Source organism: Wolbachia endosymbiont of Tetranychus urticae (genome assembly GCF_046529255.1).
Classification (GTDB): domain Bacteria; phylum Pseudomonadota; class Alphaproteobacteria; order Rickettsiales; family Anaplasmataceae; genus Wolbachia.
Map to the genome: position 1 here is coordinate 57,672 of NZ_CP114181.1, position 230,686 is coordinate 288,357.

Consider the following 230,686-nt stretch of genomic DNA (forward strand, 5'->3'; position numbering starts at 1 on the left):
GTGGTGTTATCTAAATCATTATTCATGCTTTGAGCTTATTGTTAGTAATTTCCTAAGTATATGGGGTTTTTATGAATGTTCAACTATTAGCTTGTGAACTCTATTGTACTTCTGTATAAATTTATCTACTACGTAGGGTGATGTGACATGCTTAAGAAAAACGTGCCTAATTTGCTAACAATTTCTCGTGCGCTCGCAATACCGGCAATAATATCAAGCTTTTATATAGAGAGTAAGTATGCAAGTCTAATAACAATATTGATCTTTATGTTTGCGTGCATTACAGATTTTTTTGATGGTTATTTAGCGCGTGCATGGAAAGTCCAATCGAATTTTGGCAAGTTATTTGATCCAATTGCCGACAAGTTAGTAGTAGCTTCAACAATAATCATGCTAGTTTATAAGCATAAGATAGATGATATTACAATTATACCGTCAGTTATAATTGTTTGTAGGGAGATATTAGTTTCAGGCTTGCGGGAGTTCTTGATAGCTACAAACGTTAGTTTACCTGTGAGTAAGGCTGGGAAAATTAAAACATTTTTGCAGATGGTTGCTATAGTAGCGTTAATAATGAGTGATTATGAAGCAACTAAATATATAGGTGTGGTTTGCTTATGGGCTGCGGCTGTTATGACTATGTGGTCAGGCTATAATTACGTTCTAGCTGGCATCAAACAGATTGACTAAATTGCTTAAGAGTATACAAAGAAAGTTAATAATTTCATAATATTGACTTAGTAATTAAAATCCTATATAATGTATTAGTTCATAAGTTGGTCTGTTCATATGACTAGTATTACAGGCACTAAGTTTTTTTTTAAAAAGATCCAAAGGTAAAAAAGGTGCTAAAATGGAAGATTTTTTCTGGGATTTTTGGCCAACAGTTGATGAAGAAGTCAGAAAAGAAAGAGAGGAAGAAAAAAGCAAAAAGCTCGAACAAGAACTATTAACACTAAAAAAAGAGAGCTACATAGGAAATGTGTATCATTGGTAACAATGGTTCCATTTGCATTATTGATGGCAATTGAGCTCGAAAAAACATGTAGCGATCAGGTATTACTTGGCCTTATAAGCAGCTCATTAGGCCATACTATATTACCTTTCACAGTCTTATCCCTTATTTGCACGCTATATTTAATTTATAATAATAGAAAAATAGCACAAAAAGAACGAGAATTGGAGAATATTGAAAGTGGGAAAACAGTAGAAAAAGAAAAGAGAGACCTTCCTTGTACCGTTGATGATTACTTTAACTATGCTGATGCTGCTTTAGTTACATTAGTTATTGTGGCTAGCATAGTAGGTGAAGAATTGGAGCAAGGAATAATAGGAGACGTAGCTTTTTCAATTTCTAGTCTATTTTACTTTGTAGCGAGTGCTACTTTCTGCTATCGCGAGTACAAGAAAAGTAAAAAATATGAAGTAGAAAAAGAGCAAGATTTTGATGAGAAATCTGAAAAAAAAGACAAGCAATATGTCTGCAGCTAAGTTAATGCTCGCTGGTTCTTCTTTATTACTAATCAGGAGAATAATATTGATTTCTGGAGTAGCATTAGCATCATCTGCTGTTGGGCCTGCTTTAGGTCTGATAGGTATTGCTCTTTTGATGGTAGGAAGTGGATTGATCACACATTCTTATAACGCTAATTCTGGATTAAAAAGAGAATAGAAAAGTCAGGAGAGTAGGGTAAACTCAACAAATAGAAAAAAATAGATGAGGTTACCCATGGAAGATATAACAAAACTGTTTTGTCTAGTCGATGATTTTTGCAGAGATATAGAGAAAAATTTTGCAGACAAACTACTGCCAAACGGTAAAAAACCCACAAGAGTGCCAGAAATTACACATTCGGAAATTATCACAATAATCCTCCTGTATCAGCAATCTCCCTGTGAAAATTTTAAGGCTTTCTACCTGCATTACCTAACATTGCTCTACAAACAGAGTTTTCGAAGTTGCCTTCATACACTAGGTTTGTTGCTCTAAAGCCCAGGGTTTTGTGGCATTTAGCCATGCTATTACAGTGCCTTTGCGGATGGTCAGAACTTACTGGAATCTCATACATAGATACAACTCCTATTGCAGTTTGCCATGCAAAAAGAATATCAAGAAATAAGGTTTTTGCTGGAATTGCAAAATTAAGCAAGAGTACATATGGCTGGTTTTTCGGCTTTAAACTACATTTGATAATTAACGAGAAAGGTGAAATTCAAGCTTTTACGCTTACAAGAGGTAATGTTGACGATAGAGAGCCTGTAGCAAACCTAACTAAGAAATTAACCGGTCTTTTGTTTGGTGATAAAGGCTATATTAAAAAAGAGCTTTTCCAAGAGTTGTTTAACCGCGGTTTGAAACTTGTTACCAAGGTGAAAAAGGGGATGAAAAACGCATTAATTTCACTACATGAAAAGATTTTGCTGAGAAAAAGGTCGATCATTGAGACGATTTTTGGCTACCTCAAAAATAGACTTGAAATTGAACATACTCGCCATAGATCTCCCGTTAATTTCTTGGTTCACATCTTTTCTACTCTCATTTCCTATTCCTTGAAATCCAAAAAGCCTTCCATTTCCTATACTTTCTTCCTTCCTTAATCCAGAATTAGCGTTTATAGTAGAAAGCTAGAGAACGTAGAAGTGAGTGGAAAGGGTGTTGCAATAGGTGGTGGTGCGAGCAATATAGGTAATGGTGGCCAAGAGCCGCTTTTCGTTCGATGATAATGCCAAAAATTTGTTTATTTAGGTAATATTTAGTCTATACTTTATTTTGATCAAAAAAAATCTTATGTATAAGACTTTAATCATATGCTTTTTTCTTCTGACTTGCCCCTTCATGCAGTCGTATGCGAATGATCTTGAACACACTGAAACTGAACTATATGAGGAGGTAGTTAAGCTTTATGATCAGAAAAAATATAAGCAAGCTATTAGAGCATTTCAAAAGATAGAGGATTTGTATCCTTTATCTTATTGGGCAATGAAAGCCAAATTATTGTCTGGGGTTTCTCGCTATAATATGGGTAAATACAGCGGTGCTGCAAGTGATATGGATGATTATATATACGTTTATCCAAATGGTGAAGATTTGCCATATGTATATTACTTAAGAGTATTATCTTATTACATGCAAATTAACAAAGTGCAGCTTGGGCAACAAATTGCATATAAAACTTTAGAGCTAGCTACTGAGTATATTAATCTTTTTCCGAATAGCGAATATATAGAAGAGATCAAAGAAAAAGAAAAATTAATCACAGAACATATATCAAAAAAAGAGTATTCTATTGGTGAATTTTACCTAAAGCGTGGTGAATATTTAGCAGCAATTAAGCGTTTTCAAGATATGATAAGCAATAAAGATTCTAAATATTCTTCTAGAGTTATTAGTTATTTAATAACAGCTCACTTAGCTCTTGGCCTTGACTTAGAAGCTGAGCAGTATGAAAATATGTTAGTAGAAGGGGTGAATTAGTTTTCTTATGGCTGGTCATTCACAGTTTTCAAATATAAAACATCGAAAAGGTGCTCAGGATGCAAAGCGCTCGCAAAAATTTACGAAGCTCATTAGGGAAATAACAGTTGCTGCAAAACAAGGGCTACCTGATCCCGAGCTTAATCCACGTCTTCGCTCTGCTATCTTTTCTGCGCGAAAGGAGAATCTACCAAAAGATAAAATAGAAACAGCAATAAAAAATGCAGCTGGTAACGTTGCTGGAGAAAGTTATGAAGAAATACAATATGAAGGCTGCGGACCTTCTGGTGCTGCACTTATTGTCCATGCTCTGACAAATAATCGCAACCGAACTGCTTCTGAGATACGTTATATCTTTTCTCGCAAAGGCGGTAATTTGGGAGAAACAGGATGTGTGAGTTACCTTTTCGATCATGTAGGCTTAATTGTCTATAAAGCAGAGGGTATAAATTTTGAAGATTTATTTAACTATGGAATTGAATTAGAAGTATTGAATGTTAAGGAAAATAACAAGGAAGAATTATATGTTATAACTTGTGAAGTGAAAGATTTTGGTAGAGTGCGTGATGCTTTCTATACAAAATTTGGGGAACCAGAACTTGCTCGTCTTTCATGGCAACCAAAGGACCTGATTGAAGTGAGCGACAAAGAATTAATTGATAAATTATCTACATTAGTTGAAGAGCTAGAAGATAATGATGATGTGCAGTATGTTGAAGGTAATTTTATTTTTGCTGATAAACTATGAGGCTGGTAATACTTCTACTGCTTTGTATTTTACCAGCATATGCAACTGAAACATTTGCGCAGAAATACTATTGTCATTCCAGTGCCCAGACACTGGAAATTGATTGTAAACAGCACGCTATACAACATTTTCGATTAAAAAACTGTTCAAGCACTGGAATAACAGAAAGCAACCTAAACCACTTTCCAGCGTTACTTCAGCACGGGATCAGGAAAAAAAAAGCTGCTTTGGTGACAGAAAGTGATAGAAAGTTGTTATTCATATCCAGTGACATAAAATCCTCTTTTTTTGACGCAGAAGGTTTGGCGCCAAATACAGTAATGAGATTAATCGACATATATAAAGGTTATGGTGTAGATTTTAAAAAAGACATTGTGCCCAAAGGCAAATTGGAGGTGCTGTGTGAAAAATCACTCAGTAATCAGAAGGCTGAAGAAAAAATTTTATATACTTCACTGACAACAGATAAAAAGGTCATTAGCTTGTATCATTATGAGTCACAAGAAGCAAAAGAAGTGTATTTTAATAAAGAGGGGGTAAGCTTGAAGAGTAGCGAAATTTTTGTAAATCCTTTAAACGGAGATTTTCGTATATCCTCGAATTTTGGTAATAGAAAGCATCCCATTCATGGTAAAATTGCTTTTCATAAAGGAGTAGATTATGCAGCTAAACTTGGCACTCCTATACACGCCACTGCAGAAGGTGTAATAGAATATATAGGAAAGAATGGTGGCTATGGGAATTACATCAAAATAAAGCACAACAATAAATATTCAACTTGTTACGCACATATAAGCAAATTTAGTAGCGATGTAAAGTTAGGCTCTAAAGTAAAGCAGGGACAAATCATTGCTTATGTTGGCAGCACTGGTGTTGCAACAGGACCTCATTTACATTATGAAGTTATATATAATGGTAAACATATTGATCCGCTTACGATAGCTCATGGCAATGAGATAAAGTTGCCTGATCGTGAATTAAGAGAGTTTAAATTATTTGTAAGTAAGGTAGATGAAATAATCAGCAGAGAGGGTGCAAGTGAAAAAGCAATCTGATGAAGACAGTACAGATAAAAATACAATAAATGATAGAAATCTAAGTAAAATTCGGGCTTTTCCTGTACTAATAGCGCTAGGGTTAATTTTATTGGTACTTTTTGTGTATGGCAGCACAATTGCACTTGGAGTTGCTGCTGTTTCAATATTGACTTTTTCTCAAGGATTTTTCGTTAATGATCCTAATGAAGCAAGAGTGATAGAGTTTTTTGGTCATTATATTGGAACTTATTTTAAGTCTGGAATATGCGTAACGCTTCCATTTTCGAGTAAATATAGAGTTTCTTTGAAATTTCAGAATATCAATACAGAAAAAATTAAAGTTAATGATGCTAATGGAAGTCCGATAGAGATTTCAGTAGTAATTGTTTGGAGAGTGAGCAGTCCTGCGAAGGCATATTATAATGTTAATAATTATCATGATTTTGTTTTTGTGCAAAGTGACTCGGTAATTAGAGAACTGGCAAGTAATTATCCGTATGATAGCGAAAACGATAAGGAATCTTTGCGTAAAAATTCTGATAAAATTTCAAATGAATTGAGATCAATGCTACAACAAAGATTGAATATTGCTGGAATTGAAATTACAGAAGCGAGAATATCGCATTTGGCGTATTCATCTGAGATTGCACAAGCAATGCTGAGACGTCAACAAGCACATGCCATCACCTCTGCAAGAAGGCATATAGTGCAAAATGCAATAGGAATTATCGAAGAAGTAATAGCCCATTTTGAAAAAAATAAAAGCTTACAATTGGATGGAAAACAAAAGGTTCAATTGATGAACAATTTGCTAGTTGCTCTGATCTCTGAGCAGGATGCACAGCCGACTATTAGTTTGGATAATAATTAGCATAGAAGCCGATTGGGTTTCATGAATGCAAGTCACTGTTAATTTCTTGATTAATAGACTAAATGATGTTATAAATTACACGCATTAGGGGTGCTCTAAAAAAGCTGAGAGTACATAAAGTACAACCCTTTGAACCTGATCTTGTTAAAACAAATGTAGGAAAATGTATGTATGTAAATATTGAAGAATGCTTTGGCTTCATCGCGTTCGTTACATCTCTCATTGGGTTATTGCCTCAAGTATATAAAGCATATATCACAAAACTTACTCGTGACGTATCGATGCTAATGTTGGTGAGTTATCTTATTTGTTCATCATCTTGGCTTATTTACGGTATTTGTCAGGGTTTAGCTTTTGTGATACTCAGTAATATTGCTGGATTAGTGATCAGTATAATATCAATTGTTCAAAAATGTTACTACGATGCAAAAACTGCACGGAGCGTTTTATAACCATATGCTACATTGTAGCGTGGAGCAAGAATATCGCTCTATTGTGGTGCTAAATGGAGAAATACCTGATTCATCGTTTTTTAAACAAGATATACCTGTTATTGCTGTAGATGGAGGAGCAAACAAGCTTCTATCAATTGGCGTAAAACCTGATCTTGTAATAGGAGATTTGGATAGTATAAATCCGAATTTACGTGCTAACTTAAATACAGTATATCTACCTGATCAAGATTATTGCGACTTTTCTAAAGCAATGGCTCACTTAAAAACAGTAAAGTTATTGCCATCAATAGTAACGGGTATTACTGGAGGAGCAATTGATCATATACTACAAAATATTAACTTTTTTTTAAGTACAGATAGTATCTTTTATATGCCTTCGCCTCCCATGGTGGGGTACGCCTTACAAAAAGGTATTAGCTATTTTTCCTCTTTGCTAAAAAATACTAAAATATCCTTACTTGGTATACCGAAAGCTCAAATATCAACTAAAGGATTACAATGGGAACTGTGCCTTAGTAACCTTGCTTTTCCAGGAAAGAATTCTTGCTTTAATCGAAGTTTAGGCAATGAGTTATCTATAGAAATACACAGCGGCGTGTGTTTAGCAATGATATATTTAGAAGCAGTAAATGATGATGGTGTGTATTGAGTTAAAACATTAAGAAAAAAAAGTAGAAAAACCGTGTTAACACTAATTCTAAAAACTACAGGCGCCTGTAGTTAGCTAAAGTAAAGGTCAAATATCTGGAATTCTGGACATAAAATCCTCCTGTATAAAAAAGATTCAGAATGTACACACAACAGATGTGGCTGAATTTTTATTGAAAAATTGGTTAAAAGGTCTGCAGACCGAGATAGATTTTGAGCTCTCTAAATATCTCTACCATCATTATAATGGCATCTTGAGTATGCGGAAGCAATTTTTTCATTAAAATAAAAAATTTTATTCTACAGCGAATAAAAAGGAGTTTGCTAATTTTCATACTGATCGGATTTCACTACTCAAACCTAGAAACTTTAATGTATCAAGGTATTTGTTCAGGGGAATGTGCAAGCCAATGCTCCCTTTTTTGTCATTCAAGTAGTCTTTTCTTGTCATTCAGGTAGCTCCTTATTGTCATCCCAGTGCTTGACACTGGGATGACATTGTCTTGAATGGGAATCGTTTCGTAATACACCAAAGGTTGTGCACCAAAAGAGCGTCATTCCAGTCTGGAATCCATTATACTCCGTAAATTTAATTGGTTTCATGACATCAACTTTTGCATTCCAGTTATGCAAGAAATCTATTATATAATATTATTATCACCCTCTTGACAGTTTGTTAGCTCCTCTCCTCCTGAGTTACTTGGTGCAATTATTTGATCAGATTCAGTTGATGGTTCATCAGATCCAAACAACCATGAAAAAAATCCACCCAAAAATGATCCTATTAAAACGCTAATTCTGGATTAAGGAAGGAAGAAAGTATAGGAAAGGAAGGCTTTTTGGATTTCAAGGAATAGGAAATGAGAGTAGAAAAGATGTGAACCAAGAAATTAACGGGAGATCTATGGCGAGTATGTTCAATTTCAAGTCTATTTTTGAGGTAGCCAAAAATCGTCTCAATGATCGACCTTTTTCTCAGCAAAATCTTTTCATGTAGTGAAATTAATGCGTTTTTCATCCCCTTTTTCACCTTGGTAACAAGTTTCAAACCGCGGTTAAACAACTCTTGGAAAAGCTCTTTTTTAATATAGCCTTTATCACCAAACAAAAGACCGGTTAATTTCTTAGTTAGGTTTGCTACAGGCTCTCTATCGTCAACATTACCTCTTGTAAGCGAAAAGCTTGAATTTCACCTTTCTCGTTAATTATCAAATGTAGTTTAAAGCCGAAAAACCAGCCATATGTACTCTTGCTTAATTTTGCAATTCCAGCAAAAACCTTATTTCTTGATATTCTTTTTGCATGGCAAACTGCAATAGGAGTTGTATCTATGTATGAGATTCCAGTAAGTTCTGACCATCCGCAAAGGCACTGTAATAGCATGGCTAAATGCCACAAAACCCTGGGCTTTAGAGCAACAAACCTAGTGTATGAAGGCAACTTCGAAAACTCTGTTTGTAGAGCAATGTTAGGTAATGCAGGTAGAAAGCCTTAAAATTTTCACAGGGAGATTGCTGATACAGGAGGATTATTGTGATAATTTCCGAATGTGTAATACCAATTCCCGCTATGTAAAGAACAGATAGACAATAATGGGAAAGAAGTGATACTAGAGTAGATAAAATAGAGAGGTATAAATGGCATTAAGGTCAAAACTGTTAGACGAAAAAGTTGTAAATTTGGCGAAAGAAATGTTAAAAAAGGTCAGAAATAACGCATATGTTTCAAAAAAGTTACAAGCGGTGATAGCAGGAAAAGAAAGTAGTATAAGCGCTGTGGCAAGAATATGTAAAATTTCAAGGACTGCTTTGACTGAATGGATAAAGCATCTAAAATTTGGAAGAGAAGAAAAATTATTTTCCCCTTCTCAGCGGCGAAGAAAAAGCAAATTAAACAAAAATCAACGTGAGCAAATTGAAATATGGGTAGAAAGAAATCCAAATATTACTATTAAGGAAGTGCAAATAAAAATCTCAGAGGAATTTGGCCTAAACATTAGCAAATCAACAGTGCATCGTGAGATACAAAGGATGAAGTTTTCTTATATAACACCGAGGCCAATTCACCATAAACAAGATAAAAACAAGCAAGAAGAGTTTAAAAAATACTTCAATAAAATAGTCAATTCCCACCCTGAAAAGGAGGTATTTTTTTGATGAATCACGATTTGGAACTCATTCAAAAATCGGACACGGATGGTTTAAAAAAGGGGTCAGAACGCAGGTTAAATGAAAATTGGTAGACAAAATTTCTATATCTACAGTGCGGTAAATCCAAGAAGTGGTAAGAAAATTAGCCTACTTGCTCCATATGTAAACACTGATTGTATGAATATATTTCTGGAGCAGATGTCGAAAGATTTAGGCACGAAAAAAGCCTTTCTTGTAATGGATTGTGCAGGCTGGCATAGATCAAAAAGTTTGAAAATTCAGAAAAACATTACCATTATATACTCGCCTCCTTATTCACCAGAACTGAATCCTCACTTTTACCCACAACTTTGAGAGGTCATTATGCGAAGCATAACCATGCTTTCCCTGAGGTTTTCATAACCACGCCATAGAGTCATAGTTCCTGGTAAATTATCACTTTTTCTATTCATAAATCCACCTAATTTTCCTAACCAAATAATAGCTTGTTTTATGTTTGGAGGTTCTTCTGGCAATTTGGCTACTTTATGCTCACGTATGTAAAGGGTTTTCCACTCTTCATTACTTAAAACCTTAGTACAAACCTCCATAGGATTCGATAAAGCGATTTTTGTTAAATATAAAATATTAAATGCAATAATGCTCTTTATAGCGATTAATTTCTCTAATCTTTCTTTTGTAGCTAAACGAGAGCTTTCTACCTTACATCCTGATTTTAAAATCCTAAAATACTCCTCGATTTTCCATCTTAGCTTATACCAATTTATCCTTTCTATAGCATCTAAAGTGCTATTAACTGGTACATTAGTCAGCAAAGTCCAATCAATAGCTTCTACTCTTTCAGGAGGATTTGTTTCTTTGGCACTTACTACATATATAGCGATTTTATCACTTATTTTATGCTCTGTATCTTTCGATCCATAAATGTAAGGAGATCTGATAGGTATATAGCCTTTCATATACCTGACTTCAATGTTAGCTTTTCTTGAGATCTGGTATTTATTTTCAGCAACATTCAAGACAATTTCCTTTTTTACAGGCAGTTGAGTTATACGTGTTTGCAAATCCGTTTTTCCCCCTTCAATACAGATGAATTTCCTATTAGTTCGGTTGCGGATTACATAAAAACTGTCCAATGATTCAACAGTCCATAAAAACTTAAAAATATCTGCTTCCCTATCACCAATAGTAACAAGCTGTACACCTTCTGCGAGGTTATTTAGGGTTTCTTTTAGTGCCGCTATCCACTTATAGCTTTCTTTCTCCTTTATAGCAGTACGGTATTTCCTGTTTGCTTTTTCTTGGGCTGTTTCTTCCCTGATAGAACGTGCCCAACACTGTTGAGAAGATAGCCCTAAAGGTAATCCGTCTTTGTTAACCATTAAGTTACTGTGCAATAACAAACCCTTTTTATATTTTGTATAGGCTTTAGAAATACTACCTAGACCCTTAGTCTTTATATGAGAGTCAAAATCCAAATAACTTGTATCTTGAACTGAAAATACCAGCTCATTTCCTTTTATCCTTTCCATAGTTTCTTTATAATGGGAAGAATAAATTTCCTTAGCTTCAAGCTTCTCATTGCTAAATAATCTGTATGCACCTTTAGCTTCTTTCCATCCTACACAGCTTTGACTAATTGACCCAGACGCCTTATTCTCTATTAAATAGCTTGTTTTAATAAGTCTTGTATTAAGTCTTATACCAATTCCCACTATGTAAAGAACAGATAGACAATAATGGGAAAGAAGTGATACTAGAGTAGATAAAATAGAGAGGTATAAATGGCATTAAGGTCAAAACTGTTAGACGAAAAAGTTGTAAATTTGGCGAAAGAAATGTTAAAAAAGGTCAGAAATAACGCATATGTTTCAAAAAAGTTACAAGCGGTGATAGCAGGAAAAGAAAGTAGTATAAGCGCTGTGGCAAGAATATGTAAAATTTCAAGGACTGCTTTGACTGAATGGATAAAGCATCTAAAATTTGGTAGAGTAGAAAAATTATTTTCCCCTTCTCAGCGGCGAAGAAAAAGCAAATTAAACAAAAATCAACGTGAGCAAATTGAAATATGGGTAGAAAGAAATCCAAATATTACTATTAAGGAAGTGCAAATAAAAATCTCAGAGGAATTTGGCCTAAACATTAGCAAATCAACAGTGCATCGTGAGATACAAAGGATGAAGTTTTCTTATATAACACCGAGGCCAATTCACCATAAACAAGATAAAAACAAGCAAGAAGAGTTTAAAAAATACTTCAATAAAATAGTCAATTCCCACCCTGAAAAGGAGGTATTTTTTTGATGAATCACGATTTGGAACTCATTCAAAAATCGGACACGGATGGTTTAAAAAAGGGGTCAGAACGCAGGTTAAATGAAAATTGGTAGACAAAATTTCTATATCTACAGTGCGGTAAATCCAAGAAGTGGTAAGAAAATTAGCCTACTTGCTCCATATGTAAACACTGATTGTATGAATATATTTCTGGAGCAGATGTCGAAAGATTTAGGCACGAAAAAAGCCTTTCTTGTAATGGATTGTGCAGGCTGGCATAGATCAAAAAGTTTGAAAATTCAGAAAAACATTACCATTATATACTCGCCTCCTTATTCACCAGAACTGAATCCTGTTGAGAGGTTGTGGCAATATATCAAACACAATACTTTACGCAACAGAGTCTACGATACCATAGGCTTACTTGAAGATGTTCTGTGTAATTTTATTGTCAGTATTTCCAGTGCTACTATTAAACGAGTTTGTAATGTTTCTTATTTGTTCGATTAGTAATGTAATTTGGTATTACATCTCCCAGATTAACATGTCTCAACTCTTTTTCTAGCCATTTATCTCCTAAGCCATCAGCACATTGTACATTTCTATTTACTTCACACATTTTTACCTCATCTTAAGTATATTTTTCTCTATCTTACTTGCTTTTTATACTTGTGGGTAAAAGTGAGAACTCAATCCTGTTGAGAGGTTGTGGCAATATATCAAACACAATACTTTACGCAACAGAGTCTACGATACCATAGGCTTACTTGAAGATGTTCTGTGTAGTTTTATTGTCAGTATTTCCAGTGCTACTATTAAACGAGTTTGTAATGTTTCTTATTTGTTCGATTAGTAATGGAATTTGGTATAACACCATTTTGTGTAAGTGTTATGTCAATAGAATGTCCATTATCAGCAGCTTCAATTTTTACATCACTTTCTTCTTCTGCACTGATCTCCTGTTGTTCTTCCTTTGGGTCTTGCTCTTGTGTAACTGGTTGGACATTACCTTCTTGTCCAGCATCTTTCTCTTGATCTCCTTCACTATCTGTCGATACTGAACTGTCATCAGTTTTTTCTGCGGCTTTTTTTAATAGAGCTTTTATTTCTTCTGTTTTAGCTAAATCAAAAGGAGTTTTTTCATCCTTGTCTTTTACATTGATATCGATTCCGTCTACTGCTAATAGAATTTTTACTATTTCTATATGACCATTTTTAGCAGCATAATGTAAAGGGGTCTCTCCATAATTATCTTTTATATTAATACTCGCTTTTTTGCCTAATAGAGTGTTTAATATCTCTATATGACCTCTTTCAGCAGCCCAATGTAAAGTAGTCTTTCCAAAACTATCTTTTTCTGAAACACTAATTTGTTCTGCTGTTAGTAGCGCTTTTACTATACCTTCACGACCACTTGCAGCAGCAAAATATAGTGCTGAAAAATACCTATCAACGTCGACTTGTTCTGCTGTTAGTAGCGCTTTTACTACACCTTCATAACCATTTTCAGCAGCCAAGCCTAGTTCCTCAGAAAGTGTTTTAATATCTATTCCTTTTGTTCTTAATAATACTTTTACTACGCCTTCATGGCCATTTCTAGCAGCAAAACGTAATGCTTGAGGATACATGCTAATATCGATTTTTCTGCTGTTAATAACACTTCTACTAAACTTTCATGACCATTTTGAGCAGCCAGCCATAAAGAAGTCATTCCACTAAAGCTTTCTACTCCATTAACATCTGCTCCTCTCTTCAATAAAATTTCTACTACATCTTCATGTCCTTCCATACCAGCAAAGAGTAGAGGAGTTATGTCTAGAAATCTACTGAATTAACATTTGCTCCTTTCTTTAATAGAATTTCTACTATCTCTTTATGGCCTTTTTCAGCAGCCCAGTGTAAAGGAGTCTTTTCATAAACGTCTTTTGCATTAACATCTGCCCCTTCGTTTATTAGATGCTTTACTTCATCAATATCACCTCTTTCAGCAGCATTAAGTAGCTTAGAATCTATATCTCTGACTGAATAATTCATTTAGCACTTCTCTATAAAATTGCATTATTATAGTAAGTTAGTTAATAATCCATGAGCTCTAGGCTGTACGAGCAATGATTATCCTTCGTGTTTTTCAGTATATTTAAGTAAACTATATATAAGAATTGCAATTATAGAACATGCAACTGTTAACAGTAAATTTGGTAAAATACTATAGTGAAAAAATTTTCCTACTATATATATTCCAATAGCTCCAAACATCATATTGCAGAATGAGAGGACTGCACTACCAAGCCCTATACCCTTGATTGCTTCTAAAGCAGAAGTTACGTTATTGCTGATTACGAGTGCAAGCCCGATATTGCTCGGAATCCAAAGAACTTGAAGAATAAGTACACTTAACTTGTTTGTGAGATAAAAATATACCAATAAACCATCCGATATCATCGGTAATACCAAACCTATTATTAACATCTTGCTCACTCCTATTTTTGGTACGTACCTTCTATTAATTAAAGTTCCAATTATGTAAAATATAACTATGATTGATATGAGATAGCCAAAATATTGTACTTCAACGCCCATTGATTCAAATATGAACGGGTAGTTAGCAATGTATGCCCAAAGCCACATGAAAGTTAATCCATGAATGGTTGAAAATCCAAGGAACCGATAATTCTTAAATATTAATATATACTGCTTGAAGATATTAATACTGGCTTTACTTTTATTTACAGTCAGCGTTTCTTGCAGCTTCAAGTAAATAAAAATGAGCATAATAATTGCGGCAAGTGATATGATAAAAAACAAAAACTTCCAACTATAACCATGTGAAATTATATAACTGCCTACCACTGGAGCTATTCCGGGTGAAAGTGCTACTACCATATTTAACTTTGAGATTACTCTTGAGTATTCACTACCTGAGTACATATCCCTGATTGCTGCATATCCGACAACGCCTGCAACACCAGCTCCTGCTCCTTGTATAAAACGGATTAATATTAAAAGTATAATATTATCAGCTATGCAACATACAATACTTGCCAAAGTAAAAATTGCCATGCCAATCAGCATTATTAGGCGCCTACCATAATAGTCTGACAGTGGCCCATAAATTAATCCAGATATTGCAACTCCTACTAAATTTAAACTGATCGTAAGCTGCGCTATATTACCTTCCACCTTAAAATAGTTGGCAATACTTGGCAATGCAACTGAGTATAAGTCTGTTGCCATATCAACAACTGCTACAGATAATATCATAATAAGAGAGATGATATTTTGTGAAAAAGCTGTCGACACTAATGATTTACTGGATTAAATATGTTTAATTGTAGTATATTTTTCTCATTAGTACATTAATTTAACTGCTAAAGTTTAAAATAATTATGTAAGCAATCTCTATATAAAATATGGATAAATCACAACTAGTTAAAGAGGTTTTCGATTCTGTAGCAAATTGCTACGACATCATGAATGATATAATGAGTTTTGGAATGCACAGGCTATGGAAGGATAAGATGGTAAATAGTGTGCATTTTAAAAAGCACTCCAAGGTTTTGGATATTGCTGGAGGAACCGGAGATATAGCTATAAGAATAGCAAGAGGGGAGCCAAGTGCTCAAGTTACAGTATGTGATATAAATCAAAACATGCTGGACAAAGGGTGTGATAAAGCTATAAATTCAAATCAGCTAAATTTCAATTGGGTATGTGCAAATGCGGAGAGTTTACCATTTGAAGATTCCGAATTTGATTATTATACAGTAGCTTTTGGTATTCGAAACTTTTCCGACCGTAAGAGGGCTTTAAGTGAAGCATATAGGGTATTGAAGCAAAATGGACAATTTGTCTGCTTGGAATTTGCCCCTATGCATTATCAAAATGAGATATTCACCAAATTTTATGACTTATACTCATTTAAAGTAATTCCTAAAATTGGCAGCATAGTTGCTAAAGATAAGGGTTCTTATGAATATCTAGTAAAAAGCATAAGAGAATTTCCAACTCAGACTAACTTTAAAATGGAAATTGAAGAGGTAGGCTTTAAGAATGTTGAGTTCCTCAATATGAGTTATGGAATAGTAGCATTACATATTGGAACAAAATGAATATTAAACTCTGGTCTATTCAGTAGTTTTTTTGCTAACTTTCTGTAATTTCGCAGCGTTTTTCCTTCAGTAGAAATCAAGCTAAAGTTTCTTGAACGTATTGTTCTAAGGAAGTACACTGTAGACTAATGCTGTAACTTTTTCCTGAAGCTAAATACTTAACTTTGAAATAAAATGCAATCTAACATTAAGCAGTTATTTTACTATATAAAACCTAGTTTACATTATTTTACCGTAGCGTTTATTGCAGTTCTATTTTCAGCTTTAACGATTCTTCTTTTTGGTAGGGGCTTAAGCAACATAATTGATTCTGGCGCAGAGCATAATTTTACTACTAATCTATTAGTTGCAATACTGATAGTTTTAGGCATCTCTCTCACTGCATTTATTCGGTTATATTTCATTGGCATTGGCAGCGAGAAAGTTATCGCAAGAATCAGATACGACTTATATAGCAGTATTACTGACTTGCAACCAAGTTTCTTTGAGAATACAGGTGTGCAATATGTTATCTCAGCACTCATTACTGATACCTCTGCATTGCAATCGATAATAAACAGCAGCTTATTGACAATATTGAGGAATTTTGTGGTACTGACTGGTAGTGTTGCAATGCTGTTATACACAAATCTACATTTAACCGCATATGCAGCTGCAATAATACCTATACTGCTCATTGTCATGACTTCACTTGGGAAAAAAGTACGCAATTATGCACGCTTTGCTCAGGATAAATTAAGTGAGCTTGCATCATTTAGTGAGGAAAATTTTAGATCTATAGTAACCATTAAATCATTTGTACTAGAAGAAAATGAAAAAACTCGTTTTCAGAAACATCTAAACTCAGTATCAAAATCATACGTAAAATTAGTACTCTTGCGTGCTATTTTAGTAACTCTAGTTATCACGTGTGTGATAGGTTCGCTAGTTATTTTGCTTTTTTTTGGAATAAAAGAAGTCTTAAGTAATAATATGACCATTGGAGAACTCTCCTCATTTGTGTTTTATTCAGCGCTTGCGGCAGGAGCTATAAATAATTTGAGCGATAATATCAGTGATTTACAACGAGGTCTTGGAATAGTAGAGCGTTTGTTTGAGTTTACGAACATGAAAAGCTCTATAGTAAATGGCGAAAATCCTATAAGAATTAATAGTATTCAAAAAGAAATTGCGTTTAACGATGTAACATTTTTTTATGCTGATAAGCCAGCATTAAATAATGTATCATTTTCTATAGAGGCAGGCCAATCAGTATCAATTGTTGGACCATCTGGCAGTGGCAAGAGCACCATTTTAAAGCTTCTGCTCCGTTTTCACGATCCAAGTGAAGGCAGTATTACTATCGATGGACAGAATATTAAGACAATTGCGCTAAATGATCTAAGATCGCTGTTTGGCTTAGTACCACAAGATCATATGATATTTTCTTGCTCAATAATGGAAAATATACTATACGGCAAACCGTGTGCTGAATATGAGGAAGTCAGGCAAGCAGCTATCAGCGCTTATGCGATGGAATTTATTGATAAGCTGCCTGATAAATTTGATACATTTGTAGGAAAAAGAGGATTAAAACTTTCTGAAGGACAAAAACAACGCATCATAATAGCAAGAGCAATACTAAAAAATCCTCAGGTTTTAATACTGGATGAAGCAACCTCTGCTCTTGATTATAAAAGTGAAAACCTAGTGCAAAAAGCACTTAGCAAGTTGATGCAAAACAGAACAACAATTATAATTACGCACAGGCTATCAACCGCACTCAAAACTGACAAGATTATAGTGATTAATTGCGGGAAAGTAGAAGAAGTAGGAACTCATGATTCTCTAATGAGTAAAGATGGGCTGTATGCAAAATTGGTGAAGATATAGTAGAAGTTGAAAGAAAATTTGAGTCATACTTGTTGGTTTTTATGCTGAATTTAGTATCTAAATTATTATTTTATTAATTATTTTAGCTTATAATAATATCATAGTATTTTTTAAACGCTAATTCTGGATTAAAAAGAGAATAGAAAAGTCAGGAGAGTAGGGTAAACTCAACAAATAGAAAAAAATAGATGAGGTTACCCATGGAAGATATAACAAAACTGTTTTGTCTGGTCGATGATTTTTGCAGAGATATAGAGAAAAATTTTGCAGATAAACTACTGCCAAACGGTAAAAACCCACAAGAGTGCCAGAAATTACACATTCGGAAATTATCACAATAATCCTCTGTATCAGCAATCTCCCTGTGAAAATTTTAAGGCTTTCTACCTGCATTACCTAACATTGCTCTACAAATCAGAGTTTTCGAAGTTGCCTTCATACACTAGGTTTGTTGCTCTAAAGCCCAGGGTTTTGTGGCATTTAGCCATGCTATTACAGTGCCTTTGCGGATGGTCAGAACTTACTGGAATCTCATACATAGATACAACTCCTATTGCAGTTTGCCATGCAAAAAGAATATCAAGAAATAAGGTTTTTGCTGGAATTGCAAAATTAAGCAAGAGTACATATGGCTGGTTTTTCGGCTTTAAACTACATTTGATAATTAACGAGAAAGGTGAAATTCAAGCTTTTACGCTTACAAGAGGTAATGTTGACGATAGAGAGCCTGTAGCAAACCTAACTAAGAAATTAACCGGTCTTTTGTTTGGTGATAAAGGCTATATTAAAAAAGAGCTTTTCCAAGAGTTGTTTAACCGCGGTTTGAAACTTGTTACCAAGGTGAAAAAGGGGATGAAAAACGCATTAATTTCACTACATGAAAAGATTTTGCTGAGAAAAAGGTCGATCATTGAGACGATTTTTGGCTACCTCAAAAATAGACTTGAAATTGAACATACTCGCCATAGATCTCCCGTTAATTTCTTGGTTCACATCTTTTCTACTCTCATTTCCTATTCCTTGAAATCCAAAAAGCCTTCCATTTCCTATACTTTCTTCCTTCCTTAATCCAGAATTAGCGTTCTATAGTGCAGTTAATCCCAGAAATGGAGAGAATTTTAGCTTATTTGCACCAAACGTCAACACTGATTGTATAAATATATTCCTTGAACAGATGTCGCAATATTTAGGAATACGAAAGGCTTTTCTCTTGATGGATTGCGCTAGTTGGCATAAGTCAAAAAATTTAAAGGCACCTAAAAATATCGAAATTATATACCTACCACCATACTCACCTGAACTCAATCCTGTTGAGAGGTTTTGGTTATATATAAAACAGAACATTTTGCGCAATAAAATCTACGATACAATTGTTCTGCTTGAATGCGCTTTGTGTAAATTTATTACCTCTCTTTCCCCTTCCACGGTTAAACAACTCTGCTATGCTTCTTATTTGGTTCATTAATAATGAGAATTGGTATTAGTACACACATTATTCTATGTTTAATTGTTTGATAAATTTATTTACTGATGGAGTTATTTTATGCTTAAAAGCGCCTATCCTCATCCAATGCCAACTAATATATGTTCTGTAAATGATATGGTAAGAGTTAATTTGTTTACAAAGTTGGATGATTGTAAAGTCAACTAAGAGTAAGTTGATTCATGATAAATGTGGTAAAGATCTTAAGTGTAAGATTGATGACAGGACTATGAATGAACTGAAAAAATGTTTTAAGTTTGAGATTAATGATAAGACTAAAAATGAACTGATAGAAAATATTAAGAATCAACTAGAAAAAGGTCTTAAGTTTGAGATTGGTGATAAGACTAAGAATGAGCTAAAAGAAAGTATTAAGAATGAACTAGAGAAAAGTCTTAAATTTGAGATTAGTGATAAGACTAAGAATGAACTGAAAGAAAGTATTAAGAATGAACTAGAAAAAGGTCTTAAGTTTGAGATTAGTGATAAGACTAAGAATGAGCTGAAAGAAAGTATTAAGGATGAACTGAAGAAAGAGAAAGAGCCTGATGGTGTTAAAGAACCTGATGCTGGTAATGATGGTAACAGCGGAGATATAGCTTTCTCTTACTATGGTTATGGCAACGACTTAATATAAACTCTGATCCAGGAAGGTAAAATAGTTAAGATAGCCCTTCAACTTCCCCAACTTATCCGTTATACTGATATAGATTCTATAGCAGTGTAGTGAATGAACATTTTCAAGCAGGTTTCCTCTCTAATTTCCAGCAAATTAAATGAATTGAAGCGAAGGGGTATCATAAATACAAGTGCAGAAAATTTTATTGTAGAACCTCCAAGCAATAGAGCACATGGTGATATCTATACAAATGTTGCTATGGTGCTTGCAAAACATAAAAAAAAGAATCCAGTTGAGATTGCAGGGATCTTAGCAGAAGAATTTAAATCTTTTGATGAAGTTGCAAAAGTGGAAATAGCAGGTCCTGGGTTCATCAATATGCACTTGAAAATGGAAGTATGGCATGGGATTTTAAAACAAATAAATGAGCTAAAAACGGAGTTTGGCACTCTCAACATTGGAAACAATCAGGCCATCAATGTTGAGTTTGTATCTGCAAATCCAACCGGTCCACTGCATATTGGTCATGCAAGAGGGGCAGTGTTTGGTGATGTTTTAGCAAATTTGCTAAAGAAAGTTGGTTGTAAGGTTACTAAGGAGTACTATATCAATGATGCTGGAGCGCAGATAGATACGCTAATTCGGTCAGTATATTTGCGGTATAAGGAAGCTCTGGGAGAGAAAATTAGCATCGAAAAAGGTTTATACCCAGGTGAATATTTAAAGCCAATAGGGAAGGGGCTAGCTAAAAAATATGGAAAGGAGCTTAGATCAGAGGAAGATAACCAGATAATTAGAGAATATACTTTAAGTTCTATCTTAGAACTCATAAAGGAAGACATGAACTTACTTGGAGTAAGTCATGATGTTTTTACTTCAGAGTATGAGCTACAAAAAAGTGGCAAAATCGAAGAGAGTATAAAGATATTATCTGACAAGGGTCTAGTGTATGAAGGATACTTGGAGAAACCAAAAGGCAAAGAAAGTGAAAATTGGACTGCCAGAAAAGAAATGTTGTTTTGCTCCACAAAATTTGGTGATGATGTGGACCGCGCACTAAAAAAAGAGGATGGTAGCTGGACTTATTTTGCCTCAGATATCGCTTATCATTTCGATAAGATATCACGTGGCTTTAACAATATGATCGTAGAGCTCGGCAGTGACCATGGCGGTTATATTAAAAGGCTTAGAGCAGTTGTCTCTGCGCTCAGTGATGATCAAGCAAAGATAGAGGTAAAACTGCATAATATTGTGAATTTCTTCGAAAATGGCAAACCTGTTAAGATGTCGAAAAGATCAGGAAATTTTCTTACAGCTAGGGATGTAGTGGAAGAGGTTGGCAGGGATATAACTCGTTTTATAATGTTAACACGCAAGAATGATATGGTCTTGGACTTTGATTTTGTTAAAGTAAAAGAACAATCAAGAGACAACCCTATTTTTTACGTGCAATATGCCCATGCTCGTGCTCACTCATTAATGCGTAATGCCCCAAAAGAGCTTCCAACAGCAGATCCTTCACTTTTAAAGACTGATGGGGAGCTCTTCCTCATAAAAACCTTAGCAAAGTGGCCAGATGTGGTAGAAATATCTGCAAGGCTTTGTGAGCCACATAGAATTACTTTCTACTTACTTGAAGTTGCAGAAGCGTTTCACGTTTTATGGGGGTATGGCAAAAGTGATTTAAACGTGCGGTTCATACTAGAAGATAACTTGAACCTCACCGCTGCAAGAATGTTTCTCGTACAAGCCTTAGCGCACGTAATCGCTTCTGGGCTTTCTATTTTTAATATAGAGCCTTTGAAAGAGATGTGTTAATTTTAAGTCCAAAAATTATACAAGAGGTCTGTTAAAATCACGTATATCGATTGTCTTGAAGTCACACAGTTGTTCCGTAGAGCTATGTCCTGTAATAATTACTATACCGTTTTGCTCAGAGCGTATTGAGATTAGATTTAATATTAATTCACACGTTGCACTGTCGAGATTACAAAATGGTTCGTCTATCAGCCAAACGTTTGCATTAGAAATTAAGAGGCGAGCAAGCGCAACTCTTCTTTTCCAACCTGCAGAAAGTTCACTATATTTGATATTAAGTACAGGTTGCAACTGTAAGCAACAAACGGCTGCCATAATTAATTCTCTAGTATTCCGTATTCTTGCCCAGAATTGTACGTTTTCACCAACTGTTGAGCTATCTTTACAGGCATTTTTATGGCCTATATAGACCATGGAAGGTATATAGGATTTTAGGTCATCATATATATCTTTTCCACAGTACATTATATTACCTGACACTGGCGGCAAAAGTCCAGATAAACTTCTGATTAAGCTGGTTTTGCCGCTACCATTTGGACCAGTGATTAAGATTTTTGATTTTGGTTCAGCTTTAAAATTGAGGTTTTTAAATAATACTTTGTTATTACGAGCACAGAATAGATTTTTACATTCAAGCATCTATTGGACCTTTAAAGAGAACTTGGAGCCTAAACACTTCAGTGTATGAACATTGGATAGCTTGCATAACAAACAGTCAGTGTTTGACATACAACTGCACGAACATTGGGTTTGTAGGTAGCAGATGGTGTCATCCCAGTGCTTGACACTGGGATCCAGGAATTTTAAGTAAGCACGCTGAGCTGGTTGGCATAAAAGTAGTTGCTTTATGTTAAAATTAATATTTTTAACTAGATTACATGAAGAGCTGGATCCCAGTGTCGAGCACTGGGATGACACCCTTATACTTGACTGACTATAACACTTAAGAAGTTTAATGCCAGAAAGCAGGTTATACAACGGATACGTCATCTGCCTTTTCCTCTATATTTACCCTTAGTTGAAGACTGAGCTTTTATAAATAGCTCCCAAAATCCTTTCTTATCACCTTCTCTGTGTATCAATTGTGCAAAATGTTTCATTAAACTATTACCCATCATAACCATCTTTGTCCATTTGCCTAACGGTTTTGCTATATCAACTATTTCTAGATCTTCTTTGTAAACTTGCATATTCTTTTGTCTCTCCCTTAGCATTTCCTGTTGTTTCATCAACTCTTTTTGCTTATTTTTTTGATACAATTCATTAAATCTTCTATTTTCTTCCCACTCTTCTTTGAGAACTTTTAGAGGGAATATAATTTTCCTAATATGATTTTTGTATATTTTTCTCAAAAAGAGAGATACTGCAATTATAGCAAGTAATATCGTGCTATATGTAATGATTTGTCCGAACGGCATTTTTATACTCAGCTTATTGGCAAGCGGTATTTACAATTATACCATAACTATAGAAATTTTATAATTTTTTTCTGGATAAAGATAGTAGACTAAAAATTTCTAAAGGACAAAAGCAACGTATTTACGTACAGGCTATCAACTACTACACTCAAAACTGACAAGTGATTAATCATTGGAGAGTAGAGGAATCACGGCTCTCTAATGAATAAAGATGGACTGTGTCAAGCTGGTGAGTAAGGTGGAAATTGAATAATTGTTGGTTATCATGCTAGATTTATAATGCGAGTTATTAAATTTTTAATCACTTTGGCTTATAATAATTTCTGAGTTAACCTGAGATTTCCTGAACTGTGGTTTCTTTTACCCATGTTGAATTCTCAGCTTTTATACTCTAATTTAATTCCAGTTTTGACTGTATAGGAGGTCACAATGTCAAACAATATCTATAGCGATCAAGTTGATAATAGTAATTTATATGCCAACAAACTTTTTTATGGTGAAGAGGGTGAGCAAGTCGAAAATCTAGGAGATCAGGTTGCGGGAAAAGAGGATGATAAATCAGAAGAAGATTTACTTCGTGACTGTAGAGATGAAACTAATACCAATTCTCATTATTAATGAACCAAATAAGAAGCATAGCAGAGTTGTTTAACCGTGGAAGGGGAAAGAGAGGTAATAAATTTACACAAAGCGCATTCAAGCAGAACAATTGTATCGTAGATTTTATTGCGTAAAATGTTCTGTTTTATATATAACCAAAACCTCTCAACAGGATTGAGTTCTCACTTTTACCCACAAGTATAAAAAGCAAGTAAGATAGAGAAAAATATACTTAAGATGAGGTAAAAATGTGTGAAGTAAATAGAAATGTACAATGTGCTGATGGCTTAGGAGATAAATGGCTAGAAAAAGAGTTGAGACATGTTAATCTGGGAGATGTAAGACTTAATACAAGACTTATTAAAACAAGCTATTTAATAGAGAATAAGGCGTCTGGGTCAATTAGTCAAAGCTGTGTAGGATGGAAAGAAGCTAAAGGTGCATACAGATTATTTAGCAATGAGAAGCTTGAAGCTAAGGAAATTTATTCTTCCCATTATAAAGAAACTATGGAAAGGATAAAAGGAAATGAGCTGGTATTTTCAGTTCAAGATACAAGTTATTTGGATTTTGACTCTCATATAAAGACTAAGGGTCTAGGTAGTATTTCTAAAGCCTATACAAAATATAAAAAGGGTTTGTTATTGCACAGTAACTTAATGGTTAACAAAGACGGATTACCTTTAGGGCTATCTTCTCAACAGTGTTGGGCACGTTCTATCAGGGAAGAAACAGCCCAAGAAAAAGCAAACAGGAAATACCGTACTGCTATAAAGGAGAAAGAAAGCTATAAGTGGATAGCGGCACTAAAAGAAACCCTAAATAACCTCGCAGAAGGTGTACAGCTTGTTACTATTGGTGATAGGGAAGCAGATATTTTTAAGTTTTTATGGACTGTTGAATCATTGGACAGTTTTTATGTAATCCGCAACCGAACTAATAGGAAATTCATCTGTATTGAAGGGGGAAAAACGGATTTGCAAACACGTATAACTCAACTGCCTGTAAAAAAGGAAATTGTCTTGAATGTTGCTGAAAATAAATACCAGATCTCAAGAAAAGCTAACATTGAAGTCAGGTATATGAAAGGCTATATACCTATCAGATCTCCTTACATTTATGGATCGAAAGATACAGAGCATAAAATAAGTGATAAAATCGCTATATATGTAGTAAGTGCCAAAGAAACAAATCCTCCTGAAAGAGTAGAAGCTATTGATTGGACTTTGCTGACTAATGTACCAGTTAATAGCACTTTAGATGCTATAGAAAGGATAAATTGGTATAAGCTAAGATGGAAAATCGAGGAGTATTTTAGGATTTTAAAATCAGGATGTAAGGTAGAAAGCTCTCGTTTAGCTACAAAAGAAAGATTAGAGAAATTAATCGCTATAAAGAGCATTATTGCATTTAATATTTTATATTTAACAAAAATCGCTTTATCGAATCCTATGGAGGTTTGTACTAAGGTTTTAAGTAATGAAGAGTGGAAAACCCTTTACATACGTGAGCATAAAGTAGCCAAATTGCCAGAAGAACCTCCAAACATAAAACAAGCTATTATTTGGTTAGGAAAATTAGGTGGATTTATGAATAGAAAAAGTGATAATTTACCAGGAACTATGACTCTATGGCGTGGTTATGAAAACCTCAGGGAAAGCATGGTTATGCTTCGCATAATGACCTCTCAAAGTTGTGGGTAAAAGTGAGGATTGAGTTCAGGTGAGTATGGTGGTAGGTATATAATTTCGATATTTTTAGGTGCCTTTAAATTTTTTGACTTATGCCAACTAGCGCAATCCATCAAGAGAAAAGCCTTTCGTATTCCTAAATATTGCGACATCTGTTCAAGGAATATATTTATACAATCAGTGTTGACGTTTGGTGCAAATAAGCTAAAATTCTCTCCATTTCTGGGATTAACTGTACTATAGAGATAAAAATTTTCCCTACCTAATTTTACCTTAACCTGTGTCCTACTGCCTTTTTTAAACCACCCATGTCCAACTTTTGAATGTGTACCAAACCGTGATTCATCGAAGAAAAATAGCTCTTTTTCAGAATGCATGACAATAGTTTCATTGAGTTTTTTTTTTAAACTCCTCTTGCTTGTTTTTATCTTGTCCACTATGAACTGGTCTTGGTGTGATATATGAGAATTTCATTCTTTGCATATTACGATGTATTGCGGATTTGCTGATATTCAAACCAAATCTTTCTTGGATTCTTATTCTCATTTCTCTAATAGTAATATTGGGGTTTTCCTCTATCCACAACTCAATTCGTTCAAGTTGACTTTGGTTCAATATAGTTTTTCTACGGCGTTGAGGTGGAGCAAATAATTTTTCTTCTCTTCCAAATTTTATGTGCTTTATCCATGTAGTAATTGCCTTTCTCGAAATGCAACATATTTTTGCTACAGCTGTTATACTGTGCTTTTTTGCTGCAATTACAGCATTTAGTTTTTTTTGCAACATACGCATTATTTCTTACTCTCTTCAGCATCTCTTTTGCTGATTTCACCACTTTTTCATCCAATAATTTTGATCTTAATGCCCATCTAAACCTCGCTATTTTACTTACTTCAGTATGGCTTTTTTCCATTATTTTCTATTCGTTGCTTGTATAGCGGGAATTGGTATAATACCAAATTCCATTACCAATCGAACAAATAAGAAACATTACAAACTCGTTTAATAGTAGCACTGGAAATACTGACAATAAAATTACACAGAACATCTTCAAGTAAGCCTATGGTATCGTAGACTCTGTTGCGTAAAGTATTGTGTTTGATATATTGCCACAACCTCTCAACAGGATTCAGTTCTGGTGAATAAGGAGGCAAGTATATAATGGTAATGTTTTTCTGAATTTTCAAACTTTTTGATCTATGCCAGCCTGCACAATCCATTACAAGAAAGGCTTTTTTCGTGCCTAAATCTTTCGACATCTGCTCCAGAAATATATTCATACAATCAGTGTTTACATATGGAGCAAGTAGGCTAATTTTCTTACCACTTCTTGGATTTACCGCACTGTAGATATAGAAATTTTGTCTACCAATTTTCATTTAACCTGCGTTCTGACCCCTTTTTTAAACCATCCGTGTCCGATTTTTGAATGAGTTCCAAATCGTGATTCATCAAAAAAATACCTCCTTTTCAGGGTGGGAATTGACTATTTTATTGAAGTATTTTTTAAACTCTTCTTGCTTGTTTTTATCTTGTTTATGGTGAATTGGCCTCGGTGTTATATAAGAAAACTTCATCCTTTGTATCTCACGATGCACTGTTGATTTGCTAATGTTTAGGCCAAATTCCTCTGAGATTTTTATTTGCACTTCCTTAATAGTAATATTTGGATTTCTTTCTACCCATATTTCAATTTGCTCACGTTGATTTTTGTTTAATTTGCTTTTTCTTCGCCGCTGAGAAGGGGAAAATAATTTTTCTTCTCTTCCAAATTTTAGATGCTTTATCCATTCAGTCAAAGCAGTCCTTGAAATTTTACATATTCTTGCCACAGCGCTTATACTACTTTCTTTTCCTGCTATCACCGCTTGTAACTTTTTTGAAACATATGCGTTATTTCTGACCTTTTTTAACATTTCTTTCGCCAAATTTACAACTTTTTCGTCTAACAGTTTTGACCTTAATGCCATTTATACCTCTCTATTTTATCTACTCTAGTATCACTTCTTTCCCATTATTGTCTATCTGTTCTTTACATAGTGGGAATTGGTATAAGTTCTCAATTTCTCAAAGAAATCTTTTAATAAAAGAGAACATTTTGTTTCTAATATTCCACCATAAACTTCAGGTATGTGGTTACAGAATTGAAATATTCTAGTGCCGTTTTCAACTCCTCCACCTTTGGGATTGTAAGCCCCGAAGTACAGACGTTTAATTTTTGCAAAAGAGATAGCTTGAGCGCACATCGGGCACGGCTCTAACGTTACGTACATTTCAGCTTCATAAAGCGTGGAAGTTGAAAATGCTTTTCTAATTGTTAACATTTCTGCATGTGCAGTTGGATCATTAGATATATTGTGTGCAGAGGAGATGATATTGTTTCCATTAACTATTACAGCACCTATTGGCACTTCGCTATCTTTCTGAGCAAGTTTTGCTTGCTCTATGGCAAGTTCCATGTATTGGTACTTAAACATTAGGTGCTTGGGTAAATATAATTTTCTTTTCTTGGCTTTTCTATTTTTTCTAGGTTATAGAATTCACTAAGGACTATTGTCCTTTTTACAAGGCTATCTATTTCTCGCTTTAAATATTTTTTTATTTCTTCTACCGATTTTAGTTCGTTTATAGCTACAACTACTTCTTCCATTATATCCTCTATAATTTGATCCTCCTCTAATTTATATATTATTTGTTCTACATGCCTATTCAATTCCTCGAAGGTCGCAGATCCATATGTAATGCTATCTTTACTATTTCTTATACCAATTCTCATTATTAATGAACCAAATAAGAAGCATAGCAGAGTTGTTTAACCGTGGAAGGGGAAAGAGAGGTAATAAATTTACACAAAGCGCATTCAAGCAGAACAATTGTATCGTAGATTTTATTGCGTAAAATGTTCTGTTTTATATATAACCAAAACCTCTCAACAGGATTGAGTTCAGGTGAGTATGGTGGTAGGTATATAATTTCGATATTTTTAGGTGCCTTTAAATTTTTTGACTTATGCCAACTAGCGCAATCCATCAAGAGAAAAGCCTTTCGTATTCCTAAATATTGCGACATCTGTTCAAGGAATATATTTATACAATCAGTGTTGACGTTTGGTGCAAATAAGCTAAAATTCTCTCCATTTCTGGGATTAACTGCACTATAGAGATAAAAATTTTCCCTACCTAATTTTACCTTAACCTGTGTCCTACTGCCTTTTTTAAACCACCCATGTCCAACTTTTGAATGTGTACCAAACCGTGATTCATCGAAGAAAAATAGCTCTTTTTCAGAATGCATGACAATAGTTTCATTGAGTTTTTTTTTTAAACTCCTCTTGCTTGTTTTTATCTTGTCCACTATGAACTGGTCTTGGTGTGATATATGAGAATTTCATTCTTTGCATATTACGATGTATTGCGGATTTGCTGATATTCAAACCAAATCTTTCTTGGATTCTTATTCTCATTTCTCTAATAGTAATATTGGGGTTTTCCTCTATCCACAACTCAATTCGTTCAAGTTGACTTTGGTTCAATATAGTTTTTCTACGGCGTTGAGGTGGAGCAAATAATTTTTCTTCTCTTCCAAATTTTATGTGCTTTATCCATGTAGTAATTGCCTTTCTCGAAATGCAACATATTTTTGCTACAGCTGTTATACTGTGCTTTTTTGCTGCAATTACAGCATTTAGTTTTTTTGCAACATACGCATTATTTCTTACTCTCTTCAGCATCTCTTTTGCTGATTTCACCACTTTTTCATCCAATAATTTTGATCTTAATGCCATCTAAACCTCGCTATTTTACTTACTTCAGTATGGCTTTTTTTTCCATTATTTTCTATTCGTTGCTTGTATAGCGGGAATTGGTATTAGTAACATTTTTTACCTCTCTATTAGAATATAGTTTATTCAGTTCTATTAAACTCTATTGTCAATAGCTACCTTAATAAATGATGTAAAGAGAGGATGAGGAGAAAATGGTCTTGATTGAAATTCTGGATGAAATTGCACACCAATAAACCATGAGTGATTTTTTAGTTCCACTGCCTCTATGCATGTTTTATCTTCTGATATACCACTGCATATCATTCCATTCTCTTCTAAGTTATTTTTATAATCTAAATTAACTATATATCTGTGTCTGTGTCTTTCTGAAATAGTGACACTACTATACACATTTGCCATTTTTGAATTTGGACTTACATTACACGTGTATGTTCCAAGTCTCATGGTTCCACCAAGATCAACGTTCTTACCATCAGCGAGCTTGATGATTGGGTGTTTGCAAGTATAAAATTCTTCAGAGTGCACATCTTCAAGCTTAATAACGTTACGAGCAAATTCAATCACTGCAAGCTGCATACCAAGACATATTCCTAAAAAAGGAATGTTATTTACACGGGCATAGTTTATTGCTAATATTTTACCTTCTATTCCATTATCACCAAATCCTCCTGGAACAAGGATTGAATTAGAGCTTTGTAATTTTTCTCTGATAAACTTTGCATCTATAGATTTTCCATTCTCTTCTCTTGAGTTGACCCAATTTATCTTCACTCTAGCTTTATTACTAATTGCACCATGGTTTAATGCTTCAATCAGTGATTTATATGCGTCAGGAAATTCAGTATATTTTCCTACTATGGAAACGATAACTTCTTGTGTTGGATGTTTCATAGAGTGTACTATTTGGTCCCATTCAGGTAAGCTTGGTTTTGGCTTACTTAAGTGAAAGTGATCCAAAATTTGTGTCCCGAGCCCACATTGATTATACAAGGACGGTAACTCGTATATATGGTTTACATCAGGAGCAGGTATTACGTTAGATAAAGAAACATTGCAAAGATTGGCTATCTTTTCTTTTTGATTATCGGAAATTTCTTTTTCACTGCGACATAATATAATATCTGGTTGTAACCCCGCAGAGTTTAACTCTCGAACTGAATGCTGTGTCGGTTTTGTCTTTAATTCTTGTGCTGCAGTGAGATATGGTATTAAAGTTAAGTGAATAAGGATAACTTTTTGCTTTCCTAGTTTATAATTAACTTGGCGTATAGCTTCCAAAAACGGTTGGCTTTCAATATCACCTACGGTTCCGCCTATTTCGCATATTACAAAATCTAAATCTTCTGTACCATTAAAAATGAAAGATTTGATTAAATCTGTCACATGAGGAATGATTTGCACAGTTTTGCCTAGATAATCACCACACCTTTCCTTCTTTAATAATTTATTATATACTTTACCAGTTGTTATATTGTCGTCCTTGGTTGCTTTAATTTTAGTAAAACGCTCGTAATGTCCAAGGTCTAAATCAGTTTCAGCACCATCCTCAGTAACAAATACTTCCCCGTGCTGAGCTGGGCTCATTGTTCCAGGATCAATGTTGAGATATGGGTCAAGCTTTCTGATGCGAACATTGAATCCATGAGCTTGAAGAAGTGCTCCCACACTTGAAGCAACTAAACCCTTACCAAGTGATGAAACAACTCCACCTGTAACAAAGATAAACTTGGTTTCTTTCATTAATTTTCAAATGGAACAGAAGTTGATTGGCCTTCTTGCTTCTTTTCTGATATAATCTTCTCTGCAATTGATTTTTTATGTACATCTTTTGAACATAATCCTGATAGTAACAGTGTATTTATAATGAACAATCCAGCAACTATAGAAGTTATTCTACTGAGTGGATTTTCAGAAGACTTTACCGGAATTATTGAATTCATTTGCTGTTGTGAATTACTAAAGCCACTTAATGAACTACTTCCAGGTGGCTGCAGGAGTACTAAAATTACCAATACAACAACTAATATTATTTGAAGTACACTAAGTACTGTTACTGACATTATTAATAGAGCTAAAAATAAAGATTTTAGGAGCATAAGGATCATAAGTCAAGAATATCTTTACCCGAGTAACTTGACTACTGGAATCCAAGTATGTATTAAACCTTATTTAAATTATGAGCTATCACATTTTAAAATACAAAGATTATGAACCAAAAATGGATGAAAGTTCTTTTATCGCAGATGGTGTGCGTATCATAGGTAACGTTGAAATAGGAAGGAATGCGAGTATCTGGTTTAATTGTGTGATCAGAGGAGATGTTGGATCAATCAAAATAGGCGATGGAACGAATATTCAAGATGGCACTGTAATTCATGTAGATAGAAACCCAGGTGGTGATACGATTATTGGTAGTATGGTGACGGTAGGACATTTTTGCGTATTACACGCATGCACGGTGCATGATAAAGCATTTATTGGTATGGGCTCTATCATAATGGATCATGCGATTGTGGAGTCTGGAGCTATGGTAGCTGCTGGCTCACTGGTGACACATGGAAAAGTGATAAAAAGTGGTGAAATATGGGCTGGCAGGCCAGCAAAAATCTTCAAAAAGATGTCAAGTGAAGAGATAAAATATATTACACAATCTGCACAAAATTATATTACGCTAATGAAAGAATATAAGCCTATATGCTAGATTGAGAAATCTTCAGCCCTGATGCACACTCTACGTCAACTACTTCAAAAGCTTCTTCAACTATAGAATGCTTATCAATATAAGGCTCAATCACTTCTTCAACTCTTGATTGCTTATCAATATGTTGATTAATAAAACTACCTCTGACTAAAACATCCTTTATTGGCCAGTTTGTTTCTATTGGAGTACCTGATAATTTAGCTGCAAATTTTATCGGTGCTGACGTTAGAAAAAGAGATATAGTATTATTTGAATTAAGATAGAAGTTTACATGATCTTTACAATCTTTTAGATTTATATCTCCCGGAAAATCTGATATTTGAGATTGTATATTTGCTTTTATGAAGTTCATCCGGCCGAATTTTTCAGTAAGTATCCCTACCTCTTTTGGAACTTCTAATGGGATGATAATATCATTGCTAATTCCATTTTTTTCTTGAGAAAGAAGTTCAGTGTATGCTCCTTTTTTTCTGTGTTTCTCAAAATACTTAGGAAAATACATATTAAGGTATTCAGAGTGTAGCTCTATACGATTTTTCTGGTCATCCTCTAGAGTAAATGTATATTTACCACCATTTTGCTTAAGCTCGCACAATTTAAATTTACTAAGGTCAGAGTCTGGAAATGGCTTTTCAATTTCAAAAGCAAGTGTAAGAGTGTGCGTTGTGTGATCAAATTCATTTTTTTCTTGTAGACCATCTTGTAGACTATAGTACTTATTTTTTTCATATTCCTTTTTTTCTCTATTAGCATTAACTTCCTGTTCATTAAAACTTTCAACAGCATAAAAAAATTCTTCTTCATCTAGCTCTTCTCCTGTTAGAGCATCCTCAAACACATCCTGTTCATCCTCTAAATCAATCTCATTACCTTTCGTTTCTATTTTATTCTCTATACTTATTTTTTTTGTATGGTCATTTCCATTGCTAGCAGTTGTTTGATGATGTGTATCGTTAGTTTGAAAAAAGCTCTTTACTTTTGATATTACGCTAATCCATAAAAGTCTGACTTGATTAAGTAGCCATTTAAAACTCTTCATTGTTTTACCTCAACCTAATTAATAAAAATTGTAGCAGAATAAATTAAATATGTCAATAATATACACAAATTGTACTAACTGGGAATTAGTGGCAGCACTTAACATCTGTGTAAATTTTGACATAGGCATTTTCTGCATTTTAACCAAATCAGTAAGGAGGACACCATTAATATTCTCCTTTTAGAAGCAACTTGAATAAAACTGATAAAATTTGAATTAAAGTGTGATTAGGAAAGTGAGTGATGAGAACTCTTTATTTGGACTTCTTTTGATTCATCTATTTTAGTATTAGGTCTTAGTGCTTCATATATAGCACCACCAGCTACGAGTGCAGATGCTGTAGCTATGCCAATTATTGCTAATATACTTAGTCTAGTTGTATGTTCAAGTATAGTACTTGCTACCAGCCCAACAGCAAGACCAATAACAGCAGTGTACAACATTCTAGGATTATTTGAATTAGGCATATAGCTCACTAACTCTCTGCAACACTTTTCTGATTCCTTCTTTATGTCCTCGAGCTTATTTAGATCTTCTTTTTCTATTTTAGCATTTAATTCTAGTTTCTTACATAATTCTTGCATTTCTTTTACTTGTTTTTCTCATTTTTTTAAAAAATTTATTATTTTTGTTCCTTGTAATTTTATTATTGTTTCCTTAAGTAGTAACGTTGATATTGGCATTGCTATTTCTTCTATCTCTTTTTCTATTTTCCTTTCCAATTCCACTACTTTTTCTATTCCTTCTTCTGATATTTTAGTGTCTTTTTTTAGTTCTATTTCAAACTTTCTTTTTTTCAACTCTGATTTTGCTTCTTCTAATGATTCTAATACATTCCATAGCTTTTCACCAGAATTCTGACTCCGTTTTGGTGACATAGACTGACTGCCTTTGAACTTTTTTGGTGATATGGGCTGATTTTTACCATCTTTAAGCTTTTTTGAGTTTTCACCAGCACTTACTTTAGCCATAATAAACCTCACATATTAAATAATGCTATTACATAATATCTTTAAAGCTCAATGTCAAATAGTATCTTTACATAATATAACTCATAAACAGAAAATTTTAGTATAAAATGCCATATTTACTTTGTGCTATGGTTTGAGGTAGAATAACAACTTGCTTCAAATATGGAAAGGCAGTACAACTCTATGATCAAGTTACTGAACTCTCATTTACTCCTCTTTTTTTGTAAAACAATCTACAATTCATTAGAAGATCTTCAGATAGACGTTGATCATTGGTTGTGTTTTTTACAATGAGACAAGACCTCATTCTAGTAAATATTGTTATGGCGATGTAGACTTTCCTGAATAGAAAACATATTGCTTTTTAGAAAAATATTAGTAGCCTTACATAAGGGACTGATATTAGTTTTCAATTTTTCTGTTAGTTAATTCTTGCTTGCTAGGTTAAGTTGTGTCTGGTAACCATAACGGCAAATCTTGTTAATTTGAGGCGTAGATTTTAGCCTCTCTCATCCTTACATTAGTTGCATATTCTTTCGCAGAGGGCTAATGATAGCAATGAATTTATTAGTAAAATTCAGTAATTTATAACTGACAATTAGAGCTGTTAATTAGCAACTCACTTTAAATAAGTTACTCAACTGTGACAGATTTAGCTAAATTTCTCGGACAATCTACATCTAACCCTTTTTTTTCTGCAATAGAATAAGCAAGAAATTGCATAGCAACACTGTAGATAATTGGAGAAACAAAATTGTCAACTTCTGGAAGTTGCACCACATCTATGCAAATTCCCTTTAAGAGCGGTGCTCCTTGCTTATCACTAAAGGCAATTACTTTACCTTTTCTTGCAATAATCTCTTGTATATTGGATAGCGTTTTAAAGAATAAATTATCGTAAGGAATAATTGCGATAACAAGTACAGTAGAGTCTATCAAGGCGATAGAACCGTGCTTCATTTCTCCCGCTGCAATACCAATTGTGTTGATATATGAAAGCTCTTTTATCTTCAATGCACCTTCCATTGCAACTCCATATGAGCTTCCTCTCCCAATTATAATTATATTATTGTGCTCTAATATACTGCCTGATATATGTTGTATTTCCATCACATTCAAAACATGCTCTACATGTTCGGGAATGGAATTAATAGCACCGCTTAGTTCCTTTATCCTCTCTCTATCCAGTATACCTTTTATTTTTCCAAGCTCTACAGCAAAGCATGCTAAAATTGCAAGCTGCGTAGAAAAGGTTTTTGTCGAAGCAACACCAATCTCAGGTCCAGCAAGAGTATGCAATACAATATCTGAGGCTTTTTCTATGCTGCTATTAAATGTATTAATTATGCTAATGATCATTTGTTTCTGCAATCTCGCATAACGTAGTGCTTCCATAGTATCTGCAGTTTCACCAGATTGAGAAATGAATAAGCCAATACTACCTTCTTCGAGCTTGACGCTGCTATACCTAAATTCTGACGAGATTTCTAGATATACCCGAATTTGAGCAATACTTTCCAGCCAACACTTTGCTATTAGTCCAGCAAAATAGGATGAACCGCATCCAACTATAGTAATGTAACCTAGTTCAGAAAATAATTCTTTGTTGATTTCTTTATATTGTTTATAAAATTGATTTATTGTTTTGTTTAATGCATACGGTTGCTCAAAAATTTCTTTTAGCATAAAGCTAGGGTAACCATTTTTACTAATTAGAAAATTTCTTGGACTGCTATTTTCTGTTCTGCGTTTAACTTGTATACCATTATTATATATACTGAATTCGTTAGATTTTATTACTGCAATATCATTATCTTCTAAATGCAATATTTTTTCTACAAATGAATTCAAAGTATTAGTATCAGAAGCAGCAAACACTTTATTACAGTTATATCCTATTGCTAAAGGCAAATTTCTTTTTGCAACAAATAAAGTATCTGGATATTCTGCAAATAATAAAGCCAAAGCAAGTGAACCTTGTAAATTGTTTAGACACTGTAATATAGAATCAACTGGTGACAATCCTTCATTAAGATATGCAGTTAATATGTTTGGTATTACTTCTGTATCAGTGTCGGTATGAAAAGATACTCCCTTTTCCTCCAGATCCTTTTTTAATATATTGTAATTTTCAATTATGCCATTATGAGCAACAACAACATTATTTATATAAATGGGATGAGCATTTTTAAGATTTGGAACTCCATGTGTAGCCCAACGAGTATGTGCTATACCAACTTTGCTACTAGATATCTTGCTCTCATGAACAACTTCACATAATCTTTCAACTTTACCTTCTGATTTTTTGACTTCTATCTTACCTCTATTATTTATAATTGCTATACCTGAAGAGTCATAACCTCTGTATTCCAATTTTTGCAACGCGGTTAGTAAAGTTGGTATTACTGAATCACCGCTACTTACTATACCTAATATTCCACACACTTCGTAAATTATGAAGCATTTTTGTCTTTTTTACTTTCCTCTAGTTTATTTTTCTTGCCATTCTTTTCAACTTTGCTTTTTTCAATAGATTTAGCTACTGGCTTTTGAATTTCTTTATTTAAGATTTCAGATATAGCAGACTTTAGGATTTTTATTTCAATTTTTGGTGCTATTTCTAGTATTAGTTGTGCATTTACTTCGTCAACTTTGTTTACTTCACCTATTATTCCACTAGAAGTAATAACCGTATCACCACGTTTTATTTGATCTATCATCCTTCTATGTTCTTTTAGTTTTTTGTGATTGGGGCGAATAATGAGAAAATAAAATACTACAAATATTAAAACGAGTGGAATAAAGCTAGCAACAGATGCTGATACATTGTTAGTCGCATCTGCTGCAAAAACCTCAGAAATGAACATATTTAATCCCAATTATTAACGATAAAATCAAATAGATTAAGCAGCAATTACAATATCATGTCAAGTCTCTGAAAGAAATTAATTGAAATTAATAAGAAACTTAAATAATTTTAAGGTGTTTCTGCTGTAATGGCGGGAGTGATGAGACTTGAACTCACGACCTCATGCGTGACAGGCATGCGCTCTAACCAACTGAGCTACACCCCCCATTGCTTTTTAACGTTTGCAGCTCTAAAGCTAATCAACGTGTTGCCACTTGTCAATATTTTTTGTTTGCGCTTTTTTGTCTTTTTTATTACTATGTAAATAACTTAATTTCACACATGGCTTATGCAAGTAGTCCCGTTAGGGTTGTGCCATGGAGGATAAACTATTTGGAGGAGTAAATATGACAAATTTGCCTAAAGTCACTATACGTGATTTAGCTGAATCTGGTGTGCATTTTGGCCATAAAGTTAGTCGCTGGAATGCGAAAATGGCCCCATATATATATGGTATACATCAACAGAATCGTATACACATAATAGACTTACGAAAAACATTACCATTGTTAGAGGCGGCGATGAAAGCTTTATACGATGTTGCATCTCAAGATGGTCGCATTTTATTTGTTGGTACGAAATTTCAAGCTTTAGATATTGTTGCAAGTGAAGCAGTTCGTTGTGGTCAGTATTATGTAAATGATCGATGGCTTGGTGGTATGCTTACTAATTGGAACACTGTTTCTTCTTCGATAAAAACTTTGATACAATATGAGAAAATATCCAATGATGAAGATAGCATCTTAACAAAAAAAGAATTAGGAAACATTGAAAAGAAAAGGAAAAAGCTTGATAAAGAATTGGGTGGAATTAGAGAAATGGGAGCAGTTCCTGATGTTTTATTTATTATTGATACTAACAAAGAGCATATAGCGGTTAAAGAGGCTAAAAAACTGGGTATTCCTGTAGTTGGAGTACTTGATACCAATTCTGACCCAGATGGTATTGCCTATCCTATACCAGGAAATGATGATTCAAGAAAATCAATAGAGCTCTATTGTAAATTGGTTGCTGATTCTATATTAGCTGGAATAGAGTCTAGTTTGACAAGGTCTAGAGTTAAGGATGATGAACTTATTCAAGAAAAAGAAGAGGATATTGTGCAAACTAAAAAGAAGCGTATTAAGGTTGAAACAGAAAGGGAGGTAATAGTAAGTAAATGAAGATGGATTCAAGTAGTATAAGGGAATTACGCGATAGAACAGGCCTTGGCTTAAGCGATTGTAAGAAAGCGTTAGAAGAGTGTGATGGTGATATTAGGAAAGCCGTTGATAGGTTACGTACAATAGGATTCGCTAAAGCTGACAAAAAGTCTGATAGAGTAGCTTCCGATGGGCTTATTGCTATGTGCTTGGCTAAAAATTATGGTGTATTGGTTAAAGTCAATTGTGAAACTGATTTTGTTGCTAGAAATGAGAAGTTCATAGCATTAGTTTCAAATTTAGCATCAATTGCTTGTCAAGAACGTTGTACTAGTCTTGATGAGTTAAAAAATGCCAAATATGAAGATGTTGGTACAGTACAGGAAGCTATTATGAGTGGTACATCGGTTCTTGGTGAGAAGTTAGAGTTAAGCAATCTTTGCTACCTAGAGACTAAGGATGGGATTATTGCTGGCTATGTACATGGTGATATGCATGGCTTAGGTAAGATTGGTGCTTTAGTAGCATTGCAATCATCTGGTGATAAACAAGAGCTTGGAAAGCAAATAGCTATGCATGTAGTTGCTATGAAACCTGAAGCTTTATCTATAGATGATTTAGATCAAGAAAAATTAAACAATGAGCGTTCTATAATTGAGGAGCAAGTAAAGAGCTTAAATAAACCTGAAGAGGTAGCGAAAAAAATAGTAGATGGACGAATGGCTAAATACTATGAAGAAGCTGTTCTGCTAGAGCAGAAGTTTATAAAAGATGATAAAATGAAGATTGCTGACTTTATAGAATCAAGGGCTGTTAAATTAGCTGATTATAAGTTACTTACTTTGGATGGTGCAAATAAGTAACAAAACTTCAGAAGTAAAATACCCCAGAGTGTTATTCAAAATCTCTGGGGAGGCTTTGATGGGATCAAAGCTATTTGGCCATGATATGGAAGTGATAGATAAACTATCCAAAGACATAGTTGAAGTTTGTAATCTCGGAGTTCGAGTTTGTATTGTTGTTGGTGGTGGGAATATTTTTCGTGGTGCATCAGCATCTTTAAGTGGCTGTGAAAGAGCAAGCAGTGATTATATTGGAATGCTTGGTACTGTTATTAATGCTTTAATTTTGCAAAATTTTTTAGAAAAAAGCTCTATAGTCTCTAGGGTGTTGTCTGCTATACCTATGACTACTATATGTGAACCTTATATAAGAAGGAAGGCTATTCATCATTTAGAAGAGGGCAGGGTGATAATTTTTGCAGCAGGAACGGGTAATCCATTTTTTACTACGGATACAGCTGCAGCTTTACGCGCTGTTGAAATGAATTGTAATGTTATTTTAAAAGGTACGCAAGTAAGTGGCGTGTATTCTGCTGATCCAAAAAAAAATGAGAATGCTGTAATGTACGATAGGCTTTCTTACACAGATTTGTTAACTCGTGATTTGAAGGTTATGGATGCGTCAGCAATTTCACTTGCTCGTGAAAATTCTATTCCAATTGTAGTTTTTTCTTTGAAAAGTGAAAAAATGGTCAATATTATTAAAGGTCAAGGTACTTATACTATAGTCTCAGATTATAAACATTAGGTAATTTATGTTAAACGAAATAAAAGCTAAAACAAAAGAAAGAATGCTAAAAACTATTCAGTCTTTTCATGATGATATGAAAGGTGTACGTACTGGTAGAGCTAACTCATCATTACTTGATGGTATAGTTGTAAATATCTATGGTGGACATCAAAAACTGAACCAAGTTGCAGGCGTTTCAGCTATAGATAACAAAACTCTATCGGTTAAAGTTTGGGATGCTACTGTTGTCGGTGAAGTGAAAAATGCGATAATCAATGCTAACCTAAATTTAAATCCTGTTGTTGAAGGAAATACTATACGTATAGTTCTTCCAGACTTAACACAAGAAACTCGTGAAAAATTAGTGAAACTATTGCATCAATTTTCTGAAAATGCACGAGTTGCAATTAGAAATATACGCAGAGATGTTATGGAAGAAATAGAGGAAATGAAGAAAAATAAGGAAATCTCAGAAGATGATTTTCATGTTGCCAAAAAGGAAATACAAAACATTACTGATGATAATGTAAAAAAAGTCGATGATGACTTATCTATTAAAGAAAAGGATATATTGCATCATTAAGTTAGTATGAAAGAATTTTTCAGTATTGAAAAACATAAGAGGATTCGATATAGATACAGTTGTATGAATGCTGTGATTCAGATCTCATCATTACGCACACATTTGATCGTTATACCTTTTGAAATCTAGAAAAAAAGCTTTTCAGTTTGATTTTTTATTACGATAATTAAGTTTACACTCTTGAGCGAAAACGATGCTGAAACGCCTTTTCCTTATTTTTGCATTTGTATTACTCATCCCACTGTCAAATGTTGATGCCAGAAGATATATCAGAATTGTTGGATCTTCAACTGTTTTTCCTTTTATCTCATTTATATCTGAAGAATTCAGCCGTATATTTTCCTTTAAAACTCCAGTTGTAGAATCGATAGGAAGTGGATCAGGGTTCAAAATGTTTTGTTCAGGAATAGGGGAAGGCACACCAGATATCACTACTTCATCTCGCCCTATGAAGGAAGTAGAGAGAGAATTATGTAAAAGAAATAAAGTGAATGAAGTAATAGAGATCATAATTGGCTATGATGGAATTGTTATTGCAAATTCAAATCAAAGCCATAGATTTGATTTTACAAAAAATGACCTGTTTAAAACTTTATCTTCATATTCTGAAGACAATGATAGATTAGTAAAGAATAACAAGAAATTTTGGTCTGATGTAAATCAAGCTCTACCAAAAACAGAAATTAAAATCTATGGCCCACATCAAAATACAGGTACACATGAAACTTTGATTAATTTTATTATGCTTGATCAATATTCATGTATGAACTCAAGGATTTTCAAAGAGAATTATCAAGACCAAGAAAAAAGAAAGAAAGCATGTAGTAATATCAGAGATGATGGAAGATATATAGAAGTTGGAATTAATGAAAACATAATAATACAAAAATTGAAGAGCAATAAAAATGCTTTAGGAATATTTAGCTTCAGCTTTTTAGCGAAAAACCAAGATGAGATTCAAGGAAGCACAATCGCAGGAATTGAGCCAACTTATAAAAATATATCATCGGGGGAGTATATGTTAGCAAGGCCTTTATATCTTTATATAAAGAAAGAACACTTAGATACTGTTGATGGATTAAGGGAATTCATTAGAGAAGTTGTAGACTCTATTAGTACTGAAGGTGGATATTTATCTAGGCTTGGCTTAATTCCACTTTCAAGCGAAAATATGAAAAAAGTCTTGGAAAAGGTTCGTGATATAATATGATGACTTTGATATTTTTTTATTCTGGATACTAGGTTAAAAGTAGAACGTTTAAACTTCTTGTTTTTATTGTTATCATACTTAGATTTCCTAAGAACTTATTTACTACAAAATACAACAAGTTCTATTTATTTGAGAAAGTTGTGCGTCTTGTAGAACAGATTTTGTTGTAGGTTTCTCTGTAGCTATTTCAAGTTTTTCTTCTATGCTTTTTTGTTCTGTGTAATCTTTAACTTCTTGAATGAAATCTTCAAACCACTTCTCACTACCTATCTTGGCATGTCGTTGTTGCTCACCTTTAAGAAGTTTTATTACAGCTGCATCTTGATTTTTAGGCACTCTTTGATATTTAAGCCACAAGTCACGAATATCAGGAGGAGCTTTTTTCAAATGAGCTTCAAAGGTTGCTTTTGTGTCTTTTGTACTTTCTTCTTGTTGATCTTGATGGAATTGAAACCAGAAATTGCGAATATCAGGAGAAGCTTTATCCCAAAGAAGTTTATTAATTTCTTTTATATTTCTCAGATCTTCTTGTTTCAATCTTTTACCATCACCTATATATCGTTTATTAAGACCAACTTGCAGAGGATAAAGTAAAAGGGTAGTTTTGCTCTGTGAATGTATAGGTCTATTTAAAATCATTGCTAAATTTGTATCATAATCTTCTAATACTGCTTTAACTTTTTTAACATCTAAATAATCTATTGCTTGACGTAATTTGTGGTGAAGATCACTTGTTCTCTTTAAGTTTTTCACTTTTTGCATATGTGAATCATCACTTCCTTCCTCTTCTTGCATAGCTATATCACACGAAATACTCTCAATTTTTTGCTCCATTTTCTGTATACATTGATTAATTTCCTTTTGATTTTTTTTGAATATAATCAACTGTGAAATGGTACAAGGATTAGGTAGATCGTCTTTAAACTCTTTTTTTATATTACTAGGTAATTCGCTTTTCAAAACTTCTTGTATATCGCTATCGTAATTATTTTTTATATTCTCAAAGTTGCCTTGTATAGCTTCACTAATTAATGAATCTCGAATGTTTTTTTGTCTGTCAGTTAATAACATACCTTACCTCTATCTCTTATGGCAAATTTAGCGCTATAATTATACGTGTTTATAATCAAGTCAAGAGAAAAAATTAGCAAAGCGGTTGAAGTTTTAATAACATATAGCTTTCACATTACTGTCTATGGAAAGTCTGCAAGTTTTACGTTCAATTGCGTTTATTGTGGGAATTTTTCTATTGTTGTTTGGCGTAGCAATCCTTATTCCTGCTATTACTAATAATTATCTAGGTTACGAATGGAAAAATTTTCTGGTTGGATTTATAGTTACCTGCACATTTAGTGCGATTTTTATTCTACTGGGTAAACTAAATAGGGTGCATGGAATGCCGGCAATTTTTGCGATTACCAGTTGTACCTGGATTGCATTATCTCTATTTGCAGCTATTCCATTTTATCTTGATAGTTTAAGCTACATTGATGCACTGTTTGAAGCAGTATCTGGGATTACAACCACAGGAGCAACTGTTCTAATACCAATTCCCGCTATACAAGCAACGAATAGAAAATAATGGAAAAAAGCCATACTGAAGTAAGTAAAATAGCGAGGTTTAGATGGCATTAAGATCAAAATTATTGGATGAAAAAGTGGTGAAATCAGCAAAAGAGATGCTGAAGAGAGTAAGAAATAATGCGTATGTTGCAAAAAAAACTAAATGCTGTAATTGCAGCAAAAAAGCACAGTATAACAGCTGTAGCAAAAATATGTTGCATTTCGAGAAAGGCAATTACTACATGGATAAAGCACATAAAATTTGGAAGAGAAGAAAAATTATTTGCTCCACCTCAACGCCGTAGAAAAACTATATTGAACCAAAGTCAACTTGAACGAATTGAGTTGTGGATAGAGGAAAACCCCAATATTACTATTAGAGAAATGAGAATAAGAATCCAAGAAAGATTTGGTTTGAATATCAGAAAATCCGCAATACATCGTAATATGCAAAGAATGAAATTCTCATATATCACACCAAGACCAGTTCATAGTGGACAAGATAAAAACAAGCAAGAGGAGTTTAAAAAAAACCTCAATGAAACTATTGTCATGCATTCTGAAAAAGAGCTATTTTTCTTCGATGAATCACGGTTTGGTACACATTCAAAAGTTGGACATGGGTGGTTTAAAAAAGGCAGTAGGACACAGGTTAAGGTAAAATTAGGTAGGGAAAATTTTTATCTCTATAGTACAGTTAATCCCAGAAATGGAGAGAATTTTAGCTTATTTGCACCAAACGTCAACACTGATTGTATAAATATATTCCTTGAACAGATGTCGCAATATTTAGGAATACGAAAGGCTTTTCTCTTGATGGATTGCGCTAGTTGGCATAAGTCAAAAAATTTAAAGGCACCTAAAAATATCGAAATTATATACCTACCACCATACTCACCTGAACTCAATCCTGTTGAGAGGTTTTGGTTATATATAAAACAGAACATTTTACGCAATAAAATCTACGATACAATTGTTCTGCTTGAATGCGCTTTGTGTAAATTTATTACCTCTCTTTCCCCTTCCACGGTTAAACAACTCTGCTATGCTTCTTATTTGGTTCATTAATAATGAGAATTGGTATAAGTTACATCGAGCAACAATCTCCGGGGATACTACTGTGGAGAGCAATGCTGCACGGTATAGGTGGTTTTGGAGTAATTACAGTAGGAATTGCAGTTTTTCCCATATTTAAAGTTTTGAGCTTAAATAACTTGCTATATTCCGAATACTCAGATGCTATTAAAAAACGGCTACCGCATACGCGAAGCGTAGTGATACATATTACAGAAATATATTATGGCCTAATTTTATTATGCATACTTTCATATTATCTAGCTGGCATGCCATTATTTGACGCAATATGTCACGGGATGTCTACCGTGTCAACTGGTGGATTTGCTAACTATAACGATTCTATAGGCTACTACAATAACCCTATATTGGAGGTCATAACAATTATCTTTATGATTTTAGGCTCTTTACCTTTTCTGAGCTATTTAAAAATTATAAGACGATTAGACGTTTGTTATGATGAACAAGTCTCTTACTTTATTAAGATAGTTGTTATCTCATCTTTGCTTGCTTGTTTTTGGTTGTATAAAAATTTTGACTTAGGAGTATTTTTATCATTTAGGTACAGCACATTCACCATTACCTCCTTTATCACATCAACTGGCTATGTAATGTCCAACTACTTGAATTGGAGCTTTATTTCAGTCTTAGCTTTCTTTTTAGCCTTTATTGGTGGATGTGGTGGTTCTGCTAGTGGTGGAATCAAAATCTTCCGTTTAGTCATTTGTCTAAAATCTATAAGGAATTACTTTAGCTCTTTATTAAATCCAAGTGAAAGCGATAGAGTAAAACTCAATGGTAAAATACTGGAAAATGATGAAGTTCAATCCGTCTTTACGTTTTTTGCGATTTACATGTTAACGTTCACTATATCATCAATAATGATGTCTTATACCAAATTCCATTACTAATCGAACAAATAAGAAACATTACAAACTCGTTTAATAGTAGCACTGGAAATACTGACAATAAAATTACACAGAACATCTTCAAGTAAGCCTATGGTATCGTAGACTCTGTTGCGTAAAGTATTGTGTTTGATATATTGCCACAACCTCTCAACAGGATTCAGTTCTGGTGAATAAGGAGGCAAGTATATAATGGTAATGTTTTTCTGAATTTTCAAACTTTTTGATCTATGCCAGCCTGCACAATCCATTACAAGAAAGGCTTTTTTCGTGCCTAAATCTTTCGACATCTGCTCCAGAAATATATTCATACAATCAGTGTTTACATATGGAGCAAGTAGGCTAATTTTCTTACCACTTCTTGGATTTACCGCACTGTAGATATAGAAATTTTGTCTACCAATTTTCATTTAACCTGCGTTCTGACCCCTTTTTTAAACCATCCGTGTCCGATTTTTGAATGAGTTCCAAATCGTGATTCATCAAAAAAATACCTCCTTTTCAGGGTGGGAATTGACTATTTTATTGAAGTATTTTTTAAACTCTTCTTGCTTGTTTTTATCTTGTTTATGGTGAATTGGCCTCGGTGTTATATAAGAAAACTTCATCCTTTGTATCTCACGATGCACTGTTGATTTGCTAATGTTTAGGCCAAATTCCTCTGAGATTTTTATTTGCACTTCCTTAATAGTAATATTTGGATTTCTTTCTACCCATATTTCAATTTGCTCACGTTGATTTTTGTTTAATTTGCTTTTTCTTCGCCGCTGAGAAGGGGAAAATAATTTTTCTACTCTACCAAATTTTAGATGCTTTATCCATTCAGTCAAAGCAGTCCTTGAAATTTTACATATTCTTGCCACAGCGCTTATACTACTTTCTTTTCCTGCTATCACCGCTTGTAACTTTTTTGAAACATATGCGTTATTTCTGACCTTTTTTAACATTTCTTTCGCCAAATTTACAACTTTTTCGTCTAACAGTTTTGACCTTAATGCCATTTATACCTCTCTATTTTATCTACTCTAGTATCACTTCTTTCCCATTATTGTCTATCTGTTCTTTACATAGTGGGAATTGGTATTACTTGAGCAATGCGGACTTTATAACTAGCATCAGCTCTGTTTCTGCAATGCTTACAAATTCTGGCCCAGGATTTAGTAACCTAATAGGTCCTTCAGGTAATTATTCCTCCTTTAGTGGTGGAGTAAAGCTATTTCTATCGTTTTTGATGCTGCTTGGCAGGCTTGAAATATTGCCAATTTATTTTTGTATAGGTAGTTTATACTGGAAACTTTGCCATTCCAGAGTGTAACGCTAATTCAGGTTTACATTTAAATTCTATTACATATTATTATAAGTATTACAAAACTTTAAAGGACAATTATGGCAGTTATGCCAGATAAATGGATAAGGGAAAAGGCTGAAAACTCTAGAATGATAGAGCCTTTTGTGAATCATAAAAGCAGTAAGGGTGTTGTATCTTTCGGATTATCATCTTATGGCTATGATGCAAGAGTTAGTAATAAGTTTAAGATTTTTACTAATGTTAATTCAGCTATTGTAGACCCCAAGAATTTTTCTGAGAATAGTTTCATAGATAAGGAAACAGATGTATGTATAATCCCACCAAATAGTTTTGTACTTGCCAGCACGGTGGAATATTTTCGTATACCAAGGAATGTACTGGTAATTTGTGTTGGTAAATCAACTTATGCAAGATGTGGTATTATAGTAAACGTCACACCTTTAGAGCCTGGATGGGAAGGTCACGTCACACTTGAATTCTCTAACACTACTCCACTTCCTGCAAAAATCTACGCTAATGAAGGAGCATGCCAATTTGTGTTTTTAAGCGGCGAAAGTGAATGCGAGAAATCATACCATGATATGAAAGGAAAATATATGAATCAACATGGTATCACTTTGCCGTTAGTTAAGTGATTACTTTAGATAAAGCTAGATATTGATTCTTTGTATTGAAGATTAGCAAAATTTTCTTTTATTAGTTCATCACATTTTTTATCACCTAAAACTGCACGTGCAGAGTGATTTTTAAATGCTTCTATAAAGCTAATAAAGAAATTTGTAGAAGGATTACTTAAAGCTTTTGCAACTTCTTTTTTTTCTTCATCATTGGCAAGCTGATTAAATAATTCATCACCTTTTTTTGTAGCTCATTTTGAAATTCTTGTTTTACAGTAGCCTTATCCGCTCTTTGCAAGAAGGAAAACTCTTCAAAAGTGTACAAGGAAGAGACAATACTGTTAAAGGTACCAGTAAACATACACTGCCAACAAGTACTCCGTATTCTGTTTGCGATTCTACTAAATGTTTAACCAGTTGATATTTTCTCTGTGATATGCGGGTATTAATATCTATATTATTATCAGTACTTTTTTTATTTTTATCCTTACAAGCTTTCCAAACCAAACTTAAAACTTGCTTCAATCTTAATCCACTTCCACTATGTGAATCAGGGTCATTTTTTATACGCTTTAGGCACTCAAGTGCATGTTTTTGCTCATCTGCTGTGAGTTGATCTTTATCTACAGCTTTTTGTGTGCCATTTGCTATGCACTCTAACTGATCAATAAATCCTTCTATTTCCTCTATAAACTTATCATCAACATCAGGCTCGCCATAGTTTTCTTTTAGCTTTTGAATGTTAATATTAATTGCATTGCATTGTTTGTGGATACGCGCTGCCTCCATAAATGCTTCAGTTCTTTGATCTAACCATTCTGGTAATTTGCCTCCTGCAAGAACATATAGCTTACTCAATGCTTGAGCTACTAGAATTAATGCTAGAACAAGAACAATAGATGCTATGAGTAACACTACAGCTAAGCCAATGACTAGCCACCTCACAGGGGCTAGTAAAATATCTCTTAATTTTGACGTTCTTTGTATGTTACCTGGTGTATTTACTACTACTGACATAATTAATTTTAAATAGTCTCACTATAGTATTTTCTAAAATGAATAATAAATTACCATTATGGTATTACCAACCAAAAGTTGTAAGTCTGTACATTTATATATTAGAGGTCTGAGGCGGCTTTTGATGGTATGCCAACAGTGTTCTATGGGATTCAAATCTCACTTTTACCCACAAGTATAAAAAGCAAGTAAGATAGAGAAAAATATACTTAAGATGAGGTAAAAATGTGTGAAGTAAATAGAAATGTACAATGTGCTGATGGCTTAGGAGATAAATGGCTAGAAAAAGAGTTGAGACATGTTAATCTGGGAGATGTAAGGCTTAATACAAGACTTATTAAAACAAGCTATTTAATAGAGAATAAGGCGTCTGGGTCAATTAGTCAAAGCTGTGTAGGATGGAAAGAAGCTAAAGGTGCATACAGATTATTTAGCAATGAGAAGCTTGAAGCTAAGGAAATTTATTCTTCCCATTATAAAGAAACTATGGAAAGGATAAAAGGAAATGAGCTGGTATTTTCAGTTCAAGATACAAGTTATTTGGATTTTGACTCTCATATAAAGACTAAGGGTCTAGGTAGTATTTCTAAAGCCTATACAAAATATAAAAAGGGTTTGTTATTGCACAGTAACTTAATGGTTAACAAAGACGGATTACCTTTAGGGCTATCTTCTCAACAGTGTTGGGCACGTTCTATCAGGGAAGAAACAGCCCAAGAAAAAGCAAACAGGAAATACCGTACTGCTATAAAGGAGAAAGAAAGCTATAAGTGGATAGCGGCACTAAAAGAAACCCTAAATAACCTCGCAGAAGGTGTACAGCTTGTTACTATTGGTGATAGGGAAGCAGATATTTTTAAGTTTTTATGGACTGTTGAATCATTGGACAGTTTTTATGTAATCCGCAACCGAACTAATAGGAAATTCATCTGTATTGAAGGGGGAAAAACGGATTTGCAAACACGTATAACTCAACTGCCTGTAAAAAAGGAAATTGTCTTGAATGTTGCTGAAAATAAATACCAGATCTCAAGAAAAGCTAACATTGAAGTCAGGTATATGAAAGGCTATATACCTATCAGATCTCCTTACATTTATGGATCGAAAGATACAGAGCATAAAATAAGTGATAAAATCGCTATATATGTAGTAAGTGCCAAAGAAACAAATCCTCCTGAAAGAGTAGAAGCTATTGATTGGACTTTGCTGACTAATGTACCAGTTAATAGCACTTTAGATGCTATAGAAAGGATAAATTGGTATAAGCTAAGATGGAAAATCGAGGAGTATTTTAGGATTTTAAAATCAGGATGTAAGGTAGAAAGCTCTCGTTTAGCTACAAAAGAAAGATTAGAGAAATTAATCGCTATAAAGAGCATTATTGCATTTAATATTTTATATTTAACAAAAATCGCTTTATCGAATCCTATGGAGGTTTGTACTAAGGTTTTAAGTAATGAAGAGTGGAAAACCCTTTACATACGTGAGCATAAAGTAGCCAAATTGCCAGAAGAACCTCCAAACATAAAACAAGCTATTATTTGGTTAGGAAAATTAGGTGGATTTATGAATAGAAAAAGTGATAATTTACCAGGAACTATGACTCTATGGCGTGGTTATGAAAACCTCAGGGAAAGCATGGTTATGCTTCGCATAATGACCTCTCAAAGTTGTGGGTAAAAGTGAGGATTCAAATCTGGTGAATATGTTGGAAGATACAGCACATGACAGCCAAAAGACTCTATTAATGATTTTGTTTTAGTGGTCTTATGAAATGTAGCATTATCCATAACTATGGTTGTGCCAAGTGGCAATTTAGGTTTCTCCAACCATATATTGAATACCTCTTTGTCACACCCACCTTTGAAAGTCATTGGTGCAATAAATCTCATTCCAATCCACCCGGCTACTATACCGATTCTCTCTCGCTGGAATATCTGCATAAATTTTCTTTCCTCTTGGAGCACGTCCATATTCTCGGTATAACTTATTATCAACTCCTGCTTCATCTATATATAAGATGCTGGAATGATCTATTTTTGAGATTTTATCAATAAATTGCTGCCTATCTTCTTGATTGCGCTCTTGATATAGTGTGACTTTTTTTTAAAAGTAATTTTTAGCTGTTTTAGTCTATACCAAATTGAATTTATTCCAAATCCAAGACTTTGTTTCATCTCTGCCAGAGTATGATCTGGATTCTTTGTAACATATTCTTCGAGTATTTTTGGGTCTATTTTTCGAATAAAGCTACCGTTTTTAGATGGCTTTAGGCTTTCACCAGCAGCTTTCTTTTTTAACCAGCGGTACAGCGTTGCTATTCCTATCTCCATGAGCTCTGCTATCAACCTTTGTCTTCCCTTTTTCTATCATCAATACTGCCTTTTCCCTTAAATCCACACTATATGCCATTATAACTCAAATACTTTATTATACCTTTATCATTTACTTTAGGAAATACTATATCTTCAATATATTATATTTCTCTTATTTTGTCAACTCACATTTCTACTTCTGTACTTTTTCATTCTTTCTTCTAATTACTATAGATGCATTTCTTTATTAATTGATATCCTCTCAAGCAGCTAAAACTGATTGCATTCGCCTAGTTACAAAAAAATGTCTGTGCTAAAACATGCTCATATATAGCTCTTTTTCTAATAGTTCGAATAGCTGGATATTCTTTCTGGCTCAATTTTTTATAGCAAACCAATGGTTTGATTAAAATCAGGAGAATATGGAGGCAGATATATAACTTCAGCACCGATACTTTTAACAAATTCACTTATTTTCTATAAAAAGTTGCATTATCCAAAATCACCCAGCAATAAAGCTTGAACTAGCTATTAAAAACGTCTGTATCGCAGTAGCCTTCAAAAATCATGGGCACCATAATTTTTCCCTTATTCAAAGCTGCAATCATACTAATACGCTGACTTTTGTGTTATCAATTCCAGATTAGTCGATATATACAAGAATTTCAGTGGTTTTTGTTGCTATGAGTTTTTTAAGCTCAGCACGTTTTTTTTTGCGTCCTTAAATAGTCCTAATTTTAATTTGTTTTAAGTTTAAAGTCTTTCGTTAGGTTTGCAGAATACATTTCCTTATTATCTTGGTTATAGAAAGTAAATTTGTGATCGTCTAAACCTAATATTGCAAAGCCAAAGCCGAAAAAGTTTCTAACTTCGTGTGCTAAGTAATTTCTACTATTTGGATAGTTAAATTCTACGTTTTGATAAACAGGTTCTTGATCTTGAGCGTGTAATAATGCACCGCCGTTTCCAACTATAATCTGATCTGGAACATTATCCATTAATAAAATCTGGGCTATATGAATGTGGCCAGAAACTATGGTAGTAACATTGCTTGGAAATTTATCTCCAAAAGCTTCAATTTGTGTAAGATTACCATGGCTTTTTAATGTCAAAAATTCTTTTTTTGGAGATCTCCAAAGTGGTTTATGAGTCAAAAACCACGTGGGCTTATCTTGTATCAATTTATCAAACTGCCTCTCAAAAGCATCAACTGTGCTTTGGGTTGTAAAAATTTCCTCACCGGATGAAGAGTCGAAGATAAAAAACTTCATCGGCCCAGCATCTAAGAACCAACTGGAAATAAGATCTTCACATTTTTGAGGGAAAAAGGGGTATGAATCTAAATATCTGAACCATCCTTCATAAGCTCTATTACAACTCTCATGATTTCCACGAACAAAAAGAAAAGGAGATTGTGTTAAAATATCTTTTGCAGGCTCAAACCAATCAGCGTACCAAGCTTCTTTGCTATATCCATAAATATCGCCGCACTTTTTTGTGTTTCTACATTTTGTTTGTCTATAATGATAATCACCAACATGGATAATTAAATCTGGTTTATGAAAAGCGATTGAATCTAAATTTTTTTTCAAAGGCCAGTTATCTACAGAATTACATTCTTGCTGAAATAACATATTTATTCTACATCCTGTATCGCCAATGAAGGCAATTTTGCTGATCTTTTCCGCTAATACGGGAACTTTTATATTGTCAATACTAATGTTTTGAGCATTTGTTTCTACTATCAGTTCACAAACTGTTTCGGTATTGTTAATTGAGCTGCGACCTAGCATTTCTACTGCCTTATTATCGACATAAGCAACGGGACACATGTTATTGTCTATAATCGCACGTATGCTTAATTTATTTTCTGGAATGATTTGAGACCATGTGTACAATATTTGTGCATGAGTGGTGTAAAAGCTAATTGTAAGAGATAGAATTAAAAAAATGAAGATATTAGCTATTTTCATTTGTATAAAGACCTAAATTAAGAATTAGTAGTAAGATTATCTTAAATGATTAAAGTTTGTAACCATAAAATTCATAGTTAAATTATACACGCATTTCCTAAATTATCCTAGTATCAGATTGACACTTTAGATGAAAAACCCTAAAATGATTAAGTAATTTAAAGTAATTATACAGAAACTAGAATAAAGTGCGGTCGTGGTGGAATTGGTAGACACGCAGCGTTGAGGTCGCTGTGGCTCACAAAGCCTTGGAAGTTCAAGTCTTCTCGACCGCACCAAGTTGTTTGGTGTAGGTGAAATGTTTATAGGAAATCAAAGTAGAAATAAAGTAGAAAGGGCCATCAGTGAAGTCAGGCGTGGTCTTCCAATTTTAATATATGATGATGAAAATAACTATCTATTGCTTGCTGCTGCTGAAACTTTAGAAAAAAATTTATTTAGTCAATATAAGCTTATATCAGGTAATGTGTATGTTACTTTGACTGCAAGTAAGGTAAAATACATATGTCAGAGTAAAGAACATAGTAGCAAACGTCTGTTGATAAGCAATTTTGATGAACTGCTCCATTTAATAAACTGTTCAAAGGAAGATTGGATAAAAGAGTTGCAATGCTCAAAGACAATAGATGCGTATGCTGTTGCCTTGCTTAAGTTCTCAGAATTATTGCCATACGCGTTAGTGGCTGATATGACTTTTGAGAATAAACATGAAATGCGAAATTGGTGTGAAGAAAATGACATTATTGCACTAAATACGTTACTTATGAATGATTTTCAACAAAATCATAGTGTGTATGAAGTGTGCAAAACATCATTATTTTTAAAGCAGACTCAAGAAGTAGATATCATATCTTATAGAACCAAAAGTGGCGGAAGAGAACATTATGCAATTATCATTGGCAATCCAGATAAAGATAATGAGCCATTAGTGAGAATTCATTCTTCATGCTATACAGGAGACTTATTAGACAGCTTATCATGTGATTGCAGAAGCCAGTTACATCAAGCGATTCAAATAATGACCGACTTTGGGAATGGCATTATATTATACTTGATGCAAGATGGGAGAGGCATTGGTTTAACTAATAAGTTAAGAGCATACAGTATGCAAAGAAAATATAATCTTGATACTGTTGATGCAAATAGAGTATTGGGTTTTGAAGATGATGAAAGGAGCTTTGCTGTTGCAGCTAAAATACTTAAGAAATTGAACATTAACAAAATACAATTACTTACAAACAATGGTAGAAAGTTATCAGAGTTGAAAAATAACGGTATAGAAGTTACAAAGTGTGTACCACTTATTATGGAACGCAATGAATATAATGATTCATATATGGAAACAAAATTTGGCAAGTTAGGCCATGGATTAAGGGTTTATTAGCTTTTTTGTTATAACTACTTTGTTAGCTTGCTATGTTAATTAATATAAGTTAAGATTTTTAAGAATATTGAGATGCTGAAATTTTTAAAACAAGAAAAAAGTAATGAGTTATTGGATAAGGATATAAATTGGAATTCAAGTCGCTATAGCACAGTTGTTGCTCAGAGAAATACTTTACTTTTATTTACATTAATATTACTAGTTGCAATTTCTATAAGCATATTAGCTATATTTAAAATTAGCACAAGTAGCACTATTGAGCCATTCGTTATAGAAATTGATAAAAAATCAGGAATAGTGCAATTGGTTGATCCTGTTACAGTAAAACAATATTCTGCAAATGAAACGCTGAACGATTATTTTATTTCAGAGTATATAAAAGCAAGGGAGGTTTTTGACCCATATAATTATAATTATAATTATTATACAAAAGTAAGGTTGTTTTCTTCGCCTAGTGTATATAGTGAATTTAGCAATTATATAAAATCGCAGAATATGAATGACCTTTTTAATTTATATTCAGATGCTAAAGGTGAGTTGAAAATTCGTTCAATTCAAAAATTAGGTAACGATGCTCTTCAAGTGAGATTTTCTATAGAATTTACACGAAAAGATGGAAATTCCTCAAGGAAAAATAAGATAGTTGTGATGTCGTATAAATATGCATCGCTTGAAATGAATGATCAGCAAAGATATATTAACCCGTTAGGGTTTCAAGTTATTTCATATAGAGTAGATGATGAATATGTGTAGGATATTGTTAGTTTTAGCTTTACTAATAAGTGGCAACTTAAATGCATCTATTAATAATAAACCTATTTCTGTAGATAGTAGAATAAAGACTTTTGTATATAGCCCTAATGAGGTGTTTACAGTAATTTTTAGTCAAGGTTACTATTCTTATATTGAGTTTGCAGAAGGGGAAAAAGTCAAAAATATTGCTGTTGGTGATGCATCAAGTTGGAAAATTAATCCTTATGATAATAAACTGCTTGTCATGCCATTTGAAGTCAGTAGTCGCACTAACATGATTATTACGACAACTAAAAAGAGAAATTACATTTTTGATCTAATTTCAAGACCAAATTACGATAAATACCCAGATACTGATGCTAAAAAAGTGGATCATGATTATTCCGTTGAAAAGGATATATCTTACGTAATACGTTTTTATTATCCTCAAGAAGAAGATGAATTTGATGTTGATTTAGATGAGGTTTCTTTACCTACTCAAATGCAATACATTACAGAAAAGCCAGAAAAAATAATACAAGAAAATAATACGAGGTACAACTATACATATATTGATGAAGGTGGTAACATAGATATAGTTCCAATTGAGTTATTCGATGATGGTTATTTAACCTATTTAAAGTTTAGAAATAGTAATAAAATTCCTCAGATTTTTATAGAAGGCGAATCCTGTAAAAGGCTGTTATTTGATGATTATGTTGTAATAAAAGGAGTACATAAAAAGCTATTAATGCGTTATGAAGGTAGTGAAGTTGAAGTTATAAATAGGTCACTTTAGTTCTGGTACATATAATATGAGTAAAGAAAGGCATAATAGTGTAGAAGATGAATCAGAGATAGAAAGCAAGGTAGTAACAGTTGGCTCTAATCAAGGTTATAAGGCATTGATGATAGTTATGGTAGCGCTCTTAGTTGGTGGAGTGTACTATCTTTATTTTAGTCCTTCTAATAAAGAGGGTCCAGAGATTGTTAAAAAAGAGGAAACAAAGCAAAACATTCAAGAATTGAAAGGAAAGTTAGAACAAGTTCCAGATAATGCAATAGTTTCCGAAAGAGTAGTAACTGATCTCTTGCCACCCTTACCTCCTCTTCCTATCCCACAAGTCATACCAGAAGTAAAACAAATCAAAAAAGAGGAAGTGACAAAAAAAGAAGAGCAACTAAAGGAAATTCCCTTGTCAAATATACCTGTTTTACCAAAGCAAAATTTTCCTTCTGGTAATGTTATTAGCAATTTACCTACTTCATTTCCTACAATAGGGGGTGGCGGTTATCCTAGAGACAGACGTAGTGCACAAATGTTAGCAATTTCAGGTAGTAGTGGGGAAGGTAAAGCTACAGATGCTGTTTTACCCAATACCTCAGCACAGTCGAGCAAAGCTACCAAAGCTGGAAAGCTTGGTTTAATGATTATTCAAGGTAAAGTTATTGACGCTATTCTTGAAACTGCAATAAGTTCTGACTTAAAAGGAATGCTCCGTGCTGTTGTTAGTAGAGACGTTTATGCAGAAACTGGTGATACAATTTTAATACCAAAAGGTTCAAGGTTAATAGGTGGTTATTCATTCGACTCAAATGTTGCAAAAGCCCGCGTGAACATAAATTGGAATAGGATCATTCTTCCTCATGGTATAGATGTTGCTATTGCATCATCTGGTACCGATGAGCTTGGAAGGGCAGGGATAGCTGGAATAGTTGATAATAAAATAGCAAGTGCATTATTCTCTTCAGTGGCACTTGCTGGTGTTTCGATTGGTTCAGCTGTTGTAGGACAAAAAGCCTCTAATCTTATCGATGCGCTAACTGCCATGGATGCAGTGAAGTCTATTACTGCAACTGAAATAGATATTTCTTCTCTCAAAGGGGCTATTGTTGAGAGATTGGAGAATTCTATAAAAACTGAAGTTGGGAAGGTAGGAGACGAAAAATGGAAATTGGGTATTAGGGCTATTGAAAAAATTCGAAATGCTAAAAGTGATCAGGATTTGCTGAGAATAATAAAGGAAGAAATAGTAAGTGTGATAAAAAGTTCTGGAGCTAGTGGAGTTGATACAATTACTAGTGACAATATCGGTATAACTTTAGACGATGTACGTCAACTGTTGAGGCAAACTCAGAAAAGAAGCAAATCTGTTTATGATGAAGCAATTGGGAAGTCAATCAATGATTTTTCCAAAGACATGCGAGATATAGTTGATAGGAGTGTAGATAAAAAACCAACTATTTATGTTAATCAAGGAACTGCATTGAAAGTATTTGTTAACCAAGATATAGTATTTCCTCCACAGTCAATATTAAATAACTGAAATGAACTATGCTGCACTTGATACATACTTGGAGCCATTACAAGGGATATTTCAAGAGGAAGGTGTAAATGAAATATCAATAAATAAACCGAAGGAAGTATGGATTGAAAATCGCGGTGAAATAAGATGCGAAAAGTTAGAAATATTTGATCTTAATCATTTAAAATCTCTTAGCAGGTTGATTGCTCAAGCTACAGAACAAAAACTGAGCGAAGAGACACCGCTGCTTTCAGCTACATTACCAAATGGTTATCGTATACAGATAGTGTTTCCTCCAGCATGTGAGCCTGATAAAGTAGTCATTTCAATTCGTAAACCTTCTTCTATGCAATTGGCATTGGATGATTATGAAAAAATGGGGGCTTTTTCTAACACTGTTATAGGAGTGACCGATAATCCAGTAGATCGTCACCTGGATTTGCTACTGAAACAAAAAAAAATAAAAGAGTTTTTAGAATATGCTGTAATAAATAAGAAAAATATCATAATTAGTGGTGGAACTTCCACTGGTAAAACCACTTTTACTAATGCTACTTTGCGTGCTATTCCATCTGAAGAAAGAATTATTACTGTTGAAGATGCAAGAGAGATAGTTTTGAATGATCATCCGAATAGAGTACATCTTATTGCTTCTAAAGGAGGTCAGGGTAGGGCAAAAGTGACCACTCAGGATCTGATAGAGGCATGTTTACGTTTAAGACCAGATAGAATAATAGTTGGTGAGCTGCGTGGAGCAGAAGCTTTTAGTTTTCTTAGAGCAATAAACACTGGCCACCCAGGGTCAATATCAACTCTTCATGCGGATAGTCCGGCAATGGCTCTTGAGCAAATAAAACTTATGGTTATGCAAGCAAATCTTGGCATTCCCCCAGATCAGATCATACCATACATTAGAAATGTAATTGACATTGTTATTCAACTCAAAAGGACCAGTGGTGGAAAAAGAAGCATTTCTGAAATATTATTTACTAGATCTTCAAATGAAAATACTTAAATTTATACGTAAGTTAAGAAAAAGTAGTTTATGAGTAATGGAAATCACCTACGCAATATTCTCATAGGAGGTGTAGTATCTTTTAGCATACTTGAATTTTGCTTCTATTTGTCTGGTATATTACTCTACCTGTTTGTTGACGGTCCAGATGGTGTAGATTTTAGAGCAATTAATCCTAGCTTGACACCTTTTCCTCAAGCTCTCTGGCCGACAATTTTTGATCATATACAATATTGTTGGCATCATCCAGAGTTATATAGCTTTGAGCTCAAAATTAAATTAGTTGTATCTTCTGTACTGCCTCAAATTGTTTTGATGATTATTTTGTGGAATGTGAGAGAAAGACTAATTGAGTGGCGGCCATTTAAAAAGAAAGAATCGCTTCATGGAGATTCACAGTGGGCATCAGAGAAAGACATACGAAAAGCGGGATTAAGAAGCAAAAAAGGTCTATTGCTTGGTAAAGATAAAAGAGGATATTTTATTGCTGATGGGTTTCAGCATGCATTGCTCTTTGCACCTACAGGCTCTGGTAAAGGTGTTGGTTTTGTAATTCCTAATTTGTTATTTTGGAATGATTCGGTAATTGTGCATGATATAAAATTAGAAAACTATGAAATAACAAGTGGTTGGCGAGAGCGACAAGGACAAAAAGTATATGTATGGAACCCAGCTCAGCCAGATGGGGTAAGCCATTGTTATAATCCACTGGAATGGATTAGTGAAAAACCTGGACAGATGGTTGACGATGTGCAAAAAATAGCTAACCTAATCATGCCTGAACAAGATTTTTGGCAAAACGAAGCAAGAAGCTTATTTGTTGGGGTGGTACTATATTTACTTGCTGCACCAGAGAAAGTTAAATCTTTTGGTGAGGTTGTGCGTACGATGCGTAGCGATGACGTAGTTTACAATCTTGCTGTAGTTTTGGACACAATGGGTAAAATAATACATCCGGTAGCGTATATGAACATTGCAGCTTTTTTGCAAAAGGCTGACAAAGAAAGATCAGGTGTTGTGTCAACTATGAACTCGTCGCTTGAATTGTGGGCAAACCCATTGATCGATACTGCAACTGCATCAAGTGATTTTAATATTTTGGATTTTAAAAAGAAGAAAACTACAGTTTATGTTGGTTTAACTCCTGATAACTTAACTAGGCTCAGGCCTTTAATGCAGGTTTTTTACCAACAGGCAACTGAGTTTTTATGTAGAAAATTGCCATCGGATGACGAGCCTTACGGCGTATTATTTTTAATGGATGAGTTTCCAACACTTGGAAAAATGGAGCAATTTCAAACGGGCATCGCATACTTTCGTGGCTATCGAGTAAGGTTATTTTTAATTGTTCAAGATACTGAACAGCTTAAAGGAATATATGAAGAAGCAGGAATGAACTCCTTTTTATCAAACTCAACCTATAGAATAACTTTTGCAGCCAATAATATTGAAACGGCTAATTTGATATCTCAGCTTATAGGAAACAAAACTGTACAACAAGAATCATTAAACAAACCTAAATTTTTAGACTTGAATCCTGCATCAAGATCATTGCATATCTCTGAAACACAGAGAGCATTGCTCTTACCTCAAGAAATTATTATGCTGCCACGTGATGATCAGATAATTTTGATAGAATCGACTTATCCAATTAAGTCAAAGAAAATTTTGTACTATAGTGATAGCACATTCACAAGAAGGCTGATTAAACCAACACGTGTGCCTGCACAAGAGCCATATGATCCAAACAAGGTCTTTTCTGCTGCTAACAAAGATAAGATTAGTAATGAAGAAGAGAGTAATGCTATTGAAGCTGCTGATTATCCTGTTGAAGCTAAAACTGAAGATGCAATATACGATGAGCCAGAGATTGAAGATGGATTTGAAGACGAGGATATTGATGATAAGTTTGAAGGTGGTGATGGGTTTGATGATGAGGAAGACGATGATGGGTTTGATGATGAAGACAGTAAGGATGAATTTGACGATGATGATGAATTTGAAGATGAGGACAAACTAGAAGGCAATAAAATCGAGGATAGAGGTTAATTTTACCTATTTTTTAGCTTAGAAAATAATTAGTTTTTTCATATTAAATCATTTTTAATTAATTAGTACTAGATTAGCTATTTTAACTAGAGGAATAGTCATGATGAGTAAAAAAACATTAGCAGTTACAGCACTTGCTTTATTGTTGTCACAACAATCTTTTGCAAGTGAAACAGAAGGATTTTACTTTGGTGGTGGATATTACGGTCAATATTTGAACTTGGGTAAGTTGAAAGCAAAAATTGGAGGCAAAGATGCTAAAGATGATAACCGTGTATCTATAAATGACATAGACGCTCAGAGAACAGAAGGTCGGTTAATAAGTAAGTATAAAGGAGATTATAACCCACCTTTTGCTGCAAATGTAGCACTTGGTTACACAGGAGAACTAGGCTATAATAGCTATAGAGCTGAATTAGAAGGAATGTATTCTTCTGTGAAAGTGGATAATGTTGGTTTAACAAGCGGCCAGATGACAATATCGTACACAGAAGGTGGCAATCGATATGGATCAATTATTAACCATGACAAAATTGAGAACATATCTGTAATGGCAAATGTTTATCATTATTGGAAAAGTGATAGTTTCTCTTTTTCTCCCTACGTCGGTATTGGAATTGGTGCAACAAAAATGACGATGTTTGAAAAATCATCAATAAGACCTGCAGGTCAATTAAAGGCTGGCTTTGATTATCATATAAATGAAGATGTAAATATGCATATCGGATATAGAGGTTTTGGTGTTATTGGTAGCAGTGAATACAAACCAGAAACTTTAAAGTTTGATGATAAAGCAAAAAAAATGGCTCAACAAACAGGTAATGATAAAATGACTACTATCATACAGAACAGCTTTTTTCACACACATGGTATAGAAGCTGGACTCACTTTTCATTTTGCAAGCAAAGCTTAACTCTGATAGAGACTATTTTCCTGGTAGCACGTCTGCGTCACACGACTGTAGCTGCTAACCAGGTGACAACTTTCTCGTTATCTGAATATTTTCTTTCTTGTAATTCAGGCTCTTTTTTTCTCAGTTCCAGCGTGTAGCGCTGGAACAGCAATAAAAAGCATATGGTTATGCAAGAAGTCTACTTTTTATTCTTAATTAACTCTAAAGCCTTCTTCAGATCTATACTTTCAATATCTGCATTCTTGCCCAACGCAACGTTTGTTTTACCGCATTTTATATAGAATCCGTACCTACCGTTGCAGATAAAAACTTCTTTTCCCTTTTCATTAAAACCAAGAGATTTTAGCTCTTTGCGTGGGCTGCTCTCAATAATTTGTATAGCTTCGTTTAATTGTGTGTCTAATACCTCCTTAGAGCTTTTTTTAAGAGAAAAGTATCGACCATCATAGAGGATATAGTACCCAAATCGTCCAAGACCTATTTTTACTTCTTTTCCAGTTTTAGGGTGCTCTCCGATTATTTTCGGCAGGGAAAGTAATCGAGTGGCGGTATTTAGATCAATATCATTAACATTTATATCTTTTGGTACAGAAATCTTTTTTTTCTTTTCTGACTCACTATTAAACTCCAGATAAAGTCCAAAAGGACCTTTTTTGATCATTACCTCTTGGCCTGTCACATCATCTATACCCAAACTTTTTGGATATTCTGAATTGTCATTACTGCTCGTAATTTCTTTTGTATGATTGCATGCAGGATAGTTAGAACATCCAAGAAACACACCGGCTTTTCCAAAATTTAATTTCAATATACCATCAGAGCAATTAGGACATTTTTTACCTATTTCTTCCTTTCCTTCCTCTGAGCAAAACCAATTGACTACCAAATCATGAATACCACTAAAAATCTCATCATGTGTCATTTGCTTAACAGAATTTACATGATTAAAAAATGGCACCCAAAAATAGCCTAGTTCTTTTTTCCAATCTGCATGTCCATTTGAGATTGAATCAAGCCTTTCTTCCATTTGTGCTGTAAAGTCATACTCTACACAACGCTGAAAAAAAGTTTCCAAAAATATAGTCACGATCTTACCGCGGCTGCTTGGAATAAATCTTTTGTTATCCAATGAAACATATTCACGATCTTGTAATACCGAAATAATTGTTGCATAAGTTGATGGGCGACCTATACCGACTTCTTCCATTTTTTTTACTATACTTGCTTCACTATAACGAGGTGGCGGTTGAGTAAAGTGCTGTTTCGGATCAACAGAAATCAACTTGCACGCTTCCTCTTCCTTCATGGCAGGTAGCAGGCCTTCATTTTCGGCTTCTATGTTATCTTGATAAACTTTATAAAAACCATCAAAGAATATACTTGATCCACTTGCTCGCAGAATCACTTTCTGGTCAATAGAACTAATTTCAACTACCACTTGATCAAGAATCGCCGATTCCATTTGACTTGCGATGGTTCTTTTCCAGATTAAATCGTACAGTTTAAATTGCTCTGGCGTTAAGTAATCCTTAATACTACCCGGTGTTCTATTAGTATCAGTTGGCCGGATTGCTTCATGTGCTTCTTGAGCATTTTTGACCTTTTTTACATATTTACGAGGAGAATGCGGTAAATATTTATCACCATATAATGACTTAATTGATCCCCTGATTGAGTTTATAGCCTCATCTGCAATATGAAACCCATCTGTACGCATGTAAGTTATCAACCCTACGGTTTCACCACCAATATTGATACCTTCATATAAATTTTGCGCTACTCGCATAACATTTTTCACATTAAAATACAGTTTATTCACTGCATCTTGCTGAAGACTTGAGGTGATAAATGGAGGAAGCGGGTTTCTCTTAACTTGCTTGCGTTCTACTGTGCTTACAGCATACTGCCTTGACTCGATCTCCCTGACTAAGTTCTTTGCCTCTTCTTCATTCTTAATATCAAATTTTTCTAGCTTTTTATTGTCATAGTGGCTTAGCATAGCAAAAAAAGCCTCATCTTTGCTATTTTGCATTTCTGCCTTTATGCTCCAATACTCCTGTGTTATAAACTTACTGATTTCATTTTCTCGTTCGCATATAAGCTTTAACGCAACAGACTGCACTCGCCCTGCAGATTTGCTTCCCGACAATTTTGTCCACAGCAGCGGTGATAAGCTAAATCCAACTAGATAATCCAAAGCTCTGCGTGCTTGCTGTGCACGCACTAAGTCCATATTAATTTCACGTGGATTTTTTATAGCTTCTTGCACTGCTCTTTTTGTTATTTCGTTAAAGACTACTCTATGAATGTTGCTTTCATCATTGATTGCTTTTCTTTCCTTTAGTGCCTCTATCACATTCCAAGCTATTGCTTCCCCTTCTCTGTCTGGATCTGTTGCAAGGTATATATCTGATGTTTTACTAGCTTCCTTGACTAACTCTTTTACATACTTTTCTGCTTTTTCAATAATCTCATACTTCATGGCAAAGTCATTATCAGGATCAACAGAACCATTCTTTGCTGGCAGATCTCTGACGTGGCCAAAGGATGCAGCCACTTTGAATTCTTTACTCAAATATTTACCTATCGTCTTTGCCTTTGCCGGCGACTCAACTATTAATAATGCCATAATTATTAGTACTTAAAGGTAATATGTTGAAATATATAGAATAAAAAGTAAAAAAATATTTTAATGGTCTTTCCAATTTTTCTAAGTAATTGTTTGATGTTCGCAAAAAAAAACTAATGAAAGAACCTGCTTTATAAATTTTTTCAACTTCTTTGCTATGAAAGTAAGGATATTTATCCTTACTTTTCTCTTTATTGTTATCCACGTGTTGTAATATGTAGTACTCTGCTATTTTTGTGTCCTATAGTTCAGGAAAGGACATTGTTTGATATTCTATTCTTTAATATATTAATACTTAACTTGATTAAGTAACTATATTACTATATTATTTAACTAAATATTAATGGTAATTATTATGGATTTAGAACAATTAAAAGACTTACAACAAGAGTTGCTTGGAATGGTTTTTCTCATAGTTGCACCAGCTATAGTATTTCCTAAAGTAAATGATAAAGGTATAATAAAGTATTTGAGTTATAATGGCATATAGTGTGGATTTAAGGGAAAAGGCAGTATTGATGATAGAAAAAGGGAAGACAAAGGTTGATAGCAGAGCTCATGGAGATAGGAATAGCAACGCTGTACCGCTGGTTAAAAAAGAAAGCTGCTGGTGAAAGCCTAAAGCCATCTAAAAACGGTAGCTTTATTCGAAAAATAGACCCAAAAATACTCGAAGAATATGTTACAAAGAATCCAGATCATACTCTGGCAGAGATGAAACAAAATCTTGGATTTGGAATAAATTCAATTTGGTATAGACTAAAACAGCTAAAAATTACTTTAAAAAAAAGTCACACTATATCAAGAGCGCAATCAAGAAGATAGGCAGCAATTTATTGATAAAATCTCAAAAATAGACCATTCCAGCATCTTATACCAATTCTCATTATTAATGAAACAAATAAGAAGCATAGCAGAGTTGTTTAACCGTGGAAACGCTAATTCTGGATTAAGGAAGGAAGAAAGTATAGGAAATGGAAGGCTTTTTGGATTTCAAGGAATAGGAAATGAGAGTAGAAAAGATGTGAACCAAGAAATTAACGGGAGATCTGTGGCGAGTATGTTCAATTTCAAGTCTATTTTTGAGGTAGCCAAAAATCGTCTCAATGATCGACCTTTTTCTCAGCAAAATCTTTTCATGTAGTGAAATTAATGCGTTTTTCATCCCCTTTTTCACCTTGGTAATACCAATTCTCATTATTAATGAAACAAATAAGAAGCATAGCAGAGTTGTTTAACCGTGGAAACGCTAATTCTGGATTAAGGAAGGAAGAAAGTATAGGAAATGGAAGGCTTTTTGGATTTCAAGGAATAGGAAATGAGAGTAGAAAAGATGTGAACCAAGAAATTAACGGGAGATCTATGGCGAGTATGTTCAATTTCAAGTCTACTTTTGAGGTAGCCAAAAATCGTCTCAATGATCGACCTTTTTCTCAGCAAAATCTTTTCATGTAGTGAAATTAATGTGTTTTTCATCCCCTTTTTCACCTTGGTAACAAGTTTCAAACCGCGGTTAAACAACTCTTGGAAAAGCTCTTTTTTAATATAGCCTTTATCACCAAACAAAAGACCGGTTAATTTCTTAGTTAGGTTTGCTACAGGCTCTCTATCGTCAACATTACCTCTTGTAAGCGTAAAAGCTTGAATTTCACCTTTCTCATTAATTATCAAATGTAGTTTAAAGCCGAAAAACCAGCCATATGTACTCTTGCTTAATTTTGCAATTCCAGCAAAAACCTTATTTCTTGATATTCTTTTTGCATGGCAAACTGCAATAGGAGTTGTATCTATGTATGAGATTCCAGTAAGTTCTGACCATCCGCAAAGGCACTGTAATAGCATGGCTAAATGCCACAAAACCCTGGACTTTAGAGCAACAAACCTAGTGTATGAAGGCAACTTCGAAAACTCTGTTTGTAGAGCAATGTTAGGTAATGCAGGTAGAAAGCCTTAAAATTTTCACAGGGAGATTGCTGATACAGGAGGATTATTGTGATAATTTCCGAATGTGTAATTTTTGGCACTCTTGTGGGTTTTTTACCGTTTGGCAGTAGTTTATCTGCAAAATTTTTCTCTATATCTCTGCAAAAATCATCGACCAGACAAAACAGTTTTGTTATATCTTCCATGGGTAACCTCATCTATTTTTTTCTATTTGTTGAGTTTACCCTACTCTCCTGACTTTTCTATTCTCTTTTTAATCCAGAATTAGCGTTATAGAGATAAAAATTTTCCCTACCTAATTTTACCTTAACCTGTGTCCTACTGCCTTTTTTAAACCACCCATGTCCAACTTTCGAATGTGTACCAAACCGTGATTCATCGAAGAAAAATAGTTCTTTTTCAGAATGCATGACAATAGTTTCATTGAGGTTTTTTTTTAAACTCCTCTTGCTTGTTTTTATCTTGTCCACTATGAACTGGTCTTGGTGTGATATATGAGAATTTCATTCTTTGCATATTACGATGTATTGCGGATTTTCTGATATTCAAACCAAATCTTTCTTGGATTCTTATTCTCATTTCTCTAATAGTAATATTGGGGTTTTCCTCTATCCACAACTCAATTCGTTCAAGTTGACTTTGGTTCAATATAGTTTTTCTACGGCGTTGAGGTGGAGCAAATAATTTTTCTTCTCTTCCAAATTTTATGTGCTTTATCCATGTAGTAATTGCCTTTCTCGAAATGTAACATATTTTTGCTACAGCTGTTATACTGTGCTTTTTTGCTGCAATTACAGCATTTAGTTTTTTTGCAACATACGCATTATTTCTTACTCTCTTCAGCATCTCTTTTGCTGATTTCACCACTTTTTCATCCAATAATTTTGATCTTAATGCCATCTAAACCTCGCTATTTTACTTACTTCAGTATGGCTTTTTTCCATTATTTTCTATTCGTTGCTTGTATAGCGGGAATTGGTATAACAAGTTTCAAACCGCGGTTAAACAACTCTTGGAAAAGCTCTTTTTTAATATAGCCTTTATCACCAAACAAAAGACCGGTTAATTTCTTAGTTAGGTTTGCTACAGGCTCTCTATCGTCAACATTACCTCTTGTAAGCGTAAAAGCTTGAATTTCACCTTTCTCATTAATTATCAAATGTAGTTTAAAGCCGAAAAACCAGCCATATGTACTCTTGCTTAATTTTGCAATTCCAGCAAAAACCTTATTTCTTGATATTCTTTTTGCATGGCAAACTGCAATAGGAGTTGTATCTATGTATGAGATTCCAGTAAGTTCTGACCATCCGCAAAGGCACTGTAATAGCATGGCTAAATGCCACAAAACCCTGGGCTTTAGAGCAACAAACCTAGTGTATGAAGGCAACTTCGAAAACTCTGTTTGTAGAGCAATGTTAGGTAATGCAGGTAGAAAGCCTTAAAATTTTCACAGGGAGATTGCTGATACAGGAGGATTATTGTGATAATTTCCGAATGTGTAATTTCTGGCACTCTTGTGGGTTTTTACCGTTTGGCAGTAGTTTATCTGCAAAATTTTTCTCTATATCTCTGCAAAAATCATCGACCAGACAAAACAGTTTTGTTATATCTTCCATGGGTAACCTCATCTATTTTTTTCTATTTGTTGAGTTTACCCTACTCTCCTGACTTTTCTATTCTCTTTTTAACCCAGAATTAGCGTCAGTTGGTTTTTAGCTAAAGTAAAGGTCAAGTATCTGGAATTCTGGACATAAAATCCTCCTTTGTAAAAAAGAGTTAGAAAAAAAATGCAGTGCACATACGACAGATATACACTAAAGAATACATTTTTTAATAAGTTTGATTAAAAAGTCTGCAGACTAAAGATAGATTTTGAGCTCTTAAAATATCTCTATTTGTAATTATAATGAGATTGAAAATATGCGGAAGTAATTTTTATACGTTAACGGCTCACCCAACCCACTTGCAATCTGGATCCCAGACTGGGATGACAAGAAAAGGCTACTCAAATAGGAAGTACTGGAATGATACCATCTAAAAACGGCTTCTCATGATAATTAAGCTTGGTCATATGAGAAAATTAAAGAGATCTTCAACCACATTTAAACAGCGCTTCAGCAAACTCTTTGCCAGTAAATTCCCTCAGGTCTTCTATACTTTCACCAATTCCTATAGCGTGTAATTTCACCTTATAAGCTTCTGCAAGCCCAATCACTACTCCACCTTTGGCAGTACCATCTAGCTTTGTTACAATTAACCCGGTAACACCAACCATTTTACTAAACGCCTCTAATTGGCTATAAGCATTTTGGCCAGTAGTTGCATCAAGAACTAAAATAACATCATGAGGAGCAGTATCATCCAATTTCTTTATCGTTCTATGTATTTTTGACAGCTCTTGCATGAGATTTACATTGTTTTGTAGCCTTCCCGCTGTATCAATTAAAACAACATCAACGCTATCTTTTATCGCTTGATTTACAGCTCTATATGCCACACTTGCAGAATCGCTACCGTGCTCTCCAGTAACAATAGAGCAATCAGAACGTTCTGCCCAAATATTTAATTGCTCACTCGCAGCAGCTCTGAATGTGTCGCACGCAACAAGCATAACGGATTTTCCTTTTTCCTTATATTTATAGGCAAGTTTACCTATAGTTGTAGTTTTTCCATTACCATTCACTCCGCATACCATTATTATGTGTGGTTTTTTATTCAAAATGAGCGGCTGCACAACAGGGTTTAATATCGACTCTATTTCGCTCATTAACTGCTGTGTGATAATGTTATGTTCAACTTTTGATTCAAATTTGATACTTGCGAGCTTATCAATAAGCAATCTAGAAGTTTTATGACCTATATCCATGCTAATCAGCAGCTCTTCCAGATCATCTAAAAGCGACTGATCTAATTTTTTTTTGCCAGAAAAAATATTTTTTACTCCATCACTAAAACGGGAGGAGGTTTTTAATAGTCCTTGATAAAGATTACTGAATAAACTCAAGAAATACTCCTTTCAAAATTACCATATAAAGAATGACATGCACTATATGTATTTGTAAAGTAAATACACTCGTAACTCATATATTTTGTGAGTAAAATGTACCGCTTGCTAGTGTATTTTACTTTAGTTTTTAATCTAAATATGTTACAATGTAAGTAATGGTTTACAGGTAGTTTTATGAGTTATAATGAGAAAGTTTTAGATCATTATGAAAATCCAAGGAATGTTGGTTCTTTAGATAAAAATGATCCAAATGTTGGTACTGGCTTGGTGGGTGCACCATCGTGTGGTGATGTAATGAAATTGCAGATAAAGGTCAATGACAAAGGTGTTATTGAAGACGCAAAATTTAAAACTTTTGGTTGTGGTTCTGCTATAGCTTCAAGTTCTTTGCTTACAGAAATGATCAAAGGAAAAACTATTGAGAATGTAACAAAGATAAAGAATACTCAAATAGTGGAAGAATTGTCTTTGCCGCCAGTAAAGATACACTGTTCAGTACTTGCTGAGGATGCTATAAAAGCTGCTATTCATGATTATCAAAACAAACAAAAACATTGAGGAATATGAGTGAATTTCAAGGAGTAAATTCTGTTAAAAAACCTATCACTCTAACTGCAAATGCAGTAGAGAGGGTAAGGTTTTTATTGGACAAAAAGAAGCATGCTAACCTTGAAGAAGCAATAGGAATAAGAGTTCTAATTAAGCAAAAAGGATGCTCTGGTTTAAAATATGATATTGAATATGCATATGATGTTCGTCCTTTGGAGTCGGTAATTGAAGAAAGCTGCAGTGATGATCAAAAAGTCAAGGTGCTGATCGATCCAAAATCTATCATGTTTATCCTTGGCTCTGAAATGGATTATGTAGAGGAAAAATTCTCATCAGGTTTTATTTTCAAAAATCCTAATGAGAAAGGAAAATGTGGTTGTGGAGAGAGTTTTCATGTCTAGCAACCATTTCACATTATTTGGAATTGAACCGGCTTTTAACATCAGCTTTGATGAGCTGGAGAAAAAATATATTGAGCTAAGCAAAACTGATATAAATGAAAGAGAGTCCAAAAATATGGAAAATATCAACAAAGCTTATCAGGTACTGAAGTCACCGCTAAAGCGTGCCGAACATTTGTTGGATCTTTTTGACGTACAAAGCAAAAAAGAGCATCTTGATCCTGAAATATTAAATGAATCAATGGAAATAAGAGAATACTTTCTAGACTGCGATGATTTACAATTTGCAAGTAGGATGATTGATGAAAAGGTAAAAGATTGTACTAAAAACCTAATTAATGCTTTTGCTACAAAAAATTTTGATGAAGCTGCTACGCAAGTTTTTAGATTGAGATATTTATATAAGTCATTTGAGGAGATAAAGGAAAATGCGGCCAGTTCAAATTTCTGAACCAAGTTCAAATGAGGTAGTTTTTGGTATAGATCTTGGAACTACTAACTCTTTAATTGCCATGGTAAATAAAGCTGGCAATGTAGAAATATTTAAAGATGAGCAAGGTCGTGAACTATTACCTTCTGTCATTTCATATGAAAAGGATGTACTAAAAGTAGGCTACGATGTTGGCAAAAACGCTATCTGCTCTATAAAACGCTTAATGGGTAAAAGTGTTAAAGACTTGCATAAAGAAGGTATCAATTGTGAAATAGATAACGAAAGTGAAAAAATCATTAGAGTAAAATGCTCAGAGGAAAAGTATCTTACTCCTATTGAGATCTCTGCTGAGATACTCAAAACTCTATGCAAGAGGGTAAAAAAATTCACAGGGATGAAAGTTAACAAAGCAGTGATTACTGTACCAGCTTATTTTGATGATTCAGCACGTAACGCAACCAAATATGCAGCAAAATTAGCTGGCATAGATGTTCTTCGCCTCATTAATGAACCAACCGCTGCAGCACTTTCTTACTCCATTGAAAAGAACAATAACAGTGGCATATATGCAGTTTATGACCTCGGTGGTGGAACATTTGACATTTCAATATTAAAATTACATCAAGGAGTGTTTCAAGTTCTTGCAGTTGGTGGTGATACTAAACTTGGTGGTGATGATTTTGATCATCTACTTAGTTTAATCGTGCTTGAAAAGTATAGAGAACAGGTAGGTTTAAGCGAAAGTGTCATCCCAGCGCCAGCTACTTGTATGGCAGGGCCATCATTTACTGAGTTACGTACTGTAAAAGAATACCTAAGTGAAAATACATCAGGTACTTTTAAATTTAATATTAGACTTTCTCCTGTCATCCAAGTAGCTGACACTGGGATCCAGGAAAGAAAAAGTATGTGGATTCCAGTGTCAAGCACTGGAATGACACCAGATTGTACTGCTAATGGTGAATTATTTGAGTGCAAAATTACCAAAGAAGAATTCGAGCAAGCAATCAGTCCTTTAGTTAATAAGACTATAAATATAGTTACTCGTACTATAAGCAACATAGATCTTAAAATCGATGATATAAAAGGGGTAATTTTAGTTGGTGGCGCAACTAGAGTGCCATTAGTGCAAAATTCACTAATCAAACTCTTTGGCAATAAAGTGCTGAATGATGTGGATCCGGACAAAGCAGTTGCCAATGGGGCAGCTTTGCAGGCTCATTATTTAACTTCAAACTCAAAAGATAGGAATATTCTCCTTGATGTGCTGCCTTTATCACTTGGCATAGAAACTATGGGGGGAATAGTTGAAAAAATTATACCAAGAAATACACCACTACCAGTTTCAGAAATAAAAGAGTTTACAACTTACGCTAACGGGCAAACAGCAATGAAAATTCACGTTTGTCAAGGAGAACGTGAAATGATAAAAGATAATAAATCTCTAGCACGATTTGAACTCAAAGGTATACCACAATTGCCTGCAGGTTCTGCAAAAGTTGAAATAGGATTTACAGTTAGCATTGATGGAATATTGACTGTCACTGCAAGAGAAAAAACTACTGGAGTCGAACAGACAGTTGAAATAAATTCAAGCTCTGGCTTAAGTGAAGAAGATATTCAAGATATGGTCAATCAGTCAGTAAGTAACTTTGATGAAGACATGAAGGCTCGTTCCCTTGCAGAGGCTAAAATTAACGGTAACAAGCTCATACATCTAGTTGAAAATGTTTCCACTGAGCAAAAGTTAAAAATTTTACTACAGAACGCAAAAGACGCTTTACAGGAAAATGACTTAGACAACATTAATAATGCTATCTCTGAGTTAGAAAACTCTGATTTAGAATTATGCGAATCAGCAGACAGATAGAGTTCATACAACTTTGTGAAGTACCCTGTCAAATCTCAGAGCAATAGGTAACCTAAAATCAAACGGCAACCAATCAACTTTGCCTAATTTAAACGATAAACCAACCATGCTTACGCGTCCAACTATATTTTCAGTTGGTATTAACCCAATTTCAGAAAACCTGCTATCAAAAGAATTATTTCTATTGTCTCCCATAACAAAAAATTGATCATCAGGCACATAATAAACTGGAGTATTGTATGATAACTTATTAGAAAGATTATCTATTAGAATTTCATGCTCCTTGCCGCTCGGGAGTGTTTCGATGTATCTTGCTATATTACGCTTTGACTCATAATCAAAAAAATTTTCAATTTGTCTTCGCTTTACTTTCTGATCATTTAAATATAACTCCCCCTCTATCATTTGCACTTTATCGCCCGGTATTCCTATTACCCGCTTAACAAATCTAATGCTGTCATTTCTTGTAGGCTTGAAAACTATTATATCACCACGCTCCGGAGGGGTATAAAAGATTCTACCGCTAAAGATGTTTGGAGAAAATGGAAAGGAGTGTTTACTATAACCATATGAATATTTACTAGTAAAAATATAATCTCCCTCAAGTAGAGTGCTTTTCATTGAACCAGAAGGAATATGAAATGGCTCAAATAAAAAACTACGTATTGATAGCGCAATTAGTAGCAAAAAAAACAGTGAAGATAAAAACTTTCTCGTTCTTGCTATCCGGTTCTCTCTCAATTCTTTCAATTTTATTTTCTTTATAAATTTAAGCTTATCATAACACATAAAAGTGGTAATGTGAAATTTTACTCATGGGTGTTATTGCTCTTTTTCGAAAGTTGAAATAAGCTCTCAAGTAATTGACAGTGATTGACAACCAATAGACATCATTTGCTATGCAATATTGTATAAATCACAATGCTAGTTTTACTAAAAATTATACTATTTTAGATATAATTATAGTATTTAAACTTAAGGTATAGGGATGAACCCTACAATTAGAAAGGTTTTTTGTATTCTACTTATAGTATTATTTATTTCTTTTTCTCATGCTGGAAGTGCTGCTAACTCTAATGACGATACAACTGCTCAAGTAATATGTAATGTTATTGGCTACGTTTGGGGAATAGGTGGACCGCTTATGACCGTAGTGATAATAGGAGCAGCTTTACTTGCAATATTTGGTAGAATGCCGTGGCCTGCTCCTTTCGCCCTCGGTGTATTTTGCGCTGTGTTTTTTGGCGCTAAAACTATTGTCATAAAAGTAATGGGTGGTATAAACTCTACAAATGCCTCTTTTATGGAAGAATGTGGAACGGGAGATAAAAAAAAGAGTCAATAGGACTATTTCTTTCTAAAGCAGACTTGGTGCACAGCTTCAACTATATCTTCCACTTGTGGTAATGCTTTCTTTTCTAGGTTTGCAGCATAAGGTAAGGGGACATCCTTGCCGGTTACCCGTACAACCGGAGCGTCAAGGTAGTCAAATCCTTGTTCCATAACCATGGCTGAGAGTTCTGCTCCTATTCCTGCAAATGGCCAACCCTCTTCTATGCTTACTAATCTATTGGTCTTCTTAATAGAGTTAATAACTGTTTCAGTGTCAAGTGGTCTTAAGGTTCTGAGGTCGATAACTTCAGCTTCTATTCCTTCACTAGAGAGTAAATCTGCTGCATTTAACGCATCCATTAGTTTCAATGAAAAAGCAGTGATAGTTACATCCTTTCCTTCCCGTATAACAGCAGCTTTGCCTATCTCAAGTAGATAATCTTTATTTGATAGCTCAGAGTCAGGAACTTCATGCTCATGTCCATAAGCGATCTCGTTTTCTAGAAATATCACCGGATTAGGGTCACGAATTGCAGCTTTAAGCAGACCTCTGCAATCGGAGGCAAAGTAAGGTGCTATTACTTTCAACCCTGGAACATGCGAATACCAAGATGCAAAGCACTGAGAATGTTGTGCAGCAACTCTTGCTGCAGCTCCATTTGGTCCACGAAATACTATAGGGCATCCAAGTTGTCCACCCGACATATAATTTGTTTTTGCTGCGGAATTTACGATTTGGTCGATAGCCTGCATAGAAAAATTAAAAGTCATAAACTCCACTATTGGCCTAAGTCCAGCAAATGCTGCTCCAACAGCAAGGCCAGCAAATCCATGTTCGGTAATAGGTGTATCAACTACCCTATTTTCTCCGAACTCTTTCAGTAATCCTTTTGTTACTTTATAAGCACCATCATACTCTGCAACTTCTTCACCCATGATAAATACATCAGGGTCATTTTGCATTTCTTCTCTGATTGCCGTGCATAATGCTTCTCTTACACTTAAGCTTGACATTTGTAAATCTGTAAATTTCAACTGAAATAACTATATCAAAATTACCAGGAAGCGCACAAGTTAAGTTTTACAAGCATCATGTTGCATCAAGCCTTGAATACTTACTTCTTTTAATTCAGTAGGTTGCGGTGATAGTGCGTATGTAACTCCACTGACTATTAATGAAGACATCACAGAAGTTGCAATATTGGTAATTGGAAAGCTATACTAAAAGCAACACCTACTGTCAACATGGTTACAAAATTTACAGAAGCAATTTTTAAGAAAGACAGTTGTCCTTTTTCTGTTTTTTCTAGTAATACTTTATTTGCTGTGGTTTTGCTTAATTCACTATTAAGTGTTGTATTCTCGTTTTCCAGATCTTTTATTTTTTGCTTTAGTGATTGATTCTCTTTGCTGAGCTTGCTAAGTTCTTCCAACTTAATCTTATGTTCATTTAAATCATTAGAGTGCTGACCTTTTGTTTTTTCTAATTCACTATTAAGAGTTGTATTTTTACTTTTTAGATCTTGTATTTGTTGTTTTAGTGATTGATTCTCTTCGCTGAGCTTATCAAGTATTTCTAACCGAGTTTCATGTCCAGCTACGTCACTCTTTAATTTTTCTAGTTCTTTCTCAACATGTTTTAATTCTTTACCTGGCTTTTCTAATACCAATTCCCGCTATACAAGCAACGAATAGAAAATAATGGAAAAAAAGCCATACTGAAGTAAGTAAAATAGCGAGGTTTAGATGGCATTAAGATCAAAATTATTGGATGAAAAAGTGGTGAAATCAGCAAAAGAGATGCTGAAGAGAGTAAGAAATAATGCGTATGTTGCAAAAAAACTAAATGCTGTAATTGCAGCAAAAAAGCACAGTATAACAGCTGTAGCAAAAATATGTTACATTTCGAGAAAGGCAATTACTACATGGATAAAGCACATAAAATTTGGAAGAGAAGAAAAATTATTTGCTCCACCTCAACGCCGTAGAAAAACTATATTGAACCAAAGTCAACTTGAACGAATTGAGTTGTGGATAGAAGAAAACCTATTAGAGAAATGAGAATAAGAATCCAAGAAAGATTTGGTTTGAATATCAGCAAATCCGCAATACATCGTAATATGCAAAGAATGAAATTCTCATATATCACACCAAGACCAGTTCATAGTGGACAAGATAAAAACAAGCAAGAGGAGTTTAAAAAAAAACCTCAATGAAACTATTGTCATGCATTCTGAAAAAGAGCTATTTTTCTTCGATGAATCACGGTTTGGTACACATTCGAAAGTTGGACATGGGTGGTTTAAAAAAGGCAGTAGGACACAGGTTAAGGTAAAATTAGGTAGGGAAAATTTTTATCTCTATAACGCTAATTCTGGATTAAAAAGAGAATAGAAAAGTCAGGAGAGTAGGGTAAACTCAACAAATAGAAAAAAATAGATGAGGTTACCCATGGAAGATATAACAAAACTGTTTTGTCTGGTCGATGATTTTTGCAGAGATATAGAGAAAAATTTTGCAGATAAACTACTGCCAAACGGTAAAAAAACTACAAACGCTAATTCTGGATTAAGGAAGGAAGAAAGTATAGGAAATGGAAGGCTTTTTGGATTTCAAGGAATAGGAAATAAGAGTAGAAAAGATGTGAACCAAGAAATTAACGGGAGATCTATGGCGAGTATGTTCAATTTCAAGTCTATTTTTGAGGTAGCCAAAAATCGTCTCAATGATCGACCTTTTTCTCAGCAAAATCTTTTCATGTAGTGAAATTAATGCGTTTTTCATCCCCTTTTTCACCTTGGTAACAAGTTTCAAACCGCGGTTAAACAACTCTTGGAAAAGCTCTTTTTTAATATAGCCTTTATCACCAAACAAAAGACCGGTTAATTTCTTAGTTAGGTTTGCTACAGGCTCTCTATCGTCAACATTACCTCTTGTAAGCGTAAAAGCTTGAATTTCACCTTTCTCGTTAATTATCAAATGTAGTTTAAAGCCGAAAAACCAGCCATATGTACTCTTGCTTAATTTTGCAATTCCAGCAAAAACCTTATTTCTTGATATTCTTTTTGCATGGCAAACTGCAATAGGAGTTGTATCTATGTATGAGATTCCAGTAAGTTCTGACCATCCGCAAAGGCACTGTAATAGCATGGCTAAATGCCACAAAACCCTGGGCTTTAGAGCAACAAACCTAGTGTATGAAGGCAACTTCGAAAACTCTGATTTGTAGAGCAATGTTAGGTAATGCAGGTAGAAAGCCTTAAAATTTTCACAGGGAGATTGCTGATACAGGAGGATTATTGTGATAATTTCCGAATGTGTAATTTCTGGCACTCTTGTGGGTTTTTACCGTTTGGCAGTAGTTTATCTGCAAAATTTTTCTCTATATCTCTGCAAAAATCATCGACCAGACAAAACAGTTTTGTTATATCTTATACCAAATTACATTACTAATCGAACAAATAAGAAACATTACAAACTCGTTTAATAGTAGCACTGGAAATACTGACAATAAAATTACACAGAACATCTTCAAGTAAGCCTATGGTATCGTAGACTCTGTTGCGTAAAGTATTGTGTTTGATATATTGCCACAACCTCTCAACAGGATTCAGTTCTGGTGAATAAGGAGGCAAGTATATAATGGTAATGTTTTTCTGAATTTTCAAACTTTTTGATCTATGCCAGCCTGCACAATCCATTACAAGAAAGGCTTTTTTCGTGCCTAAATCTTTCGACATCTGCTCCAGAAATATATTCATACAATCAGTGTTTACATATGGAGCAAGTAGGCTAATTTTCTTACCACTTCTTGGATTTACCGCACTGTAGATATAGAAATTTTGTCTACCAATTTTCATTTAACCTGCGTTCTGACCCCTTTTTTAAACCATCCGTGTCCGATTTTTGAATGAGTTCCAAATCGTGATTCATCAAAAAAATACCTCCTTTTCAGGGTGGGAATTGACTATTTTATTGAAGTATTTTTTAAACTCTTCTTGCTTGTTTTTATCTTGTTTATGGTGAATTGGCCTCGGTGTTATATAAGAAAACTTCATCCTTTGTATCTCACGATGCACTGTTGATTTGCTAATGTTTAGGCCAAATTCCTCTGAGATTTTTATTTGCACTTCCTTAATAGTAATATTTGGATTTCTTTCTACCCATATTTCAATTTGCTCACGTTGATTTTTGTTTAATTTGCTTTTTCTTCGCCGCTGAGAAGGGGAAAATAATTTTTCTACTCTACCAAATTTTAGATGCTTTATCCATTCAGTCAAAGCAGTCCTTGAAATTTTACATATTCTTGCCACAGCGCTTATACTACTTTCTTTTCCTGCTATCACCGCTTGTAACTTTTTTGAAACATATGCGTTATTTCTGACCTTTTTTAACATTTCTTTCGCCAAATTTACAACTTTTTCGTCTAACAGTTTTGACCTTAATGCCATTTATACCTCTCTATTTTATCTACTCTAGTATCACTTCTTTCCCATTATTGTCTATCTGTTCTTTACATAGTGGGAATTGGTATAAGACGGTAGATGCCAGTTTCTGGGCACTGGCATGACAACGGAGGACAATTTGAATGACACCCATATTTCAAGCAGGTATGATAGTGTCATTCCAGCGCGTGACGCTGGAATCCAGAAAAAAAGAAGCCAGTGTCACCTACTCAGATGACATTATGGAAGCTGGGATGACATCCTTCTCACAAGCAAAATGTTCATGCAGATAATATTTAATTGTGATTGAAGACCTCTTTTAACTCTTTTATATGACCAAGCTTCATTATCTCAATATCATGAGAAGAATAATTGCCATTTTTAGGCATAATCGCTTTTTTAAATCCTAACTTTTGTGCTTCCCTTAATCTGAGATCAGCATGCGAAACATTTCTAATTTCTCCTGAAAGTGCAACCTCACCGCAGATTATTGAAGAAATTGGCAGCGGTAAATTTACTAAACTTGAAATAAGGGAAGCAGCAACAGCAAGGTCAGCTGATGGTTCCTGTATTTTGAGTCCTCCCGCAATGTTTAGGTATACTTCTTTATCATGCAAAAACATTTTACAACGAGCACTTAGAACCGCGATTATCATAGCTAATCTATTAATATCCCAACCAACTACTGCTCTTCTTGGAGTTGCCATATTAGTCCTTGCTATTAATGCTTGCACTTCCATTAAGATTGGTCTTGAGCCTTCAACTCCTGCAAATACGGCGCTGCCAACTACTTCTCTATCATGTACGGTCAAGAATAATGATGATGGATTATCAACAGGCATGAGTCCTGCTTTAGACATCTCAAAAACACCAATTTCATTTGCAGGGCCAAATCTATTTTTAATAGTACGTAAAATGCGATATTGATTACTATTTTCACCCTCAAAATATAGTACTGTATCTACCATATGCTCCAGGGTTTTAGGTCCCGCTATTTGTCCATCTTTCGTTATATGGCCAACTATTAAGAGAGAAACACCATATTGCTTTGCAAGAACAGTCAATTCATGAGCGCAGGTACGGACTTGAGTTACAGTTCCTGGTGCTGATGTGACTTTGCTATCATACATAGTTTGTATAGAATCAATTATCAAGAACTTAATACTTTTATTTTTCCTTATTGTTGCTACTACATCAGTTAAAGATACTGTAGATAAAAGCTTAATTTTAGGTTCATTTATCTTAAGACGATTTGCTCTGAGGCTCACTTGCTCTAAAGATTCCTCGCCAGATACATAAAGACATTCAAAAGAGGAAAGTTGTACAACATTAGCTGCAATCCTAAGCAAAAGAGTAGATTTTCCAATTCCAGGTTCACCACCAATTAAAATGCTAGCACCTTGAACGATACCTCCACCAAAAACTCTATCTAACTCTTCTATTCCTGTTAAAAAACGATCGGGGGTAATAATTTCACTATCTGATAACGCTTTTATTGAAATTGGTGCAGATGTACTTCTCGTTTCTGTTTTTAGTACTATTTCTTCGACAACCGTATCCCAACTGTCACATGCAATACACCTTCCTACCCACCTTCCAGTGCTATGACCGCAGAATTGACATACGTATGCAGTTTTCATAAAAGCCAAAATTATAATTGTAATAAAAATTAGCTAAATAAGTGAAATAAATTTAAATAGAGAAAATTACCAATCACACTTTTTATCTTGTGGTTTTATTTGCAATATTGCTACTAAGCTGACTAATAAGCAAAAAATTACATAAAGCCCAGCAGCAAAGTCTATTTGAGGAAACATTATAGTAAACCAAGTGCATATCATAGGAGTAAATCCTCCATGCAAGGCAAAAGAGATGTTGCGTGATAAGCTAACACCACTAAATCTAACATTAGTAGGAAAAAGCTCAGCAGTAACTATCCCTATAGGATTAATACCCCTCTCGATTATAGAAAGAGCCATAACACTCAACATGATTATAAGATAGCTTTTATAGTAATATGCAATAGATAACATAGGACAACATAATACCATTGTTATCACTATAAATAAGATTGCAGTGCGTTCTCTTCCTGTTTTATCAGCTAAAATTCCAAGCACTATTGAAGATATCGGCATTAATATGCTGGTTATAATGAGTACAACTTCGTTGACATACGTTGTTACATAAGTTTCAACAGACACTATTTCTTTTGCAATTGTTCTAAGAAATATGGTAAATCCAACAGCAACATTAACAGGTACAGATATTAAAATTGCAAGTATCAGGGCTCTCTTATAGCGTTTTGTAAGCTCTATTATTGGTAAATTAGGTAAATTTCTTTGTTCTCGATTTTTTTCATACGCTGGAGTTTCTCCTAGTGTATATATACTATATGCGCTTATTAATCCTAAAATGGCTGAAAAAATAAACGGCAGCCTCCAACCCCAAGCGTTAAAATCAGTGGTTTTTTTACAAATGATCACTGCAACCACAGAGAGCAATATGCCAATGGAGCGACCAAAACTTATTATTCCAAAAAACATTCCTAGTTTTTTCTTATTAGGTAAATGCTCTATGAGATAAACAGAGCTACCTCCTTGCTCAGCGCCAAGTGCAACCCCTTGTATCAGATGGATTGTAAGAAGCAACATAGTAGAGGTTATTCCTATTTTACTATAACTTGGAATAAACGCAACGAGACTAGAAGGAATCGATATTAGCAAGATAGCAATCGTTAACGCCATTCTCCTTCCATACCTATCACCAATGTGACCAAATACAGATGCACCAAGTGGTCTTACCATAGCGCCCAGTCCTGCAATTCCAAACAATTGCAATATGCTGTAGTAGATATCTTTTGCATAACAAAATTCTCTACTAATTATATTAACCAGATCAATAAAGAGCATATGGTCATACCATATTGCGATTCTACAGAGTATTGTTGCAATCAATACTCTTGTTTGTTGATTGTACACTTAGTTTAATTTATAAATGTCTACTTATTTTTATTTTGGCTGCTTTTTAGAACTTTGCAACTCAAGCGTATGGCTTATATGTAAATATTATTAAAATTGGAACTTGCATAATCAGCCAGTCTGAGATCAAATAAGAAAATCTGGTCATGCGCTGGAATGACATGGTGGAATGTCCTTCTTGTCATTCCAGTGCTCCTTTTCTTGTCATCCCAGTGCTCCGACACTGGGATGACACCTCTCTTAAATTACTTTAGCTACAAATATCAAGAAATTTACTAAATAGAAAAAGGTAAAAGAAGCCCTAATTGTTATCTACTTTTCAGAGTCAGCTATTTAGCTCACTCTGAAGAGTAGGAAAAAGCTATATGTTCTGTCCTTAGGTATTTGGTTGTTCAGTAGCAACATCTTCCAAATTTGTAGAAATAGCTCTTCTTATTAAAGCCGTTGACAATGCAGCACCAGCTCCAGCTCCAATTGCAGCTGCAGTTGTAGTCATAAGACCAGATCTTAATGACTCTCCAAGTTCCATATTTGTTCCAACTATGCTTCTAACTATTTTGTTAATTAACATTGGTGTACCTACTGCTAAAGCTGCTGATAACCCAGCCGTTGATTCACTTATTGAGTCTACTACTCTTTGTCTTGCTTCTCTTGATGTAATATTTCTTCCGTATGTCATTGATTCTGATAACATAATGGCTGGTATAGATAGTAATCCTCCAAGTGTTGCCCCAACAATTTTACCTACTTCTGATTATTTAAGACGAGCTCTTGAGCCTATCATTGCAAATATCGTAAGTGTTGCTGCAAATATCACTTTTCTTAGTTCCTTTCTTAACTCTCTATTTAGTTCTTCTTCCCTAGATGCTATAAATCTTGTTCTAGACTGCATAACTTGTCCACACATTTTATTAATTTGTAACATATGTGCTACTTGTCCATAAATATCATCAATTTCTTGTTGCGTCATCGGACGTCTGCGCCCTAATTCTTGTGAAGTTTTCCCTCCGATACTTTTGACAGCATCTTCTAAGTCTAATAACGCTAATTCTGGATTAAAAAGAGAATAGAAAAGTCAGGAGAGTAGGGTAAACTCAACAAATAGAAAAAAATAGATGAGGTTACCCATGGAAGATATAACAAAACTGTTTTGTCTGGTCGATGATTTTTGCAGAGATATAGAGAAAAATTTTGCAGATAAACTACTGCCAAACGGTAAAAACCCACAAGAGTGCCAGAAATTACACATTCGGAAATTATCACAATAATCCTCCTGTATCAGCAATCTCCCTGTGAAAATTTTAAGGCTTTCTACCTGCATTACCTAACATTGCTCTACAAATCAGAGTTTTCGAAGTTGCCTTCATACACTAGGTTTGTTGCTCTAAAGCCCAGGGTTTTGTGGCATTTAGCCATGCTATTACAGTGCCTTTGCGGATGGTCAGAACTTACTGGAATCTCATACATAGATACAACTCCTATTGCAGTTTGCCATGCAAAAAGAATATCAAGAAATAAGGTTTTTGCTGGAATTGCAAAATTAAGCAAGAGTACATATGGCTGGTTTTTCGGCTTTAAACTACATTTGATAATTAACGAGAAAGGTGAAATTCAAGCTTTTACGCTTACAAGAGGTAATGTTGACGATAGAGAGCCTGTAGCAAACCTAACTAATACCAATTCCCACTATGCAAAGAACAGATAGACAATAATGGGAAAGAAGTGATACTAGAGTAGATAAAATAGAGAGGTATAAATGGCATTAAGGTCAAAACTGTTAGACGAAAAAGTTGTAAATTTGGCGAAAGAAATGTTAAAAAAGGTCAGAAATAACGCATATGTTTCAAAAAAGTTACAAGCGGTGATAGCAGGAAAAGAAAGTAGTATAAGCGCTGTGGCAAGAATATGTAAAATTTCAAGGACTGCTTTGACTGAATGGATAAAGCATCTAAAATTTGGTAGAGTAGAAAAATTATTTTCCCCTTCTCAGCGGCGAAGAAAAAGCAAATTAAACAAAAATCAACGTGAGCAAATTGAAATATGGGTAGAAAGAAATCCAAATATTACTATTAAGGAAGTGCAAATAAAAATCTCAGAGGAATTTGGCCTAAACATTAGCAAATCAACAGTGCATCGTGAGATACAAAGGATGAAGTTTTCTTATATAACACCGAGGCCAATTCACCATAAACAAGATAAAAACAAGCAAGAAGAGTTTAAAAAATACTTCAATAAAATAGTCAATTCCCACCCTGAAAAGGAGGTATTTTTTTGATGAATCACGATTTGGAACTCATTCAAAAATCGGACACGGATGGTTTAAAAAAGGGGTCAGAACGCAGGTTAAATGAAAATTGGTAGACAAAATTTCTATATCTACAGTGCGGTAAATCCAAGAAGTGGTAAGAAAATTAGCCTACTTGCTCCATATGTAAACACTGATTGTATGAATATATTTCTGGAGCAGATGTCGAAAGATTTAGGCACGAAAAAAGCCTTTCTTGTAATGGATTGTGCAGGCTGGCATAGATCAAAAAGTTTGAAAATTCAGAAAAACATTACCATTATATACTTGCCTCCTTATTCACCAGAACTGAATCCTGTTGAGAGGTTGTGGCAATATATCAAACACAATACTTTACGCAACAGAGTCTACGATACCATAGGCTTACTTGAAGATGTTCTGTGTAATTTTATTGTCAGTATTTCCAGTGCTACTATTAAACGAGTTTGTAATGTTTCTTATTTGTTCGATTAGTAATGGAATTTGGTATCAGAAATTAACCGGTCTTTTGTTTGGTGATAAAGGCTATATTAAAAAAGAGCTTTTCCAAGAGTTGTTTAACCGCGGTTTGAAACTTGTTACCAAGGTGAAAAAGGGGATGAAAAACACATTAATTTCACTACATGAAAAGATTTTGCTGAGAAAAAGGTCGATCATTGAGACGATTTTTGGCTACCTCAAAAATAGACTTGAAATTGAACATACTCGCCATAGATCTCCCGTTAATTTCTTGGTTCACATCTTTTCTACTCTCATTTCCTATTCCTTGAAATCCAAAAAGCCTTCCATTTCCTATACTTTCTTCCTTCCTTAATCCAGAATTAGCGTTATTAGAGAAATGAGAATAAGAATCCAAGAAAGATTTGGTTTGAATATCAGCAAATCCGCAATACATCGTAATATGCAAAGAATGAAATTCTCATATATCACACCAAGACCAGTTCATAGTGGACAAGATAAAAACAAGCAAGAGGAGTTTAAAAAAAAACCTCAATGAAACTATTGTCATGCATTCTGAAAAAGAGCTATTTTTCTTCGATGAATCACGGTTTGGTACACATTCGAAAGTTGGACATGGGTGGTTTAAAAAAGGCAGTAGGACACAGGTTAAGGTAAAATTAGGTAGGGAAAATTTTTATCTCTATAGTACAGTTAATCCCAGAAATGGAGAGAATTTTAGCTTATTTGCACCAAACGTCAACACTGATTGTATAAATATATTCCTTGAACAGATGTCGCAATATTTAGGAATACGAAAGGCTTTTCTCTTGATGGATTGCGCTAGTTGGCATAAGTCAAAAAATTTAAAGGCACCTAAAAATATCGAAATTATATACCTACCACCATACTCACCTGAACTCAATCCTGTTGAGAGGTTTTGGTTATATATAAAACAGAACATTTTACGCAATAAAATCTACGATACAATTGTTCTGCTTGAATGCGCTTTGTGTAAATTTATTACCTCTCTTTCCCCTTCCACGGTTAAACAACTCTGCTATGCTTCTTATTTGGTTCATTAATAATGAGAATTGGTATTAATACTTTAAATGGTGAAGGGTTACTGATGCATCTACCACATGTATCAATGTTATCTGGAATTACTACACCACAAACATTACAGTAATGCTTAGTTAAAAAATTGATTTTTTTATTGCATTCACTACATAAATCATAACTTTTATCAATTATACGTTCACAACTTACGCATACGTTTGGAAATATGAGATCTGTAGCTTTTTTTAATAAGAGAAGATTCATGAATTAAATATGTTAGGTATACCTTTTAAAATGCTCCTCATAACCTAATTATGAAGAAATAGTCGATACTTGATCCAATAAATATGTTTTAAGATACTTGCCTGTAACGCTTTTTGGAGTCTGTGCAACTTTTTCTGGAGTTCCTACAGCAACCACTTCTCCACCTTTTACTCCACCCTCTGGACCAATATCTATTATGTAATCAGCAGTTTTTATAACATGTAAATTGTGCTCAATAACTATAACAGTATTTCCTAAATCAACTAGCCTATGGAGTATTTTTAGTAAATTATTTACATCTTCAAAATGTAACCCAGTTGTTGGCTCATCGAGAATATACAATGTTTTCCCGGTAAATCGCTTTGATAGTTCCTTAGACAGCTTTATTCGTTGTGCTTCACCCCCGGACAACGTTGTTGACGACTGTCCAAGCGTTATATAGCCAAGCCCTACTTCCTGTAAAGAAATCAACTTTTCCTTTATCATTGGAAGATTTTCAAAAAAGTCACATGCTTGATCTATTGTCATATCAAGCACATCAGAAATTGATTTTCCCTTGTAAGTAACTTCCAATGTTTCTCGGTTATACCTCTGTCCTCTACATTGCTCACATTTCACATAAACGTCCGGTAGGAAATGCATCTCGATCTTTAAATGCCCATCACCTTTACAAGCTTCACATCTTCCTCCCTTGGTATTAAATGAAAATCGGCCTATATTGTAACCTCGTGCCTTCGACTCTGGGAGACCTGCAAACCAATTTCTGATGTGAGTAAACATACCAACATATGTTGCTGGATTTGATGCTGGGGTCCTACCAATTGGCGATTGATCAACTTCTATAATTTTATCTATATACTCAAGGCCTTCTATTTTGTCGCATTGACCATGCCTTGCAGATGAATGATTTATCTTGTGTGCTGAGTATTTATATAATGTTTCTATCACTAAACTTGATTTCCCTCCTCCTGATATTCCAGTAACACAAATAAAATTCCCTATAGGAAATTCAACATTTATATTTTTTAAGTTGTTCTCACAAGCATTAACTACCTTTATGAACTGAGTTGTTTGCTTTCTTCTTTTTGAAATTGAAATTTCCTTCTTTCCACTTAAATACTGTCCTGTTATGCTCTCTGAATTTTTTTGTAACTGATCTGGTGTTCCTTCTGCAACGATTTTTCCTCCATTCACGCCAGCTCCAGGACCAATATCAATCACATAATCAGCAGCCATTATTGTGTCTTCATCATGTTCAACAACAATCACAGTATTACCCATGTCTCTCAGATTTTTAAGTGTGGCAATTAATCGATCATTATCACATTGATGAAGGCCAATTGAGGGTTCGTCAAGTACGTATAGCACTCCTGTTAAACCAGAACCAATTTGCGAAGCAAGCCTGATCCTCTGGCTTTCGCCACCAGAGAGAGTGCTAGATTCACGGTCAAGTGTAAGGTAATTTAGCCCTACATTCTTTAAAAATGTCAGCCTTTTGATTATTTCGTTTAATATTTTATTTGAAATTTGCCTTTGTTGTTCTGTAAGTTTATCTGATAAATTTCCAAACCACTCAAGGGATTCATCGATGCTGAGCCTTGATATTTCACCTATATGTTTTTCGTCAATTTTCACTGTAAGTGCTTCTTTTCTCAATCTGTAGCCAGCACATTCTTTGCAGTCAGTAACAGAACAATACCTATCAATAAGTGATGCATCGTAATCCATCTGGCGTTCTAGGATACTGACCAAACCTTGAAATTTCATTTCTCTAGAGCCAAAGAGTATTAAATCCTTCACTTCTTGGTCTATATTCTTCCACGGAACATCAAGGCTAAATTTGCAATTTTCAGCCAGTGATAGAATTGCATTTTTTAGCAATCCATAGTTTGTATGCACTTGACGGAACATTGATCCAATTGGCTTTAAAGCACCTTCAGATATCGAGAGCGTTTCGTCTGGCACTATTAGCTTTGCATCAACACTTAGTTTTTTACCGAGCCCACTGCATGAACTGCATGCACCGTAGGGGCTGTTAAAAGAAAACAATCTTGGCTCTATTTCTTCAAGAGTAAAGCCAGACTCAGGACATGCAAAATTCTCTGAGAAAGTTAAAGTTTGACCATTTTTATACTCGGAATTGTGGTTGTCAGGTAAGTTCACTATTTCTGCATACATTAAGCCATGGCCCAGCCTCAATGCTGATTCTATACTGCCTGGTAGTCGATTTCCTATATCATCTGACATGGAGATTCTATCTGCAATAACAAAAATATCATGTTTCTTGTTTTTGTCGAGTTTAGGCAAGTCATCTATATTGTATGTTTCACCATCTATTTTTAGTCTCACGTAACCCTGCTTTTTAATTTCCAATATCTCTTTGAAGTGCTCTCCTTTTCTGCCACGCACAATAGGAGCAAGTATATATATTTTAGTTTCTAAAGGTAATGCTATAATAGTATCTACAATTTGAGATACAGCCTGTTTCGTTATTGGCAACCCAGTTACAGGCGAATAAGGTATTCCCACTCGTGCATATATCAAACGTACATAATCGTAAATTTCAGTAACGGTTCCAACAGTTGATCTTGGATTTTTTGAGATCGACTTTTGATTAATTGATATTGCAGGAGAGAGGCCTGTGATTGACTCAACATCTGGTTTATCTTGAATATTAAGAAATTGACGTGCATAAGCCGATAGACTTTCGACGTATCGGCGTTGGCCTTCTGCATAAATCGTATCGAATGCGAGGCTAGACTTACCAGAACCACTTAGTCCAGTTATAACAACTAACTTATTTTTTGGTATATTGACATCAATACCCTGCAAATTATGCTCTCTTGCACCTTTAACTCTGATCATACTTCATGTACCTTTGACCATTACAGCCTAAAAATACATAAACTTACAACAACTTGCTACTAATTTTTTTAACTATTACGGAAAACGAGATAGCACAACTAGTGCAAAACATTTTGCCACACAACTATATAAACATCTGTTTTCGCCAAGTTAGTTCGTACAACAAATGGTGTCATAAAAGTATGTTTTCTACAATCTCATCAAAAACATGCTTACCAATTTTTGGAAACAGCAAATTTTATTTTATATAAAATATAGAATTTTGATAAATTTAACTTTTTTGTGAGATTATGCAGCGATAAAAATAAATTTAGAGGGAAAGGTTATGGCAATAAAGAAGCAGAAGTTTTTTGAAATAATAAATGAGGTAGGTGAAAGTGGAGGTTTGGATGAAGATAATTTACTTGAAAGAATAAAGAATGAGTTAAAAGGAAAAGATGAAGGAGAGTACAACAAGTTTAGTAAAAATTTTAGTAAAGAACATCAATTTATACCAATTCTCATTATTAATGAACCAAATAAGAAGCATAGCAGAGTTGTTTAACCGTGGAAGGGGAAAGAGAGGTAATAAATTTACACAAAGCGCATTCAAGCAGAACAATTGTATTGTAGATTTTATTGCGTAAAATGTTCTGTTTTATATATAACCAAAACCTCTCAACAGGATTGAGTTCAGGTGAGTATGGTGGTAGGTATATAATTTCGATATTTTTAGGTGCCTTTAAATTTTTTGACTTATGCCAACTAGCGCAATCCATCACGAGAAAAGCCTTTCGTATTCCTAAATATTGCGACATCTGTTCAAGGAATATATTTATACAATCAGTGTTGACGTTTGGTGCAAATAAGCTAAAATTCTCTCCATTTCTGGGATTAACTGTACTATAGAGATAAAAATTTTCCCTACCTAATTTTACCTTAACCTGTGTCCTACTGCCTTTTTTAAACCACCCATGTCCAACTTTTGAATGTGTACCAAACCGTGATCATCGAAGAAAAATAGCTCTTTTTCAGAATGCATGACAATAGTTTCATTGAGGTTTTTTTTTAAACTCCTCTTGCTTGTTTTTATCTTGTTCACTATGAACTGGTCTTAGTGTGATACCAAATTCCATTACTAATCGAACAAATAAGAAACATTACAAACTCGTTTAATAGTAGCACTGGAAATACTGACAATAAAATTACACAGAACATCTTCAAGTAAGCCTATGGTATCGTAGACTCTGTTGCGTAAAGTATTGTGTTTGATATATTGCCACAACCTCTCAACAGGATTCAGTTCTCACTTTTACCCACAACTTTGAGAGGTCATTATGCGAAGCATAACCATGCTTTCCCTGAGGTTTTCATAACCACGCCATAGAGTCATAGTTCCTGGTAAATTATCACTTTTTCTATTCATAAATCCACCTAATTTTCCTAACCAAATAATAGCTTGTTTTATGTTTGGAGGTTCTTCTGGCAATTTGGCTACTTTATGCTCACGTATGTAAAGGGTTTTCCACTCTTCATTACTTAAAACCTTAGTACAAACCTCCATAGGATTCGATAAAGCGATTTTTGTTAAATATAAAATATTAAATGCAATAATGCTCTTTATAGCGATTAATTTCTCTAATCTTTCTTTTGTAGCTAAACGAGAGCTTTCTACCTTACATCCTGATTTTAAAATCCTAAAATACTCCTCGATTTTCCATCTTAGCTTATACCAATTTATCCTTTCTATAGCATCTAAAGTGCTATTAACTGGTACATTAGTCAGCAAAGTCCAATCAATAGCTTCTACTCTTTCAGGAGGATTTGTTTCTTTGGCACTTACTACATATATAGCGATTTTATCACTTATTTTATGCTCTGTATCTTTCGATCCATAAATGTAAGGAGATCTGATAGGTATATAGCCTTTCATATACCTGACTTCAATGTTAGCTTTTCTTGAGATCTGGTATTTATTTTCAGCAACATTCAAGACAATTTCCTTTTTTACAGGCAGTTGAGTTATACGTGTTTGCAAATCCGTTTTTCCCCCTTCAATACAGATGAATTTCCTATTAGTTCGGTTGCGGATTACATAAAAACTGTCCAATGATTCAACAGTCCATAAAAACTTAAAAATATCTGCTTCCCTATCACCAATAGTAACAAGCTGTACACCTTCTGCGAGGTTATTTAGGGTTTCTTTTAGTGCCGCTATCCACTTATAGCTTTCTTTCTCCTTTATAGCAGTACGGTATTTCCTGTTTGCTTTTTCTTGGGCTGTTTCTTCCCTGATAGAACGTGCCCAACACTGTTGAGAAGATAGCCCTAAAGGTAATCCGTCTTTGTTAACCATTAAGTTACTGTGCAATAACAAACCCTTTTTATATTTTGTATAGGCTTTAGAAATACTACCTAGACCCTTAGTCTTTATATGAGAGTCAAAATCCAAATAACTTGTATCTTGAACTGAAAATACCAGCTCATTTCCTTTTATCCTTTCCATAGTTTCTTTATAATGGGAAGAATAAATTTCCTTAGCTTCAAGCTTCTCATTGCTAAATAATCTGTATGCACCTTTAGCTTCTTTCCATCCTACACAGCTTTGACTAATTGACCCAGACGCCTTATTCTCTATTAAATAGCTTGTTTTAATAAGTCTTGTATTAAGCCTTACATCTCCCAGATTAACATGTCTCAACTCTTTTTCTAGCCATTTATCTCCTAAGCCATCAGCACATTGTACATTTCTATTTACTTCACACATTTTTACCTCATCTTAAGTATATTTTTCTCTATCTTACTTGCTTTTTATACTTGTGGGTAAAAGTGAGGATTCAGTTCTGGTGAATAAGGAGGCAAGTATATAATGGTAATGTTTTTCTGAATTTTCAAACTTTTTGATCTATGCCAGCCTGCACAATCCATTACAAGAAAGGCTTTTTTCGTGCCTAAATCTTTCGACATCTGCTCCAGAAATATATTCATACAATCAGTGTTTACATATGGAGCAAGTAGGCTAATTTTCTTACCACTTCTTGGATTTACCGCACTGTAGATATAGAAATTTTGTCTACCAATTTTCATTTAACCTGCGTTCTGACCCCTTTTTTAAACCATCCGTGTCCGATTTTTGAATGAGTTCCAAATCGTGATTCATCAAAAAAATACCTCCTTTTCAGGGTGGGAATTGACTATTTTATTGAAGTATTTTTTAAACTCTTCTTGCTTGTTTTTATCTTGTTTATGGTGAATTGGCCTCGGTGTTATATAAGAAAACTTCATCCTTTGTATCTCACGATGCACTGTTGATTTGCTAATGTTTAGGCCAAATTCCTCTGAGATTTTTATTTGCACTTCCTTAATAGTAATATTTGGATTTCTTTCTACCCATATTTCAATTTGCTCACGTTGATTTTTGTTTAATTTGCTTTTTCTTCGCCGCTGAGAAGGGGAAAATAATTTTTCTACTCTACCAAATTTTAGATGCTTTATCCATTCAGTCAAAGCAGTCCTTGAAATTTTACATATTCTTGCCACAGCGCTTATACTACTTTCTTTTCCTGCTATCACCGCTTGTAACTTTTTTGAAACATATGCGTTATTTCTGACCTTTTTTAACATTTCTTTCGCCAAATTTACAACTTTTTCGTCTAACAGTTTTGACCTTAATGCCATTATACCTCTCTATTTTATCTACTCTAGTATCACTTCTTTCCCATTATTGTCTATCTGTTCTTTACATAGTGGGAATTGGCATGATATATGAGAATTTCATTCTTTGCATATTACGATGTATTGCGGATTTTCTGATATTCAAACCAAATCTTTCTTGGATTCTTATTCTCATTTCTCTAATAACGCTAATTCTGGATTAAAGAGAGAATAGAAAAGTCAGGAGAGTAGGGTAAACTCAACAAATAGAAAAAAATAGATGAGGTTACCCATGGAAGATATAACAAAACTGTTTTGTCTGGTCGATGATTTTTGCAGAGATATAGAGAAAAATTTTGCAGATAAACTACTGCCAAACGGTAAAAACCCACAAGAGTGCCAGAAATTACACATTCGGAAATTATCACAATAATCCTCCTGTATCAGCAATCTCCCTGTGAAAATTTTAAGGCTTTCTACCTGCATTACCTAACATTGCTCTACAAACAGAGTTTTCGAAGTTGCCTTCATACACTAGGTTTGTTGCTCTAAAGTCCAGGGTTTTGTGGCATTTAGCCATGCTATTACAGTGCCTTTGCGGATGGTCAGAACTTACTGGAATCTCATACATAGATACAACTCCTATTGCAGTTTGCCATGCAAAAAGAATATCAAGAAATAAGGTTTTTGCTGGAATTGCAAAATTAAGCAAGAGTACATATGGCTGGTTTTTCGGCTTTAAACTACATTTGATAATTAACGAGAAAGGTGAAATTCAAGCTTTTACGCTTACAAGAGGTAATGTTGACGATAGAGAGCCTGTAGCAAACCTAACTAAGAAATTAACCGGTCTTTTGTTTGGTGATAAAGGCTATATTAAAAAAGAGCTTTTCCAAGAGTTGTTTAACCGCGGTTTGAAACTTGTTACCAAGGTGAAAAAGGGGATGAAAAACGCATTAATTTCACTACATGAAAAGATTTTGCTGAGAAAAAGGTCGATCATTGAGACGATTTTTGGCTACCTCAAAAGTAGACTTGAAATTGAACATACTCGCCATAGATCTCCCGTTAATTTCTTGGTTCACATCTTTTCTACTCTCATTTCCTATTCCTTGAAATCCAAAAAGCCTTCCATTTCCTATACTTTCTTCCTTCCTTAATCCAGAATTAGCGTTCGAAGAATATGTTACAAAGAATCCAGATCATACTCTGGCAGAGATGAAACAAAGTCTTGGATTTGGAATAAATTCAATTTGGTATAGACTAAAACAGCTAAAAATTACTTTTAAAAAAAAGTCACACTATATCAAGAGCGCAATCAAGAAGATAGGCAGCAATTTATTGATAAAATCTCAAAAATAGACCATTCCAGCATCTTATATATAGATGAAGCAGGAGTTGATAATAAGTTATACCGAGAATATGGACGTGTTCCAAGAGGAAAGAAAATTTATGCAGATATTCCAGCGAGAGAGAATCGGTATAGTAGCCGGGTGGATTGGAATGAGATTTATTGCACCAATGACTTTCAAAGGTGGGTGTGACAAAGAGGTATTCAATATATGGTTGGAGAAACCTAAATTGCCACTTGGCACAACCATAGTTATGGATAATGCTACATTTCATAAGACCACTAAAACAAAATCATTAATAGAGTCTTTTGGCTGTCATGTGCTGTATCTTCCAACATATTCACCAGATTTGAATCCTCACTTTTACCCACAAGTATAAAAAGCAAGTAAGATAGAGAAAAATATACTTAAGATGAGGTAAAAATGTGTGAAGTAAATAGAAATGTACAATGTGCTGATGGCTTAGGAGATAAATGGCTAGAAAAAGAGTTGAGACATGTTAATCTGGGAGATGTAAGACTTAATACAAGACTTATTAAAACAAGCTATTTAATAGAGAATAAGGCGTCTGGGTCAATTAGTCAAAGCTGTGTAGGATGGAAAGAAGCTAAAGGTGCATACAGATTATTTAGCAATGAGAAGCTTGAAGCTAAGGAAATTTATTCTTCCCATTATAAAGAAACTATGGAAAGGATAAAAGGAAATGAGCTGGTATTTTCAGTTCAAGATACAAGTTATTTGGATTTTGACTCTCATATAAAGACTAAGGGTCTAGGTAGTATTTCTAAAGCCTATACAAAATATAAAAAGGGTTTGTTATTGCACAGTAACTTAATGGTTAACAAAGACGGATTACCTTTAGGGCTATCTTCTCAACAGTGTTGGGCACGTTCTATCAGGGAAGAAACAGCCCAAGAAAAAGCAAACAGGAAATACCGTACTGCTATAAAGGAGAAAGAAAGCTATAAGTGGATAGCGGCACTAAAAGAAACCCTAAATAACCTCGCAGAAGGTGTACAGCTTGTTACTATTGGTGATAGGGAAGCAGATATTTTTAAGTTTTTATGGACTGTTGAATCATTGGACAGTTTTTATGTAATCCGCAACCGAACTAATAGGAAATTCATCTGTATTGAAGGGGGAAAAACGGATTTGCAAACACGTATAACTCAACTGCCTGTAAAAAAGGAAATTGTCTTGAATGTTGCTGAAAATAAATACCAGATCTCAAGAAAAGCTAACATTGAAGTCAGGTATATGAAAGGCTATATACCTATCAGATCTCCTTACATTTATGGATCGAAAGATACAGAGCATAAAATAAGTGATAAAATCGCTATATATGTAGTAAGTGCCAAAGAAACAAATCCTCCTGAAAGAGTAGAAGCTATTGATTGGACTTTGCTGACTAATGTACCAGTTAATAGCACTTTAGATGCTATAGAAAGGATAAATTGGTATAAGCTAAGATGGAAAATCGAGGAGTATTTTAGGATTTTAAAATCAGGATGTAAGGTAGAAAGCTCTCGTTTAGCTACAAAAGAAAGATTAGAGAAATTAATCGCTATAAAGAGCATTATTGCATTTAATATTTTATATTTAACAAAAATCGCTTTATCGAATCCTATGGAGGTTTGTACTAAGGTTTTAAGTAATGAAGAGTGGAAAACCCTTTACATACGTGAGCATAAAGTAGCCAAATTGCCAGAAGAACCTCCAAACATAAAACAAGCTATTATTTGGTTAGGAAAATTAGGTGGATTTATGAATAGAAAAAGTGATAATTTACCAGGAACTATGACTCTATGGCGTGGTTATGAAAACCTCAGGGAAAGCATGGTTATGCTTCGCATAATGACCTCTCAAAGTTGTGGGTAAAAGTGAGATTTGAATCCCATAGAACACTGTTGGCATACCATCAAAAGCCGCCTCAGACCTCTAATGTATAAATGTACAGACTTACAACTTTTGGTTGGTAATACCATAATGGAAATTTATCATTCATTTTAGAAAATACTATAGCTGCTCCGTCGTTATTTATTTCAGAGCAGAAAGAAGTATCAAATGCAGCCTCAGACTCTAGACCGCTGTCGTCACTACTAACACTTTCATCAATAGGAGTCTGTTTACCGCTATATGTAACACTTCCTCTTTGCGGTGACTCGAGTTTTTCTACAATACTCTTAACGCTAATTCTGGATTAAGGAAGGAAGAAAGTATAGGAAATGGAAGGCTTTTTGGATTTCAAGGAATAGGAAATGAGAGTAGAAAAGATGTGAACCAAGAAATTAACGGGAGATCTATGGCGAGTATGTTCAATTTCAAGTCTACTTTTGAGGTAGCCAAAAATCGTCTCAATGATCGACCTTTTTCTCAGCAAAATCTTTTCATGTAGTGAAATTAATGCGTTTTTCATCCCCTTTTTCACCTTGGTAACAAGTTTCAAACCGCGGTTAAACAACTCTTGGAAAAGCTCTTTTTTAATATAGCCTTTATCACCAAACAAAAGACCGGTTAATTTCTTAGTTAGGTTTGCTACAGGCTCTCTATCGTCAACATTACCTCTTGTAAGCGTAAAAGCTTGAATTTCACCTTTCTCGTTAATTATCAAATGTAGTTTAAAGCCGAAAAACCAGCCATATGTACTCTTGCTTAATTTTGCAATTCCAGCAAAAACCTTATTTCTTGATATTCTTTTTGCATGGCAAACTGCAATAGGAGTTGTATCTATGTATGAGATTCCAGTAAGTTCTGACCATCCGCAAAGGCACTGTAATAGCATGGCTAAATGCCACAAAACCCTGGGCTTTAGAGCAACAAACCTAGTGTATGAAGGCAACTTCGAAAACTCTGTTTGTAGAGCAATGTTAGGTAATGCAGGTAGAAAGCCTTAAAATTTTCACAGGGAGATTGCTGATACAGGAGGATTATTGTGATAATTTCCGAATGTGTAATTTCTGGCACTCTTGTGGGTTTTTACCGTTTGGCAGTAGTTTATCTGCAAAATTTTTCTCTATATCTCTGCAAAAATCATCGACCAGACAAAACAGTTTTGTTATATCTTCCATGGGTAACCTCATCTATTTTTTTCTATTTGTTGAGTTTACCCTACTCTCCTGACTTTTCTATTCTCTTTTTAATCCAGAATTAGCGTTAAAAAAGCCTTTCTTGTAATGGATTGTGCAGGCTGGCATAGATCAAAAAGTTTGAAAATTCAGAAAAACATTACCATTATATACTTGCCTCCTTATTCACCAGAACTGAATCCTGTTGAGAGGTTGTGGCAATATATCAAACACAATACTTTACGCAACAGAGTCTACGATACCATAGGCTTACTTGAAGATGTTCTGTGTAATTTTATTGTCAGTATTTCCAGTGCTACTATTAAACGAGTTTGTAATGTTTCTTATTTGTTCGATTAGTAATGGAATTTGGTATGACATATCAAGATTAGCTATTAAATGATATCTAGTTAGAAGCTTTGCTATCTCCGTATGGCCATTTACAATAGCATATGTTAGGGCAGAGAATTGACCTTTACGTTTCACATTTAAATCAGCTCCATTTGCTATTAGAAGTTGTACTACCTCAAGATGACCATGGGCAGCAGCATGAATTAGAGCAGTTATGTTTCCCGGAGATTCTGCATTAACATTTGCTCCCTCTTCTATCAAGTATTGTAATATCTCTAGTTGACCATTGTCAGCAGCCCATATTAAAGCAGTTCTCCCATAATCATCATCTATTGTATTAATAATTGCTCCACCCTGTATAGCCTGCTGAACAAAATCTAGCTGTCCTTTTTTAGCAGCATCAATTAGCTGCGCATTTAGCTGTTTTTGTGATGGCATATACCCCTCCTAAAATAAATATACAATTTAAAGCTATTTTAGCCACTATTCAAGTTTTAATGGCTAAAATTGATTGAATCACTTTTTAGTGTTTTTTTATGGTTGTTTGAGTCTAGCAAAGATGAGTCTATATCACAATCTAGTAATTCTCCTACTACACTTAGTAAACCAGCTGTACAACCAGCTATTTTGATCTGGATGAGAGGAGATATAATTTATAACCACTCCCCTATCCTTTCTAGTTGTTTGTAGATGTTAAATCTCAGGAATTTATCAAAATAAGGAGAGGCAATGAAGGGAGTAGTATCTCTTAAATAATTAGATAAGAAATCTGGTAGAATATTCTGAAATTCATGCATTTTTTGTCTATAATCTTTCAAAGCAATAACCTTTATTTTATCATAATCAAGTTTCCAATAAGCAAGCTCCGAGACTTCTTTTTTTGTTGTGTATTCCACTGCTAAAGCTTGTAAAATTAATTGTGGGAAAAATCCTGACATAACTTCCTCATTGGAAGGTGGTGAACCAAGTTTATAGTCTATAATTGCTACTTGCCCACCTGGTAGATACTCAACTCTATCACATTTTGCTGTCAATAAAATTTCTTCTGTCATTCGAGTATCTGACCAGCTCTTATTACACAATTGTCTGGTGTGTTCATTTGCAATCAAATTTTCTGGATCCAAGTAGTCAAGCACTGGGATGACACCCTTATTCTTAGTGGAAGTTGTACAGCATCCGCGCAGTTGTGTGTCACGCGCTGGAATATGAAATATCGGATAGGAAAAGCTCTTCTCCAACTCAACTTGATTGTTTCCAGTCCTATCAAACTCAACAAAAGATTGAATTATCCTCTGCAACCTTACCCACCACATATTTGAAAAGTGGAATCTACTAGACGAGAATGTTTCTCGTGCAATACTCATTGGTAACTTTTTGTTGCGTAAATATCTTGCAAGAATGTTATGTACCATAGTGCCAAATTCCAATATCGATGGCTTAAAATTCAAGTCTCTTAATTGTTTAAGGCTCAGTACATATTCAACGTAAAACGAATAAGGATTGCGAATTAGCTTTTCTATTGCACTGCAAGATATCACTTGCATTTTTGCTTGCCTCACTTCAGTTTTAGGTTTTGGCATAGGCTGAGTACATGGAACAATACACTCAGGTGTATTTAATATTCTTAGCCAATCGCGGTAAGGATATTTTGGTCTTTGCAACAGAATCTCCAAACGGTGCAATAGAATTGATCTTCTATCACTCATTAGCCTTGTAATATAAACCTTGCAGGCACCAAATAAATTGCGCAAAGTATACAAAAAGTATCCTTGCTCTTCTTGCACAGAAGGAAGATTGAATTTTTCTCTATTCAGTGCATTCAAAAACGGATTCTGAAAATTTGGTGTATCATTAAATCCAGCAAGTATTACAACTTTATTATGATATAAGCTAAATTTATCAAAGTTATTTTCTGGAGAAAAAAACTTCCTTTTTAAAAATAATATCAGGATTTGACTATATAACTCTAAGGAACACTCAATTGCTATACCGTTACATGCATTTGAGAAATCGCGAGTAAAATTACCTATTTCACCATTTAGCTCCAGAAAATTCACATTGGAAAGCACATTAACACACTGTAAATGAGCTGCTAATATAGCAGAAATAGGATGATTTATAAGATTAAGTAAAAGATTAAATATAGTTTCTAATCTACTGATAATAATTAATATATCTTCTTTATATCTTAGCTTTTTACAAGTACTAATAGCGTTGATAATATCCTTAAGACCATTTATATCAAAGCTACGCAATACTTCTATCTCAAACTCAGATAAAATACGAGTGTACTCTTCTTGAGCGTAACCAAAAGTCACTAGCCTATGTTTAAGAAGAGAAAGCAATGCCACACCCTTCCATTTTGAGTTCAAAATCTCAATACTATAAAGCAGAAGCGTCACATAAGAATAGTTTTCCGATATGGGGCACACCATACGAACTGCAAGTAATTTATCAAAAACAAACAAAGAAACGTTTTCATAACCTTCATTCTCTATAATTAGTGACGTCACCTGTGCTTCTTCCTCTCTGGAATCACAAGTGATGACTTCAATATTGCCAATATATCCATTACTAACTTTACTTAGATCAGCAGTTGTATCAAAGACATAATCTAGCTCAGAACTGCCTGTCATCCCAGCCCTCTGATTTTTAGTGTACGAACATTGTAATTTGCAGGTAATTTGAGTAGTAGATGATGTCATTCCAGTGCTTGACACTGGAATCCAGTTTCTATTGTACAGCCAACTGGTGCACTCATTTAAAGTTAAGTTTTCTGGATCCGAGTGTCTGGGCACTGGGATGACATCAGAACACACTTCTGGCAGAAAACTTACATCCTCTCTTCCTATACTTAAATAATCGAGCAGATCTTTCAGGCAATATTGATAATGTTTTTTATCAAGTGATTGCCAATCTTTCTCTTTAATTTTCAAATTCAGATTAGGTAAAATTATCTTTCCAAATGGCAGGTCGTATACAGCTTTAATCAACAACTTATAAATCTCCTCCTTTCCAATTCCAATAAAGATCATATGCTGATCTTTCTTCAGGGAGTTTATCATATTGTTTATGTAGTCACTCTTATGCTTTAGTATATCTACTACTCCTAAATTTTTTAAAGTGTTACTCCAAGTTTTGATAAGTAAATTTATGAAATTCTCCATTTTCTTCGAATGTTCATCAAGCTGATAACAATCCGCTATTTGGGTATATTGAAGTAATGACGGCAAACTGTAAACTAGATCGATTGGAAAACTATCATTGTGTTTTTTATTCCACTCCAATATAAATTGAATGAGTAGCAGCGTTCTCTTTGTCGGGTTAATAACTTTAACTCTATCAAGATTTAATATTAAATCTTCTTCATCAATGTTTTCTAGTGAAACTATCTCTGGCAAAATTATAGTTCTGTAATTCTTGAATGCACTCAGCAATGCTATAACATCCCTCTTGCAGGGAAGTATGATCTTTATCTCGGGAATTTTTTCTCTTTCATATTCAGAAAATATGTGCTGAACCAGCACATCAAAAAGGGACTCATTCACATTAACAGTAAAAACTCTTCCCACTAACAGTAACAATTAATACAACACTTTTATTGTATAGAAATTATTTAAAATATAAATGTGCTCACAGTTTCTTATGCTATGATATATTAAAGTCTTTCACAATATTACATGGCAAACATCAGAATAGAAGTTTTTAATAAATGTGAACAAGTTAGCCGCAGAAGGGTAGTTAATGTTTACTTGATTTACATAAGCAAAGAATTACCATCAAAATTACATGAAGAAATTTGTGGGCTATTTTATAATAAAGCCATACAAGACTGCCGTTATTATTCCTACAATGAAAACCTTGAAGAAGTTCAATATAACTTCATAGAATCACAAGCAAAGTGGGGCTTGGAGATAAGCTTTTTACCTGGCATGACCGATAACGTAGGAAACACGGCAAAACAAATTGTTAGAGAATATCTAATGAGCAAACGCCACATTGATGAAAGTGTTTCTATCAAGGCAAGAAGTTCAAAATTGATTCTAAGTCAAGGAGGTTTTCCAACCGAAGATGACATAAAACAGGAATTCAATCCTATTACTGAATATTGCACACTTTTCTATAAAGAAAACGGCAATTGCCATTGGAAGTATTACAGTAAACAAAATACCCCAGTTGGTGTCATTACAGCGAGTGACCAGGAAAAAAAAGAATGGATTCCAGTGTCAAGCACTGGGATGACACCAGGTAATAATGGAGCAAAATCTGTCAAACTCAATGTAAGTGACCAAGAGCTTGAAAAAATCAGCAGAGATGGAATCGATGGTAATGGCACTTTAGGGCTCTCGCTGGCAGCAATGAAAGCTATAAAGGATTACTTTAAAAAACTCGGTAGAAATCCATATGATATTGAACTTGAGTCTCTGTCACAGACTTGGTCTGAACATTGTAAACACAATATTTTTTGCTCCCCTATTGATGAAATAAAAGACGGTCTATATGCTCATTATATTAAGCGTGCAACGCGTGAGATAAATTCTAACATATGCGTGTCAGTTTTCTCCGACAACGCAGGAGGAATAATTTTTGATGACGATTACTTGATTGTAGATAAAGTTGAAACTCACAATAGTCCTTCAGCTCTCGATCCGTTCGGTGGAGCAATGACTGGAGTGCTTGGAGTTAACCGAGATATAGTCGGTTTTGGCAAAGGTGCAGAACCTATCATGAATACTTATTACTTTTGCTTTGCCAAAGAATCAAAAGGCAAACTTTATAGAGATAAAGAGCGTACTGATAAAATCTTACCACTAAAATATATAATGAAAGAAGTGATTCACGGTGTTAATGTTGCTGGTAATTGCTCCGGTATTCCAACGCAACTTGGATCAGTATACTTTGACGATAGATTCTGTGGAAAGCCATTAGTTTTTGTTGGAAGCATCGGAATTATTCCACGGAATATAAATAATGCACCTTCACACATAAAAGAACCCAAAAATGGTGATAAAATCGTAATTATTGGTGGAAGAGTTGGAAGGGACGGAATTCACGGTGCAACTTTTTCTTCAGAGGCATTGTCGGGAAACAGTCCTTCAACAATTGTGCAAATTGGTGACCCTATAACACAAAAAAAATTATCCAACGCCGTCGTAGAAGCAAGAGATCTTGGTCTTTATAATGCAATAACGGATAATGGAGCAGGAGGTCTATCATCGTCCATTGGTGAAATGGGAAAAGACGGATTTGAAGTTGATTTGAGCAAGGTTCTCCTTAAAAACGATGGTATGGCTCCGTGGGAAATATGGATATCAGAATCACAAGAGAGAATGACCTTAGCAGTGCCAGAAGAAAATCTTCCTGCGTTTAAGCAAATCATGAAAACACATGATGTGGAGGTCTGTGTAATTGGAGAATTCAACAAAAGTGGCAAAGCCGTTGTTAAATGTCCCCCAGGAGAAGTAATAATGGACATCGAAACTGAATTTCTGCATGACGGTAATCCCAAAGTGCATTTACAGACGAAACCGTGGTCTAAGGAGTCTGCTGTATCCTTTCCTGTCATCCCAGTGCTTGACACTGGGATCCAGCAGGTAAAGCCTGCAAACATTTTACGCCAAAACCCATACGATGGTGGAGCTGAGCGCGAAATGGATTCCAGTCTCAGCTACTTGCATGACACCTTTGAACTAAAAGAAATGCTAAGCAGACCAAACATACGCAGCAAAGAGTTTATAGTGGTGCAATATGACCATGAGGTTCAAGGATCGTCAATACTGAAACCACTGCAAGGCAAGGGAAGAGTGTGCAGCGAAGCTGTTGTCTCGAGGCCAGTCCTTTCTTCAAACAAAGGTGTTGTAAAATCGCAGGGATTTGGCTCAAGTTATGGAGAAATTGACACTTATCACATGGCAGCATGTGCGATTGACACTGCCATACGCAACTACGTAGCTGCAGGAGGAAATATAAATCATCTAGCGTTGCTCGATAATTTTTGCTGGTGTGATGCTTATAATCCAGAAAGATTGTGGCAACTAAAGAGAGCTGCAGAGGCTTGTTACAACTTTGCAACTGCATTTAAAACACCATTCATATCCGGAAAAGACAGTATGTTCAATGACTTCAAGGGATATGATGAAAATGGCGAGAAAGTGATAATCTCTGCACCACCTTCATTACTAATCTCAGCAATTGGAATTATAGAAAATATTGAAAATGCGGTATCGCTTGATGTGAAAATGCCAGGGGACTTGATATATGTGCTTGGTACAACCCACGATGAGCTTGGTAGATCTGAATATCAGTTATATAGTGGAATAGATAATAACAACGTGCCAAAAGTTAATGCAAAGAGCGCTAGGAAGTTGTATGAACGTTACAACCAGGCAATAAAAGATGGCATAATTGTCTCTGCAATTGCACCAAACTTAGGCGGCTTAATTATTGCTTTGGCAAAATCGCTAATTGCAGGAGACCTTGGTGCTGAAATTGATCTTTCACTAGTACCAATAGGAAAAACACAAAATACAGACATAATAAACAAGATAATAATGTTTTCTGAATCGCAAAGTAGAATATTAGTAACCATTGCCCCGCAAAATCAGCGGAAGTTTGAAGAATTGTTTAAAGGTATAGTTTTTTCATGTATTGGAAAAGTGACAGAGGAGAAAGCTCTCAATATAAAGGATATTATAAGAATAGATTTGAAAGACTTAGGTACTAGTTTAAATAACTTTTGATTACGCTAGACAAATTTTTCATTATGTGTAATGTCTGATTAAAATAAATGCATATTATTAAATTTGGGTAGGTGATTACGTCCATTTTATCAATACTCTTGCTTATCAGTCTTTCTTTACTTAACACTTCAAATAAATTAATGATATGTGCTGCCTTACTTGTGGGAGCTACTTTAGTTGTAAACTCAATGGTTGAGTTTTATGGTAGAAGCAAAGCTACTTACAGCTTAATAGTGTGTACAGTGATATGCTGTCTTTTTAAATTGCAAAATTTTAGTTTTATGATACTGGTTCTATATACTGCAATTTTAATCTCTCTTCTCTCAAGCATAGTTGTTTTTGAAGAATTAAAGTCGAAATTGAATTTTCATATGGCAAATTTCATCACTTTAATTATAGCATCGGTCATTGATAGTACGATTATTTGTGTTGGACTACTATACAAAATTTCTGCAGGTAAATGCCTATCAATATATATATTAAAGATTTAATTTTCAAGTTTTCCTATGCATCGATATTGAGTATCTGCTTGTTTGTAGGAATGTATTTATTCTCCTTGGCAAGCAAGAAGTATTTTAAGGTTTCTGCATAACCCGTCTTCTGATATAGCCAAAATAGTTTAGATTTAACTATAAACGCTAATTCTGGATTAAGGAAGGAAGAAAGTATAGGAAATGGAAGGCTTTTTGGATTTCAAGGAATAGGAAATGAGAGTAGAAAAGATGTGAACCAAGAAATTAACGGGAGATCTATGGCGAGTATGTTCAATTTCAAGTCTACTTTTGAGGTAGCCAAAAATCGTCTCAATGATCGACCTTTTTCTCAGCAAAATCTTTTCATGTAGTGAAATTAATGTGTTTTTCATCCCCTTTTTCACCTTGGTAACAAGTTTCAAACCGCGGTTAAACAACTCTTGGAAAAGCTCTTTTTTAATATAGCCTTTATCACCAAACAAAAGACCGGTTAATTTCTTAGTTAGGTTTGCTACAGGCTCTCTATCGTCAACATTACCTCTTGTAAGCGTAAAAGCTTGAATTTCACCTTTCTCGTTAATTATCAAATGTAGTTTAAAGCCGAAAAACCAGCCATATGTACTCTTGCTTAATTTTGCAATTCCAGCAAAAACCTTATTTCTTGATATTCTTTTTGCATGGCAAACTGCAATAGGAGTTGTATCTATGTATGAGATTCCAGTAAGTTCTGACCATCCGCAAAGGCACTGTAATAGCATGGCTAAATGCCACAAAACCCTGGACTTTAGAGCAACAAACCTAGTGTATGAAGGCAACTTCGAAAACTCTGTTTGTAGAGCAATGTTAGGTAATGCAGGTAGAAAGCCTTAAAATTTTCACAGGGAGATTGCTGATACAGGAGGATTATTGTGATAATTTCCGAATGTGTAATTTTTGGCACTCTTGTGGGTTTTTTACCGTTTGGCAGTAGTTTATCTGCAAAATTTTTCTCTATATCTCTGCAAAAATCATCGACCAGACAAAACAGTTTTGTTATATCTTCCATGGGTAACCTCATCTATTTTTTTCTATTTGTTGAGTTTACCCTACTCTCCTGACTTTTCTATTCTCTTTTTAATCCAGAATTAGCGTTATAGAGATAAAAATTTTCCCTACCTAATTTTACCTTAACCTGTGTCCTACTGCCTTTTTTAAACCACCCATGTCCAACTTTCGAATGTGTACCAAACCGTGATTCATCGAAGAAAAATAGTTCTTTTTCAGAATGCATGACAATAGTTTCATTGAGGTTTTTTTTTAAACTCCTCTTGCTTGTTTTTATCTTGTCCACTATGAACTGGTCTTGGTGTGATATATGAGAATTTCATTCTTTGCATATTACGATGTATTGCGGATTTGCTGATATTCAAACCAAATCTTTCTTGGATTCTTATTCTCATTTCTCTAATAGTAATATTGGGGTTTTCCTCTATCCACAACTCAATTCGTTCAAGTTGACTTTGGTTCAATATAGTTTTTCTACGGCGTTGAGGTGGAGCAAATAATTTTTCTTCTCTTCCAAATTTTATGTGCTTTATCCATGTAGTAATTGCCTTTCTCGAAATGCAACATATTTTTGCTACAGCTGTTATACTGTGCTTTTTTGCTGCAATTACAGCATTTAGTTTTTTTGCAACATACGCATTATTTCTTACTCTCTTCAGCATCTCTTTTGCTGATTTCACCACTTTTTCATCCAATAATTTTGATCTTAATGCCATCTAAACCTCGCTATTTTACTTACTTCAGTATGGCTTTTTTCCATTATTTTCTATTCGTTGCTTGTATAGCGGGAATTGGTATAAGCAAAATATTATTAGAATGTTAATTCATCAAATTGAAATCAATCACAATCACTTGTATATAGTATTTCGCATAAAAAGTCTTGCAAATTTTGATCAAAATAGCCATAATAGAATTATACAATGTTGTACTAGCAGTCAAAACGAGCAGTTGCTAATAAAATTTACTGTAAGTATACAACAGATGCGTGCTAGCCATTTCGGTATCTTAATTGCTACCATATAGCGAGATAACAGTAAACCCAGAGCTATTGTAGACATAAGTTTTAGATATATGGTATTTGAAGTAATAAATGCAATAAAAAATAATTTGTTAGCATGCTTTCCAACAGAGACAGTATATGCTCTTTCTTGTAATGCGCTAGGTAACGAATCTATAGAAAAAATATATCGAATAAAAAAGCGTTCTCAAAACAAGCCGCTCTCTGTATTTGTTAGTAATATTGATAGTTTGATAAATATAGCAAAGGTAAAGGAAGAGTATATCGATTTAATAAACTATTTTTCTCCTGGACCAATGACCTATATTTTACCACTTCAAGATAACAGTATATTACCAAATGAGTTCTTTAAAGATAGTATAGGCATAAGAATTCCTGATCATCCTATTGCGATTTCAATATTAAATGAACTGAAAACTCCAGTAGTTGCAACTAGTATTAACATTTCAGGAGAAAAAAGTATATGCAAAGCAAGAGATATACCTCAGTCTATTAAGCAACACTTATCTGCAGTAATTGAAGATGATGAATTAGTTTCTGGTATAGAATCTACTATTATTGACTTAACTAGAGACAAGATTAAGGTTTTAAGAAAAGGTAAAATTTCATTACAAACAATAAATAACGAATTTCCAAACTAAGATCTATAGGAGAAAGAATGAAAAAGGTGATAGGCCACAACCAAGCAAAAAAAAAGATAGTGAACAACTTGTCTGTTCAATCTTGGCTGATCTGTGGTAAAAAAGGTATAGGAAAAGCAACATTCGCAAAATCCTTTTCTAATTGGTTTCTTATAAAAAATTACGATGAAGTAGCATTGGACTTACACATTATTGAAGGTGATACAATAGGAGTGGAAAAGGTGAGAGAAATGAAAAACTTTTTGCACTTAAGCCCCATTCAATCAGAATATAAAATAGCTATAATAGATAGCTTAGAGTCAATGACTAATAATGCTAAAAATGCAATATTAAAAATATTAGAGGAGCCGCCACAAAATTCTAAAATACTTATAATTAGCCATAAACCATATGATATACAAACCACCATCCGGTGTAGGTGCTTTCAGCTGAATTTACTTCCGTTAACTTACGATGAAACAAAGCAGGTTGTTTCATCTCAGTGTAAATTCGACGATAAAGTATTTAGTGAGATCATTACTTTGTTTCCTGGAACTCCGGGAGTAATAATAAATGCAATAAAAAGTGGTGCTTATGAGTCACATAAGCATTTTTATACATTTTTCCGTAATCTAAATAATTCTGATATAGTTAATAAAATAATTAATAGTGAGATTGAGCTAGAACTAGCATCACATATAATTCAAACCTCCATTTTAGAAAGTATAAAGAAAGAAGTAAATAATGTTGAAATTCTACTAAGTCAATGGAAAGAAATAGATGAACTTTTCGTTGCTGCAAAGCAATTTCGCTTAGATAAAAAGCATGTTTTAGCTAATATAGTTAACATCATGACACAAAAATGTAATACTTTTAACATAAATTTATGATAAAATTCTGCTAATTTAATACTGAAAGTATATAACTTGAATGATAATAAATTAACTGTATGGCAATCAATAGAAGTTTTAACAAACACTATACTGAACATGCAAAAAGAATTGAGTTTAATCAAGAATACATCTTTAGATCAAGACGTCACTTTAGAAAAAGGGAAGGAGCTATCAAGTGGCATCTATGAGGCAAATTTTAAGCTAAACAAGTCAATCAATATAGCTACTTTGCCAAAAATTGGCTATTATATGCTCAGTAGTGAGCTTGTTGTACGTAATCATATTACGAAAGAGGAAGTAAAGATTCCTAGAGATTTTCATTATCTTAAAGTTATTAAACTCAATCATGATGACTATAAACTAACGTTTTGTAATTTTTTGGGTAATGAGTTTTTTGAATATAAAAAGTATGATCCACAATATTCTGATCTTTCAGATGAATATAAATTCGTGGATTTTGGTAGTGTAAAAAAGACTAATAATCTAAAATTTAAGGAGTATGTTGGTCATGCACCTAAATTTTGCTGTAGGAGGTCTTATTGAGCCTGGATCTGAAAACCATGTAATTGATCTATTTGAGCTAGTCAGAGACGGTAAAGGCAGAAAAGTGGGAACCCTTGCTGATGAATTTGGTTATTTTGATGATCAAAATAAATTACACTACTATAATTATCACAAAAGTGCAGAAAGTAATACTTATGATCCCGAAAGCTTCAGTGTAAAAATGATAAATTTAGATGTGAAGAAAATTGATAAATTTCATCTTATTGCAGAACAAGGTGATATAATCATTCATACTATTTTGGAAAATTTAGACATATTTTAAAGTTTTTTTAGAGTTATTATAATTAGGTTATGGAAGTTGAATCAGTAAAAAACAAAAGTTATTTCAGGAAAGCAGTAGAATGGTATTGCCACAGATACCTGTTCTGCGTTGTAGAAAGATCTTGGATGGCGTTAATAACGTTACTTCTCTTAGTATGTTTATTTTTATCATTACTAAACATATACCTATTACTTCCTGTTAAAAAAGATTTAAATTTTGTGAAGTACACGAACCACACAGAAGATGAGTTTTCTACAATACATAAACTTAGTTTTAGTAAAAAAGAAGATGAATACACTTCCATAGCAAGGTACTTGGTAAGTCAATACGTTGAAGCATACGAGTCCTCTCAGATCGTTGAATCAAAGTATCAAGAAAATTTTATAAAAAACAATTCTATATATAAAATCTATCAAGACTTTCAGGAAAAAGTAAACAATGAAGCTGTTTCATCCACAAAAAAAATTACCAACACAAACGTAACAACACTATCTATTGACCGATCGATCAAGGACTTAGTTAAATTTGCTGGAAATGCCACTGTACTTTTTGCAGCTGAGCAAAATAAGAAAATGAAAGACTATGCTGTGGAGGTTAGCTTTACTTTATCAAACATGAAAGCAACTCTAACTGGTATAATACCATTTAAATTTATTGTTAACGGCTATAAATACAGCTGATTACATTTAAAAAATTACTTGGTAGTTAAAAAAAATAACTAAAGTGCATACAGCAGTAACAACTGGAGGTAAAATTAGAAGCATTGGTGTCTTTTTAATAAAATAATTTCTAGAAGGTTTTAAGAAAAAGGCATTGTAAATTATCGGTAAGAAGTATAGAGCGTTGAGTATAGTACTGACAATTAACACCAGAGCTACAAATACAGAAAGTGTTACATTACTAGAGTTAAAAACAGCTTGAAAAATGAAAAATTTGCTCCAAAAAGTCGGAGCAGGTGGTACCCCTATCATGGACAATGCACCTATAGTAAATGCTATCATACTAATTGGCATACTACGTCCTATACCGTGAATTCTATCTATGTATTTCTCACCTGTTTTCGTTATTATTGCTCCAGCAGCGAAAAATAAAGTGATTTTTGCAAATGCGTGGCAAACTAATTGAAAAATTGCAATCCTCATGCTAAATTCACTAAAAATTGAAGCGAACAATATAATATATGACAACTGAGAGATAGTAGAATAAGCAAGCAATTTCTTTAATTCCTTTTGCTTTAATGCAATTAACGATGCAGTAATAATAGTAAATCCAGCAGCGTACGGAAGCCATCCTCCAGCAAACCAACTTTGCTGTGCAAAACGTTGCATATTATCGATGCCAAAAGTGTATAATATAACTTTGATGATGATGAACACTCCTGATTTCACAACAGCAACAGCATGTAGTAGTGCGCTTACAGGAGTTGGTGCAACCATTGCTTTTGGCAACCAAAAATGCATTGGCATTAATGCAGCTTTTCCTATTCCATAAATCAGCATAGCAAAACACACTGCAATAAAAATTATGAACGAAGTATCAAACTTGAATATTCCACCTCTTACAAAGTCTAAAGTATGGAATTCATTATATAAGAGACCTATTGCAGGAAAAAATAACACTAAAGAAGAGAAAAATAGTAAACCAAAGTAATAGCGTCCTGCAATTACTGATTCATTTGTTGAGTTGTGAGTAATCAGAGGGTATGTACTAATAGTTAGAAGCTCGTAAAAGACAAATGTAGTGAGCAAATCTCCAGAAAAAGCAATAAACATTGCACAGCTAATCGCTATTGAAAAAAAGCATAGAAAACTCGAGTAGTTACTATCAGCATAGTTATTTCGCATATAACATATTGCATATATACTGGTTAGTACCCACAAAAATGATATTAATAAACTGAATATTGCTCCACTAGACTCTAACTTTAAACTAATATGCAAATTATTACCAAAGTCCATGAGAATAAATTGAGAATGATCACCATACACCAAATATAAAGTGCATAGAGATGTATACGCAAATAGAAGCATAGAAGAAACAACAGTAATGCTACTGTTCACTCTGGGCCATTTACTAGTAAAAGAAATAGCTAATGCACTTAAAAGTGGGATCAACGCAGTAATTAACAAATAATTCTCAGTAATAAAAAGTGGCAAGGAAAGAGATATTAAAACAAAATCCATTAAGTAATTCATCTTTCTGTTTAGGTAAAGCTAAAATTATATTCAAGTTATAGAGAATTTGCTATTTTTTAGTTGTATATCGGAAGTGTTAAATAAACCATACGCATCAAGTTAAGAAAAAGTGGCGTAAGGAAGAAAGGAAATAAGAAAAAACTATTTTATATATTAAGTAATAAGGTTAGTAATTTATAGATCTTTCTAAAAAATCATCTTATCCTAGATAAGAATTTCCTAAAAAAAATAAATGTAACAAATAAAATGCCAATCTTAAATATTGCTATGTTTCACGATAGCTTCTTAATTTGGCACGTATGGTTTGTTAAACACTTCCAGAATTACTCAAAACCGCTACAGACTATATCTTTCTGTATAATCTTTAAATGCACCTCTATTGGAGTCAAAATGTAGCTTCACACTGCCAATTGGCCCGTTTCTTTGTTTTGCAATGATCAGCTCTGCAATATTTCTAATTTTCTCCATTTTCTCTTGCCACTCTCGATGTTTATTACTTCCTTCATTTGGTTGCTTTCTTAATTCATAATATTCTTCTCTATAGAGGAACATTACTATATCTGCATCCTGCTCTATGCTTCCTGAATCACGTAAATCAGAAAGTTGTGGTTTTTTATCATCCCTTTGCTCAACAGAACGAGAGAGCTGTGATAGTGCAACAATGGGAATATTTAGTTCCTTTGCAATTGCTTTTAAACCCTGCGTCACTTCTGAGATTTCTTGCACTCTATTTTCACTACTCCTTTTTGTTGTTCCTCGAATTAATTGCAGATAATCTATAAATACCACCTCCACATTGTATAGTTGATATAGCAGTCGTATTCTGGTACGAAGGGCACTAATTGATAGAGCAGGAGTATCGTCTATTATGAAAGGTAATTCTGATAGATCTGTACTAGCATTAATGAATTCATGTAATTCAAAATCACTAATTCTCCCAGTCAGTGCCTTATAATAACCAATGCCTGAATCTATAGTAATCAATCTTGCGGTTAATTGCTCTGCTGACATTTCAAGTGAGAAAAAAGCTACGTAGTGTTGTTTATCTGTTCTTTTTTGCAAAATCTTACAAGCGTTAAGTGCGATGTTCAGTGCCAATGCTGTCTTTCCCATTGAGGGCCTTGCAGCTATAATTAACAGATCAGATTTCTGCAAACCACCAAGAAGCTGGTTTAGATCTTGAAGTCCGGTTGTAATACCTAGAGCCTCTGGGTTATTCTTCAGCTTGCTGATCTTCTCAACCACATCTTTAATTGAACTTGCAAGCTTTATATATGTCTTATCACCTTGCTTTTTTACTGCTAAGTTGAACAATTTTGTCATTGCCTGCTCAATTTGTAACTGTGCAGGATTTTCAATGTCGTAGTTGTAACTATCGTCAACTATCTCCTGCCCGAGCTTGATTAAGCATCTCCTTAAATAAGTATCACGGATTATTCTGGTCAAGCTATAGATATCAAGCGCAATGCTTGCCTTTGCTGCAAGTTTTGCTAGGTACTCAACTCCACCACATTCGGCAAATGCTTTATCATTTTCAAAAAACATCTTAAGGCTTAGTTCATTGGCAACTATGCCGTGTTTTCTGGTTTTAGATATCTGGGTAAAAATGCTTTGATGTAGTGGATCATAAAAATTGTCTGCTGCAATTATATCTTCAACTGCATCACAAATTCTATTATCACGAATCATTGCACCAATGAGCATTTGCTCTGCTTCTAAATTGTGTGGCAATTTACATATTTCTTCTCTTGAATCAATAAGATTAGCTAATTCATTCATTTTAAGTTTTCAGAGTAATGATTGATTATTGTAGAATATTCAGTCCTTACTTAAAAGATAAAAAATTTGACTAATCTTGTGTTGCTTATAGCATTAAAGTAGGCCCCTGTGGTGGAATGGTAGACACGGCAGACTCAAAATCTGTTGCTTGCAAAAGCATGCTGGTTCAAGTCCGGCCAGGGGCACTCAAACATTGGAAAATGCATATATGTTACATAAATTTTTTAATCGTTTATTTTCCATTCTTTCTTCTATAAATGCTATTCAAAAAGTGAAAAAGGATGATAATGGAATATGCTATGTAACAGGACTTAGACGCTATTTGTCAGTACTGCTTGATTTAATCATCATCGTTTTATTTTTGCAGTTTTGCGGTCAGGCCTTAAATCAACTCTTCATGAGCTCGGAGAGCAGTAAAATATTAGGCCAAATTGCTGCAAAATATCAAATGCAGGTGCCACTATCTGCAGAGGAAACAGCAATGCAGAGTAAACTAATCAAGTTATTAATTCTAAATCAAATAGTTCAATTCATTATGCTTTTTAGTTATGTGGCATATATGTGGATAAGGTTTGGTGCTACACCTGGAAAGTTATTACTTGGGCTTAGAGTTGTGAGTGCACAAACTTTTGAAAAATTGACTCTAAAACAAGCAATAAAGAGGTTTTTTTCCTTTATATTGTCAACAGCACCACTATTCTTGGGTTTTATATGGGCAAACTTCGACAAACGCTGCCAAACTTGGCACGATAAGATCGCAGACACAGTGGTTGTCATAAATAAGAGTCTTAAGCGTGATAAAATGAACTAAATTCGTTAAAAATAAGAAAATTTTAATAACTTTATTGATTCATTTTAATATATCATTAATTAATGATATATTAAAATGAAATAGTAGGTAAAAATATGCCAAGTATTACTCATGGTCAAAGTATGGATTCTATTAGCGATAGTATTGTACATATTGGTGGTAATGAAATAAGAGAATGCGCAATTGAGGCGCTAGAACCATTTAAGAACGAATTAGAAGCTCAAAGTTTTGACCTTAATGGGCTAGGAACTTCTGACCTAGTTAAAGCATGGAAGAAGATAGAAGATTTTAAAGATGCTTATACCAATTCTCATTATTAATGAACCAAATAAGAAGCATAGCAGAGTTGTTTAACCGTGGAAGGGGAAAGAGAGGTAATAAATTTACACAAAGCGCATTCAAGCAGAACAATTGTATCGTAGATTTTATTGCGTAAAATGTTCTGTTTTATATATAACCAAAACCTCTCAACAGGATTGAGTTCTCACTTTTACCCACAAGTATAAAAAGCAAGTAAGATAGAGAAAAATATACTTAAGATGAGGTAAAAATGTGTGAAGTAAATAGAAATGTACAATGTGCTGATGGCTTAGGAGATAAATGGCTAGAAAAAGAGTTGAGACATGTTAATCTGGGAGATGTAAGACTTAATACAAGACTTATTAAAACAAGCTATTTAATAGAGAATAAGGCGTCTGGGTCAATTAGTCAAAGCTGTGTAGGATGGAAAGAAGCTAAAGGTGCATACAGATTATTTAGCAATGAGAAGCTTGAAGCTAAGGAAATTTATTCTTCCCATTATAAAGAAACTATGGAAAGGATAAAAGGAAATGAGCTGGTATTTTCAGTTCAAGATACAAGTTATTTGGATTTTGACTCTCATATAAAGACTAAGGGTCTAGGTAGTATTTCTAAAGCCTATACAAAATATAAAAAGGGTTTGTTATTGCACAGTAACTTAATGGTTAACAAAGACGGATTACCTTTAGGGCTATCTTCTCAACAGTGTTGGGCACGTTCTATCAGGGAAGAAACAGCCCAAGAAAAAGCAAACAGGAAATACCGTACTGCTATAAAGGAGAAAGAAAGCTATAAGTGGATAGCGGCACTAAAAGAAACCCTAAATAACCTCGCAGAAGGTGTACAGCTTGTTACTATTGGTGATAGGGAAGCAGATATTTTTAAGTTTTTATGGACTGTTGAATCATTGGACAGTTTTTATGTAATCCGCAACCGAACTAATAGGAAATTCATCTGTATTGAAGGGGGAAAAACGGATTTGCAAACACGTATAACTCAACTGCCTGTAAAAAAGGAAATTGTCTTGAATGTTGCTGAAAATAAATACCAGATCTCAAGAAAAGCTAACATTGAAGTCAGGTATATGAAAGGCTATATACCTATCAGATCTCCTTACATTTATGGATCGAAAGATACAGAGCATAAAATAAGTGATAAAATCGCTATATATGTAGTAAGTGCCAAAGAAACAAATCCTCCTGAAAGAGTAGAAGCTATTGATTGGACTTTGCTGACTAATGTACCAGTTAATAGCACTTTAGATGCTATAGAAAGGATAAATTGGTATAAGCTAAGATGGAAAATCGAGGAGTATTTTAGGATTTTAAAATCAGGATGTAAGGTAGAAAGCTCTCGTTTAGCTACAAAAGAAAGATTAGAGAAATTAATCGCTATAAAGAGCATTATTGCATTTAATATTTTATATTTAACAAAAATCGCTTTATCGAATCCTATGGAGGTTTGTACTAAGGTTTTAAGTAATGAAGAGTGGAAAACCCTTTACATACGTGAGCATAAAGTAGCCAAATTGCCAGAAGAACCTCCAAACATAAAACAAGCTATTATTTGGTTAGGAAAATTAGGTGGATTTATGAATAGAAAAAGTGATAATTTACCAGGAACTATGACTCTATGGCGTGGTTATGAAAACCTCAGGGAAAGCATGGTTATGCTTCGCATAATGACCTCTCAAAGTTGTGGGTAAAAGTGAGGATTGAGTTCAGGTGAGTATGGTGGTAGGTATATAATTTCGATATTTTTAGGTGCCTTTAAATTTTTTGACTTATGCCAACTAGCGCAATCCATCAAGAGAAAAGCCTTTCGTATTCCTAAATATTGCGACATCTGTTCAAGGAATATATTTATACAATCAGTGTTGACGTTTGGTGCAAATAAGCTAAAATTCTCTCCATTTCTGGGATTAACTGTACTATAGAGATAAAAATTTTCCCTACCTAATTTTACCTTAACCTGTGTCCTACTGCCTTTTTTAAACCACCCATGTCCAACTTTTGAATGTGTACCAAACCGTGATTCATCGAAGAAAAATAGCTCTTTTTCAGAATGCATGACAATAGTTTCATTGAGGTTTTTTTTAAACTCCTCTTGCTTGTTTTTATCTTGTCCACTATGAACTGGTCTTGGTGTGATATATGAGAATTTCATTCTTTGCATATTACGATGTATTGCGGATTTTCTGATATTCAAACCAAATCTTTCTTGGATTCTTATTCTCATTTCTCTAATAACGCTAATTCTGGATTAAAGAGAGAATAGAAAAGTCAGGAGAGTAGGGTAAACTCAACAAATAGAAAAAAATAGATGAGGTTACCCATGGAAGATATAACAAAACTGTTTTGTCTGGTCGATGATTTTTGCAGAGATATAGAGAAAAATTTTGCAGATAAACTACTGCCAAACGGTAAAAACCCACAAGAGTGCCAGAAATTACACATTCGGAAATTATCACAATAATCCTCCTGTATCAGCAATCTCCCTGTGAAAATTTTAAGGCTTTCTACCTGCATTACCTAACATTGCTCTACAAACAGAGTTTTCGAAGTTGCCTTCATACACTAGGTTTGTTGCTCTAAAGTCCAGGGTTTTGTGGCATTTAGCCATGCTATTACAGTGCCTTTGCGGATGGTCAGAACTTACTGGAATCTCATACATAGATACAACTCCTATTGCAGTTTGCCATGCAAAAAGAATATCAAGAAATAAGGTTTTTGCTGGAATTGCAAAATTAAGCAAGAGTACATATGGCTGGTTTTTCGGCTTTAAACTACATTTGATAATTAACGAGAAAGGTGAAATTCAAGCTTTTACGCTTACAAGAGGTAATGTTGACGATAGAGAGCCTGTAGCAAACCTAACTAAGAAATTAACCGGTCTTTTGTTTGGTGATAAAGGCTATATTAAAAAAGAGCTTTTCCAAGAGTTGTTTAACCGCGGTTTGAAACTTGTTACCAAGGTGAAAAAGGGGATGAAAAACGCATTAATTTCACTACATGAAAAGATTTTGCTGAGAAAAAGGTCGATCATTGAGACGATTTTTGGCTACCTCAAAAATAGACTTGAAATTGAACATACTCGCCATAGATCTCCTGTTAATTTCTTGGTTCACATCTTTTCTACTCTCATTTCCTATTCCTTGAAATCCAAAAAGCCTTCCATTTCCTATACTTTCTTCCTTCCTTAATCCAGAATTAGCGTTAATAGTAATATTGGGGTTTTCCTCTATCCACAACTCAATTCGTTCAAGTTGACTTTGGTTCAATATAGTTTTTCTACGGCGTTGAGGTGGAGCAAATAATTTTTCTTCTCTTCCAAATTTTATGTGCTTTATCCATGTAGTAATTGCCTTTCTCGAAATGCAACATATTTTTGCTACAGCTGTTATACTGTGCTTTTTTGCTGCAATTACAGCATTTAGTTTTTTTTTGCAACATACGCATTATTTCTTACTCTCTTCAGCATCTCTTTTGCTGATTTCACCACTTTTTCATCCAATAATTTTGATCTTAATGCCATCTAAACCTCGCTATTTTACTTACTTCAGTATGGCTTTTTTCCATTATTTTCTATTCGTTGCTTGTATAGCGGGAATTGGTATAACATCTTCTCCAACCATATATTGAATACCTCTTTGTCACACCCACCTTTGAAAGTCATTGGTGCAATAAATCTCATTCCAATCCACCCGGCTACTATGCTGATTCTCTCTCGCTGGAATATCTGCATAAATTTTCTTTCCTCTTGGAGCACGTCCATATTCTCGGTATAACTTATTATCAACTCCTGCTTCATCTATATATAAGATGCTGGAATGGTCTATTTTTGAGATTTTATCAATAAATTGCTGCCTATCTTCTTGATTGCGCTCTTGATATAGTGTGACTTTTTTTTAAAGTAATTTTTAGCTGTTTTAGTCTATACCAAATTGAATTTATTCCAAATCCAAGATTTTGTTTCATCTCTGCCAGAGTATGATCTGGATTCTTTGTAACATATTCTTCGAGTATTTTTGGGTCTATTTTTCGAATAAAGCTACCGTTTTTAGATGGCTTTAGGCTTTCACCAGCAGCTTTCTTTTTTAACCAGCGGTACAGCGTTGCTATTCCTATCTCCATGAGCTCTGCTATCTCAACCTTTGTCTTCCCTTTTTCTATCATCAATACTGCCTTTTCCCTTAAATCCACACTATATGCCATTATAACTCAAATACTTTATTATACCTTTATCATTTACTTTAGGAAATGCTATAGTTAGCAGTTTGCTTTTTTCCTTCAAATCAGGATCAGAGTTTATTATATCTTCTATGTCTTGCCTAACTTGCTCTAATTGTTTTTTTGCAAATTCTATCTGTTTTTCTATATATTCCCTGGCTTTTCCTGTAACCTTATGCAAACGACACTTATTTGCGTGAACTTCATCGTTTAGATTGCGCTCAATTGCTCTTAGCTCTTTTAGTTCTTCTTGCTTTTGTGAAACTATGTATTCTATTACTTCGTCATTTTTTGTGATAAATTCAGCATATTTTTCTAGTAATTTTGCATCTAATTTATCTGTTTTTGCAAAGTGGTTGCAGGCTTTTGCAAATGCATATACCCGATTTGGGTGAGCTCTGTGAACAGCTATTTTATATTCCCGTAACAACTTTATGACAAGTTTTTTATAACCACCTGTTGATTCTACTACACATAACCTAACAAATACGTTAACTATTTTTGACTTTATAAACTCAGATATAGCTCTTTCTACATTTTCTATACGCTGATGTTTATTATTAATTGAGATATCAAGTGTTTCTTTTGAAACATCAATACCAATGAAAACTGTTCTAGCCATTTTTGTACCTATAAATATAATCAAATAATAATGTAAATGTTGTACAGGATTGTGATTCGATCTTTTTGATCCCCCTACCGTTCGTACTCCATTTTTTAAAGCAAGGAGTGTACTGAGATGCCTACGATTTCTATCAATCAATCCAATTGACAGTATCACTCCTTGCTCATTATAGCCTTGCGGCTTTGATTTAATATACAATCCAGTCCTTTTATACAAAAAACGTTGTAAAGTGTTTACCAACTTAATGCCCAATCTGGATCCCAGTGCCAAGCACTGGGATGACAAGAAGGAGAGTACTGGGATGACACCTTTTTATCCAAATAGTTTTATTGATGATATTAAAGATTGCACTATAATGAAAGTTTAAGCTAGCGTTTTTAAGGTGAATAAAGAGCTAATAAGTGAAATACCTTTACTTGAAGATAAGGCAGTTTCTGAGATTGAAAATGCTGCTTCTTTGCAGGATTTAGAAAAAGTTAGGTTGTCATACTTGGGGAGAAAGGGTGTAGTAAAAGCTTATTTCGATGACTTAAAGAATATAGATGATGCAGGAGAAAAACGCGACCTAGGTGCAGTGATTAATGTTTTACGCAATAAGATAGACCAGCTTATAACAAGCAAAGAAAATGAACTAAAAGATAAAGAAGTTAAGTTAAAACTGCAAAATGAAGCAGTTGATATCACACTGCCTGTCAGACCAGAAAGAATTGGCAAGATTCATCCACTGAGCAAAGTTATAAGTGAAGTAAAGCTCATTTTTGCACATATGGGCTTCAAAGCAGTTGATGGTCCTGATATTGAAGATGAATTTCACGTGTTTGATGCGCTAAATACTCCAAGTCATCATCCTGCGCGAGAGGAGCAAGATACTTTCTACTTAAAGAATAAAATAAACGATAAAAGAATGGTGCTGCGCACTCATACCTCATCTGTGCAGATTAGAACTATGGAAAAGACAAAAACTTTTCCAATTAAAATAGTGGCTGCAGGTAGGGTATACAGAAATGACTTTGATGCAACTCACACTCCTATGTTTCATCAGATAGAAGGGCTTTATGTTAATGAAAATGTCAATATGGGCCAATTAAAATTTACTATTCATCGCTTCCTTAGTAAATTTTTCGGAGATAAAGGTCTAAAAATACGCTTTCGTAATAGTTTTTTTCCTTTTACTGAGCCTTCTGCAGAAGTGGACATAAGTTATAAAGATAGTAAATGGATTGAAGTGCTTGGGTGCGGTATGGTACACCCAAATGTCTTTAAAAATGTTGGAATAGACCATACTAAATACAGTGGCTTTGCATTTGGGATTGGTATAGAAAGGCTAGCAATGCTGAAATATCAAATTAGTGATCTAAGGAGCTTTTACGACAATAGAGTTAGTTGGCTCAACCATTATGGTTTTCATTTTTCGTCTTTAAGATAAGTGACAAATAAATCTTATACATTTGTTGTACTTGCTGCTGGGCATGGTAAACGAATGAATTCAAGCTTGCCTAAGGTTCTGCACAAAATAGGTAATTTCTCCATGCTTGAGCACGTCATTTACAATGCAAAGCAGCTGAATCCTGAAAAAATAGTTATTGTAGTCGATTTGCCTTTAACTCAAAGGATGAAATGCTTTGAGGGTATAAAATTAATTACACAAGAGTCAACGCTCGGTACAGGGGATGCAGTCAAAATTGCAATGAGAAACCTGAAAGAATTGTCAGATATAGTTGTTGTGCAGTATGGGGATACTCCGCTGATAAAAAGCAGCACAATAACTAAAATGATAAGCTGCTTAGGAGAGAGCAATGCTTTAGTTTGTCTTGGGTTTAAAACTAATAACAAAGGATACGGTAGACTAATTATTGAGAACGGTTCCCTAAGAGAAATCGTAGAAGCACAAAATGGTAGAAATAATGATGAGGAATTTCTTGCTAATGCCGGAATAATGGTTGCACGTGAAAAGAATCTACGTGAATTGGTGGAGAAAATAGAGTGTAATAACCAAGCTCATGAATATTACTTGACCGATATCGTTGCCATTGCAGTAAAGAGTAATTTAAATGTCGGCTATGTTATTGCTGATGAGGAGGAGGCAACTGGCATAAATAATAGGAATGACCTTGCAACGGCCGAGTTTTACTTTCAAGAAGAAAAAAGAAAGTTTTTCACTAACTCTGGAGTAACGCTTGTTGCTCCAGAGACTGTTTTCTTCTCTCTTGATACGCAAATTGGTATGGATTCGATTGTTTACCCATACGTTTTTTTTGGTCCTGGAGTAAAAATAGAACCTGGTGTTAGGGTTGGTCCATTTGCCAAATGTGAAAATACAACAATAGGTGATGGTGCAATCATAGGTAATTTTGTTGAAACAAAAGCAAGTGATATAGGTATAAATACTAAGATAAAGCATTTAAGTTATATAGGAAATACTCAGGTAGGGCAGGGCAGTAACATAGGCGCAGGTACCGTTATTTGTAATTATGATGGAAAAAAAAAACATAAAACAAATATTGGAAGCAATTGTTTTATTGGTGCCAATAGTTCATTAATTGCACCGCTTAATGTGCATGATGACTCTGTAATTGCAGCAGGTAGCGTTGTAGTCAAAGATGTGCCAAAGGGAAGTCTGGCAATTGCAAGAGAAAGGCAAATAACAAAAAAAATAAAATAACTTCAATTTTTTACTTGCAATTTATACTATTTTTAATATTTATATGCTTATATATGCATATATTAATCTTTGGAGGATAAAAATGAAAAAGTTACTTACTTTGTTGGCTTGCTGTTCTTTGTCAGCACCGTCTTTTGGAGTTGATTGGGTTAAAGATAGAACCTACACCTCTTCGTCGTATGGCATGCTTGGTATTAATTATGATCTTGGCTATCACTGTACAGATAGCATTAAAATTTCATTTGGTCCTGCAGTTAAACTTGTTATGAGTGAAGGGATTTTAGACGCGGGACTTATGGCAAAGCTTCATTATCATTATAAATTTGAAAATACAGATATTACTCCTTATGTTACTTTTGGTGTAGGAGGAGTTGCTAAAATTCCTCTTTCAGAAAATCAAGGGCCAGACGTAGAAGAATTTTTTTCTTATCAAATAGGTTCTGGTATTAATCTTCCACTTTCAAAGGTTATAGCAACAAAAGAACCTAAAGAATTAGTGTATATAGATGAGTCTGGCATTGATAACACTGAACCTATGGGTATTGCCAGAAAGGACAGCGGTTTTTTATGCCCTAAAATCTGGGAAGAAAACTCAACGAATTAGCATGGTTGCAGCCTTGAGTGGAAGAAAAATAATTGCTCCGTTAACCTTTGAAGGCCACTGCAATATGGATATCTTTAATAAATGGTTTGAGCAGTTTCTGACACCGATTTTGGAACCTGGACAAACTGTTATCCTTGATAATGCTACTTTTCATAAGTCTAATAAGATTTGCTAAAGGAGTTGGTGCAGAAATTTTATATCTTCCTCCATATTCTCCAGATTTTAACAAAATTGAACATTATTGGTTTGCTATAAAAAACAGAACCAGGAAAAACATTCCTTTATTCAAATCTTTTCGTCATGCTGTCGATTCTCCTTTCTTATGACCTTTTTGGACTATTATGGGAAGGGCTATATTTATACCAATTCCCGCTATACAAGCAACGAATAGAAAATAATGGAAAAAAGCCATACTGAAGTAAGTAAAATAGCGAGGTTTAGATGGCATTAAGATCAAAATTATTGGATGAAAAAGTGGTGAAATCAGCAAAAGAGATGCTGAAGAGAGTAAGAAATAATGCGTATGTTGCAAAAAAACTAAATGCTGTAATTGCAGCAAAAAAGCACAGTATAACAGCTGTAGCAAAAATATGTTGCATTTCGAGAAAGGCAATTACTACATGGATAAAGCACATAAAATTTGGAAGAGAAGAAAAATTATTTGCTCCACCTCAACGCCGTAGAAAAACTATATTGAACCAAAGTCAACTTGAACGAATTGAGTTGTGGATAGAGGAAAACCCCAATATTACTATTAGAGAAATGAGAATAAGAATCCAAGAAAGATTTGGTTTGAATATCAGCAAATCCGCAATACATCGTAATATGCAAAGAATGAAATTCTCATATATCACACCAAGACCAGTTCATAGTGGACAAGATAAAAACAAGCAAGAGGAGTTTAAAAAAAAACCTCAATGAAACTATTGTCATGCATTCTGAAAAAGAGCTATTTTTCTTCGATGAATCACGGTTTGGTACACATTCGAAAGTTGGACATGGGTGGTTTAAAAAAGGCAGTAGGACACAGGTTAAGGTAAAATTAGGTAGGGAAAATTTTTATCTCTATAGTGCAGTTAATCCCAGAAATGGAGAGAATTTTAGCTTATTTGCACCAAACGTCAACACTGATTGTATAAATATATTCCTTGAACAGATGTCGCAATATTTAGGAATACGAAAGGCTTTTCTCGTGATGGATTGCGCTAGTTGGCATAAGTCAAAAAATTTAAAGGCACCTAAAAATATCGAAATTATATACCTACCACCATACTCACCTGAACTCAATCCTGTTGAGAGGTTTTGGTTATATATAAAACAGAACATTTTACGCAATAAAATCTACGATACAATTGTTCTGCTTGAATGCGCTTTGTGTAAATTTATTACCTCTCTTTCCCCTTCCACGGTTAAACAACTCTGCTATGCTTCTTATTTGGTTCATTAATAATGAGAATTGGTATTATAACGCAAATACCGCACTTAATAATGTTAAAGTTAGTCAAATCGAGAATGATCCTAGTCATTCTTTAGTTTAGTTGTAGAGTAGCTGCCTGAGTATTAATTTAAATATTCTTTATTGCTAGTTATTATACCATCACTTTAATTTGGTTGTGTTTTACTAAAAAAACTTTAGATTTATTTTGTAATCGATACTCAAATATAATGACACAATCTTGGAATTTATTGCAGAAAGGCCAAAAGGAAGGCTATAAAATTGCGTATACTAATGCTCGTATTATTGACCCGGAAACTAAACTTGATATAAAAGGTTCATTGTTAACTGAAGGGGATAAAATTGTTGATTTTAGCGAATCATTACTTTCAACAAGTGGAGTTGATGAAACAATAGACTGTAAAGGGCTTATTCTAATGCCAGGACTTATTGACATTCACGTGCATTTTCGTGAACCAGGTCAAGAGCATAAAGAAACTATACATACGGGTAGCAAATCTGCAGCTGTAGGGGGCGTTACAACTGTAGTTTGCCAGCCAAACACTGTTCCAGCGATTGATAGTGTTGTCTTGGCTAAATATTTGAAATATAGAGCACTTGAAACTTCACATGTGAATGTTGAATTTTATGCCAAAATTACCACTTCGAAAGAAAAATTAACTGAAATGGAGCTTTTAAAGGAAGCAGGTGCGGTTGGGTTCACCGATGATGGTATGCCAGTTATGAATCCAATGATTATGAGACAGGCACTGCTTTATTCAAGTATGCTTGGTGTTCCTATTGCTCAACATGCAGAAGACTTAAATCTATCTGCTGGTGGCGCAATTAATGAGGGTAAGATTTCTGAAGAATTGGGAGTAAAAGGAATCTTGAGTGCATCAGAATCGGTTATGGTAACTCGTGATATACTACTAATGAAGGACATAGAAAATGTACACTACCATATTTTACATGTCTCTTCAAAAGATTCACTTGATGCTATTAAACGAGCAAAAGATTTGGGGTTAAATGTTACATGTGAAGTAACTCCTCATCACTTTACTTTAACTGAAGATATAGTAAAGCAACATGGAGCAATCGCAAAAATGAATCCGCCACTTCGTACAGAGGAAGATCGTTTAGCTATGATTGAAGGTTTCAAGACAGGTGTGATTGATTGTATTGCAACCGATCATGCTCCGCATGATCTTAGTTCTAAAGATTTGCCACTTGAAAATGCTGCATTTGGTATTGTTGGCCTTGAAACAATGCTGCCCATTTCACTTGAACTATATCACAGTGGACAAATGGGTCTACTTGATGTGCTTGCAAAATTGACATATAAGCCTGCAGATATCATACATGTGCCACGTGGCCGCATACAGAAAAACCTTGCAGCGGACTTAATTTTAGTTGATTTGGATCATGAATGGAAAATTAAAGTTGACAACTTTGCTAGTAAATCAAAAAATTCCCCTTTCGATGGACGCAAAGTGAAAGGGCGCGTAATACGTACCGTTGTGTCTGGCAAAACTGTATATTTACAGAAGGATTAGTTATCATACAGTTGCGTTCTCAATTTCAATCAATTGTAAATATTCAATATAAGTGGTAAAATATAGCCAATGAATAAAAAATATATGCTAATTAGTACGACATCGGAGCTGGAGAATGCATGTGAAGAATTGATGGCAAAAGATCCAAAATTTATAGCAGTGGACACAGAGTTTATTAGAAACAATTTAACCTGCTATCCTAGATTATCACTAATTCAAATTTCTTACGGAGAGAAGAGTTTTATTGTAGATGTGTTAGTACCGGGAATTGACTTATCGCTTATTAAGAAAATAATGCTGAATCGAGAAATAACCAAAGTTTTTCATAGTTGTCGGCAAGACATAGAATCCTTACTCACCGTGCTTAAATGTGTTCCTACTCCCATTTTTGATACCCAAGTTGCTGCTATGTTTTGTCATTATTATCACGACTTTATTGGTTATTCAAAAGTAGTAGAGCAATATCAGGGGGTAGCGCTGGATAAAATTAAAGCTAAAAATTCAGACTGGTTAAAACGGCCATTATCTGAGGATCAATTAGATTATGCAGTAAATGACGTGATACACCTATATGACCTACACCAAATATTGTGCAATAAACTTGAAGAAAATAATAGGATAGGCTGGTTTCAAGAAGAGATGGAATCAATAGTTGATGTTAATAAGTATTTGCATAATCCAAAAGATGCATGGAAGAGGATTAAATTTAATTATGAAGCAAATCCAAGGTTGATGTTAACTGTTAAAGCAGTTAGTGAGTGGCAAGAGACCTTAGCACAGCGTTACAATATAAATCGTAATAAGGTAGTCAATAATGCCGTAATAACTGGTTTAATTGAAAAAAACGTGGAACATATTGATGACATTTTAGATGACCTTAAGAGAAACACAAAAAATATAAAAGAGGAAGATTTATTAGAGTTTATAGATATTTTCAATGAGAATGAGAAGGAATTTGTGCAGCAAAATTATACTCTGTCAGATAATTATGATAAATCTGTATTTGATATACTCTCGATTATTTTGGAGAGCAAATGTAAGGAAAATAACATATCAAGAAAGTTAATTTCATCAAAAGCTGAGTTAGCTGGCTCAATATCTGGGCAGATAGATAAACTATTCAAGGGATGGAGATATGATTTTTTCGGCAGATCAGTAGAATCGTTTTTGAATGCAGGCTCAAGGTTTGAAATTTTAATGGTAAAATCTGCTGATAGTATAGCTAAAATTCGGAGTAATCTTGTGGAGAATAACCGTATCACGTGTTGAGGTCTAACGAGTTTATTATATCTTTCACTTGAGAAAGAACATTTGCGCTGGTATCGATGATAAAGTCGCTCATTTGCTTTTTTTCTTCAATAGGTAGCTGAATACTAGACATTAGATCCAGCTTTTTTTTATCCATATTACGCTCACTAATCCTTTGAGCTTGTACAGCGCTATCTGCATGGATAAAGACAATAAAAAAATCGCAATATAAACGTAATCTAGTTTCCAGCAGGAGTGGAATGTCTAGAACTAGAAACTTTCCGTTGTTTTCTTTCTCCTGAGCAATAAAAATTTCTAATTCATTTCGCACAGCGGAATGCACTAAAGACTGAAATTGCTTCCAATTTTCATCATAAGCTAAAAAATATTTAGATAATACTGTTCTATCTATTTTTCCATTTACTATCACCCCAGGAAATTTTTCTTCTGCGTAACTTATTATGTTTTTGTTTACTTTATAAAGCTGGTGTACGACAGAGTCAGCATCAAACAAAGCGGCACCAAATTCTTTAAAGCAATTGGCTACAAAGCTCTTTCCGACTGCAATTCCACCTGTTAGACCTATTATCATATATCAAAGACTTCTTAAAAAGAATATGTGTCGTAGCTGTTATGTCTACTTAAAACTGAATTTGTGTGCATTAAAAGAAAAGCTATTATTTTTTTAGCAATTAAGTAAAATAGAGTGAAAGATTAAGAGGAAATTTTGAAAAATAAGATAAAAAAGATAGCAATTTCAGGGAAGGAAGTATGGCCAATCATCGAGGGCGGCAAAGGCATTGCAGTAAGTGATGGAAGGTCAAGCGGAGCATTTGCTGCAGCGAATGCTGTTGGTACGTTTTCTGGTGCAAATGCTAAACTTATCGATGACAATGGCGAGCTGGTACCACTAATTTATAAAGGTAAAACAAGAAATGAAAAGCACGAAGAGTTAATTAAGTATAGTATTGAGGCTGGAGTTAGTCAAGCAAAAATAGCGAATGAAATATCAAAGGGCCGTGGAAGAATACATATGAACGTGCTTTGGGAAATGGGAGCAGCAGAACAAGTCCTTCATGGCATATTAGAAAAAGCAAAAGGCTTAGTTCATGGCATCACTTGCGGTGCTGGTATGCCTTACAGGCTTGGAGAAATTGCAGGTAAATATCAAGTTTATTACTACCCTATTATCTCATCGGCGCGCGCTTTTAAAGCGTTGTGGAAACGTGCTTACCAAAAAATATCTTCTTTTTTACTTGGTGGAGTAGTATATGAGGATCCGTGGCTTGCTGGTGGTCACAATGGACTCAGTAATAGTGAAGATCCAGAATTATCACAGGCTCCATTTGAAAGAGTTGCAGAGCTTAGGTCTTTCATGAACGAAATTGGTCTTGCTGAAACGCCAATTGTGATGGCAGGGGGAGTGTGGCATTTAAAGGATTGGGAACATTGGTTTGAAAATTCACAAATCGGACCAATAGCTTTTCAATTTGGTACTCGTCCGCTTTTGACGAAAGAAAGCCCGATTTCTACAGAGTGGAAAAAGAAATTACTCGCTTTAGAAGAAGGTGACGTATTTTTAAACAAATTTAGTCCGACAGGATTTTACTCATCTGCAGTAAGAAATAGCTTCATACGTGAGCTACAGGAACGGCATTCACGTCAAATAAAATTTTCAGAAAGTATAAGCGGAGAATTTAATAATGAATTTGCAATGGGCAGCAGAGGTAGAAAGATTTACTTCACTGCACAAGACAAAGAGCTAGCAAATGCATGGATTAAAGCAGGGTATACAGAGGTAATGAAAACTCCAGATACAACTGTTATTTTTGTGACACCAGGTAAATTTGAGGAGATAAGGCAAGATCAAATTAATTGCATGGGATGTTTAAGCCATTGTTTGTTTAGCAATTGGAAAGATCACGGTGACCATTCAACAGGACAAAAACCAGATCCAAGGAGTTTCTGTATACAAAAGACACTGCAAAACATTGTACATGACGGCAATGTTGAAAATGAACTCATGTTTTCTGGACACAATGTGTACAGATTTAAGCAAGACCCATTTTATGAGAATGGCTACGTACCGACAGTAAAAGAACTGGTGGGAAGGATATTAACTGGGTATTAGGTTATGGCTGAATTGACAGGTAAACTTTACTTTGTTATAATAAATGTTTATTAATTTAATCTTAATTCTCTGGGAGAATTTTTATGGATAGTAGTGTTTTAAAAAGGTATGCACTTGCCTATATAAAAAAAACTGGCAGTAACGATAATGTTGAAGAGTTTTTACAGCATACACTGAATTCGACTTGGAATGAGCAAGAGTTCGACAGAATGTATGGAGAGTTTACACATAGCATTCCAACTCGTAGGCACAGTACAGAACGTGATAATGGAAGTAGCAGGCAACAACCTACGGGACCTCAGGTTACACACGTACATGTACACAATAATAGAGGTTTAGATTTTTGGGATTATTTTCTACTGCGTAGCCTATTTAGTGGTAATACTACAGTGATAAATAACCTTGGTTCCGGTAGCAGTAACCAGCCAAACAGAGAAGATAAGAAAAAAGACTCAGAAGACAGCATGAAATTATTAGCTTTAGGGATAGTAGCTGTAGTTGCGTGTGTTGCTTTCCATGCTTTAATGTGTGTTTGGTACAACAGCAGCGAAAAAACGGCTAGAAAGTCAGAAAAAATAGATTATCTAGATAGTCAACTTAAAATGTTCAGAAATATAGAATTTGCAGTTGGTGCAATTTCTTTAGCAGCTTTGGTAGGTTGCGCTATTAACCCAGTCTTACCAGTTTGGGGTTTAGTCATTCTTGGCATTAATTCTCTCGTGTGTCTTGCTGGTGGTGTGGCTTTTCATATGAAACATGAGAAAGAGTCAGAAAATATTAAGAAGGCTGAAGAAGCAGTAGATAGCTATCTTGGACAAAGTCATAATTATAGAAATTCTTCTCATTATGATGCACCACCTCCTTACTCTCCTCAAGATCCTAATACTGCTCCAAGCGCTCCTCCTCAAGGTGTATTTAATAATCCTTACCCGGAGCAATGTGTTGGAGGTTATAGACAGCAAACTGATTACTCTAAAGCGTAAATCACTTACAAGGATACCGCTGCAAAACGCAGCGGTATAATGGTTTTTAGATTGTTTGTGTTATATTGATTTTTATTACTAGTGCAGATACGATAAAGCTTTAAACAGTACAAAATGGAGCAATTTGAGAGCTTTTACGTCACTACGCCAATATATTACGTAAACGACAAGCCACATATCGGCCACGCATATACTTCCCTTATCTGTGATATTACAGCTAGATTTATGAAATTAGCTGGAAAGAACGTCAAATTTACTACTGGTACAGATGAACATGGACAGAAAATTGAAAAAGCGGCTAAGGTAAAGGGAATAGAGCCAAAAGAATTTACAGATGAAATAAGTGTTACGTTCAGAAAATTGGCTGAGCTAATGAACTTTGATTATGATGATTTTATTCGCACCACAGAAGAACGTCATGAAAAAGCAGTTATAGCTCTATGGAATAGGCTTGAAGAGAGAGGGCAAATATATCTGGATTCTTACTCAGGTTGGTATTCAGTTCGTGACGAAGCATTTTATCAGGAATCAGAGTTGATAGATGGCAGAGCACCAACAGGCGCTGAAGTTCAGTGGATAAAAGAAGAGAGCTACTTTTTTCGTTTGTCAAGTTGGCAAAATAAATTACTAGAGTTATACGAAAATCAGCCGAATTTCATCTTTCCTGAGAGCAGAAAAAACGAGGTGGTATCGTTTGTAAAATCAGGACTTACTGACCTTTCGATTTCTCGTACTAGTTTTAATTGGGGAATAAAAGTACCAGGGAATGACAAGCACGTAATTTATGTTTGGATAGATGCACTCACTAACTATCTCACGTCAATAGGCTTTCCTAATATAGAAGATAAGGAATATAAGAAGTTTTGGACAAACTCCTTCAACGTTCATGTGATCGGTAAAGACATACTGCGTTTTCACGCTGTATACTGGCCAGCTATTCTTCTTGCATCAGATTTACCACTGCCAAAGCAAGTTGCAGTTCATGGTTGGTGGCTAAACGAGGGGGAAAAAATATCCAAATCCCTTGGTAACGTTATAGATCCAATTGATCTTGCAGAAGAGTTTGGTGTTGATCAACTACGCTATTTTCTCCTTCGGGAAGCAAGTTTCGGTCAAGATGGTAATTTCAGTAAGAAGAACATGATCAGCCGCATAAACTCAGAGCTGGCAAACAATATAGGCAATTTAGTGCAAAGAACAATTTCATTTCTGCACAAGCAATGCTTTGGAGTTGTACCAGTGGTCGATCGCAATTTGCTTAAAGATGATGAGAGTTTACCAAATTGCAAAGCCATAATTGATCAAGTAATGGATCATCTATCAAAGTATGAATTTAACCAGATTATACTCCTGATTATCAATATCTCTTCCAAGGCCAATGCTTACATAGATAGAAGTGCACCTTGGACATTAAGTAAAACCGATAGAGAGCATATGAATTTAGTAATTTACAAACTACTCGAATACATCAGAATAATTGGTATTTTATTGCAGCCAATTGTTCCCAGATCAGCAGAAACGATACTCGATCAGTTGCAAATTCCAAAAGAACAACGCGATTTAAAATTTCTGTGCAATGCGTGCGTAAGCTCAGGCACTACAGTGCCTAAACCTACGCCGATTTTTTTAAGGGTGAATATTTAAAGAACCCTTAGTAAACCAGGCTGAATTGGTCGTTGTGTAGTTAACTTGCTTATACCAATTCCCGCTATACAAGCAACGAATAGAAAATAATGGAAAAAAGCCATACTGAAGTAAGTAAAATAGCGAGGTTTAGATGGCATTAAGATCAAAATTATTGGATGAAAAAGTGGTGAAATCAGCAAAAGAGATGCTGAAGAGAGTAAGAAATAATGCGTATGTTGCAAAAAAACTAAATGCTGTAATTGCAGCAAAAAAGCACAGTATAACAGCTGTAGCAAAAATATGTTGCATTTCGAGAAAGGCAATTACTACATGGATAAAGCACATAAAATTTGGAAGAGAAGAAAAATTATTTGCTCCACCTCAACGCCGTAGAAAAACTATATTGAACCAAAGTCAACTTGAACGAATTGAGTTGTGGATAGAGGAAAACCCCAATATTACTATTAGAGAAATGAGAATAAGAATCCAAGAAAGATTTGGTTTGAATATCAGCAAATCCGCAATACATCGTAATATGCAAAGAATGAAATTCTCATATATCACACCAAGACCAGTTCATAGTGGACAAGATAAAAACAAGCAAGAGGAGTTTAAAAAAAACCTCAATGAAACTATTGTCATGCATTCTGAAAAAGAGCTATTTTTCTTCGATGAATCACGGTTTGGTACACATTCAAAAGTTGGACATGGGTGGTTTAAAAAAGGCAGTAGGACACAGGTTAAGGTAAAATTAGGTAGGGAAAATTTTTATCTCTATAGTACAGTTAATCCCAGAAATGGAGAGAATTTTAGCTTATTTGCACCAAACGTCAACACTGATTGTATAAATATATTCCTTGAACAGATGTCGCAATATTTAGGAATACGAAAGGCTTTTCTCTTGATGGATTGCGCTAGTTGGCATAAGTCAAAAAATTTAAAGGCACCTAAAAATATCGAAATTATATACCTACCACCATACTCACCTGAACTCAATCCTGTTGAGAGGTTTTGGTTATATATAAAACAGAACATTTTACGCAATAAAATCTACGATACAATTGTTCTGCTTGAATGCGCTTTGTGTAAATTTATTACCTCTTTTTCCCCTTCCACGGTTAAACAACTCTGCTATGCTTCTTATTTGGTTCATTAATAATGAGAATTGGTATTAGAAGGTTTTTTATTATCCTGTGGAGGTGTCCAATTCTTTAAACCTTCGAGTGGTAAAGGAGGTGGTGGCGGAGCTGATGATGGTGTGTTATTATTAGTAAGCATTTTTCTTCCTCATTATTAATATTATATTAATAATGATTAAATTATTAGTACTTATCAATAATTTATGAGTAAATTAATATTAAGATAATAAAATAAAAAGGAAAGAGAGAGGAGCAGTCTTCTAAGAAGAAATAGAAGCTGTCTTAAACCTCAAGTCATCACTTTGTTACCACAGCACATCATCGATGTTTTGGTATAGAGTAATCAGAATCATAAAAATAGCTTAGTGTTAGCTATTTTTATGATAACCTCTCTTAAACAATTGATATTTTACAGTGTTTTTGGTAAAATAATAGCTTAAGGCTTAGAATAAAAGTTTATGAGTGAAGCACAGGGTCCAAATATTGCAGAATGGCAGGCACAGCAGCAACACCAGGAAGCCGCTAGTGAGAAAAGTGGTTTAGGTCTTGGTCATAGTGACTCTGTTGCAACAATTGTGGATGGAATGAAGTGGATGTTCAACTTTCATGAAGGAGCAATTGCTGCTTATAATAATGTATTCGAAGGTTTGGTAAGTGGTAGCAGTCTAGTAACGTTATTTGGGAAATCAGGTAATATGTTTGGCATAAAATTTCTTGAAAGCCTTGCTGAATATTTTTCAGGTGGTGGTGGAGAAGATATGCCATCAGAAGGAATGGGTATGGACTACGGTGATGAGGGGCATCGTCCGGATGATTATCCCCACTCTAACAATGAAATAGCTCAAAGTGCTGATACTTGTGATGAAAAATAGATCAGCAAATTTTCAATCAACAACAGCTAAAGACCTTTCTGCAACGTTGATTTCTCTTATATCTGTAACTTCGTCATTCTGATTAAACGAAATTTGCAGAGACTTACTACTGTACTTCCTTTTTCCCAAGAAGTTAGCTTGTTTAATTTTATATGAGACATAGTACCAAACATTTTCGTCGAACTTTGATACTAGTGTTGGCGATCCTAAAGTATGAACCACTTTTTCTCTATCATCACCTACTTGTATTTTGCTCCACAGTTCAATATTAATGCCAGGAACTCCGTGATTGTGAATAGTGTGAGTGCAGCTCACTGTAAATAATAAAATAAAAGATATTAATACTCGCATTTCGTCAATTAATTATTTGAAATCATAATACACTGATAAACTATCTGTCGTCAAATTTCAAAAAAGTTAAATTGACTGATTCTCAATATCATTTAATATAATATTTACTTCAGAATAACTAGGTACATTATGTCATTGCTAGAAGCAGATCCAATATACAAGCCTTTTAATTATCCTTGGGCATATGATGCATGGTTGCAGCAACAAAGGATACACTGGATACCTGAAGAAGTTCCGCTTGCTGATGATGTGAAAGATTGGAAAACCAAACTTTCGAATGTAGAGAAAAATTTATTGACCCAGATTTTTAGGTTTTTTACTCAAGCAGATATTGAAGTAAATAACTGCTATATGAGGCATTATTCAAATATATTTAAGCCAACAGAAATATGTATGATGCTTGCAAGCTTTTCCAATATGGAGACTATACACATTGCAGCCTATTCATACCTTCTAGATACGATTGGCATGCCAGAAAGTGAATATCAAGCATTCTTAAAATATGATGCTATGAGAAAGAAGTATGAATATATGTTAGAATTTGAGGAAAGTAAAAAGCACGATAAAAAACATGTTGCTAAAACTTTAGCAGTATTTGGTGCCTTCACTGAAGGATTGCAGTTATTTGCATCATTTGCAATTTTGCTCAATTTTCAACGGTTTGGAAAAATGAAAGGTATGGGGCAAATAATTGCTTGGTCAGCACGTGACGAAACCTTGCACACCAATTCAATTATCAATTTGTTCAATACGTTTATTAAAGAGAATAATGAAATTTGGAATGACGAGTTTAAAGAAGAATTATATTCTGCATGTCGCACTATTGTTGAACTTGAAGATGAATTTATAAGTCTTGCTTTTGATTTAGGAGATGTTGAAGGGCTATCTGCAGAGGAAGTGCGCAATTATATACGTTACATAGCAAACAGAAGGTTAACGCAATTAGGTCTTAAATCTATATATAATGTTAAAGATAACCCTATTCCTTGGCTTGATGAAATACTAAATGGCGTGGAACATACAAATTTCTTTGAAAATAGAGTAACAGAGTATAGCCGTGCAGCAACTCAAGGCACTTGGGAGGAAGCTTTTGCTAAAAACGATACAAAAAGTGAATAGCAGTAACTTCGGTTCTGTCGCATTTGTAGGGAAGTAGAAAGAAGAATGATATAATTGTCTAAAAATAAAGCAAAGATGTTTCGTATCAATCAAAAATTATTGCCATCCTTCAAAGGATTTAGCTTTTCAGCGATGTTATCTGTATACATGAAATGTCGATTCTCTTTGAGCTATCGAGATTTGGAAGAAATTATGAGTATAAGGGGAGCAAAAATTGACCATGCTACGTTACAAAGTGGGTTATCACCACTGATAGACTAGGCAGTAAGGAAAAGAAAGAAGCAGGTTGGTAGTAGTTGGAGAGACCTACATTAAATTAAACGGTAAATGGGTTTATTTATATAGAGCACTATTGGTAATACTGTAGACTTCCTCTTGTGTGTTAGTAGAGACAAGTCTGCAGCACTTGCATTCTTTCGTAAAGCCTTCAGGAGTAACTATCTTCCCGAGAAAATTGTCATTGATAAAAGCGGCAGTAATACTGCTGCTCTTGATGATTTGAATGCAGAAATTTCTGAAGATTATAGAATCACAGTTCTTCAAATAAAATATCTAATACCAATTCCCGCTATACAAACGCTAATTCTGGATTAAAAAGAGAATAGAAAAGTCAGGAGAGTAGGGTAAACTCAACAAATAGAAAAAAATAGATGAGGTTACCCATGGAAGATATAACAAAACTGTTTTGTCTGGTCGATGATTTTTGCAGAGATATAGAGAAAAATTTTGCAGATAAACTACTGCCAAACGGTAAAAACCCACAAGAGTGCCAGAAATTACACATTCGGAAATTATCACAATAATCCTCCTGTATCAGCAATCTCCCTGTGAAAATTTTAAGGCTTTCTACCTGCATTACCTAACATTGCTCTACAAACAGAGTTTTCGAAGTTGCCTTCATACACTAGGTTTGTTGCTCTAAAGCCCAGGGTTTTGTGGCATTTAGCCATGCTATTACAGTGCCTTTGCGGATGGTCAGAACTTACTGGAATCTCATACATAGATACAACTCCTATTGCAGTTTGCCATGCAAAAAGAATATCAAGAAATAAGGTTTTTGCTGGAATTGCAAAATTAAGCAAGAGTACATATGGCTGGTTTTTCGGCTTTAAACTACATTTGATAATTAACGAGAAAGGTGAAATTCAAGCTTTTACGCTTACAAGAGGTAATGTTGACGATAGAGAGCCTGTAGCAAACCTAACTAAGAAATTAACCGGTCTTTTGTTTGGTGATAAAGGCTATATTAAAAAAGAGCTTTTCCAAGAGTTGTTTAACCGCGGTTTGAAACTTGTTACCAAGGTGAAAAAGGGGATGAAAAACGCATTAATTTCACTACATGAAAAGATTTTGCTGAGAAAAAGGTCGATCATTGAGACGATTTTTGGCTACCTCAAAAATAGACTTGAAATTGAACATACTCGCCATAGATCTCCCGTTAATTTCTTGGTTCACATCTTTTCTACTCTCATTTCCTATTCCTTGAAATCCAAAAAGCCTTCCATTTCCTATACTTTCTTCCTTCCTTAATCCAGAATTAGCGTTATTAGTCTACTATCTTCATTCCCACAATATTATACCCTGAATCAACATGTAAAATTTCTCCAGTTGTACCACTACTCAGGTCGCTTAATAAGTATAGTGCTGCCTTGCCAACATCTTCTATTGTAACATTGCGTCTCAGTGGAGAATTACTTCTATTCCATTCCGATATGGAGTGAAAATCGCTTATTCCAGAAGATGCTAAAGTTCTGATTGGACCAGCAGAAATTGCATTTACTCTGATGTTCTTTGGCCCAAGATCACATGCTATATATTTTACACTTGCTTCAAGTGCTGCTTTACATAAACCCATCACATTATAATTTGGCATAACTTTTTCAGCACCATAGTAAGATAAAGTAAGTAAACTACCACCATTTAACATCATTTTTTCCGCTCTTTGCGCTAAAGCAGTAAAAGAATAGCACGATATATGCATTGCATTAATAAAGTTGTTTAGTGAAGTATTGACATATTTACCATTTAGCTCATTTTTATCGGAGAATGCTATTGCATGTACCAAAAAATCAATAGCACCCCACTTCTCCTTTATTTCCTTAAAAGCATTATCTATAGTTTCCTCATTTGAAACATTACAGTGCAATATTAACTCTACATTTAATTCACTTGCTATTGGTAATAATTTCTCTTTTATTGTTTCATTTTGATAAGTAATTGCAAGCTCAGCTCCGTGCTCTGAGAGAGTCTTTGCTATACCATATGCTATTGACCTCTTATTTATTATTCCGGTTATTAACCCTTTTTTACCCTGCAATATCATGGAAATTATTTGCCTTTTTTATAATTTGAAATATTAACTAGGCAAAGTCAATTATGTTTTAACTGTAGCTAACGTATAAAAATTACTTCCGCATATTTCCAACCTCATTATAATTACAATTAGAGATATTTTAAGAGCTCAAAATCTATCTTTAGTCTGCAGACTTTTTAATCAAACTTATTAAAAATATATTCTTCAGTGTATATCTGTCGTATATGCACTGCATTTTTTTCTAACTTTTTTTTTTACACAGGAGGATTTTATGTCCAGAATTCCAGATACTTGACCTTTACTTTAAAACCAACTGGCGCCTATGGTTTTTATAAAAAGATTACAGGAAATAAAAATACTCTAGAGAACATGAAATAAGGATACTGAAATATAAGCTGCCTACATTTGCAAGCAGCTCATAAAGTCTTCTTATTTACTTACTCCTTGAGCAGAAGAAAGTTGTTTTGATATAGTCACACTTTCGATACTTGTTGAAGGATTCTGTGAAACTTTTACTATTTCAGAACCTTCTTTACGTAAGTAGGATAGTGCATCATACAAGGACTTCGCTTCGTATTGTTTTCCTACTTTTACTTCTTTATGTGCAGCTATTTGCTCCCAAGTGATATCATTGCTTTCAATAAGCTTGATAGAACCGTCATCACTAATATTAATTTTCATTTTACATTCTTTTTCTTCATCGTACCAATTCAAAGTCATGTTATATGAGCCATTAGCTACTTCATAAATTCTTACTCCATGCTCATCAACTCGTCCACGCATTCATCTTTTTTCATCTCCAGGTAGCAACAATGTAACCGCCGTTATCCTATTGCTTTCAAAAAAATCATTAGTTTTAATATTATTAATGTTTATTTTTCCTTTATTATCATTCAGCACAATTCTTGCAGTCAACATAGTTCTAATTGGACTTCTCACTCTAAGCTGTACAGATTCTACATCACTGTTTTCTATGTGTTGAGCAATTTCTTGCTTAGTTTCATCAATAATCTTGCCTTTTAGATATTTACCGTGATTTTCATTTTCTGAATTATAAGGAGAGCTATCAGCAAGAATTCGCCTTTTTGACTCTTCATCATCATAATCTAAATATTCAATTTTGCGGTCATGCTTGGTACCTAAAAATGGATGATCATCTGCTCTCACCCTATTATTCGGAGGAAAATTGAAAGTCCTATTCGGTTTATCACTCGATACTGATTCAGATATACCTTGAACAGCTTCAAAACTTTTTTTTAAAAGAATTAGTTAACATTATATACCCCCTTATTCTATAAATAGTCTTATCTTAGAATGTTTTTAACATATGTCAAATAAAAGTTTGATATATTTGACATAAAAGCGTTTTAAATAATAAGAGCAAAATGGACAAATCTATTTCGTGAGTAACCAAAAACCGTTTTGTATTCATTCAGATAAGGAAAAATAGCAGATAGTGTCATGCAAGTAGCTGACACCCTTTTGGTGGACCACACACACAACTTTACAAACATTGCAATATGGCACATAGTAAATGATGTCATTCTATAACGCAAGACCTATACTCACCCAACCTAATGCATTACTTGCAATTTGGATCCCAGTGTCAGCTACTTGGGTAACACCAAATGGGCTACTCGCATTTTTTAGGCCTAAATCACAATGCTCGTACAGTAAGCACTGACCATTTTTCGTATAAGTTACCTTTATAAACAAATGTTTGTACAGCTGTAACACCCACCTTGCAAACTTCAGAAAAACTTACTTGTCGTTTTTTAATCTGTTTAAATTTCCAAAACCAATCTATTTGGATCTTCTATGTAATTTTTGATTTTAACAAGGAAAGTAACTGCTCCTTTGCCATCAACTATTCTGTGGTCGTAAGAGAGGGAAATGTACATCATAGGTCTGATTTCAATTGAGCTACTCACAGCAACTGGCCTATTTTGTATTGAGTGCATGCCAAGTATTCCAGATTGCGGAGGGTTTATTATCGGAGTAGAAAGAAGTGAACCATATACACCACCGTTTGAGATAGTAAATGTTGCACCTTCCATTTCCGATACTTGCAGCTTACCTTCTCGTGCTTTTTTGCCAAGAGCAACTAAAGTTAGTTCAATTTCAGCAAATGACATTTGATCAGCATCACGAATAACTGGTACAACAAGACCTTTATCAGTGCCAACAGCAACACCTATGTCATAGTAATTTTTATATACAATTTCATCACCTGAAATCTCAGCGTTAATCTCACGAATTTCTTTTAGTGCTTGTACTGCTGCCTTTATAAAAAACGACATGAAACCCAGTTTTATTCCATATTTCTTTTCAAAAGTTTCTTTATACTTTGCCCTCAGATCCATGACGTTTTTCATGTCAATTTCATTGAACGTGGTCAGTATTGCAGCAGTATTTTGCGATGCTTTCAAACGAGCAGCTATTACTTGCCTTATTTTGCTCATTTTCACTCGCTCTTCTCTTCTCTCTCCACTTACTACACTTTTTGGAGATTCATATTGTTTTACCGAAGGTTGTTCAGCTTTACTCATATGGTCTATCACATCCGCTTTAGTTATTCTACCTTCCATGCCAGTTCCTTTTACATTTTCTGCACTAATTGCATTTTCTTCCATAATTTTACGAGCTGAAGGGGCATCTTTTTTATCAGGGCCTTCGCCTTTATCTTCTTTTTTCACTTCTTCTACTTCTCCTGCAGCAAGTTTTGCGAGTAATTGATCAGGGCTAATTATATCATCTTCTTTCACAAAAAATTCAGTTATTTGTCCTGAAGCTTCTGCAGTTAGTTCTAGCGCCGTTTTATCAGTTTCAATTTCAAAGATCAAGTCATCTACCTTTACTGCTTCGCCGATATTTTTCTTTATTTTTACTATACCTTCCGTAACTGATTCACCACCAAGAGTTTTTGGCGCTCTGATTTCTATAATTTTGCTCATAAAATAACTTCTATATAAAACTTTCTATAAATTTATACATGAAAAGAAACATAAATAAACTAATAAATTCATTAGGCCTTATGCTTGATTCTTTCCTCCTAATACATGCAAAATTAAAATACTAATACCAATTCCCGCTATACAAGCAACGAATAGAAAATAATGGAAAAAAGCCATACTGAAGTAAGTAAAATAGCGAGGTTTAGATGGCATTAAGATCAAAATTATTGGATGAAAAAGTGGTGAAATCAGCAAAAGAGATGCTGAAGAGAGTAAGAAATAATGCGTATGTTGCAAAAAAACTAAATGCTGTAATTGCAGCAAAAAAGCACAGTATAACAGCTGTAGCAAAAATATGTTACATTTCGAGAAAGGCAATTACTACATGGATAAAGCACATAAAATTTGGAAGAGAAGAAAAATTATTTGCTCCACCTCAACGCCGTAGAAAAACTATATTGAACCAAAGTCAACTTGAACGAATTGAGTTGTGGATAGAAGAAAACCTATTAGAGAAATGAGAATAAGAATCCAAGAAAGATTTGGTTTGAATATCAGCAAATCCGCAATACATCGTAATATGCAAAGAATGAAATTCTCATATATCACACCAAGACCAGTTCATAGTGGACAAGATAAAAACAAGCAAGAGGAGTTTAAAAAAAAACCTCAATGAAACTATTGTCATGCATTCTGAAAAAGAGCTATTTTTCTTCGATGAATCACGGTTTGGTACACATTCGAAAGTTGGACATGGGTGGTTTAAAAAAGGCAGTAGGACACAGGTTAAGGTAAAATTAGGTAGGGAAAATTTTTATCTCTATAGTGCAGTTAATCCCAGAAATGGAGAGAATTTTAGCTTATTTGCACCAAACGTCAACACTGATTGTATAAATATATTCCTTGAACAGATGTCGCAATATTTAGGAATACGAAAGGCTTTTCTCGTGATGGATTGCGCTAGTTGGCATAAGTCAAAAAATTTAAAGGCACCTAAAAATATCGAAATTATATACCTACCACCATACTCACCTGAACTCAATCCTGTTGAGAGGTTTTGGTTATATATAAAACAGAACATTTTACGCAATAAAATCTACGATACAATTGTTCTGCTTGAATGCGCTTTGTGTAAATTTATTACCTCTCTTTCCCCTTCCACGGTTAAACAACTCTGCTATGCTTCTTATTTGGTTCATTAATAATGAGAATTGGTATAAGTAAATTGAAATAAGATTATGGATTTTGATAAGGCAGGCAATGCAGAAGACTTATATAACGAAAAACTTCAACTGATATGTAAGACTTATAACAGAGAATTACTATCAAATCAAAGAGTTGTTGATTGCATCAATTCAATGGATTACAGTAAGCTTAAAATCTTATGCAAGTATCATAATAAGTTTAGTCACAAAGGTATTGAAGAATTACTATTAGATGAGAGCATTGTTAATCACATCAACGATTATGATGATGAAATGTTTAGGTCCATGCTAAATAATGCACCTGCGGAGCACAATATTCTAGAAATACTAAAAGGTGGAAAGATTTGCAATATCAACAATGAATTCGAAAGTAGTGATAGTGAGGAGAAAGAAGAAGATTATGGATATTATGATTACGAGGAAGATGAAAAAAATGATCCGAATAACTTCGCTAAAGAAGCACTGGGAAATAAAGGAATTAATGAAAAACATGTTGATGATGTTCAGTTTTGCAACGATGCAGATGTGGGAATACCACTAGAAAATCAAAATGCTATTAGGAATATCCGTTTTATTCAGTGGATGATAGTTGAGAGTGATGGTAAGCTTAGTGAGCAAAATGTTACAGAATTACTAAAAGATTCGAGTTCTATTGATCGAATTAACTCTCTTGATGATCAAAAGCTTCAACTTATACCCAAGAGTGATAAGTTTAGTGGTGAAAATATTATAGAGTTATTAGGAAATCAAAGAGTTGTTGAATACCTCTATTTTTTTGATTATGAAAAATTTGAACTCATTCATAATAGTGATAAGTTTAATAGTAGCAAGTATGCTAGTAGCAGTCACAAGGTTATAAGGTTGCTAGAAAATCAAGAGCTTGTTAAGCACATCAACTTTATTGACTATGAAAAACTTCAATTCATACTTTGTAATGATAAGTTTCTTCTTAGCGATATTATAATACTACTAAAAAATCAGGAGGTTGTTGAGAATATCATTTCTTTTAACATTGAAAAATTTCGACTCATATTTTATAGTGACAAGCTTAACTGTGTAGATACAATAGAATTACTAGAAAATCAGAAAATTGTTGATTGCATCGATTCGATTGCTCTTAAGAAATTAGAACTCATACTTAATAATGGGAATTTTAGTTTTGAAGATATTATAAAAACACTAAAAGATCAAAAAATTGTCGATTGCATCAATTCAATTGCTCCTGAGAAATTAGAACTCATATTTAATAAGTTTAGTTCTCAAGATATTATAAAAGTACTAGAAGATCAAGATGTTGTTAAGGGCATCAATTCTGTTACCACTAAAGAGCTAAAAGCAATAACAGATAATGTTACTGGTAAGGTATTTGTCAATATATTTAAAAATTTTAAACCTAGCGTAAAGTCGACTTTGAGGCTTGCTATACTCCTGCGTAAAGCTGGTAAAATTACAGATATTAATATCGATTACTTGAACAACAAGGAACGTATTTACGAAGATATAATTAAATATGTTCCCCAAGAGCTGGACATAAATATAGAGTCACTTATACCACTCCCTACATTTAAAAGATATACTGAATGCAAAGAACCTGTGTCAAAATTATATAATTTATCTTTAGAGCAGGTTATTGAGAATATCAATCCACATAAAAGAGCTAGGTATTTCTAATAACACCAAATTCATTTATTTATAATAATTTTACTATATCGTAAAACCATCTATATCAGACTATTTTTACTATATTTTCTTGGTAAAATCACTGGCAGCTGACACCGAGGTTGAGAAAATTTTTGTAATATAGACTATCAATGATTTTTCAGTAATAATATAGTTTTAGGTGGATATAGTGAACGTTTCATACAGAGATATAGACATTAAGCTAACTAGAACAGGTTGAATTCAAATGTTGAATCTAGAATCTCTGCCAAAACATCTAGCAATTATTATGGATGGTAATGGTAGGTGGGCAAACAATCAAGGAAGGGTAAAAATTGATGGCTATAGAAAAGGCAGTGAGGTTGCATTTGATATTGCTAAGCATTGCACAGTCCTGGCCATACCTTACTTAACTTTGTATGCATTTTCCATGGAAAATTGGCTCAGACCTGAAAACGAAACAGACTACCTATTTGATTTATTTTACTCCGCTTTAACTAATGAAGACAAAATCAATTTCATTTGCAATTGTAACATTAAGTTAAATTTTATTGGCAATTTAAGTCTATTGCCCAGTAAAATATTCGATCAAATCAAAAAAGCAGAAGAAGTGACACATAAGAACGATGGTCTATTACTCACTGTTGCAGTTAGTTATGGAGCAAAGCAGGAAATTATACATGCTATCAACAACGTCATAAAAGGAAATATTGATTGCGTATTGGAAGAGGAATTTGAAAAATTTCTGTATACTAAAGATTTGCCAAAATTGGATTTATTAATTCGCACTGGTGGCGAAAAAAGGTTAAGCAATTTTTTATTATGGCAAGCAGCTTATGCTGAATTGTATTTTTGTGATACTTTGTGGCCCGATTTTTCTTGTCAAGATTTGACCAAAGCACTAGAAGATTATACGAAAAGAGAAAAAAAATATGGTAGATAATAACTTTATGGTTAGAATATTGTCCTCAATAGTAATATTACTCATATTTTCTTTTGCTACATATTTCAGTGATTTATCATTTTATCTACTAATTTTTTCAATTGCAGTTTTATCTTCTTTTGAATGGTATAATCTAACTCAGGGCAATAGAATCTTATACATTTTCGCATTACTATTAATCGCACTACCAAATGCCTCGCTAATATGCCTATATAATCTACCACAGGGAAAATATGCATTAGTATGGCTTATCTTAACTATTTGGAGCATCGATATTGCTGCCTATTTTTTCGGCAAAAATTTTGGTAAAACTAGAATTTGTCCAATCATTAGCCCTGGGAAAACTTGGTTAGGACTTTTTGGTGCAGTCTTAGCTGGAATAGTGTGTACAATTTTTGGCTCAATATTTTTGAGTTTATTTCCAATTTTTTATTCTCCAATAATTGGTTTGATAGTTGCTATTCTAGCCCAACTTGGAGATTTCACTGAGTCACTCATCAAAAGAGTTTACAATGTTAAAGATAGTGGAGGTATTATACCAGGCCATGGAGGAGTACTCGACCGTATGGATAGTTTCATTTTTACTGCCCCTCTCATTGCTATTTACATAAGCTAAAAAAATGAAGTACTATTAACCTTTGGTTCTTTCCTTCTTGCTTATTACTTTCACCTCAACAGATTGAAATTCTTCGGCACTCACTATTTCATCCATTGACTTATTACAATAAGGACAATACATTTCTCCTTCTTTGTGTAAGTATACTATTGGATGACCAGAACCATCATCATTCTCATCACCACGGCAGCAAACTATTACATTATTATCCCTCACTTTTAACATGTCTCTCCTTTAGCTTACAATATTTTACACATCTAACATACTCGTTTGGAAATAAAAAAGACAACAAATACTTATTCTCCATTTTCTACCCTATTTAGATTAATCAATTCACTTTGGACACTTTTTGACACAAAGTTGCTCACATCTCCTCCTAATCTCGCTATTTCCTTTACAAAACTTGATGAGATAAATTGAGTATCCTCAGATGCAGGAAGAAATATAGTTTCGATTTCAGGAAAGAGCTTATAATTTACCCAACTCATTTGAAACTCGTAATCAAAATCCGATACTGCTCTCAGTCCTCTAATAATAACAGAAGCATTTTGCTCTTTGGCAAACTTCACTAGCAACCCATTAAAGGATATAATATCTGCATCAATTCCTGCTCCTTTCACTTCATTTTTAGCCATGCTTGTGCGCAGGCTTATGTCAAAATTAGTATATTTATTAACATTCTCTGCAACACCAATTATCAACTTATCGACTAGCTTACATGCTCTTTTTATTATGTCAAGGTGCCCAAAAGTTATGGGGTCAAATGTACCAGGATAAATTCCTATTTTGTTACTAATGTTCATTCTTTGTTTCTACACTTCAAAAACTTTTGATGGACATGATAACGTTTTTTATCTAAAAATGAAAGTACGTAGTTGGCCTGATAGCTCAGTTGGTAGAGCAAAGGACTGAAAATCCTTGTGTCGCTGGTTCGATTCCTGCTCAGGCCACATTCTTTTTCTTAATGTTCTATAATATATTATTATATTAATATAATTATCTAGGAAATAATGTATAAATGTTACAATAGAATATTTAATATACTATTAATTACATTTCTACTATTAAGTAATATCGCTTATAGTGAAAAAGTAAACAAAGAATTACCTGCTTTGACAGTGGAAAATGCAGTAAATTATAATATAATTGTTGGTTTATTGCAAACAGATGAATCTCAAAATCTCTATGAGATATTCAATAGTTTTGGGGTTAAAACTATATTCATTGACTACGACAAAATAATTAATCTAAAAGAAATCCAAGAAGAGTTCGCAAAACAAGATGAAATATTGGCAAAAAAGCTGATACTAGATCGAATAAAAGTTGAAGTTGCAAAATTTATCAAAGAGCAAAAGATAAACAGAATATTTATTTCAGATAACTTTCATTCAGCTCTTAACCCTTACCGCCAGCTTGTGAATGAAGCAATTGTAAAAATAGTAGATGACAATCCTACAATTCATTTGCTTGCCATATGCGGTGGTTTACAAGACATTATGCATGCAAAAGAAATTGAAATAACAAATGTTGTTAATGATGAGAAGAATCATTTAAAATCAGCATCCTATCCACAAAAAGAGAATATACCTCTTCAGCAGATAAAAATTGTTCCAGGTAGTAGTTTGGAAAAAGTGGTAGCTAGATTTTTACTACCTAATCAAAATGGCTGGTTTTCAACTTATTTTCCGAATGCTCATTCAGGTACAGTAAGTAATACTACAGAGAATAGAAGAAGGCTAGAGCTACTTGGATATAAAATTGCAGCGTTTGCCGATGACGGATTAATAGAAGCTATCGAAGATAAGCATAGTAATATTTACTTTCAAAGTCATCTAGAAGCCCTTGTTGTCAAATCAGATAAAAACTCTCGTTTGTCAAGCCAAAAGGTACGTCAGGTTTCAACACTAGTTGCTATAGCGATTATAAATGATTTTCTTCATCGCGGTTAATGCTAAAATAAGGAGAATCATTTAATGTAATGCCAGTACTCTTTCTTCTTGTCATTCCAGTGCGTGATGCTGGAATCCAGTTTTTCGTTTCATCAAATTTAGCATAACTCAAGTTTGCTTATAAATTTTTCTGGATGCCAGTGTCTGGGCACTGGCATGACATTATGGAATTTGAGCTCTAGTGTCAACTACTCTAATAACACCTGATTATGATGAAAGAAATCTAATGATTTATATAAACCCCATAGCATGTCGAACGAAGCTTTTTTTAAGAAAATCTGAATTTTCAACTACCATTAAACCAAGATTTCTCAGAACTTGAGCGCAAAGTATTCTGTTGGAAAATATTCTATTTAGTCCATCAGTTGCAAGTGCCATAGTAAAATTGTCAAAGTATCTGTCATATGAAATTTTCTTCAATAGATAATTACTGCCAACATCAATGCCAGAGGATTTTGCAGCGGTTATTTGTCTAATAACACTCTCTACATCTCTCATTCCAAGGTTAAGTCCTTGACCTGCAACCGGGTGGATTGAATGTGCTGCATCGCCAATCAGCAAAATCCTGCTTTTATGCAGCTTTCTTGCAAAAGAAAAACTCAAAGGATAGAATCTTCTTTCACCCTCTAATTCAATTTCTCCCAAATAAGAACCAAATCTTTTTTTGAGTTCTATGACAAATTCCTCTTCGGATAAGCTCATCAGCATTTTTGAAATTTCGCATTTTTCTGTCCAAACTATTGAAGAAGTATAGCCACCTTTCATTGGCAAAATTGCAAATGGACCACCAGGAAAAAACCGCTCTACAGCTAAGTTTTGGTGATATAATTCATGTTTTACATTAAATACCATGCTATTTTGTTTATAATCAAATTTTATCATTGGTATAGAAAACAACTCTGGCAACCTAGAGTTTTTACCTTCAGCACAGATAAATAGTGATGATATCAATTTTTGATCATTATCAAGAGTAACTTCCATGTATCCTTCGTCACAAGAGATTGTTTTATAGGAACGTGGAGAATATATATTGAGTTTATGCAAAAAATTGTTATTGATTGCATTCCATATAATAGCGCTCTTGATTACATAGCCCATTGGCTCTTCACCAACCATTTTATGGTCATAATGCACAGTAAATGGACTATCTCCATCTAATATGCATATATCAAGTATTGGTTCAGTTTCGCCTTCTAAGAGCCGCCAAATCCCTAATTTTTCTAGTATTTTTTTTGATCCTTGAGAAATGGCAAATGCTCGATTATCATCAACTGCACGTGGTAAACTATTTTTCTCAATTACGGCTACAGATACAGAGTCATTACTCAGGCCAATAGCAGTAATAAGACCAATTAGCCCACTACCTGAAATGATTACATCGTAATTCATTTTATTAACCTAAAATTATATTATACCCATTTTGAAAATAGTTTAAACGAACTTTGTAGACACTGAACTTCTCATTACTATCTTAGTTATAACCAAAATAGTAATAAAATATTAATTATTTTACACTAAATTAGGTCTAATTTTATTAAAGGAGCTAGATTATGACTACAGATTGCAAAAAAGAATTACTAAATTGCATTAGCAAGTACAGAGAAGAACTTGCAGAAAATAAAGCAGCAATTAGACAAACTTTAACTAGCGATAAAATTAATATAAGCGATTACTTTTATAAACGCTAATTCTGGATTAAGGAAGGAAGAAAGTATAGGAAATGGAAGGCTTTTTGGATTTCAAGGAATAGGAAATGAGAGTAGAAAAGATGTGAACCAAGAAATTAACGGGAGATCTATGGCGAGTATGTTCAATTTCAAGTCTATTTTTGAGGTAGCCAAAAATCGTCTCAATGATCGACCTTTTTCTCAGCAAAATCTTTTCATGTAGTGAAATTAATGCGTTTTTCATCCCCTTTTTCACCTTGGTAACAAGTTTCAAACCGCGGTTAAACAACTCTTGGAAAAGCTCTTTTTTAATATAGCCTTTATCACCAAACAAAAGACCGGTTAATTTCTTAGTTAGGTTTGCTACAGGCTCTCTATCGTCAACATTACCTCTTGTAAGCGTAAAAGCTTGAATTTCACCTTTCTCGTTAATTATCAAATGTAGTTTAAAGCCGAAAAACCAGCCATATGTACTCTTGCTTAATTTTGCAATTCCAGCAAAAACCTTATTTCTTGATATTCTTTTTGCATGGCAAACTGCAATAGGAGTTGTATCTATGTATGAGATTCCAGTAAGTTCTGACCATCCGCAAAGGCACTGTAATAGCATGGCTAAATGCCACAAAACCCTGGGCTTTAGAGCAACAAACCTAGTGTATGAAGGCAACTTCGAAAACTCTGTTTGTAGAGCAATGTTAGGTAATGCAGGTAGAAAGCCTTAAAATTTTCACAGGGAGATTGCTGATACAGGAGGATTATTGTGATAATTTCCGAATGTGTAATTTCTGGCACTCTTGTGGGTTTTTACCGTTTGGCAGTAGTTTATCTGCAAAATTTTTCTCTATATCTCTGCAAAAATCATCGACCAGACAAAACAGTTTTGTTATATCTTCCATGGGTAACCTCATCTATTTTTTTCTATTTGTTGAGTTTACCCTACTCTCCTGACTTTTCTATTCTCTTTTTAATCCAGAATTAGCGTTATAAGGGTGATAAAATCTGTAACAAAGAGCTGTTTAACATAGGAAGTGAGTGTCAAGATACAAAATATGGTAGTCGACAAGAATATACGTATGATGAGTGGAAGGAAAAAATTGAAAAACCTCATGCTAAAGATTTGCTAAAGATGTTACAAAATGAAATCAAAGGTAAAATATTAAAAAGTTTTGAAGATTATGAAAAATATCATAAAAATTCTACTGAAGCTATAAAAAGAGAATTAGACATAGATTCAAAATTAAAGGCAATACTCAAAGAAAAGCAACAACCAGAAACTGATGAAACTCGAGCATATTATGACGTTATACGAGGTTTATATGAAAATGGAGACATGCGCTCTCAACTAAAGTGCAATGATCTTGATTGTTTTAATAGAACAATAGAAGATAATCTATCTCAAAAACAATCCGAGCTAGCTGCTATAAAGGATGACTTTTTGGATAATACACAAAATATTTTTCAACATATTCAAGTTGAAGATAGTATTTTTTAGAGAAATAAGATTATGCTATTTTTTTAATGAAATTTCTTAAGTGGTAGATTATTTTTTACAGCTACAGCTGAGGTAGCTGTCACTACCTGAAATGTAACAAATAAAATACCAATCTTAAATATTGCTATATTTCACGATAGTTTCTCAATTTGACGCGCATGCTTTGGAACATTCTCATTTGTCAAATAGTTTCTGTCATGCTACACAATCTGTAATGCAGGTTTTAACTTACTTTTACGCAATATTGATCATTCTTGAAAAGCAATCTAACATTTTCTATTCCTTGATTACGAAGCTTTGATGCAGCTGATTTAGCTACCTGAGCGTTTACAAAAAATGCCACATATCCCTTACTTTCTGCATTGTTTTGTTTTGGGTGACGTTTCTGCATTTCTTTTTCATATTGCCTTTTGTAATGAGGAGTATTTTGTATCAATTGTTCTGACCTCTTTCTTAAGTACTCGACTTTTACCTTCGCAAGCCCAGACTTATGAAGTCCTAAAACTTGTGCTGCTTTTTCTGACAAGTCTATTATTCTACCTTCAACAAATGGCCCTCTATCATTAACTCTTATAACAAGCTTTCTTCCATTTTCTAAATTAGTAACACGAACAAAGCAGGGTAGGGGCAAGGTCTTATGTGCTGCAGAAATCAAGTGACGATTAAACACTTCACCATTAGCTGTAATTGTGCCATGATCTTCTATTCCATACCACGATGCTATTCCTACTTCCTCATAACAGCTACAGTATTTTGGGTGGTAGGTGATACCATTTATTGTATAGCTATTGCCAATTTTATAATGACCTGCGGTGTGATTACGCCTATTGCTAAAACTACAACTACTCATCAAAACGAATATTAGACATAGAAAGGCTAGTTTTTTTATCATTGTACTTAGTGAAATGGTTCGATACCATGAGGATTTTAAATTATACTATAATAAATTTAGTAATAAGTAAACGTCTACTGCCAAATATGCACAGCACTAAAAAAGAAGTAATACATATAATCGGTATAGGTGGAATTGGAATGAGCGCAATTGCTGAAATTCTTCATAATTCCAGTTATAAAGTTCAAGGCAGTGATACGCGATCAAACGACAATATAGATAGGTTACAAAAATTAGGTATAGAGGTCTATATTGGTCACGATGCAAGTAGTATTAGACAAGCTCAAATAGTTGTACATTCTTCCGCAATAAAACCTGATAATGTGGAGCTAGTTGCAGCAAGAAATAACAATAAAACCGTTTTGCATAGGTCAGACATGCTGGTTAAAATTATGAAAGGTAAATATGTGATAGCAGTTTCAGGTTCAAGTGGCAAGACGACGACGACAGCTATGATTGCTTCCATTTTTGATCATTCTGGTGCTGACGCCACTGTAATTGTTGGAGGAATATTAAATTCCTATCAGAGTAATGCAAAACTTGGCAAAAGTGACATTTTCTTAATTGAGGCTGATGAATCTGATGGAACTATGTTAAAAATTCCTGCAGATATTGCTGTTGTAACAAGTATTAATGACGACCATATAGACCATTACGGTACATTTAACGAAATCAAAAATGCATTTTCTCGATTTGTAAACAACGCGGATTTTGCGGTTTTACCTGATTCTGTAAGCGTCAATTATGATGAGAATAATTCTATAACGTTTGGGTTTGGGAATGATAAGATTAGAGCCAGCAACGTCAAACAACACAATAATAGCATAGAATTTGATGTATTGATTAGTATAAACGAAAATAACTGGATTCCATTGTCAACTACTCAAATAGTTGATAGGGATGGGATAAAAGCAGCTCTTGATTCGTCACTTCAATGCTTGAAACGGGACTCTCGTTTCAATGTTGAACAAAATACTATAGAACTCAAGAAGACAATCCCTAGAAAATCTCTACATCCCAAAAAAGTAAATCGTACTAATGCTATTTGAACGAACTATAGTATTTCCTAAAGTAAATGATAAAGGTATAATAAAGTATTTGAGTTATAATGGCATATAGTGTGGATTTAAGGGAAAAGGCAGTATTGATGATAGAAAAAGGGAAGACAAAGGTTGAGATAGCAGAGCTCATGGAGATAGGAATAGCAACGCTGTACCGCTGGTTAAAAAAGAAAGCTGCTGGTGAAAGCCTAAAGCCATCTAAAAACGGTAGCTTTATTCGAAAAATAGACCCAAAAATACTCGAAGAATATGTTACAAAGAATCCAGATCATACTCTGGCAGAGATGAAACAAAATCTTGGATTTGGAATAAATTCAATTTGGTATAGACTAAAACAGGTAAAAATTACTTTAAAAAAAAGTCACACTATATCAAGAGCGCAATCAAGAAGATAGGCAGCAATTTATTGATAAAATCTCAGAAATAGACCATTCCAGCATCTTATACCAAATTCCATTACTAATCGAACAAATAAGAAACATTACAAACTCGTTTAATAGTAGCACTGGAAATACTGACAATAAAATTACACAGAACATCTTCAAGTAAGCCTATGGTATCGTAGACTCTGTTGCGTAAAGTATTGTGTTTGATATATTGCCACAACCTCTCAACAGGATTCAGTTCTGGTGAATAAGGAGGCGAGTATATAATGGTAATGTTTTTCTGAATTTTCAAACTTTTTGATCTATGCCAGCCTGCACAATCCATTACAAGAAAGGCTTTTTTCGTGCCTAAATCTTTCGACATCTGCTCCAGAAATATATTCATACAATCAGTGTTTACATATGGAGCAAGTAGGCTAATTTTCTTACCACTTCTTGGATTTACCGCACTGTAGATATAGAAATTTTGTCTACCAATTTTCATTTAACCTGCGTTCTGACCCCTTTTTTAAACCATCCGTGTCCGATTTTTGAATGAGTTCCAAATCGTGATTCATCAAAAAAATACCTCCTTTTCAGGGTGGGAATTGACTATTTTATTGAAGTATTTTTTAAACTCTTCTTGCTTGTTTTTATCTTGTTTATGGTGAATTGGCCTCGGTGTTATATAAGAAAACTTCATCCTTTGTATCTCACGATGCACTGTTGATTTGCTAATGTTTAGGCCAAATTCCTCTGAGATTTTTATTTGCACTTCCTTAATAGTAATATTTGGATTTCTTTCTACCCATATTTCAATTTGCTCACGTTGATTTTTGTTTAATTTGCTTTTTCTTCGCCGCTGAGAAGGGGAAAATAATTTTTCTACTCTACCAAATTTTAGATGCTTTATCCATTCAGTCAAAGCAGTCCTTGAAATTTTACATATTCTTGCCACAGCGCTTATACTACTTTCTTTTCCTGCTATCACCGCTTGTAACTTTTTTGAAACATATGCGTTATTTCTGACCTTTTTTAACATTTCTTTCGCCAAATTTACAACTTTTTCGTCTAACAGTTTTGACCTTAATGCCATTTATACCTCTCTATTTTATCTACTCTAGTATCACTTCTTTCCCATTATTGTCTATCTGTTCTTTACATAGTGGGAATTGGTATAAGATGCTGGAATGGTCTATTTTTGAGATTTTATCAATAAATTGCTGCCTATCTTCTTGATTGCGCTCTTGATATAGTGTGACTTTTTTTTAAAGTAATTTTTAGCTGTTTTAGTCTATACCAAATTGAATTTATTCCAAATCCAAGATTTTGTTTCATCTCTGCCAGAGTATGATCTGGATTCTTTGTAACATATTCTTCGAGTATTTTTGGGTCTATTTTTCGAATAAAGCTACCGTTTTTAGATGGCTTTAGGCTTTCACCAGCAGCTTTCTTTTTTAACCAGCGGTACAGCGTTGCTATTCCTATCTCCATGAGCTCTGCTATCTCAACCTTTGTCTTCCCTTTTTCTATCATCAATACTGCCTTTTCCCTTAAATCCACACTATATGCCATTATAACTCAAATACTTTATTATACCTTTATCATTTACTTTAGGAAATACTATAGTGAGAAAGACCCAAGAGATGAAACAAAGTATTGCAACACTTGCATAGTTGCCACGCCACCCAACAATTTTGTTGATGAAACTGCCTAATACTGGTGCAATTGCTATGAGAACTGTGATAATAGAATTCATGATTCCAATAAATTTTACTGCTTCGTTGCCTTTATAGCTGTCTGCAATAATTGCAAACACAACTACAGATGTGCTAACACCAATGCCTTGAATAAAGCGAGAGATTAAAAGCCAAGAAACTGACAGCGCAAAAACACAGCCAACAGCACCGATGAGTAGCAAAGTGTTGCCTATGATCATCATCCTTCTTCTGCCATAGCATTTAGACAATGGACCAAAAAATAACCCTCCTATGCAAACGCCTAAAAAATTATAAGCAATAGTTAATTGAATTGTGCCTTCCGGTACGTTAAAATAGCGTACTATATCAGGAAAACTAGGTACAGAAATATCAATTTCAATGAACTTAGCAATTAGAGATAGAATTAATAAAAACGGTAGTAACACTTAAAATCTTTAATTAATGAATAAAAATATCACATTTAAAGCGTTGAAAGAAGAACATTTTTCACTATTATTAAAATGGGTAGAAATGCCCCATATAAAGAAGTGGTGGGATACGGATATAAATTGGACACCAGAGTTAATTGAGAAAAAATATAGCAACTACGTTAAAGGATTCAAACGTTTGAAATTTAAGACACAAATTATTGAAAAACCAATGCACGCATTCATTATTAATTGTGATGGAGTTGATATTGGTTATATTCAATATTACAACAAACATGATTTCCCACCTAAACAGATCTATAACACTTTAGAACTTCCAGAAAGTTGTGCTGCTATAGACTGGTATATCGGAGAGCTGAATTATGTAGGTAAAGGAGTTGGTTCACAAGCTTTGAATATATTTTTAAACAAATTTGTCTTTAAAGTTTATGAGAATGCCTTTGTCGACCCAGGTATAGCAAATGTTTGTGCAATCCGTGTTTACGAAAAAGTTGTCTTTAAAAAAATTATGGAAAGTAATAGTGCGATTTTAATGATTAAGGCAAGAATTCCTGAGAACCATTCAAGATGAGTGTTTTTTCAACAATCTACCTAAATTACTAAAAGTGGCTTATAAAAATATACAAGGAGCTTTATACAAACTTAACATAATTTAATCATAAAAATATCGTTATTAAGTCCTATATAAGAACAAATTTTGGCACTCAGTGAATCTTTTTTAACTAACTATGAACTTGATTAATTGGAAAATAAATTTTACTTGCTTTTACAATACCTTAAAATCTAATATCACTTTATCAGCAAAGATATCACAATAGGCTAGTATGTTCTTCACTCTTTTCCTCAAAATATTACCTATTTACATTACAATACTTATTGGTTACTTAGCAGGAAGATATCTTAAAATTGATAGAAATACTATATCTCAAATACTCTTTTATATAGCTAATCCAATAGTGATTTTATACGGAGTATCTCATACAGAAGTTAATTTAAAAGTAATTTCTCTGCCGATTTTGATATGGTTTATAGGTAGTACTATGTCCTTATCAGTGTATTATCTTTCTTCTTTTTTATTTAAGGACAACACGAGAAACATATTAGCGTTTAGCTCGGGCAGCACAAGCATGGGTTATTTTGGTCTACCGATTGCCATGGCTTTATTTGATGAAGATTCAGTGTCTGTGTATGTTGTCTGTTACATAGGAATGGCACTATTTGAAAATAGCTTGGGATTTTATATAGCTGCAAATGGTATCTATACTGCAAAAGAATGCATATTAAAGTTACTCAAACTTCCTTCATTATATGCGATGATTCTAGGCTTCTTTTTAAGTATATATGATATACAAATACCCACTTTTTTGACAGATGTTATGATAAATATCAGAAGTACATTTATCACATTAGGAATGGTGCTGCTTGGAATAAGTATTGCACAAATTACAAATTTTAAAGTAGATTGGAAGCTTGCTTTGACCACTATTGTAGCAAAGTACATATTCTGGCCGTTATTTGTTTTGGGAATTGTCTTACTAGACAAGCATGTTACAGGTATATATGATGAAAGCATCTATAAAGCACTGATGTTACTGGCTATTATTCCAATTTCTGGATCCAGTATAATACTTGCTAATATTTTAAATTACCAACCAGATAAAGCTACTTTATTGCTCCTAATTAGTACTGCAGTGGGACTATTTTATGTTCCACTTATAATATCATTATTTTTTACTAAACTTGTCCCTTTTTAATCAAAAATTTAAGCGCTAGGCCTATTCACAAAACTTGAATTTAGACTAGACTTCTTGGATAATCATAAAAGAAACTAATCCTTTTTTTCCTCTCCTTTCTTATTTTTTTACACAGAATAGGAAGTTATCAATTGATGGAATTTTCGCAATAATGTCAATAGCAGTAAGATTTCCTACACCTTTTAGCAGGTCTATAGTTGAATTTGGATGTTCTATGAGCAGCAACAAATAAATGTAACTTACCTTTTTCTATATGATGCTATTAACCGAATAGGTATTCGTTTGACATTTCCATATCTTTGTTATCATTAGTAATACTAAAGGGAAAACTAAACTTAATAAGATTTGGAAGCATATTGTTGTTCTATGATTCACGTAATGCTGCTATGCCTTCGTTGCAGACGTTGTCATAAAGTAAATTAAATTCTTTAATATTTGAAAAACTACTACCCCTTAGCGCACTCATTAATATTATTCCACTTTCAACATCAATATCATTAGAAATTAAATCAAGTTTAATAAGATTTGGAAAGTTACCATTCTTTAACAATTTAGTGATTGCTATTGAGCCTTCTGCGCCAATAATGCTAGAAGTTAATTTACACTCAGTAATATTTGGAAGATTAATATTCTCTAATGCTTCATTTAAAACTTCTCCGCACTGAGCATCAATATAACAATTAGATAAAGTCAAGCTTGTAATATTTTGCTTTTTCTGTAAAAAGTTTACTAGCTTTTCCATATATACAAACGCTAATTCTGGATTAAGGAAGGAAGAAAGTATAGGAAATGGAAGGCTTTTTGGATTTCAAGGAATAGGAAATGAGAGTAGAAAAGATGTGAACCAAGAAATTAACGGGAGATCTATGGCGAGTATGTTCAATTTCAAGTCTATTTTTGAGGTAGCCAAAAATCGTCTCAATGATCGACCTTTTTCTCAGCAAAATCTTTTCATGTAGTGAAATTAATGCGTTTTTCATCCCCTTTTTCACCTTGGTAACAAGTTTCAAACCGCGGTTAAACAACTCTTGGAAAAGCTCTTTTTTAATATAGCCTTTATCACCAAACAAAAGACCGGTTAATTTCTTAGTTAGGTTTGCTACAGGCTCTCTATCGTCAACATTACCTCTTGTAAGCGTAAAAGCTTGAATTTCACCTTTCTCGTTAATTATCAAATGTAGTTTAAAGCCGAAAAACCAGCCATATGTACTCTTGCTTAATTTTGCAATTCCAGCAAAAACCTTATTTCTTGATATTCTTTTTGCATGGCAAACTGCAATAGGAGTTGTATCTATGTATGAGATTCCAGTAAGTTCTGACCATCCGCAAAGGCACTGTAATAGCATGGCTAAATGCCACAAAACCCTGGGCTTTAGAGCAACAAACCTAGTGTATGAAGGCAACTTCGAAAACTCTGTTTGTAGAGCAATGTTAGGTAATGCAGGTAGAAAGCCTTAAAATTTTCACAGGGAGATTGCTGATACAGGAGGATTATTGTGATAATTTCCGAATGTGTAATTTCTGGCACTCTTGTGGGTTTTTTACCGTTTGGCAGTAGTTTATCTGCAAAATTTTTCTCTATATCTCTGCAAAAATCATCGACCAGACAAAACAGTTTTGTTATATCTTCCATGGGTAACCTCATCTATTTTTTTTCTATTTGTTGAGTTTACCCTACTCTCCTGACTTTTCTATTCTCTTTTTAATCCAGAATTAGCGTTACATATAGATTATTTAACTCTAAGGTGTTACTATTAACATATTGATTAGAGTCAACTTCCATGGTTTCTGTAAGTTATAGAGCTACTAATTATAGCATAAATTTAAATAATTGTCAACCTTATGAACAACTAACTTTACTTCTTTTTAACCTGATACCTATGCTTTGTTTCAAATTTCCATCAAAAAGTAACATTACCCCCTCCAGTCAACCTTTCTGCTTCATTTCGTGAAATCAATGCCTCAATAAATTCATCTAGTTCACCTTCTTTTATAATCTGTTCTAGTCGATGTGAAGTGAGATTAATTCTATGATCTGTTATTCTTGATTGTGGAAAGTTATAAGTTCTTATACGTTCAGAGCGATCTCCAGAACCAATTTGGCTTTTCCTCATTGTTGACCTTTCCATTTCTTTTTTTTGTCTTTCAATTTCGTATAGCCTTGCTCTCAAGACTTTGAGGGCTTTAGCCTTATTTTTGTGCTGCGATTTTTCATCTTGCTGTATTACAACTATCCCTGTTGGCAAGTGGGTGACCCTTACTGCGCTGTCAGTTGTATTCACTGATTGCCCTCCAGGACCACTGGATCTATAAACATCTATGCGTAAATCTTTTTCTTCTATTTTAAAGTCAACCTCTTCTACTTCAGGTAATATTGCAACAGTAGCTGCGGAAGTGTGCAATCTTCCTGAGGATTCAGTTTCTGGCACTCTTTGTACTCTGTGCACCCCTGACTCAAATTTCAGTCTTGCAAAAACTTCTGTTCCATTAATGAGTGCAGAAGCTTCCTTATAGCCACCTATACCTGTATTAGAAATACTTATTGGCTCAAACTTCCAATTTCTTCTTTCTGCATATTTTTGATACATACGAAATAACATCGCTGCAAATAATGCTGCTTCTTCTCCGCCTGTGCCTGCTCTAATTTCTAATATTGCATTTCTTGAGTCATCTTCATCTTTGGGTAATAATGCCAACTTTAGTTTTGCTTTTACTTTCGGTAATAGTATCTTTTGCTTCTCAAGAAGTTCTTCTTTTGCTAACTCTTTTATATCACCATCGCTGTTCTCATCTTTCATGATTTCTTCTAAATCTGAAATTTCCTCTTTTAATATATTATATTCATCGATTATCTCGATAATTGGTCTGAGTTCAGAGTATTCCTTTGAAAAACTAACGAATTCTTTTTGACTCAAATTTGTAGGGTTTTCCAGATTTCTCTCTACATCAGAAAACTTTTTTTTTAAGTCTTGTAAATTATTCTCTATATCCATACAGTACAGGTCTAGTTTTCAGCTGTTTAAGTAAGTAATATATACTGAAATAAAAAATTTCTTATATCAAGCAATAACACTATAATTGTCTCGAATATTTCTACCCAATACCAATTCCCGCTATACAAGCAACGAATAGAAAATAATGGAAAAAAGCCATACTGAAGTAAGTAAAATAGCGAGGTTTAGATGGCATTAAGATCAAAATTATTGGATGAAAAAGTGGTGAAATCAGCAAAAGAGATGCTGAAGAGAGTAAGAAATAATGCGTATGTTGCAAAAAAACTAAATGCTGTAATTGCAGCAAAAAAGCACAGTATAACAGCTGTAGCAAAAATATGTTGCATTTCGAGAAAGGCAATTACTACATGGATAAAGCACATAAAATTTGGAAGAGAAGAAAAATTATTTGCTCCACCTCAACGCCGTAGAAAAACTATATTGAACCAAAGTCAACTTGAACGAATTGAGTTGTGGATAGAGGAAAACCCCAATATTACTATTAGAGAAATGAGAATAAGAATCCAAGAAAGATTTGGTTTGAATATCAGCAAATCCGCAATACATCGTAATATGCAAAGAATGAAATTCTCATATATCACACCAAGACCAGTTCATAGTGGACAAGATAAAAACAAGCAAGAGGAGTTTAAAAAAAAACCTCAATGAAACTATTGTCATGCATTCTGAAAAAGAGCTATTTTTCTTCGATGAATCACGGTTTGGTACACATTCGAAAGTTGGACATGGGTGGTTTAAAAAAGGCAGTAGGACACAGGTTAAGGTAAAATTAGGTAGGGAAAATTTTTATCTCTATAGTACAGTTAATCCCAGAAATGGAGAGAATTTTAGCTTATTTGCACCAAACGTCAACACTGATTGTATAAATATATTCCTTGAACAGATGTCGCAATATTTAGGAATACGAAAGGCTTTTCTCGTGATGGATTGCGCTAGTTGGCATAAGTCAAAAAATTTAAAGGCACCTAAAAATATCGAAATTATATACCTACCACCATACTCACCTGAACTCAATCCTGTTGAGAGGTTTTGGTTATATATAAAACAGAACATTTTACGCAATAAAATCTACGATACAATTGTTCTGCTTGAATGCGCTTTGTGTAAATTTATTACCTCTTTTTCCCCTTCCACGGTTAAACAACTCTGCTATGCTTCTTATTTGGTTCATTAATAATGAGAATTGGTATAACATCTTCTCCAACCATATATTGAATACCTCTTTGTCACACCCACCTTTGAAAGTCATTGGTGCAATAAATCTCATTCCAATCCACCCGGCTACTATGCTGATTCTCTCTCGCTGGAATATCTGCATAAATTTTCTTTCCTCTTGGAGCACGTCCATATTCTCGGTATAACTTATTATCAACTCCTGCTTCATCTATATATAAGATGCTGGAATGGTCTATTTTTGAGATTTTATCAATAAATTGCTGCCTATCTTCTTGATTGCGCTCTTGATATAGTGTGACTTTTTTTTAAAGTAATTTTTAGCTGTTTTAGTCTATACCAAATTGAATTTATTCCAAATCCAAGATTTTGTTTCATCTCTGCCAGAGTATGATCTGGATTCTTTGTAACATATTCTTCGAGTATTTTTGGGTCTATTTTTCGAATAAAGCTACCGTTTTTAGATGGCTTTAGGCTTTCACCAGCAGCTTTCTTTTTTAACCAGCGGTACAGCGTTGCTATTCCTATCTCCATGAGCTCTGCTATCTCAACCTTTGTCTTCCCTTTTTCTATCATCAATACTGCCTTTTCCCTTAAATCCACACTATATGCCATTATAACTCAAATACTTTATTATACCTTTATCATTTACTTTAGGAAATACTATAATAAGTGGGTATCATGAAAATCCAGTCTTTTCATGCAAAAAACAATGATGTCATTCCAGCGCGTGACCAGTTCTGATTGACTAATCAGTCTTCTGGATCCCAGTATCAAGTACTAGGATGACAAGAGTAAAGAGGAAACTGGGATGACATTATGAAGGCCTAGCAATTTATGAAGGTGTCATTCCAGCGCGTGACCAGTTCTGATTGCCTGGTCAGTCCTCTTGGTTTCAGTGTTAGGCTACTCGAATAACAGGTGTTACTGAAATAACACCGATGGGCCACTGGAAGGATAAGAGGCTACTTGAATGAAAAGAAAGGGAGTGCACATTTCTTTGAACAGATAGGTTAAATTAGGTTGAAGTTTTAGCAGCAGCAAGTCTGTTAAAATCTTCTTCAGCGTGGTATGATGACCGAGTTAGTGGGCTTGATGCAACTACCAAAAAGCCTTTGGAATAAGCAATATATTTATAATGCTCAAACTCTTCTGGGGTAACATATCTATCAATCTTTGCATGTTTTGGAGTTGGTTGCAAATATTGACCAATTGTAATGAAATCAACTTCGGCGCTACGTAAATCATCCATGACCTGAAATATTTCTTCCTTTGTTTCTCCGAGACCAACCATAAGCCCTGACTTCGTGAAAAGCTTAGAATTGATCTGTTTCACCATCTTTAGCAAATACAGTGAATGAAAATAACGAGCTCTTGGCCTTATTTTTGCATACAGTTTTGGTACTGTTTCGATATTGTGGTTATAAACATCAGGTGATGCAACAGCTATTGCTTCAAACGCTCCTTTCTTATTTAAAAAATCAGGAGTAAGAATCTCTATTGTTGTTTCCGAAGTTATCTTTCTAATTTCTTCTATACACCTTATAAACTGATTTGCACCACCATCTGCTAAATCATCGCGGTCAACAGAGGTAATGACAACATGCTTTAAATTTAACTTTTTTATCGCTTTTGCTAAATTTTCTGGTTCATGAGGATCGAGCTTATCAGGAATGCCAGTTGCAACGTTGCAAAACGCACAAGCACGAGTACAAACAGAACCGAGAATCATCACAGTAGCATGACGTTTATTCCAACATTCACCAATATTTGGACACGCAGCTTCTTCGCATACTGTATGTAAGTTATGTAGCTTAACAGTGTTTAAGGTTTCATTGAATATTTTACCAGCTGGAGCTTTTGCTCTGAGCCATATAGGCTTACTATGCATCTGAAACAGCTAATTCTACCTCTTGTTTTGCTAAAACTTTCTTTAATCTTCTTTTTATCTTTTGTGCTTCTTTACTTAGTTTAATTGTTTTTGTATTGAGCAAGAAAGCATCAAGATCACCTTTATAATCTATAGTTCTTAAAGTTCTTGTCGCTATACGAAAGCTAAACTTTTTTTTTAATATATTACTCGTTAATGTAACCTTATGTAAATTTAAGAGAAAGGTACGCTTTGTTTTACGATTTGAATGCGATACCTTATTACCAAAAGACTTTTTTCTATTTGTTAACTCACAAATTCTACTCACTTCAATATACCAACTTATCCTATGTAACTAGGTTAACCTGATATAGTTAAATAGTCAACTCCCTTGCTTGATTTTTATACCGTATACTGCTTTATAGCCAAAAAAAACTGTAATTTTTTCTATTACAAGAGAAACCATATGCTGCATTTCTAATGCTTTACTGCCATTTGTTACTAACAGATACAGCACACCAGAGTTTACGTTTTGTGCGTATGAGATCTTTTGTGGTTTTGTACATTCTGCTAATTCCTCTCCAACTATACTTTTCCAGTTTAAAATAAGACGTATTTCATTTTTGCTGATCTTATTTTTCATGCATTTTAATGCATAGTTTTCTATTGTAGATTTTAATTTCTTTGGCCCGCTATATTTAAGCATAGTTTTCTATTAATCAGATTTTGTCATATTCACAACATAGTGTGATGGATATTGTTTATAAGCTCCAGTAATTGCATCGACAGCAAAACCAGGTAACCATAGTAGATTCAATAAGGTAACGCTATTAAAACTTTCACCTACCATCACATTTAATTTTTTATAATCTTCTTTTTTTGCAATCAACAAACAATGATCCCGAACCTCGATGAATAACCACTGTTCCAGGGTTAGATGTGAGAGAATGATTCGTTCCAGATGGGTCACGTATGACACATTTGACTTTTTCTACTAAGTTATCGTTATCATCTACTACTTTCATTTTAATCTCTTGTGTAGAACCCGAAAGAATTGTTGCAAAACAACCGGTTAATAACACAATTGTAGACAACATTAAACAAATGTTTAGTAACCTAGAAGATATACAATATTGGTATATTTTAAATATAACAACCTCACAAATCAAATTTTATTATCCGGTAGGTTTAACATATCCTGGAGTTATGTCAGTTCCAGTAGTGCTAGCTTGGATTGTAGCTGATTTACAATAACTACACCTCCAGCTTCACACATAAAAGCAGTATTTGTATATTTTTGCCTAACTTGTAATCATTTTTAATTGTAATTTATTAAATTATTATGAAGCTAATTAAAATTCGAGTAAAGTATAGTATTTCCAAGAAGATTATCTTTTTACTGTATGCAGTAATTTTCTTATAGCTATCTGTTTTTTAAGATCTTTCTGCAATCCAAGCTGCTTGAATGGCCTCTAATATTTTTTCATTACAATACTTTTCATCATCATCAAACTCTTCTAAATCCAAGACTTTTCTTTTAAGTTCAGTGAATCTAACACTAATTATATCTTCATTTGGAAATTTCTCTTCTAGAGCTTCTGCAATATCTTCTATATCAAGCCATTTCATACTTTTTTAATAAATTAAACTGGTGCCCATGGGGAGACTTGAACTCCCAAGGTCGCAAAACCCACGGATTTTAAGTCCGCTGCGTCTACCGATTCCGCCACACGGGCCTTATGTTGTTCACCTAGAGTAAAATTCTACTACTAAATTGACTTCCATGTCTGCTGAATATGGGACTTCGGAATATTGAGGCGCTCTCAAATACTTCACTGAAAGTGCTTTGCTATCTGCCTCTAAATAATCTGGAGCCTTACGTTCTTGCTTTTGTTCAGCCTCTATTAATATAGGAATTTTTGCTGCTCTTTCCCTTATTTTTACTATATCACCAGGCTTCACTCTATAACTTGATATGTTAACCACCTTATCATTAACTGTAACATGTTTATGAGATATAAGCTGTTTTGCCGAGTAAATTGTTGGCACAAAACCAGAGTGATATAAAACAGAGCTTAACCTTGATTCTAAGGCACCAATAAAATTATCAGCCGTATAACCCTTTCTTTTGTAGGCATCTAAAAATGTACGTCTAAGCTGCTTACTTGAAATTGCATAGTAGAACTTAAATTTTTTATGTGCAGCAAACTGCTTACCAAAATCAGATAACTTCCTAAATCCAAGAATACCATGCTGACCTGGAGGGTATTTTCTTTTATTGACCGAATCTTTTGCTCTACCACATAAGTTTACACCAAGCCTGCGACTGATTCTATACTTTCTATTGATAACAGTTGTCATACAAAAATTCTCACAATCTAACTATAAATTATTAATGATTTTAACATTAAGTGTCAACTTGTTTTTGCCACTATGATATAGTATACTTCACCTTTAAGTTTTCCTATTAATACATGAATCATTTACTACTAAAATCCATGGCAAATGCTGTCCGCTTTTTATCAATTGATGCAGTACAAAAAGCAAATTCTGGACATCCAGGTATGCCACTTGGCATGGCAGATGTTGCTACTGTATTATTTGCTAAATACCTAAACCATAACCCTGATGATTCTCAATGGATCAGTAGAGATCGTTTCGTCCTATCAAATGGTCACGGTTCAATGTTGCAATACTCTATATTATATCTGACAGGCTACATTAGTATAGATGAACTAAAAAACTTCAGGCAACTTACATCAAAAACTCCAGGTCACCCAGAATTTGGCTTAACTTCTGGTATAGAAGCAACAACAGGCCCGCTTGGTCAAGGATTTGCCACTGCTGTTGGCATGGCACTTGCTGAATCGATTCTTGAAAAGCAGTTTGAAATCAGTCACTACACTTATGTAATGCTAGGAGATGGCTGTCTTATGGAAGGTATAAGCCATGAAGCAGCGTCCCTTGCTGGGCATCTTAAATTAAATAAGCTGATAGCACTTTTTGACGACAATGACATCTCTATAGACGGCTCTACTAGCCTCTCTTGTTCTGATGATGTAGAAAAGCGTTTTTTAGCGTATGGATGGAATGTTGACAAAATCGATGGGCATGACTTTGATTCCATATCCCTTGCAATAGAACAGGCACAAAAGTCTGATAAACCTACACTAATCTGTTGCAAAACTATTATCGGAAAATTTTCGAGCCGTGCTGGCACATCTTCTGCTCATAGTGGTGCCTTTACAGAGGAAGATGCAAAACAGATGAGAGAAAAATTAAATTGGGACTATGAACAATTTCATGTACCAGAAGATGTGAGAAACGCTTGGATAGAAACAGTTAAGAGGGCAAAGCAAAACTATACATCCTTGATCAATGAAGAACTACAAAGAAGACTTGAGAAACGTTTGCCAGACAATATCGAAAATGACTTAGCTAACCTGAAGAAACAAATATGTGAGCTAATGCCAAAAGAAGCGACTAGGTCTTCTTTCGGCAGAGTAATGGAACTATTGACTAAGTCAATGCCAGAACTAATTGGTGGCTCTGCTGATCTTACCGGCTCAAATTGTACTAAATATAAGCACATGCAGGCAATAGATAGTAATAATTATGATGGTTCTTATGTCCACTATGGAGTAAGAGAGCATGCTATGGCAGTTTGTATGAATGGTATGGCTCTTCATGGTGGAATTATTCCTTATGGTGGAACTTTTTTAGTATTTTCCGATTACTGCCGCCCTGCTATACGTCTTTCAGCTTTGATGAAACAGCAGGTTATATATGTAATGACTCATGACTCAATTGGAGTAGGGGAGGATGGTCCAACTCACCAGCCAATAGAGCATTTAGCTTCTCTGAGAGCTATACCAAATCTGTATGTTTTTAGGCCAGCAGATGCAATTGAAACTTTGGAGTGCATTAGCATTGCACTTAAAAAAAAAGAGTCACCTGCACTATTTGCGCTTTCAAGGCAAAATATTAATTACATGCACTCTTATACTGACCAATTGGCCAACCTATCAAAATTTGGTGCATATATACTATGCGAATATTCAGGGAAGCTAGAAGTGACGATATTTGCTACCGGATCTGAAGTTGAAATTGCAGTTGAGGCAAGAGAAAAATTACAGGAAAAAGGTGTGGGTACAAGGGTCATTTCTATGCCGTGTTGGAGGCTTTTTGACGAGCAAAGTGATGAATATAAAGGGGTAATATTAAATAATGACAGCATCAAAGTTGCAATTGAAGCTGGAAGTGAAGTAGGTTGGCATAAATATGTAGGCTCAAACGGTATATTTATTGGCATGAAAAATTTTGGAGAATCAGCACCTTATGAAGCTCTTTATAAGCATTTTAATATTAGCGCTGATTATGTAGTAAAATGTGTTTGTGAAAACGCTTTTTATCATTCCACTGCCCATAAAATTACTTAATGAACTCAGCCAGTACCGTTATTATGATAAGAAAGCTAGTGAAATGTTGCGAGTAACTTTTCCGTTTCTATGATCCACTTGGCGGCAAGAATAAAGTTTTAATCATTCCATGGTTTCTGTATAATTTTCAAAACTTAATTGATATATGAAGGTAATAATAGGTAGCACTAGTAAACAATTAGGAGATTCAATAGCAAGTGGGCTAAATGCTCAGCTATTCCCCAATCAGGTGTCAAGATTTGCTGATGGTGAGGTAAATGTAGAAGTAGCAAATGATCTACGTGATCAAGAAGTATACGTAGTACAATCTATTTCTTCCCCTGTAAATGATAACCTTATGGAGCTTCTGCTTACAATTAATGCAGCAAAGAGATCTGGAGCCAAGAGAATAACAGCTATTATTCCTTATTATGGATACAGTAGGCAGGATAGGGTTATTAAAAACAATAATATGCAATCTGCTTTAAGTGCTAAATTAACTGCAAATCTTATTCAAACAGCCGGTGCAAACAGTGTTGCTGCTATTGATTTGCATTCAAGTCAAATTGAAGGTTTTTTTGATATACCAGTTACTAATCTAAGCTGTTTTGAAGTATTTGTTAACTCTATATACAAGGAAAACTTGGCAATAGTTGCGCCTGATGTTGGAGCAATTGGCAGAGCTCGTGCTTTTGCAAAGATTTTAGAGGAAAAACACAAGTTGGATAATGATATTGTTGTAGTAGATAAATATAGAGAAAAAGCAGGTACATCTGAGGTAATGAATGTAATCGGAGAAGTTGCAAACAAAAATTGCGTCATTGTTGATGATATAGTTGACTCTGGCGGAACATTATGTAATGCAGCTCTTGCTTTAAAAAACCGAGGAGCAAAGTCTGTAGTTTCGTGCATTACACATGGAATACTTTCAGGAAATGCAGTTGAGAAAATCTCTTCCTCTTCTCTGGATAAATTAGTAATTACGGACACCATATTTCACAAATTCGAAAAAAATGATAAGATAGAGGTTGTTTCAATTGCAAATATTTTAATTTGCTTTACGCAAGGAGGTAAAAGTGCCAGCTAGATCAACAGAAGATGTTATCACTTCGTTAATAGAATTTGCAAATAAGAGAAAAATAACAATTACTAAAGAAGAAATGCTTAAAACTGCACAGCTTGTGAGGATTAAGTTATCCGATGATGAGATTCAATACTACTCAAAAGAACTAACAATGCTGGATTGGATACATGATACTTTGTTGAAAGTTAATACTGAAGGTGTTTCTCCTATGCGTTATGGAACTATAGATAAGGATATTCATGTACGCGATGATATTATAAATTCTCAAAACATTAAAGAAGAAATATTATCCAATACAAAATCAGAGCATGGGTATTTCGTAGTACCGAAGGTTATAAACGATTAAGATAAAGCAAGATTTATAACGATTTTATAGATCTACTTTCAGAAATAAGACCAATCTGGTAAAGAAGCATTCGTTGGAGTAAAAACCATTTTTTGATTTTTCTTTACTAAATCTACTAAATATAATTTAGAGTTGCTTGGTGATTCTGCGTTAGTAAAGATAATTTCTCTGCCATTTGGTAGCCATGCCGGAGATTCAATTTTATGTCCCTCTGAAAGCAAGCGCTCTTCTTTGCCATCTGGCTTCATAACTCCTATGTAAAATTTTCCTGACTGAATTTTTGTAAAAGCTATCAGATCTCCTTTTGGCGACCAAACAGGTGTAGCATATCTTCCATTTCCAAAACTAATTCTCTTGGGTTTTTTGCTTTTTTTAGTGAAATCTATGATATATAGTTGCTGACTTCCACTTATATCAGAACTAAAAACCATGTACTTTTGATCTGGAGACAAAGAGGGAGAAGTACTTATAGCTGAACCTTTAGTAATTTTTTTTGTTCGTTTACTACTTAAGTCTAGAGATAATATATTTGTTTCACCACTCAATGAGTGGGAAATAAGAAGAGATTTACCATCAGGAGAAAATCTTGGTGCAGAAATAACTCCTTCAAATGCGCTGATTATTGATTCAGTGTTATCTTTTAAATTTTTTAATATTATATAACTTTTACCATTTGTGTATGATATATAAACAATACCCTTTCCATTTGGTGAAAATCTTGGTGTTGACACAAATTTCTCACCATTTGTTAAGTACTTTATATTACTTCCATCTTGATTCATCACAGCAATTTTACGGACGGATTTGTAATTGCTATCTTTTTCTTCAGCGATATATGTAATTTTTGTATTGAAATGCCCTTTCTCACCAATCAATCTATCATGTATCAGATCTGAAACAAGATGACTAATTTTCCTCCAGTCTTTTGCTAGAAAAACAACCGACTGAGTAAGTAATTCTCTGTTTGTAAAGCTGTCAGATAAACGAAAAGATAGCTCTAAATTTCTGTTTGATACTTCACTTAAACTTACTGTGACTACAGTATCGCTTTTCCAAGACTCAACTTTCGTGTTACGTTTCACATTAAATAAGCCACAATTAGATAGATTTGTTTCAATTACTTTTGTGATGCTTTCACTTAGCTCACTTTCCACTTCTGTCTTGCATGCACATTTAGATACAACAAGATCAATATTACCAATATTGCTTTTTTTTATATCAACATATAAAACAGCTTTTGTGGAATAAGGAATAAATAACGAAATAAATAACACCAGTTGAACGAATAGCTTCATTAGATTTCTTGCATTACCTCCTGTCATCTCAGCAAATAGCTTACTTTTGAAGTTAAACTGCATGACAGTAGAGTAAATCAATTTCTGCAGTACTTGACACTGGAATCCAGAAATTTGACTGCAAGTAAGTGCACTGAGGTGGCAAGCATAAAAGTAGCTGTTTTATTCTAAAATAAACGTCTTTGACAAGGTTGCATGAAAAACTGGATTCCAGTGTCAGAGCACTGGGATGACACTCTACTGGTGGAGATTGCTCTAAAACTACAATGTTTGCCTGGGCGTTGAGATGGCACCCTTCTGGTAGATTCAAATCACAATGTTTGTATAGTTGTGTGATCTGACACTGATTTTTTTTTATGGATTCCAGTATTGCATGCTGAAATAACATCAAAGAATACATTGTTAACTTCTTACTCAAATAATGGTTAATAAAAAGAGGTATATTTCTATACCTGTTCTATTTGGACTTCAATTATAGGTCTTTTTAGTAAATATTCCTTTAAGATACTAAATATTGAACTTTCAATCTTATTTCTTATTTTTTTTATCGGTTGTGGACTAAATGCTGACTCAACCTTCTCTATGATCTTTTGCATAATGGCTGCATCTTCTTGCGCTTCGAAAACACCAGGTGCAAATACTTTTGGCTTAGCGAGCAATTTGTTTTTCTTATTCACAATTGCTGTTACTACAATAACCCCAGCATCTCTCATTCTCTCACGCATCTTTATAACGCTGCATTCTGGATGGCGTAGCAACGCACCATCAATACCAAAGTAGTCAACATCAATTGAACTAACTTTTTCTCCATTCTCCAAATTAACAATATCACCTGGTGCAATCATTATTGCTTTTTTCACACCGCACTCTTTAGCGAACTTTACATGTGCATCCGTATGAATATACTCACCATGAACTGGAATAGCTATCTTAGGTTTTATCAAAGAATACATTTCCCTTAGCTCTGCTTTTACTGGATGTCCGGAAGCATGAACATTCTCTGTTTTTTCAGTAATAACTTCCACTCCCATCTCAATAAAGGCATTGAGCATGTTATGTGCACGAGTTTCATTGCCAGGAATGATTTTTGATGAAAAGATCATGGTATCACCTTGCTGCATTTTAAATGCTTGATGACTCTTATTAGCAAGCCTTGAGGTTGCTGCCAGTGGCTCACCTTGACAACCTGTGCAAAGTAGCACCAGCTTTTCCCTTGGAAAATTTACTGCCTCCTTTGCTTCTAGAAACTCAGGAGAATCAGTTAAATAACCACTATCCTGAGCAACTTTCACTATTCTCCATAAAGATCTGCCAAGTAAAACCACTTTTCTATTTAGTGCTTGTGCAGCTTTAGCGATAGTCTCAATTCGCGCCACATTTGAGGCAAATAGCGATACAGCAATCAATTTTTTAGACCGGTTTATTATATTGTAAATATTATCATAAATTTCACTTTCTGATTCAGGGTCGTGTTTGCTCAGTATGTTTGTTGAATCACAAATTGCTGCAAGTAGATCACCTTTATCGCCAATTTCTTTTAAACGCTCTATATTAGAAATTAATCCAACAACAGGTTTTGGGTCAAATTTCCAGTCTCCGGTATGGAGTGCACTACCCATTTCAGTGCTAATTAATATTGAATTTGCTTCAGGAACTGAATGAGTTACATTTATAAACTCAACGGTAAAAGAACCCAAATTTATGCTGCCATTTATGTCCACCTCTTTCAAAGGCACTATACCTTCCAATCGAAATTCTTTCAATTTTTCTTTGAGAAAGTTAACCGTAAACTTTGTTGTATATATGGGACATTCTAACTCTTCCCACAGATGAGGCACTGCACCACAGTGATCTTCATGTGCATGTGTAATTATTATTCCAAGCAAATCTTTTTTTCTTTGAGCAATAAAATCTACATCAGCAATGAGTAGCTCAACACCTGGCATAGTTTCATCTGCAAAACCGATACCAAGGTCGATCATAATCCACTTGCCTTGATAATGATATAGGCTAACGTTCATCCCAATTCTTCCTACTCCTCCAAGAGGAAGAAATAAAAACTCATTTTTGTTTATGTTCATTAATTTTAAATTATTAAAATGCGAGGATAGCAAAACTTCGACCTTAAATAAAGGAATTTATCACTTTTGCATAACTTAAAAAAATCTTTTCACTAAAAGAGAAGGCTTTCAAATTGGTAAAAAGAATTAAGTGTAGACAGCTACCTCTTTATATCATTTAGCAAATTTCTCATTTTTTTTTTACTTTTCCAAAGAATCCTTCAGATTTCTGCTCTACACTTTCATGTTCCCCTTCCTCAAGCGCTTTTAATAGCTCAATCTGCTTTTGGGTTAAATTCTTTGGATTTAAAGTCTCAACTATTACCTGTACGTATAAATCACCACGAGCATGTGAGTTCATATATGGCATACCCTTTTCCCTACAACGTAGTTTGGTACCAGTTTGAGTGCCTTCAGGGACCTTTACTTTTATTTTAGCTCCATCAATTGATTGAATATCGATTTCACCACCAAGTACTGCTAGTGTCATTCTTATGGGCACTTTACAGTGTAAATCTGCTCTATTGCGAGTGAAGATCTGATGAGTAGCTATTTTTACACATACGTATAAATCTCCGCTTTTTCCACCTCTTGCTCCAGCTTCTCCTTTACCACTGACCCTTACCTTAGCTCCTTCTTCTATGCCTTTTGGAATTGAAACGGAGATATTTACTTCATCTCTTTTACGTCCACTTCCACCGCATTTCTTACATTTATTTTGTATTATTTCTCCTTCCCCATAGCATGTAGTACACGTTCTTTCAATGGTAAAAAAGCCCTGTTGAGTTCTAATTCTACCGCTTCCCTGGCATGTGTTGCACTGAACTGGTTTGATTGCTCCTTCGCTACCTGTGCCTTGGCATGTATTACATTTTATATTTGTCACATAATGTATAGGTGCTTGTATTCCTTTAAATGCATCTTCCAAGGTAATTTTAAGGTCGTAGCGCAGATCTGCTCCAGATACTCCTGTTGTACTTCTTTTTGTTCTTGACCTACTTGTACTGCCGCCGAATCCTGCACCAAAAAAATCGTTAAATATATCGCTAAAATCCCCTCCAGCTTGGCTGAAATCAAATCCACCGGAAGCACCATCGTGACCATAACGATCATAACCTGCTCTTTTTTCAGAGTCAGATAGAACTTCATATGCAGCTGTTACTTCTTTAAATTTTTCCTCTGCTTCCTTATTACCAGGATTTCTGTCGGGATGATATCTTAATGCTAGTTTTTTATATGCTTTTTTTATCTCGTCAGTACTAGCATTTCTGCTCACTTCTAGCAGATCATAGTAGTCTTTTTTGTTCATATATAATAGCTCAGTATTTTACCTTTAAAGATAGGTATTACATATATGAATTTCAAGTATGACTTCTATTTCCTATAAAATATGGTGCACCCTGAGCGACTTGAACGCCCGACCTTTTGATCCGTAGTCAAATGCTCTAATCCAACTGAGCTAAGGGTGCTTGCACAAAGCTGACTTTAACAGATTTTATAGCTTATTTCAATTGGTTTAGCTAAAAATAAAACTCTTATCATGTATGAAACCTGTAAGAAATTGTACTAGCTCTCTTAAAACGCTAATTCTGGATTAAAAAGAGAATAGAAAAGTCAGGAGAGTAGGGTAAACTCAACAAATAGAAAAAAATAGATGAGGTTACCCATGGAAGATATAACAAAACTGTTTTGTCTGGTCGATGATTTTTGCAGAGATATAGAGAAAAATTTTGCAGATAAACTACTGCCAAACGGTAAAAACCCACAAGAGTGCCAGAAATTACACATTCGGAAATTATCACAATAATCCTCCTGTATCAGCAATCTCCCTGTGAAAATTTTAAGGCTTTCTACCTGCATTACCTAACATTGCTCTACAAACAGAGTTTTCGAAGTTGCCTTCATACACTAGGTTTGTTGCTCTAAAGCCCAGGGTTTTGTGGCATTTAGCCACGCTATTACAGTGCCTTTGCGGATGGTCAGAACTTACTGGAATCTCATACATAGATACAACTCCTATTGCAGTTTGCCATGCAAAAAGAATATCAAGAAATAAGGTTTTTGCTGGAATTGCAAAATTAAGCAAGAGTACATATGGCTGGTTTTTCGGCTTTAAACTACATTTGATAATTAACGAGAAAGGTGAAATTCAAGCTTTTACGCTTACAAGAGGTAATGTTGACGATAGAGAGCCTGTAGCAAACCTAACTAAGAAATTAACCGGTCTTTTGTTTGGTGATAAAGGCTATATTAAAAAAGAGCTTTTCCAAGAGTTGTTTAACCGCGGTTTGAAACTTGTTACCAAGGTGAAAAAGGGGATGAAAAACGCATTAATTTCACTACATGAAAAGATTTTGCTGAGAAAAAGGTCGATCATTGAGACGATTTTTGGCTACCTCAAAAATAGACTTGAAATTGAACATACTCGCCATAGATCTCCCGTTAATTTCTTGGTTCACATCCTTTCTACTCTCATTTCCTATTCCTTGAAATCCAAAAAGCCTTCCATTTCCTATACTTTCTTCCTTCCTTAATCCAGAATTAGCGTTTAAAGCATATAATACAACCAGTGTATTAGGCCACTATGTAAAAATGATTAACATAGAAGCTTTATCGTCAAAATATTATTTACTTATTAGCTTAAAATACGTAACAATATAAAAATGAAAAATAGCCGATTAGCGGTAGTATTCGATTGGGATAATACCTTAGTTGATACTCAAGATAATATTTCTAATGCCATTAAGCATACTTTAGATTTGATGGGATCTGGCAGTAAGGTTGTTGATAGAAATTCTCATGAATCAAGAAAGAGCTACATGGTCAATTTGTTCGGTGATCAGTGGAAAAAAGCGAATCAGATATATCAAAAATACCTAGATAATGCATTGTTACAAAATATTACTCTGAATGAAGGAGTAGAGAAAATGCTGAAGACACTCAAAAGCCACAATATTTACCTAGCAATAGTGAGCAATAAGAAAAATACTAATTTACGTCAAGAAGTTGCCTATTTTAAACTAGATTCTTACTTTGAAAGAATAGTTGGCTCATGTGATACTGCAGAAGATAAGCCATCTGCAACTCCACTGCTATTTGCACTGGAGGAGAGTACGTTACCTATAAATAGAGAAAATGTGTTTTTTGTTGGTGATAGCATCACAGACATTCTATGTGCACAAAATGCCAATTGCTTACCTATTATGTACGGCCAATCAATAAGCGGTTATGAAGATTTGTTATATTTTCAACATTTTAATAAACTTACAGAATTCATAGTAAAGTATTTGAAAGATAGGTGGTAATGACAGAGATCGCTAGTGTAGAAAGGCGCTTTTGCGCATATTTAATAGATATGGCAATTTTATTAATACCAGCCTTACTAATTGTGTTGTTATTAGGGGATTTTCCATTAATTTTACACCTGTCATACATGTGTATAAATTGTGGTTACTTTACATATTTTATATCTTCAACAGCTCAAGCAACTCCTGGTCAACAGTTAATGAATATATATACTATCACTTTAGATAGTTCTAAAATAGGTTTGAGCTTAGCATTTGATCGCACTATCTCTCAGTTTTTCCTTCCTATGCTAAATAATTCAATTATCACCTTTATCAAACTTTTTCAAACATCAGTAAATGCTTTAAGTACACTAGAAGTGATTATAGTGATGCTTACCTTCAGTTGGTATTTAGTTGCTTGCTTCTCTCAGAGGAAACAGGCATTTCATGATGTGCTATTTGATACGATTGTTGTGAGAAAAATGAATTGATGTTGCCTTGATTGTTATGTAGATTACATTGGTATATTAGCTAAAGAAAGGTTATGAATAAAGAAATAGTAGAACATTTAAATAAATTACTTACAAATGAGCTGACTTCTGTACGCCAGTATCTTTTGCATTCTGCGATTCTTAAAAATAGCGGAATCAATAAACTTGCAGAAAAGATGAGAAAGGAGCTTAATGAAGAACTTGAGCATGCAAATAGGCTGGCAGAAAGAATTTTACTGCTTAAGGGCATGCCAAATTTTCAAGATATAAATAAAATCTCAAAGTATGAAGGAAAGTTCACAAAAGATACAATGCAGAAAATCTTAGAAGATAATTCTAACTTAGAAGAAGAAGGTATTAAGGGCATCAAAGAGGCAATTTCCGTTGCTGAAAAAGAAAAGGATTTCGTGAGTGTAATGTTATTAGAAGGACTACTGAAAAATGAGGAAGAGCACTTACATTGGATCAAAGAACAGATTGACCTTATTGAGCTTATGGGTATTGAAAATTACTTGAGAACACAAATATAGAGTGTTAAGAAAAATAGTATTTATTTTCATTATACCTTTTTTACTTCTTTTTTCACTCGGGTTATGGCAGTTATTTAGATTGAGCTGGAAGAATAATATTATCAAAAATATGGATCTTCCAGTTATTCATCTACTGCCTAGTGATAATCTTTCAAAGTTTAACTACAGAAACGTTAAAATCGACGGAATTTTAAGTGATATAGAACTATATGTTTTCGCAGGTCAACGTGGCTATCATGTGCTGTCTCCTATGTTGCTTATCAATGGACATTACATGTTAATAAATAAAGGAATAGTCAGAGAAAAAAAAGAAGAAAAAGCAAAAATTGAAAAAGTAGCTGCTGATGGCGTTTTGTATTGTGATGGTAGCAAAAATTGGTTTATCAAAAATGATATTGCTTCAAATACATGGTTTACCCTAAGTACAGAAGAGATCTCCAATGAACTAGGTATTAAGCTAGAGAAATGTATATTGTGGCAAGATAATTTTGGTGGCAAATTGACTATACAGCCAATAAAGCATCTTGAATACGCAATTACTTGGTTTGCACTTTCCTTGATTTGGCTCATTATGTGCGTATTTTACTATAGGCAAAATATATATAAGTCATAGAGATACAGTGTGGAAAAAGAAAAGCTACAAATAGAAAAAATGCAACAAAGTGAAAGAAAATACTTATTAAAAGGGTTAGTGATATGTCAGTGTTGCAAATCCGTTTATTATGGAATGAGTAATGCTAAGGGAGGAAGAAGTTACTATCGTTGTCCTGGAAAACGTTTTGGTGAATGTAACAGCAAATCAATACGCGCGGATATACTAGAAGAGGTAGTATGGGAAGAAGTTAAGATGGTAAGAGAGCACATAACGAAGGAAAAGTGTGATTTATCAGAGGCAGATTGGGAGACTAAACTTAATATAATTAGAAAATTAGTTCAACGCATTGAAATTGATGATGATAATGTACATATAGTGTTTCAATTAAAAGAACTCTCTCTCGAAGGACAAAAAGAAGATATTCAACCTTGTACCAGAATTATAAAGAATGTAGTGCTATCAAATGCAATAGGAATGCATAAAGTTAGCAACGCCCTGGCTGCAATATCAGCTGCAGTGAAACTTGGAATTAGTGATGAAGAGATTAAAAAAGGTCTTTTGGAATTTAAAGGAGTAGCAAGGAGATTTTCTTTAATTGCCAATATTAAAGGTGTTAAGTTAATTGAGGATTATGCTCACCACCCAAATGAAATACAGGCAACCCTGGCAGCAGCACGTTCGATTGCTAAAAGAAAGGTAATAGGAATTATCGAGCCGCTTCGTTTTGCTCGTATTCGTAATTTTTTTGATGAGTTCGTACGAATTTTCATGATGTTTGATTATGTAATTCTCACTCCTGTCCATCCTCCAGAAGATAAGCCTATTCCTGGCTGTGGAATTGATGATATACAAAAAGCCTTGATCAGTAATGGGTTTAATGATGTGAAGATTATGAATGATGCTTTACTCATTTCACATTTTATTAGTAATTCGACAAGTTCAGGAGATATAGTATTATTTATTGGTGCTGGTAGTAATATAGCTAAACTAGCGAAAGAAACTGCAAAGCTGCTGCTAGTAAAATAAACTTAAGCATTGGTGATTTATATGATAAAATTGTGTAGTAAAACTGGATCCCAGTGTCTAGGCAAACAACTGTACAGAAATTGTGATATGGGGATAGCTTCCATTAAGAATGGTGTCATCCCAGTGCCCAGACACTGGGATCCAGAAGACTTAACTTTAAATAAGTGGCTGTATAATAAAAACTGGATTCCAGTGTCAAGCACTGGAATGACACCATCTGCTACTCAAATTATCTGTTTATCTGTAGGTTGCAATGTTCGTACACTGAAATGTTACAGCGCTGGGGTGACATTTCCCGAACGTGAACACAATTGTGAATCTAGTGGAGGTTTAGTATGATGAAAAAGACGATCAGCAGTGTATTTGCAAGAGAAATTTTAGATAGCAGGGGTTACCCAACAATTGAGGTAGCAATAGAACTATGTGATGGAGCAACAGGTAGAGCCGCTGTCCCTTCTGGGGCTTCGACCGGTAAACTAGAAGCATTGGAGCTGAGAGATCAAGATGAAAAAAGGTATTGTGGTAAAGGAGTGCTGAAAGCTGTTCAATCTGTGAGTGGAGTGATAGCAAATAAAATCATTGGCATGGATGCAGCAAACCAGAGTGCAATTGATAAAGTTTTAATTGAACTAGATGGAACAAAAAATAAATCTAAACTTGGAGCAAATGCAACTTTGGGTGTGTCTCTTGCTGTTGCAAAAGCAGCAGCAAACAGCTTTAAAATGCCGTTATATAAGTATTTGGGAGTAGGGGAAGAGCAGATGCCAGTTCCGCTAATTAACGTCATTAATGGTGGAGTACATGCAGATAATAAACTCGATTTTCAAGAATTTATGATTCTTCCGGTTGGTGCTGAAACTTTCAGTGAAGCAATCAGAATATCTGCAGAGGTATTTCATAACTTGCGCAGCATTCTTAAGAAAAAAGGTTATAGCACAAACGTAGGAGATGAAGGTGGTTTTGCACCAAACATTGGAAGCACTGAAGAAGCTCTTAATTTGATAATTCAGGCTGTTGAATCTGCTGGTTATTCGATGAAAAATCACTTTGCACTGGGTCTTGATGTTGCTTCATCTACTTTTTATGAAAATAGAGTTTACAAATTTGAAAACAGAGAACTCACTTCAGAGGAATTGGTTCAGTATTATTTTGACCTTGTAGGCAAATATCCAATAATTTCTATAGAAGATGCAATGGATGAAGACGACTATGAAGGTTGGAAATTACTTACTGCAAAATTGGGAAGTAAAATTCAATTAGTCGGGGATGATTTATTTGTTACAAATTGTGAACTAATAAGTAAGGGAATAGAGGAAAAAATGGCAAATTCTGTACTAATTAAACCAAATCAAATAGGAACGCTTGCGGAAACTTTTGCTGCTATTGAAATGGCAAAATCAAATGGCTATAGGGCTATTATTTCGCATCGCTCAGGTGAAACAGAAGATACAACGATATCCCACATAGCGGTTGCATCGAATTGTGGGCAAATAAAGACTGGCTCGCTGTCGCGTTCTGATAGGCTTGCAAAGTATAATGAATTGATGAGAATAGAAAGTTCATTAGGAGAGAATGCTAAATATTATCGCGGGTTAGCATGGATTTCATAGACGAAGTTAAATTATATTTAAAAGCAGGTGATGGTGGCGATGGCTGCGCTAGTTTTCGTCGAGAAAAATTCGTTGAATTTGGTGGCCCAAACGGTGGTAATGGGGGCAGGGGAGGAGACATAATTTTCGTCAGTGATGCAAATCTCAACACTTTGCTTAATTTTCGTTGTCGAAGACATATTAAAGCGAGTAGTGGAAAAAGTGGTACGAGTAGAGATAAATCTGGCACAGCAGGAAAAGATATTATACTTAAAGTTCCAGTTGGCACACAAATAATCGATGAAGAAAGTGAGGAAATAATAGTAGATCTTGATAAACCTGACATGGAATTTCAAGTAGTGAAAGGTGGAAAAGGTGGGCTTGGAAATACTAACTTTAAATCTGCTACTAATAGGGCACCAAGACATTTTACTCATGGTCAGCCTGGCGAAGAAAGAAATATAATATTGAAGCTAAAAGTTTTATCTGATGTTGGCATTATTGGTATGCCAAATGCAGGTAAATCTAAATTTTTAACCCGCTGCTCAAATTCTGATACGAAAGTAGGCGATTATGAATTTACTACTATAAGACCACATTTAGGTGTAGCAAAAGTAGATTATAGCGAAATTGTGATAGCAGATATTCCTGGAATAATCGCTGATGCTCATCTTGGAGTTGGGCTCGGACACAAATTTTTAAGGCACATAGAAAGGTGCAAAATTTTACTGCATTTAATTGATGTAACTCACGATGACATTATTTCAGCTTATAATTGTACACATAATGAACTGAAGCTTTACAATAGTGACCTTATCAAGAAGGAAGAAACTGTCGTGTTAAACAAATGCGACTTATTGGAGGAAGCAGAAATTCTTGAGAAGAAGAATCATTTAGCCAATTCTCTTGATAGAGAAGTACTGTGTTTATCAATCGACGATGATTTACAGCCCATTCTGAGGTTATTGAGTGAGAAAATGAAAAAAAGCGACCCTAAAAAAATTGATGTGTATGATCCTTTTAAGACATAGATTCAGTATACAGATGGCTAATCTAATAATTGCAGTTTTAAATTATATTAATACCTATAGCATAGTAGTCATTACATAGAATGTTTTCGTCCTCATATCTTGCTTTAATGCTATAATTAGTATTTATTCTTAAAAATCGGAGAACATTATGAGTAACACGTCGATATTACAAAAAATACTATATAGGATTGATAATGATGACAAAATAAGCGCATCTAACATAATTGAAAAATTAAAAAGTGAGCTGCAGCAGCATGTTAATATGTACAATACATGGGAAGAAAGTGGATTTGACATAAATGCTAATTCATTTGATGGAAGTAACTTATACCAATTCCCACTATGTAAAGAACAGATAGACAATAATGGGAAAGAAGTGATACTAGAGTAGATAAAATAGAGAGGTATAAATGGCATTAAGGTCAAAACTGTTAGACGAAAAAGTTGTAAATTTGGCGAAAGAAATGTTAAAAAAGGTCAGAAATAACGCATATGTTTCAAAAAAGTTACAAGCGGTGATAGCAGGAAAAGAAAGTAGTATAAGCGCTGTGGCAAGAATATGTAAAATTTCAAGGACTGCTTTGACTGAATGGATAAAGCATCTAAAATTTGGTAGAGTAGAAAAATTATTTTCCCCTTCTCAGCGGCGAAGAAAAAGCAAATTAAACAAAAATCAACGTGAGCAAATTGAAATATGGGTAGAAAGAAATCCAAATATTACTATTAAGGAAGTGCAAATAAAAATCTCAGAGGAATTTGGCCTAAACATTAGCAAATCAACAGTGCATCGTGAGATACAAAGGATGAAGTTTTCTTATATAACACCGAGGCCAATTCACCATAAACAAGATAAAAACAAGCAAGAAGAGTTTAAAAAATACTTCAATAAAATAGTCAATTCCCACCCTGAAAAGGAGGTATTTTTTTGATGAATCACGATTTGGAACTCATTCAAAAATCGGACACGGATGGTTTAAAAAAGGGGTCAGAACGCAGGTTAAATGAAAATTGGTAGACAAAATTTCTATATCTACAGTGCGGTAAATCCAAGAAGTGGTAAGAAAATTAGCCTACTTGCTCCATATGTAAACACTGATTGTATGAATATATTTCTGGAGCAGATGTCGAAAGATTTAGGCACGAAAAAAGCCTTTCTTGTAATGGATTGTGCAGGCTGGCATAGATCAAAAAGTTTGAAAATTCAGAAAAACATTACCATTATATACTTGCCTCCTTATTCACCAGAACTGAATCCTGTTGAGAGGTTGTGGCAATATATCAAACACAATACTTTACGCAACAGAGTCTACGATACCATAGGCTTACTTGAAGATGTTCTGTGTAATTTTATTGTCAGTATTTCCAGTGCTACTATTAAACGAGTTTGTAATGTTTCTTATTTGTTCGATTAGTAATGTAATTTGGTATTACTATGTTTAGCATCTGGAAGTGGCTGTGTAAAAGTAGTAGAGTTTCTTATAGAGAAGGATGCAAATGTTAATATACAAGATAATGAAGGAAAGACTCCTTTGGATTATGCTATTTCTAGTGGAAGGGAAGAAGTAATAGAAATTCTTACAGGAAAAATTCTTTTATCTGATGAAGGACTGACATCACAGATGTCATCAGAACAAGAAGTAGAGATTGATTCACAAGATCAATACGAAACTCTTCCTTCATATCCGTTTTTTTCTAACAAATAGAAAGTTAGAAAGTACACTGAATTGATTTAATTCTTGAGGAGAAAAACTAATTTATAGTCTAGTTACACAGGCAATTTTCCACAGTTGTCTGCATTTTTTGTTCCACAACTTATCTTTTTTTCGGCTTGTGCCATTCCTCACACTGTCTCTTGCTTTCTTGAACTCAGAAATTCAATAGCTACAAAAGCATTTGAGTAGTTTTTTGTTAAGAATTAGGCATAGAATCCCCCATATTTATTAATAAAGAACAGAAAAAATGTAACGCACATACGACAGAGATTAAGCATATGTGTGCACCCATTTGCGCTGAAGAAGATACCCTACATTCTTTACTGAGTTTGATTATTTGATAAAAAAGTCTGCAGACGAAGATAGATTTTGAGCTCTAAAAATATCCCTACTTTGATTATACTAAGATTAGATAAATAGGCGAAGTAATTTTTATATTAATTTTTTAGCTTACAACAGATTTTACGTTCAACAACTTGACATTTATTCAATACTACTGTACAATAAAGATGTGCATTTTTTGTACTATGGCAATAAAATTACCTTGTAATAGGTGTATTGGACCCGAGGGCAGTACTCGGCGCCTCCACCATATTTTTTGATTGATACGGGGGCGAGTAAGGATCGACATACATAGTAAAGATGGTACCTTTGCTCGGTTAGATACCACCGCTAAGAGTTCACAATTTAGATGCAAACGATAACTTTGCTGCTGAAGACAATGTTGCATTAGCTGCTTAATTTAGGCACTATAACTTCATTGCTATAAGCACGGTTTAGGGAACGCCGGGTAACAGAAGTTCCCCCCAAACATGTAAGGGTTATATGGATAAAACAGATTATCAGAAGTCGCTTAGTTATGCTAAATTTCAAGTTATCAAAAAGGCTTTGAATACTATATTAGATAATGTTTTTACTCCTCACTTAGAGATACTGTTTTTTACGCGCTTTAATGGTGTTGTCATACCAGACTACTTGAAAGAATCATATCCTACTCAAATGCTTATTATATTACAGCACCAATTTTATAGCCTAAAAGTTCTTGAGGATAAGTTTAGCGTCAGTTTGAGCTTTCGTGGAAAACAAGAACAAGTCACTGTACCGTTTTTTGCTATTAGTGAGTTTTATGATAAAATTTCAGGAGATACTTTAGTCTTTAGCGTTGATTCTGATAAAGAATATGAAAGTGAGAAATGTGCTGAAAAGTCATCAAATGGTAGTATTATATCTATAGATCAACTTTACGATAAGTAGTTACTTCATTTTATAAATAAAAAATATTGTATCTGTTCAGGATATCGACAAGACCATAGAGTAAAAGTGAGTTTATAACAGATGGTATCATTTGACTAGCTGACATTGGCTTTCACATAAAAAACGTTGTAAAGCCCTTTCATGTTTACCAACTTAGTGCCAATCTGGATCCCAGTGTCTGGGCACTGGAATGACAACAAAGGGACTACTTGAGCAGAGGCTATTTAGGTAACAATAGGTGGACAAGAAAAGAAGCGCTGGTTTCATACGTACCTGAACACTTATCCTGCATGTAATAAACATGATCAAAAAGCTATTCATACAGTACACATCTCTCCGTTAATTTATCAATAAGTTTTTTATCCACGTGGAATCAAAGATTACAATATCTTATTAAATTTTAATAAAAATCTTTAATATTTTATGTCATACCTAATATATTATTAAAATATTAGGTAGCAGTAATGTCAACATATATAAAAGAGTACGTCAACGATATTTGTGGATCGCAAATATCAAAAATTCATCTTCTTAAGGAAGACAAGGTCAGAGTCTTTTTCAAAAATGATAATGGAAAAACTTTTGATCGAACTTTCTCAAAAAGAGATATTGCAGAATTTTTAAACCAAACTATTGAAACTGAAGACTTTGTTATCACGCAAGATATAGAGAATAGCATTGCTTGTAATATAAAAGGAATTTATAAAGACAGCAAAGGGAAATATCACTACACAGAAATAATATCATATACTCAGGTAAAGTTGGCTTATGAAGAATATACACAAAAATTTAAGAGAGAAGATGGTATCAAATTAGGATTAAATCAACATATTTCCACAGCCATAGGGAATATGCCAATATTGAGTGGATGGTATAAAAAAATTCTAGGCTTTAATCCTAGAAACGGATTATGTAACCCATTAAGTAACTTAATTGTTTCTATGAAGCTAGAAAGTAGAGAAGACTTTTTAAGCTTTTTTAATAGACTAAATAACAAAATAACCGAGCAAGATATTATAGATTACCTTAATGGCAAGGAAGAAAAAGAACGGCAGTTACATTTGATACTAGTTCTATCGGAGTGCTTACCTATTTTATGTTTTTATGATTCTAAAAAGAGTAAAAATTTTGTTTTCTCTGACAACATCTTGCTAAATAAACAAAAATTTTTCTTTGATCCTAAAACGAAAAAAACAAGCTTCCATTTCTCAAGAGAAACTTGAGCATGCATTAGATAACACAAAATCAGAGCATTATATAATGTTTAGCTGCCGCCGCAGTTATTATTATAAAGATGAAAAGCTCAGTAAAGATGGGCATGCTATGCTAATACATAAGGGAGAAAATAGTAGGTACATATTTTTTGACGCTAATATTGGAGTGGTTGGTTTTTGTTCTAAAACAGGCATTGCGCAATTAGAACTAAATGATGTGCTTGATTTGATAAACCTTGCCATCTGGTATTATTCAGCCAGTGGATATTTTAGAGAGCAAGTTCCACATAGCTGTGACACATTAATTTTGCTTCGAGATGTAACATTGGCGCTGCAGGAAGTTGAAGAATTTTACAGTAGAGGGAATCCAAGGGAGCAAATAGTGGACATCTCTATTGATAAACAGACTAATCAGTTATTGTTTACACCTATTTCAGCATAAAAATTATTGTGGGGCTTGATTTTATACATATCACTACACATAATAGACTTTAGTATAAATTAGTAATATGCATCCAATCATATACTTACTTAACTTGTTACTTGATCTTTACAGCTTCGTTCTAATATGCTCAGTTGCTCTCGATTTATTGATTAAATTGAATGTAGTTAACATGTATAATGAGATTGTAAGCAGCATAATGCAAACTTTAAACAGACTCACTTATCCTCCACTAAAGGTTATCAGAAGGTATATACAACCATTCAATGGATTAGATTTATCCGTAATGCTATTGATAATAGCAATTCACTTTGTAAAATATACAATTACTTATTACTTTAAATAGATGTTAAAAAAACAGCTAAAATCAGCGATATACTTGTCACTATTAATGTATATATATATATCGGTTTTTAGCTATAATTATAAAGATCCATCCTTAAATACAGCTACAAATCAGGAAGTAACAAATTTGGGCGGAGTAGTAGGTTCATATTTAGCTGATATATTGGTTCAATTTCTTGGACTCGCTAGTATTACAATAGCTACAACCATAGTTTACTTTTTAATTTTCAGAGCATCATTGCTGAAAATTATCTACCTAACGTTAATCAATATAGCAATATATGCTATATTGTCGCAACTTTCGCTTGGCATTACTGCTAGATACATGCACGGTGGAATAGTCGGTAATGCTCTAATTGACCACTGCCCGTTTTACATATTCACAGTAGTAGCATCAATAGGTATTGTAGGATTGATTGGTTGGAAGAGAACGGTTTATTCTTTGCTTTTCCTATGTAAAAAAATATTTTCCCTTTTTACAAAGGTTCTGTTTCTCAGGTTACGTAAAACTACTGATTATTCAATAGCACCATTAGTAGTAGAGGAAAAATATATAACCACTAAACAACAACCGAAAGAAAGAAAGAAAAAAGCTGCCGAAGAAATTGTTAAACCACCTTCTAGCGAGTTTGAGTTTCCAAGCATTCACTTACTTTCCAAAGCAGAAGAATCTTTGCAGAGAAAACAGTTGAATGCATTAGAGAGCAATAAGAATTTATCTCTGCTCGAGCAGGTTCTAAGTGATTTTGGCGTGCAAGGAAAAATTATTAGTGTATGTTATGGACCGGTTGTGACTTTATACAAACTTGAACCACAAGCAGGTACAAAATCTGCAAGAGTGATTGGTCTTGCAGATGATATTGCACGTTCAATGAGTGCACTCTCTGCACGTATTTCAATAATTCGTGGACAAAATGCCATGGGGATAGAATTGCCGAATAAAGAGCGAGAGATTGTGATGCTACGTGATTTACTTGAATCGCCAGAATACCAAAATGCAAACTTAAATCTTCCAATTGCGCTTGGCAAGGAAATAAGCGGAAAACCTGTTATTGCAGATCTGACTAAAATGCCCCACTTGCTTGTTGCCGGGACTACGGGGTCAGGAAAATCAGTTGCGATTAACACGATGATTCTATCGCTCGTTTATCGATTAAGTCCTGATGAATGCAAGATGATAATGATCGACCCCAAAATGCTCGAGCTTTCAATATATGATGCAATACCACATCTAATAACGCCAGTGGTAACAGAGCCAAAAAAAGCTGTTATTGCTCTTAAGTGGATAGTGAAAGAGATGGAAAATCGCTATCGCATGATGTCATATTTAAATGTGCGCAATGTAATAAACTATAATCAAAAAATTACAGAAGCGATGAATAGCGGAATAGAGTTGGAGCGCGTTGTACAGATTGGCTTTAACTCAACAACGGGTAAACCTTTATTTGAAAAAATACCACTTAAAATGGAGACATTTCCGTATATTGTGGTGATCGTAGATGAAATGGCAGATTTAATGCTTGTTGCTGGCAAAGATATAGAATGCTCTATTCAACGTTTAGCTCAGATGGCTCGTGCTGCAGGAATACACATCATAATGGCAACGCAACGTCCGTCTGTAGATGTGATAACAGGTGTGATAAAAGCAAACTTTCCAACGAGAATTAGTTTTGCTGTTACTTCTAAGATAGATAGCCGTACAATACTTGGTGAACAAGGGGCTGAACAATTGCTCGGTATGGGTGATATGCTCTATATGGCTTCTGGTGGTAAGATTATTCGAGTTCACGGTCCATTTGTAAGTGATGATGAGGTGCAAAATATAGTTGATCATCTGAAAACGCAAGGTGAGCCAAACTACATGGAGGAAATCACTCAAGAAGATGAAAATTCTTTCGCGGAATCAGAAGGTGAAACAGAAGATGAAGAGAACGATATATACAAGCAAGCAGTGGCCATCATTCAGAGAGATCAAAAGGTTTCAACTAGTTACATTCAAAGGCAACTTAGAATAGGCTATAACAGAGCTGCAAATATTGTTGAAAGAATGGAGAAAGAAGGTATCGTCAGTGCTCCGAGTTACTCAGGAAAGAGAGAGATATTGGTAGAATAACCCTTAACTTAAACCAAAGAAAGTTATTTTAAGATGAATAGACCTCTTGCATAACTGGAATTCAAAAGTTTCAGCGCATGACCAGATATTTCTTATTGGATCCCAGTTGTATAGTGTTTAATACTAAATTAACTACTAAAAACGTACAATAGTAATATATTAATTAGCTAGGGGGTTAAAAATGGGTATAACCAAATTTGTATTCGGTTTTGATAAATCAGATGTGAAAGCATTGCAGGAAAGTCAAAAGATAGATGCTGAAAAGTTTCAAGAAGTATTTAGCGTATTAAAAGAATGGCAAGAAGCTCAAAAGATAGATGCTAAACAGTTTGAAGAGGTATTTAGTGCATTAAAAGAGTGGCAAGAAGCTCAAAAGATAGATGTTGAGCAGTTTGAAAAAGTTTTTGGTGTATTAGAAGACAAGATTGGTACTGAGCAGTTTCAAGCTATGCAAGAGCACTTAAGCGGCTTGCAAGAAAAATTTACAGGCTTAGAAGAAAAAGTAGAAACATTTGCAGACATGGTAGGGGGACAAGAACAAGCAATACTAACTTGTGCCATAGTCAGTGCTGTTGCTGCAATAGCTGTAACTAGTTTTGTTGCATTCTGTATCTATCAGGGAGTTAAGCTTGATAAAGAGAAGAAAAACGACTTGTCTCAAGATATGCCAAGCGGAAAGTTTAATAATGTGAATGATACCGCAAAACTGAATAATAACTTACGGCAAGGAAGAGTGTAATGCTCTTCTTGAAAGGGTGTTACGTAAAATTTGTAACACCTTAAATTTCCTTTAGATTATGTAGGTTTTGGTAGTAAATTTTTTAGAAAGATGTTTGTATTATAAAGTTGGTAGAGATTCTGATTTACTTGAAGTTTGTTAATTGGTATCTTTTAAAGTACAATATTCACTATAGTATGCTTAAGATCTTTTCTAAAATTTTATTTATATTAATACTTTTGGTTTCTAGTTTCTTTACTGTACATAATGTTGAAGCGAAGTCTAAGGTAAAGTTCAGTAAGAGGTACATACCTCCTGGTAACCCTGGTGGTGCAAACTTTCATGCAGACGAGGATTTTGCTGAGTCATATAAACTGTATGAGAAGCGTAGGGGGCTCCTCAAGAAAAAAAAGTTACAAGATCTAGCTATAAATAAAGAAGATCTAATCAAAAAATTAAAAGAAAAAAAAATTGCTAGCCTTGATAACGAGCCAAACAACGTGGGAGCTTGCATAGTTGAAGATGGGGAGGATGCTATGATCAATCAGCATGGTATTAATCTTGCACGTTTAAAGGGTGCTGTATTTATAGATCAAGAGCCAGTTTCTCAGTATGAAAGTAAGCAGCATAAAAAAAGTGAACAACAAAAAGGGAAAAAAGTTACTTCAACACGAGAAAAAAAAGTTTCCCCTATAAATGTTACTATAAAAGAAACTCCATCAAGAAGAACGTGCTCTCATGATTCTATTACTGATCTAAATAGAACACCACAGCATAGTTTAAATGGTTCAAGTTCATTTGGTAGTGTAGTTGACACAGTAAAATAGTGTCACGATTAATAATATGCTAGATAGAGACCTGACATTGAGTGATGATGCATATGAGTCATCGCCGGTTTCCAGGCATAAAACTCATACTGTAAAAGTTGGACAAGTGAAGATAGGTGGAAATAATCCTATAGTTGTTCAATCCATGGCACTTGGTGCACATATAGATTCTGACAACATAAAAAGCAGTGCTCAGAAATATGCAAAAGAAGTAATAGAACTAGCGCATGCAGGTTCAGAGTTGGTGCGAATTGCTTTGAACTCAGAGGAAGTAGCAAAAGCAATACCTTATATAGTAGAGGAAATAAATAAAGAAGGCTTTGATGGTAAGATATTAGTAGGCTGTGGACAATATGAGCTCTACAGGCTGATTCAGGATTATCCAGACAACATTAAAATTCTGGGTAAAATTAGGATAAATCCAGGTAATATAGGCTTTGGTGATAAACGTGATGAAAAATTTGAAAAAATTATAGAATATGCAATAACGCATGATCTTCCTGTCAGAATTGGAGTAAATTGGGGTAGTCTTGATAAGTACCTTTCACAAAAATTAATGGATGAAAACTCCTTGTCTAGTAATCCAAAAACTTCTGATGTTATATTACGTAAGACGCTTGTAATGTCTGCTCTTGGTAGTGCAAAAAAAGCTGAAAAGATTGGCCTTAATGCAGAGAAAATAATCATTTCATGTAAAGTCAGTAGAGTGCAGGATTTAATTTTGGTTTATACGGCACTTGCAAAATCTTCCAATTATGCGCTGCATTTGGGTTTAACCGAAGCTGGTATGGGTAACAAAGGCGTAGTAAATACCACAGCAGGGCTTACTTATTTATTGCAAAATGGTATTGGAGATACTATCCGGGCTTCTTTAACTCAGCGCCCTGGTGAATCACGCACTAATGAGGTGGTAGTATGTCAGGAAATACTGCAGTCTATAGGTTTGCGCTACTTTAACCCTCAGGTGAGTTCATGTCCTGGTTGTGGACGCACAAGTAGCGATCGTTTTCGTATATTAACTAAGGAAGTAAATAGCTACATAAAAACTCATATGCCGGTATGGAAGAAAAAGAATCCTGGTATAGAATATATGAAAGTTGCTGTTATGGGATGCATAGTAAATGGTCCTGGAGAGAGCAAACATGCAAATCTGGGGATCAGCCTGCCTGGATACGGAGAAAAACCTGTTTCAGCAGTCTACAAAGACGGCAAATATTTCAAAACTTTACAAGGTGATAATATTTTTGAAGAATTTAAGGAAATTATTAGTGATTATGTGGAGAAGCATTACACATAAGCCTTTCACAAGTTTGTATTTAGACTACATTCTGTAAATTAAATGCAAAAATGGTGTCTATTGAGTGGATGTCAAATTAGACAATAAAGAACGCCAATTTAAAAACTATAGTATTTTCTAAAATGAATAATAAATTACCATTATGGTATTACCAACCAAAAGTTGTAAGTCTGTACATTTATACATCAGAGGTCTGAGGCGGCTTTTGATGGTATGCCAACAGTGTTCTATGGGATTCAAATCTCACTTTTACCCACAAGTATAAAAAGCAAGTAAGATAGAGAAAAATATACTTAAGATGAGGTAAAAATGTGTGAAGTAAATAGAAATGTACAATGTGCTGATGGCTTAGGAGATAAATGGCTAGAAAAAGAGTTGAGACATGTTAATCTGGGAGATGTAAGACTTAATACAAGACTTATTAAAACAAGCTATTTAATAGAGAATAAGGCGTCTGGGTCAATTAGTCAAAGCTGTGTAGGATGGAAAGAAGCTAAAGGTGCATACAGATTATTTAGCAATGAGAAGCTTGAAGCTAAGGAAATTTATTCTTCCCATTATAAAGAAACTATGGAAAGGATAAAAGGAAATGAGCTGGTATTTTCAGTTCAAGATACAAGTTATTTGGATTTTGACTCTCATATAAAGACTAAGGGTCTAGGTAGTATTTCTAAAGCCTATACAAAATATAAAAAGGGTTTGTTATTGCACAGTAACTTAATGGTTAACAAAGACGGATTACCTTTAGGGCTATCTTCTCAACAGTGTTGGGCACGTTCTATCAGGGAAGAAACAGCCCAAGAAAAAGCAAACAGGAAATACCGTACTGCTATAAAGGAGAAAGAAAGCTATAAGTGGATAGCGGCACTAAAAGAAACCCTAAATAACCTCGCAGAAGGTGTACAGCTTGTTACTATTGGTGATAGGGAAGCAGATATTTTTAAGTTTTTATGGACTGTTGAATCATTGGACAGTTTTTATGTAATCCGCAACCGAACTAATAGGAAATTCATCTGTATTGAAGGGGGAAAAACGGATTTGCAAACACGTATAACTCAACTGCCTGTAAAAAAGGAAATTGTCTTGAATGTTGCTGAAAATAAATACCAGATCTCAAGAAAAGCTAACATTGAAGTCAGGTATATGAAAGGCTATATACCTATCAGATCTCCTTACATTTATGGATCGAAAGATACAGAGCATAAAATAAGTGATAAAATCGCTATATATGTAGTAAGTGCCAAAGAAACAAATCCTCCTGAAAGAGTAGAAGCTATTGATTGGACTTTGCTGACTAATGTACCAGTTAATAGCACTTTAGATGCTATAGAAAGGATAAATTGGTATAAGCTAAGATGGAAAATCGAGGAGTATTTTAGGATTTTAAAATCAGGATGTAAGGTAGAAAGCTCTCGTTTAGCTACAAAAGAAAGATTAGAGAAATTAATCGCTATAAAGAGCATTATTGCATTTAATATTTTATATTTAACAAAAATCGCTTTATCGAATCCTATGGAGGTTTGTACTAAGGTTTTAAGTAATGAAGAGTGGAAAACCCTTTACATACGTGAGCATAAAGTAGCCAAATTGCCAGAAGAACCTCCAAACATAAAACAAGCTATTATTTGGTTAGGAAAATTAGGTGGATTTATGAATAGAAAAAGTGATAATTTACCAGGAACTATGACTCTATGGCGTGGTTATGAAAACCTCAGGGAAAGCATGGTTATGCTTCGCATAATGACCTCTCAAAGTTGTGGGTAAAAGTGAGGATTCAAATCTGGTGAATATGTTGGAAGATACAGCACATGACAGCCAAAAGACTCTATTAATGATTTTGTTTTAGTGGTCTTATGAAATGTAGCATTATCCATAACTATGGTTGTGCCAAGTGGCAATTTAGGTTTCTCCAACCATATATTGAATACCTCTTTGTCACACCCACCTTTGAAAGTCATTGGTGCAATAAATCTCATTCCAATCCACCCGGCTACTATACCGATTCTCTCTCGCTGGAATATCTGCATAAATTTTCTTTCCTCTTGGAGCACGTCCATATTCTCGGTATAACTTATTATCAACTCCTGCTTCATCTATATATAAGATGCTGGAATGATCTATTTTTGAGATTTTATCAATAAATTGCTGCCTATCTTCTTGATTGCGCTCTTGATATAGTGTGACTTTTTTTTAAAGTAATTTTTAGCTGTTTTAGTCTATACCAAATTGAATTTATTCCAAATCCAAGATTTTGTTTCATCTCTGCCAGAGTATGATCTGGATTCTTTGTAACATATTCTTCGAGTATTTTTGGGTCTATTTTTCGAATAAAGCTACCGTTTTTAGATGGCTTTAGGCTTTCATTAGGCTTTCACCAGCAGCTTTCTTTTTTAACCAGCGGTACAGCGTTGCTATTCCTATCTCCATGAGCTCTGCTATCTCAACCTTTGTCTTCCCTTTTTCTATCATCAATACTGCCTTTTCCCTTAAATCCACACTATATGCCATTATAACTCAAATACTTTATTATACCTTTATCATTTACTTTAGGAAATACTATAATATTGCCCCAGCATCTCTGACTGAGTTTTGCCACCTTGCTCATTTGCAAATTCGGCAAATGCATTCCAGTCGGTAATTTTATGCCACGCTTCCAGGCTTTTTTGACTGAAAATCTCCCGTTTTCTCACGTCTTTTCTTCCACTCATATAAAGTTGTTTTTCCGATCTTAAATCTCTTGGTAACAGTTTCTCCACTCTCTCCTTCATCCAATGCTTCCATTACCTTTTTTCTTAAGTCATAACTATTTGCTACTGGCATCCTTACCTTCCACTACTATCAATCCATATCTTACTCTTTTTGGACTATTATGAGAAGGGCTATAACTAGTAAGTTTTTTCAATCCTGCTCCACAGCAAATTTTAATGCTATGTGAGTAGTTATAGTGCTGTTAACAATTAAAATGACAAAAACTAAGATGGTGATTAGTAGTGTATAAATATTCAAGGATAAATTTTCAAATTGAGTTAGCAATTTGAAATATACAAAAGTTGGCATTATCATTGGCAAAACAAGAATTTGCGACACTCCTGATGCTAAGTTATTTCGACCAATCATCAATGCATTTCCAGTAGCTGAAATATTAATGATTATCAGCGTATTAAATAATAAAGACACTCCAACTGCTATTGAATGTTCAATATTATTGCCTAGAATTGCAAAGCTGAACATGAAAGAAATCACTGAAATCGGTAACCCAAATAACAACCAGTGAGCGAAGATTTTATAAGCAACTATCAGCCTAGAAGAGAGTGGCTGTAAAAAGATTTGCTCTAATATTCCATCATGATAATCAGATGTAAATAAATTATTTGTAGAGATCTGCAAAACAAATGTAGTACATATCCATGTTAATGTTAATATGACTTCTTGTTTACTGTTGTTTTCAAGTGTATATGAAGATAAACTTAACATTATAATAAAAATACATACTATATAAGTAAGATTATTATCATTTATTACTAATTTTTTTACCAAACTAATCATACCAGGATTTTAAATGTTTATTATAAATTATAGTGTTTACTTTGAGGGTAGTATAATTTTTTGTGTTTACAAGTTATATAAGTTTTAATATATTTTATTGATAATGCTATGGAAAAATTAATAAAAATAAAGTTACCGGAAGATTACGTTCCTTCAGAAAATGAAGAATATATGAACGTAAAACAACTGGAATACTTTAGCTTAAAGTTACAATCAATACTCTCTGAACTGGAGAAACAAGATCTAGAAGATAGTAGTATTTATTCTGATAGTGAAAATGGAGAATTAATTAAGCGCCGAAAAGATAGAAAAGAAAAAATTAAGGAGGCGTTGGAAAAAATAAAATTAGGCATTTATGGTTACTGCGATGGAACGGGAGAAGAAATAGGAGTCGAAAGACTTAAAGCTAATCCGCTTGCTATGTATTGTATTGAAGAACAAGAGAGAATAGAAAAAGAAAAGAACGTGTATAACATTAATGATTAGAACTTGTTCGGGAATTCAAGCATATTTCTCTCCTTAACATAACTCTACTCATAGCCAGATATATGAAATTTTCAGTGAATAAATCTTATTCTTTCGATAGTCTTCTATTCCTAAAGCAAAAGTCCTTTCTACAACCCACCTTCTTGGCTGCGCTTTAAACCCCTCATTGGTATAGTATTTCCTAAAGTAAATGATAAAGGTATAATAAAGTATTTGAGTTATAATGGCATATAGTGTGGATTTAAGGGAAAAGGCAGTATTGATGATAGAAAAAGGGAAGACAAAGGTTGAGATAGCAGAGCTCATGGAGATAGGAATAGCAACGCTGTACCGCTGGTTAAAAAAGAAAGCTGCTGGTGAAAGCCTAAAGCCATCTAAAAACGGTAGCTTTATTCGAAAAATAGACCCAAAAATACTCGAAGAATATGTTACAAAGAATCCAGATCATACTCTGGCAGAGATGAAACAAAATCTTGGATTTGGAATAAATTCAATTTGGTATAGACTAAAACAGGTAAAAATTACTTTAAAAAAAAGTCACACTATATCAAGAGCGCAATCAAGAAGATAGGCAGCAATTTATTGATAAAATCTCAAAAATAGACCATTCCAGCATCTTATATATAGATGAAGCAGGAGTTGATAATAAGTTATACCGAGAATATGGACGTGCTCCAAACGCTAATTCTGGATTAAAAAGAGAATAGAAAAGTCAGGAGAGTAGGGTAAACTCAACAAATAGAAAAAAATAGATGAGGTTACCCATGGAAGATATAACAAAACTGTTTTGTCTGGTCGATGATTTTTGCAGAGATATAGAGAAAAATTTTGCAGATAAACTACTGCCAAACGGTAAAAACCCACAAGAGTGCCAGAAATTATACATTCGGAAATTATCACAATAATCCTCCTGTATCAGCAATCTCCCTGTGAAAATTTTAAGGCTTTCTACCTGCATTACCTAACATTGCTCTACAAACGCTAATTCTGGATTAAAAAGAGAATAGAAAAGTCAGGAGAGTAGGGTAAACTCAACAAATAGAAAAAAATAGATGAGGTTACCCATGGAAGATATAACAAAACTGTTTTGTCTGGTCGATGATTTTTGCAGAGATATAGAGAAAAATTTTGCAGATAAACTACTGCCAAACGGTAAAAACCCACAAGAGTGCCAGAAATTACACATTCGGAAATTATCACAATAATCCTCCTGTATCAGCAATCTCCCTGTGAAAATTTTAAGGCTTTCTACCTGCATTACCTAACATTGCTCTACAAACAGAGTTTTCGAAGTTGCCTTCATACACTAGGTTTGTTGCTCTAAAGCCCAGGGTTTTGTGGCATTTAGCCATGCTATTACAGTGCCTTTGCGGATGGTCAGAACTTACTGGAATCTCATACATAGATACAACTCCTATTGCAGTTTGCCATGCAAAAAGAATATCAAGAAATAAGGTTTTTGCTGGAATTGCAAAATTAAGCAAGAGTACATATGGCTGGTTTTTCGGCTTTAAACTACATTTGATAATTAACGAGAAAGGTGAAATTCAAGCTTTTACGCTTACAAGAGGTAATGTTGACGATAGAGAGCCTGTAGCAAACCTAACTAAGAAATTAACCGGTCTTTTGTTTGGTGATAAAGGCTATATTAAAAAAGAGCTTTTCCAAGAGTTGTTTAACCGCGGTTTGAAACTTGTTACCAAGGTGAAAAAGGGGATGAAAAACGCATTAATTTCACTACATGAAAAGATTTTGCTGAGAAAAAGGTCGATCATTGAGACGATTTTTGGCTACCTCAAAAATAGACTTGAAATTGAACATACTCGCCATAGATCTCCCGTTAATTTCTTGGTTCACATCTTTTCTACTCTCATTTCCTATTCCTTGAAATCCAAAAAGCCTTCCATTTCCTATACTTTCTTCCTTCCTTAATCCAGAATTAGCGTTCCAAGAGGAAAGAAAATTTATGCAGATATTCCAGCGAGAGAGAATCGGTATAGTAGCCGGGTGGATTGGAATGAGATTTATTGCACCAATGACTTTCAAAGGTGGGTGTGACAAAGAGGTATTCAATATATGGTTGGAGAAACCTAAATTGCCACTTGGCACAACCATAGTTATGGATAATGCTACATTTCATAAGACCACTAAAACAAAATCATTAATAGAGTCTTTTGGCTGTCATGTGCTGTATCTTCCAACATATTCACCAGATTTGAATCCTCACTTTTACCCACAACTTTGAGAGGTCATTATGCGAAGCATAACCATGCTTTCCCTGAGGTTTTCATAACCACGCCATAGAGTCATAGTTCCTGGTAAATTATCACTTTTTCTATTCATAAATCCACCTAATTTTCCTAACCAAATAATAGCTTGTTTTATGTTTGGAGGTTCTTCTGGCAATTTGGCTACTTTATGCTCACGTATGTAAAGGGTTTTCCACTCTTCATTACTTAAAACCTTAGTACAAACCTCCATAGGATTCGATAAAGCGATTTTTGTTAAATATAAAATATTAAATGCAATAATGCTCTTTATAGCGATTAATTTCTCTAATCTTTCTTTTGTAGCTAAACGAGAGCTTTCTACCTTACATCCTGATTTTAAAATCCTAAAATACTCCTCGATTTTCCATCTTAGCTTATACCAATTTATCCTTTCTATAGCATCTAAAGTGCTATTAACTGGTACATTAGTCAGCAAAGTCCAATCAATAGCTTCTACTCTTTCAGGAGGATTTGTTTCTTTGGCACTTACTACATATATAGCGATTTTATCACTTATTTTATGCTCTGTATCTTTCGATCCATAAATGTAAGGAGATCTGATAGGTATATAGCCTTTCATATACCTGACTTCAATGTTAGCTTTTCTTGAGATCTGGTATTTATTTTCAGCAACATTCAAGACAATTTCCTTTTTTACAGGCAGTTGAGTTATACGTGTTTGCAAATCCGTTTTTCCCCCTTCAATACAGATGAATTTCCTATTAGTTCGGTTGCGGATTACATAAAAACTGTCCAATGATTCAACAGTCCATAAAAACTTAAAAATATCTGCTTCCCTATCACCAATAGTAACAAGCTGTACACCTTCTGCGAGGTTATTTAGGGTTTCTTTTAGTGCCGCTATCCACTTATAGCTTTCTTTCTCCTTTATAGCAGTACGGTATTTCCTGTTTGCTTTTTCTTGGGCTGTTTCTTCCCTGATAGAACGTGCCCAACACTGTTGAGAAGATAGCCCTAAAGGTAATCCGTCTTTGTTAACCATTAAGTTACTGTGCAATAACAAACCCTTTTTATATTTTGTATAGGCTTTAGAAATACTACCTAGACCCTTAGTCTTTATATGAGAGTCAAAATCCAAATAACTTGTATCTTGAACTGAAAATACCAGCTCATTTCCTTTTATCCTTTCCATAGTTTCTTTATAATGGGAAGAATAAATTTCCCTAGCTTCAAGCTTCTCATTGCTAAATAATCTGTATGCACCTTTAGCTTCTTTCCATCCTACACAGCTTTGACTAATTGACCCAGACGCCTTATTCTCTATTAAATAGCTTGTTTTAATAAGTCTTGTATTAAGTCTTACATCTCCCAGATTAACATGTCTCAACTCTTTTTCTAGCCATTTATCTCCTAAGCCATCAGCACATTGTACATTTCTATTTACTTCACACATTTTTACCTCATCTTAAGTATATTTTTCTCTATCTTACTTGCTTTTTATACTTGTGGGTAAAAGTGAGATTTGAATCCCATAGAACACTGTTGGCATACCATCAAAAGCCGCCTCAGACCTCTGATGTATAAATGTACAGACTTACAACTTTTGGTTGGTAATACCATAATGGTAATTTATCATTCATTTTAGAAAATACTATAGTAGACAAAAAATTCATCGAGCACTTAAAAATATAGGATTCACAAGAAAAAAAAGACCTACGGATATAAAGAAAGAAATGAAGAAAAGCGAGCTCAATTTTCAAAGGTTATAGCAACAAAAGAACCTAAAGAATTAGTGTATATAGATGAGTCTGGCATTGATAACACTGAACCTATGGGTATTGCCAGAAAGGACAGCGGTTTTTTATGCCCTAAAATCTGGGAAGAAAACTCAACGAATTAGCATGGTTGCAGCCTTGAGTGGAAGAAAAATAATTGCTCCGTTAACCTTTGAAGGCCACTGCAATATGGATATCTTTAATAAATGGTTTGAGCAGTTTCTGACACCGATTTTGGAACCTGGACAAACTGTTATCCTTGATAATGCTACTTTTCATAAGTCTAATAAGATTTGCTAAAGGAGTTGGTGCAGAAATTTTATATCTTCCTCCATATTCTCCAGATTTTAACAAAATTGAACATTATTGGTTTGCTATAAAAAACAGAACCAGGAAAAACATTCCTTTATTCAAATCTTTTCGTCATGCTGTCGATTCTCCTTTCTTATGACCTTTTTGGACTATTATGGGAAGGGCTATATTTATACCAATTCCCGCTATACAAGCAACGAATAGAAAATAATGGAAAAAAGCCATACTGAAGTAAGTAAAATAGCGAGGTTTAGATGGCATTAAGATCAAAATTATTGGATGAAAAAGTGGTGAAATCAGCAAAAGAGATGCTGAAGAGAGTAAGAAATAATGCGTATGTTGCAAAAAAACTAAATGCTGTAATTGCAGCAAAAAAGCACAGTATAACAGCTGTAGCAAAAATATGTTGCATTTCGAGAAAGGCAATTACTACATGGATAAAGCACATAAAATTTGGAAGAGAAGAAAAATTATTTGCTCCACCTCAACGCCGTAGAAAAACTATATTGAACCAAAGTCAACTTGAACGAATTGAGTTGTGGATAGAGGAAAACCCCAATATTACTATTAGAGAAATGAGAATAAGAATCCAAGAAAGATTTGGTTTGAATATCAGCAAATCCGCAATACATCGTAATATGCAAAGAATGAAATTCTCATATATCACACCAAGACCAGTTCATAGTGGACAAGATAAAAACAAGCAAGAGGAGTTTAAAAAAAACCTCAATGAAACTATTGTCATGCATTCTGAAAAAGAGCTATTTTTCTTCGATGAATCACGGTTTGGTACACATTCAAAAGTTGGACATGGGTGGTTTAAAAAAGGCAGTAGGACACAGGTTAAGGTAAAATTAGGTAGGGAAAATTTTTATCTCTATAGTACAGTTAATCCCAGAAATGGAGAGAATTTTAGCTTATTTGCACCAAACGTCAACACTGATTGTATAAATATATTCCTTGAACAGATGTCGCAATATTTAGGAATACGAAAGGCTTTTCTCTTGATGGATTGCGCTAGTTGGCATAAGTCAAAAAATTTAAAGGCACCTAAAAATATCGAAATTATATACCTACCACCATACTCACCTGAACTCAATCCTGTTGAGAGGTTTTGGTTATATATAAAACAGAACATTTTACGCAATAAAATCTACGATACAATTGTTCTGCTTGAATGCGCTTTGTGTAAATTTATTACCTCTCTTTCCCCTTCCACGGTTAAACAACTCTGCTATGCTTCTTATTTAGTTCATTAATAATGAGAATTGGTATTAGGTTTGCTACAGGCTCTCTATCGTCAACATTACCTCTTGTAAGCGTAAAAGCTTGAATTTCACCTTTCTCGTTAATTATCAAATGTAGTTTAAAGCCGAAAAACCAGCCATATGTACTCTTGCTTAATTTTGCAATTCCAGCAAAAACCTTATTTCTTGATATTCTTTTTGCATGGCAAACTGCAATAGGAGTTGTATCTATGTATGAGATTCCAGTAAGTTCTGACCATCCGCAAAGGCACTGTAATAGCATGGCTAAATGCCACAAAACCCTGGGCTTTAGAGCAACAAACCTAGTGTATGAAGGCAACTTCGAAAACTCTGATTTGTAGAGCAATGTTAGGTAATGCAGGTAGAAAGCCTTAAAATTTTCACAGGGAGATTGCTGATACAGGAGGATTATTGTGATAATTTCCGAATGTGTAATTTCTGGCACTCTTGTGGGTTTTTACCGTTTGGCAGTAGTTTATCTGCAAAATTTTTCTCTATATCTCTGCAAAAATCATCGACCAGACAAAACAGTTTTGTTATATCTTCCATGGGTAACCTCATCTATTTTTTTCTATTTGTTGAGTTTACCCTACTCTCCTGACTTTTCTATTCTCTTTTTAATCCAGAATTAGCGTCTTTACGGCTTTTGAGCAAATTTCTTCACTTGGAATTGACAACTCCCTATTCATTGCTAGCGTCAGGCATTGAGTTTTACAAGCTTGTTCTAAGTGATACGTATAAAACATTGCTTCTTGTATAGTCTGACCACATGTTATAGATCCATGATTGCGCATTAACATCACAAAATTTTCTTTCAAATCAGCTATTAATCTTTTTCCTTCTGTATCATCAAGTGCTAGGGAATTATAATCATGGTAAGATACCTTATTATAAAAGTGCAGCGCCCACTGACTTATTGGGAGTAATCCATCCTTGAGAGAAAAAACTGCTACAATAGAAGGTGTATGTAGATGAAAAATTGCTTGAATATCTTTCCTTGCTTGATAAATGAAGCCATGGATTACATAGCCAGTTTTATTATATTGATATTCTTTGCCTTCAATTATATTCCCATCAAACGATACTTTCATCAATGAACTTTCATCTACTTCATAAAAACGTATACCAAACGGATAAACATAAAATGACTTTTTATCTTCAGAACGTACAGAGAGATGAGTATACGTATGATCATCTAATTTAAGATAAGATAAAATTTGATAGGCGTTAACTATAGTATTTTCTAAAATGAATGATAAATTACCATTATGGTATTACCAACCAAAAGTTGTAAGTCTGTACATTTATACATCAGAGGTCTGAGGCGGCTTTTGATGGTATGCCAACAGTGTTCTATGGGATTCAAATCTCACTTTTACCCACAAGTATAAAAAGCAAGTAAGATAGAGAAAAATATACTTAAGATGAGGTAAAAATGTGTGAAGTAAATAGAAATGTACAATGTGCTGATGGCTTAGGAGATAAATGGCTAGAAAAAGAGTTGAGACATGTTAATCTGGGAGATGTAAGACTTAATACAAGACTTATTAAAACAAGCTATTTAATAGAGAATAAGGCGTCTGGGTCAATTAGTCAAAGCTGTGTAGGATGGAAAGAAGCTAAAGGTGCATACAGATTATTTAGCAATGAGAAGCTTGAAGCTAAGGAAATTTATTCTTCCCATTATAAAGAAACTATGGAAAGGATAAAAGGAAATGAGCTGGTATTTTCAGTTCAAGATACAAGTTATTTGGATTTTGACTCTCATATAAAGACTAAGGGTCTAGGTAGTATTTCTAAAGCCTATACAAAATATAAAAAGGGTTTGTTATTGCACAGTAACTTAATGGTTAACAAAGACGGATTACCTTTAGGGCTATCTTCTCAACAGTGTTGGGCACGTTCTATCAGGGAAGAAACAGCCCAAGAAAAAGCAAACAGGAAATACCGTACTGCTATAAAGGAGAAAGAAAGCTATAAGTGGATAGCGGCACTAAAAGAAACCCTAAATAACCTCGCAGAAGGTGTACAGCTTGTTACTATTGGTGATAGGGAAGCAGATATTTTTAAGTTTTTATGGACTGTTGAATCATTGGACAGTTTTTATGTAATCCGCAACCGAACTAATAGGAAATTCATCTGTATTGAAGGGGGAAAAACGGATTTGCAAACACGTATAACTCAACTGCCTGTAAAAAAGGAAATTGTCTTGAATGTTGCTGAAAATAAATACCAGATCTCAAGAAAAGCTAACATTGAAGTCAGGTATATGAAAGGCTATATACCTATCAGATCTCCTTACATTTATGGATCGAAAGATACAGAGCATAAAATAAGTGATAAAATCGCTATATATGTAGTAAGTGCCAAAGAAACAAATCCTCCTGAAAGAGTAGAAGCTATTGATTGGACTTTGCTGACTAATGTACCAGTTAATAGCACTTTAGATGCTATAGAAAGGATAAATTGGTATAAGCTAAGATGGAAAATCGAGGAGTATTTTAGGATTTTAAAATCAGGATGTAAGGTAGAAAGCTCTCGTTTAGCTACAAAAGAAAGATTAGAGAAATTAATCGCTATAAAGAGCATTATTGCATTTAATATTTTATATTTAACAAAAATCGCTTTATCGAATCCTATGGAGGTTTGTACTAAGGTTTTAAGTAATGAAGAGTGGAAAACCCTTTACATACGTGAGCATAAAGTAGCCAAATTGCCAGAAGAACCTCCAAACATAAAACAAGCTATTATTTGGTTAGGAAAATTAGGTGGATTTATGAATAGAAAAAGTGATAATTTACCAGGAACTATGACTCTATGGCGTGGTTATGAAAACCTCAGGGAAAGCATGGTTATGCTTCGCATAATGACCTCTCAAAGTTGTGGGTAAAAGTGAGGATTCAAATCTGGTGAATATGTTGGAAGATACAGCACATGACAGCCAAAAGACTCTATTAATGATTTTGTTTTAGTGGTCTTATGAAATGTAGCATTATCCATAACTATGGTTGTGCCAAGTGGCAATTTAGGTTTCTCCAACCATATATTGAATACCTCTTTGTCACACCCACCTTTGAAAGTCATTGGTGCAATAAATCTCATTCCAATCCACCCGGCTACTATACCGATTCTCTCTCGCTGGAATATCTGCATAAATTTTCTTTCCTCTTGGAGCACGTCCATATTCTCGGTATAACTTATACCAATTCTCATTATTAATGAACCAAATAAGAAGCATAGCAGAGTTGTTTAACCGTGGAAGGGGAAAGAGAGGTAATAAATTTACACAAAGCGCATTCAAGCAGAACAATTGTATCGTAGATTTTATTGCGTAAAATGTTCTGTTTTATATATAACCAAAACCTCTCAACAGGATTGAGTTCAGGTGAGTATGGTGGTAGGTATATAATTTCGATATTTTTAGGTGCCTTCCATTTCTGGGATTAACTGCACTATAGAGATAAAAATTTTCCCTACCTAATTTTACCTTAACCTGTGTCCTACTGCCTTTTTTAAACCACCCATGTCCAACTTTTGAATGTGTACCAAACCGTGATTCATCGAAGAAAAATAGCTCTTTTTCAGAATGCATGACAATAGTTTCATTGAGGTTTTTTTTTAAACTCCTCTTGCTTGTTTTTATCTTGTCCACTATGAACTGGTCTTGGTGTGATATATGAGAATTTCATTCTTTGCATATTACGATGTATTGCGGATTTGCTGATATTCAAACCAAATCTTTCTTGGATTCTTATTCTCATTTCTCTAATAGTAATATTGGGGTTTTCCTCTATCCACAACTCAATTCGTTCAAGTTGACTTTGGTTCAATATAGTTTTTCTACGGCGTTGAGGTGGAGCAAATAATTTTTCTTCTCTTCCAAATTTTATGTGCTTTATCCATGTAGTAATTGCCTTTCTCGAAATGCAACATATTTTTGCTACAGCTGTTATACTGTGCTTTTTTGCTGCAATTACAGCATTTAGTTTTTTTGCAACATACGCATTATTTCTTACTCTCTTCAGCATCTCTTTTGCTGATTTCACCACTTTTTCATCCAATAATTTTGATCTTAATGCCATCTAAACCTCGCTATTTTACTTACTTCAGTATGGCTTTTTTTTCCATTATTTTCTATTCGTTGCTTGTATAGCGGGAATTGGTATAAGCACTTTTACTTGCCTTAGGTGATTAGAGTTTACATTTCTAGATTACATAATATTTTAACTATAAAAGCGACTTTTTATGTAATATTTCATATGTTTTAAAGCCTTGTTTTTATGTTATTATAATTGTAGGTTTTAATATTAAAAATAATATGATAAACGTTGACATAAAAAAACAGCTAACAAAATTTTTCATATATATCACTGGTCTTCCAGGAAGTGGTAAACTTTCTACAGCGATAGTATTATCTAGTATGATAAATGCAGTAATTGTAAGTGGACTTGAATATAATCAAACTTCCAAAGAAGCTCGAGATAGAATATATAACACTACACATGTTATGTTTCAGGCAATAGAAGCCTATCCTATTGACTCAAAAAATTATATATTTGTTGATGAATTAATTGAAAATAATGATTACAACATAAGAATATATAACTCAGTAGTAGAACTTAGTAAAAAAATGAGCACAAAAATCCTCCCTATAGTACTTAGGTGCAATCCATCGATATTACAAGAGCGTACTATATCAAAAAAGCAAAGAAAAAATAGGAAGGTTACTAATATAAATAGTATTAAATTCAGGGAGGAAGATTTATTTGTACCACAAAATGCTATAGAGGTAGAAAATTCAAATATGAGTATAAAAGAAGTAGCAGAAGAAATAGTAAGTCAAATGTACAAACTTGGCCAAATTAATAGTGTTTACGCAATAGGCAACGATTTCATATACTGAGGCTCATTTAAATATAGAGCCTCAACTCCATTTAATTTTTGTTTATTTTTTAGTCTATAACGGACTAATAGCCCTGCATGGCTAGCATCCAACTTTGGTAAACTGCAATCCATATATGTAATGCAGTCCGTTTCAGGCTGGAGTTCACTTACTACAGCGGGATTTGATAGCGGTAAAAAATTGAAATCAAATAACTGCGTATAAAACTTTTGATCATCTTCGATTATAGCTTTAATATTTTTTTTGCTATTTGCACAAAGTAGCGATATTGCATATGCTTGAGCTTCCAGCGCACTAACACCATATAACGGCTTATTTGTAGCAAGATTTATACCTTGTGCAGTTGATATACCAACTCTGATTCCAGTAAAACTTCCTGGTCCAACTATCACTGCTAAATGGTCTATTTTATCGTAGCTGTAATTATGCTTATCAAACAAAGTATTCAGTATTTGAAAAAATGATTCTGCATGACTATTGTTTGCAGAATTGCGTTCTACAAAACAATTACCATCGTAATCAATTACTGCTATTGAACTACCAGCACCTACAGTATTAATTGCTAGAATGGACATCACTTAAGCTTATCATAGAGCTTTGTAAACATCATAGTGAACGCACCGTTACCCATAACATTTGCTGAAGTTATTATTGGGTCAAACACTATATACAATGCTGTAATTAATGAAAGCATCTCTGGGGAGAATTTAAGATACTTCTCAAGAACGGGCAACATTACCATAATCCCTCCCGCTGGAACTGCAACAATAGCAAATTTAAATAACAGAAAGTAGAGAAGGAAAGTCACATAGTCTGTTGCAGACAATGCACCACCAAAAGTCATTATCATTGATAGTATTATAATAAAAAAGCAATCACCTACTAAATGAAAGCTAGCAGTTATTGGCACAACAGACGATGCTATATCATGCTGCTTTACATTTTTTTTGCTTCCTTCAAGAGTAAGCGGCATAGCTATATTACTAGACATTGTGCTCATTGCAGTAATAAATGCTGGTATCATATTACCTATACTAGCTATCCAGCTTCTGATCTTGAACGAATTTGCTGCTCCATATAAGAGAAAAACATAAAGGTAGGTTGCAGATGATATAATAATAAAAATTATTGAGTAATCCTTAAATATTATGGGTAAAACCTGATCATGTTCCATTTTGAAAGCAAGACCAAGTACAAACATTGGAATAATTGGCGTCAAAAATGTCTTCAAAATAAAGAGAGTTAAATCTAACATTTTGTTCGAGAGCTCTTTGCTTTTTTTTGGTAATATTGTGGACACTAATATGCTTAACACAAATCCACAAGCAAGGGCATAAAAATTAGAAAGCAATGCAGGTATCCTAAATGACCATAAAGGAACAATTGTTTCTTCATATGTTATATCTTGTATTGAATAAGTGTTTTGTGTGATGAAATGCCCAACAGAATAAGCTATTAAACTTGAAGCTAGATTCGACAAGAAAATCGTTATAATAAGTAACAATATAAACTTTATAGCCGACTGCTTAAGATTGTTAACACTACTAAAGATTAATGCAAAAACAATAAAAGGCATTATAAATAGTAAGATCTCTTTTATACTAAGGCTTATTGAATACAAGAAGGTTTTCACTTCCATTGGAACTAGATGACCAAAAAATACAACCGAAGTGATAACAGCAAGTAAGGTTAGTAATTGTAGCATATTCTAATATAGCGACATCCTATGGAAATACATATGATAAATTAGCTGCTAAGTAAAGTAAAACTGCCTAAAATATTTGCATTACCTTCTAGTACTTGAATGAGATTTCAAATTACAACGTTTCCACAAAGTATATAGTTAACATCCACACCTTTGGTCAAGTTCCATTCACGCTTTATTACATTATATTCCATACCAGCCATGTTTTGCAGTATTACGTTGTTTTCCCTTAGATGATTTGCAATTTCTGATGGCTTGAGAAATTTATTCCAACTATGTGTGCCTTTTGGCAGCCAGTTTAATATGTACTCTGCGCCGACTATTGCAAGACAGAAGGATTTAATAGTTCTATTTATCGTCGATATAAAAATTAGCCCTTCTGGCTTCAACAGCTCTATTGCTTTTTTCATGAAAAACTCTAAATTATCGACATGTTCAACCACTTCCATCAACAAAACCACGTCATGCTTCTTGTCATTGCTTAGCTCTTCAATGCTAGTGTGTGTGTATTCTATATTTAACCCTACTTTCTTCGCATGCGACTGTGCCACTTTTATGTTTTCCTCACATACATCTATTCCTGCAACGCTAATACCAATACGCGCCATTGACTCTGACAAAATGCCACCACCACAACCAACATCGAGCAATGATAGTTCTTTTAAATCGCATTTTTTAAATTCTTTTATTTTCTCAACGATGTATGATACTCTCACAGGATTCATCATGTGCAATGGCTTGAATTTGCCATTCTCATTCCACCATTCACCTGCTATTTTAGCGAATTTTGATATTTCATCTTCGTTATAAGTTTTTGTGGTTTTTTTCTTGCTAATATTGCTAAGTTTATCAAGGCGTTCTTTATGTCTACTTTCTTTTGAAAATTCTGTTTCGAGGAATTGTTTGACTATGTCTTTTGCTAATCCACTCGCAGTAAACCCTGCACCAAGACAAAGTATATTCGCGTTGCCATGCTCGCGAGCTAATTTTGCGATCTCAACACTATTACATAAAGCAGCGTAGATTCCTTCAAAACGATTTGCCACAGTACTCATGCCCAAACCTGTACCGCAAATTAATATTCCATAATTTGCTTTTTTGTTTGTTATATCTTCTACAACTTCAGCAGCATAGTCAGGGTAGTCTACACTCTTTTGTTCAGCAGTGCAGCCACGGTCTATCACTGTATAATCTAAAGTTTCCAAGTAAGCCTTTATTTCTGATTTTAGTTCATAACCTGCGTGGTCTGAAGCAACTGATATCACATCTGACATATAAGAAATTGCAACTTAAGGGTATTTATATGGGTAATTTATTTTGAGCTTTTTGTCAAGCTCTCCTGATCTTTCTGAATAAATTTCGAGTCAGATATGCATAAATTCTATATAATTTTTATCCTACCACTACTCATTCGGTAAAATGGATCATATAGATATTATAAAGTCAAAATTATTGTTGTCCGACATAGTAGGAAAAAAAGTTAGGTTAATAAAAAGAGGAGATAGTTTTGTTGGACTCTGCCCATTTCATAACGAAAAAACTCCATCTTTTTCGGTCAGCAATGTTAAGGGCTTATATTACTGTTTCGGTTGCTCAGCTCATGGTGATGCGTTTGAATTTATTTCACAAACTGAGGGCTTAAGTTTTAAGGAAGCGTTGGAAAATTTGGCATCTGTTGTAGGTGTTGAGTTACCCAAAAACCTCAGCTTTGCTAAAGAAAATGACAAACTGTTTTCAGCACTGAATTTAGCTGCCAGTTGGTTCGCGCAGAAAAATCGAGGTGTTATGGCTTATTTAAGGCAGCGCAAGATCTCACTCAAAATCATAGATAAATTTAGAATAGGTTATGCACCAAGTTCTGGCTTGAAGGAATATTTGAACTCCTCTGGTATTAAAGACGAGATTTTGATCGATGTTGGGTTAATAAATAAGAATTCTCGTGATTATTTCTATGATCGGCTGATATTTCCTATACACAACATCACGGGCAAAGTTATTGGTTTTGGCGGACGTGCGCTGAACTCTGAGCAACAGCCGAAGTATCTAAACAGCCCAGAGAGTCAGCTCTTTAAGAAAAGAGAAAATTTATATGGATTAAACTTTGCTTTGAGTGAAATACGCAAAAAACAGCATCTATTTGTTGTTGAAGGATATATGGATGTAATAGCACTACATCAAGCGGGAATTAGCAATACAGTTGCTCCGCTTGGTACCGCAATTTCTGCAGAGCAGATAAAAAATCTATGGAAATTTGCTAAAGAAATTTCCATCTGTATGGATGGCGATAGTGCCGGACGTCATGCTGCTATTCGAATTGCAGAACTTGTTCTACCGATACTGGAGCCTGGATACACATTGAAGTTCGTGACTTTGCCAAACAATAAGGACCCATACGATATATGCAATGAGCTAGAATATAAGACAGAAGACGTACTCTCTGCTTTTAACCACTCAACAGAACTGCACTCTGAATATTTATGGCATCACATAATTGGTAGCAATTTGCAAAATTATGAAAAATTTGCTCCGGAAAAATATTCAATTCTTGAGCACAAGTTCATGAAATATGTCAATGCTATCGGTAACAGCAGTATTAGAAGGTATTATAGAGATTATTTTTACAATAAGGTCAGTGAATTAAGAAGAAACTTTAAAAAGCTGATTTTTAATAGCAAAGCAACAAAAGGTGAGTATCTTTACAATAAATCTCCAGAGCTAATTGAAGCAGAGCAAAATCAGGCCATAATTTTGCGTATAGCCGTAGAATTTCCTGAAATCTTGAACCGTCCTATATTTTTTGAGCAATTTTCTCATTTCGAATTTACTAATGAGATGAAAAAATTACAACAGTGCGTAATTAATATGGTAACTAATGAGAGCAACTTTAATAAAGAAATTCTGCTACAGGAGTCTAGTGTTATAAAGTTTATATTTGAAAAAACTAGCGTACTAAATAGTCAATTAAGTGAGAAGAGATCGGCAGAAAGTGTCTGGAATAACATAGTATTACGGAAAGAATTAAATGTATTACAAGAAGAAAAAATTAAAGCAAGGCTGGGCGGTAATTTTGACTTAGAGGAAAGGCTAATAGAACAAATAAAGCAAATAGAGGATAGTATACAAGAAATGCAAATGGAATTTATTCAAAAGTAGATGGCTTAAGATGTTCAAAATTATTAGAAAAACACTGTATTAGTAGTTGCTTAAAATAGCTTATTCTAGTATATTTCTGGTTTGTTCAACTGCGATAAGTGTTTTCATTTCTTCCTCTTATTATCTTTCTAGCCTTATACCTTGGAAGTGGTATTTATTTTTCTTTTATCGGACTTGGTAATCCTCTTCATCAAATTTCACCGTTAGTTTGCTTATTACCAGCATTATTTTTTGCTGTTCTATTCAATAAAAACAAAATTCAACATAGTATTGATACTCTTATAAAAGGTATGGGTAATAAAACTACTCTTACCGTATGTTTGATTTTTCTATTTGCTGGAGCATTTTCTACTGTTACTGAATCGCTTGGTAGTATAAATGTTATTACTAACTTAACTATTCGATTTCTTCCAGCAAGATTATTACTTCCTGGAATGTTTTTACTTTCTACTTTTATTTCAAGTGCAATCGGCACATCAATCGGAGTTATTGCACTTATAACACCAATAGCTGTTAATTTAGCACAAAATGGAGCTTTTGATTGTGCAGTGGGTGTTGGAGCTGTGATAGGTGGGTCTATGTTTGGCAGCAACCTTTCAATGATATCTGACACTACTATTGCTGCTACTTCTTCACAAGGAGCTTCAGTAAAGGATAAAATAAAACTCACTTTCAAGACAGGATCTGTTACAGGTCTTATAATACTTATTTATCTAGTAATAATTTCAAATAGTACAGAAGTTGTTTCTATCTCAAGTCTGAATTATTTATCCATAGTCAAAATTATCCCTTATATATCTTTAATAATTATGGGTTTATTTGAAATAAACACTCTAGTAACATTAGCTATTAATATGGTTATTGCTGGGATATTAGGAATAGCTTTTTTTGATTATTCTCTTATTGAATATTCTCGTGACATATATAGGGGTTTTTATAAGATGAATGAAGTAATGATATTTATTCTCTTCAGTAGTGGATTAAGCCACTTAATGTACGAATACAGTCAGAAAAAGATAGATATATTCACCGATAAGGTGAATATGACAAAAACTCAAGCTGAATTTATGATTGCGGGAATATCATCTCTGTTTACTATTTTAGTTTCCAGCAATGTTGTTGCTATTTTATTAACTAGTAATATTGCGAAAAGACTTGCACAAAGATATAACATTGCACCACACCGTAGTGCGTATTTATTAGAAATATTTACTTCTATCACAAAAAGTATCTTACCTTATGGTTCTCACGTATTACTAGCAAGCAGCATTGCCTCTCTGTCACCTATCATCGTACTAACAAAAGTATATTATTGTTTTGTTTTTGCAGCAGTTGCAATAAGTGAAATAGTGATTAATGGCAGACGTCATGCGGTTGTAGCTCCTCAATTACCATAAACAACTCTTTAAATTTTCACTTAATTTGTTGATAAATTGATAAATATTATAATATTTGCTAAAATACTTATATAGTACCAATTCTTTTAAAGACATAGTATTACTAATGTTATAAAAAATGTATCAAAATAGTGGAGAAAAAAAATGCCTGATTATTATGAAATATTAGGAGTAAAAAGAGATGCTACTCATGGTGAGATAAAAAAGCATATCGCGAATTGGTACTTAAGTTTCATCCAGATAAATTGCATCTATCATCGTCGGAAGAAGATCGACAAGTTCCATTTGAAGAGGGATCGACAAAATTCAATCAAATACAAGCAGCATACGAAGTGTTATCTGACCCAAGAAAAAAAGCCGGTACGATAGAGGAAAGTATGAGGATGGGGATTGTAGTGATGAACTGGAGTTGTTGCGGGAAGAGATGAGTAAACTTAAACAAGAAGAGAAAAGAGAAAAATTTTTTAATGAAATATGTATTATGTATTGTTCGAAAAGTCAAAAATTAATCGAAGAGAAAATAGAAAGGCTAAACAAGAGTTTAAAAGAAATAGGCAAGATGGGCAAAGCAAGAACCAACTGAATCCGAATATGTAAGAACTATTCTGGGATTGTTGTTAAATATCCAGTCAAATGAGTATGAAGAGTGTGATGATATAATAAAGAAAGTTACAATTGATGCTGGTGACATTACATTTCTAGTGCAAATTGCTATTATGTACGATCGTGTGGCATTTTTCAAGCTCTTTGAAGGAAGGATAGAAATATCACGAAATGAAATCTTAAGCTATGCTTATGAATACCAATCTGAAGAGTTTTTGGATTATTTTTTTAATAAGTACTTAGATAAATTAGATATCAACTATAAAGATAAAGAAGGAAATACAGCTTTACATCATACATTAAAATGGTTGGATTTGGGTAAATCGAAATACCAAGGTTTTGTCAAGTCACTTCTTAGTAAAGGTGCAAGGCTTGATGTTAAAAATAGCAAAGATGAAACTCCATTTGATCTCTTGGTCAATTATGCTACATACTTCTCTCGTAAGGAAAAAGTAGTAGAAAAATTAAATAATCTTTCGGTGGTGCTTAGTGGTTGTAAAACCGATGAGCTAAAGAAGCTAGAAGGTACTTCTGCGTTGAATGAACTAGTAGATACTATTGTTAGATATAAGCATAAAAAAGCTCTAGATCTTCTAGTTGAAAATAACATAAAGATTTCAAGTACTATTTTAGAAGGTATTGTTAAACATAATTGGAAAAAAGAGATTTTTGATTGCTTTTTACATAGAAAGAAATATAATTTTCAGGATGAAAATGGGAATACACCTCTACATCATGCTTTAAGAAACTTACAGCCCTATACGTCAATGCTTCGCAAAGTTGAATCACTTGTGAGTGCAGGTGCGAGATTTGATGTTAACAATGACCAAGGTGAAACTCCGTTTGATCTCTTGGTTGAGTATGTTTAGAAGGGGTTTTATGGTCAAGCGTCAAGGTTAAGTTATGCTTGGAAGTTGTTTAACAAATGTGAAAATAAAGATGTACTAAGAGAGCTAAAATATAAAGATGGTACTCCTGGATTAGATAAACTAAATGAGCTTCGTATTAAGTGCCGTAATACTTCTATCATAGTTGCTTCTACGTTAGCAGTAGTAGGAGTTGCTTTAGAAGTAGCTATTGCAGTCTACTCAGGAATGTTAGCGTTAGGGATAGGAATTGGAGTTTGTTGTCTTGTTGTTGCTGCAATCACATACCATTGTAATAGTCCTGCAAATTTATTGAAAGATAGCAATGCTGAAGTTGCAATCAATCAAATGGCATTAGTAAAATTATAACTTAAGATCAGAAGAAATGGCAGATCAAGTTTAATAATGTTAATTCAGTAATATATTTAGTAAAATCTAAAACTAAGAAAATTCTATACTTGCAACTCTGTGAGATGCTGGTGGTATCTATCTTACTTTCTTGATAGGAATACAGATTACAAGAGATAGGCGATGGAATTTCAAAGAGTTTGCAAATAATAGTTATTATTTGTAGAATATAGAAAAGTTAATAGAGATTTTAATAGTATGCCATCCGTTACTTTTATTTTACCTGATGGAAGTAAGAAAAGCTATGAAGCTGCAGAAGGAGAAACTCTGCTTAATTTAGCCCACAGAAGTGATCCAGATCTGCTTGAAGGTGCATGTGAAGGCTCTCTTGCTTGTTCTACATGCCATGTGATTGTTGATTCAAAATTTTATGATGTTGTAGAAACACATAACCCTATATCTGATGAGGAAAATGATATGCTGGACCTAGCTTTCGGTTTAACAGAGACATCGAGGCTTGGATGCCAAATAAAAATCACAAAAGATATTGACGGTTTGTGCGTAACCGTGCCCAGAGGTACAAGAAATATATCATCAGATAAATAAGAGGATAATGCGTAAAATTTTTATCTATATTCTTATCTCCTTACCTTTGTTTATTCCTCTAGCTTATAGTGGTTTTTGGTATTTTTCTGCATTTAAGGTAAAAAGTCTTTTAACTGATTACATTAATGACGAAAAAGTTGATATTTCACATGATTTTAAGGGGTTTCCTTTTAACCTAGTTTTTCGTGTAACGAATCCAAAATTTTCTAATGAGCAATTAACTGTTTCATCTGAAGCTTTAATGATAAAAAACAGATTATTTGATAAGTCAGTATATATCTATATACCAAGCAATAAGGTAAACATTGCTGTCCGTAGTGATGAGAAAAAGAATATAAAGTGTCACACACACGTGAGTAGCCACTTTGTTGTTAAACTAAATGATTTACTATCTTCATTAAAATTCAACAGAAATAGCACTGTAATAGACTATATAGATACATTTCGTTACGAAGATTATGGATTAAAATGTGATGTTTTAGAAAATCAGCAAAGTGTTATAACTGAAGTGAATGATAAAAGTAATTACATTCAATTTCACTTTGATAAAGAACTGAATGAAAATACTAAACTAGAATTTGATTTTTATACTTACCGTTATAAACATACTGCAAGTCCTGAAAATTACCTTAGTGTCGACGCTAAATTAGATTATGAATTTGTAAACCATATTTCAGCTTCTAAGATTAATTTCAACATAGAAAAATTTTTGATTGAGAGTAATAACTTTTCTATTGCTGCGAATGGTGGAGTAAGTAATTACAATTTAGTTACATCTTCATTTGAAGATAAAATCAATGTAGCCATATCAAATTATAAAGAATTAATTTCGTTTGTGACTAATGATTCAAAGACTGCAGATAAATTGGAAAAATCAATATCTTCCTTATCAGAAAAAATCACTAATAACGACATTCAATTTTCAATAAAGTACGACAATAATGTAGGTTCAGGCTTTATTGGAAAATTATCCACTACTGATTTTATCACTCAATTCACCAAGAATGAGAATAGTAATTAGCTTACTTTTTACATTGATATTCCATTTAAGCATAAATGCTTTTACTTTGGATGATAAACTAAGAGACGAAAGCATGGAAGAGCGAGCAAGTAGCTTATTTGCAGTAATAAAGTGTCCAGTATGCTCTGGTGAATTATTATCCGAATCTGAGTCTCAAGTTGCATATGGTATGCGTAAGACAATTCGCAAGAAGATCAGTGATGGATATACTAACGAGCAAATAGTTTCAGAGTTAAAAAATTCTTATGGAGATTCAATTATCATTGAACCACCTGTAAAATCTAGTACCTACATTTTATGGTTTACTCCTTTTATAATTCTTCTTATTGGATGTTTTCTAGTACGAAAATCAGTTCAGAAAATAGATAAAGTAGTAAAAAGATAACTATAGAGTAAAAGTGAGTTTACAACAAATGCAAGTAGCTACTATACGAACATTTGAGTTTAGATCAAGGATTGTAAGGTTAAATCTTCCATCCAAATAACCACGCACTCTACCTGCTTATCTGGGTAGACTTCTTGCACTAAGGTTTTATAGATCAACATTTGCTTTTTTATTTCATTTGATGAGGAAATAGAAACGTTATGGTGTGATTTATAGTCAATTATGATTGCTTTGTCTTCTGTTATGCACAGTCTGTCTAGCCGCACTAATACTGGTTTTCCGTCAATTGTTCCACTAAGTGGAATTTCTGATTTGCCCTCCAAGTCGAACAGGTAATCATATTTTTCATTAAAGGTTAATATTTTGCTGTAAATTTCATCCTTATCTTCACTAGTGTTTATGCTATCAAGATATTTCCTAACCCAATTTTTTCTCCTGTCTTTTTCTATCTTGGGCATATATTGCAATATACTGTGAATTATTAAGCCTCTTGCATAGCTGTCTGTCGTCCCAATGCTCCTTTTTGTCATTCCAGCATTCTCATCTGTCATCCCAGTACTTGACACTGGCTTTTTTTCTCCAGGTTCCAGCGTCACGTGCTGCAATGACATTGATAGGTTTGATGGAGGTGAAATCACTGAAACATCAAAATAATCACGTTTTTTATAAATAGAAGGGTAGTTTGCATTCATGCATAGCACTTCAACTTTTTCTTTAAATATCGGCTGTAAGTATAGTTTTTTCCTCTCATATAATGCTCCATATTGAATAACTAGATCATACAAAGAGCCCTTTTGCACTGGCTCTTTGCCTAAAATGTATAACTCATCTTCAGCACGCGTAAGTGCCACGTACAGCAAACGCAAATATTCGTTATAATCCTCTAGTTTTTTCTCTCTTTTTACTTGATTACAATAAGCATTACTATTTTTGCCACACCAAAATGGTGCTTCCGTTGCATCAAACAAAATATTTTCGCTGTTTCTTGGTACCGTATTTGTGTCAACTAAAAACACTATTGGAGCTTGTAGACCTTTTGATTTATGAATTGTCATTATTCGTACAGCATTGAGTTTTGATTGCATATCGTTTTTAATCTCAGGATTATTTTCTTTGATCCACTGAACAAATGCTTGAAGAGATGGGTGCTCAAATTGCAATACGAGGTTCATAAATTCGTCTAGAATCTCGAAGCACTCAAGACCTAGCCTTGCAGCAAATTTCTTCCTGCCTGTGCGCAATATATGAGTGAATAGTGTAAGGGGGGATTTTGTCTGAGATAAATTAATTAGATAGTTTAATTCATTAGAGATAATCTCCTGATAATCTTGAAGTTTTTCCCACAACGACTGTTCTTTACGATCGTATGCAATATTGAATAAATCATCCTCAGTGAAGTTAAATAGCGGTGATTTTAAAACATTTGCAAGAGCAAGATCATTTGCCTGGAGGAGCAAAAATTCGGCTAAAGCTATTAAGTCCTGGACAGCTATGTAATCCATAATTCTAAAATAATCTCGGCCTATAACTGGTACATTTACTTTTTTTAGTTCACTTATTATGTAGTCAACTAGCGCATTTCGTTGCCGTACCAAAATCATAATGTCCCTTGGTTCTATATGGCGATCTTTGGCGACTAAAATCCGCCCTTCGTTTAACCAATTGTGAATTCTTTGGGCTATTGCCTGAGCAAGTAATCGATCCTTTACTACATAATCTTTCCTCTGTGTTAAATGAGTTTGTAAGGCTTGCTGCTCTTCCTCTTCATATCCTGGCAGTAACGGCCAAATTTCAATGTATCCTTGATCGTTTTCTCTATATGGAATATGTTTTATCTTGTTATCATTGAAAGATATTTCTTCACGAAAATTGTTAAATATTCTGTCTACAAGCATCAAAACTTCTGGAGTTGAGCGAAATGACTTTTCAAGTTGACATGATACCCAATCTCTGCCACCGGTTTTCGTGTGAAAATATTGCTGCATGTAATTAAATAGATGGGGATTTGCTCCTTGAAATCTGTAAATGGATTGTTTTACATCCCCAACAACGAATAAAGTTCTCTTTTCGTCACCACCGGTAAAAAATTCATTGCAGAGATTTGTTATAATTTTCCATTGACTGATACTATTGTCTTGCGCCTCATCAACAAGAATGTGGTCTATTTTTTGATCTAGATTAAACAATATCCAATCTTTATAGCCTGGATTGCTAAGGAGATTTGTTGCTAAATTGATGATATCATCATAATCAAGCAGTGCATTCTTTGATTTTTCACTATTATATAGATCAACATATACTTTAAATATACTAAGTAAATTACTGGTTCTTGCGAATATTTGATAAGAATTTATGTCCTTTACATGGGTAAACAATGCATTTTGAATGCTTTCTATCATTTGCTCTACGTCTTCAAATTTTTCCAAAGCACCCTTTGTTATAATGGATGATATGCTCTTTTTTTCGTACGATTCTGATTTGAGAAATACTTTAGCTAAGTTCTCTATCTTGTTGTCATCCCAGTGCTTGACACTGGGATCCATATTTCTTTTTTTTTGGGTCCCAGTGTCAAGCACTGGGATGACAACATTTGGTACGGACGATTTTCTGCTATTACACCAATCATAAAGTATCGCACTGTAACTCTGATCTCTTTTGCTGCCCTCACTTAATATTTTAGCTAATCTTTTTATCTGCTCAATCGTTTCACTCTGTAAATCGTGAATCTTATCTGGGGCACTTAGTTTATCTTTGATATACCCTAAATTATTTTCTAGAGCTGATCTCTTTATACATAAGGTATAGAGCAAATCACTCAGCTTGTTTTCATCAAATTCAGCTGCAATGATATTTATATCGTCCTGCACAGTTTCATTATGAAGCGTTTTTTCAAATATGATGGAATGCAATTCTTTACATTCGCTCAACGTACAATTTGGAGCGATACCAGCTTCTGTAGGAAAGCTGGAGATTAATTTGTAACAAAAGGCGTGTATAGTTTGAATATTAAGACCAAGATTTTCCAGTTCAGAAAAAAGCCTTCTTGCTCTTGTTAAATAATCTTTATTTTCTCTGGTCACACACTGGGCTAATTGTTCTAAATCTGCGACCAATATACCCTCTGGATATATTGCCCACTTACTAAGTGTACTGTAAATGCGATCCTCCATTTCATTTGCTGCAGCATTGGTGAATGTTAAGCAGAGAATATTTCTCTTATTCTCTAATAGAAGTCTTAATACTCTGTCTATTAAGATCTTTGTTTTACCTGTACCAGCTGATGCACTTACCCATACAGAGAAGTTAGGATTTATGGCATTTGATCTCATTAGGAGTGTATAAAGTTTGACTGAAGTGGCATTTCAAGTATAGTAAATAAGATAGTGTTAGTGAAGATATACAGATGGAAAGTTTTTGTGTAAAGGCTCCTGCAAAGATCAATCTCTTTTTACATATTATAAATAGAGAAGAAAGAGGGTATCATTTAATTGAAAGTTTGGTTGTCTTTGCTAAACTTTCTAATTTTTTAGAGATAAAAGTAGGAGAAAAAAACTTTAGATCTGATAACTCTACAGTTGAATTTGTAAATTCTGAGTTTAGAATAAATTATCGATATAATACTATAACGAGAGCAGTGAGTCTACTGCTTAGGCATGCTCCTGTACGCACTAAAGTCACTGTGAAGGTTGTAAAAAATGTACCAATTGCTGCGGGATTTGGTAGTGGTTCCTCAGATGCTGGAGCTGTGATACGCATGCTGGGAGAGCTTTGGAACATTGATAGGCAATTTTTAAATGATATAGCTTTAAGCGTTGGTGCTGATGTACCTGCAAGTATAGATAGTAAGCCAGTTTTTGTCAGAGGTGTTGGTGAAGAATTATGCCCCATTAAACAATGCTCTTTACCCACAAGTCTGGTACTTGTGAAACCGAAAAAAAAGTTTTTGAATACATCAGAAGTATTTTCCAAGTATAAAGAGGATTTCTCTCAGCCAATTAAGTGGAGTGATAACACTGAGGAGAATTTGTTAGAGCTTCTTAAAGAGACAAAAAATGACCTGCAAGAAGCAGCAATAAGTCTTGTACCTGAAATTCAGAATGTAATATCAACACTAGAGTCACAAGAAGGCTCTATACTTTCTCGTATGTCAGGTAGTGGTGTAGGGTGTTTTGGAATGTTTGATAGTGAAGAAAGTGCAAAAGCTGCAGCGACAAATATCAAAAAGGAATATCCAGAATGGTGGGTGTGCGACACGGAATTAATGGTTTGATTTATGCCCTTAATTTCCAAGAAGAAAAATCTTATAGATGGTTACAGGGAAGAAAGATTTTGGGTAAATAATCAAGAATATCATGGCTCAATTATAATTTTTCCTGAAAAGGTGATTAAATTGAAAGAAAGTGATATAAATAACAAGGAGTATTTTAAATCTTTTTTAACAGAGGAAATAGAGATTTTGATAATAGGTACTGGTAAGATACGCGATTGTTCAATGAAGTCTTATCTTATGGAGCAAAAGAATTTAAATTTTGAATTTATGACGACGGGTTCTGCATGCAGAACCCATAACGTTTTAATATCTGAAGATAGATTTGTTGTCAGTTATCTGATAGCATGTTAGAGATATTTACACAGAGTTTTTTTATAAACAGTCTAATTGCGGTAATTATGATTAGCCTAGTCACAGGAGCTCTAGGGTCATTTATGATATGGCAAAGGTTATCGTATTTGGGTGATAGTTTGTCCCATTCCTCATTGCTTGGTATTGCACTTGCTTTGATCTTTAATATCAGCCCATCGGTAAGTATAATGCTCATTGCAATTATGTTTGCTATACTACTTTCTCTTAATTTTAATAAATTATACTCTGCTGATACGATATTGAACATAGTTACCAATGTAGTTTTATCATCGAGTTTAATACTTATGTCTTTTCTTCCGTCAGGTAATAATAGTATTATTAGCTCACTTTTTGGTGACATATTAATGATTGACCAAAGTAATATAATATCAATTTTTCTAACCTCTGTAATAGTTACTTTGATATTAATATTTAGATGGCGCTATTGGCTGATGATTTCGATTAATCAAGATTTGGCAACAGTTGAGAAAGTAAATGTTAATTTTGTTAGGCTAGAATTTTTGATTATACTCGCTATCTTTATTGCAATTTCTGCTCAATTAATAGGAATATTACTCATTGCTGCATTTTTGTTAATACCTGCTGCATCAGCAAGACTCATTTCAAAAACTCCAATGCAAATGATTATTGTTGCAACAGTTTTTTCTGTGATTTCTGGAGTATCAGGTTTGATATTATCTGCAAGTTTTGACTTATTAACTGGACCTGCAATTATACTTATCGCAGCTGTGTATTTAATCATTGCTTATTTTATAAGATTGGTGTTAAGTAGATCGACTTAATTTTGGTCTCGGAAGTTCATAATTCATTAACAAATGAGTGTAACTATCTGAGCGTAAAGTAGTTTTTGCTACGTTGTTCTTATGTGCTAATTGTTAATTTGTGGAGTGAAAGATATGGCCGAAGGATTTTTTTCTAGATATATAGGACAGCCTATAAAAAATTTTTATAATTATGTTACGGGAAAGAAAGAAGTGTCTGATGATATGCAGAATACAGCAAATCAAGAAAGCTCAGAATTGTTGGAAACTGATGTGCAATCAAATGATGTACCACCAAATAGTGATAATATAATATAGATGGCATGAGAATCACGCCATCTAAAGTTAAAAAATTCCTTGAGAAACCCGATACTTTAAGTGGTGTATTAATTCATGGGAGTGACAATAGTAAGGTCGATATTTTTGTACAGGAAATAATTGCCAACTTGAATGAGTATTCAGTTCAGGTGATGGATTTTGCAGTAGTGAATAAGTCGCCTGGCTTGTTATTTTCCGAGTTCGCAAACATTTCGATGTTTACTAAAAAAAGGTTAGTTAAGCTGATAAATGTCAGTGGAAGTATATCTAAAGAGTTAAGAAACATATTGGATCATAATATAGGCGATCATTATATAGTAATGATAGCAAATGATCTTCCATATAGTTCTACAACTAAAAGTTATATGGAAAGCTCAAAAATTTTCGGTGTCATTACCTGCTATAAGGACAGCGGTAGTAATCTTTGTGATATTATATCAAGTTACTTGAAACAAAATGATATAGAGTGCACAAGTGAGATAATCTACCACTTGCAGTCTTATTTTAATCATAGCAAACTGCCTATATATTCAGAGCTTGAAAAATTAGTTTTATATCTAGGAAAAAGAAAAGATCTTAAACTTGCTGATATAGATCTATGCTTTTCAACCTCCGGCAATGATTATGTTACACTTGATAATCTGTGCTCTGCAATAGTGAGTAAAGACATGGGACAATTCATCAAAATTTCCGATGTATTGATATTACAAGAGAATTTTTCACCGATAGCATTAATCCGTATTATATCAAATTATTTTCTACGGCTAGAAAGCGTTTTGCTGTTAATACAAAATGGAATGAATGAACAAGCTGCAATTGACCAGCTGAGTCCTCCATTGTTCTTCAAACAATTGCAGAGTTTTAAATCTCATTTGAAAAGTTTGCAACTTTCAGAACTTAAGAAGATCTTAGAAAATTTGATGAGCTTGGAAGTGACTTGTAAAAGAACTGACTTGGACCATAAAATGATCTTTCAGCATGAGATTAACTATTGGTGTTATTCGTTCAGCAGAGTAGTAAAATAAGGTAGACGAGAAAAAACAACTAAATGTTGTCATGAAAGTAGCTGACACTGGGATCCAGAAATATGGGATATGTATAGAAGTTATTTTAAAATACAACGTTTTGGCGAGATTATGGATTCCAGTGTTAGCTACTTGAATGACAGGAGCAGAAACTGGAATGACAAGAAATCTAATATTTTCACATTTCCTGAACAATGCTTATTGGTGTCATTCAAAATACATTCGGTGCATTTAAACCTTTTGTATAATTCTTTGGCTTTCTTCTAACCTTGCAATAATGCTCCCTCTACCGATAAAAATTAATAATTTAGCGAGTTCTGGACCTGTTTCTGTTCCTGTTAAAGCGAGGCGCAACTGCATAAATAGATCTTTTGCCTTTATATCAATTGTCTGTCGAATATTTTTAACCCACTCTGATAATGTGTTTTCATTACAATCACCTTGAGGTAATGTGCTTAGCGCTATTTTTATAAACTCTCTATTAAGAACCACGGGTTCTATACCAAATTTGCATATTTTCCACCATTTGTCCACTTCAGAAAACTTTTCTATATTACTCCTTATAAAATACCAAAACTCTGAGCCAATTTGACTTAAACGATCTTGCACCATTTCAAATGGCATTTGTTGTAGCACTTTGCTATTTAGCTTATACATTTCACTCAAGCTGAATTGTAAAGATGCTGAACTAAATTTTTTGATATCAAATGAGTCAATTAAAGACTGCATATCAATATAAGCTTCTATCGGATCAGATGTTCCAAGCTTTGCTAAATAGCTAGTTAGCGCCATTGATTCAATCTCATCTTCTCTTATGGACTTAATATCCAGCCCGCCTTTCCGTTTCGATATTTTGCTATCATCAAAGTGTAGTAGGGGAAGGTGGGCAAAGATAGGAATTTTCGCTTTTAATGCTTGAATCATTTGAATCTGAACTGCGGTATTAGTTACATGATCTTCCCCACGTACAACATGGGTTGCATTAAAGTCAATGTCATCAATAACGGAAGGTAGCATGTACGTATAAATTCCATCTTCTCTTTTTACTACAGGATCGCTGATATGAATTGTTGCAATATTTATTTCGCCTTTAACTTCATCATTCCATTTTACAGTTTTATTTCTATCCAATTTAAATCTGAAATGTGGTTTTCGTCCTTCTTGCTCATAACGAATTTTCTCTTGCTCAGTTAAAAGCAACGCACCTTTATTGTAAATAGGGGGAAGTCCTTGTTTTAACTGCAATTTTCGTTTAGCCTCTAATTCTTCTCTTGTTTCATAACATGCATAAATATGACCTTCTTTCATTAACTGTAAGAACACCTCGTTATAGCGCTCAAAACGCTCTGATTGCTTAAAACTTGAATTCCAATTTATGCCAATCCATTTTAGGTCTTCTATGATATTATCTATATATTTGATATCTGAACGCTCAAGATCAGTATCATCAAAACGTAGTAAAAATTTTCCATTTTGATTACGTGTGTACATCCAACAAATGAGTGCAATGCGTATGTTTCCTACATGTAGGTAGCCAGTTGGGCTTGGAGCGAATCTTGTTAGCATTTAAATGATTACTTTAGTTTATTTTCATTTTATATAAATGTACTGCTAAAGCAAGATTCTTCTTCTTTGTCTTGGTGTTATAGTATTTCCTAAAGTAAATGATAAAGGTATAATAAAGTATTTGAGTTATAATGGCATATAGTGTGGATTTAAGGGAAAAGGCAGTATTGATGATAGAAAAAGGGAAGACAAAGGTTGAGATAGCAGAGCTCATGGAGATAGGAATAGCAACGCTGTACCGCTGGTTAAAAAAGAAAGCTGCTGGTGAAAGCCTAATGAAAGCCTAAAGCCATCTAAAAACGGTAGCTTTATTCGAAAAATAGACCCAAAAATACTCGAAGAATATGTTACAAAGAATCCAGATCATACTCTGGCAGAGATGAAACAAAATCTTGGATTTGGAATAAATTCAATTTGGTATAGACTAAAACAGCTAAAAATTACTTTAAAAAAAAGTCACACTATATCAAGAGCGCAATCAAGAAGATAGGCAGCAATTTATTGATAAAATCTCAAAAATAGATCATTCCAGCATCTTATATATAGATGAAGCAGGAGTTGATAATAAGTTATACCGAGAATATGGACGTGCTCCAAGAGGAAAGAAAATTTATGCAGATATTCCAGCGAGAGAGAATCGGTATAGTAGCCGGGTGGATTGGAATGAGATTTATTGCACCAATGACTTTCAAAGGTGGGTGTGACAAAGAGGTATTCAATATATGGTTGGAGAAACCTAAATTGCCACTTGGCACAACCATAGTTATGGATAATGCTACATTTCATAAGACCACTAAAACAAAATCATTAATAGAGTCTTTTGGCTGTCATGTGCTGTATCTTCCAACATATTCACCAGATTTGAATCCTCACTTTTACCCACAACTTTGAGAGGTCATTATGCGAAGCATAACCATGCTTTCCCTGAGGTTTTCATAACCACGCCATAGAGTCATAGTTCCTGGTAAATTATCACTTTTTCTATTCATAAATCCACCTAATTTTCCTAACCAAATAATAGCTTGTTTTATGTTTGGAGGTTCTTCTGGCAATTTGGCTACTTTATGCTCACGTATGTAAAGGGTTTTCCACTCTTCATTACTTAAAACCTTAGTACAAACCTCCATAGGATTCGATAAAGCGATTTTTGTTAAATATAAAATATTAAATGCAATAATGCTCTTTATAGCGATTAATTTCTCTAATCTTTCTTTTGTAGCTAAACGAGAGCTTTCTACCTTACATCCTGATTTTAAAATCCTAAAATACTCCTCGATTTTCCATCTTAGCTTATACCAATTTATCCTTTCTATAGCATCTAAAGTGCTATTAACTGGTACATTAGTCAGCAAAGTCCAATCAATAGCTTCTACTCTTTCAGGAGGATTTGTTTCTTTGGCACTTACTACATATATAGCGATTTTATCACTTATTTTATGCTCTGTATCTTTCGATCCATAAATGTAAGGAGATCTGATAGGTATATAGCCTTTCATATACCTGACTTCAATGTTAGCTTTTCTTGAGATCTGGTATTTATTTTCAGCAACATTCAAGACAATTTCCTTTTTTACAGGCAGTTGAGTTATACGTGTTTGCAAATCCGTTTTTCCCCCTTCAATACAGATGAATTTCCTATTAGTTCGGTTGCGGATTACATAAAAACTGTCCAATGATTCAACAGTCCATAAAAACTTAAAAATATCTGCTTCCCTATCACCAATAGTAACAAGCTGTACACCTTCTGCGAGGTTATTTAGGGTTTCTTTTAGTGCCGCTATCCACTTATAGCTTTCTTTCTCCTTTATAGCAGTACGGTATTTCCTGTTTGCTTTTTCTTGGGCTGTTTCTTCCCTGATAGAACGTGCCCAACACTGTTGAGAAGATAGCCCTAAAGGTAATCCGTCTTTGTTAACCATTAAGTTACTGTGCAATAACAAACCCTTTTTATATTTTGTATAGGCTTTAGAAATACTACCTAGACCCTTAGTCTTTATATGAGAGTCAAAATCCAAATAACTTGTATCTTGAACTGAAAATACCAGCTCATTTCCTTTTATCCTTTCCATAGTTTCTTTATAATGGGAAGAATAAATTTCCTTAGCTTCAAGCTTCTCATTGCTAAATAATCTGTATGCACCTTTAGCTTCTTTCCATCCTACACAGCTTTGACTAATTGACCCAGACGCCTTATTCTCTATTAAATAGCTTGTTTTAATAAGTCTTGTATTAAGTCTTACATCTCCCAGATTAACATGTCTCAACTCTTTTTCTAGCCATTTATCTCCTAAGCCATCAGCACATTGTACATTTCTATTTACTTCACACATTTTTACCTCATCTTAAGTATATTTTTCTCTATCTTACTTGCTTTTTATACTTGTGGGTAAAAGTGAGATTTGAATCCCATAGAACACTGTTGGCATACCATCAAAAGCCGCCTCAGACCTCTGATGTATAAATGTACAGACTTACAACTTTTGGTTGGTAATACCATAATGGTAATTTATCATTCATTTTAGAAAATACTATAATTGTCTTTTCTCGTCTACCTTATTTTATCACTCTGCTGAACAGATACCTTTACTTTTTATGATTTCATTGGCAAGAATACGGCTTTCAAAATCGATACTTGTTATGTCGGATAGTGAGTTAATATCAGAGTACTTGTCAAAGTTTTCTATTGTTGATTTTACTACCTCTGCTACTTCTAAAAAGCCGATTCGTGACTTCAAAAATTCGTTAACAGCTACCTCATTTGCAGCGTTCAAAACAATACTATTTGTATGTGGAGAAGAGGAATTTAACACTTCCATACTGAGCTTTAGTGCAGGAAAACGTTTATGATCTGGTTCTTGAAAAGTCAATTTTTTTTGTTTTGTTAAATCTAATTTATGATTTAAAGTTGATCTTTCTGGCCAAGACAAAGCATATGCAATGGGAATTTCCATATCAGTTTCTGCAAGCACAGCAAAGCTAAACCCATCCTGGTAAACTACAACTCCATGTACTATCGATTCAGGATGCACTACTGCTTCAATTCTATTTGGGCTAATTTTAAACAAATGATGTGCTTCTATTATTTCTAGTGCTTTATTCATCATTGTTGCACTATCAACTGAGATTTTCTTTCCCATTTTCCAAGTAGGGTGACTTAGTGCCTGATTTACTGTAATATTTTTTAATTGTTCAAGGCTATAATTTAAAAATGGTCCACCAGAGGCAGTGAGTATAATCTTTTCTACACATTTATCATCATTTTGCAAAACTTGAAAAATTGCGTTGTGTTCAGAGTCGATGGGAATTATTTGTATGCTCCTTTCTTTAGCTTTTTCAAGCAGTAACTTGCCACCACAAACAATGCTTTCTTTATTTGCTAGGGCAATAACTTTAGTACCACTTTCTATAACCTTTATAACTGGCTCAAGGCCTGCGATGCCAACTATTGCAATAACTGAGAGATCAACAGGTAGAGAAGCAACATTTGCTAGACCTGGAGCGCCAACTTCTACTTTGATGTTTGTACCAAGTAGATCTTCTTTTAAATCTTTGTAGAACCTTTCATCAGAAATGGCAGCATATTTTGCATTAAGCAGTTTTGCTTGGTGTGCTAGTAGAGCAAAGTTAGAATTGGCACTTAGTGCTTCCACCTGATATTCTTCCTTTCTCTTTGAGAGCAAATCTACAGTCTTTTTTCCAATGCTTCCTGTTGATCCTAAAACTGAAACTTTTTTCACTAATTACAATAAAATCTTCTTAGTTATTTAGTAACCAAGCTCATGATCATCACCAACAGATGGTGAAGGACCAGGTGAAAAAGATTGGCCATGATGATCACCTGCATCATGCATATCATGCAAACCATCAGCACTTTGAGCTATTTCATTGTTAGAGTGGGGATAATCATCCGGACGATGCCCCTCATCACCGTAGTCCATACCCATTCCTTCTGATGGCATATCTTCTCCACCACCACCTGAAAAATATTCAGCAAGGCTTTCAAGAAATTTTATGCCAAACATATTACCTGATTTCCCAAATAACGTTACTAGACTGCTACCACTTACCAAACCTTCGAATACATTATTATAAGCAGCAATTGCTCCTTCATGAAAGTTGAACATCCACTTCATTCCATCCACAATTGTTGCAACAGAGTCACTATGACCAAGACCTAAACCACTTTTCTCACTAGCGGCTTCCTGGTGTTGCTGCTGTGCCTGCCATTCTGCAATATTTGGACCCTGTGCTTCACTCATAAACTTTTATTCTAAGCCTTAAGCTATTATTTTACCAAAAACACTGTAAAATATCAATTGTTTAAGAGAGGTTATCATAAAAATAGCTAACACTAAGCTATTTTTATGATTCTGATTACTCTATACCAAAACATCGATGATGTGCTGTGGTAACAAAGTGATGACTTGAGGTTTAAGACAGCTTCTATTTCTTCTTAGAAGACTGCTCCTCTCTCTTTCCTTTTTATTTTATTATCTTAATATTAATTTACTCATAAATTATTGATAAGTACTAATAATTTAATCATTATTAATATAATATTAATAATGAGGAAGAAAAATGCTTACTAATAATAACACACCATCATCAGCTCCGCCACCACCCCCACCTCTACCACCTGCAGATTGGGGAGAAAATTGGAAGCCAGCGAAAAATAACGATAAAAATGAAAACACTCTTGACGCTAATTCTGGATTAAAAAGAAAATAGAAAAGTCAGGAGAGTAGGGTAAACTCAACAAATAGAAAAAAATAGATGAGGTTACCCATGGAAGATATAACAAAACTGTTTTGTCTGGTCGATGATTTTTGCAGAGATATAGAGAAAAATTTTGCAGATAAACTACTGCCAAACGGTAAAAACCCACAAGAGTGCCAGAAATTACACATTCGGAAATTATCACAATAATCCTCTGTATCAGCAATCTCCCTGTGAAAATTTTAAGGCTTTCTACCTGCATTACCTAACATTGCTCTACAAATCAGAGTTTTCGAAGTTGCCTTCATACACTAGGTTTGTTGCTCTAAAGCCCAGGGTTTTGTGGCATTTAGCCATGCTATTACAGTGCCTTTGCGGATGGTCAGAACTTACTGGAATCTCATACATAGATACAACTCCTATTGCAGTTTGCCATGCAAAAAGAATATCAAGAAATAAGGTTTTTGCTGGAATTGCAAAATTAAGCAAGAGTACATATGGCTGGTTTTTCGGCTTTAAACTACATTTGATAATTAACGAGAAAGGTGAAATTCAAGCTTTTACGCTTACAAGAGGTAATGTTGACGATAGAGAGCCTGTAGCAAACCTAACTAAGAAATTAACCGGTCTTTTGTTTGGTGATAAAGGCTATATTAAAAAAGAGCTTTTCCAAGAGTTGTTTAACCGCGGTTTGAAACTTGTTACCAAGGTGAAAAAGGGGATGAAAAACGCATTAATTTCACTACATGAAAAGATTTTGCTGAGAAAAAGGTCGATCATTGAGACGATTTTTGGCTACCTCAAAAATAGACTTGAAATTGAACATACTCGCCATAGATCTCCCGTTAATTTCTTGGTTCACATCTTTTCTACTCTCATTTCCTATTCCTTGAAATCCAAAAAGCCTTCCATTTCCTATACTTTCTTCCTTCCTTAATCCAGAATTAGCGTTAAAAGAATAGAATGAAATATCAGGCAATATCCTCTATAATTAAACTTTTAAGATGGAAAAATGACAATTCGTGTAGGAATTAATGGTCTTGGTAGAATAGGCAGAAGTGTATTGCGTGCTATTTTTGAAGTAGAAAACTATAGCGAGCAAATAGAAGTTGTGGCGGTAAATGGGTCACTCAGTGCTGAGCAGCATGCACATTTGATTAAATATGACTCTGTTCATGGCAAATTTAACGGCGATATTGATTTTAACGAGTCTGAAAATTGGCTATCTATAAATAGCAGGAAATTTTCTTTATATAGAGAACGTAGCCCTGAAAATATTCCTTGGAATGTTGATGTAGTACTTGAATGCACTGGTGCATTCAACAAGCGTGCGGAAGCAGCAAAGCATAATGCAGAAAGAGTAATTGTCTCTGCTCCAGTTTCAGATGCTGACGTAACTATAGTTTACGGCGTAAATAACGATATGCTAAAAAAGGAGCATAAAGTGATCTCAGCAGGTTCTTGTACTACAAACTGTCTGGCTTCGATTGTACACATTTTACACTCCAATTTAGGTATAAAAAGCGGTTTTATGACCACTATACATGCCTATACGAATGATCAAAATATTCTTGATGGCAACCATAGAGACTTACGCAGGGCAAGAGCTTGTGGCCTTTCTATGGTGCCAACTACAACTGGAGCAGCAAAAACAATTGGTTCTGTTATTCCTCAGTTAAAGGGTAAGCTAGATGGTACTGCTATTAGAGTTCCGGTTAGCAACGTTTCTATGGTTGATTTTAAATTTACGACTGATAAGAAGGTAACAGCTGGAGAAATAAATGAAATGTTTAAGAATTCAGCAAATCATGTGCTTTCCGTATGTAACGAGCCTTTAGTTTCAATAGACTTTGTCCATAACCCTTATAGTGCAATTGTGGATTTAGCTGGTACATATGTCACAGGTGATATCTGTAGAGTTGCAGCGTGGTACGATAATGAATGGGCTTTTTCACTGAGAATGTTAGATATAGCTTTATTGTAAAGTATGAACGAAAACTCACAAAAATATGCTTCATTTTATGAGCACTTTGCGGAACTTAGAAAAAGGGTTATTTTTTGCTTTCTATTTTTTTGTGTTACCTTCGGGTTTTGTTACTACTTTAAAGAAAATATATACCGCTTTTTACTTGCACCTTTAATAGAAGTTACAAAAGATAGCAATGATTTTTCTCTAATCTATACAGACTTAACAGAAGCGTTTTTTGTATATCTCAGGGTTGCAATAATGAGTGCACTGTTGTTTTCTTTTCCTGTGTTTGCATGGCAATTCTATATGTTTCTAGCACCTGGCTTATATAAAAGAGAAAGGGCAGTGTTATTGCCATACTTAATTGCAACACCGGTTTTGTTTGTAACGGGAGCTGCTGTAGTTTACTACTACATATTTCCCCTAGCCTGGAAATTTTTTATTGCTTTTGAACATAGCGGTAAATCTTTCGGTATACCAATAGAGTTTATGCCATCAGTTAGTGAATATTTAGACCTTGTTCTTCAATTCATGTTTGCGTTTGGTACTGCATTTCAAATTCCAGTCATACTAACCTTAATGGTGAGAGTAGGGCTAATCACTGCACAAAGTTTGTCAAATAAACGGAGAATTGCGATAGTGGTAATTTTCATTATTGCTGCAATCTTAACTCCACCTGATGTACTAAGCCAAGTAGGGCTTGCAATTCCAATGTTGGTATTATATGAGCTGTCTATTCTGATATGTAGATATATTGAGAAGAAAGCAAAGGATTGAATTAAGAATATTATTTATAAACAAAGAATGAGCACCGGAGCGCTTTTTCTTGTTTGAGTGTTTTTGGCACCACAGCATTTTATTAATTTATTTACTTATTTGCTTAAATATATAATAATTAAAGTATATTATTATTTTTAATAGGAGAATTTTATATGCCAAGGTATGAAGAGTTAAACGAAGAACAACAAGGATGATATGATTATTTAATTTCTGAAATAGAAAAAGGGAAAGAGGATAACATTACTCATATTCTCAAAAATTTAGAAAAAGAAGGGGTATTAGAAAAAGCACTTACTATTGCGAGTATAACTAAAGAGTTACGAGATTGTGAAAATCATACTCTAACACCTTTTGCCTATGCTATGGGTTTTAGTAACCAGAAAGTTATTAAAAATATTTTAGATGTAATTAAAGATAAAGCGATATTAGAAGCAGTACTTATACCAATTCCCGCTATACAAGCAACGAATAGAAAATAATGGAAAAAAGCCATACTGAAGTAAGTAAAATAGCGAGGTTTAGATGGCATTAAGATCAAAATTATTGGATGAAAAAGTGGTGAAATCAGCAAAAGAGATGCTGAAGAGAGTAAGAAATAATGCGTATGTTGCAAAAAAACTAAATGCTGTAATTGCAGCAAAAAAGCACAGTATAACAGCTGTAGCAAAAATATGTTGCATTTCGAGAAAGGCAATTACTACATGGATAAAGCACATAAAATTTGGAAGAGAAGAAAAATTATTTGCTCCACCTCAACGCCGTAGAAAAACTATATTGAACCAAAGTCAACTTGAACGAATTGAGTTGTGGATAGAGGAAAACCCCAATATTACTATTAGAGAAATGAGAATAAGAATCCAAGAAAGATTTGGTTTGAATATCAGAAAATCCGCAATACATCGTAATATGCAAAGAATGAAATTCTCATATATCACACCAAGACCAGTTCATAGTGGACAAGATAAAAACAAGCAAGAGGAGTTTAAAAAAAAACCTCAATGAAACTATTGTCATGCATTCTGAAAAAGAGCTATTTTTCTTCGATGAATCACGGTTTGGTACACATTCGAAAGTTGGACATGGGTGGTTTAAAAAAGGCAGTAGGACACAGGTTAAGGTAAAATTAGGTAGGGAAAATTTTTATCTCTATAGTACAGTTAATCCCAGAAATGGAGAGAATTTTAGCTTATTTGCACCAAACGTCAACACTGATTGTATAAATATATTCCTTGAACAGATGTCGCAATATTTAGGAATACGAAAGGCTTTTCTCTTGATGGATTGCGCTAGTTGGCATAAGTCAAAAAATTTAAAGGCACCTAAAAATATCGAAATTATATACCTACCACCATACTCACCTGAACTCAATCCTGTTGAGAGGTTTTGGTTATATATAAAACAGAACATTTTACGCAATAAAATCTACGATACAATTGTTCTGCTTGAATGCGCTTTGTGTAAATTTATTACCTCTCTTTCCCCTTCCACGGTTAAACAACTCTGCTATGCTTCTTATTTGGTTCATTAATAATGAGAATTGGTATAAGCATATTGCCTAGCGAATTCACTCTTACCTATCCCCCCAAGACCACTAATAGTAGCAACCTGAGATATAATTGCTGGCCTGACCGTACTCCTTTGTAGTGCATCATGTAAGGCTTTTAATTCACTATTTCTTCCAGTAAAAAATGCAACTGGCTCTATTATTTTAAACCAAATAGGCTCCTCTACCCGCTTGTTATCCTGTGTCGTTACAGCCACATATATTTTATGTAGTGTTTTACTATCCTTATGTTGTTGTTCTATTACTTTATCAATTCTTTCATTCTTTTCTTTTACTCCTTGTTCTATCTTACCTAAAGTACTAGCCCACAGCTCAACTTCTCGAAAAAGTTCTTCTCCTTCTTTGTACGAAAGAGGACGCGCTTTTATATCTTTTACCCAGTCTGATATTTTTTTAGAAGATTATTACAAAAGATTTGATTGTCACCAATATAGTCGAACTTTTTGTTCAACCTACTACTCAACTTACCTAGCAATAATTTTCTTAGCTGAACTTCATGGGGTAAGTTAACGACGAACACCAGTTCATTTAAAAAGTCCTCTATCTCTTTATTGCTGACTTCCTTGCCTATCTCACGCTTTATAAAATCCATATTTTGTTTCAAGTATTGAGCAACACTACCACCTGAATCACTAATTCTATATCTTGCACTATCACCTATATCCAGAAACTCATCTTTTGTGTCTATCCTTACAAATGAAAGTTCTTTTCCTTTATTTTCTCCACTTAATATTGCTCTTAGGTTTCTTACTTCGTGTTGTATTGAATATGGTGAATCAAGATCCATATTCGTAGCAAAAAGAAAATGCTTTATTCCATCACTAAACTTTGCACTATTTTTGATTTTTAAATAGGCAAGGAAAAGTTTTAAAATACTAAACTTACCACTTTTTGTTAATAAGCTACTTACACTGATTTTTTTAGTTCCATTTTGGTTGTGCTTAACTTGTATAAACTTATGTACTATATCTTTATTTTGCTCATGCCAAACAACAATGTCATCAAAACCTTGAGCTGACTCTAACTCTGTGTCTATGGAGAAAGAACATTCTTTACCCATCTTAGACATGAGAGATGTTATATCCATCTCATGCATTAGAGATATTACGATCAATAACTCTTGAAAGGCAATACCATGGTAAATGCGTTTGAAACCCCAAGTAGAATCATCTTCTAGATACATTACCCCTGTTTTTACCCTAATCTTTCACTCAAAACCAAGTTTACGACATCAGGGCTGGCTTTTCCCTTGGTAAGTTTCATGACTTCGCCGACAAAGAATCCGTATAGTTTTGTTTTACCGCTTTTGTATTCTTGAACTTTATCTTGGTTGCTATTGATGATTGTGTCGATAACTTCTGCTATTTGACCTCTATCGGTTATTTGTTTTAGGTCCTGCTCTTCTATGATGAGAGATGCCGGTTTGCCAGTTTCAAACATAATATCAAAAACTTGC

Annotated in this window: 204 protein-coding genes, 6 tRNA genes, 1 other RNA gene, 64 pseudogenes and 1 riboswitch (2 of these 276 only partly in view); of the genes and pseudogenes, 154 read left to right on the top strand and 121 right to left on the bottom strand. The window is 34.1% G+C overall.

Translation table 11 applies throughout. From position 1 onward, the window contains the following. Window positions 1-26, bottom strand: partial view of a malic enzyme-like NAD(P)-binding protein gene (locus O1Q06_RS00375; RefSeq protein WP_082241867.1) — the 5' end (the start) only. Its footprint begins 1,297 nt before the window's first position; only the first 26 of its 1,323 coding nucleotides appear in the window; it begins with the start codon at window positions 24-26; its stop codon lies off the left edge, out of view. 121 nt (window positions 27-147) lie between these two features. Here O1Q06_RS00375 and pgsA point away from each other — a divergent pair, with 121 nt between their 5' ends. The 11 genes and pseudogenes from pgsA (at window position 148) to O1Q06_RS00430 (ending at window position 7,235) form a co-directional block, all read left to right on the top strand. Further along, a complete protein-coding gene (gene pgsA, locus O1Q06_RS00380) occupies window positions 148-690 on the top strand; it encodes a CDP-diacylglycerol--glycerol-3-phosphate 3-phosphatidyltransferase (RefSeq protein WP_006012406.1) in 543 nt (180 codons plus the stop codon). 163 nt (window positions 691-853) lie between these two features. Continuing rightward, window positions 854-997 (top strand): hypothetical protein, encoded by a 144-nt coding sequence (locus O1Q06_RS00385; RefSeq protein ID WP_410542713.1) that lies wholly within the window; start codon window positions 854-856, stop codon window positions 995-997. Between the two features lie 23 nt (window positions 998-1,020). Beyond that, window positions 1,021-1,491 (top strand): hypothetical protein, encoded by a 471-nt coding sequence (locus O1Q06_RS00390; RefSeq protein ID WP_410542714.1) that lies wholly within the window; start codon window positions 1,021-1,023, stop codon window positions 1,489-1,491. After that, window positions 1,478-1,672 (top strand): hypothetical protein, encoded by a 195-nt coding sequence (locus tag O1Q06_RS00395; protein WP_410542715.1) that lies wholly within the window; start codon window positions 1,478-1,480, stop codon window positions 1,670-1,672. The genes O1Q06_RS00390 and O1Q06_RS00395 overlap by 14 nt, the downstream gene beginning before the upstream one ends. Window positions 1,673-1,729: 57 nt before the next feature. Then, a pseudogene (locus tag O1Q06_RS00400) lies at window positions 1,730-2,598 on the top strand (IS982 family transposase). Between the two features lie 190 nt (window positions 2,599-2,788). Beyond that, window positions 2,789-3,475: an outer membrane protein assembly factor BamD gene (bamD, locus tag O1Q06_RS00405; protein WP_410542716.1), complete on the top strand. Its 687-nt coding sequence runs from the start codon at window positions 2,789-2,791 to the stop codon at window positions 3,473-3,475. Between the two features lie 7 nt (window positions 3,476-3,482). After that, on the top strand, window positions 3,483-4,223 hold the full coding sequence (locus O1Q06_RS00410; protein ID WP_410542717.1) for a YebC/PmpR family DNA-binding transcriptional regulator: 741 nt from the start codon (window positions 3,483-3,485) through the stop codon (window positions 4,221-4,223). After that, window positions 4,220-5,278, top strand: a complete 1,059-nt coding sequence (locus tag O1Q06_RS00415; RefSeq protein WP_410542718.1) for a M23 family metallopeptidase — start codon at window positions 4,220-4,222, stop codon at window positions 5,276-5,278. Before O1Q06_RS00410 ends, O1Q06_RS00415 begins: the two co-directional genes overlap by 4 nt. After that, window positions 5,262-6,131 carry an SPFH domain-containing protein gene (locus O1Q06_RS00420; RefSeq protein ID WP_410542719.1) on the top strand — a complete coding sequence of 290 codons (870 nt, stop codon included), beginning with the start codon at window positions 5,262-5,264 and terminating at the stop codon, window positions 6,129-6,131. Before O1Q06_RS00415 ends, O1Q06_RS00420 begins: the two co-directional genes overlap by 17 nt. A 76-nt stretch (window positions 6,132-6,207) precedes the next feature. Beyond that, window positions 6,208-6,310: riboswitch (TPP riboswitch) on the top strand. Next, window positions 6,299-6,583 (top strand): SemiSWEET family sugar transporter, encoded by a 285-nt coding sequence (locus O1Q06_RS00425; RefSeq protein WP_052265050.1) that lies wholly within the window; start codon window positions 6,299-6,301, stop codon window positions 6,581-6,583. (Overlaps the previous riboswitch by 12 nt.) Continuing rightward, window positions 6,555-7,235 carry a thiamine diphosphokinase gene (locus O1Q06_RS00430; protein ID WP_410543116.1) on the top strand — a complete coding sequence of 227 codons (681 nt, stop codon included), beginning with the start codon at window positions 6,555-6,557 and terminating at the stop codon, window positions 7,233-7,235. Before O1Q06_RS00425 ends, O1Q06_RS00430 begins: the two co-directional genes overlap by 29 nt. Before the next feature lie 783 nt (window positions 7,236-8,018). Here O1Q06_RS00430 and O1Q06_RS00435 read toward each other — a convergent pair. After that, a pseudogene (locus tag O1Q06_RS00435) lies at window positions 8,019-8,805 on the bottom strand (IS982 family transposase). A 66-nt stretch (window positions 8,806-8,871) separates the two neighbouring features. Here O1Q06_RS00435 and O1Q06_RS00440 point away from each other — a divergent pair. After that, window positions 8,872-9,717 (top strand): annotated as a pseudogene (locus tag O1Q06_RS00440) (IS630-like element ISWpi10 family transposase); the annotation flags it as partial. A 5-nt stretch (window positions 9,718-9,722) separates the two neighbouring features. Here the strand turns inward: O1Q06_RS00440 and O1Q06_RS00445 are convergent. Then, window positions 9,723-11,099: an IS4 family transposase gene (locus tag O1Q06_RS00445; protein ID WP_410542720.1), complete on the bottom strand. Its 1,377-nt coding sequence runs from the start codon at window positions 11,097-11,099 to the stop codon at window positions 9,723-9,725. A gap of 69 nt (window positions 11,100-11,168) precedes the next feature. Between O1Q06_RS00445 and O1Q06_RS00450 the strand changes: the two are divergent. Continuing rightward, window positions 11,169-12,170: pseudogene (locus O1Q06_RS00450) on the top strand (IS630-like element ISWpi10 family transposase). Here O1Q06_RS00450 and O1Q06_RS00455 read toward each other — a convergent pair. Further along, entirely contained in the window at window positions 12,133-12,279 is a 147-nt protein-coding gene (locus O1Q06_RS00455; protein WP_410542721.1) for a hypothetical protein, read from the bottom strand. The pseudogene O1Q06_RS00450 and the gene O1Q06_RS00455 overlap by 38 nt on opposite strands. A gap of 66 nt (window positions 12,280-12,345) precedes the next feature. On the opposite strand from O1Q06_RS00455, the pseudogene O1Q06_RS00460 reads away from it, so the two are divergent. Further along, window positions 12,346-12,513: pseudogene (locus O1Q06_RS00460) on the top strand (IS630 family transposase); the annotation flags it as partial. Here O1Q06_RS00460 and O1Q06_RS00465 read toward each other — a convergent pair. The 4 genes from O1Q06_RS00465 to O1Q06_RS00480 form a co-directional block, all read right to left on the bottom strand. Next, a complete protein-coding gene (locus O1Q06_RS00465) occupies window positions 12,476-13,288 on the bottom strand; it encodes an ankyrin repeat domain-containing protein (RefSeq protein ID WP_410542722.1) in 813 nt (270 codons plus the stop codon). The pseudogene O1Q06_RS00460 and the gene O1Q06_RS00465 overlap by 38 nt on opposite strands. Next, complete coding sequence (locus tag O1Q06_RS00470) at window positions 13,237-13,449, bottom strand: ankyrin repeat domain-containing protein (RefSeq protein ID WP_410542723.1); 213 nt, start codon at window positions 13,447-13,449, stop codon at window positions 13,237-13,239. Before O1Q06_RS00470 ends, O1Q06_RS00465 begins: the two co-directional genes overlap by 52 nt. 26 nt (window positions 13,450-13,475) lie before the next feature. Next, entirely contained in the window at window positions 13,476-13,694 is a 219-nt protein-coding gene (locus O1Q06_RS00475; protein ID WP_410542724.1) for an ankyrin repeat domain-containing protein, read from the bottom strand. Between the two features lie 78 nt (window positions 13,695-13,772). After that, complete coding sequence (locus O1Q06_RS00480; RefSeq protein WP_410543117.1) at window positions 13,773-14,921, bottom strand: Bcr/CflA family efflux MFS transporter; 1,149 nt, start codon at window positions 14,919-14,921, stop codon at window positions 13,773-13,775. A gap of 149 nt (window positions 14,922-15,070) precedes the next feature. Between O1Q06_RS00480 and ubiE the strand changes: the two genes are divergently transcribed. The 6 genes and pseudogenes from ubiE (at window position 15,071) to argS (ending at window position 21,561) form a co-directional block, all read left to right on the top strand. Next, window positions 15,071-15,769 (top strand): bifunctional demethylmenaquinone methyltransferase/2-methoxy-6-polyprenyl-1,4-benzoquinol methylase UbiE, encoded by a 699-nt coding sequence (ubiE, locus tag O1Q06_RS00485; RefSeq protein ID WP_410542725.1) that lies wholly within the window; start codon window positions 15,071-15,073, stop codon window positions 15,767-15,769. Between the two features lie 174 nt (window positions 15,770-15,943). Continuing rightward, window positions 15,944-17,641: an ABC transporter ATP-binding protein gene (locus tag O1Q06_RS00490; protein ID WP_410542726.1), complete on the top strand. Its 1,698-nt coding sequence runs from the start codon at window positions 15,944-15,946 to the stop codon at window positions 17,639-17,641. Between the two features lie 200 nt (window positions 17,642-17,841). Beyond that, window positions 17,842-18,709, top strand: a pseudogene (locus O1Q06_RS00495) (IS982 family transposase). A 16-nt stretch (window positions 18,710-18,725) separates the two neighbouring features. After that, window positions 18,726-19,106 (top strand): annotated as a pseudogene (locus tag O1Q06_RS00500) (IS630 family transposase); the annotation flags it as partial. 166 nt (window positions 19,107-19,272) lie between these two features. Further along, window positions 19,273-19,761, top strand: a complete 489-nt coding sequence (locus tag O1Q06_RS00505; RefSeq protein ID WP_410542727.1) for a hypothetical protein — start codon at window positions 19,273-19,275, stop codon at window positions 19,759-19,761. A 93-nt stretch (window positions 19,762-19,854) separates the two neighbouring features. Then, window positions 19,855-21,561, top strand: coding sequence for an arginine--tRNA ligase (argS, locus tag O1Q06_RS00510; RefSeq protein WP_410542728.1), 1,707 nt, complete (start codon window positions 19,855-19,857; stop codon window positions 21,559-21,561). A 15-nt stretch (window positions 21,562-21,576) separates the two neighbouring features. On the opposite strand, the gene ccmA is transcribed toward argS, so the two are convergent. Further along, window positions 21,577-22,200, bottom strand: a complete 624-nt coding sequence (ccmA, locus tag O1Q06_RS00515; protein WP_410542729.1) for a heme ABC exporter ATP-binding protein CcmA — start codon at window positions 22,198-22,200, stop codon at window positions 21,577-21,579. Window positions 22,201-22,547: 347 nt separating this feature from the next. After that, the gene (locus O1Q06_RS00520; RefSeq protein WP_410542730.1) at window positions 22,548-22,979 is read right to left on the bottom strand and encodes a hypothetical protein; all 432 of its coding nucleotides are present in this window, start codon (window positions 22,977-22,979) and stop codon (window positions 22,548-22,550) included. Window positions 22,980-23,408: 429 nt separating this feature from the next. Here O1Q06_RS00520 and O1Q06_RS00525 point away from each other — a divergent pair, with 429 nt between their 5' ends. Then, the gene (locus O1Q06_RS00525) at window positions 23,409-23,597 is read left to right on the top strand and encodes a hypothetical protein (protein ID WP_410542731.1); all 189 of its coding nucleotides are present in this window, start codon (window positions 23,409-23,411) and stop codon (window positions 23,595-23,597) included. On the opposite strand, the pseudogene O1Q06_RS00530 reads toward O1Q06_RS00525, so the two are convergent. Further along, window positions 23,594-23,761: pseudogene (locus O1Q06_RS00530) on the bottom strand (IS630 family transposase); the annotation flags it as partial. The gene O1Q06_RS00525 and the pseudogene O1Q06_RS00530 overlap by 4 nt on opposite strands. Before the next feature lie 66 nt (window positions 23,762-23,827). On the opposite strand from O1Q06_RS00530, the gene O1Q06_RS00535 reads away from it, so the two are divergent. Then, window positions 23,828-25,282 (top strand): IS4 family transposase, encoded by a 1,455-nt coding sequence (locus tag O1Q06_RS00535; RefSeq protein WP_410542423.1) that lies wholly within the window; start codon window positions 23,828-23,830, stop codon window positions 25,280-25,282. A 5-nt stretch (window positions 25,283-25,287) separates the two neighbouring features. Here O1Q06_RS00535 and O1Q06_RS00540 read toward each other — a convergent pair. The 7 genes and pseudogenes from O1Q06_RS00540 to secG form a co-directional block, all read right to left on the bottom strand. Then, window positions 25,288-26,183: pseudogene (locus O1Q06_RS00540) on the bottom strand (IS630 family transposase); the annotation flags it as partial. A 52-nt stretch (window positions 26,184-26,235) separates the two neighbouring features. Next, a pseudogene (locus O1Q06_RS00545) lies at window positions 26,236-27,240 on the bottom strand (IS630-like element ISWpi10 family transposase). 51 nt (window positions 27,241-27,291) lie between these two features. Continuing rightward, window positions 27,292-27,729 carry a nucleoside deaminase gene (locus tag O1Q06_RS00550; protein WP_410542732.1) on the bottom strand — a complete coding sequence of 146 codons (438 nt, stop codon included), beginning with the start codon at window positions 27,727-27,729 and terminating at the stop codon, window positions 27,292-27,294. Between the two features lie 17 nt (window positions 27,730-27,746). Next, window positions 27,747-28,046 (bottom strand): hypothetical protein, encoded by a 300-nt coding sequence (locus O1Q06_RS00555; RefSeq protein ID WP_410542733.1) that lies wholly within the window; start codon window positions 28,044-28,046, stop codon window positions 27,747-27,749. A 2-nt stretch (window positions 28,047-28,048) separates the two neighbouring features. After that, window positions 28,049-29,054 (bottom strand): IS630 family transposase gene (locus O1Q06_RS00560; protein WP_410542236.1). Its coding sequence is split into 2 segments (ribosomal slippage): window positions 28,049-28,591 and window positions 28,593-29,054, totalling 1,005 coding nucleotides; the frame shifts between segments, so codons are not numbered across the junction. A gap of 132 nt (window positions 29,055-29,186) precedes the next feature. Then, on the bottom strand, window positions 29,187-30,794 hold the full coding sequence (locus tag O1Q06_RS00565; protein WP_410542734.1) for a CTP synthase: 1,608 nt from the start codon (window positions 30,792-30,794) through the stop codon (window positions 29,187-29,189). After that, window positions 30,794-31,114, bottom strand: a complete 321-nt coding sequence (secG, locus tag O1Q06_RS00570) for a preprotein translocase subunit SecG (RefSeq protein ID WP_213863938.1) — start codon at window positions 31,112-31,114, stop codon at window positions 30,794-30,796. Before secG ends, O1Q06_RS00565 begins: the two co-directional genes overlap by 1 nt. 116 nt (window positions 31,115-31,230) lie before the next feature. Between secG and O1Q06_RS00575 the strand changes: the two genes are divergently transcribed. After that, entirely contained in the window at window positions 31,231-31,755 is a 525-nt protein-coding gene (locus tag O1Q06_RS00575) for a gamma carbonic anhydrase family protein (RefSeq protein ID WP_265025079.1), read from the top strand. On the opposite strand, the gene O1Q06_RS00580 is transcribed toward O1Q06_RS00575, so the two are convergent. The 3 genes from O1Q06_RS00580 to O1Q06_RS00590 form a co-directional block, all read right to left on the bottom strand. After that, entirely contained in the window at window positions 31,745-32,794 is a 1,050-nt protein-coding gene (locus O1Q06_RS00580; RefSeq protein WP_410542735.1) for a hypothetical protein, read from the bottom strand. The genes O1Q06_RS00575 and O1Q06_RS00580 overlap by 11 nt on opposite strands. Window positions 32,795-33,021: 227 nt before the next feature. Next, window positions 33,022-33,378 carry a hypothetical protein gene (locus O1Q06_RS00585; RefSeq protein ID WP_410542736.1) on the bottom strand — a complete coding sequence of 119 codons (357 nt, stop codon included), beginning with the start codon at window positions 33,376-33,378 and terminating at the stop codon, window positions 33,022-33,024. Window positions 33,379-33,396: 18 nt separating this feature from the next. Continuing rightward, window positions 33,397-33,765, bottom strand: a complete 369-nt coding sequence (locus O1Q06_RS00590) for a hypothetical protein (protein ID WP_410542737.1) — start codon at window positions 33,763-33,765, stop codon at window positions 33,397-33,399. Window positions 33,766-33,978: 213 nt separating this feature from the next. On the opposite strand from O1Q06_RS00590, the pseudogene O1Q06_RS00595 reads away from it, so the two are divergent. Continuing rightward, a pseudogene (locus O1Q06_RS00595) lies at window positions 33,979-34,130 on the top strand (IS481 family transposase); the annotation flags it as partial. Between the two features lie 268 nt (window positions 34,131-34,398). Here the strand turns inward: O1Q06_RS00595 and glmS are convergent. From glmS to O1Q06_RS00610, 3 genes are all read right to left on the bottom strand, one after another. Then, complete coding sequence (glmS, locus tag O1Q06_RS00600; protein WP_410542738.1) at window positions 34,399-36,210, bottom strand: glutamine--fructose-6-phosphate transaminase (isomerizing); 1,812 nt, start codon at window positions 36,208-36,210, stop codon at window positions 34,399-34,401. A gap of 8 nt (window positions 36,211-36,218) precedes the next feature. Beyond that, complete coding sequence (gene yajC / locus O1Q06_RS00605) at window positions 36,219-36,632, bottom strand: preprotein translocase subunit YajC (RefSeq protein WP_410543118.1); 414 nt, start codon at window positions 36,630-36,632, stop codon at window positions 36,219-36,221. Window positions 36,633-36,762: 130 nt separating this feature from the next. Further along, a tRNA-Asp gene (locus tag O1Q06_RS00610) sits at window positions 36,763-36,839 on the bottom strand. Window positions 36,840-37,020: 181 nt separating this feature from the next. Here O1Q06_RS00610 and rpsB point away from each other — a divergent pair. The 5 genes from rpsB to O1Q06_RS00635 all read left to right on the top strand — a co-directional run bounded on the left by rpsB (window position 37,021) and on the right by O1Q06_RS00635 (window position 41,180). Continuing rightward, window positions 37,021-37,836, top strand: a complete 816-nt coding sequence (rpsB, locus tag O1Q06_RS00615; protein ID WP_410543119.1) for a 30S ribosomal protein S2 — start codon at window positions 37,021-37,023, stop codon at window positions 37,834-37,836. Next, entirely contained in the window at window positions 37,833-38,678 is an 846-nt protein-coding gene (tsf, locus tag O1Q06_RS00620; protein ID WP_410542739.1) for a translation elongation factor Ts, read from the top strand. Before rpsB ends, tsf begins: the two co-directional genes overlap by 4 nt. Then, window positions 38,662-39,405, top strand: a complete 744-nt coding sequence (gene pyrH / locus O1Q06_RS00625) for a UMP kinase (protein ID WP_410542740.1) — start codon at window positions 38,662-38,664, stop codon at window positions 39,403-39,405. Before tsf ends, pyrH begins: the two co-directional genes overlap by 17 nt. A gap of 7 nt (window positions 39,406-39,412) precedes the next feature. Then, the gene (gene frr / locus O1Q06_RS00630; protein ID WP_214303504.1) at window positions 39,413-39,970 is read left to right on the top strand and encodes a ribosome recycling factor; all 558 of its coding nucleotides are present in this window, start codon (window positions 39,413-39,415) and stop codon (window positions 39,968-39,970) included. Between the two features lie 193 nt (window positions 39,971-40,163). Further along, window positions 40,164-41,180 carry a substrate-binding domain-containing protein gene (locus O1Q06_RS00635; protein ID WP_410542741.1) on the top strand — a complete coding sequence of 339 codons (1,017 nt, stop codon included), beginning with the start codon at window positions 40,164-40,166 and terminating at the stop codon, window positions 41,178-41,180. Window positions 41,181-41,282: 102 nt separating this feature from the next. Here the strand turns inward: O1Q06_RS00635 and O1Q06_RS00640 are convergent, their stop codons facing one another. After that, window positions 41,283-42,251: a hypothetical protein gene (locus O1Q06_RS00640; RefSeq protein WP_410542742.1), complete on the bottom strand. Its 969-nt coding sequence runs from the start codon at window positions 42,249-42,251 to the stop codon at window positions 41,283-41,285. Window positions 42,252-42,375: 124 nt separating this feature from the next. Here O1Q06_RS00640 and O1Q06_RS00645 point away from each other — a divergent pair. The 3 genes and pseudogenes from O1Q06_RS00645 to O1Q06_RS00655 form a co-directional block, all read left to right on the top strand. Continuing rightward, window positions 42,376-42,723 (top strand): annotated as a pseudogene (locus O1Q06_RS00645) (TrkH family potassium uptake protein); the annotation flags it as partial. A gap of 82 nt (window positions 42,724-42,805) precedes the next feature. After that, window positions 42,806-43,811 (top strand): IS630 family transposase gene (locus O1Q06_RS00650; protein WP_410542743.1). Its coding sequence is split into 2 segments (ribosomal slippage): window positions 42,806-42,895 and window positions 42,897-43,811, totalling 1,005 coding nucleotides; the frame shifts between segments, so codons are not numbered across the junction. A 14-nt stretch (window positions 43,812-43,825) separates the two neighbouring features. Next, window positions 43,826-44,707: pseudogene (locus O1Q06_RS00655) on the top strand (TrkH family potassium uptake protein); the annotation flags it as partial. Between the two features lie 17 nt (window positions 44,708-44,724). Here the strand turns inward: O1Q06_RS00655 and O1Q06_RS00660 are convergent. Continuing rightward, window positions 44,725-45,726 (bottom strand): annotated as a pseudogene (locus O1Q06_RS00660) (IS630-like element ISWpi10 family transposase). Window positions 45,727-45,812: 86 nt separating this feature from the next. On the opposite strand from O1Q06_RS00660, the pseudogene O1Q06_RS00665 reads away from it, so the two are divergent. Continuing rightward, a pseudogene (locus O1Q06_RS00665) lies at window positions 45,813-46,040 on the top strand (TrkH family potassium uptake protein); the annotation flags it as partial. Between the two features lie 71 nt (window positions 46,041-46,111). Further along, window positions 46,112-46,669, top strand: a complete 558-nt coding sequence (gene dcd / locus O1Q06_RS00670) for a dCTP deaminase (RefSeq protein ID WP_410542744.1) — start codon at window positions 46,112-46,114, stop codon at window positions 46,667-46,669. Between the two features lie 252 nt (window positions 46,670-46,921). On the opposite strand, the gene O1Q06_RS00675 is transcribed toward dcd, so the two are convergent. After that, entirely contained in the window at window positions 46,922-47,668 is a 747-nt protein-coding gene (locus O1Q06_RS00675) for a hypothetical protein (protein WP_410542745.1), read from the bottom strand. A gap of 225 nt (window positions 47,669-47,893) precedes the next feature. Between O1Q06_RS00675 and O1Q06_RS00680 the strand changes: the two genes are divergently transcribed. Continuing rightward, window positions 47,894-49,348, top strand: coding sequence for an IS4 family transposase (locus O1Q06_RS00680; RefSeq protein ID WP_410542423.1), 1,455 nt, complete (start codon window positions 47,894-47,896; stop codon window positions 49,346-49,348). Here the strand turns inward: O1Q06_RS00680 and O1Q06_RS00685 are convergent. The 5 genes and pseudogenes from O1Q06_RS00685 to O1Q06_RS00705 all read right to left on the bottom strand — a co-directional run bounded on the left by O1Q06_RS00685 (window position 49,333) and on the right by O1Q06_RS00705 (window position 51,956). Continuing rightward, complete coding sequence (locus O1Q06_RS00685) at window positions 49,333-49,677, bottom strand: transposase (protein ID WP_410542578.1); 345 nt, start codon at window positions 49,675-49,677, stop codon at window positions 49,333-49,335. The genes O1Q06_RS00680 and O1Q06_RS00685 overlap by 16 nt on opposite strands. Before the next feature lie 24 nt (window positions 49,678-49,701). Further along, window positions 49,702-50,001: an IS630 transposase-related protein gene (locus tag O1Q06_RS00690; protein WP_410542746.1), complete on the bottom strand. Its 300-nt coding sequence runs from the start codon at window positions 49,999-50,001 to the stop codon at window positions 49,702-49,704. After that, window positions 49,946-50,080, bottom strand: a complete 135-nt coding sequence (locus O1Q06_RS00695; RefSeq protein WP_410542747.1) for a hypothetical protein — start codon at window positions 50,078-50,080, stop codon at window positions 49,946-49,948. The genes O1Q06_RS00690 and O1Q06_RS00695 overlap by 56 nt, the downstream gene beginning before the upstream one ends. A gap of 282 nt (window positions 50,081-50,362) precedes the next feature. After that, window positions 50,363-50,698, bottom strand: a pseudogene (locus O1Q06_RS00700) (transposase); the annotation flags it as partial. A 22-nt stretch (window positions 50,699-50,720) separates the two neighbouring features. After that, entirely contained in the window at window positions 50,721-51,956 is a 1,236-nt protein-coding gene (locus O1Q06_RS00705) for a metallophosphoesterase family protein (protein WP_410542748.1), read from the bottom strand. Window positions 51,957-52,146: 190 nt separating this feature from the next. Between O1Q06_RS00705 and O1Q06_RS00710 the strand changes: the two genes are divergently transcribed. The 8 genes from O1Q06_RS00710 to O1Q06_RS00745 all read left to right on the top strand — a co-directional run bounded on the left by O1Q06_RS00710 (window position 52,147) and on the right by O1Q06_RS00745 (window position 60,355). Continuing rightward, window positions 52,147-52,234: transfer RNA gene (locus tag O1Q06_RS00710), tRNA-Leu, on the top strand. Between the two features lie 20 nt (window positions 52,235-52,254). After that, entirely contained in the window at window positions 52,255-53,340 is a 1,086-nt protein-coding gene (locus O1Q06_RS00715; RefSeq protein WP_410543120.1) for a GTP cyclohydrolase II, read from the top strand. 72 nt (window positions 53,341-53,412) lie between these two features. Then, window positions 53,413-54,093 carry a virB8 family protein gene (locus O1Q06_RS00720; protein ID WP_353281852.1) on the top strand — a complete coding sequence of 227 codons (681 nt, stop codon included), beginning with the start codon at window positions 53,413-53,415 and terminating at the stop codon, window positions 54,091-54,093. Then, entirely contained in the window at window positions 54,080-54,871 is a 792-nt protein-coding gene (gene virB9, locus O1Q06_RS00725) for a P-type conjugative transfer protein VirB9 (protein ID WP_029237539.1), read from the top strand. Before O1Q06_RS00720 ends, virB9 begins: the two co-directional genes overlap by 14 nt. A 16-nt stretch (window positions 54,872-54,887) precedes the next feature. Next, on the top strand, window positions 54,888-56,399 hold the full coding sequence (locus tag O1Q06_RS00730; RefSeq protein ID WP_410542749.1) for a TrbI/VirB10 family protein: 1,512 nt from the start codon (window positions 54,888-54,890) through the stop codon (window positions 56,397-56,399). A 1-nt stretch (window position 56,400) separates the two neighbouring features. Further along, window positions 56,401-57,393 carry a P-type DNA transfer ATPase VirB11 gene (gene virB11 / locus O1Q06_RS00735; RefSeq protein WP_410542750.1) on the top strand — a complete coding sequence of 331 codons (993 nt, stop codon included), beginning with the start codon at window positions 56,401-56,403 and terminating at the stop codon, window positions 57,391-57,393. A 30-nt stretch (window positions 57,394-57,423) separates the two neighbouring features. Next, window positions 57,424-59,442, top strand: coding sequence for a type IV secretory system conjugative DNA transfer family protein (locus tag O1Q06_RS00740; protein WP_410542751.1), 2,019 nt, complete (start codon window positions 57,424-57,426; stop codon window positions 59,440-59,442). A 100-nt stretch (window positions 59,443-59,542) separates the two neighbouring features. Further along, the gene (locus O1Q06_RS00745) at window positions 59,543-60,355 is read left to right on the top strand and encodes a P44/Msp2 family outer membrane protein (protein ID WP_410542752.1); all 813 of its coding nucleotides are present in this window, start codon (window positions 59,543-59,545) and stop codon (window positions 60,353-60,355) included. A 178-nt stretch (window positions 60,356-60,533) separates the two neighbouring features. Here O1Q06_RS00745 and topA read toward each other — a convergent pair whose 3' ends face one another. Next, window positions 60,534-62,984 carry a type I DNA topoisomerase gene (gene topA, locus O1Q06_RS00750; protein ID WP_410542753.1) on the bottom strand — a complete coding sequence of 817 codons (2,451 nt, stop codon included), beginning with the start codon at window positions 62,982-62,984 and terminating at the stop codon, window positions 60,534-60,536. Between the two features lie 355 nt (window positions 62,985-63,339). Here topA and O1Q06_RS00755 point away from each other — a divergent pair, with 355 nt between their 5' ends. The 3 genes from O1Q06_RS00755 to O1Q06_RS00765 are packed head-to-tail and all read left to right on the top strand — an operon-like array spanning window position 63,340 to window position 63,809. Continuing rightward, on the top strand, window positions 63,340-63,474 hold the full coding sequence (locus O1Q06_RS00755) for a hypothetical protein (RefSeq protein ID WP_410542754.1): 135 nt from the start codon (window positions 63,340-63,342) through the stop codon (window positions 63,472-63,474). Further along, complete coding sequence (locus O1Q06_RS00760) at window positions 63,464-63,598, top strand: hypothetical protein (protein WP_410542747.1); 135 nt, start codon at window positions 63,464-63,466, stop codon at window positions 63,596-63,598. The genes O1Q06_RS00755 and O1Q06_RS00760 overlap by 11 nt, the downstream gene beginning before the upstream one ends. Beyond that, window positions 63,543-63,809, top strand: coding sequence for an IS630 transposase-related protein (locus O1Q06_RS00765; protein WP_410542755.1), 267 nt, complete (start codon window positions 63,543-63,545; stop codon window positions 63,807-63,809). The genes O1Q06_RS00760 and O1Q06_RS00765 overlap by 56 nt, the downstream gene beginning before the upstream one ends. 124 nt (window positions 63,810-63,933) lie before the next feature. On the opposite strand, the gene O1Q06_RS00770 is transcribed toward O1Q06_RS00765, so the two are convergent. The 5 genes and pseudogenes from O1Q06_RS00770 to ftsY form a co-directional block, all read right to left on the bottom strand. Further along, window positions 63,934-64,182, bottom strand: coding sequence for a transposase (locus O1Q06_RS00770; protein ID WP_410542756.1), 249 nt, complete (start codon window positions 64,180-64,182; stop codon window positions 63,934-63,936). A gap of 62 nt (window positions 64,183-64,244) precedes the next feature. Beyond that, window positions 64,245-65,113: pseudogene (locus O1Q06_RS00775) on the bottom strand (IS982 family transposase). A gap of 81 nt (window positions 65,114-65,194) precedes the next feature. Then, window positions 65,195-65,828, bottom strand: a pseudogene (locus O1Q06_RS00780) (IS630 family transposase); the annotation flags it as partial. A 73-nt stretch (window positions 65,829-65,901) separates the two neighbouring features. Further along, window positions 65,902-66,544 (bottom strand): annotated as a pseudogene (locus O1Q06_RS00785) (IS982 family transposase); the annotation flags it as partial. A 476-nt stretch (window positions 66,545-67,020) separates the two neighbouring features. After that, the gene (gene ftsY / locus O1Q06_RS00790; RefSeq protein ID WP_410542757.1) at window positions 67,021-67,932 is read right to left on the bottom strand and encodes a signal recognition particle-docking protein FtsY; all 912 of its coding nucleotides are present in this window, start codon (window positions 67,930-67,932) and stop codon (window positions 67,021-67,023) included. Between the two features lie 177 nt (window positions 67,933-68,109). Here ftsY and iscU point away from each other — a divergent pair, with 177 nt between their 5' ends. Genes iscU through O1Q06_RS00810 form a run of 4 tightly spaced genes read left to right on the top strand, consistent with a single transcriptional unit; the run spans window position 68,110 to window position 71,188 of the window. Beyond that, window positions 68,110-68,493, top strand: a complete 384-nt coding sequence (gene iscU, locus O1Q06_RS00795) for a Fe-S cluster assembly scaffold IscU (RefSeq protein ID WP_410542758.1) — start codon at window positions 68,110-68,112, stop codon at window positions 68,491-68,493. Window positions 68,494-68,498: 5 nt separating this feature from the next. Beyond that, the gene (locus O1Q06_RS00800) at window positions 68,499-68,885 is read left to right on the top strand and encodes a HesB/IscA family protein (protein WP_006012614.1); all 387 of its coding nucleotides are present in this window, start codon (window positions 68,499-68,501) and stop codon (window positions 68,883-68,885) included. Beyond that, complete coding sequence (locus tag O1Q06_RS00805) at window positions 68,878-69,336, top strand: iron-sulfur cluster co-chaperone HscB C-terminal domain-containing protein (RefSeq protein ID WP_006012616.1); 459 nt, start codon at window positions 68,878-68,880, stop codon at window positions 69,334-69,336. The genes O1Q06_RS00800 and O1Q06_RS00805 overlap by 8 nt, the downstream gene beginning before the upstream one ends. Next, a complete protein-coding gene (locus O1Q06_RS00810; RefSeq protein WP_410542759.1) occupies window positions 69,314-71,188 on the top strand; it encodes an Hsp70 family protein in 1,875 nt (624 codons plus the stop codon). Before O1Q06_RS00805 ends, O1Q06_RS00810 begins: the two co-directional genes overlap by 23 nt. Window positions 71,189-71,191: 3 nt before the next feature. On the opposite strand, the gene lepB is transcribed toward O1Q06_RS00810, so the two are convergent. Further along, a complete protein-coding gene (gene lepB, locus O1Q06_RS00815; protein ID WP_007302623.1) occupies window positions 71,192-71,977 on the bottom strand; it encodes a signal peptidase I in 786 nt (261 codons plus the stop codon). Window positions 71,978-72,176: 199 nt separating this feature from the next. Between lepB and O1Q06_RS00820 the strand changes: the two genes are divergently transcribed. Further along, window positions 72,177-72,533, top strand: coding sequence for a TrbC/VirB2 family protein (locus tag O1Q06_RS00820; protein WP_410542760.1), 357 nt, complete (start codon window positions 72,177-72,179; stop codon window positions 72,531-72,533). Between the two features lie 2 nt (window positions 72,534-72,535). On the opposite strand, the gene O1Q06_RS00825 is transcribed toward O1Q06_RS00820, so the two are convergent. Beyond that, the gene (locus tag O1Q06_RS00825; protein WP_410542761.1) at window positions 72,536-73,534 is read right to left on the bottom strand and encodes a pyruvate dehydrogenase complex E1 component subunit beta; all 999 of its coding nucleotides are present in this window, start codon (window positions 73,532-73,534) and stop codon (window positions 72,536-72,538) included. Window positions 73,535-73,594: 60 nt separating this feature from the next. Next, window positions 73,595-74,184, bottom strand: a pseudogene (locus O1Q06_RS00830) (hypothetical protein); the annotation flags it as partial. Between the two features lie 82 nt (window positions 74,185-74,266). On the opposite strand from O1Q06_RS00830, the pseudogene O1Q06_RS00835 reads away from it, so the two are divergent. Next, window positions 74,267-74,890: pseudogene (locus tag O1Q06_RS00835) on the top strand (IS630 family transposase); the annotation flags it as partial. A 198-nt stretch (window positions 74,891-75,088) separates the two neighbouring features. On the opposite strand, the pseudogene O1Q06_RS00840 reads toward O1Q06_RS00835, so the two are convergent. From O1Q06_RS00840 to O1Q06_RS00865, 6 genes and pseudogenes are all read right to left on the bottom strand, one after another. Beyond that, window positions 75,089-75,948, bottom strand: a pseudogene (locus tag O1Q06_RS00840) (IS982 family transposase). Between the two features lie 21 nt (window positions 75,949-75,969). Then, a pseudogene (locus tag O1Q06_RS00845) lies at window positions 75,970-76,971 on the bottom strand (IS630-like element ISWpi10 family transposase). Between the two features lie 290 nt (window positions 76,972-77,261). Then, entirely contained in the window at window positions 77,262-78,605 is a 1,344-nt protein-coding gene (gene radA / locus O1Q06_RS00850; RefSeq protein WP_410542762.1) for a DNA repair protein RadA, read from the bottom strand. Window positions 78,606-78,671: 66 nt separating this feature from the next. After that, window positions 78,672-79,943: an MFS transporter gene (locus tag O1Q06_RS00855; RefSeq protein WP_410542763.1), complete on the bottom strand. Its 1,272-nt coding sequence runs from the start codon at window positions 79,941-79,943 to the stop codon at window positions 78,672-78,674. Between the two features lie 376 nt (window positions 79,944-80,319). Further along, window positions 80,320-80,637, bottom strand: a complete 318-nt coding sequence (locus O1Q06_RS00860) for a hypothetical protein (protein ID WP_410542764.1) — start codon at window positions 80,635-80,637, stop codon at window positions 80,320-80,322. 60 nt (window positions 80,638-80,697) lie between these two features. Next, the gene (locus O1Q06_RS00865) at window positions 80,698-80,913 is read right to left on the bottom strand and encodes a hypothetical protein (RefSeq protein ID WP_410542765.1); all 216 of its coding nucleotides are present in this window, start codon (window positions 80,911-80,913) and stop codon (window positions 80,698-80,700) included. A gap of 157 nt (window positions 80,914-81,070) precedes the next feature. On the opposite strand from O1Q06_RS00865, the pseudogene O1Q06_RS00870 reads away from it, so the two are divergent. The 4 pseudogenes from O1Q06_RS00870 to O1Q06_RS00885 all read left to right on the top strand — a co-directional run. Continuing rightward, a pseudogene (locus O1Q06_RS00870) lies at window positions 81,071-81,615 on the top strand (IS982 family transposase); the annotation flags it as partial. Between the two features lie 84 nt (window positions 81,616-81,699). Next, window positions 81,700-82,701: pseudogene (locus O1Q06_RS00875) on the top strand (IS630-like element ISWpi10 family transposase). Between the two features lie 16 nt (window positions 82,702-82,717). Further along, window positions 82,718-83,041, top strand: a pseudogene (locus O1Q06_RS00880) (transposase); the annotation flags it as partial. Window positions 83,042-83,056: 15 nt separating this feature from the next. After that, window positions 83,057-83,750, top strand: a pseudogene (locus O1Q06_RS00885) (IS630 family transposase); the annotation flags it as partial. Here the strand turns inward: O1Q06_RS00885 and O1Q06_RS00890 are convergent. Further along, window positions 83,734-83,988: pseudogene (locus O1Q06_RS00890) on the bottom strand (double zinc ribbon domain-containing protein); the annotation flags it as partial. The pseudogenes O1Q06_RS00885 and O1Q06_RS00890 overlap by 17 nt on opposite strands. Before the next feature lie 48 nt (window positions 83,989-84,036). Beyond that, window positions 84,037-86,853, bottom strand: a complete 2,817-nt coding sequence (uvrA, locus tag O1Q06_RS00895) for an excinuclease ABC subunit UvrA (RefSeq protein ID WP_410542766.1) — start codon at window positions 86,851-86,853, stop codon at window positions 84,037-84,039. Between the two features lie 325 nt (window positions 86,854-87,178). Between uvrA and O1Q06_RS00900 the strand changes: the two genes are divergently transcribed. Continuing rightward, a complete protein-coding gene (locus O1Q06_RS00900) occupies window positions 87,179-87,397 on the top strand; it encodes a hypothetical protein (RefSeq protein ID WP_410542767.1) in 219 nt (72 codons plus the stop codon). On the opposite strand, the pseudogene O1Q06_RS00905 reads toward O1Q06_RS00900, so the two are convergent. From O1Q06_RS00905 to O1Q06_RS00925, 5 genes and pseudogenes are all read right to left on the bottom strand, one after another. Beyond that, window positions 87,360-87,956, bottom strand: a pseudogene (locus O1Q06_RS00905) (IS630 family transposase); the annotation flags it as partial. The gene O1Q06_RS00900 and the pseudogene O1Q06_RS00905 sit on opposite strands and share 38 nt — an antisense overlap. A 14-nt stretch (window positions 87,957-87,970) precedes the next feature. Further along, window positions 87,971-88,138, bottom strand: a pseudogene (locus tag O1Q06_RS00910) (IS630 family transposase); the annotation flags it as partial. A gap of 6 nt (window positions 88,139-88,144) precedes the next feature. Further along, window positions 88,145-89,599: an IS4 family transposase gene (locus tag O1Q06_RS00915; protein WP_410542423.1), complete on the bottom strand. Its 1,455-nt coding sequence runs from the start codon at window positions 89,597-89,599 to the stop codon at window positions 88,145-88,147. Between the two features lie 65 nt (window positions 89,600-89,664). Beyond that, a pseudogene (locus O1Q06_RS00920) lies at window positions 89,665-90,510 on the bottom strand (IS630-like element ISWpi10 family transposase); the annotation flags it as partial. 61 nt (window positions 90,511-90,571) lie between these two features. Continuing rightward, on the bottom strand, window positions 90,572-90,682 hold the full coding sequence (locus tag O1Q06_RS00925; protein WP_410542768.1) for a winged helix-turn-helix domain-containing protein: 111 nt from the start codon (window positions 90,680-90,682) through the stop codon (window positions 90,572-90,574). A gap of 96 nt (window positions 90,683-90,778) precedes the next feature. Between O1Q06_RS00925 and O1Q06_RS00930 the strand changes: the two are divergent. The 4 genes and pseudogenes from O1Q06_RS00930 to O1Q06_RS00945 all read left to right on the top strand — a co-directional run bounded on the left by O1Q06_RS00930 (window position 90,779) and on the right by O1Q06_RS00945 (window position 93,716). Continuing rightward, window positions 90,779-91,646: pseudogene (locus O1Q06_RS00930) on the top strand (IS982 family transposase). Next, window positions 91,627-91,848 (top strand): IS630 transposase-related protein, encoded by a 222-nt coding sequence (locus O1Q06_RS00935; RefSeq protein WP_410543121.1) that lies wholly within the window; start codon window positions 91,627-91,629, stop codon window positions 91,846-91,848. Before O1Q06_RS00930 ends, O1Q06_RS00935 begins: the two are co-directional and overlap by 20 nt. Before the next feature lie 24 nt (window positions 91,849-91,872). Next, window positions 91,873-92,217, top strand: a complete 345-nt coding sequence (locus tag O1Q06_RS00940) for a transposase (RefSeq protein WP_410542769.1) — start codon at window positions 91,873-91,875, stop codon at window positions 92,215-92,217. 44 nt (window positions 92,218-92,261) lie between these two features. Then, complete coding sequence (locus O1Q06_RS00945; protein WP_410542423.1) at window positions 92,262-93,716, top strand: IS4 family transposase; 1,455 nt, start codon at window positions 92,262-92,264, stop codon at window positions 93,714-93,716. 322 nt (window positions 93,717-94,038) lie between these two features. On the opposite strand, the pseudogene O1Q06_RS00950 reads toward O1Q06_RS00945, so the two are convergent. After that, window positions 94,039-94,906, bottom strand: a pseudogene (locus tag O1Q06_RS00950) (IS982 family transposase). Here O1Q06_RS00950 and O1Q06_RS00955 point away from each other — a divergent pair. After that, window positions 94,840-95,263: pseudogene (locus O1Q06_RS00955) on the top strand (transposase); the annotation flags it as partial. The pseudogenes O1Q06_RS00950 and O1Q06_RS00955 overlap by 67 nt on opposite strands. On the opposite strand, the gene O1Q06_RS00960 reads toward O1Q06_RS00955, so the two are convergent. After that, entirely contained in the window at window positions 95,174-95,692 is a 519-nt protein-coding gene (locus O1Q06_RS00960; protein WP_410542770.1) for an ankyrin repeat domain-containing protein, read from the bottom strand. The pseudogene O1Q06_RS00955 and the gene O1Q06_RS00960 sit on opposite strands and share 90 nt — an antisense overlap. A gap of 215 nt (window positions 95,693-95,907) precedes the next feature. Next, on the bottom strand, window positions 95,908-98,826 hold the full coding sequence (locus tag O1Q06_RS00965) for a WPE palindromic element domain-containing protein (RefSeq protein ID WP_410543122.1): 2,919 nt from the start codon (window positions 98,824-98,826) through the stop codon (window positions 95,908-95,910). Between the two features lie 108 nt (window positions 98,827-98,934). Here O1Q06_RS00965 and O1Q06_RS00970 point away from each other — a divergent pair, with 108 nt between their 5' ends. Next, entirely contained in the window at window positions 98,935-101,994 is a 3,060-nt protein-coding gene (locus O1Q06_RS00970; RefSeq protein WP_410542771.1) for a phosphoribosylformylglycinamidine synthase subunit PurL, read from the top strand. Window positions 101,995-102,643: 649 nt separating this feature from the next. Here the strand turns inward: O1Q06_RS00970 and O1Q06_RS00975 are convergent. Next, window positions 102,644-103,512, bottom strand: a pseudogene (locus O1Q06_RS00975) (IS982 family transposase). 81 nt (window positions 103,513-103,593) lie between these two features. After that, window positions 103,594-104,227, bottom strand: a pseudogene (locus O1Q06_RS00980) (IS630 family transposase); the annotation flags it as partial. A gap of 355 nt (window positions 104,228-104,582) precedes the next feature. Here O1Q06_RS00980 and O1Q06_RS00985 point away from each other — a divergent pair. From O1Q06_RS00985 to O1Q06_RS01000, 4 genes and pseudogenes are all read left to right on the top strand, one after another. Next, window positions 104,583-105,170 (top strand): L-threonylcarbamoyladenylate synthase, encoded by a 588-nt coding sequence (locus O1Q06_RS00985; RefSeq protein WP_410542772.1) that lies wholly within the window; start codon window positions 104,583-104,585, stop codon window positions 105,168-105,170. Between the two features lie 17 nt (window positions 105,171-105,187). Next, window positions 105,188-106,039: a DNA polymerase III subunit delta' gene (locus O1Q06_RS00990; RefSeq protein ID WP_410542773.1), complete on the top strand. Its 852-nt coding sequence runs from the start codon at window positions 105,188-105,190 to the stop codon at window positions 106,037-106,039. A gap of 36 nt (window positions 106,040-106,075) precedes the next feature. Then, window positions 106,076-106,868: pseudogene (locus tag O1Q06_RS00995) on the top strand (hypothetical protein). 29 nt (window positions 106,869-106,897) lie between these two features. Further along, complete coding sequence (locus O1Q06_RS01000) at window positions 106,898-107,548, top strand: VirB8/TrbF family protein (RefSeq protein WP_410542774.1); 651 nt, start codon at window positions 106,898-106,900, stop codon at window positions 107,546-107,548. Between the two features lie 6 nt (window positions 107,549-107,554). Here the strand turns inward: O1Q06_RS01000 and O1Q06_RS01005 are convergent, their stop codons facing one another. Continuing rightward, window positions 107,555-109,051 (bottom strand): proton-conducting transporter membrane subunit, encoded by a 1,497-nt coding sequence (locus O1Q06_RS01005; RefSeq protein WP_410542775.1) that lies wholly within the window; start codon window positions 109,049-109,051, stop codon window positions 107,555-107,557. 348 nt (window positions 109,052-109,399) lie between these two features. Beyond that, window positions 109,400-110,842, bottom strand: a complete 1,443-nt coding sequence (locus O1Q06_RS01010; protein ID WP_265025034.1) for a replicative DNA helicase — start codon at window positions 110,840-110,842, stop codon at window positions 109,400-109,402. Between the two features lie 102 nt (window positions 110,843-110,944). Between O1Q06_RS01010 and O1Q06_RS01015 the strand changes: the two genes are divergently transcribed. The 3 genes from O1Q06_RS01015 to O1Q06_RS01025 all read left to right on the top strand — a co-directional run bounded on the left by O1Q06_RS01015 (window position 110,945) and on the right by O1Q06_RS01025 (window position 111,973). Continuing rightward, window positions 110,945-111,027: transfer RNA gene (locus O1Q06_RS01015), tRNA-Leu, on the top strand. A 23-nt stretch (window positions 111,028-111,050) separates the two neighbouring features. Next, complete coding sequence (locus O1Q06_RS01020) at window positions 111,051-111,653, top strand: RDD family protein (RefSeq protein ID WP_353277537.1); 603 nt, start codon at window positions 111,051-111,053, stop codon at window positions 111,651-111,653. Between the two features lie 95 nt (window positions 111,654-111,748). Then, window positions 111,749-111,973 carry a hypothetical protein gene (locus O1Q06_RS01025; protein WP_410542776.1) on the top strand — a complete coding sequence of 75 codons (225 nt, stop codon included), beginning with the start codon at window positions 111,749-111,751 and terminating at the stop codon, window positions 111,971-111,973. On the opposite strand, the pseudogene O1Q06_RS01030 reads toward O1Q06_RS01025, so the two are convergent. Further along, window positions 111,970-112,137, bottom strand: a pseudogene (locus O1Q06_RS01030) (IS630 family transposase); the annotation flags it as partial. The gene O1Q06_RS01025 and the pseudogene O1Q06_RS01030 overlap by 4 nt on opposite strands. 66 nt (window positions 112,138-112,203) lie before the next feature. Here O1Q06_RS01030 and O1Q06_RS01035 point away from each other — a divergent pair. After that, complete coding sequence (locus O1Q06_RS01035) at window positions 112,204-113,658, top strand: IS4 family transposase (protein WP_410542423.1); 1,455 nt, start codon at window positions 112,204-112,206, stop codon at window positions 113,656-113,658. A gap of 5 nt (window positions 113,659-113,663) precedes the next feature. Here O1Q06_RS01035 and O1Q06_RS01040 read toward each other — a convergent pair. Further along, window positions 113,664-114,200 (bottom strand): annotated as a pseudogene (locus O1Q06_RS01040) (IS630 family transposase); the annotation flags it as partial. 87 nt (window positions 114,201-114,287) lie between these two features. Here O1Q06_RS01040 and O1Q06_RS01045 point away from each other — a divergent pair. Then, a pseudogene (locus O1Q06_RS01045) lies at window positions 114,288-115,155 on the top strand (IS982 family transposase). Here O1Q06_RS01045 and O1Q06_RS01050 read toward each other — a convergent pair. The 4 genes and pseudogenes from O1Q06_RS01050 to O1Q06_RS01065 all read right to left on the bottom strand — a co-directional run. Beyond that, window positions 115,060-115,487, bottom strand: a pseudogene (locus O1Q06_RS01050) (IS630 family transposase); the annotation flags it as partial. The pseudogenes O1Q06_RS01045 and O1Q06_RS01050 sit on opposite strands and share 96 nt — an antisense overlap. A 24-nt stretch (window positions 115,488-115,511) precedes the next feature. Next, window positions 115,512-115,763: a hypothetical protein gene (locus O1Q06_RS01055; RefSeq protein ID WP_410542777.1), complete on the bottom strand. Its 252-nt coding sequence runs from the start codon at window positions 115,761-115,763 to the stop codon at window positions 115,512-115,514. 56 nt (window positions 115,764-115,819) lie between these two features. Continuing rightward, complete coding sequence (locus O1Q06_RS01060) at window positions 115,820-116,167, bottom strand: transposase (RefSeq protein WP_264336399.1); 348 nt, start codon at window positions 116,165-116,167, stop codon at window positions 115,820-115,822. Beyond that, complete coding sequence (locus tag O1Q06_RS01065; protein WP_410542778.1) at window positions 116,157-117,005, bottom strand: IS110 family transposase; 849 nt, start codon at window positions 117,003-117,005, stop codon at window positions 116,157-116,159. The genes O1Q06_RS01060 and O1Q06_RS01065 overlap by 11 nt, the downstream gene beginning before the upstream one ends. 184 nt (window positions 117,006-117,189) lie before the next feature. On the opposite strand from O1Q06_RS01065, the gene pheS reads away from it, so the two are divergent. The 7 genes and pseudogenes from pheS to O1Q06_RS01100 all read left to right on the top strand — a co-directional run bounded on the left by pheS (window position 117,190) and on the right by O1Q06_RS01100 (window position 124,333). Further along, window positions 117,190-118,233, top strand: coding sequence for a phenylalanine--tRNA ligase subunit alpha (gene pheS / locus O1Q06_RS01070; protein ID WP_015588323.1), 1,044 nt, complete (start codon window positions 117,190-117,192; stop codon window positions 118,231-118,233). Beyond that, entirely contained in the window at window positions 118,234-119,469 is a 1,236-nt protein-coding gene (locus O1Q06_RS01075; protein WP_410542779.1) for an NTP transferase domain-containing protein, read from the top strand. Between the two features lie 82 nt (window positions 119,470-119,551). Next, window positions 119,552-119,935, top strand: a pseudogene (locus O1Q06_RS01080) (hypothetical protein); the annotation flags it as partial. Continuing rightward, a pseudogene (locus O1Q06_RS01085) lies at window positions 119,933-120,399 on the top strand (IS630 family transposase); the annotation flags it as partial. The pseudogenes O1Q06_RS01080 and O1Q06_RS01085, both read left to right, overlap by 3 nt. A gap of 115 nt (window positions 120,400-120,514) precedes the next feature. Further along, a protein-coding gene (locus O1Q06_RS01090) for an IS630 family transposase (protein WP_410542780.1) occupies window positions 120,515-121,520 on the top strand; the annotation gives its coding sequence in 2 pieces (ribosomal slippage) (window positions 120,515-120,976 and window positions 120,978-121,520; 1,005 coding nt in all). Window positions 121,521-121,738: 218 nt separating this feature from the next. After that, window positions 121,739-123,064, top strand: coding sequence for a dihydroorotase (locus O1Q06_RS01095; RefSeq protein WP_410542781.1), 1,326 nt, complete (start codon window positions 121,739-121,741; stop codon window positions 123,062-123,064). A gap of 84 nt (window positions 123,065-123,148) precedes the next feature. Next, complete coding sequence (locus O1Q06_RS01100) at window positions 123,149-124,333, top strand: ribonuclease D (RefSeq protein WP_410542782.1); 1,185 nt, start codon at window positions 123,149-123,151, stop codon at window positions 124,331-124,333. On the opposite strand, the gene coaE is transcribed toward O1Q06_RS01100, so the two are convergent. Beyond that, window positions 124,323-124,904, bottom strand: a complete 582-nt coding sequence (gene coaE, locus O1Q06_RS01105) for a dephospho-CoA kinase (RefSeq protein WP_410542783.1) — start codon at window positions 124,902-124,904, stop codon at window positions 124,323-124,325. The two genes, O1Q06_RS01100 and coaE, sit on opposite strands and share 11 nt — an antisense overlap. A gap of 135 nt (window positions 124,905-125,039) precedes the next feature. Between coaE and O1Q06_RS01110 the strand changes: the two genes are divergently transcribed. The 4 genes from O1Q06_RS01110 (at window position 125,040) to O1Q06_RS01125 (ending at window position 130,208) form a co-directional block, all read left to right on the top strand. Next, window positions 125,040-126,443, top strand: coding sequence for an NAD(P)H-dependent flavin oxidoreductase (locus tag O1Q06_RS01110; protein ID WP_410542784.1), 1,404 nt, complete (start codon window positions 125,040-125,042; stop codon window positions 126,441-126,443). An 83-nt stretch (window positions 126,444-126,526) separates the two neighbouring features. Then, window positions 126,527-127,426, top strand: a complete 900-nt coding sequence (locus O1Q06_RS01115; RefSeq protein ID WP_410542785.1) for a hypothetical protein — start codon at window positions 126,527-126,529, stop codon at window positions 127,424-127,426. A gap of 114 nt (window positions 127,427-127,540) precedes the next feature. Beyond that, window positions 127,541-129,070: a methionine--tRNA ligase gene (metG, locus tag O1Q06_RS01120; RefSeq protein ID WP_410542786.1), complete on the top strand. Its 1,530-nt coding sequence runs from the start codon at window positions 127,541-127,543 to the stop codon at window positions 129,068-129,070. 133 nt (window positions 129,071-129,203) lie between these two features. Further along, on the top strand, window positions 129,204-130,208 hold the full coding sequence (locus tag O1Q06_RS01125) for an IS630 family transposase (protein WP_410542787.1): 1,005 nt from the start codon (window positions 129,204-129,206) through the stop codon (window positions 130,206-130,208). Here O1Q06_RS01125 and O1Q06_RS01130 read toward each other — a convergent pair. Further along, window positions 130,205-130,330, bottom strand: coding sequence for a hypothetical protein (locus O1Q06_RS01130; protein ID WP_410542788.1), 126 nt, complete (start codon window positions 130,328-130,330; stop codon window positions 130,205-130,207). The genes O1Q06_RS01125 and O1Q06_RS01130 overlap by 4 nt on opposite strands. A 319-nt stretch (window positions 130,331-130,649) precedes the next feature. Between O1Q06_RS01130 and O1Q06_RS01135 the strand changes: the two are divergent. Next, window positions 130,650-131,045, top strand: a pseudogene (locus O1Q06_RS01135) (hypothetical protein); the annotation flags it as partial. Between the two features lie 30 nt (window positions 131,046-131,075). Here the strand turns inward: O1Q06_RS01135 and O1Q06_RS01140 are convergent. After that, on the bottom strand, window positions 131,076-131,414 hold the full coding sequence (locus O1Q06_RS01140) for an outer membrane protein assembly factor BamE (protein WP_007302809.1): 339 nt from the start codon (window positions 131,412-131,414) through the stop codon (window positions 131,076-131,078). 129 nt (window positions 131,415-131,543) lie between these two features. Here O1Q06_RS01140 and O1Q06_RS01145 point away from each other — a divergent pair, with 129 nt between their 5' ends. The 3 genes and pseudogenes from O1Q06_RS01145 (at window position 131,544) to O1Q06_RS01155 (ending at window position 134,063) form a co-directional block, all read left to right on the top strand. Next, the gene (locus O1Q06_RS01145) at window positions 131,544-132,533 is read left to right on the top strand and encodes a ribonucleotide-diphosphate reductase subunit beta (RefSeq protein WP_006013958.1); all 990 of its coding nucleotides are present in this window, start codon (window positions 131,544-131,546) and stop codon (window positions 132,531-132,533) included. 75 nt (window positions 132,534-132,608) lie between these two features. Then, window positions 132,609-133,088: pseudogene (locus O1Q06_RS01150) on the top strand (IS6 family transposase); the annotation flags it as partial. A gap of 107 nt (window positions 133,089-133,195) precedes the next feature. Beyond that, a pseudogene (locus O1Q06_RS01155) lies at window positions 133,196-134,063 on the top strand (IS982 family transposase). A 16-nt stretch (window positions 134,064-134,079) separates the two neighbouring features. On the opposite strand, the gene O1Q06_RS01160 reads toward O1Q06_RS01155, so the two are convergent. The 4 genes from O1Q06_RS01160 to odhB form a co-directional block, all read right to left on the bottom strand. Beyond that, window positions 134,080-134,856, bottom strand: a complete 777-nt coding sequence (locus O1Q06_RS01160) for an enoyl-ACP reductase (protein WP_410542789.1) — start codon at window positions 134,854-134,856, stop codon at window positions 134,080-134,082. Window positions 134,857-135,276: 420 nt separating this feature from the next. Then, complete coding sequence (locus tag O1Q06_RS01165) at window positions 135,277-135,630, bottom strand: hypothetical protein (protein ID WP_410542790.1); 354 nt, start codon at window positions 135,628-135,630, stop codon at window positions 135,277-135,279. Further along, on the bottom strand, window positions 135,631-136,014 hold the full coding sequence (locus O1Q06_RS01170; RefSeq protein ID WP_410542791.1) for a hypothetical protein: 384 nt from the start codon (window positions 136,012-136,014) through the stop codon (window positions 135,631-135,633). A gap of 617 nt (window positions 136,015-136,631) precedes the next feature. Then, window positions 136,632-137,801, bottom strand: coding sequence for a 2-oxoglutarate dehydrogenase complex dihydrolipoyllysine-residue succinyltransferase (odhB, locus tag O1Q06_RS01175; RefSeq protein WP_410542792.1), 1,170 nt, complete (start codon window positions 137,799-137,801; stop codon window positions 136,632-136,634). A 206-nt stretch (window positions 137,802-138,007) separates the two neighbouring features. Between odhB and O1Q06_RS01180 the strand changes: the two are divergent. From O1Q06_RS01180 to O1Q06_RS01195, 4 genes and pseudogenes are all read left to right on the top strand, one after another. Next, window positions 138,008-139,003, top strand: a pseudogene (locus tag O1Q06_RS01180) (IS630 family transposase). 36 nt (window positions 139,004-139,039) lie between these two features. After that, on the top strand, window positions 139,040-140,677 hold the full coding sequence (locus tag O1Q06_RS01185) for a hypothetical protein (RefSeq protein ID WP_410542793.1): 1,638 nt from the start codon (window positions 139,040-139,042) through the stop codon (window positions 140,675-140,677). 235 nt (window positions 140,678-140,912) lie between these two features. After that, window positions 140,913-141,608 carry a polyprenyl diphosphate synthase gene (uppS, locus tag O1Q06_RS01190; protein ID WP_410542794.1) on the top strand — a complete coding sequence of 232 codons (696 nt, stop codon included), beginning with the start codon at window positions 140,913-140,915 and terminating at the stop codon, window positions 141,606-141,608. Continuing rightward, window positions 141,598-142,224, top strand: a complete 627-nt coding sequence (locus O1Q06_RS01195; protein WP_007302837.1) for a phosphatidate cytidylyltransferase — start codon at window positions 141,598-141,600, stop codon at window positions 142,222-142,224. Before uppS ends, O1Q06_RS01195 begins: the two co-directional genes overlap by 11 nt. Before the next feature lie 15 nt (window positions 142,225-142,239). Here O1Q06_RS01195 and O1Q06_RS01200 read toward each other — a convergent pair whose 3' ends face one another. Together O1Q06_RS01200 and coaD are read right to left on the bottom strand one after the other, a co-directional pair. Further along, the gene (locus O1Q06_RS01200) at window positions 142,240-142,449 is read right to left on the bottom strand and encodes a zinc-finger domain-containing protein (RefSeq protein ID WP_007302836.1); all 210 of its coding nucleotides are present in this window, start codon (window positions 142,447-142,449) and stop codon (window positions 142,240-142,242) included. A 71-nt stretch (window positions 142,450-142,520) separates the two neighbouring features. Next, window positions 142,521-143,027, bottom strand: coding sequence for a pantetheine-phosphate adenylyltransferase (gene coaD, locus O1Q06_RS01205; protein ID WP_410542795.1), 507 nt, complete (start codon window positions 143,025-143,027; stop codon window positions 142,521-142,523). Window positions 143,028-143,101: 74 nt separating this feature from the next. Between coaD and O1Q06_RS01210 the strand changes: the two genes are divergently transcribed. Both O1Q06_RS01210 and O1Q06_RS01215 read left to right on the top strand, forming a co-directional pair. After that, window positions 143,102-143,174: transfer RNA gene (locus O1Q06_RS01210), tRNA-Phe, on the top strand. Window positions 143,175-143,234: 60 nt separating this feature from the next. Further along, a complete protein-coding gene (locus tag O1Q06_RS01215) occupies window positions 143,235-144,173 on the top strand; it encodes a gamma-glutamyl-gamma-aminobutyrate hydrolase family protein (RefSeq protein ID WP_410542796.1) in 939 nt (312 codons plus the stop codon). Between the two features lie 231 nt (window positions 144,174-144,404). Here the strand turns inward: O1Q06_RS01215 and ubiH are convergent, their stop codons facing one another. After that, complete coding sequence (ubiH, locus tag O1Q06_RS01220; RefSeq protein ID WP_410542797.1) at window positions 144,405-145,562, bottom strand: 2-octaprenyl-6-methoxyphenyl hydroxylase; 1,158 nt, start codon at window positions 145,560-145,562, stop codon at window positions 144,405-144,407. 306 nt (window positions 145,563-145,868) lie between these two features. Beyond that, window positions 145,869-146,736 (bottom strand): annotated as a pseudogene (locus O1Q06_RS01225) (IS982 family transposase). 230 nt (window positions 146,737-146,966) lie between these two features. Here O1Q06_RS01225 and O1Q06_RS01230 point away from each other — a divergent pair. Next, on the top strand, window positions 146,967-147,332 hold the full coding sequence (locus tag O1Q06_RS01230; RefSeq protein ID WP_410542798.1) for a hypothetical protein: 366 nt from the start codon (window positions 146,967-146,969) through the stop codon (window positions 147,330-147,332). A 223-nt stretch (window positions 147,333-147,555) separates the two neighbouring features. Here the strand turns inward: O1Q06_RS01230 and O1Q06_RS01235 are convergent, their stop codons facing one another. After that, a complete protein-coding gene (locus O1Q06_RS01235; RefSeq protein ID WP_410542799.1) occupies window positions 147,556-148,224 on the bottom strand; it encodes a septal ring lytic transglycosylase RlpA family protein in 669 nt (222 codons plus the stop codon). A gap of 86 nt (window positions 148,225-148,310) precedes the next feature. On the opposite strand from O1Q06_RS01235, the gene O1Q06_RS01240 reads away from it, so the two are divergent. Further along, window positions 148,311-149,273: a Mur ligase domain-containing protein gene (locus tag O1Q06_RS01240; RefSeq protein ID WP_410542800.1), complete on the top strand. Its 963-nt coding sequence runs from the start codon at window positions 148,311-148,313 to the stop codon at window positions 149,271-149,273. Window positions 149,274-149,332: 59 nt separating this feature from the next. Beyond that, entirely contained in the window at window positions 149,333-149,680 is a 348-nt protein-coding gene (locus O1Q06_RS01245) for an IS630 transposase-related protein (protein ID WP_410542358.1), read from the top strand. 64 nt (window positions 149,681-149,744) lie between these two features. On the opposite strand, the pseudogene O1Q06_RS01250 reads toward O1Q06_RS01245, so the two are convergent. The 3 genes and pseudogenes from O1Q06_RS01250 to O1Q06_RS01260 all read right to left on the bottom strand — a co-directional run. After that, window positions 149,745-150,746, bottom strand: a pseudogene (locus tag O1Q06_RS01250) (IS630-like element ISWpi10 family transposase). Between the two features lie 131 nt (window positions 150,747-150,877). After that, window positions 150,878-151,225: a transposase gene (locus tag O1Q06_RS01255; protein WP_264336399.1), complete on the bottom strand. Its 348-nt coding sequence runs from the start codon at window positions 151,223-151,225 to the stop codon at window positions 150,878-150,880. Between the two features lie 37 nt (window positions 151,226-151,262). Further along, window positions 151,263-151,796 (bottom strand): annotated as a pseudogene (locus O1Q06_RS01260) (MFS transporter); the annotation flags it as partial. Window positions 151,797-151,812: 16 nt separating this feature from the next. Here O1Q06_RS01260 and O1Q06_RS01265 point away from each other — a divergent pair. Together O1Q06_RS01265 and O1Q06_RS01270 are read left to right on the top strand one after the other, a co-directional pair. Beyond that, a complete protein-coding gene (locus O1Q06_RS01265) occupies window positions 151,813-152,370 on the top strand; it encodes a GNAT family N-acetyltransferase (protein ID WP_410542801.1) in 558 nt (185 codons plus the stop codon). Between the two features lie 253 nt (window positions 152,371-152,623). After that, window positions 152,624-153,553: an AEC family transporter gene (locus tag O1Q06_RS01270; protein ID WP_007302828.1), complete on the top strand. Its 930-nt coding sequence runs from the start codon at window positions 152,624-152,626 to the stop codon at window positions 153,551-153,553. 364 nt (window positions 153,554-153,917) lie between these two features. Here O1Q06_RS01270 and O1Q06_RS01275 read toward each other — a convergent pair whose 3' ends face one another. From O1Q06_RS01275 to prfA, 3 genes and pseudogenes are all read right to left on the bottom strand, one after another. After that, the gene (locus tag O1Q06_RS01275; RefSeq protein ID WP_007302827.1) at window positions 153,918-154,295 is read right to left on the bottom strand and encodes a hypothetical protein; all 378 of its coding nucleotides are present in this window, start codon (window positions 154,293-154,295) and stop codon (window positions 153,918-153,920) included. A 22-nt stretch (window positions 154,296-154,317) separates the two neighbouring features. Continuing rightward, window positions 154,318-155,186 (bottom strand): annotated as a pseudogene (locus O1Q06_RS01280) (IS982 family transposase). Between the two features lie 268 nt (window positions 155,187-155,454). Further along, window positions 155,455-156,546: a peptide chain release factor 1 gene (prfA, locus tag O1Q06_RS01285; RefSeq protein WP_410542802.1), complete on the bottom strand. Its 1,092-nt coding sequence runs from the start codon at window positions 156,544-156,546 to the stop codon at window positions 155,455-155,457. A 189-nt stretch (window positions 156,547-156,735) separates the two neighbouring features. Between prfA and O1Q06_RS01290 the strand changes: the two genes are divergently transcribed. Next, window positions 156,736-157,741 (top strand): IS630 family transposase gene (locus O1Q06_RS01290; protein ID WP_410542803.1). Its coding sequence is split into 2 segments (ribosomal slippage): window positions 156,736-157,197 and window positions 157,199-157,741, totalling 1,005 coding nucleotides; the frame shifts between segments, so codons are not numbered across the junction. Here the strand turns inward: O1Q06_RS01290 and O1Q06_RS01295 are convergent. From O1Q06_RS01295 to rpsD, 9 genes are all read right to left on the bottom strand, one after another. Beyond that, complete coding sequence (locus tag O1Q06_RS01295) at window positions 157,622-157,951, bottom strand: hypothetical protein (protein ID WP_410542804.1); 330 nt, start codon at window positions 157,949-157,951, stop codon at window positions 157,622-157,624. The genes O1Q06_RS01290 and O1Q06_RS01295 overlap by 120 nt on opposite strands. 56 nt (window positions 157,952-158,007) lie before the next feature. Continuing rightward, window positions 158,008-158,355, bottom strand: coding sequence for a transposase (locus O1Q06_RS01300; protein WP_264336399.1), 348 nt, complete (start codon window positions 158,353-158,355; stop codon window positions 158,008-158,010). Window positions 158,356-158,758: 403 nt separating this feature from the next. Next, window positions 158,759-159,631 (bottom strand): lipoyl synthase, encoded by an 873-nt coding sequence (lipA, locus tag O1Q06_RS01305; protein ID WP_410542805.1) that lies wholly within the window; start codon window positions 159,629-159,631, stop codon window positions 158,759-158,761. Further along, complete coding sequence (gene rpmB, locus O1Q06_RS01310) at window positions 159,624-159,938, bottom strand: 50S ribosomal protein L28 (RefSeq protein ID WP_410542806.1); 315 nt, start codon at window positions 159,936-159,938, stop codon at window positions 159,624-159,626. Before rpmB ends, lipA begins: the two co-directional genes overlap by 8 nt. Before the next feature lie 54 nt (window positions 159,939-159,992). Beyond that, a complete protein-coding gene (locus O1Q06_RS01315) occupies window positions 159,993-160,253 on the bottom strand; it encodes a DciA family protein (RefSeq protein ID WP_410541974.1) in 261 nt (86 codons plus the stop codon). A gap of 72 nt (window positions 160,254-160,325) precedes the next feature. Beyond that, on the bottom strand, window positions 160,326-160,502 hold the full coding sequence (locus O1Q06_RS01320; RefSeq protein ID WP_410542807.1) for a hypothetical protein: 177 nt from the start codon (window positions 160,500-160,502) through the stop codon (window positions 160,326-160,328). Between the two features lie 542 nt (window positions 160,503-161,044). Then, complete coding sequence (gene iscX, locus O1Q06_RS01325; RefSeq protein WP_410542808.1) at window positions 161,045-161,239, bottom strand: Fe-S cluster assembly protein IscX; 195 nt, start codon at window positions 161,237-161,239, stop codon at window positions 161,045-161,047. Window positions 161,240-161,259: 20 nt separating this feature from the next. After that, window positions 161,260-161,346 (bottom strand) — tRNA-Leu (locus O1Q06_RS01330). Between the two features lie 10 nt (window positions 161,347-161,356). Beyond that, window positions 161,357-161,971 (bottom strand): 30S ribosomal protein S4, encoded by a 615-nt coding sequence (rpsD, locus tag O1Q06_RS01335; RefSeq protein WP_410542809.1) that lies wholly within the window; start codon window positions 161,969-161,971, stop codon window positions 161,357-161,359. A gap of 113 nt (window positions 161,972-162,084) precedes the next feature. Here rpsD and tkt point away from each other — a divergent pair, with 113 nt between their 5' ends. The 3 genes from tkt (at window position 162,085) to gatC (ending at window position 165,458) form a co-directional block, all read left to right on the top strand. Next, window positions 162,085-164,049 (top strand): transketolase, encoded by a 1,965-nt coding sequence (gene tkt / locus O1Q06_RS01340; RefSeq protein WP_410542810.1) that lies wholly within the window; start codon window positions 162,085-162,087, stop codon window positions 164,047-164,049. A gap of 145 nt (window positions 164,050-164,194) precedes the next feature. Next, window positions 164,195-165,115: a ribose-phosphate diphosphokinase gene (locus O1Q06_RS01345; protein WP_410542811.1), complete on the top strand. Its 921-nt coding sequence runs from the start codon at window positions 164,195-164,197 to the stop codon at window positions 165,113-165,115. Continuing rightward, window positions 165,105-165,458: an Asp-tRNA(Asn)/Glu-tRNA(Gln) amidotransferase subunit GatC gene (gatC, locus tag O1Q06_RS01350; protein ID WP_007302647.1), complete on the top strand. Its 354-nt coding sequence runs from the start codon at window positions 165,105-165,107 to the stop codon at window positions 165,456-165,458. The genes O1Q06_RS01345 and gatC overlap by 11 nt, the downstream gene beginning before the upstream one ends. Before the next feature lie 38 nt (window positions 165,459-165,496). Here the strand turns inward: gatC and O1Q06_RS01355 are convergent, their stop codons facing one another. From O1Q06_RS01355 to O1Q06_RS01370, 4 genes are all read right to left on the bottom strand, one after another. Beyond that, on the bottom strand, window positions 165,497-166,753 hold the full coding sequence (locus O1Q06_RS01355; RefSeq protein ID WP_410543123.1) for a protein TolB: 1,257 nt from the start codon (window positions 166,751-166,753) through the stop codon (window positions 165,497-165,499). 446 nt (window positions 166,754-167,199) lie between these two features. Next, window positions 167,200-168,834, bottom strand: coding sequence for a ribonuclease J (locus O1Q06_RS01360; protein WP_410543124.1), 1,635 nt, complete (start codon window positions 168,832-168,834; stop codon window positions 167,200-167,202). A 169-nt stretch (window positions 168,835-169,003) separates the two neighbouring features. After that, the gene (dnaJ, locus tag O1Q06_RS01365; RefSeq protein WP_410542812.1) at window positions 169,004-170,122 is read right to left on the bottom strand and encodes a molecular chaperone DnaJ; all 1,119 of its coding nucleotides are present in this window, start codon (window positions 170,120-170,122) and stop codon (window positions 169,004-169,006) included. Window positions 170,123-170,204: 82 nt separating this feature from the next. Continuing rightward, window positions 170,205-170,282, bottom strand: a tRNA-Arg gene (locus O1Q06_RS01370). Window positions 170,283-170,479: 197 nt separating this feature from the next. On the opposite strand from O1Q06_RS01370, the pseudogene O1Q06_RS01375 reads away from it, so the two are divergent. The 22 genes and pseudogenes from O1Q06_RS01375 to O1Q06_RS01480 all read left to right on the top strand — a co-directional run bounded on the left by O1Q06_RS01375 (window position 170,480) and on the right by O1Q06_RS01480 (window position 189,048). Beyond that, a pseudogene (locus O1Q06_RS01375) lies at window positions 170,480-171,347 on the top strand (IS982 family transposase). 129 nt (window positions 171,348-171,476) lie between these two features. Then, window positions 171,477-172,118 (top strand): HAD family hydrolase, encoded by a 642-nt coding sequence (locus tag O1Q06_RS01380; RefSeq protein ID WP_410542813.1) that lies wholly within the window; start codon window positions 171,477-171,479, stop codon window positions 172,116-172,118. Continuing rightward, complete coding sequence (locus O1Q06_RS01385; protein WP_410542814.1) at window positions 172,118-172,591, top strand: RDD family protein; 474 nt, start codon at window positions 172,118-172,120, stop codon at window positions 172,589-172,591. Before O1Q06_RS01380 ends, O1Q06_RS01385 begins: the two co-directional genes overlap by 1 nt. A 53-nt stretch (window positions 172,592-172,644) precedes the next feature. Beyond that, window positions 172,645-173,121, top strand: a complete 477-nt coding sequence (gene bfr / locus O1Q06_RS01390; protein ID WP_410542815.1) for a bacterioferritin — start codon at window positions 172,645-172,647, stop codon at window positions 173,119-173,121. 1 nt (window position 173,122) lies between these two features. Then, complete coding sequence (locus O1Q06_RS01395) at window positions 173,123-173,734, top strand: SURF1 family protein (protein ID WP_410542816.1); 612 nt, start codon at window positions 173,123-173,125, stop codon at window positions 173,732-173,734. 39 nt (window positions 173,735-173,773) lie between these two features. After that, window positions 173,774-173,956 (top strand): annotated as a pseudogene (locus O1Q06_RS01400) (zinc ribbon domain-containing protein); the annotation flags it as partial. Window positions 173,957-174,157: 201 nt separating this feature from the next. Beyond that, window positions 174,158-174,742, top strand: a pseudogene (locus O1Q06_RS01405) (glutamate ligase domain-containing protein); the annotation flags it as partial. Between the two features lie 335 nt (window positions 174,743-175,077). After that, on the top strand, window positions 175,078-176,352 hold the full coding sequence (eno, locus tag O1Q06_RS01410; RefSeq protein ID WP_410542817.1) for a phosphopyruvate hydratase: 1,275 nt from the start codon (window positions 175,078-175,080) through the stop codon (window positions 176,350-176,352). Next, window positions 176,340-177,362, top strand: coding sequence for an Obg family GTPase CgtA (cgtA, locus tag O1Q06_RS01415; protein WP_410542818.1), 1,023 nt, complete (start codon window positions 176,340-176,342; stop codon window positions 177,360-177,362). The genes eno and cgtA overlap by 13 nt, the downstream gene beginning before the upstream one ends. A gap of 148 nt (window positions 177,363-177,510) precedes the next feature. After that, window positions 177,511-177,753: a hypothetical protein gene (locus tag O1Q06_RS01420; protein WP_410542819.1), complete on the top strand. Its 243-nt coding sequence runs from the start codon at window positions 177,511-177,513 to the stop codon at window positions 177,751-177,753. 19 nt (window positions 177,754-177,772) lie between these two features. Further along, a pseudogene (locus O1Q06_RS01425) lies at window positions 177,773-178,774 on the top strand (IS630-like element ISWpi10 family transposase). Window positions 178,775-178,783: 9 nt separating this feature from the next. Then, window positions 178,784-179,065 carry an ankyrin repeat domain-containing protein gene (locus tag O1Q06_RS01430; protein WP_410542820.1) on the top strand — a complete coding sequence of 94 codons (282 nt, stop codon included), beginning with the start codon at window positions 178,784-178,786 and terminating at the stop codon, window positions 179,063-179,065. Between the two features lie 481 nt (window positions 179,066-179,546). Next, window positions 179,547-179,883: a transfer-messenger RNA gene (ssrA, locus tag O1Q06_RS01435) on the top strand. A 16-nt stretch (window positions 179,884-179,899) separates the two neighbouring features. After that, window positions 179,900-180,328 carry a ClpXP protease specificity-enhancing factor SspB gene (locus O1Q06_RS01440; RefSeq protein ID WP_410542821.1) on the top strand — a complete coding sequence of 143 codons (429 nt, stop codon included), beginning with the start codon at window positions 179,900-179,902 and terminating at the stop codon, window positions 180,326-180,328. Between the two features lie 464 nt (window positions 180,329-180,792). Next, window positions 180,793-181,551 carry a hypothetical protein gene (locus O1Q06_RS01445; RefSeq protein WP_410542822.1) on the top strand — a complete coding sequence of 253 codons (759 nt, stop codon included), beginning with the start codon at window positions 180,793-180,795 and terminating at the stop codon, window positions 181,549-181,551. 37 nt (window positions 181,552-181,588) lie between these two features. Then, window positions 181,589-181,984 carry a hypothetical protein gene (locus tag O1Q06_RS01450; RefSeq protein WP_410542823.1) on the top strand — a complete coding sequence of 132 codons (396 nt, stop codon included), beginning with the start codon at window positions 181,589-181,591 and terminating at the stop codon, window positions 181,982-181,984. Window positions 181,985-182,051: 67 nt separating this feature from the next. Continuing rightward, window positions 182,052-182,330 (top strand): YggT family protein, encoded by a 279-nt coding sequence (locus tag O1Q06_RS01455; RefSeq protein ID WP_410542824.1) that lies wholly within the window; start codon window positions 182,052-182,054, stop codon window positions 182,328-182,330. Further along, window positions 182,331-184,442: a DNA translocase FtsK 4TM domain-containing protein gene (locus O1Q06_RS01460; protein ID WP_410542825.1), complete on the top strand. Its 2,112-nt coding sequence runs from the start codon at window positions 182,331-182,333 to the stop codon at window positions 184,440-184,442. It abuts the gene before it with no gap. A 181-nt stretch (window positions 184,443-184,623) separates the two neighbouring features. Continuing rightward, complete coding sequence (locus O1Q06_RS01465) at window positions 184,624-185,181, top strand: hypothetical protein (protein ID WP_410542826.1); 558 nt, start codon at window positions 184,624-184,626, stop codon at window positions 185,179-185,181. A gap of 176 nt (window positions 185,182-185,357) precedes the next feature. Further along, window positions 185,358-185,987: a TRP75-related protein gene (locus O1Q06_RS01470; RefSeq protein ID WP_410542827.1), complete on the top strand. Its 630-nt coding sequence runs from the start codon at window positions 185,358-185,360 to the stop codon at window positions 185,985-185,987. A 16-nt stretch (window positions 185,988-186,003) separates the two neighbouring features. Beyond that, a complete protein-coding gene (gene ispG / locus O1Q06_RS01475) occupies window positions 186,004-187,284 on the top strand; it encodes a flavodoxin-dependent (E)-4-hydroxy-3-methylbut-2-enyl-diphosphate synthase (protein ID WP_410542828.1) in 1,281 nt (426 codons plus the stop codon). Between the two features lie 309 nt (window positions 187,285-187,593). Continuing rightward, window positions 187,594-189,048 carry an IS4 family transposase gene (locus O1Q06_RS01480; protein WP_410542423.1) on the top strand — a complete coding sequence of 485 codons (1,455 nt, stop codon included), beginning with the start codon at window positions 187,594-187,596 and terminating at the stop codon, window positions 189,046-189,048. On the opposite strand, the gene O1Q06_RS01485 is transcribed toward O1Q06_RS01480, so the two are convergent. The 5 genes and pseudogenes from O1Q06_RS01485 to O1Q06_RS01505 form a co-directional block, all read right to left on the bottom strand. Further along, window positions 189,033-189,377, bottom strand: coding sequence for a transposase (locus O1Q06_RS01485; RefSeq protein ID WP_410542578.1), 345 nt, complete (start codon window positions 189,375-189,377; stop codon window positions 189,033-189,035). The genes O1Q06_RS01480 and O1Q06_RS01485 overlap by 16 nt on opposite strands. A gap of 56 nt (window positions 189,378-189,433) precedes the next feature. Beyond that, window positions 189,434-189,622: pseudogene (locus O1Q06_RS01490) on the bottom strand (IS630 transposase-related protein); the annotation flags it as partial. Between the two features lie 14 nt (window positions 189,623-189,636). Further along, entirely contained in the window at window positions 189,637-189,792 is a 156-nt protein-coding gene (locus O1Q06_RS01495; RefSeq protein ID WP_410542829.1) for an IS630 transposase-related protein, read from the bottom strand. 41 nt (window positions 189,793-189,833) lie between these two features. Further along, a pseudogene (locus O1Q06_RS01500) lies at window positions 189,834-190,104 on the bottom strand (IS630 transposase-related protein); the annotation flags it as partial. A 78-nt stretch (window positions 190,105-190,182) separates the two neighbouring features. Further along, window positions 190,183-190,830, bottom strand: coding sequence for a heme exporter protein CcmB (locus O1Q06_RS01505; RefSeq protein ID WP_410542830.1), 648 nt, complete (start codon window positions 190,828-190,830; stop codon window positions 190,183-190,185). 108 nt (window positions 190,831-190,938) lie between these two features. Here O1Q06_RS01505 and O1Q06_RS01510 point away from each other — a divergent pair, with 108 nt between their 5' ends. The 5 genes and pseudogenes from O1Q06_RS01510 (at window position 190,939) to O1Q06_RS01530 (ending at window position 193,561) form a co-directional block, all read left to right on the top strand. After that, window positions 190,939-191,316, top strand: coding sequence for a TraR/DksA family transcriptional regulator (locus tag O1Q06_RS01510; protein ID WP_007302671.1), 378 nt, complete (start codon window positions 190,939-190,941; stop codon window positions 191,314-191,316). Window positions 191,317-191,539: 223 nt separating this feature from the next. After that, window positions 191,540-191,887, top strand: coding sequence for an IS630 transposase-related protein (locus tag O1Q06_RS01515; protein ID WP_410542358.1), 348 nt, complete (start codon window positions 191,540-191,542; stop codon window positions 191,885-191,887). 193 nt (window positions 191,888-192,080) lie between these two features. After that, window positions 192,081-192,295, top strand: a pseudogene (locus tag O1Q06_RS01520) (IS982 family transposase); the annotation flags it as partial. Window positions 192,296-192,380: 85 nt separating this feature from the next. Beyond that, window positions 192,381-193,248, top strand: a pseudogene (locus O1Q06_RS01525) (IS982 family transposase). A 34-nt stretch (window positions 193,249-193,282) separates the two neighbouring features. Further along, window positions 193,283-193,561: a transposase gene (locus O1Q06_RS01530; protein ID WP_410542831.1), complete on the top strand. Its 279-nt coding sequence runs from the start codon at window positions 193,283-193,285 to the stop codon at window positions 193,559-193,561. On the opposite strand, the gene O1Q06_RS01535 is transcribed toward O1Q06_RS01530, so the two are convergent. After that, a complete protein-coding gene (locus O1Q06_RS01535) occupies window positions 193,546-195,000 on the bottom strand; it encodes an IS4 family transposase (protein ID WP_410542832.1) in 1,455 nt (484 codons plus the stop codon). The genes O1Q06_RS01530 and O1Q06_RS01535 overlap by 16 nt on opposite strands. Window positions 195,001-195,214: 214 nt before the next feature. On the opposite strand from O1Q06_RS01535, the pseudogene O1Q06_RS01540 reads away from it, so the two are divergent. Next, window positions 195,215-195,773, top strand: a pseudogene (locus tag O1Q06_RS01540) (IS630 family transposase); the annotation flags it as partial. 115 nt (window positions 195,774-195,888) lie between these two features. Then, entirely contained in the window at window positions 195,889-196,893 is a 1,005-nt protein-coding gene (locus tag O1Q06_RS01545; protein WP_410542215.1) for an IS630 family transposase, read from the top strand. 16 nt (window positions 196,894-196,909) lie between these two features. Here O1Q06_RS01545 and O1Q06_RS01550 read toward each other — a convergent pair. Further along, window positions 196,910-197,451 (bottom strand): annotated as a pseudogene (locus tag O1Q06_RS01550) (IS982 family transposase); the annotation flags it as partial. A gap of 68 nt (window positions 197,452-197,519) precedes the next feature. Further along, a complete protein-coding gene (locus O1Q06_RS01555; protein WP_410543125.1) occupies window positions 197,520-198,152 on the bottom strand; it encodes a class II aldolase/adducin family protein in 633 nt (210 codons plus the stop codon). 185 nt (window positions 198,153-198,337) lie between these two features. Between O1Q06_RS01555 and O1Q06_RS01560 the strand changes: the two genes are divergently transcribed. Next, entirely contained in the window at window positions 198,338-199,792 is a 1,455-nt protein-coding gene (locus O1Q06_RS01560; RefSeq protein WP_410542423.1) for an IS4 family transposase, read from the top strand. Here O1Q06_RS01560 and O1Q06_RS01565 read toward each other — a convergent pair. The 3 genes and pseudogenes from O1Q06_RS01565 to O1Q06_RS01575 all read right to left on the bottom strand — a co-directional run. Next, window positions 199,777-200,115, bottom strand: a complete 339-nt coding sequence (locus O1Q06_RS01565; protein WP_410542833.1) for a transposase — start codon at window positions 200,113-200,115, stop codon at window positions 199,777-199,779. The two genes, O1Q06_RS01560 and O1Q06_RS01565, sit on opposite strands and share 16 nt — an antisense overlap. A 2-nt stretch (window positions 200,116-200,117) precedes the next feature. Then, a pseudogene (locus O1Q06_RS01570) lies at window positions 200,118-200,327 on the bottom strand (transposase); the annotation flags it as partial. A gap of 11 nt (window positions 200,328-200,338) precedes the next feature. Next, a pseudogene (locus tag O1Q06_RS01575) lies at window positions 200,339-200,984 on the bottom strand (IS630 family transposase); the annotation flags it as partial. A 236-nt stretch (window positions 200,985-201,220) separates the two neighbouring features. On the opposite strand from O1Q06_RS01575, the gene O1Q06_RS01580 reads away from it, so the two are divergent. Further along, window positions 201,221-201,805, top strand: coding sequence for an AAA family ATPase (locus tag O1Q06_RS01580; RefSeq protein ID WP_410542834.1), 585 nt, complete (start codon window positions 201,221-201,223; stop codon window positions 201,803-201,805). Here O1Q06_RS01580 and tsaB read toward each other — a convergent pair. The 3 genes from tsaB to ubiG form a co-directional block, all read right to left on the bottom strand. Further along, window positions 201,775-202,380 (bottom strand): tRNA (adenosine(37)-N6)-threonylcarbamoyltransferase complex dimerization subunit type 1 TsaB, encoded by a 606-nt coding sequence (tsaB, locus tag O1Q06_RS01585; RefSeq protein ID WP_410543126.1) that lies wholly within the window; start codon window positions 202,378-202,380, stop codon window positions 201,775-201,777. The two genes, O1Q06_RS01580 and tsaB, sit on opposite strands and share 31 nt — an antisense overlap. After that, complete coding sequence (locus O1Q06_RS01590) at window positions 202,380-203,510, bottom strand: cation:dicarboxylate symporter family transporter (protein ID WP_410542835.1); 1,131 nt, start codon at window positions 203,508-203,510, stop codon at window positions 202,380-202,382. The genes tsaB and O1Q06_RS01590 overlap by 1 nt, the downstream gene beginning before the upstream one ends. A gap of 107 nt (window positions 203,511-203,617) precedes the next feature. Then, window positions 203,618-204,784, bottom strand: a complete 1,167-nt coding sequence (gene ubiG, locus O1Q06_RS01595; protein WP_410542836.1) for a bifunctional 2-polyprenyl-6-hydroxyphenol methylase/3-demethylubiquinol 3-O-methyltransferase UbiG — start codon at window positions 204,782-204,784, stop codon at window positions 203,618-203,620. Window positions 204,785-204,929: 145 nt separating this feature from the next. Here ubiG and dnaG point away from each other — a divergent pair, with 145 nt between their 5' ends. From dnaG to O1Q06_RS01640, 9 genes are all read left to right on the top strand, one after another. Next, window positions 204,930-206,663 (top strand): DNA primase, encoded by a 1,734-nt coding sequence (gene dnaG, locus O1Q06_RS01600; RefSeq protein WP_410542837.1) that lies wholly within the window; start codon window positions 204,930-204,932, stop codon window positions 206,661-206,663. A 98-nt stretch (window positions 206,664-206,761) separates the two neighbouring features. Continuing rightward, on the top strand, window positions 206,762-208,060 hold the full coding sequence (locus O1Q06_RS01605) for a Na+/H+ antiporter NhaC family protein (protein WP_007302679.1): 1,299 nt from the start codon (window positions 206,762-206,764) through the stop codon (window positions 208,058-208,060). Window positions 208,061-208,305: 245 nt separating this feature from the next. Continuing rightward, window positions 208,306-208,488 (top strand): hypothetical protein, encoded by a 183-nt coding sequence (locus O1Q06_RS01610; protein ID WP_410543127.1) that lies wholly within the window; start codon window positions 208,306-208,308, stop codon window positions 208,486-208,488. After that, the gene (locus O1Q06_RS01615; RefSeq protein ID WP_410542838.1) at window positions 208,485-208,643 is read left to right on the top strand and encodes a hypothetical protein; all 159 of its coding nucleotides are present in this window, start codon (window positions 208,485-208,487) and stop codon (window positions 208,641-208,643) included. Before O1Q06_RS01610 ends, O1Q06_RS01615 begins: the two co-directional genes overlap by 4 nt. 31 nt (window positions 208,644-208,674) lie before the next feature. Beyond that, window positions 208,675-209,532 (top strand): hypothetical protein, encoded by an 858-nt coding sequence (locus O1Q06_RS01620; protein ID WP_410542839.1) that lies wholly within the window; start codon window positions 208,675-208,677, stop codon window positions 209,530-209,532. 45 nt (window positions 209,533-209,577) lie between these two features. Next, entirely contained in the window at window positions 209,578-209,898 is a 321-nt protein-coding gene (locus tag O1Q06_RS01625; protein ID WP_410542840.1) for a hypothetical protein, read from the top strand. A 237-nt stretch (window positions 209,899-210,135) separates the two neighbouring features. After that, window positions 210,136-210,483, top strand: coding sequence for a ferredoxin family 2Fe-2S iron-sulfur cluster binding protein (locus O1Q06_RS01630; RefSeq protein ID WP_410542841.1), 348 nt, complete (start codon window positions 210,136-210,138; stop codon window positions 210,481-210,483). A gap of 7 nt (window positions 210,484-210,490) precedes the next feature. Further along, window positions 210,491-211,504 (top strand): hypothetical protein, encoded by a 1,014-nt coding sequence (locus O1Q06_RS01635; protein WP_007302682.1) that lies wholly within the window; start codon window positions 210,491-210,493, stop codon window positions 211,502-211,504. Beyond that, on the top strand, window positions 211,488-211,889 hold the full coding sequence (locus tag O1Q06_RS01640) for a cytochrome c-type biogenesis protein CcmH (protein ID WP_410542842.1): 402 nt from the start codon (window positions 211,488-211,490) through the stop codon (window positions 211,887-211,889). Before O1Q06_RS01635 ends, O1Q06_RS01640 begins: the two co-directional genes overlap by 17 nt. A gap of 59 nt (window positions 211,890-211,948) precedes the next feature. Here O1Q06_RS01640 and O1Q06_RS01645 read toward each other — a convergent pair whose 3' ends face one another. Further along, entirely contained in the window at window positions 211,949-215,218 is a 3,270-nt protein-coding gene (locus O1Q06_RS01645; protein WP_410542843.1) for a UvrD-helicase domain-containing protein, read from the bottom strand. 74 nt (window positions 215,219-215,292) lie between these two features. Here O1Q06_RS01645 and O1Q06_RS01650 point away from each other — a divergent pair, with 74 nt between their 5' ends. The 5 genes from O1Q06_RS01650 (at window position 215,293) to holA (ending at window position 218,635) form a co-directional block, all read left to right on the top strand. Then, a complete protein-coding gene (locus O1Q06_RS01650) occupies window positions 215,293-216,159 on the top strand; it encodes a 4-(cytidine 5'-diphospho)-2-C-methyl-D-erythritol kinase (protein ID WP_410542844.1) in 867 nt (288 codons plus the stop codon). A 3-nt stretch (window positions 216,160-216,162) separates the two neighbouring features. Next, window positions 216,163-216,510, top strand: a complete 348-nt coding sequence (locus O1Q06_RS01655; RefSeq protein ID WP_017532635.1) for an Mth938-like domain-containing protein — start codon at window positions 216,163-216,165, stop codon at window positions 216,508-216,510. Continuing rightward, window positions 216,504-217,313 (top strand): metal ABC transporter permease, encoded by an 810-nt coding sequence (locus tag O1Q06_RS01660; RefSeq protein ID WP_015588476.1) that lies wholly within the window; start codon window positions 216,504-216,506, stop codon window positions 217,311-217,313. Before O1Q06_RS01655 ends, O1Q06_RS01660 begins: the two co-directional genes overlap by 7 nt. 114 nt (window positions 217,314-217,427) lie before the next feature. Continuing rightward, window positions 217,428-217,610 (top strand): hypothetical protein, encoded by a 183-nt coding sequence (locus O1Q06_RS01665; RefSeq protein ID WP_007302688.1) that lies wholly within the window; start codon window positions 217,428-217,430, stop codon window positions 217,608-217,610. Window positions 217,611-217,615: 5 nt separating this feature from the next. Next, a complete protein-coding gene (gene holA, locus O1Q06_RS01670; protein ID WP_410542845.1) occupies window positions 217,616-218,635 on the top strand; it encodes a DNA polymerase III subunit delta in 1,020 nt (339 codons plus the stop codon). A gap of 231 nt (window positions 218,636-218,866) precedes the next feature. Here the strand turns inward: holA and gltX are convergent, their stop codons facing one another. Beyond that, complete coding sequence (gene gltX, locus O1Q06_RS01675) at window positions 218,867-220,201, bottom strand: glutamate--tRNA ligase (protein WP_410542846.1); 1,335 nt, start codon at window positions 220,199-220,201, stop codon at window positions 218,867-218,869. Window positions 220,202-220,332: 131 nt separating this feature from the next. Here gltX and O1Q06_RS01680 point away from each other — a divergent pair, with 131 nt between their 5' ends. From O1Q06_RS01680 to O1Q06_RS01690, 3 genes are read left to right on the top strand one after another with little or no spacing between them, the layout of a single operon-like run. Further along, window positions 220,333-220,488 (top strand): IS630 transposase-related protein, encoded by a 156-nt coding sequence (locus tag O1Q06_RS01680; protein ID WP_410542829.1) that lies wholly within the window; start codon window positions 220,333-220,335, stop codon window positions 220,486-220,488. Window positions 220,489-220,532: 44 nt separating this feature from the next. Continuing rightward, on the top strand, window positions 220,533-220,691 hold the full coding sequence (locus O1Q06_RS01685) for an IS630 transposase-related protein (RefSeq protein ID WP_280144090.1): 159 nt from the start codon (window positions 220,533-220,535) through the stop codon (window positions 220,689-220,691). 56 nt (window positions 220,692-220,747) lie between these two features. Continuing rightward, window positions 220,748-221,092: a transposase gene (locus tag O1Q06_RS01690; protein ID WP_410542578.1), complete on the top strand. Its 345-nt coding sequence runs from the start codon at window positions 220,748-220,750 to the stop codon at window positions 221,090-221,092. On the opposite strand, the gene O1Q06_RS01695 is transcribed toward O1Q06_RS01690, so the two are convergent. The 4 genes from O1Q06_RS01695 to O1Q06_RS01710 all read right to left on the bottom strand — a co-directional run bounded on the left by O1Q06_RS01695 (window position 221,077) and on the right by O1Q06_RS01710 (window position 224,895). After that, window positions 221,077-222,531, bottom strand: a complete 1,455-nt coding sequence (locus O1Q06_RS01695) for an IS4 family transposase (RefSeq protein WP_410542423.1) — start codon at window positions 222,529-222,531, stop codon at window positions 221,077-221,079. The genes O1Q06_RS01690 and O1Q06_RS01695 overlap by 16 nt on opposite strands. Before the next feature lie 231 nt (window positions 222,532-222,762). Continuing rightward, on the bottom strand, window positions 222,763-223,938 hold the full coding sequence (gene dxr, locus O1Q06_RS01700) for a 1-deoxy-D-xylulose-5-phosphate reductoisomerase (RefSeq protein WP_410542847.1): 1,176 nt from the start codon (window positions 223,936-223,938) through the stop codon (window positions 222,763-222,765). 27 nt (window positions 223,939-223,965) lie between these two features. Further along, the gene (locus O1Q06_RS01705; protein WP_410542848.1) at window positions 223,966-224,460 is read right to left on the bottom strand and encodes a hypothetical protein; all 495 of its coding nucleotides are present in this window, start codon (window positions 224,458-224,460) and stop codon (window positions 223,966-223,968) included. 300 nt (window positions 224,461-224,760) lie between these two features. After that, window positions 224,761-224,895 carry a hypothetical protein gene (locus tag O1Q06_RS01710; protein ID WP_410542849.1) on the bottom strand — a complete coding sequence of 45 codons (135 nt, stop codon included), beginning with the start codon at window positions 224,893-224,895 and terminating at the stop codon, window positions 224,761-224,763. Between the two features lie 91 nt (window positions 224,896-224,986). Here O1Q06_RS01710 and O1Q06_RS01715 point away from each other — a divergent pair. From O1Q06_RS01715 to O1Q06_RS01730, 4 genes and pseudogenes are all read left to right on the top strand, one after another. Beyond that, window positions 224,987-225,854: pseudogene (locus O1Q06_RS01715) on the top strand (IS982 family transposase). 75 nt (window positions 225,855-225,929) lie between these two features. Next, window positions 225,930-226,901, top strand: coding sequence for a type I glyceraldehyde-3-phosphate dehydrogenase (gap, locus tag O1Q06_RS01720; RefSeq protein ID WP_410542850.1), 972 nt, complete (start codon window positions 225,930-225,932; stop codon window positions 226,899-226,901). A 3-nt stretch (window positions 226,902-226,904) separates the two neighbouring features. Next, complete coding sequence (gene tatC, locus O1Q06_RS01725) at window positions 226,905-227,663, top strand: twin-arginine translocase subunit TatC (RefSeq protein ID WP_010401503.1); 759 nt, start codon at window positions 226,905-226,907, stop codon at window positions 227,661-227,663. 525 nt (window positions 227,664-228,188) lie between these two features. Further along, window positions 228,189-229,194 (top strand): IS630 family transposase gene (locus O1Q06_RS01730; RefSeq protein ID WP_410542743.1). Its coding sequence is split into 2 segments (ribosomal slippage): window positions 228,189-228,650 and window positions 228,652-229,194, totalling 1,005 coding nucleotides; the frame shifts between segments, so codons are not numbered across the junction. Here O1Q06_RS01730 and O1Q06_RS01735 read toward each other — a convergent pair. From O1Q06_RS01735 to gatB, 3 genes are all read right to left on the bottom strand, one after another. Then, on the bottom strand, window positions 229,191-229,427 hold the full coding sequence (locus O1Q06_RS01735; protein WP_410542851.1) for a hypothetical protein: 237 nt from the start codon (window positions 229,425-229,427) through the stop codon (window positions 229,191-229,193). The genes O1Q06_RS01730 and O1Q06_RS01735 overlap by 4 nt on opposite strands. Before the next feature lie 176 nt (window positions 229,428-229,603). Next, a complete protein-coding gene (locus O1Q06_RS01740; RefSeq protein WP_410542852.1) occupies window positions 229,604-230,413 on the bottom strand; it encodes a hypothetical protein in 810 nt (269 codons plus the stop codon). A gap of 11 nt (window positions 230,414-230,424) precedes the next feature. Continuing rightward, window positions 230,425-230,686, bottom strand: the 3' portion of a protein-coding gene (gatB, locus tag O1Q06_RS01745; RefSeq protein ID WP_410542853.1) for an Asp-tRNA(Asn)/Glu-tRNA(Gln) amidotransferase subunit GatB. 1,160 nt of this gene lie beyond the right edge of the window; only the last 262 of its 1,422 coding nucleotides appear in the window; its start codon lies off the right edge, out of view — the gene reads right to left on this strand; it ends in the stop codon at window positions 230,425-230,427.

Excerpts from the sequence above, each read along its gene's own strand:
- O1Q06_RS00925 (WP_410542768.1), bottom strand. The coding sequence starts at position 90,682 with ATGAGAATAAGAATCCAAGAAAGATTTGGTTTGAATATCAGAAAATCC.
- O1Q06_RS00765 (WP_410542755.1), top strand. The coding sequence starts at position 63,543 with ATGGAGATAGGAATAGCAACGCTGTACCGCTGGTTAAAAAAGAAAGCT.
- O1Q06_RS00755 (WP_410542754.1), top strand. The coding sequence starts at position 63,340 with ATGGATTTAGAACAATTAAAAGACTTACAACAAGAGTTGCTTGGAATG.
- O1Q06_RS01025 (WP_410542776.1), top strand. The coding sequence starts at position 111,749 with ATGCCAAGTATTACTCATGGTCAAAGTATGGATTCTATTAGCGATAGT.
- coaE (WP_410542783.1), bottom strand. The coding sequence starts at position 124,904 with ATGATAATAGGTCTAACAGGTGGAATTGCAGTCGGAAAGAGCTTTGTA.
- pyrH (WP_410542740.1), top strand. The coding sequence starts at position 38,662 with ATGGTGCAAATAAGTAACAAAACTTCAGAAGTAAAATACCCCAGAGTG.
- O1Q06_RS00760 (WP_410542747.1), top strand. The coding sequence starts at position 63,464 with ATGGCATATAGTGTGGATTTAAGGGAAAAGGCAGTATTGATGATAGAA.
- O1Q06_RS00805 (WP_006012616.1), top strand. The coding sequence starts at position 68,878 with ATGTCTAGCAACCATTTCACATTATTTGGAATTGAACCGGCTTTTAAC.
- rpsD (WP_410542809.1), bottom strand. The coding sequence starts at position 161,971 with ATGACAACTGTTATCAATAGAAAGTATAGAATCAGTCGCAGGCTTGGT.
- O1Q06_RS01355 (WP_410543123.1), bottom strand. The coding sequence starts at position 166,753 with ATGAAGCTATTCGTTCAACTGGTGTTATTTATTTCGTTATTTATTCCT.
- O1Q06_RS01265 (WP_410542801.1), top strand. The coding sequence starts at position 151,813 with ATGAATAAAAATATCACATTTAAAGCGTTGAAAGAAGAACATTTTTCA.
- O1Q06_RS00770 (WP_410542756.1), bottom strand. The coding sequence starts at position 64,182 with ATGAGAATTGGTATTACCAAGGTGAAAAAGGGGATGAAAAACGCATTA.
- O1Q06_RS00575 (WP_265025079.1), top strand. The coding sequence starts at position 31,231 with ATGAGCTATCACATTTTAAAATACAAAGATTATGAACCAAAAATGGAT.
- O1Q06_RS01645 (WP_410542843.1), bottom strand. The coding sequence starts at position 215,218 with ATGAGATCAAATGCCATAAATCCTAACTTCTCTGTATGGGTAAGTGCA.
- O1Q06_RS00475 (WP_410542724.1), bottom strand. The coding sequence starts at position 13,694 with ATGAATTATTCAGTCAGAGATATAGATTCTAAGCTACTTAATGCTGCT.
- tsaB (WP_410543126.1), bottom strand. The coding sequence starts at position 202,380 with ATGTCCATTCTAGCAATTAATACTGTAGGTGCTGGTAGTTCAATAGCA.
- O1Q06_RS00525 (WP_410542731.1), top strand. The coding sequence starts at position 23,409 with ATGTCAAACAATATCTATAGCGATCAAGTTGATAATAGTAATTTATAT.
- O1Q06_RS01495 (WP_410542829.1), bottom strand. The coding sequence starts at position 189,792 with ATGGCATATAGTGTGGATTTAAGGGAAAAGGCAGTATTGATGATAGAA.
- O1Q06_RS01635 (WP_007302682.1), top strand. The coding sequence starts at position 210,491 with ATGCGTAAAATTTTTATCTATATTCTTATCTCCTTACCTTTGTTTATT.
- O1Q06_RS01440 (WP_410542821.1), top strand. The coding sequence starts at position 179,900 with ATGGATAAAACAGATTATCAGAAGTCGCTTAGTTATGCTAAATTTCAA.
- tkt (WP_410542810.1), top strand. The coding sequence starts at position 162,085 with ATGAATCATTTACTACTAAAATCCATGGCAAATGCTGTCCGCTTTTTA.
- O1Q06_RS01275 (WP_007302827.1), bottom strand. The coding sequence starts at position 154,295 with ATGGAAAAGCTAGTAAACTTTTTACAGAAAAAGCAAAATATTACAAGC.
- tsf (WP_410542739.1), top strand. The coding sequence starts at position 37,833 with ATGAAGATGGATTCAAGTAGTATAAGGGAATTACGCGATAGAACAGGC.
- ubiG (WP_410542836.1), bottom strand. The coding sequence starts at position 204,784 with ATGTCAGATGTGATATCAGTTGCTTCAGACCACGCAGGTTATGAACTA.
- O1Q06_RS01145 (WP_006013958.1), top strand. The coding sequence starts at position 131,544 with ATGTCATTGCTAGAAGCAGATCCAATATACAAGCCTTTTAATTATCCT.
- O1Q06_RS00945 (WP_410542423.1), top strand. The coding sequence starts at position 92,262 with ATGTGTGAAGTAAATAGAAATGTACAATGTGCTGATGGCTTAGGAGAT.
- O1Q06_RS01160 (WP_410542789.1), bottom strand. The coding sequence starts at position 134,856 with ATGATATTGCAGGGTAAAAAAGGGTTAATAACCGGAATAATAAATAAG.
- O1Q06_RS01315 (WP_410541974.1), bottom strand. The coding sequence starts at position 160,253 with ATGAAAAATAAGATCAGCAAAAATGAAATACGTCTTATTTTAAACTGG.
- O1Q06_RS01615 (WP_410542838.1), top strand. The coding sequence starts at position 208,485 with ATGAGTAAACTTAAACAAGAAGAGAAAAGAGAAAAATTTTTTAATGAA.
- O1Q06_RS00430 (WP_410543116.1), top strand. The coding sequence starts at position 6,555 with ATGCAAAAACTGCACGGAGCGTTTTATAACCATATGCTACATTGTAGC.
- rpsB (WP_410543119.1), top strand. The coding sequence starts at position 37,021 with ATGACAAATTTGCCTAAAGTCACTATACGTGATTTAGCTGAATCTGGT.
- O1Q06_RS00745 (WP_410542752.1), top strand. The coding sequence starts at position 59,543 with ATGATGAGTAAAAAAACATTAGCAGTTACAGCACTTGCTTTATTGTTG.
- O1Q06_RS00940 (WP_410542769.1), top strand. The coding sequence starts at position 91,873 with ATGAAGCAGGAGTTGATAATAAGTTATACCGAGAATATGGACGTGTTC.
- coaD (WP_410542795.1), bottom strand. The coding sequence starts at position 143,027 with ATGAACATTAGTAACAAAATAGGAATTTATCCTGGTACATTTGACCCC.
- O1Q06_RS00410 (WP_410542717.1), top strand. The coding sequence starts at position 3,483 with ATGGCTGGTCATTCACAGTTTTCAAATATAAAACATCGAAAAGGTGCT.
- O1Q06_RS01245 (WP_410542358.1), top strand. The coding sequence starts at position 149,333 with ATGGCATATAGTGTGGATTTAAGGGAAAAGGCAGTATTGATGATAGAA.
- O1Q06_RS00425 (WP_052265050.1), top strand. The coding sequence starts at position 6,299 with ATGTATGTAAATATTGAAGAATGCTTTGGCTTCATCGCGTTCGTTACA.
- cgtA (WP_410542818.1), top strand. The coding sequence starts at position 176,340 with ATGGATTTCATAGACGAAGTTAAATTATATTTAAAAGCAGGTGATGGT.
- eno (WP_410542817.1), top strand. The coding sequence starts at position 175,078 with ATGATGAAAAAGACGATCAGCAGTGTATTTGCAAGAGAAATTTTAGAT.
- dcd (WP_410542744.1), top strand. The coding sequence starts at position 46,112 with ATGGCAGTTATGCCAGATAAATGGATAAGGGAAAAGGCTGAAAACTCT.
- O1Q06_RS01705 (WP_410542848.1), bottom strand. The coding sequence starts at position 224,460 with ATGAGTGAAGCACAGGGTCCAAATATTGCAGAATGGCAGGCACAGCAG.
- frr (WP_214303504.1), top strand. The coding sequence starts at position 39,413 with ATGTTAAACGAAATAAAAGCTAAAACAAAAGAAAGAATGCTAAAAACT.
- odhB (WP_410542792.1), bottom strand. The coding sequence starts at position 137,801 with ATGAGCAAAATTATAGAAATCAGAGCGCCAAAAACTCTTGGTGGTGAA.
- O1Q06_RS01420 (WP_410542819.1), top strand. The coding sequence starts at position 177,511 with ATGAGTAACACGTCGATATTACAAAAAATACTATATAGGATTGATAAT.
- O1Q06_RS01140 (WP_007302809.1), bottom strand. The coding sequence starts at position 131,414 with ATGCGAGTATTAATATCTTTTATTTTATTATTTACAGTGAGCTGCACT.
- O1Q06_RS00550 (WP_410542732.1), bottom strand. The coding sequence starts at position 27,729 with ATGGAACTTGCCATAGAGCAAGCAAAACTTGCTCAGAAAGATAGCGAA.
- O1Q06_RS01590 (WP_410542835.1), bottom strand. The coding sequence starts at position 203,510 with ATGCTACAATTACTAACCTTACTTGCTGTTATCACTTCGGTTGTATTT.
- secG (WP_213863938.1), bottom strand. The coding sequence starts at position 31,114 with ATGTCAGTAACAGTACTTAGTGTACTTCAAATAATATTAGTTGTTGTA.
- O1Q06_RS01010 (WP_265025034.1), bottom strand. The coding sequence starts at position 110,842 with ATGAATGAATTAGCTAATCTTATTGATTCAAGAGAAGAAATATGTAAA.
- O1Q06_RS00820 (WP_410542760.1), top strand. The coding sequence starts at position 72,177 with ATGAACCCTACAATTAGAAAGGTTTTTTGTATTCTACTTATAGTATTA.
- O1Q06_RS01650 (WP_410542844.1), top strand. The coding sequence starts at position 215,293 with ATGGAAAGTTTTTGTGTAAAGGCTCCTGCAAAGATCAATCTCTTTTTA.
- O1Q06_RS01680 (WP_410542829.1), top strand. The coding sequence starts at position 220,333 with ATGGCATATAGTGTGGATTTAAGGGAAAAGGCAGTATTGATGATAGAA.
- O1Q06_RS01665 (WP_007302688.1), top strand. The coding sequence starts at position 217,428 with ATGGCCGAAGGATTTTTTTCTAGATATATAGGACAGCCTATAAAAAAT.
- O1Q06_RS00915 (WP_410542423.1), bottom strand. The coding sequence starts at position 89,599 with ATGTGTGAAGTAAATAGAAATGTACAATGTGCTGATGGCTTAGGAGAT.
- metG (WP_410542786.1), top strand. The coding sequence starts at position 127,541 with ATGGAGCAATTTGAGAGCTTTTACGTCACTACGCCAATATATTACGTA.
- virB11 (WP_410542750.1), top strand. The coding sequence starts at position 56,401 with ATGAACTATGCTGCACTTGATACATACTTGGAGCCATTACAAGGGATA.
- O1Q06_RS00675 (WP_410542745.1), bottom strand. The coding sequence starts at position 47,668 with ATGTCAGTAGTAGTAAATACACCAGGTAACATACAAAGAACGTCAAAA.
- O1Q06_RS00720 (WP_353281852.1), top strand. The coding sequence starts at position 53,413 with ATGCTGAAATTTTTAAAACAAGAAAAAAGTAATGAGTTATTGGATAAG.
- O1Q06_RS01255 (WP_264336399.1), bottom strand. The coding sequence starts at position 151,225 with ATGGCATATAGTGTGGATTTAAGGGAAAAGGCAGTATTGATGATAGAA.
- O1Q06_RS01505 (WP_410542830.1), bottom strand. The coding sequence starts at position 190,830 with ATGATTAGTTTGGTAAAAAAATTAGTAATAAATGATAATAATCTTACT.
- O1Q06_RS00465 (WP_410542722.1), bottom strand. The coding sequence starts at position 13,288 with ATGTATCCTCAAGCATTACGTTTTGCTGCTAGAAATGGCCATGAAGGC.
- O1Q06_RS01095 (WP_410542781.1), top strand. The coding sequence starts at position 121,739 with ATGACACAATCTTGGAATTTATTGCAGAAAGGCCAAAAGGAAGGCTAT.
- ccmA (WP_410542729.1), bottom strand. The coding sequence starts at position 22,200 with ATGCTTGAATGTAAAAATCTATTCTGTGCTCGTAATAACAAAGTATTA.
- O1Q06_RS00800 (WP_006012614.1), top strand. The coding sequence starts at position 68,499 with ATGAGTGAATTTCAAGGAGTAAATTCTGTTAAAAAACCTATCACTCTA.
- O1Q06_RS00385 (WP_410542713.1), top strand. The coding sequence starts at position 854 with ATGGAAGATTTTTTCTGGGATTTTTGGCCAACAGTTGATGAAGAAGTC.
- O1Q06_RS00585 (WP_410542736.1), bottom strand. The coding sequence starts at position 33,378 with ATGCAAGAATTATGTAAGAAACTAGAATTAAATGCTAAAATAGAAAAA.
- O1Q06_RS00590 (WP_410542737.1), bottom strand. The coding sequence starts at position 33,765 with ATGGCTAAAGTAAGTGCTGGTGAAAACTCAAAAAAGCTTAAAGATGGT.
- O1Q06_RS01055 (WP_410542777.1), bottom strand. The coding sequence starts at position 115,763 with ATGAAGCAGGAGTTGATAATAAGTTATACCGAGAATATGGACGTGCTC.
- O1Q06_RS01130 (WP_410542788.1), bottom strand. The coding sequence starts at position 130,330 with ATGCTTACTAATAATAACACACCATCATCAGCTCCGCCACCACCTCCT.
- O1Q06_RS00635 (WP_410542741.1), top strand. The coding sequence starts at position 40,164 with ATGCTGAAACGCCTTTTCCTTATTTTTGCATTTGTATTACTCATCCCA.
- O1Q06_RS01345 (WP_410542811.1), top strand. The coding sequence starts at position 164,195 with ATGAAGGTAATAATAGGTAGCACTAGTAAACAATTAGGAGATTCAATA.
- tatC (WP_010401503.1), top strand. The coding sequence starts at position 226,905 with ATGAACGAAAACTCACAAAAATATGCTTCATTTTATGAGCACTTTGCG.
- O1Q06_RS00520 (WP_410542730.1), bottom strand. The coding sequence starts at position 22,979 with ATGCCGTTCGGACAAATCATTACATATAGCACGATATTACTTGCTATA.
- O1Q06_RS01005 (WP_410542775.1), bottom strand. The coding sequence starts at position 109,051 with ATGGATTTTGTTTTAATATCTCTTTCCTTGCCACTTTTTATTACTGAG.
- O1Q06_RS00490 (WP_410542726.1), top strand. The coding sequence starts at position 15,944 with ATGCAATCTAACATTAAGCAGTTATTTTACTATATAAAACCTAGTTTA.
- O1Q06_RS01035 (WP_410542423.1), top strand. The coding sequence starts at position 112,204 with ATGTGTGAAGTAAATAGAAATGTACAATGTGCTGATGGCTTAGGAGAT.
- virB9 (WP_029237539.1), top strand. The coding sequence starts at position 54,080 with ATGAATATGTGTAGGATATTGTTAGTTTTAGCTTTACTAATAAGTGGC.
- O1Q06_RS00740 (WP_410542751.1), top strand. The coding sequence starts at position 57,424 with ATGAGTAATGGAAATCACCTACGCAATATTCTCATAGGAGGTGTAGTA.
- O1Q06_RS01455 (WP_410542824.1), top strand. The coding sequence starts at position 182,052 with ATGCATCCAATCATATACTTACTTAACTTGTTACTTGATCTTTACAGC.
- O1Q06_RS01535 (WP_410542832.1), bottom strand. The coding sequence starts at position 195,000 with ATGTGTGAAGTAAATAGAAATGTACAATGTGCTGATGGCTTAGGAGAT.
- O1Q06_RS01185 (WP_410542793.1), top strand. The coding sequence starts at position 139,040 with ATGGATTTTGATAAGGCAGGCAATGCAGAAGACTTATATAACGAAAAA.
- lepB (WP_007302623.1), bottom strand. The coding sequence starts at position 71,977 with ATGTGTTATGATAAGCTTAAATTTATAAAGAAAATAAAATTGAAAGAA.
- O1Q06_RS00580 (WP_410542735.1), bottom strand. The coding sequence starts at position 32,794 with ATGAAGAGTTTTAAATGGCTACTTAATCAAGTCAGACTTTTATGGATT.
- O1Q06_RS01530 (WP_410542831.1), top strand. The coding sequence starts at position 193,283 with ATGCAGATATTCCAGCGAGAGAGAATCGGTATAGTAGCCGGGTGGATT.
- O1Q06_RS01545 (WP_410542215.1), top strand. The coding sequence starts at position 195,889 with ATGGCATTAAGATCAAAATTATTGGATGAAAAAGTGGTGAAATCAGCA.
- O1Q06_RS01060 (WP_264336399.1), bottom strand. The coding sequence starts at position 116,167 with ATGGCATATAGTGTGGATTTAAGGGAAAAGGCAGTATTGATGATAGAA.
- O1Q06_RS00810 (WP_410542759.1), top strand. The coding sequence starts at position 69,314 with ATGCGGCCAGTTCAAATTTCTGAACCAAGTTCAAATGAGGTAGTTTTT.
- O1Q06_RS00960 (WP_410542770.1), bottom strand. The coding sequence starts at position 95,692 with ATGCCATCACAAAAACAGCTAAATGCGCAGCTAATTGATGCTGCTAAA.
- O1Q06_RS00555 (WP_410542733.1), bottom strand. The coding sequence starts at position 28,046 with ATGAGAATTGGTATAAGAAATAGTAAAGATAGCATTACATATGGATCT.
- O1Q06_RS00470 (WP_410542723.1), bottom strand. The coding sequence starts at position 13,449 with ATGGAAGGACATGAAGATGTAGTAGAAATTTTATTGAAGAGAGGAGCA.
- O1Q06_RS01300 (WP_264336399.1), bottom strand. The coding sequence starts at position 158,355 with ATGGCATATAGTGTGGATTTAAGGGAAAAGGCAGTATTGATGATAGAA.
- O1Q06_RS01215 (WP_410542796.1), top strand. The coding sequence starts at position 143,235 with ATGTATAAATGTTACAATAGAATATTTAATATACTATTAATTACATTT.
- O1Q06_RS01580 (WP_410542834.1), top strand. The coding sequence starts at position 201,221 with ATGATAAACGTTGACATAAAAAAACAGCTAACAAAATTTTTCATATAT.
- ispG (WP_410542828.1), top strand. The coding sequence starts at position 186,004 with ATGCTAGATAGAGACCTGACATTGAGTGATGATGCATATGAGTCATCG.
- O1Q06_RS01565 (WP_410542833.1), bottom strand. The coding sequence starts at position 200,115 with ATGAGAATTGGTATAAGTTATACCGAGAATATGGACGTGCTCCAAGAG.
- O1Q06_RS01655 (WP_017532635.1), top strand. The coding sequence starts at position 216,163 with ATGCCCTTAATTTCCAAGAAGAAAAATCTTATAGATGGTTACAGGGAA.
- O1Q06_RS01640 (WP_410542842.1), top strand. The coding sequence starts at position 211,488 with ATGAGAATAGTAATTAGCTTACTTTTTACATTGATATTCCATTTAAGC.
- O1Q06_RS01125 (WP_410542787.1), top strand. The coding sequence starts at position 129,204 with ATGGCATTAAGATCAAAATTATTGGATGAAAAAGTGGTGAAATCAGCA.
- O1Q06_RS00900 (WP_410542767.1), top strand. The coding sequence starts at position 87,179 with ATGGCAATAAAGAAGCAGAAGTTTTTTGAAATAATAAATGAGGTAGGT.
- yajC (WP_410543118.1), bottom strand. The coding sequence starts at position 36,632 with ATGTTCATTTCTGAGGTTTTTGCAGCAGATGCGACTAACAATGTATCA.
- O1Q06_RS00390 (WP_410542714.1), top strand. The coding sequence starts at position 1,021 with ATGGCAATTGAGCTCGAAAAAACATGTAGCGATCAGGTATTACTTGGC.
- O1Q06_RS01510 (WP_007302671.1), top strand. The coding sequence starts at position 190,939 with ATGGAAAAATTAATAAAAATAAAGTTACCGGAAGATTACGTTCCTTCA.
- O1Q06_RS00505 (WP_410542727.1), top strand. The coding sequence starts at position 19,273 with ATGATTGTAAAGTCAACTAAGAGTAAGTTGATTCATGATAAATGTGGT.
- dnaG (WP_410542837.1), top strand. The coding sequence starts at position 204,930 with ATGGATCATATAGATATTATAAAGTCAAAATTATTGTTGTCCGACATA.
- O1Q06_RS01465 (WP_410542826.1), top strand. The coding sequence starts at position 184,624 with ATGGGTATAACCAAATTTGTATTCGGTTTTGATAAATCAGATGTGAAA.
- O1Q06_RS01445 (WP_410542822.1), top strand. The coding sequence starts at position 180,793 with ATGTCAACATATATAAAAGAGTACGTCAACGATATTTGTGGATCGCAA.
- gap (WP_410542850.1), top strand. The coding sequence starts at position 225,930 with ATGACAATTCGTGTAGGAATTAATGGTCTTGGTAGAATAGGCAGAAGT.
- O1Q06_RS00535 (WP_410542423.1), top strand. The coding sequence starts at position 23,828 with ATGTGTGAAGTAAATAGAAATGTACAATGTGCTGATGGCTTAGGAGAT.
- O1Q06_RS00730 (WP_410542749.1), top strand. The coding sequence starts at position 54,888 with ATGAGTAAAGAAAGGCATAATAGTGTAGAAGATGAATCAGAGATAGAA.
- pgsA (WP_006012406.1), top strand. The coding sequence starts at position 148 with ATGCTTAAGAAAAACGTGCCTAATTTGCTAACAATTTCTCGTGCGCTC.
- O1Q06_RS01515 (WP_410542358.1), top strand. The coding sequence starts at position 191,540 with ATGGCATATAGTGTGGATTTAAGGGAAAAGGCAGTATTGATGATAGAA.
- O1Q06_RS00860 (WP_410542764.1), bottom strand. The coding sequence starts at position 80,637 with ATGTTATCAGAATCAATGACATACGGAAGAAATATTACATCAAGAGAA.
- topA (WP_410542753.1), bottom strand. The coding sequence starts at position 62,984 with ATGGCATTATTAATAGTTGAGTCGCCGGCAAAGGCAAAGACGATAGGT.
- O1Q06_RS00685 (WP_410542578.1), bottom strand. The coding sequence starts at position 49,677 with ATGAAGCAGGAGTTGATAATAAGTTATACCGAGAATATGGACGTGCTC.
- lipA (WP_410542805.1), bottom strand. The coding sequence starts at position 159,631 with ATGCATAGTAAGCCTATATGGCTCAGAGCAAAAGCTCCAGCTGGTAAA.
- O1Q06_RS01385 (WP_410542814.1), top strand. The coding sequence starts at position 172,118 with ATGACAGAGATCGCTAGTGTAGAAAGGCGCTTTTGCGCATATTTAATA.
- bfr (WP_410542815.1), top strand. The coding sequence starts at position 172,645 with ATGAATAAAGAAATAGTAGAACATTTAAATAAATTACTTACAAATGAG.
- uppS (WP_410542794.1), top strand. The coding sequence starts at position 140,913 with ATGTTGAATCTAGAATCTCTGCCAAAACATCTAGCAATTATTATGGAT.
- O1Q06_RS01360 (WP_410543124.1), bottom strand. The coding sequence starts at position 168,834 with ATGAACATAAACAAAAATGAGTTTTTATTTCTTCCTCTTGGAGGAGTA.
- O1Q06_RS01165 (WP_410542790.1), bottom strand. The coding sequence starts at position 135,630 with ATGCGTGGACGAGTTGATGAGCATGGAGTAAGAATTTATGAAGTAGCT.
- O1Q06_RS00715 (WP_410543120.1), top strand. The coding sequence starts at position 52,255 with ATGTTTATAGGAAATCAAAGTAGAAATAAAGTAGAAAGGGCCATCAGT.
- ubiH (WP_410542797.1), bottom strand. The coding sequence starts at position 145,562 with ATGAATTACGATGTAATCATTTCAGGTAGTGGGCTAATTGGTCTTATT.
- O1Q06_RS01450 (WP_410542823.1), top strand. The coding sequence starts at position 181,589 with ATGTTTAGCTGCCGCCGCAGTTATTATTATAAAGATGAAAAGCTCAGT.
- O1Q06_RS01690 (WP_410542578.1), top strand. The coding sequence starts at position 220,748 with ATGAAGCAGGAGTTGATAATAAGTTATACCGAGAATATGGACGTGCTC.
- O1Q06_RS00865 (WP_410542765.1), bottom strand. The coding sequence starts at position 80,913 with ATGACGCAACAAGAAATTGATGATATTTATGGACAAGTAGCACATATG.
- O1Q06_RS01470 (WP_410542827.1), top strand. The coding sequence starts at position 185,358 with ATGCTTAAGATCTTTTCTAAAATTTTATTTATATTAATACTTTTGGTT.
- O1Q06_RS00690 (WP_410542746.1), bottom strand. The coding sequence starts at position 50,001 with ATGGAGATAGGAATAGCAACGCTGTACCGCTGGTTAAAAAAGAAAGCT.
- dnaJ (WP_410542812.1), bottom strand. The coding sequence starts at position 170,122 with ATGAACAAAAAAGACTACTATGATCTGCTAGAAGTGAGCAGAAATGCT.
- O1Q06_RS01630 (WP_410542841.1), top strand. The coding sequence starts at position 210,136 with ATGCCATCCGTTACTTTTATTTTACCTGATGGAAGTAAGAAAAGCTAT.
- O1Q06_RS00480 (WP_410543117.1), bottom strand. The coding sequence starts at position 14,921 with ATGATATTATCTGTAGCAGTTGTTGATATGGCAACAGACTTATACTCA.
- O1Q06_RS01295 (WP_410542804.1), bottom strand. The coding sequence starts at position 157,951 with ATGAAGCAGGAGTTGATAATAAGTTATACCGAGAATATGGACGTGCTC.
- O1Q06_RS00640 (WP_410542742.1), bottom strand. The coding sequence starts at position 42,251 with ATGTTATTAACTGACAGACAAAAAAACATTCGAGATTCATTAATTAGT.
- O1Q06_RS01200 (WP_007302836.1), bottom strand. The coding sequence starts at position 142,449 with ATGTTAAAAGTGAGGGATAATAATGTAATAGTTTGCTGCCGTGGTGAT.
- O1Q06_RS01230 (WP_410542798.1), top strand. The coding sequence starts at position 146,967 with ATGTTACAAAATGAAATCAAAGGTAAAATATTAAAAAGTTTTGAAGAT.
- O1Q06_RS01115 (WP_410542785.1), top strand. The coding sequence starts at position 126,527 with ATGGATAGTAGTGTTTTAAAAAGGTATGCACTTGCCTATATAAAAAAA.
- O1Q06_RS00565 (WP_410542734.1), bottom strand. The coding sequence starts at position 30,794 with ATGAAAGAAACCAAGTTTATCTTTGTTACAGGTGGAGTTGTTTCATCA.
- O1Q06_RS01560 (WP_410542423.1), top strand. The coding sequence starts at position 198,338 with ATGTGTGAAGTAAATAGAAATGTACAATGTGCTGATGGCTTAGGAGAT.
- argS (WP_410542728.1), top strand. The coding sequence starts at position 19,855 with ATGAACATTTTCAAGCAGGTTTCCTCTCTAATTTCCAGCAAATTAAAT.
- bamD (WP_410542716.1), top strand. The coding sequence starts at position 2,789 with ATGTATAAGACTTTAATCATATGCTTTTTTCTTCTGACTTGCCCCTTC.
- O1Q06_RS01195 (WP_007302837.1), top strand. The coding sequence starts at position 141,598 with ATGGTAGATAATAACTTTATGGTTAGAATATTGTCCTCAATAGTAATA.
- O1Q06_RS00970 (WP_410542771.1), top strand. The coding sequence starts at position 98,935 with ATGGCAAACATCAGAATAGAAGTTTTTAATAAATGTGAACAAGTTAGC.
- O1Q06_RS01235 (WP_410542799.1), bottom strand. The coding sequence starts at position 148,224 with ATGATAAAAAAACTAGCCTTTCTATGTCTAATATTCGTTTTGATGAGT.
- O1Q06_RS01740 (WP_410542852.1), bottom strand. The coding sequence starts at position 230,413 with ATGTATCTAGAAGATGATTCTACTTGGGGTTTCAAACGCATTTACCAT.
- prfA (WP_410542802.1), bottom strand. The coding sequence starts at position 156,546 with ATGGATATAGAGAATAATTTACAAGACTTAAAAAAAAAGTTTTCTGAT.
- O1Q06_RS00455 (WP_410542721.1), bottom strand. The coding sequence starts at position 12,279 with ATGTGTGAAGTAAATAGAAATGTACAATGTGCTGATGGCTTAGGAGAT.
- radA (WP_410542762.1), bottom strand. The coding sequence starts at position 78,605 with ATGAAAACTGCATACGTATGTCAATTCTGCGGTCATAGCACTGGAAGG.
- O1Q06_RS01695 (WP_410542423.1), bottom strand. The coding sequence starts at position 222,531 with ATGTGTGAAGTAAATAGAAATGTACAATGTGCTGATGGCTTAGGAGAT.
- O1Q06_RS00395 (WP_410542715.1), top strand. The coding sequence starts at position 1,478 with ATGTCTGCAGCTAAGTTAATGCTCGCTGGTTCTTCTTTATTACTAATC.
- O1Q06_RS00415 (WP_410542718.1), top strand. The coding sequence starts at position 4,220 with ATGAGGCTGGTAATACTTCTACTGCTTTGTATTTTACCAGCATATGCA.
- O1Q06_RS00680 (WP_410542423.1), top strand. The coding sequence starts at position 47,894 with ATGTGTGAAGTAAATAGAAATGTACAATGTGCTGATGGCTTAGGAGAT.
- O1Q06_RS00985 (WP_410542772.1), top strand. The coding sequence starts at position 104,583 with ATGGTATTTGAAGTAATAAATGCAATAAAAAATAATTTGTTAGCATGC.
- iscU (WP_410542758.1), top strand. The coding sequence starts at position 68,110 with ATGAGTTATAATGAGAAAGTTTTAGATCATTATGAAAATCCAAGGAAT.
- uvrA (WP_410542766.1), bottom strand. The coding sequence starts at position 86,853 with ATGATCAGAGTTAAAGGTGCAAGAGAGCATAATTTGCAGGGTATTGAT.
- iscX (WP_410542808.1), bottom strand. The coding sequence starts at position 161,239 with ATGAAATGGCTTGATATAGAAGATATTGCAGAAGCTCTAGAAGAGAAA.
- O1Q06_RS01000 (WP_410542774.1), top strand. The coding sequence starts at position 106,898 with ATGGAAGTTGAATCAGTAAAAAACAAAAGTTATTTCAGGAAAGCAGTA.
- O1Q06_RS01020 (WP_353277537.1), top strand. The coding sequence starts at position 111,051 with ATGTTACATAAATTTTTTAATCGTTTATTTTCCATTCTTTCTTCTATA.
- O1Q06_RS01380 (WP_410542813.1), top strand. The coding sequence starts at position 171,477 with ATGAAAAATAGCCGATTAGCGGTAGTATTCGATTGGGATAATACCTTA.
- holA (WP_410542845.1), top strand. The coding sequence starts at position 217,616 with ATGAGAATCACGCCATCTAAAGTTAAAAAATTCCTTGAGAAACCCGAT.
- O1Q06_RS01660 (WP_015588476.1), top strand. The coding sequence starts at position 216,504 with ATGTTAGAGATATTTACACAGAGTTTTTTTATAAACAGTCTAATTGCG.
- O1Q06_RS01100 (WP_410542782.1), top strand. The coding sequence starts at position 123,149 with ATGCTAATTAGTACGACATCGGAGCTGGAGAATGCATGTGAAGAATTG.
- O1Q06_RS01460 (WP_410542825.1), top strand. The coding sequence starts at position 182,331 with ATGTTAAAAAAACAGCTAAAATCAGCGATATACTTGTCACTATTAATG.
- O1Q06_RS01270 (WP_007302828.1), top strand. The coding sequence starts at position 152,624 with ATGTTCTTCACTCTTTTCCTCAAAATATTACCTATTTACATTACAATA.
- O1Q06_RS01480 (WP_410542423.1), top strand. The coding sequence starts at position 187,594 with ATGTGTGAAGTAAATAGAAATGTACAATGTGCTGATGGCTTAGGAGAT.
- O1Q06_RS00705 (WP_410542748.1), bottom strand. The coding sequence starts at position 51,956 with ATGAAAATAGCTAATATCTTCATTTTTTTAATTCTATCTCTTACAATT.
- O1Q06_RS00695 (WP_410542747.1), bottom strand. The coding sequence starts at position 50,080 with ATGGCATATAGTGTGGATTTAAGGGAAAAGGCAGTATTGATGATAGAA.
- O1Q06_RS01485 (WP_410542578.1), bottom strand. The coding sequence starts at position 189,377 with ATGAAGCAGGAGTTGATAATAAGTTATACCGAGAATATGGACGTGCTC.
- ubiE (WP_410542725.1), top strand. The coding sequence starts at position 15,071 with ATGGATAAATCACAACTAGTTAAAGAGGTTTTCGATTCTGTAGCAAAT.
- O1Q06_RS00990 (WP_410542773.1), top strand. The coding sequence starts at position 105,188 with ATGAAAAAGGTGATAGGCCACAACCAAGCAAAAAAAAAGATAGTGAAC.
- O1Q06_RS00825 (WP_410542761.1), bottom strand. The coding sequence starts at position 73,534 with ATGTCAAGCTTAAGTGTAAGAGAAGCATTATGCACGGCAATCAGAGAA.
- gltX (WP_410542846.1), bottom strand. The coding sequence starts at position 220,201 with ATGCTAACAAGATTCGCTCCAAGCCCAACTGGCTACCTACATGTAGGA.
- O1Q06_RS01240 (WP_410542800.1), top strand. The coding sequence starts at position 148,311 with ATGCACAGCACTAAAAAAGAAGTAATACATATAATCGGTATAGGTGGA.